The organism is Paenibacillus sp. L3-i20, from assembly GCF_022180385.2.
GTDB lineage: Bacteria > Bacillota > Bacilli > Paenibacillales > Paenibacillaceae > Pristimantibacillus.
Genome location: NZ_BQME02000001.1, coordinates 685,514 through 916,199, shown reverse-complemented (window position 1 = coordinate 916,199; position 230,686 = coordinate 685,514). Strand labels below are relative to the sequence as shown.

Below are 230,686 nucleotides of genomic sequence, written 5' to 3'. Positions count from 1 at the left end.
AGTAACGCTGAAATTTTTTACAGGAAAAGTGGAGACGGTTGATCTGATGAATGAGCTGATCGCCAAGTTTGAGACTGATAATCCTCATATTAATGTAGAGCAAGAATACCAGAAGGATGCTAGCAATGTGATTAAAGTAAAATTTGCCTCGGGTGACATTCCAGACATTACAACTGTGTATTCGCAGGACTATGTAGATCAGGGTAAATATTTAGACCTGTCTAACGAAGCCTTTTGGTCCCGCGTTCTGCCTGCAATTAAGGAATTGAATACGGATATTAAGACAGGCAAACAATTCCGAGCAGCGACGAATGTAACGATGGCAGGTATTTTCTATAATAAACGGGTATTTGAGGAACTGGGTTTGAAGGAAGCCTACACATGGGAGGAGTTCAAGGGCAACCTGCAAACGATTAAAGATCGAAAGCCGGATATGACGCCAATGTTTCTAGCAGGCAAAGATTCTTGGACGCTTGGTCATCTCATAGAGTTCATGGCACATGGTGTTATTAAACAACAATTCGGTGTAACGGAAGCACGTACAGCATTTATTAATAACGAATCCGAAAAGCTTACATTTGATGCAGCAGGCGGCGGGATCGATGCATTTGCAGGAAGATTGCTGGAGCTGAAGGAAGCAGGTTTGATTAATAAGGATGCGTTAACAGCCACTTACGACAATCAGAAAGAAGCATTTGTTACTGGGAAATCGGCTCTGTTCAGCCAAGGAATGTGGGTACTTGGAGATTTATTGACACTGAATCCTAATATTGCTCCTGACATCGGATTTTCACCATTCCCTGCAATCGTAGACGGAACAAAACCTGTTACACTCTCAGCGGAGGATTCTGTTTATGCCATTACATCGGAATCCAAGCATCCAGAGGAAGCTAAGAAGTTTCTAGCATTTTTATTCCAGCCAGAAAACTTGAAGCAGTACAGCGAATTTTTGAAATCACCGCCAGCCTTTACGGATGTAAGCGCAGATTGGGGACCGCTCAAGGATCAAGCTGCGGCAGCGCTGCAATCGGGTGTTAATATTGCTTTTACAGATACACCATCAGGATTCTCGGGCGATGATGCTGGACGCATAGTGCAAGAGCTGCTTGCTGGTAAGTATAAGAGCACGGGTGACTTTGCCTCCGCCTATAAAGCAGCTTGGGATAAAGCTTGGAGTGCCACGAATAAGTAGCGATCACACGGCAGGAGAGAGAAACGATGCGTACAATGTTTCATAAAATGTGGGGCAACCTGCATCATTTCATGGCTGTGCCAGCAATTCTGCTATTTGGCTTGTTTTTCCTCTATCCGTTAGCGCAGGGCATAGGTATTAGCTTGACGGATTCGAATGGTATAACGGCACCAAACTTTGTGGGGCTACAAAATTTCGTAGACTTTTTTAAAGACGATCGAGCACGAAATGATGTTCTAATTACGATCTATTTCGCATTAGGAAGCGCACCATTGCTCAATTTGTTCGGACTTATGTATGCGCTGCTTCTAGATAGGAAGCTCGCTGGCAGAGGAATCGTTAGAGCAGTGGTTTACCTGCCTGCTGTCATTAGCCCGCTCATTATGGGCTATATCTGGTATTTCATTCTTCAGCCGGAACGTGGATATGTGGCTTATGTGCTGGAGAACATCGGCCTTGGATTCCTCGATGTTAATTGGCTCGGCGAGAGCTCTTCAGCCCTAATTGTTCTTATTGTCGTCAACGTATGGCAATACGTCGGCATGACCATGATTGTCTACTTGGCGGGACTTCAAGGAATTCCCGCTGATCTGTATGAAGCAGCGACTATCGATGGAGCGGGCAAGTGGACATCTCTCCGATACATTACATTGCCATTACTGTATCCATCGATCAAAATCAATGTCGTAACAAACATTATCGGCTCCTTGTCTGTGTTCGAGATTATTGTTGCATTGACCGATGGCGGGCCAGGATATGCAACCGAGTCACTCAGTATTTATATATTGAGAATGCTGTATGGAAGCTTTACTGGATACTCTACGGCAGTCGCTATTATTTTATTCGTCATTATTTTGATTCCTGTTGCACTGTTTCTGCGATTCACACGAAAGTCTGAATATGAGCTTTGAGAGGGCAGAGGGCGATGAAACTACGTGCATCAACCGTCATAAAGTATGTCATTGCCGGAATGATGGTCTTAATCTCTATCATTCCGTTCTACGTCTTGTTGTATCTGGCGATGAATACACCATCAGGCAGTATGTTCAACGGATTATTTCTAATGCCAGATTTTCACTTTGGCAATTTCATCGATGCTTGGAACGGTTCCAAGCTCGGGAGGGCGATGATCAATTCCATCTCTATTACGTTTGGAGCGGTAGCACTTGTCGTATTCGTCGCAAGCTCGGCTGGTTATGCGATTGCGAGATTTCGCAACTGGAGGCATGCTGCGATCTTTAATATTTTGCTCGCTTGTTTGATGATTCCAGCCATTATTATTACGGTTCCGCTTTATACATTAATAAGATCTATTGATGGCATCAATACTCACTGGGCGATGATCTTGTTAACCGCAACGAACGCCCTACCATTGTCGGTGTTCCTGTATACGAGCTTTATTCGTACATTGCCTAAGGAAGTAGAGGAATCAGCTGTTATAGATGGCTGCACATACTTCACTGCATTTTGGCGAGTGACCTTCCACTTTCTCCGTCCGGTTACATCGGCTGTTGTTATTCTGACGGGACTCGGCATATGGAACAATTATGGTCAGGCGGTCTTTTTCCTGCAAAGTCAAGAGATGCGGACGATTCCGCTAGCTGTTTCGATGTTCTTCCAGACCTATGGCGCCAAGTGGAATTTGATGGCTGCTGCTGCGCTCATTGGTCTAGCCCCTGCGGTACTTGCATTTGTTCTTTTCCAAAGATATTTCATTAAAGGCATCACTGCTGGTGCGTTGAAAGGGTGAAGGAATTGAGCGCTGAGAAAATAGTGTGCAGGATTGGAGATCTATACCCTGCGAAAGCTCAATTTGTCCGTGGGGAAAAGGTTGCTTTGACCGTCGAGCTTGTGAACGAAGGAAATGAGGTACGGTTTGTGCGGGTGGTATGTACGATTCGGGAGCTTGCAGACGAGGTGGAGAAGCTAGAATTTGAGATGAGCATTCCTTCCAATGCCACGGCTGCTTACACGATAGAGGTAGGACCGTTCGAGAGGGACTTTACGGGTTATGGTGCTGATGTGGATGTAGTTAATCGCGGTATCGTTGTCGATACCGCTTCAACAGCCTTCGATGTCGTTTCGAATTGGAGGAAGGCTACGAGGTATGGGTTCCTTAGTGACTTTGGCCCTCAAGAAATAGGCGATGATGAAGATGTGAAGTGGATGGCGAAGCTTCATTTGAATCTCGTACAATTTTACGATTGGATGTATCGACATGATGATCTAGTGAGTGACGCAGAAACGTATACAGATTTAATGGGGCGTGTCGTAAGTCGAGATGTGGTGGAGGAGAAAATCAGACTTTGCCATCGCTATGGTATGAAAGCTGTAGCTTATGGCGCGGTCTATGCGGCCAGCAAAGCATTTGCGGATAACAATCCTGCTTGGAGATTGTATACAAGTTCAGGTGAGCCCTATGACTTTATCGGTATATTTAGCATTATGAACATCTCCTCAGATAGTCCTTGGCATCGCCATATCGTAGACGAGTATCAAAAGGCAGTTACTTTGCTCGATTTCGATGGTATTCATATGGACACGTACGGATTTCCGAAGACAGGTTGGTCAAGGTTGAATGGGAAGTCTCGTTTGGAACGGCTGGGCGAGCAGTTCCCAGAATTGATCGAATCGACTCGAGATGCTTTGTCCATAGCGAAGGATGATATATGTCTCATCTTCAACAATGTAGGTAATTGGCCAGTTCATACAGTTGCAAGGGCAAGTCAAGATGCCATCTATGTAGAAGTGTGGAAGCCGTATGAACGATATCATCACCTGCGAGAAATCATAGCTTGGTCGAGACATTTGAGCGACAATAAGCCTATTATTTTGGCAGCGTACTTGAAACCATTCCGAGAAGCTGGATCAATGGGTGGGACAGGGAAAGTGCTGAGTGATGCAGAGGGAGGAATTCGCAAAGTTGGAGCCGAGCATGGATTCCGCTTATTAAATGCAGTCGTTACCGCTCACGGTGCCTATCATCTACTTCATGGTGAACAAGGAGGTGTGCTGACGCAAGGATATTATGTCGACCATTCCAAGCTACGTCCTTCGTTTATGCGTATAGTACGGGACTATTGTGATTTTGGCGTGCGATATGGACATATTACACATGATAACGAGCTGCGGGATGTAGCAATGACTCATGCCGATGGAGATAATTTGGAGTATGCATTTGAAGGATTTCCTTATAGTACGTATGGTGAAGCGGGCAAAGTATGGACGGTAATTCGAGAGAATGATAGGGTAAAGCTCATCCACAGCATAAATTTATCCGCTGCCTCTGATGATTATTGGAATGAGCCGAAGGAGCAGCCGGAGATTGTAGTTGGTCGTACGTTTAGAATTGCTCTCGATGACGAACTCGACTCTGTTTTATTAGCAAGCCCGGATACTAACTTTGGAAGAGCGCTGGAGTTGGACTATCGAATAGAGGTTACTGCCCGTGGCAATGTCGCTATTGTAGAGCTCCCCCCTTTATTATTCTGGGATTTGTTGATTGTGAAGCTGCGGGACGGGGAAGATACGGTATAGAGATGTAGAGATGTAGAGATGTAGAGATGTAGAGATGTAGAGATGTAGAGATGTAGAAGCTGGTGCTGGTAGATGCTACGTTAGTGCACTCTGCCTCTCATTGTTAGCTAATACTAACAATGAGAGGCATTTCACAGTAGTGGATATTACTTCGCGAGATGCCCTTCGGGAAGAAGAATTATGAAGGGCTTGGGTGAACTGTCCAATGTTATAATAGGAAATAGATTAGTATGCTACCAAATACGAGCAAAATAAGTGAAACAATTAATTCTCGCGAACCATCTCTATACTTCCAGTCGATAAATGACCGAATGGCAAATGCTATAACTAATAGTGACATCCAGTACCATTTCGTAGACGGATGTTCAAAATCCCCTCAGCATTCTTCTTGAACGACCTCTTCTTTGGAGCTAACGATTATGCTTTTAAGTTACATATTTTTCATATTCGACAGCGAATTAGCACATTCCTTGCTGAATATACAACAAAACTGTAAGTTTCTTCATAATTAGAATGCATGAGAAACTTGCGAATTCTTTTTTAACGTAATACAATGTGCTTGAAATGGTTGCGTTAAAGGGGGAGAAAAGATGAGCACTGCTAATCGTGGAATAAACATTGGACCTCCGAGGTTCAAAATAGCTGTACATGCTATCGTATGGCTTGCCCAAAGCGGCAGCGTAGTATCAAGCGCTATGATTGCAAACCAAGTCGATTCTCATGCGACCTTTATGCGTAGAGTAATGCAGGCTTTGACCTGTGCAGGTATAGTAGAATCTAAAGGCGGCCGTGAAGGCGGTTATATATTACGTATGGCTGCAAGTCAAATAACGTTAGGTCACGTTTATTGCGCAGTTAGTTTAACAAATGAACCGGAGTATGGAGTCGAGTGTGATGAAGCGGGTGTGCAGATCGACTTAGAGTTGGAGAAAATATTATACGAAGCAGAACGGCAAACAATCGAATATCTTAAACAGTTCACAATAGCTGATGTAATGAATCGGGTTGACTATTTTACGCAATAGTGCATTTCGAATAAAATAAATCAATAGTATCGTTCTGATATTATGATGTGCAAATAAAAGAATAAATTTGCTATGCGAATTTTTTTGGGACAAAATGTGCTTGATTTAAGCACATAATAATATTGAGAATCCTTAGGAATAGTAGCTCGTTCTGAACTTTTATCCATAAGTGGAGCATAAAGTAATACGTAAGGTGTTTCTTTGAGTGATCAAACTGCGAAGTGGGGAGATGATTGCGATGAACGTTGTATCCTTCCTATTACAAAGTATTTTGGTATTAATTTTTCTATTGGCAGGTAACGGTAAGGTGTCGGGATACCCCATGCATGTAGAAAGCTTTAAGCGCTGGCGTCTGCCGCAATGGTTCCGCGTTGTAACGGGGGTTGTTCAATTAGTAGGCGCTGCTGCTCTAATTATCGGCTATTGGGAACCAAGCTGGACGGCAGCGGGAGCATTATTGCTAGGCTTTGTAGCTATCGGCGGTGTATTGACCCATCTTCGTGTGAAGGACAACTTTTATCAAACCTCTACCATTTTCATTATTGGACTAATTGCGTTCGTACTATTTTTTCTAAATATGTCGGCGTTATCACATTTCCCTGGATTCGGTGGATAGCGAGTGAAAGTCAATGTACAAATAGGCAGCCTAATACCGGATGGTATAAGGTTGCCTATTTTGTTTGCGCCGGCAATCACTTGGGTTTCACTAGTGGAAATGCAACAATTATGCAGTATATTTTCGTTAATGTAAGTGGAGGTGTTGAAATGAAAAAGCATATTCTTTTAGTTTGCATCTTGATGATTGGTATGTTCCTATATCCAAAAAACTCGTTTGCTTTAAAGTGCGTAGATTTGGAATCCGGTGAGAAAGCTTATAACAAGTACGATGGTATTATTGAAGCTCAGGTTGAGAAGGTCACTCGAAAAAAAGAAAATAATAGATTGCAATTGAAAGTAATAAGAAGCTTTAAGGAAATAACGGAAACGAGTCTGTCGGTCACTGAAGATATGACGTGGGGCTCTTTGGATGGTCCAGGTGAGAAGGGCGAAACATATTTATTTTATTTGAAAAAAAGTAACGGACAATGGGAAAATCCACTTTGTTCCCCTTCAATGAAAATCGCTGACGCGGGCGAGGAACTCAAGTATCTTGGAGCGAAAGAGATTTCACTCAAAGATACCGAAGAAACGGAGGGAACAGCGGGGAAAGTAGGAGAACAAGAAAGCGCAGGATCAGAAATCACAGAAAGTACAGGAGTAACCACAGGGGGGAAATGGAGAAATCCAGCAGGTTGGCAATGTTTCTAACGGTGGAAGTAAGACTATTTTTGGTATGAGTAGTTGGATTGTTATTTCAATTGTAATCGCGGGTATTTTGTTAAGCCTTCTTCTCTTCGGAATACTTCGTAAAAGGAGAAACAAGTGATTGTAGTTACCTAGTACTCGCTTGGATTTAAGCTATACATTTGGTAAACTCATGTAAATAAATGTGATAGGTATAAGTGCATTTCGGACAATAAGAAGGTGAATGGATATTGAGTACACATAATGATCGTACACTTGAAAGCGACTTGCCAGCAGGACTTAGCAAGCCAGCGCTAAGGGCACTTACCGGTGCTGGATATTTGCGGTTGGAGCAATTTACGAGCCTCAGTGAGAGGGAAGTTTTGCAGCTACATGGAATGGGACCAAACGGAATCAAAACGCTCCGCAGTGCGCTTGAAGCAAAGGGTCTTTCATTTGCTGATCGTTAGGCTAGATATGTTGATTGGTGACTTATGGAGGGGATGTATCTAGGGGGCATTATTTATTTGGACAACTGGCTTTCGTTCGAAAAGGAACATTAAAGTTGCTGGATGGTGTAACAGAGGACAACGCAGATCGTATTCCAGATGGCTTCCGTAATACAATTCGTTGGCAGTATGGCCACATCTATGTTGTCCAAGAACGGTTCGCCTTTCAATATATTGGACTTCCTCAGCAATTGCCGGCAGGATTCAAGGAACGATATGAATACGGCACTTCTCCATTAACAACGACAGCGACCGATGCTGTGCCAACTCTTCAAGAGCTTGAATGGATGCTTAATGAACAGCAAGAGAGAATCTATGAAGCATTAGCGAACCGCCTTCAGGAGAAGCTTGTGCCCTACACGACTTCTACAGGGATTACACTGAGTACACCCGAGCAATTTCTGAGCTTAAGCCTATATCACGAAGGCTTACAGCATGATTAAAGTGTATAAATCGTTATTATTGCGGACTAATGGATGAGTAATAATACTCATAATTGTTATTAATGGGAGAGCCAAAATAGAAATCGGGAAACATTCCTAATTTCTATTTTGGCTCTTCCTCGTTTTAAGGGCTTGTTGTATAATCAGAATTCTATACACAATTTTGGGAATTTTTACTTTACCTCATGGAATCATCACAGCAGCGGAAAGAAGGATATCGATGATTAGACGACTAAAATCGCTATTAAATGATTACCATCCTATTGTTAACGTGTTACTCATAGGTACTGTGTTTGCCCGTATTGCAAGCTCAATGAGCTTACCATTTCTTGCTATTTATTTGTTTAAATACACTGATATGAGCCCAATGATGATAGGTTTAACGATTGGGACAGGTTCCCTCGCAGGTATGCTTGGTGGTTTCTTCGGCGGACATTTGTCTGACCGATTCGGTCGGAGAATTGTTATGCTCGCAGCTATTTATTTATGGGGTGCTGTGTTCGTCGGATTTGCTTTTGCAAGTTTGCCGATTATCTTTGCACTACTTAACGCATTAAATGGTTTATGCCGTTCATTCTATGAACCCGTGTCACAAGCACTGATGGCAGATCTAACCAAACCTGAAAAAAGGTATGCCGTCTACTCTTTACGATACATGGCTATTAATATTGGTGTATCGGTAGGTCCGCTGCTCGGAACAGTATTTGCAAGCATGAGTGGACGTTTACCGTGGTTAATTACAGGCTGTTTTTATTTGATTTATGGAATTTGGCTTCATTTCTTACTTAATAAATATGGTATACGCAGCATCGAAGGGGAGAAGAAAAATCCAGTCTCCATCGCTGATTCATGGAACGTCATTCGGAAGGACAGAGCATTCCGTTACTTTATTATCGGCGGCATAGTTAGTGCGATCGGATATGCACAGATGACGTCAACGTTATCACAATTCATTGGTCAGAACTATAAAGACGGCGTAACTCTGTTTGCATGGATGATGAGTATTAATGCGATTGTCGTTATTGCGTTCCAGATGCCACTTTCCAAATGGGCAGAGAAGCGCAGTCCGCTTACATCGATCATCTTAGGAAGTATCTGTTATGCGATAGGCAACATAGGTTTTGCATTTAGTAATAGCTGGTGGTTCTTGATATTAGCCATGGTTGTATTTACGTGGGGCGAAGTATTGACCTTCCCAGCAGGTGCTATAATGCTCGATCGCTTAGCGCCAGAGGGGATGAGAGGTACTTATTTTGGAGCACAGACCTTTACCAACTTAGGTTTTTTCCTTGGCCCGTGGTTGGGTGGGTTCCTATTGCAAGAATATGGCGGACAAACGTTGTTTATAGTGATAGCCCTTATAACGTTGTCATCCATTTGGTTCTATCGGATAGGCGAAATGAGTGTCAAGTTGCCTAAGCAAGCTTCTTCTGAGGTAAGTGTGTAAACATTTTAGAACGAAGTTAGAATTAGTGATTTTCATATTAAAAGATATATTTCCAAATGATGTATGTTAAAATTGTGAGCGGAGGCTCGCAATATAAGTTTAGTGAGTCTTCCAATCCGGTATTCGGGTCGGAAGACTTTTTTTGTTTTTTTACATACATATAGGCGGGAGGGGAAACATGTTTAGTAATGTGGAATTTTCAGTGGATAGTATGTCTATTCTGACTATTTTATCGATACTTTCTAGCTGGGGTCTTATTATCTATTTTGTCACTAAGCAGTATTTGAAGCTTGAGAAACGGCCTGTTGTTTGGAAGATGATACTTGCTACGTTCATTGGCTTATTTGCAGTCACAAATCCATTGACGGTGTTCGAAACGTACGTGAAGCTTGCCATACTCCCTTTGGGCGTATGGATATTATATTTCTACTTGAGACATAGACATACATCTTGGCAGCAGTACCGAACATTTGCATGGATCGGCTTTTGGTCTAATTACATCTCTTTGGTCGTGACATTATTATTCAGTTTTCTTCAAAATAGCATTTATCCAGAGTCTGAAGCATCATCATACATCGCTAACGTTAATCATGCAGCTATTGTAGCCATTCATCCGTCCGCATCTGTAGCAAAGCTTGATAGGAATAAATTACTTAACCAACTAGAACAAGTTCAGCCCGATGTAAATACAGTTGACGCATGGTATATCGGGTCGAAATTGGAAAGTGAAACCTACTTTCAGCATGAACGTTTTCCTTATTTAATAATTGGAGTAAAGTCAAAATGGGGCAGCGGTCTGGAAGCAGCTATATATATTCAGGATGATGGTAAAGGCCTATATATCGCGGGTCGTGATCGACATTATTATTTTCGTTCTGAGCAACCTCTAATTGAAGTGGAGGTTAGGAACTCATGAAGAAAAAGTTGATCATCGCTTCAATTATTTTGGTTTTAGCAGCCCTTTACGCTTTTCGAAACTATGATGGCAAGCCTGGTCATTTTCTAAGTGTTCAGGATACATTAGAGTCAATAAATAATTATTATGTTGAAGCAGGAGCCAACGAGATTCTAGATGTTATTCACCTTGATAGCAGCCATGTATACGTGCCGTTCATCTCTATTTCGGGTAATTATAGTATGAGTTTCTGGATATGGGATCGAATGAAGTGGAGAGTCGTAGCAGTTGATACAAATGGTTACCCATATATATGGAAGCTCAGCCAAAGTGATCCGACCAAGCAATTCATAATGTGGAATACTCATCCTAAAAAGCCTATTAGCGAAATAGATTTTTATTTAATAAGGGAACGCACATATCATATTGAAAATGGAGTTTCATTTTATACACCGCGTGTTCAACTTAGGCAGTCGGCTAGCATGAAGGAGAGCACTTACGGAACATTGACATTCCCAAAGGAGTGGCAGGAAATAGCTGAGGTAGATGCTTATGCGAAACGTGAAGATAGTGGAATTCTATCTACTTTAATAGGTAATAATCAGATTTCCAAGCTGTATGTTGGATGGCTGCCTCATTATAATGGAAATAGTGAAGACTTAGGTTCATTTTATTCGTCTAGTACTATGAATCGTAATTGGCAATTAGAGTCAATTCGGATGCTAAACGAGTCGGAATTGGAGCGTCCGTAATGAGCAAGATGCTGTTAGCGTTAGCATAAATGCTTCTATTATAAGTGCGAAGAAACGAAGAGCGGGAGCGATCCCGCTATTTATTTGCTTGTTTTTGTGTTATCCTTATACGCTATGACATTCAAATAAACGTTTTTATAAATAGGAGATACCATGACATTTAACGATTTGAACCTTATTCCAGATATATTAAAAGCTTTAAGCAAAGAAAACTACTCGTCACCAACACCAATTCAGGAGCAAGCGATCCCGGCTGTACTTGAAGGAAGAGACATTTTTGGCTGTGCACAAACGGGAACGGGGAAGACAGCAGCATTTTCATTGCCGATCATTCAACTACTAAGCGCACAGAAGCCACAATCCTCTCGCCGCCGCATTCGCTCATTAATATTATCTCCGACAAGAGAATTAGCACTACAAATTTCTGAAAATATAGATGCATATAGTCAGTTTACCGATCTGCGTAGCTTTGCAATCGTTGGCGGGGTTTCCCAGCGTTCCCAGGAACGTGCGCTAGAGAGAGGCACAGATATATTGATCGCAACGCCGGGCAGACTGATGGATCTTATGAATCAGAGGCTTGTCGACTTGCAACATGTTCAAATACTTGTTCTCGACGAAGCAGATCGTATGTTGGATATGGGCTTCATTAACGACGTGAAAAAAATTATTTCGAAGATGCCGAGCAAGCGCCAAACGTTGTTTTTCTCTGCAACAATGCCGCCGGAAATTGCTCACCTTGTTAAGTCGCTTCTTACAAATCCGGTTAAGGTGGAGATTACTCCAGTATCCTCTACCGTTGAACGTATCGAGCAGTCGATGTATTTGGTTGATAAAGATAACAAGCCTGAGTTATTGATTCATTTGCTCAAGGACCCAGCTATCAAAACAGCGTTAGTATTTACACGTACGAAGCATGGTGCAGACCGTGTCGTTCGTGGACTAACAAAGCTGAACATTACGGCTCAAGCTATTCACGGAAATAAATCACAAAATGCTCGTCAAAGCGCATTAAATAACTTCAAAAGCGGCGTTACACGCGTTCTTGTAGCAACAGATATCGCAGCACGTGGTATCGATATTGAAGAATTGTCCCATGTGATCAACTACAATCTCCCGAACATTCCAGAAACGTATGTTCACCGTATCGGACGTACAGGTCGTGCGGGTCACACCGGCGTAGCGATTTCCTTCTGCGAAGCAGAAGAGTTGCCATACCGTAAAGATATTGAGAAGGTGATCAAAAAGACGATTCCAGTTGTCGAAGATCAGCCATATCCGATGCTTGTTACAACAGTGGCTCCATCAGGGAAATCGGGTGGACAATCGAGATCAGGGAACTCAGGCAGAGCGTCTGGTCCGTCGAGATCAAATTCAGCAAGACCAAATTCATCGCAGAGATCTTCAAATGGTGGAGGCTCATCATCATCGAGACCGTCAAGATCAGCGGGATCACAAGGTGCAAGCTCGTCATCAAGACCGTCAAGATCAGTAGGTTCGCAAGGAGCAGGCTCATCATCGAGACCGTCAAGATCGGCGGGGTCACAAGGAGCTAGTGCGACATCGAGACCTTCAAGACCAGTGGGATCACAAGGAACAGGCTCATCATCAAGACCGACAAGATCAGCAGAACCGCAAGCAACAGGCGTTGCTTCGTCGAACCCTTGGTTGCAACGATAGGTTAAATCATAATAGAGGAAAAGCAGCATTTCAGAAGGAGACTTTCTGAGATGCTGCTTTTATTATTTCAGTGCGAACCCCAAGCTCACATGAAATTCCTAGGAGGTTCGCACCACAAGCCAGACAAGGGATTTCAGCGATTATGGCGAATAAGTATACATAAAATACTCCATCAAATTTGGGGTTCGCAGAAAAAGCCTTATAAACCCTTGCTGGGCAAGGGTTTATAAGGCTCGCAGTCGCTCCCCATGCGGGAGCGTGGATTGAAACTCTAGCTACAACATCTAACGTTTCTGCCGACTGGTCGCTCCCCATGCGGGAGCGTGGATTGAAACAAAGCTCTGAACACCATCAGGATCCACATCTACACGTCGCTCCCCATGCGGGAGCGTGGATTGAAACAATCTTTATGGTTTAAACAAAGTGGAGGTAAACGTCGCTCCCCATGCGGGAGCGTGGATTGAAACTTCCCCCAATCCATGTTGTCGTACATACTCTTCGTCGCTCCCCATGCGGGAGCGTGGATTGAAACATGCATTGAAAAACATATTCACCATCAAGCAATCGTCGCTCCCCATGCGGGAGCGTGGATTGAAACAATTAAATGCACACTACCATGTCCACCCTTTGCCGTCGCTCCCCATGCGGGAGCGTGGATTGAAACTTTTTTATCAGACTTAGGCTTTTTCGTTGTTTTAGTCGCTCCCCATGCGGGAGCGTGGATTGAAACGAGAAACAATTATATCAACCATGGAAAGCGGTAAGTCGCTCCCCATGCGGGAGCGTGGATTTAAACTGGTATGACGAGAAAGATTGGGAAGAGGATCAGCAGTCGCTCCCCATGCGGGAGCGTGGATTGAAACTTTGAAGTCTGGGTATTGTGCGGACAAACGGTCAGTCGCTCCCCATGCGGGAGCGTGGATTGAAACTGTCTATGTTGTACTTGATATTTACATTTGGGAAGTCGCTCCCCATGCGGGAGCGTGGATTGAAACGAAATTACTTCATCAGTAAATCCAGCGTCAACCGGTCGCTCCCCATGCGGGAGCGTGGATTGAAACATCCTAGCGGCAGTTTCTCGGATGAAAGCCTCTTGTCGCTCCCCATGTGGGAGAGTGGATTGAAACTGTAGCAAAACATCAGACTATAAAAAAAAGTGCGTCGCTCCCCATGTGGAGCGTGGATTGAAACTGTAGGACTAGATATTAAACTGGTCGGGGCAGACGTCGCTCCCCATGTGGGAGCGTGGATTGAAACACATGTTGATTAATTACCTCTTTATGTTCAGGCAGTCGCTCCCCATGTGGGAACGTGGATTGAAACGCCATGTCTAGCTTTAGGATGTAATCGTGCCGGGTCGCTCCCCATGTGGGAGCGTGGATTGAAACTGTTCTCATGCAAGCTCATCGCATTGTTCCTCAGTCGCTCCCCGTGCGGGAGCGTGGATTGAAACCGCTGGATTGTAGTCTTCTGGAAACCATGTTTGGTCGCTCTTCATGCAGGAATGCTAATTGAAACAAAGGTCAGAGACGGGAAGATCCGTAAGGGGAAGGTCGTTTTAATAGCCGAATTACAAAATCATTCTCTTTGAAGATATATACCCTATGAATAGTGAATTATAGTCGCACTGACATAAAGTAAGGTCCCGTTTATTAGAGGTGACTGTGGAACACTAAAGTCTCATTCAAGTTTTAATGTCTCGACTTAAAAATTATAATAAATACTCTGTTATCTAAAATTTTGGTCTCATTTATTTGATGGGACCTTTTTTTTGTCTTAAATATGAAAATTCTTTAGTGATAAATAATATATCCAAATAATAACTTGGAAGAATAGGAGGTATTTGTTTGTTTTAGTCGAAATAGCTCATATTGCAGGAAAAGATTGGCGTTATAAGCGACTAGAGGGGGAAGAGTCGAATGAAACGAAAATTAGAAATACCAGATGATAGTGTGAACATTTCAAATCTCATCTCAAACACACCTGATAAGTGTGATGTGACGATTCATAATCTTACTATTTCATTAATCTCTCCCATGTTTGGGGGAAGTGCTAGAGCCGGGGTAATTGATAAAGATAATCCTGTCCGTGTATCATCCGTACGTGGCAACTTGAGATTTTGGTGGCGAGCAACCCGAGGTGCGGCCTTTAAAAATGTATCAGAATTAAGTAAGAGAGAAACTGAAATATTCGGTAATACTTCCACGCCAAGCTCTATTCATATTTGGATTGAGCGTGTAGGAAAAGATATCTCTCTCGATAATGCTCAAATACACTCAGGTCGAAAAAATGAATTTGTAAAAGGTTTGCCAAAATACTTCATGTTCCCCTTTGATAAAAATACGGAAATAAAATTCGGATCACAGTACACTTTTAGTCTGCGTATAACAGTTAATTCTACAGATAAAGAACTGTATGAAAAAGAGATTGAACCTGCATTATGGGCTTGGATTAATTTCGGTGGGGTTGGAGCTCGGACTCGAAGAGGTTGTGGTAGTCTTTATTCAGAAAAATTTTCACCTAAGCGAGGAGAAAACATAAAAGACTGGTACAAACAGAACATAGCAGGCTATGAACTGCAATTACCTATAACGGATAGTGGTCCCGGTAATCAACAGTGGCCTATATTGTGTGATGATATAAAATTTTCTAAAACAGAAGAAACGATTAGTGATGCTTGGAACAAGATAGCCAAACTATATAGTGATTTCCGAAGAGCACCTTGCATGAAATATGGGGGGGTTAGTAATGACAACGTACTAAAAAGAAGTTTCTGGCCCGAGGCAGATTCGATTAGAGAGATAACGGGAATGTCCAAAAAAGAGCACAAGACATCCACCACTATCGATAAGAAGGAATATGCTTTCCCTCGTGCACAATTGGGGCTTCCGATTCAATTCCAGTTTGCAAAAAGAAGAGTGTCGCATGAACCTAAGCTTAATGAGCCATTTAAAACTAAACTGCTACCCAAAGATAAGGATAGATTAGCCTCTCCGCTTATATTAAAAGTGATAGGAGTCTCACCTTCGGCTAATAAGTCCTCATGGGGAAATGCGTTTAAGGGACATGCCATTATAGCCGTTTTACGTCAGCCAATGCTTAACGAGTTATCTCTGGAATTAATAGATGTCAAAGAACCAATGGAACATGAGCAACAGTTATTCACAGATACTAAGAAGAAGTTACAAGGTTTTAAGATAGAAGATAACTACATATATCCTAAGACTAAATACAAAGATAATCAATTTAGAAATCCAATGCGGCTTGAAAATAGCTCAGATTATAGAAGAACTCAAAAAAATTTACTAAGCACATCATCAGCCATACAAGCCTTTCTCCACAGCAAGGAGGTTGCCGAATGGGAGTAGTCAACAAACAGGTTCTAATTATTACTATTGGTCCGGTACAACAATTTATTGCACAGGCACGTAAGACGAGAGATTTATGGTACGGATCACATCTATTATCCGAGCTTAGTAAGGTTGCTGCTCAGACATTAATGAGTTCCGGGGTTACATTGATTTTTCCATCCATAGGTGAAGGAGACTCTTGGAATAACCTCAAAGTTGCTAACAAAATTATAGGTGTAGTTGAAGTGGGTGGAAATCCTAGAGAGATCGCACTTGCAGTACGTAAAGCTGTAGCGATGTCATGGATCAATCGTGCAGACAATGTAAAGAAGAGGCTGGAACCATATATTAATACGTCCATGTGGGATCGACAAATCAAAGATTTTATAGAGTGTTATGCGGTGTGGACGCCGATGGCTGTGGATGAAAGTGATTATGACAAGGCTGTTGAACGAGCGGATCAATTAATGACGGCTCGTAAATCTCTTCGTGACTTTTGTCAAAATGAACCTGGCGCATTATTCGGTGATAAGAAGTCTCGGTTAGATAGTGGACGTGAATCTGTAATCTGGCCGGAGCAGCTTCGTAATCTCGCCCGATTTGGTATTAAACGAGGTGAAACGCTGGATGCGATTTCACTTGTTAAGCGGTTATCTAATAAGATCGATTCTAAAATATTCCCATCGGTCTGTGACATGGCATTCCTTCCTTATCGCAATAAAATTCAGAATAATGAATCAAAGATGTCGGATATCAACTCTTTTTATGAGGATGTCCGTTATCAATGTGCTGACCTTCAATTAAAGGGCAGTAACGTAAATGATTATGAATCAGCTTTATTTTATGAGAATAGGGTTGAAGAATTTGTTGCTGAAACCTTAGAGCAGTTAAGAGAGAAGCAAGGTAGTGGGTTTAGGAAGACAAACGATGAGGAAGAGCATGTTAGTGGGATAGTAAAACGTATTACCCAACTACGGTCCAAGTATAGGATAGACTCTAAACAATTGCCTAATTATTATGCTTTTATTATGTGTGATGGTGACAATATGGGCGAGACACTTCGATTAATGAAAACTATAGGTGCTCACAAAGAATTTTCTGAAAAGCTATCCAATTTTGCCACTGCGGCTGAGGAGATTATATCTCATCGGAACCAAAGCGATGGTGATAAAGTAACTGTTCGTGGACAATTAGTCTATAGTGGCGGCGATGATGTCATGGCGTATGTCTCATTAAGTGATTGTATGGAGGTTTGCGAAAAACTGCAACAGAAGTTTACAGAAATTATGAGGGATGCGGTTCCTGTTGGTCTGCCTAGACCGACATTATCAATAGGAGTTGCAATCGTACATATGCTTGAACGTCTGGAGGTAGCTTGTAATTTAGCTAGAAGAGCGGAGCATGATGCTAAATCTAATGGAAAAAATAGAATTTCTATTATTATGCAAAAGCGGCATGGAGGAACACTCTCAACGATCAGCTTACCGTTTGGTGATGTAAAGGATATCCTAGGAGGAATTGAAAAAGGTCAAGAGTCTACACTCCGTCCTAGTCCAACGCTTCAAGTAAAAGAGTTTCAGAGATACTATAGGAATGGTTATTTCTCAACCAAATTCCCGCATGAGCTTCGCGAGATGTATTTAGAATATAGAAGTCTCATAAAGGGGTCGGCTTGGCATAATGACGAAGTTGGATTGCATAAACTGTTGTCGCTAGAAGTAGAGCGTCTACTTAGGAAGAAGAAACCATCTCAGCTCTCTGATTCAAAGTATGCGGAGTTTGTGACTTGGGTTCGGACATGCTTTCATTATGGAGTTACCCCCCTCGAACAACTACGTGAGCTAGCAGAAAAGATGATTATTGCGGTAATGATTGAGTCAGAGGGGGGCCAATATGAAAAAGCATATTCAAATTAGACCGTTTGATTCGGTCCTTATGCGTGACGGCAGACCTTTCGATGCGACACCGGGAGAAACGGCACATTCAATGTCTGAAATTATTCCAAGTGTACTCGCAGGCTCAATTAGAGCGATGCTCGCCAAAAAAATCATTAATCGAGAACATAATTTAAGCGTATTTGCGTCGAAACAAGCAGTTTCAATTAAGAAACTGCTTGTTAAGGGACCAATTTATATGCGTGGGGATAGACGATTCTATCCAATGCCCAAAGATCTATTTGGCTACGATGATACAGAAAAGCAATTTCATATAGAAGCTTTAAGTCCCGTTAATGAGTATACGAATTCTAGCCTCGATAGTGGATTTTTGGGTACAGGGAAGCTTGGGGCACATGAAGATAGCTTGTGGACAATTCATGTTCCACTCAATAGTAAAGAATGGAAAGAATCACCTGCCTATATTTCTGAAGAACGAATGCACGATTGGTTAGTTAGATATGAGGATGAAGTAGTACGTGCAAATTTGCAGCATGAGCTGTCCATTTGGAGAATGATTCAAAGAGGCGAGAGTGGCATCGAGAATTTGAATGTAATGGATCGTGTCTTATTGGATCAAGTTAAAAAACATTATATGGCCCCGTTCGCAGTAGAAGAGCGCACCTCTACAGCGATTAATCGAGATACCTATGCAGCTCAAGATGAGGCTTTATATTCGATGAGAATGATAGTGTTACCACACGATGTAACAGTAGTAGCCGAAGTAAATGGAGAACTGGGTGCAGGCTTAGAATGGCCGAATCAACTTTCTGAAGTGCATCCTATGGGTGGAAAGCGGCGTCTTGCACATTTTCAAGAAGTGGATGCTAACAGCTTCCCTACTTGCAGCGATGAAGTCATAAAGTCTTTGCGTGGGGCGAAATACATTCGAATGATTTTGACTACTCCCGCTTATTTTGCAAAGGGTTGGAGACCCGGTTGGCTTGACGAGAAGCTCAGGACAAAGTCTGAGTGGAGTGATGATAAGGGCATTAGTTTAACATTACGTTGGGCTTGTATCCCGGGTTATTTACCAGTGTCGGGGTGGAGTTATTCGAATAAAAAGGAAGAAAAAGATAAGTCGAAGACGATCAATGATAAAAAACAAAATGGTGTTGAAAAGGCTGTAAGACGAATGGTGCCAGCGGGCAGTGTCTATTTCTTCGAGGTTGAAGAAGGATACGACGCAGCAGATTTCGCTAGGAACTTCTGGTTGTCTTCAATGTCGGATCGAGATAGAAGAAAAGGTAGTTTTGATGAAGAAGATGGATTTGGACTTGCGATCTGGGGAACTTGGAAGCCCTCTAACTAATTAGAACTGAACAAACCTTAGGAGGTTCAATATGAGCGAATCGAATAAAATGTTTTTCATACACTGTCAGTCACCTGTGCATGTTGGGACAGGGCAAGGAGTTGGCATCATCGATATGCCAATTATGAGGGAACGTGTAACATCGTGGCCACTAGTACCTGGAAGTTCTATTAAGGGAGTACTCCGAGAATATTGTACACTTCTTGCTAAAGATCATCGTGGCAATGAAATGGTAGATGTCGCATTTGGCAAAGTTTCAGAGAGTAGAAGTGAAAGTGCTGATTCAACGAGTGCGGGCTCGCTTGCCTTTACGGATGGTCGAATGTTAGCTTTCCCAGTTGCAAGTGGATATGGAACATTTGCTTATGTAAGCTGTCCGATGGCACTTAGAAGACTCCTACGTGATTCGTCTGCTGCGGGGTTATTTATTGGCGGACTTGATCAGGAGTTAATTAATCAGTGGGAATCTATCCTGCGAGAACAAGGTGATGGGAGTCCAGCACTTATTGGCAAACAAGCCAATAATGTATTGGTATCAAATAAAAAAATATATGTTGATGAGTTTGAATTCTCCGTTAAGGAGGATGGTAGATTAATAGACTGCATTGAAGAGCTGTCTCAGTTGATATTTGAGGATGATATTTCTCAAAGCCTGTTTAATGAGCGATTTATGCTGGTGAGTGATGATGCTTTTCAATATTTTGTAACGATATGCTGTGAGACTGTGCCTCGCATTAGAATTAAACATGAAACGAAGACTGTTGACGAGGGTGCTTTGTGGTATGAGGAATATTTGCCAGTGGAATCGATTCTGTATGGAATTGCTTGGTGTGACAAGGTGCACATAAAGGGCAGTACAATAAGAGCAGAAGAAATGTTTGCACCATTCAGTCCTTCGGTGAAGCTTCAGATTGGTGGTAATGCATCTGTAGGCAAGGGTCGGATTAGCTGCCGTTTTACTGGAGGGGTAGCTAAATGAAATCCTTCGAACAACAATATGCTATGAACGTATTGGCATGTATATATGAAACAGAGAAAGAGAAGGGCGGGATTAAAGGAGAATACGGCAGAGTATGTCACAAATTCCCCTATATGGTACTGACGAATGGACTAAGACTTACTGTTGCTTTTTTTCAAGCAAAAGGTGGAGTACATACACAATATTTAAATGATATGAGCAAGGTACTAGGCAGTGATGATTGGACAGATTTGTTGAGTAAAAACCAAATGGAGTATCGTATGATGACGTTACAATCGCTGAAGGCGGCAGCTTGGTTTAAACGTTATGCCCAGACGATATTGAAGGTGGATGCGGATGGTTCTACTGGTGAGTCAGAGTCAACAAATCTACAAATACCGCTAGATATACAGGGGGAGCGTGAGTCTGGATGAACGCTTACTTTTATATGACGAAGCATGGTGGGTTCAATGGTTCAGCAACGATGTTTAAGGATGATAAGGGGACCCAAAAGACAGATCCGCTCAATAAAATAAATCTGATAGAGGAGGTAATCAGCAATTTTGAGAAGGAGCTAACTATAAAAGAAAATGATGAGCAACAATTAGAACAAAAGTCGTCGTATAACCTTTATATGAACCGATTTAAGTTTCAACTTTTCCAGCCACTTAATGGGCATCTTCCTAGTCCATTTTTCATTAGTCCAACATCTAATCTTTGGATTGGAACAGGCTCGACTTCTATAACCGAAACGTTACTAACGTTGCACCGAATATACGGAGTTCCGTATATCCCCGGAACGGCGCTAAAAGGAATGGCTGCACATTACTGTCATCGGTATTTGGGAAAAGAAAATGAGAAGTTTCTGAATGGCGGTGACTATTTTAATATATTGTTTGGCTCGCAAGATTATCGGAGCTTCATCTATTACTATGATGCTTTCCCTACTCCAGAAACTGTTGCAAAATCGCTGAAATTAGATGTGATGACCCCTCATCATAAAGACTATAATATAAGCCCTTCTGAGCAGGTTGAGTATAAGAGGCTGAATGGAAATGTGGAACCGGCTGCGCCAAGAGATGATGATTCTCCAGAGCCTATTCTATTTATGTCAGCAAGAGCAAATTTCAAGGTCTTGTTATCCTGTGAAAATGATGATGAAGCTGGCCAGCATTGGCTTGATATAGCGAAAGAAATTATCCTGCAAGCTATTCGGTATGAAGGTATCGGAGGTAAAACGAGTACAGGTTATGGCCGATTTAAGGAGGAAGTGTGGGATGGGAAGGACCAAAATGAAGGGAACAGATAATAAAAGAAATAGTGGAAAGCATGGTCATAGACAACCACGTGAATCATCGAAATTGGATATCATGAAAAAGGTCGTGGAGAATTACAAGCTACTTGAAAGTAATGTAGTAACTGAATTGGATTATGGAGTAGAACATCACTTGACTAGTGGGGTTTTTAGAGAAGGTGTTTGGAAAGAAATGTTTGAAAAAATGATCCCACGTAAATTCGCCATTGAACAATCCGTGTTTATTGTTGATTCAGAAATGAATGTTTCTAAAGAAGTAGACTTAGCCATATTTGATGAACAATATACACCATATATATTTAGGTACGGGAACATCAAGTATATTCCGATTGAAGCAGTTGCTGTAGTTATACAATGCAAAAGCACTAATGTAACTTTAAATAAATTGAAGCCTTGGGTGAACTCGATAAAAAAATTACAAACCTCACCTAATTCCGTAGTACGGACTGTAAATGGAATTAATTATGGTGAACATAATTATAATCAATTTATAGAGTATCATAGTAAGCAAGCAACACAAGTTGAGAACCAAGATTCGAATCAGCTGTGCTCGAAATGTTCCGCTCGAGTAGAGAAATTATCTCCAAAAACAACACAAACGTCTACACGGCCAATTAGGATTTTATGCCATACCAAGAAAGATACTACTGAAATTATTGAATCTTTATTCGATATAACAATTTGCCGCTCCACGGAATCAAATAAATTGAGTGTTTCAATCCCAAGAGAATCTAACGATATAACACTTTGGAGTCATCGATTGAATCATGTCTCTGATAACAGTAAAGATGAGAACTTTGGATATTCAAATAAAAATGTCAATAATGAGATCAAACTTAAGGATTATCGTGTAAAAAGCAGATCGAATAAACTTGAAGAAATATCATTATTGTCATTAACATTTCAATTAAATCAATTGTTGATGTTGATTAACAATCCTATATTTTTCCCTCACAGGGCTTATGTGAAAATGTTTAATGATATACTTGAAGCTGATCAGCTTGACGAAGTAACTGTAGAAAACTAAGATTCAGTGCGAACCCCAAGCACACATGAATTTCCTAGGGGGTTCGCACCTCAAGCTGGGCAAGGTATTTCGGCGATTTTCACAAATAAGTATACGAAAATGACCTCTCTTAAATTGAGGTTCGCAAAAAAGGCCCTACACACCCTTGCTGGACAAGGGTGTGTAGGGCCCGCAGTCGCTCCTTATGCAGGAGCGTGGATTGAAACTGCTAGCCATTTGCTGAGCTGCTGCACGCTCTTGTCGCTCCTTATGCAGGAGCGTGGATTGAAACCTGTCAGACATCCATTAGTTCCTGATAATGAAATGTCGCTCCTTATGCAGGAGCGTGGATTGAAACTAACTCAAATGGCGCAGGTAATCCAAGAGTATATGTCGCTCCTTATGCAGGAGCGTGGATTGAAACAAAAGCCATTTCACCAACACCCTTTCTTTGAAATGTCGCTCCTTATGCAGGAGCGTGGATTGAAACTCTAGCACGTCCTCAACCTTATCCATAATTGATGTCGCTCCTTATGCAGGAGCGTGGATTGAAACTAACTATTACATAAGTATCATCAATAAAAGTGAGTCGCTCCTTATGCAGGAGCGTGGATTGAAACGATTGAATCACATTAGCTACTGCTATCAGCTTAAGTCGCTCCTTATGCAGGAGCGTGGATTGAAACAATTTTGTCTGCAGAACACTCGAACGATAGGTCGGTCGCTCCTTATGCAGGAGCGTGGATTGAAACCTCACCATCGATTAGCCCCGTTACCAAATATTCGTCGCTCCTTATGCAGGAGCGTGGATTGAAACACTGAATCACTTCAATGGGCACCAACGCTTTGGTCGCTCCTTATGCAGGAGCGTGGATTGAAACAGGATTTAGTGGATTGACCGTCCAATTAGTAGAGTCGCTCCTTATGCAGGAGCGTGGATTGAAACAACAACAAACAAGGTTCTTGGCGCAACACTAAAGTCGCTCCTTATGCAGGAGCGTGGATTGAAACCGATTGCCTTAATTATGTGTTTAGCTGTCTCAGGGTCGCTCCTTATGCAGGAGCGTGGATTGAAACAGTAGTGAAGCTCGCACAATGATTAACTCTACAAGTCGCTCCTTATGCAGGAGCGTGGATTGAAACTAAGATAGTCTATAGTGTTTAAATAAATTAAAAGTCGCTCCTTATGCAGGAGCGTGGATTGAAACTATTACAGCAGTTAGTACGCACTCAGCTGCTCGAGTCGCTCCTTATGCAGGAGCGTGGATTGAAACATAGAATCCCTAACGTTGTAAGTCACTACTGGACGTCGCTCCTTATGCAGGAGCGTGGATTGAAACTCTGCCATTGGTCAAAAACGCAAAGGCGAACCGGTCGCTCCTTATGCAGGAGCGTGGATTGAAACAGCGTAAAACTGGTGATTTTATAGTGTCTAGCGGTCGCTCCTTATGCAGGAGCGTGGATTGAAACTTGTCTTTCAGGTACTTGTGCATAAAGTAAGCCCGTCGCTCCTTATGCAGGAGCGTGGATTGAAACTCGCCCTCACCTCTGGCCTGAGGTTTAGTGAATTGTCGCTCCTTATGCAGGAGCGTGGATTGAAACGTTTAGAACGAATTGACCGTCGCTGAACCCGCCTGTCGCTCCTTATGCAGGAGCGTGGATTGAAACTACCTCTTTAAAGGTAGGCTGCGTAATCTCCATGTCGCTCCTTATGCAGGAGCGTGGATTGAAACACAGAGTCGGCGACATCGGCTATCACAAAAGAATAGTCGCTCCTTATGCAGGAGCGTGGATTGAAACTTCATTCCTAGGAAGTATTCTGTGCTGAATTTTCGTCGCTCCTTATGCAGGAGCGTGGATTGAAACTTATCTAGCAACCTTAACTCCTTAAACCTATCACGTCGCTCCTTATGCAGGAGCGTGGATTGAAACAGCGTAGTACTGTTGCAAGATTGTTATAACGTCCGTCGCTCCTTATGCAGGAGCGTGGATTGAAACTCTAATTCTAAGTTCTTTATTCTATCGTCTGTTAGTCGCTCCTTATGCAGGAGCGTGGATTGAAACCTAGAAAGTGGCGAACTGATGCGGAGTTAACAAAGTCGCTCCTTATACAGGAGCGTGGATTGAAACTACCCCCGTGTTACAATACGGGGGTGAACGGCGCGTCGCTCCTTATACAGGAGCGTGGATTGAAACTCTCGACAGTTCTCCGCGGATGGTTCCCGTGTTAGTTGCTCCTTATGCAGGAGCGTGGATTGAAACTCCACGCCGATCAAGCGGACGTACAAGGCTGGTTGGTCGCTCCTTATGCAGGAGCGTGGATTGAAACGACCAGCGATAGGACCGCAAGACGGCGGCGATGTGTCGCTCCTTATGCAGGAGCGTGGATTGAAACACAACTAGTGTAGTTGTAATGCGATTGCGTCAAGTCGCTCCTTATGCAGGAGCGTGGATTGAAACTCTGTAGGCCGCTCACGGAGAACTGAAAAGAGAGGTCGCTCCTTATGCAGGAGCGTGGATTGAAACGAGTGAACCGCAACCGGATCACCGCCTTTCAGGTCGCTCCTTATGCAGGAGCGTGGATTGAAACTTCTCTTGTTACATTTATCCTAATCAGTTCCTCAGTCGCTCTTTATACAGGAGCGTGGATTGAAACACCCATTAGTTGCTCACCATCATTACAAGGTACGGTCGCTCCTTATACAGGAGCGTGGATTGAAACCGAACTATTGGAAGCGAAGGAAGTAAAAATCCTTGTCGCTCCTTATACAGGAGCGTGGATTGAAACTAATATATTGAATCTCGTTTGGTCCTTCATCAAAGTCGCTTCTTATACAGGAGCGTGGATTGAAACTCATGACTAGATATCCTTTGTATATCTGATTTTGTCGCTCCTTATGCAGGAGCGTGGATTGAAACCCTTCCAGGTCAAATGATACTTCAGGAGCATCGGTCGCTCCTTATACAGGAGCGACAATTGAAAAGCGGCAAGCTCATCAGAAAATAAGCCTTCGTTTGTCATCTATTAAGCAGGAGCGTAGCTTGGATTTGAATAACTCCATTCAAATTAACAAAGCTATATAATCTATGATTCTGATAAATGTGCTAGAAATAACGATTTACTGTTATCGTAGATTTAATCTTATTTGTTGTCTCATCTAACAGAATCATCTACTTTAGACTATTCACATGTAAACTGTCTAACAGCTTCTTGAATATGCTGCTCGTACGTGAAACGCATAATATCATTTTTATCTAACGCATTTATATCGTCTATTTCGAAGCCTTTTACACCTTGAGCCTCGATCTCGCCTCTGGAATTGAAGAAACCCTACTGGAGAAGAAGAAATAGATCCATCTTGACGAACAATCCATGCTGATGCCCCGTCTTCATATTCATAAAAGTCTGCAAGATATACCTTTGCTCCAATCCACTTTTCTCCCTCCGTGCCATTTACGAAGTCCTCGCATAATAACGATTTCAAATATGTTTCTGCATTTGCAATCATTTTGTCCTTGCGAGCTGAGGTCCCATAGTTCGGTTTATGAGGCTCGTCGATAAGTACGGAAAACTCATTCAAAACATTAAACTCCCCAACAGGCCAGTGCGTGTCCTCTTCGCTAACTTGCCCATCACCGTAAACGAATCCATCCTTACGATTTAATAGGATCAACCAATCATCAATACTCGTGTGGGCATAAACGGATTTTTTACCGATATCGTCGGTGTATACACGTACTTGTACTTCAATCGTTTGATTAATATAAGGTTCAAAACTTCTATTTCCGTAATTCCCATAAACACGGTCTGGAGCAGTCCATAACCGGTAGTTAATATATTGTTCAATTGCTGTTGCGATATTATTAGTCGTATAACCATCTGGTGGAATGACTGTGTCTGAATGATTATTTCGTGAAGTCATCGTAGTATCCGTTTCTACACTAATAGAAGAACAAGAACTTATCAGAATGACTATGGCGATTAATAAGCAAATAAGCCTTAATGTTCGCTTCACTTGCAAAACCTCCTACAATAAAAATAATGAAAACAGGAGATTGAAATGATTCATGTGTGAAACCACATGCGCAATTTAACTAAGGGTATCCGATTTGTAGTATTTTACAGTACCTAATAGACGTAGTGTTCAAAAGGGATGTTGCCACCTTTATGCGAGAAGAGTAGGGTCTACAAAGGAGTAGACCAGTTTAGCTATAACCATTTTCCCCCTATCATTCGAACGGTGAGAAAGCTACTATTAGACTACGACTTTAGCTAAAAGGGAGCTGTTGCATTGAAAGAAAACAGTGGATATATTCAGGCGGTACTTGCGGCTGTGGAGCAGTACGGATTTACTAACGTTACTCCAAATGTTCTAAGCGATGAGGGTAATCTTATTGTACACTTATCCCCGCATCCAGTTGTTGCTCGTGTAGCAATAGCACGTTCTGAAGCAGATGCGGTAAAAGCATGCCATATAATGAAACGTGAGTTGCAAGTTGCGATGCACCTGCATACTGAAGGTGTTCCTGTATTGCTGCCCGCAGAATTGACAGATACAGTACCTCTCCAAGCGAAAGGGACATGGATGACGTTATGGGAGTATGTACCGCGAACAGCGTTACAGCCATTGTCGCCAGAAGAGGCTTACGTCATGGTACATAAGCTATCGACTGCAATGCAGTCTCTCCCAATTGCACTCTCTCCGCTTAGCGTTTGGGAACGAGTGTCTGAATCGGCCGAAGCCCTAAGAAAACAGTCAGATCCTCGTATTCATAATCTGCTCAAGCTTTTCCAAAGCGTAGACGAAGAGATGAGAACGGGAACGAGAATTCTTTTGCCTTGTCATGGAGATGCTCATGCACGAAATTTACTTGCGAGCCCAAGGGGCCCGCTTTGGATGGATTTCGAGGATGTTTCGTTAATGCCAGCGTATTGGGATAAAGCTTCTTATGTCACAAATCTTGCTCTTATGAGCAGATTTCATGAACCAACTTTTAGGTACATGCTGCAACAGGCAATCGAAGCCGATCAATTGGATGATTTTAAATTTGCTGTGACTGCAAGAGTACTTATGTCCACGCTCGGCAATTTGGACTATGCACTGAAAGGAATGGGCGATTTGCCATTCGCTACAAGACAACTAGAGCTGGCGGCAGACTTTATCCGAGAATTAACATACATTCATCATTTATAATCAATAAATCCCACTCATATTCATCATTCATAATTGATAGATCTCGTTCATATTCATCATTCCACAAGTCCATCATTATTCATAATCCATACTTCTTCCGCCATCATAAGGTCGTATTATATCGGTAAGTGCACGATACACATTTTCGGGATTTTCGGCAATTCGATGGCATACATACAAGTACCACTCCTTACCGTAAGGGAGATACACTTTGCAACTATTGCCACCGTGCCTCAGCGCACTTAGCCGATCCGGTCGGATACCATAGAGCATTTCGTATTGAGCATGGGGGCCAATAAGATCGTAACGAAGCTCTAGCTCTTGCAGTAAATTTTCATCATGGGTTGCGATTGTAACAGGATGTTTCGCATTCAAAATCTGAGCAGCCATTTCCAAATAGCGATTATTTAGTTCTATAGAGCGGGGCAGGGCGTAGTCGCTGTGCTCCTGATAGGCCCCTTTCACAAGTCGAATTCTGCCTGGGTAATGCAGAAGCTTTTGCAAATCTTGTTCTGATCGATGAAGCTGGGCTTGTATCGTTATCCCAACATTCGTGAATTTTTCACAAGCTCGTTTATATAAAAGAATAATTGCATCTGTCTTCGATGATTCCTCCATACCGATCATAATGGATATTCCACGTTGCTCTGCCTTCGCTGCTAGCTCCAGCAAGTTAGTATAAGCAAAATTCTCATCCAAGCTTAACCCAATATGAGATAAATCGAGTGATATTGAGTCATTTGGAGTACAAGAAACTTCGCCTGACCCATCGATAAGTGCCAGAAACTCGTTTTTGACACGTTCACATTCCTCTATGGATGTCGTATTTTCCCCTATGTACTCTAGAGAGATGGCATATCCCTTCGTTTTCAATTGCTGCGCTATATGTATAGCTTCTTGTTTGCTTTCCCCTGTTACAAATCTTCGAGCAGCCTTCCACAGCAGTGGGTAAAGCTCAACGGACTCTTGAACGTAGCTTTTAATATCCTCATTACGCGATATGGATTTGAGTGCATCGGTTACTTGTTCTTCAAGACTAGGCATTATAAGTTCACTCCTTCTTCTATTTAAACCCAATTTAACATGGTAAAATGGTTTTTGTGAGTGCCACTTTACGCATGGTTTTGTAGTACCACTTTTGCCCTGGGAGGTTATATGTGTTGCTTTGGATGCCTATTGATCGATCGTTGGATATGCCGTTAATTAGACAAGTATATAGTCAAATTCGCAGTCGGATTTTGAAGGGCGATCTGCAATATGGCGAGAAGCTACCCTCCACACGTGAGCTGTCTGAATGGTTGAAGGTATCAAGAAATGTGGTGCTGGAGGCGTATGATCAGCTGCTAGCAGAAGGGTTTTTGGTTGCGGAGCGAGGATCAGGAACATATGTGGCAGAGGGCACTTTTCTGGAGCAGACTAGACTTACTTCCCCGTATCAATCCCATCTTTTACAAGCAGATGAGAAGGATAAGGGTGATGTCATTAATTTTCGCTCCGGTATACCTGCATTGGATGAATTTCCTCGTAAAACATGGTCGAGACTATCCCAAGCGGTTTGGCAAGACGTTTCTTCAGCTACTTTAGGTTACGATATGCCAGAAGGTCGAACGGAATTAAGACTCATTTTATCTCGTTACTTGATGAAAACAAGAGGTGTCGAGTGCCACCCTGACCAAATCGTAATCACATCAGGAGCAACTCAAGCACTTACATTAGCCGCCAAGCTCCTTCTGACACAAGGGGATCATGTTGTAATTGAAGATCCTATAACCCACGATATTCAAACGATATTTACGAATGCAGGTGCGAAGTTATATCCCATCCCTGCGGACGAATATGGCATGCAAACTGCCCTACTCCCTCAGCATATACAGCCCCAATGTGTCTTTCTTACGCCATCGCATCACTTCCCACTAGGAGGCACATTGCCGATTCAGCGCCGTATCCAATTAGTTAATTATGTTAGAGAAACGAAAGGCTACTTAGTGGAGGATGATTATGACAGTGAATTTCGTTATGAAGGCCCGCCAGTTAGCTCCTTGCAAGGATTAGAACCAGATCGTGTGTTGTACATTGGTTCCTTTAGCAAAATATTATCGCCAGCGCTAAGACTCGGATATCTCATCCTTCCGCTACAATTGATCGAGCAATGTCGCAAAGTAAAGTGGTTTTCGGATCTTCATACCTCATCTATAGATCAATTGATTCTTGCCCGTTTTATCGAGCAAGGTTATTTGGAAAAACATGTGGCAAAGATGAAGAAGCTCTACAAGAGTCGAAGAGAGGTTCTCATTCAAAGCTTAAAGGAGTTATTTGGCGATAGAGTCACGATTATAGGGTTTTCAACAGGGCTGCACCTCATTACAGAGTGGAATGAGGTTTCTTTTACAGATGAGAAACTTGCGTATATCGAAAGCTGCGGTGTGAAAGTATATCCAGTAGAAGCGCATACTCTAGTGAAGGGAAGGCATACCCATCGTATTATAATGGGGTATGGGCATCTGACGGATGAGCAAATTCGAGAAGGTGTGCGGAGATTAGGGCTAGCGCTTAACGAAGTGAGAAGTGTGATAAAATGATAGTGTCGATTTTGTAGCTTCGCACAAACAACCCAATAATCCAAAGCTGGACCAAGGTTTGTAATGCTTCAAGTTGATTCTCTTATTAACGTGTGAATTGAAACGGTACTATTCGTATGATGAAAGGCGTGTTGTTGCATGGCTATAATAAAAGTTATCGTTGCGGAAGTCGGAAAAGAAGAAATAGAAGTCAGAGAGATCGAAATAAAAGCAAATATTTACGACGCATTAGAAGAAATTGCAGATGGCGATGTTGAATCCATTAGTATATGGAATGACGTCGTTTTGTGGTTGAACTTGGACGTTCAGGGAGATAGTTCCGCATTCAATTTCAATCTTACCGAGAAAGTTCAAATTAGAAATATAGATGAATACGAACCAAAAGTATCTGTTAGTGGAAACGTAGTTTTCACTGGAACCGATGCAGATGGCGAGCCAGTTGGACTGACAGAGGATGAGATTGCGTTTATTAAGAGTAAATTCGTCAACCGCCAAACATACCACCAATTCACTAGAAAATAATAAGTGTAATGGCGATAATTCAACAAACGGACCATTTCATTGAATAAGACTACACAAAAAGTCGTTTTCCTTTACATAAGGAAAGCGACTTTTTAGATTGATTGTTCTCTTGTTATGAAGCATGTTACTTTACGTTCCTTTGGCTAATTTTGAAAATGTTGTTGACTATTCAGTTGAACTGAATTATATTTTTATTAAGTTGAACTATATAGTTGAACCGAGTAAAGGGTGGGGATATGAAACATAAATTATTACCGTTGTCTGAAACGATGCATTATATTTTATTAGCTCTGCGTGAGCCACTCCATGGCTATGCCGCAATGCAAAAAATAGAAGAGATAAGTAACGGCACTGTTATTTTGGCAGCTGGTACATTATACGGTGCGATTGAAAACTTGAATAAGCATGGTTGGATTGAACCTGTTGGAGAATCGGGTCGGAGAAAAGTTTATATGATAACTGCGGAAGGAGGCGCCATTTTGAAAATGGAACAAAATAGGTTATTGCATATTTTATCCCTGTACGAAGGAAGTGAATCGAATGAAGAAATTTAAGATATCTTTTGATATTGAAAAAGAGGAGCAATGGCTGAACGAGCAATTACAAAAAGGCTATCGTTGTACAAATATTGGTGAATTAGGAAGATACATTTTCGAAAAAACCGATAAAAGATATGTGATGCGACTGGATTATCAAGAGCATTTATCAAAGAAAAAGCTCGAAGATTACAAAGGGATATATGAAGACTTTGGCTGGACTTATATAAATGGCCCTTGGCTTGCTGGAATTCGATATTGGCAAAAAGAAGATGATGATCAAAATGAAATCTTCTCGGATCGCCAATCAAAGAGTAATTATTATAAAAGATTGATGGGTCATTCATTTGGTGGAGGTCTACTGTTATTCTTTTTTTATTATATGATTAATAAGGATTCAGGTATATATTTAGCTGATGGTCTTTGGAGTATGGAAGGTGCATTATTTTGGAAAGCATTTTTATTTGAAACTCTATTTGTCATTTTAAGGTTTCTTCCTTTCCTTATGGTTGTTTTCTGTGGTTGCAGTTATTATAAAGCTTATCGAAAGTATTCAGCGTTAAAAGAAAATTAATTTGAGGATAATGTATGTTCCAGAGTCGGGTGCGATTATAGAACAACACAGGTAGAAAATGATCAATCTTTTTAATAGAAATGATATAGTACTTCACAAAGAATGACCCCGTTTTGATCAATCTTTTTCAAAACGAGGTCTTTTTAATCCGAAAGCAACTAAACTCCCACCTTGAGATTGGGTAATTATAGATGATTAGCAGATTTGATTCAAAGAAAGCCCATTAACCGCTTCACATTGTTTGCATTATCCGTGGAAGTAAGTCTCTCCAGCAATAGGAAAGCGACATCGAATGCTGTAGATGGATTGTAGGAAGTTATGATGTTTCGATCTATAACGATAGGCTGGTCGGGGATCACTTGTACGCCCATTTCAGCAAGCATAGTCTGCCGCAGACCATTGTTTAGATTGTACGTGGTTGCAGTTCTGCCTTGTAGAGCACCGCTTTTGCCAATGGGTAAAGCCCCAACGCAAATCGATGCGATATCTTTTCCTTGTCTATCGAATTCACGGATGAATGCCAGTACATCTGGGCGAAACGCATCTTCATAAAATCCGGCCGATTTGAATCCGCCAGGAAGCGCTAATGCATCAAATTCCTCTACTGTTACTTCGGATAGCACCTTTTCTGGAATGACTGTGAAGTTCCACGTACACTTTAACTCGGCTCTGGTACCTACTGTTATTAGCTCGGTAGACCCATCTCCTTCAAGCTTGTTCCATCCTAGAACATCAGTGAATACACTTGCTTCGAGGGCTTCGAATCCATTCGGCAAAAGTAAACAAACTTTACTCATCGTATGTTCTCCTATCCTATTTCTGTATTTTTTTGTCGGTTTCTACTCTCATCTTATGATAGAATATATGATTAGTAAAATTGGAATATCTAAGTATTATATTCAGTATTTCTGATAACAAAAATAACAGTAAGGAGTGATCCAATATCGATATTCGTCAATTTCAAACGTTTAAAGCAGTTGCCGATGCCAATAGTTTCACGAAGGCAGCAAAGCTGCTTCAATATTCGCAAGCAACGATTACGTCGCATATTCAGCAGTTGGAACAAGAGATAGGGTACCCGTTATTTGATCGTTTGGGGAAGCGAATTAGACTCACTTCGGTCGGGGATGAACTGTATAGATATGTCGGGGAACTGCTAACTGCCTATGCCAAAATAAATCATCTTTCAGACGGCGACTCGTCAGTAAGGGGAGAGCTGAGAATTGGTGCGTCGGAGACGATGACCGTTTATAAGCTGGGTCCCGTGCTGTCTCATTTTAAGAAAAGTTTCCCATACGTTAAGCTGTCTTTAATTAACGACAACTGTATGCCATTACGTGAAAAGCTGCATTCGGGAGAGCTGGACATTGCGATTACGTTGGAACCTACCGTAAACGACTCTCAACTGGTCACTGAGATGATTTCTGAGGAGAAACTCGTTTTCGTCGGAGGGTATGAACGAAATCGATCAACTATTTTGGAGACATCAGGGGAATGTATGATCTTCAGCGAGAAAAACTGCTCGTTAAGACGGTTTTTCGAGAACTACATGAATGAGAGAGGTCTCGATGTTAGCAATCAGATGGAGTTTACGAGCATGGAAGCGATGAAGCAGTGCGTAGTTAGCGGACTCGGCATTAGTCTTATGCCATCCATTAGTGTGGAATCATTGCTTCAAGATAACAAGATGAAAGTAATCGAGACTATGGAAGCACCGCTAACTTTTTGCGCACAGGTTTCTTATCATAAGGGCAAGTGGCTATCCGCCGCACACAAGCAGTTTTTGTTAACTTTATCACTCCATTATGATGTATCCGAGTCATCCCAATAGGGTTGCTTTACTACGGGCGAGTAAACATGCTGTGCATGATAGCTGAATTAACCCATTTTAGACGATGTAGCATGGAATTAGCTTATTAAACGCAAGTTCTCTACCATTTCCATAGCAAAATAAGGCATTTACTTCGTCTTACATAGGTTTGATTCCATAAAAATAGGATAAAGCGTGCAAACGATAGAAGGGGTGAGCATTTTGTTGATGCTGACCCTATTTGGTGTTCTTTTCTCCCCAATTTGACCGTTTTTTGTCCTTTAAAAGCGTTAGAATGACGTTTACGATTTGAAACTTCCGGGAGTATGATTTGGCTCATAACAACTACGGCCACGGAGTTCCTTAGCGAGTGTAGATGGGGATAGGAGATATTATCAATGAAACAAATAGAACACGTATTAATTTCTGCTCCGAATGAAGCAGGACGGTCGTTTCTGGATGCTTTGCTTAGAAAAGGCGTACCAGTTATTGGCCTCGCGAACACATTAGAGCAAGTTAACTATATGGAGGAGATTGGCCTGCACAACACGATAATGGTGTCGCAGGGTGACGAACACAAGGAGATTTTACCGCCAGCAGCGATCGGGAAAGTGTATTTGTTCGAACAATCCATGCCTGCATTATGTCAATATTTGTTGGTATGTCGTCCTTGGACGACTAAAGCGGTGTTTATTATAAAAACAGTAGCTGACAAAACAACTAATATTCCGTCTATTTATCGACTGCTCGGTGCAAATCATGTGCTCTTGACAACAAGCAATGATACTAAGTTCCTACTAGGATCAGAGTATGAATCCCAGGCTGATGAAGCGGGGCGGTTCATTTATAACTAAACTTTACATGTCATCGAACAAGATGCTTATGGTAGGTTTATCCTATATAAGAATAATTTGTTTTGGTGGGGTGGAAGTGACAGATGAATATGAATCTATGGATTGTCGATGCAGATATTTCACATATGCAAACAGCGATGGAGAGTGGAGCTGTTAAGTCGGAGCAGCTTGTACAGGCGTATATAGAGCGGATTAAAAGCTACAATGGTACGATTAATGCGGTGCTTGAGCTGAATCCGGAAGCAATGCAAATAGCGAGAGATCTAGATATAGAAAGAGAAGATAAGGGTAGTCGGGGCAAGTTGCATGGCATTCCTATTTTGCTAAAGGACAATATTGATACTCATGACCGTATGCATACAAGTGCGGGATCGATAGCTTTGGAAAATTCAATAGCGGTGCACGATTCATTCGTTGCAGCTCAGCTTCGCAAAGCAGGTGCAGTACTACTTGGGAAAACGAATATGACCGAGTGGTCTAATTTTATGCATTCCCAGATGCCAGCTGGATATAGTTCAAGAGGCGGTCTCGTAGTAAATCCTTATGGTCCAGATGAGTTGTTCGTTAGTGGCTCTAGTTCAGGATCTGCTGCTGCGGTTGCTGCAGATATGGCAGCGGCAGCGATCGGAACAGAAACAGCAGGATCTATTATCGGACCAGCAAGCCAACACGCATTAGTGGGCGTTAAGCCGACAGTTGGACTCGTCAGTCGCTCTGGCATTATTCCTATCTCGGTTAGCCAAGATACGCCGGGACCAATCGCTAAGACGGTTACGGATGCAGCCATTATTTTGGGAGCATTAACTGGTATTGACGAATGGGATGCGGCTACATCAAGAAGTGAAGGTCACTTTTACAATGACTATACATCCTTTCTGGACGAAGAGAGTTTAACGAAGGCAAAAATCGGTATACCTCGACATTACTATAAACACCTTGATGCGGAGAGACTCGCTATTATGGAGGATGCGATTCAGACGCTCAAAGATGCTGGCGTAACGATAGTTGATTCTGTCTCCCTCCATGTGGAACATCTTCCGTGGAATAATGATGTCATTTGTTATGAGTTCAAAAAGGGACTTAATCAGTATTTGTCAGGACTGCATCCCTCCGTTCCTGTTCATTCCTTGGAGGAATTAATAGCTTTTAACGAAGCGCATGCGGATGTTGCACTGAAATATGGGCAGGACACTTTAGAATTTGCGCAGAGCAATAACCTGACAGAAATGACCTATCTTGAGAAGCGGAAAAAGTATAATGAACTAGCACTCACAAAAGGGATCGACGATGCGCTAGATCGTTTCAAATTAGATGCGTTGCTGTTGCCGGGAGATGTGGACGGAATGTATGTTGCAGCTAGGCTAGGATATCCACTCGTGACTGTACCTGCTGGATATGTGGAGAAAGGCATTGTAGATAGTGATGGGGATTCGACAAAGGGGCCGTTCGGAGTTGTATTCTCGGGAAAAGCTTTCAGCGAGCCAACGTTGATCGCGTTAGCCTACGGATATGAGCAGGCAACAAAACATCGCAGTCCACCGAAACTAAACGGTATGATCGGTGTGGAGCAATAAGAGGATCTATGAAGTAGTATCGGCGGATTGAAATAATAATGGATAATTTTAGTTTACAGATATTATTTCCTGTGCTATTATTCTCGACAATACTTTTAAATGCACAGAAGAGAAGAGTAAATTGCGTTAGTTTTTTACAGGGAGCCCCGGTAACTGGGAAGGGGTAGGAACGCGCTTTTGAAGCAAGTCTCTGAGCATCGTTTCGGAAACTCGGGCGGCTAAGGATTAGCAGCCAGAGTAGATGAACCGACAGTAGCTCCTGTTATCGAGCGATAGTATAACATTCCGGCGATAGTGTTTAAAGCCTGTTAATGTCGTACTTAATGAGGTTAATATGGTGACATATTAACGAATCTGGGGTGGCACCGCGATGAACAATCTCGTCCCCAAGACTACGGTCTTGGGGGTGGGATTTTTTTGTTTATCATCAGAAGGGAGCTGCCGAAATGCATATGAAAATGAAAAATGTGCTGGAATCGTGGAAATACCCATCTATTTTGTTATTCGGTATAGGGATATCGAATATGGGTGCGTGGATTTATTTTATCGCTTTGAACTTAATTGTGCTGGATATGACAGAATCAGCCCTTGCTGTGTCAATCTTGTATCTTATTAGACCGCTTGCTACGATGTTTACGAATAGCTGGGCAGGCAGTTTCATTGATCGAATGAACAAACGGAGCTTAATGGTTTACCTCGATTTTGCGAGAGCTGCACTTATATTTCTCGTACCGCTTTTTGATTCGTTAATCTACATTTATGTCCTGGTTTTCCTCATAAATATGGGTAATTCAGCCTTTTATCCTGCTTCAAGTACGTATATTACGAAGCTTATTCCACCGGAACGGAGACAACGGTTTAATGCGGTGAATAGCTTAATCGGTTCGGGTGCATTTATGATCGGACCTGCAATTGCAGGGCTGCTTTTTTTAATTGGTTCACCTACTACTGCTATCTATATTAACGCAGCTGCGTTAGCATTTTCAGGTTTTATCATGCTGCTTATGCCAAACTTAGAGAAGGATGCTTTCATGGAAGCGGAAGTTGAACGAATGTCTTGGAAGCTACTGAAGCAAGACTGGGGAGTGGTCATTGGGTTTTATCGACGAGCGTACTATGTACTTGCAGTCTGTTTATTATTCGGAATCGTTATGGTCGTAATGGCAACAGCGGTTGACTCACTCGAAGCTGCGTTTGCGAGGGTAGTGCTGGGGCTTTCAGAAAGTGACTATGGCATTTTGGTGAGCGTGGCAGGCGCAGGAATAATTGTTGGTGCAGCGCTGAACGTCATTATTGTAAAACGAGTCGCCAATTCAATAATGATCGGGGTTGGTACGATTGGTGTCTGTATTGGCTATCTGATCTATGCATTCTCAGGAACTTTTGCAGTTGCTGCTGTCGGATTTTTTGTACTCGCCTTTTTTATTGCGTTTGCCAATGCGGGCTACGTTACTTTCTACCAAAACCATATCCCCATTGAGTTAATGGGCAGGGTGGGCAGTATGAATGGGTTCATTGAAGCAGGACTCGTTATGATAGCTACGATCATATTAGGTGTTGCTGCGGAATGGATTTCGATAGGGGCAGCAGTGCTGGGGGGCATCGTTGTAATGGCTTTACTTGGTGTTCTATTATGCACAATTATACTGCTTCCATCAAAAAAGCGATATTTTGAAATGCCATCAGCATAGTAGCTGTGATGAATCTGTACAAAATTACGGTCAAGATTCACAATTTAAATATCTGAATATTCAAACGATTAAAGTGCAGTCCAGCATTCACCTTAGAGACACCTTCTATTAGTCTCAGAATCGAAAGGATGGATGTATTGAAAGCGAAGAAATTATCCATTCTAGTGATAACCTAAACGGTGTAGAACAGCATGTGGCAAGAGGATCACGAGTGCTTGGCAGCGGCTCGGGTACAAAAAGTTTTAACATAAGCTTTAGTGGATTGTCGCAAGACACGAACAAAGTTAGGTATTCTTATGGTGGTCCGCTGTCATCTATGACGATTACTAGTGCAGGATTTTAAAAAAACAACACCCGCCAACGTCGATTATCGGCTTTGGCGGGCTTTATTATTTATGGAGTTACTTAATAAATGCACAAGCGATGCGTGCGCCTGAATTGCCTGATGGGTCGGTAACATAATCATCGGCTTTCTCATGAATGATGATTGCTACACCACCCTCTTTTAACAAGGAGTTGGGTTTGCCCCGCTGGAGTGTTACGTTCGAGCTCTCAATACTTGTATCAACTGTACCGTCCGATCCAACCTCTATATTAGGCAGATCCCCGCTATGGAATCCTTTTGGATTGTTGAACCCATGCTGTTTTTGATGAGGATTGTAATGGTCTCCCGCAGTTTTAAAGTCTGGCGTATCGCATTTGCCAACATTGTGGAAATGAATGCCGTGTACGCCGGTTGGAAGCTCTTTTGCTACTACATGAAGGATCACTTTATCACCTTGCTCGGTAAGCTTGGCACTGCCGATTTCCTTACCTTTGCTATTGATAATTGGCACTAGAATTCCTGCTTCTTCGTTTTCTTCACTGGTATTTGAGTCTGCGTAACTAAGTGAAGGGTTCATGGTTACCATGGTTACTAGCAACACCGCTAACATAATGATTTTTTTCATTTTTTCCTCCATATGTAGAGTTATTTAGTTTGAACATAAGCAACAGACTGACGGCAACACCTCTATCATGTACAAAAATATGGAAACTATTCATGGGGTTGCCAAACAACATGCAGACAAGCTCTGCTTAATCATGTATTGACAATGCAAAAGCTGCTCCGTTAATATAAATGTATGCACATGCATTCAATTTCAATGTGCGATCATAAATGTACATATTAAAGATATTCCAATGTAATAAAAATTTTTCAAACTAACGGGGTTAAAGGAGAGGAAAAGATGAACCATTTATTTACGCCATTTGCTTGGAAAGGTCTAGAGTTGAAGAACAGGGTGGTAATGCCGCCTATGTGTCAATATTCGGTGACGGAAAAGGACGGTATAGCTAATGATTGGCACTTTACTCATTATGTAAGTCGTGCTGTTGGTGGAGCAGGTCTAATCATCATCGAGATGACGGATGTAGAGCCGGATGGTCGAATTACAGACTTCGATCTTGGACTATGGTCAGACGACCAAATTCCTGCCCTAGCGAAAATAGTGGACGCTTGCCATCAGCATGGAGCGAAGGTAGCCATTCAAATTGCACATGCCGGACGCAAAGCTGAAGATGCTGACGTTCCAGTAGCGCCTTCCGCCATCCCATTCAGTGATAAATACAAGACACCAAGAGCACTTGATACGACTGAGGTTCAAGGAATGGTTGAGAAGTTCCGTGCAACTGCAAGACGTGCAATTGAAGCTGGTGTTGATGCAATCGAGCTGCATGGCGCGCACGGTTACTTAATTCATCAATTCCATTCACCGTTAACTAATCAAAGAACGGATCAATATGGTAAAGATTTGACTCTATTCGGAACAGAAGTTGTACGCGCAGTTAAGAGCGAGATGCCTGACGATATGCTGCTTATTATGAGAATCTCCGCTATGGAATATGTTGAGGGCGGATACGGTTTGAAGGAGAGTGTAGCCTTCTCCAAAAAGTATCAAGAAGCAGGAGTCGATATGTTCCATGTCAGTTCCGGTGGAGAAGGCAGTACCGTCAATTCTCCAATGGGTGGGCCGGGTTCTCATGCCGGTTACCAAGTGCCTTTAGCTAGAGGAATCAAACAGGAGCTGAACGTTCCAGTCATTGCAGTAGGCAGGCTGGATAATCCGGTTCTTGCAAATTCGCTAATTGGCAACGAAGATGCTGATCTTGTTGCTGTTGGAAGAGGAATGCTGCAAAATCCATATTGGGCGCTGGAAGCAGCTCTTACTTTGGGGCAGAAGAGTGACTTTCCTAAGCAGTATTGGGCTTCTTTTACGAAATTAGCAAAAGAATAATAAGGAACTAAGTTATCTTGGTGTAGCTTTCGCCAAACGTTCAAAACAAATGAGGAACTTTATTTATCTATAAGCTTAAAACTGTCTTCCGCCGTTTATTTATTTTATAGTGAAATGGTATAATACCTCTATTATGTTTATCCCATGGAATGTTGCCAATAACATGTTCAAGTGTGTTGCAGCGACTGGGAGAGGGGATTACTGTATGGAGAACGGACACAAGGCAACGTTAACGGATAGTTGGCTAGAGCTGACGAATTTATATGTATCGATTACGAATGAGCTTGAACAAGCGCTGCAAGAGCGGCATGGACTATCGCTGAAGGAATATTATTTACTTTATTTCTTACATGAAACGCCTGAGAAAAGATTGAGACTTCAGCAACTTGAATCAATGGTTGGACTCAGTCAAAGTGCAATGTCGAGACTCGTTAGCCGATTCGAAGCAAAAGGCTGTGGAGCGCTCGAGCGGTACACATGTGAAGCAGATCGCAGGAGCATCTTTACGTCTTTGACGGCAATCGGTCAAGCGAAGGTAGAACAAGCGCACGCAACATTTAGCACTGTCCTAAGTGAGGCACTGCCGAATGAGCGTACAAGCGAAATCATTCAACAATTGGTTCGTCTACGGTTGGAGAAGTAACAAGGATATATGAATAGCTACTTATAGTGGCTATGAAAATACAAGCGGAGTGTTCAGGGCGATAAAGCCGAGTGAACACTCCGCTTTTATAATCGAATTGAAGTTAACCTTAGTAAGTAGTTGTTAGGTTTCATATAATATTTGTCCGCTCATAGAAAGATCATAGCCAGCAATAGCTCGCAGCTCCTGCTGGAAGTGATTTGAACGAATAATTTGCAGTAGTTCTTCGATCCACTTTTGATTATCCGGTTTCTTAAGCATAACAAGGTCGTACCGTTCCTGTACAAGCGGTATGAAATCAACTTGTCCCACAATGGAAGCCGCACGCGCTGTACCGATTCCAACATCTGCTTCTCCAAAAGCTACCTTGGCAGCGACGGATAAGTGGTTGCTTTCGATCCGCGTATAGCCAACGAGTTCCTCCGCTTTAATGTTGTGCATACGAAGCTGTTCATCAAGCAGGACGCGTGCACCGGAGCCGCGTTCCCGGTTTACAAGACGCAGTCCCTTTTGCCGAAGGTCGGTCCAGTTTGTAAGGCCGAATGGATTACCCTTGGCCACATACAATCCGGCAGGTCGAGTTAACAAATTAACGACAAGGTATGAAGTGCCAATGAGAAGCTTGCGAATATACGGGATGTTATATTCACCGCTGTCTCCGTCTAATAGATGGGTACTGACAATGTCCGAGTGTCCCTGATACATACTAATTAGACTGTCCAGACTTCCGGCGTTCGAGCGCAGTGTGCGGATACCTTTTAGATCCTTCTCCATATGCCGTGCCAAAATATCCAAACTTATATCTTGCCCTGTAATGACGATAGAACTTATTGACGTTGCTGTATGTTGTTTGGATAAGTGCGTAGTTGCTTCACTCTTAACAGGTTGTTCATATAAGGAAGCAACCGATGCTCCATATGCAGCTATATCCGTAACCGGCTCATCGAATTGCTGAGGTAATTGAGATGGCTGTCGTTGACTGTGTATTTGTGCTTGCATACCTTTACTTTTTTGCTTGTAGGCTTCTAAGTCGGAGGCATCGACCCGCATTTGCTTGCCTACTCGATAGGAGGATAACTCGCCTCTCTTGATCAAGTCATAAACGGTGAGCTTGGAAATCTTCAGCAACTTCGCTAGTTCATCCGCCGTATATGAAACCTCTTCTGACATTCAATATCGCCTCTATTCACATAATTGGAAGTCTCTGCATCGCTATTATCGCTATTATTGTAGCACAGCCCTATTTGGACATGCACCGATCAAACAAATGACAACCATTACAAATTAACATAGTAAATTTAATAAGTAACAAATATTGACATCATATATCAGTCTGATATATGATTATTCGTAATACAATAATTGGAAATATGTCGATATTCGTAAAACTAGGGGGGCTCACAATTGAACAGCCAGGATGTCATACTTGGCATACTCATGAAACGTTCTTTAACAGGCTATGAAATAAAGGGGCTTTTTGAAGACGTATTTTCATTCTTCTACAGTTCGAGCTTCGGAACCATTTATCCCGTGCTTAATCGGATGGAAAAGGAAAATTTGATTAAGAAAGAAGTTGTCATTCAAAGCGGCAAGCCTAACAAAAATATTTTTACGATAACGCAATATGGCAAGGAGCGTTTTAATAACTACCTTAATAGCCCCTTGGAGGCAGATGAAGGCACGAAATCGGATTTTTTGATGAGATTGTATTTTGGCCATTTTGTAAGCTATGACTTAGTAGTCGGATGGCTTAAGCAGACAGAGGAACACATTCAATTCAAATTAGATGCGCTACGTGAAAGGTATTCCATTAATAAGGATACCATGCAGCCTCCGCATATTATTTGTATGGAAATAGGGATAAAAGGTTATAGTGCCAAGCTCGAGGCAATTCGTGAGGGGCTTGTTCGACTGGAGCGTCTAGTACAAGAAGAGAGGGAGCAGAATGACGGAAGCACGTTCGAATAACAAGTTTATTGTTTTGGCAATGGCACTTGGATTGTTAATGTCTTCCCTAGATAATACGATTATTGCTTCAAGTATTAATTATTTGAGCGAGGATTTTCACATTTTTGATAAAGTAAGCTGGATATTTTCAGCTTATGTGTTGGCAGCAACAAGTACGATGTTAGTGTTCGGCAAAATGTCTGATCTATTCGGTAGGAAGTTGTTCTACATGATAGGCATTACAACATTTCTTGTGGGCTCTGCCCTATGCGGAATTGCGCAGAATGCAGATCAACTTATTTGGTTTCGTGTGATCCAAGGTATTGGATCTGGGGCACTATTTCCAATCAGCTTCACAATTATTTACACGATATTTAAAGATCCAAAGGATGCAGCCAAAATCTCTGGTGTATTCGGCGCTATATTTGGGATTTCCTCCGTAGCAGGTCCGCAGCTCGGCAGTTTCATAGCTGAGCATTTCGGCTGGAGATGGATTTTTTACATTAATGTGCCGATTGGTATTGCCTCTATGATCATTTTGATGATTGCTCTTAAAGAAACACGTTCCGATCGCAAGCCCAAAATTGATTATTTAGGAACAGTATTTCTTATCATTACAACAGTTGCTTTGATGCTTGGGATCGAACACGGCAATGGGTTAGGTTGGGGATCTTGGCAGGTGCTTAGTCTATTCGCAATCGCTGCAATAGTTGGCACATTGTTTATTTTGGTCGAGCTGCGTGCATCGGAACCTGTACTGCCGCTAGTTATTTTCAAAAATAGAATGGTGCTGGGCATTTGCATACTTTGTCTCTGTCAGGGAGTCATTATGTTCTCAGCCATTACATATTTACCAAGCTTTACAGTAGGGGTTTTGGGTTATTCCAATGCGAATGGTGTACTGACGCCGATGATGGCATCGATAGTTGCAGGAGCTATTTTGTTCGGTTTTTTCCAAACTAAATTTGCCTTCCGTACGTTGATGCTTATTACTATGGCCATGGCTATAATAGTGGCTTCGCTTCTATCGGTTGTTAGTTCGAATGCTTCCTACGGCTACATGATTGCACTAATGATATTACTCGGTGTAGGTGCAATTGGACCGTTGATGAGTATGGCTCAGAACGCTGTTGCGGCAAATGTTGATCCTAAATATATGGGGATAAGTTCTTCCGTTGTGAGCTTTTGGCGGAATATCGGAGGCATATTAGGTGCTTCGATTATGGCAACGATTGTGAATGGAAATTTAAATCGATTGATTACGGAAGGTGCGGCTGAGGCAGGAATTCCTGCTGATAAAATCAGTACGTTAGCGAACCCTGAGCTGCTTATGCGAGCAGGCGGTGAAATTTCTCCACAAATTAGAGGATTCCTTCAAGAAGCATTAGCAACAGCTATTAATCATGGATTTATATTAGCGATTTGTGTAGGTATTATCGGTTTCATTACAGCGATGTTTGTAGGCTCAAGCCGATTGGGCGAGGCCAGATCAAAGAGAACAAATAACGCTGGTGCTGCACACATTTAGCAAATTGTACTTTAATGTTGTTCAGTAACATGTTTATTAAGTGAATGATTTGAAAACACATTCTGCAACATATTAGCTACGTACGTCATTCATTCTGAAAGTTGAGATTAGGAAAGGTGGGAGATAATGAGTTTTGGGGCGGGGGAAAAGCATTTTGGTGGTGAAAGAAATATAGAAGACCAAGATACGAATATGGATAAGGATAGAAATAGTTTGTCAGAAAGCTCTCCCGATTCGATTAGGCAACTGGAAGTTAAAACGAATAGTAATCCAGAAAACTTTATTACGGTTACTCCAATCCGTAGAACAATTGCGATGCGTACTCTTCAGAGTGTAAGGGAGATCCCACATATGCTCTTTACAACTGAAGTTGATGTTACCAATTTGGTTACGCTTCGTTCGAGATTAAAAAATGATTTTAGGCAAAAGGAAGGTGTTAATTTAACATATCTTTCTTTTTTCATTAAAACGGTTGTCAATGCGATCAAGGAATTCCCCCTTATTAACTCTGTTTGGGCTGTAGATCAAATCATTGTGAAGCACGATATAAATATCTCATTACTGATTGGTACCGAAGACTCAGTGCTAGCCCCGGTCATTAAAACTGCAGATCAAAAAAAAATAGCAGAAATCGCATTAGAAATCGACCAATTAACACAAAAGGCAAGATCAGGGAAATTAACGCTCAACGACACGCAGAATGGAACATTTACGATTAACAATACGGGAGCTTTTGGTTCGATACTTTCCTTTCCAACTATTAATTACCCACAAGCAGCTCTATTAACGATTGAATCTATCGTAAAAAAACCGAAGGTAGTAGATGATATGATCGCTGTTCGCTCTGTTGCTAACATTTGTCTATCTATTGATAGTCGTATAATGGAAGGTCAAATCGCAGGTCCATTTTTACAACGTGTAAAAGAGGATCTTGAAGCTTATCACGTTGGAACGGAAATTTATTAAAGTTAGAAAAAGTAGCCAAACTGGTCAAGACCAAAATAAGCTGGTTCCTGTACTCAATAGGGATCAGCTTTTTGTTTTTTTAAAATTGCGTACAACAGGACAAATTATTTCATTTATTCTATACTACATATATCTACTTATAACTAAACATAACGATAAGGGAGAATTCAGAATGACATTTTTCAAAAAAGCTGTCCTATTAGTAACTGCTACTGTCGTTGCTTTTACTTTAAGCGCTTGCGGATCTTCAAAAGGCTCCGACGTTTCAAGTGGAGAAAAGGTGGAACTTACGATCTCGGCTGCAGCAAGTCTAACAGACGCGCTGAATGAGCTTGAACTTACATTTGAAAAAGAGCATAAAACAATAGATCTCGTATTTAACTATGGTGCATCCGGTGCACTGCAACAACAGATTGAGCAAGGTGCTCCTGCGGACTTATTTCTATCAGCAGCAGTGAAAAATATGAAAACACTCGTTGAAAAAGGATTAGTTGAGGAGAGCAAACAGAGCAACCTGCTTTCGAATGAGCTTGTCGTTGTTGCGCCAAAGGATTCGCAGGTAAAGCTCGCAGAGATGAAAGATCTGGTGCCCGCAGAAGTGGGTAAGATCGCAATCGGAATACCAGAAAGTGTACCAGCTGGAAATTATGCAAAAGAAGCGCTTATTAGTGCGAGCTTGTGGGATACAGTAGTGGCAAAAACGGTTCAAGCAAAGGATGTTAGAGGAGTACTCCAATATGTAGAGACAGGTAATGTGGAAGCTGGATTCGTCTACAAGACGGATGCTCTTGCATCTAAAGCAGTTAAGATTGCATTTGCTGTTGATAAAGCTGCCTATTCTCCAGTACTTTATCCAGTCGGAATTGTGAAGGCAACTAAACACGTTAAAGAAGCAGAGAACTTCTACAACTTTCTACAGACCAAAGAAGCAACGGACGTATTTGTAAAATACGGCTTTTCGGCTGTCGAATAACGACTATGGGTATGAATTGGCAACAACTTTGGCCACCTATTTTCTTATCATTGCAAGTAACTTTAATGGCAAGCGTAATAGCGGCTGTCGCAGGTATTGCGGCAGCTTGGTGGATGTCGAAGAAACATTTTAAAGGTAAGATCGTGGTAGAAACGTTGTTTATGCTGCCGCTTGTACTGCCGCCTACTGTTGTCGGCTTCTTGCTGCTTGTTTCGCTAGGCAGGCGCAGCTTGCTCGGCAAGTTCGCCGAATGGGTATTCTCTGCTCCAGTATTATTCTCGCCATGGGCAGCTGTCATTGCTGCAGTCGTTGTAGCATTTCCGCTCGTCTATCAGACGATGAGGGTTGGCTTCGCCGCAGTAGAACGAGAGATAGAGGAATCAGCACGTTCTGCGGGAGCAAGTGAGTGGCAAGTATTTCGTCTAATCACTTTGCCTATTGTATACCGTGCAGTTATTACAGCTTATATTCTCGGCTTCGCTCGCGGCTTAGGCGAATTCGGTGCGACACTTATGATTGCAGGGAATATTCCAGGCAAGACGCAAACGATTCCAACCGCTATTTATGTTGCAGTTGATTCAGGAAACATGCCGATGGCATGGGCGTGGACGGTTGGTATGATCGCTATTTCTTTCATCATGCTTCTGCTAACAGGGCGGCTGAAACGCTAGATTCGACTTGTTGATCGAATAGTGAATGAGATATCCAAGCAGCACGAATAAGCAACTGACAGCTTCGTCACTTGCTAGTGCTATTCTTCGGTTCGACCTCACCGTCATAAATTTTATAATACTGATTTTCAGTCTGCTTAGATGGTTTGAAGACACCATTATTGAAATCTGTGCCGTACACTTTGAAGAACAGGCCTTCTTCTTCATTATTAGGAGCAGAGCCAAGTCTTAGTTCTTTGCCGTGTGCTGCAGGAGCTAAATAAGCTTTAACCCCTGGTTCATATTCGTCCTGAATATGAGCCATTTCGCGTTGCACAGACACAACATGCAAGTCTATGAACTCGAGTTGTTTCAATATATTATTGCTGATAGATCCCTTCGTCAACTCTTCCCAACGAGTACGAGCGGATTGCCCCATAATGATATGTGTAATTTGTCTACGCTTGGCTACAGATACGATAGTATCGGCAATTCGTCTAGATTTGCTTTCTTCCGTTACAAATTCCGCTCGGAGCTCCGCCGCAAGCCGCTTCCATTCTGCCATGTATTGCAGTTTCGTTTCGTTGTACTCATCGTCTCGGAGTGGATTAATCGTCAAGATGGTAAGAGTAGCTTGAAGTGCCACGGCAATTTTTGCTCCGCGACGAATTAACGTTTCCCCATTAGGTCCATAGTGGACACAAACCAATACATTTTCCTGTCGATATCGTTCACTCATTAGTAAAAACCCCTTTCGTTTGAGAACATAACAAATAACCATGGAAGAGAACGACCACAGTTTGTGAGGGGTTCTCTCTCATTGCGTCTACGAGGTTAGCTGACGGATTCGGGTATGAGAGTACCCTACTTGGAAGATTCCAAGATTCACCCCGCACCGATGAGTTTGTACTTATTCGGTGATTGGTTCCCCCGATTTCCTAAAGCGGAAATTCGACAATGAAGCTATTTTTTAATCATATTACTCGTTAAGTATATTAATGTAAATATTGAATTTAGCCTAAATTTGTCCTCTGTAGCGGCAGATACATCTTTATTTGTGATATATAGAGAAATCTAGAGTAAAGAAGAGTATTCTTTCGATAATAGTCATTGTAAACGCTAATTTCGATTACAATATACGGAAAATGGAGCAAAGAAGGTTCTTTATCACCTTTGCACTTTACCAATATCAGGAGTAAGATTCGAGTATGAATTAACGTTACCGAATGAAATAAATGTACTGCGTTCTTAATCGCTAAATTTCCCTTAGGGGAATACGGGGGACCCAAGCGTCAATTGTCTGCACGGTGTGAGAGCCGAAAGGACAAGGGACATGGGGTGAATCGCTTGCGATCCTGCCATGGACGGATCGAATAAGCGTAGGGCGACTCTCACTGCCCGAATCCGACAGCTAACCTCGTCAGCGTTGATAGAGAGAGGATGTGACTTGTGATCGTGTAACATAACGACCGCAGGGCGACATACGCCTCTGTGGTTTTTTATTGTCTAAATTCGGAGTTTTACATGCAAGACGCTGAGTTTCTGAATTAGAAAGCGGGGGAACCAACGGATTTCAATCATGAATTAACATGATAAGAAGTCCCGGGGTGAATCCGGACCTTGCTAGGTCCGGTAGGGCGACTCTCACGCCCGAATCCGACAGCTAACCTCGTAAGCGTACTCGAGAGAGGCAAATTGCTGCTCATTATGCATAACACGAATCTTATTTCGTTATGCCTAAGAAGCCGTGAGGAACCCCTCCTCTACAGGCTTCTTTTTTTGTGCCAATTTGCTTCTATATACAAAGGAGGTTGCTAAGATGAGCGACACAAGGATGACGCTTGTTTATGCACCGAACGAGACTGCTCGCCAGTTTTTGAGATTGCTAATGTCCAAAGGAATTCCAGTAGCTGCGGTCGTTAACAGCGGTCGGCAGAAGCGAGTTCTGGAGGGTTTCGGTATTAATAATTTCGTACGACTCGATACAAAAGCAACGGATTGCCCGCTACAGCAGGGCTGGATAGAGGATGTTTATTTGTTTGACGACTCCACCCCGCTCACTTGCAGGTATCTTCGATTATTTAGACCGCTTGTTACTGGTCGAATTATTGTGGTCATGCAAAATGGAGGCATACCGGGACTATATCGGTATCTTGGTGCAGATCGATTGTTTCACGCAACAGATCATCCATCAGAGCTGGTCGTTGCAGAAGAAGAGAAGATGAAGGAGGAAGCGGGATGCTAGACATTGCGATGATTGCATTGTTGTTCGTATTATTTCTCTCGATGTGGGGACTTGCGGCTTGGTCCGCAAAAGAAACGAAAAGTGATGGGGGAAAAGAACAATGATGCTCTTGTACCCCCTTATAGCTGCAATAGTAGTTTATTTATTATATGTACTTGTAAACCCTGAACAATTTTGACGAAACGAGGGAATGGAATTGACCATGATAGGGATTGTCTCGATAGCTGTTTTGTTGTTGATCGCGGCTCTGCTGGCGAAGCCAGTTGGTTTATATATTGCAAAAGCGTTTGATTATACCCCAACAGGGGTGGATAGAGTATTCGGCTGGATAGAAAAGCCGTTAATGCGGCTTAGTGGAATAAAGAACAACAATCAAAATTGGAAGCAATATGTGCTTTCGATACTATGTATTAACGCTTTTATGATACTAATCGTGTATGCGATATTCAGACTTCAGCATCTTTTACCGCTGAACCCTAGTGATATTGCTGCAATGGAACCGACACTCGCTTTTAATACAGCAATCAGTTTCATGACGAATACGAATCTACAACATTATAGCGGTGAAAGCGGACTATCTTATCTAGCACAGATGATCGCTATCGTATTTTTGATGTTTACCGCACCGGCTACAACATTTGCAGCGGCTATCGCTTTTATTCGCGCTCTTGCAGGTAAGCCGCTCGGTAACTTCTTCGTCGATATGATACGATCCATTACTCGTGTGCTTATGCCGATTGCATTTGTAACGGCTCTAGTTTTTGTATCCCAAGGGGTTCCGCAAACACTTGAACCAACTGTAACGGCAACAACATTAGAAGGTGCCGAGCAATCGATTGCTCGCGGGCCGGTAGGTTCCTTCTTAGCGATTAAAGAGCTTGGTAATAATGGTGGCGGCTTCTATGGAGTAAACTCTGCTCACCCACTTGAAAATCCAACAGTACTATCCAATATGCTTCAAATGCTGCTAATGCTGTTAGTAACGACATCACTTCCGTTTGCTTACGGTAAGATGATCGGCAATAAGAAGCAAGGAAACGTATTGTTCGCTGCTATGGGCATTATGTTTGTCATTATGTTAACCGTATCTTTGGTCGCTGAAAATGCAGGAAATCCTGTTTTGAATGCACTAGGAGTAGACGCCTCACAAGGTAGTATGGAGGGGAAAGAAGTAAGGCTTGGAGTTGCACAATCGTCCTTATATTCTGTCGTGACGACCGCTTCGGAGACGGGCGGAGTTAATACGATGCACGATACATTAACACCAATTGGGGGTCTTGTGCCTTTAGCGAACATGATGCTAAATACGATTTATGGAGGAATTGGTGCAGGCTTCATCAACGTGCTGATGTATGCCATCATTGCCGTCTTCCTTGCGGGTCTAATGGTTGGACGGACGCCAGAGTTTCTTGGCAAGAAGATCGAGAGCAGAGAGATGAAACTAATCGCAATCACTCTACTGGCACAGCCGATTCTAATCTTGGTGCCAACTGCTATCGCAGTCACTCTGTATCCAGAAACGATATCTAATGGCGGTTTCCATGGAATTACACAAGTAATCTACGAATATACATCATCGGCTGCAAATAATGGATCAGGCTTCGAAGGACTTGGTGACAATACGCCATTCTGGAATATTTCGACGGGAATTGTAATGTTCTTAGGTCGTTACTTCGGTCTAGTAACGCTGCTTGCTGTAGCAGGTTCATTGCTTGCTAAGAAGGCAGTGCCAGAATCAAGCGGTACATTCCGAACAGATAATGGGCTGTTCGCTACACTGTTCATCGGAACTGTTGTGATCGTTGGGGCATTAACCTTCTTCCCAGCGCTTGTACTAGGTCCAATTGCTGAGCAGCTAACCTTGAAGCCTTAATGAAAGAGAGGAACGTTCATTTATGAGTAAACATCAATCGACGATAACGGGAGCGATTGCGAGCAAGGCGATAAAAGATGCCTTTCTGAAGCTTGATCCCCGCGTTATGATAAAAAATCCAATTATGTTCGTTGTAGAAATTGGTTTTCTAATAACGGTTTTGCTTATTTTTGTACCTGACATATTCGGCGAGTCGCTCGTTAAGCCATGGTTTAATGTAGCCGTTGCACTCATTCTGCTCTTGACGATTTTATTTGCAAACTTTGCTGAGGCGCTTGCAGAAGGGCGAGGCAAGGCGCAAGCTGACTCGTTAAAAAGTGCGAAGAAAGAAATGTCAGCTCGCAAGGTTGTTAACAACCGCGTTGAAACAGTACCTTCTCACACCCTTCGCAAAGGCGACGTTGTCTTTGTGCAGCAAGGGGAGCTTATCCCTGGCGACGGAGAAGTTATTGAAGGTTTGGCATCTGTAGATGAATCTGCGATTACGGGTGAATCCGCACCTGTCATTAAAGAAGCGGGCGGTGACTTCAACTCCGTTACCGGAGGAACTCGCGTTGTAAGTGACCAGATTAAAGTGCGTATAACAAGCGATCCTGGCGACTCGTTTTTGGATCGGATGATCTCATTAGTTGAAGGGGCGAAGCGTGGCAAAACGCCAAACGAAATCGCCTTGACTACGGTTCTAATCAGCTTGACATTAATTTTCTTAATCGTCGTTGTAACTCTCCCGTTCTTCGGCAAATATTTAAATATTTCACTTGAAGTTCCTGTGCTGATTGCACTCTTAGTCTGCTTAATCCCGACAACGATCGGCGGGTTATTGTCTGCTATTGGTATAGCAGGTATGGACCGTGTAACGCAGTTTAATGTACTTGCGATGTCGGGTAAAGCAGTCGAAGCTGCTGGCGACATTAATACGATTATTTTGGACAAAACAGGAACGATTACGTTCGGCAACCGGATGGCTAGCGAGTTTATACCGGTAGAAGGCGTGGAAAAGAAAGAGCTTGCTCGTTGGGCTGGCATTAGCTCATCAAAGGATGAAACGCCAGAAGGTCGATCTGTTATGGAACTGAATAAGAAGTTCAGCGTGGAATGGGATGCGCAAATTACGGAAGATGCGGAAATCGTTGATTTCAAAGCAGAGACGCGAATGAGCGGATTGGATTTGAAGGATGGCCGTAAAGTTCGTAAAGGTGCGGTGGATGCAATTCGTCAATGGGTGGAAACTCAAGGCGGCAAAGTTCCAGCTAGCTTGAAGACGCACGGAGATGCAGTTGCCATGCAAGGCGGCACTCCGCTAGCAGTTGCTGTTGACGGACTCGTGTACGGCATCATTTATTTGAAAGATACAGTGAAGCCAGGTATGCGTGAAAGATTCCAGCAGATGCGTGAGATGGGTATTAAGACCGTGATGTGTACAGGCGATAATCCACTAACTGCTGCAACTATTGCTAGAGAAGCGGGAGTAGATGAGTTTATTGCTGAGAGCACTCCAGAGGATAAGATCGCTGTAATTCGGAAGGAGCAAGCTCAAGGGAAGCTCGTTGCGATGACAGGGGACGGCACGAATGATGCCCCGGCACTTGCGCAAGCTGATGTAGGAATTGCGATGAATAGCGGTACAACTGCGGCAAAGGAAGCAGCCAATATGGTAGATTTGGACTCCGATCCTTCTAAAATTATTGAGGTTGTTTCGATAGGCAAGCAGCTTCTTATGACGAGAGGCGCACTAACGACGTTTAGTATAGCAAATGATATTGCTAAATATTTCGCAATCATTCCTGCAATGTTTATGCTCGCTATTCCAGAAATGAACGGGCTAAATATTATGAAGCTGGGTTCACCTGAATCTGCAATTTTATCTGCATTAATATTTAATGCTGTTATTATTCCGTTGCTTATCCCACTTGCTATGAGGGGTGTATCTTACAAGCCGATGTCATCATCCCGTTTGCTTAGTCGTAATCTCTTTATATATGGCTTTGGTGGTGTTGTTGTACCTTTTGTAGGAATAAAAGCAATCGACATGATTGTACATCTATGGGTGTAATGATGACGACTGATAAGAGAGGAAGCTAGACTATGGAGAAAGCGAGCGGGAATATGTTTTCAATTATTATCCGAACTAGCCTTGTACTAATGGTACTCTGCGGAGTGATATACAATTTAGCCGTTACAGGAATTGCGCAAGTAATAATGCCGGATAAGGCGGACGGAAGTTTGGTTTATAACGAGGCAGGCGGAGTGATTGGTTCGAAGATGATCGGTCAATCCTTTTCTGATCCGAAGCTGTTCCACGGACGTGTGTCCAGTATTGATTATGCTGCTGATGGCTCTGGAACACCAAACTATGCACCTTCCAATCCAGATTTATTAGCACGTACGAAGGAATCTATCGAGGCGTGGAAAGTGAACAATCCAAACGTTCCTGTTGATCAGCTTCCAATTGATCTTATTACTAACTCGGGTTCGGGCCTGGACCCTCATATTAGTGTGGAAGCAGCATTGGCGCAAATTCCAAGAGTAAGCGAGAGCAATGGGATGTCCGAAGAAGAAGTGGAGACCCTTGTAAATAAACATACAGAAGGGCGCTTGCTTGGGTTGTTCGGAGAAAAGACGGTAAATGTGTTGTTGCTCAATAAAGATCTGCAAGCTTTAACTTCATAATAGAAGAAAGTAGCCCTGACGATAGCCTATACGGAGCGTCGGGGCGTTGCTATGGGAAGGGGAAAACGGGATGAACGAATATCGACGGAAGACACCGGAGGAGCTGCTCCGATCCATTCACGATCTTCATCGTGGACGGCTCAATATTTATATTGGGTCGGTTAGCGGATCGGGAAAAACGTATCATATGCTCCGCGAAGGGCATACGCTTAAGAAAAGCGGTGTTGATGTTGTATATTGTGCAGTATCAACCCTGCGCAGACCGGATACCGTACAGCAGTTAGAGGGACTAGAGCGTATTGATAGTATGAAGTGGGATTGCAATAGCGTAGAGAAAAAGGATCTCAATATCGAAGCCATTGTAGAACGTAATCCAGAAGTGGTGCTGACAGATGGTTTGGCTCATCGGAACAGACACGGAGCACCCCGGGCGACTCGTCTCGAAGATATTCGCTATTTGCAATCACTTGGTATTAGCGTCATGGTTACGGTCAACGTGTATGACCTTGAAGGTGTACGCGAGCTAGCCAAAAAGCGGATAGGTCTTGAGGCGGCAGAGACGGTACCCGATGATATTTTGGAGCAGGCGGATGAGGTGCGCTTGATCGATGTATCGCCGGAGACGATGCTGAAGCGGATGTCGGATGGAAGCTTGGGAGAGGTAATGAATAAGACACTTTTCCGGAGAGGAAATCTTGCTGTCCTTCGTGAGTTAGCCCTTCGTTTAATGGCAGAGGGAGTAAACGATTCGCTTGAGAGACATCGAGAGGAAGAGGGACTAGAGGGACCGTCAGGAGTAACAGAGCGTATATTAGTTTCCACGCAATATCATTGGAATGGTTCAATCTACGTGCGCAGAGGACAACAAATTGCGAAGCGGTTGAATGGTGAGTTGTCGGTTGTTGCTTTCGTTAAGCCGGGGATCAAGTTATCAACCGAATCCGAAGCATTCCGTCATTCAATGAAGAAGCTCTGTAAGAAGATCGATGCTGCGTTCAGCGAACTTCCCTTTCGCTCTCGTAGGAAACTGCCGGAGCAGCTGCTTAAGCACGCCCGAGAAGTGCAAGCGACTCGAATCGTATTAGGCCACTCGAAGCAAACAACGTGGCAAGATTTGATTCGGGGATCCGTTATTCATGGGCTTCTCTGGAAGATGAGAGAGGTGGATCTCTTTATTGTAGCGGATCGAGCGGAGCTCGATGGCGAGCGTATTCTCCCTGCCAAAACTGCTGATGCAGAAGATCGTACCGGACATTATCGCAGATTAAGTGCTGCGCAGATCGAGGAGAAGACACAATCCATTAGAAGAGGTAAGTTCAAAGTATTTATAGGTGCTGCACCAGGTGTAGGCAAAACCTATGCGATGCTGCGTGAAGGCAATTCTTTGCTACAAGAAGGTGTTAACGTCATCATTGGTTTGCTTGAGACACATGGACGAAAAGAAACACTAGAGCAGGTTGGAGCACTTAGCAAAGTGCCGCTTAAAGTCATCGATTACAGAGGGGCAACGCTTCAAGAGATGGATAGGGATGAAATTATACGTCTACATCCAGAGGTAGTACTTGTTGACGAGCTTGCTCATACAAATGTGCCTAGCTCCATTAACAAGAAACGATATGAGGATGTGCTTGAAATTCTTCAAGCCGGCATTTCCGTTATTTCTACTATGAATGTTCAACATTTAGAAAGTTTGAATGATGCTGTAGAGGGAGTTACGGGTGTAAGGGTCAGAGAGACAGTTCCAGATAGTATATTGCGATATGCAGATGAAGTTGAGCTGATCGATGTTGCCCCAACTGCGCTTAGGCAGCGGCTGCGGGATGGTAAAGTGTATGCGCTCGACAAGGTAGAACAATCACTGAATCATTTTTTTAAAGTGGGCAACTTGATTGCACTAAGAGAGCTGGCCCTTCGGGAAATTGCAGATGATGTTGATGAACGACTTGAGGCGTGGGAAAGAACGAGCTCCCTTCGTGGACCATGGAGACGGAAGGAATCCATCTGTGTTTTCGTATCGCTTAGCGACCATGCAGAACGTTTAATCAGGCGTGGCTTCCGCATTGCACACCGATTGAAGGCAACTTGGCATACGGTCTATATCCAACCTTATGGGAAGGAAGAATGTGAAATTGACCAGTTAAGAGTAGAAGCTATTCAAGCATTAACGGAGCGGCTTGGCGGTGTATTTGTGATGCATGAAGCAGGGATGCGGTACGAGATTGGACGAGAGATTGTCGATATTGCCAATAGGTTAGGTTGTTCTCAACTTGTGCTCGGACAAACGAAGCAACCATGGTGGAAACGATGGCTCAGCGGGTCGACAATGAATGTAGTTGTAAATGAAGCAAGAGCGATGGATGTGCTGGTTGTGGCGCAGAAAAGGCATGTAGTGAAGTAGTAAATCTTCAGAAGATTAATATTCAAGTTAAGCATCCATCGAGTCTGATTGTGAGTAGCTTCGTCAAGTTTTTGGCGGTAGTTACTATCTTTCAACAGGTGAAATAGAAGTTGCAGGAGGGAAGTCGATAGGGTTCGTTTATGATACGCCAAAATAGTTATTTGGAATATGTTACCCAAAATGTGGTACTATAGCGGCATATCGTTTCGAGCGGGGGGTAGCATTTTGAAGGAATCAATTTTAATTGTTGAGGACGAAGACAAGATTGCAAGATTGTTGGAAATAGAGCTGGAATGTGAAGGATATCGCGTAGAAAAGGCAAGTAATGGAGTAACAGCGCTGGAGAAGTTTCGTGAAGGTGGATGGGATCTTTTATTGCTCGACGTGATGTTGCCTGGGATGAGTGGATTTGAGATACTACGCCGTGTTCGTCAATCGGATACGTCTATTCCAGTTATTTTGTTAACGGCAAAAGGTTCTGTGGAAGATAAAGTAGCAGGTCTCGATCAAGGAGCAAATGATTATGTGACGAAGCCATTTCAAATTGAGGAATTGCTTGCGAGAATTAGAGCAGCACTCCGTTTGCGACCAGTTGTCGAAGCTCCAGTAGCTGTAACTGAAGATGATGGTTGGCTTCTTGCAACCAATTTGAAGTTGAATGAAAGTACACGAGAAGTTATGCGATCAGACACGTTTATTGATCTCACGCCGAGGGAATTTGATTTGTTAGTGTATATGCTCAAAAATAAGCGGCAAGTGTTGAACCGTGATCAAATTGTACAGGCTGTATGGGGCTATGATTATTTTGGCGATACGAATGTAGTGGATGTCTATATCCGATATGTGCGCAAAAAAATCGACAGCGAGTTCGAACCGGAGCTGATCCATACTGTTCGAGGTGTCGGTTACGTGCTTAAGGATCAAGTATGAAGTTAAAAAGTAAAATTCATTTCTACTCCTCTATATTGTTTGCTGTGTTGCTCATTCTTATGAATGTGTCTATTTATTTGTTGTTTAGTCGTTTGTCGATCAACAGCCAGCTGGAACAAACTGAAGCGCAAGGGATCACAACAGCCGAAAATTTGCTGGAGTCAGCGGGAGATATTTCGGTGGCTGCTTTGCTGCGTGCATATGTCCCTGTTGATGGAATGGTCCGAATTGTCGGGCAAGAAACTAATGGCAAACCGAATCGAATTAATTCAACGGTTACTTCCCTTACGGAGTTATCGCTAAGCAAGCAAAAAGTTACTTATTCCTCAAATAAGCGCATTTTTGTATTGAAGCATGAGGGGAAAAGTTATGCTAGCTCATCAGTGCCTGTTATTTGGAGCAATGGAGAAGTTGTTAACGTGCAACTAACGGAAAGCCTGAATCCAACGATAGAACATTTGAAGGTATTGCGAATGGTTCTAATAGTAGTAACTTTAATTGCGCTTGTTCCTGCCGTCTTGTCCAGTAGAGTGTTGGCTAAACTTATTATGCGGCCGATCTCAGCAATGACGGTAACGATGAAAGATATTAAGCGAAGCGGGACATTCCAAAGACTAGAACAAGATGGTGGATCAAAGGATGAGCTGTATGAGATGGGAGAAACTTTCAATGATATGATCGAATTGCTTGAGAGCAACTTTGATAAGCAGAAAAGGTTTATTTCGGATGCTTCGCATGAACTCAAAACGCCTCTAACCGTTATCGAAAGTTACGCGCATTTACTGATGAGGCGAGGAAAGGAACGTCCAGAGCTCATTGATGAGTCGCTTCATGCGATTCATTCTGAGGCGGTTCGTATGAAAGAAATGACCGAACAGTTGCTGATGTTAGCTAAACATAATGAGGAATGGAATATTGTTATGAAAAACATAGATCTTCGTGAATTAGCTATCGAATCTGCAAAGGCGATAACGAGAGCTTATGGCAGGGAAGTTGCAGTCGAAGCACCTAATGAGCGGATTATTACAGTTACTGATGAAAATAAGCTAAAGCAGCTGCTATTTATATTTCTTGACAACGCTAGAAAATATAGCGAACATCCAGTTGCGATCATTGTAGCAGCAAGTGAGAATGAGCAAATCATTGCGGTGAAAGATCGTGGCATAGGAATTCCTCAGGAAGATTTACCGAAAGTATTCGACAGGTTCTATCGCGTTGATGAAGCAAGGACTCGCAAGGGCGGTGGCGCAGGTCTTGGTTTATCATTAGCCAAGGAAATCGCAGATGCGATTGGGGCACGCCTCACACTTGAAAGTGTTCAAGGTGTCGGTACGACAGTTACGATAACATTGACTGCCACAACGGATGAATAGAGATCAGCATTTCTCATCCCATTCTAATCTTGATCATTTATACTAACTAAAATTGTTTTCGAGATGGAGGTGGCAGTTTTGAGTATGTCAAAGAAAATAGCCATTGTTACCGCTGTAACGGTGGTTAGTGCTTTAATAGTTGGCTTGCTGGTTTGGAAGCCGTGGATAAGCGGTCCTAAATGGACGGAAGAAGAAGTAATTGAGGCGGTGCGTGCTAAGTATTCTGGACAAATTACAGAAGCTACCTTGAAGGGAGCATCTTATTACATTGGTCTTAAATCAGCAACAGGAGTATATGAGCTTATCGTAGATGCGAATAACGGCGCGATTCATTCTGTTACGCGTCTTAGTGCAAAAGGTGATCCTGTTGTTAAGCCTAAGCCTAAGCCAACGGCAACGCCGAAACCTTCGGCTACACCAAAACCTACAGAACCAAATACTAGCGCTAAGCCAGGCGATAAGGAAACAAAGCCACCTGTGACGAAGAAGCCAACGACAGAAAAACCAGCTCTTTTAACATCGGCTGAAGCTGGAAAGCTGGCGTCCAAACATGTAAAGGGTGTTGTAGAAAAGGTTGAGCGAGGAAGCGGTGATGATTACTTAGTAGAAGTTGAGACTGCTGACGGCAAGGAATTTATTGTTCAGATAAATGCAATCTCTGGTGCGATTATGTCAGTTACTACGGATGATGACGATAGCTCAGATGATGAGGATGATGATACTTAATTAGTAAGAGGTTCGCATTCATGAGAGAGTTCACTTTCATTTCTCATCAAATTCTAATGTTGCTCTTATGTTGTTCTCATGTGGGATGGTTATATTTAAGTCAAGCAAGAGACAAACAAAAACAGGAGGCGTTAAAAAATGATGAAAAAACGTATAGCTTTGGTCGGAGCATTATCAGTTGCAGTTCTTGTTGGTGGAGTGATTGGTGCAAGTGCAGTACAGCCTGCTTCTGCGAGTGGCGGAGCAAAAAAAGAAGTATTGATTGGGGTTAATAAAGCGAAAGAGGCTGCAACAAAAGTTGTTGCTGGTCGAGTAGAAGGCGTGGAGCTTGAGAGAGAAGGCGGTCGCGTTTATTACGAAGTTGAGATCGAAACGACGAAGCGTGTCGAATATGATGTCTTAATTGATGCATACACTGGCGCAACGATAAGTTCTAAGCTAGATGATAATGATGATGATGATCGCGTTGTTGTGACTACTGCTGTAAAGCCAGCGCAATCAGGAAACACATCAAATAGCAACAAGGCAACACATAAGATTACTGCTGATCAAGCAGGTAAACTAGCAGTTGCTCATGTGGGTGGAACTATCGTGAAAGTAAAGAGTGATCAAGATGATGGGCAACCTACTTATGAAGTGAAGCTTGTTGTAAATGGAGTAAAAACAGAAGTTGAAGTTAACGCAGTGAGTGGCAAGATCATTGATGTCGATAGAGATGATGATAACGATGACAACGATGATGATCATGATGACATCAACGATAATGATAATGATGATGACCAAGATGATTTTAACGATCAAGACGATGACAATGACGACAATGATCGTGATTAATAAGTATTGCAAGTAATTTGAAAGAAACGAGAAATAAGTATCGATCAAGTTATTGTTTGCAAGGCTGTTCCAGAAGTCAACAATGTTGACTATGGGACAGCCTATTTTTGTTAAATTAACGGAAAGATTACTTCAAAATCTGTTAAAGTAAGTACAATAAGTAGCGGAGGGCTGTCTATGACTAAATTAGTACTAACTTCTAGAGGATATTATGAACCAATTTTTTAAAGCTAATTGACAGAGAAACCAGTCAGTTTCAAAAACCATGAACGGCTTACTCAGAAAGATATAATATATATCAGTGGCGGGAACCTGTTTAATTTGTTATATCATACGTAAAAAGTGATGCCGATGAAACTTTAAAGTATTTAGCATTACGAAATGTAATTATTGTTGGAGTAAGTGCTGATGCAATTTTACTTGGACCGCATATTAAACTGGTGGGGGAAATAAATAATTCTGACCTCCCATAGTACAAAAAATAGTATTGTTTGAAATTAAAATCATGCCTGCTTAGTAAAAAGGGGAAGCGTTTATGAAAAAATCACAATGGTATACAACTGTTATTATAATGGGTATTGTATTTTTGGTTATTGCAAATCTCGATACTGAGTGGGCAATTCTAGGCTTTGTTGGTTTAATTTTATTGTTTGCTTTTGTGCTTTTGACGCGGAAGAAGTATTTGTAGAGGAGGAGTTTTAATTGGGTCTCTTAATTGTTTTTTATTGCTCGAGAGGCGATAGATCGTTATGAAAAGGAAAAAGTGAAAGAAAGAGATTAATATATCAACCGATGAGAAAGCTTCAGTAATAATTTAGTTTTGAGTAAGTATGCATGGAAAATAATTATCCCATTTTTTCAAATTTATGAAACATTTTTAATCATTTAAGAGTCTATTATGATTGAAAGTACATAATCGATTAAAGGGGATAGCCGCTATGACAAAAATTAGACGTTTTACAAAAGTGAAGATTGGTCTGTTGATTATGGTTGTACTTATGTTAGTGCCACAAATCGCTTCAGCAAGGAGTGAGACAATGCCTCGAACAGCTCCACCACCTAATATAGTACAACCGTTTGCATCATTCACCGGGTATAAATACTTACAGAGCTCTCTTATTAATTTTAACGATAATAAAAATCAAAAGGTGGAAATATCCATAACGAGTCAAACTAAATCATCTGTTCAGCAATTAGGAATATCTGTAGTAACTCAGAAGTGGACAGGATCTGCTTGGACAGATTTTAGTTCCACAAGTACAATTAATAAATCCAACACGAGTTCATTGAGCGAACAGGTAACAAAAGAGATTGAAAGTGGATATTATTTCCGCATCAAAGTTACTCACACTGCGAAGCAAGGTACTGTAACTGAACAAGCAGTTGAATATTCTCAAACATTTGTTGCAGCCTAATTACACAAAAACGAGCCCCGAATGTTAGGGGCTCGTTTTTTTAATATTTTCCTGTTGTCAAATCTTCTGCAATTAGTATTGCATCTTCTTTGCTTAGCGCTCCAATTATGGACACATGGGTATCTATTTTGAGAAATTCAATGCTTGTCGTTCCATCGATTGTAGTAAATAGGTATGCTGGAGTATCGCCAATATGGACAGTTTCTAATGTAACATCATTATTAGATGTATCGGCTCCTGATTTTAGTACACTATTCGGACGAAGTTTTTGTATGGTTATAAAATAGCCCACGTCATCTGACTTCCGATAATTTATAGTTGTAATGCTTGATATCTGTGTCTTCTCATTAATTAAGGTTTGAACATATTTCAGCTTATAATTGTCTGGAATATTCAAATTGTCTGGAAGATTGAAATCAATAAAAGGAGATGCTTCCTCCCATGTGTTAAATTCCTTGCTATTGTATTTTGTATCTTCATCGTTATTTCCCGCATAACTGTTGCTTGTTGGATCATATGATAAATTGCCCGTATAATCTGGTGGCGGGGCAGTACGAGGTTTCGTAGGATTGGGTGCATTAGTCCCAAATATGATGTTGATTACACCGTCTTTTATAGTTGTTATTGCTTGGTAGAATGGTTGGAATGCATTGGTGACTGTTGGTGTACCAAAAATAACGGCGCCAAATATAAAAGCGGCAGCAATATAAGGCAAGATACGAAGGGTCCGTTTTCTTCGCGTTTTCTTATCAAGTGCCTTCTTAACCTTGGCCCATGATGTGCTGGAATCAGGTAGAAATTCGTGGGTTTTGACACTTTCATCAAAAGCGTTATCAAATAATTGATCGAATTCTTGTTTATTCATAGCTACCACCCCATCTCTTGAACAGTCTTTTCTTGAGCGCTTCCCTTGCTCTGTAAAGTTTGTATTTCACTTTATCTTCGGTTGTATCAAGCTCAGCGGCCATTTCTCTATAGCTTAAGTCCTTTTTCCAGCGCAGCTCAATCAATGCTTTATATTCTGGTTTCATTTCGTTCAAGCATACACCGATTGTTTCGGTCATAACCTTGAGTTCAATTTCTCGTTCAATAGATGCTGATTCAGTAGCGTAATCGGTGCTCTCATTAATATAAACACTATCAGAGTCGATGTCGTTGCGGTTTTTTTTCGTTTTTCTAAAATAATTATGGACCGAATTTCGCACAACGACTTTAATCCAACTTTTTAATTGGACATTGCTTAATCCGGGAGGAATTTTTTCTATAACCTTTAGGAATGAGGTTTGAATAATATCCTCTGTCGTTGCATGATTTTTCACCATGAAAATAATAGCTGAATACACAAATTGATAATATTCTTGGTAGATATCTTTTTGAAGGCCGGTTGAAAGTGCTTCGTATTTTTCGTTTGATAATAGGAATAACTTATCTATCATATGTAAAGTGCCTCCTTGTGAGTGCTATATATTGTACATTTGGAAGATCGTGTATACGGTTTCTTCGTCATTATAACCTATCTAAATGTCTTTGTATTTGAGAATGTTAATTTAGGAAAAAAATAGTTTCAGTTGCAGTATTATCATGATAATCAAACGGTTAGATAGTGCTTGAAGTCAGTTGTAAAGGGAGTAGAAGCCCCACATCATTTTGAATTTTGACATGTTATAATGAAGCGATGGATTCAATCGGACAAAAAGGGAATTGGGTAATATGAACGGGTTAGATCAATTTTTGAAACGGAAAGAAACAGAGCTTGGCGTTAAACTAAACGATGTTCAGACGAAAGCTGTCGTTCAGACAGAGGGGCCGCTGCTGCTGCTCGCTTCGCCTGGATCGGGTAAGACAACAACAATTATTATGCGGATTGGATATTTAATAGAAGAGAAGGGTGCGAACCCGTCGAGAATAAAGGCCGTGACGTTCAGCAGGGCATCTGCTAGAGATATGAAGGAACGATTCAAACGGTTCTTTCCCCATCTTCCAGCTGTTGATTTCTCTACGATTCACAGTTTAGCCTATGAAGTTGTTCGGGAGCACTTCCGCAAGACGGGAACCGCTTATCACATTATTGAGGGTGGGACGGAAGCGGAGGGAGCGACGAGTGAGGAACTCGATGAGAATGGGTTGCCACTTCATAAACGTATTATTTTACGTGGACTATTTAAAGAAATAGTCGGTGAGAATGCAACTGATGATGGAATGGAGGCATTAACGACCTATATCAGTTATGTGAAAAATAAAATGATTCCGCCTGAAGAATGGGTCCGTGTAAAGGTTGATGTACCGCAGGCGGAGCGTATATTACGTGAATACGAGGCGTTCAAGCGAACGGGACATTCTAAGCTGCTCATCGATTTCGATGATATGTTGACGATCGGCAACGACATTTTGGGAAGGGACGAGTTTGTTCTCCGCAAGTACCAGCGCCGCTATGATTATTTGTTAACAGATGAAAGTCAGGATACATCGATGGTGCAACACGCCATTATCGAGAAGCTGGCAAGAGAGCATCAGAACCTATGCGTTGTAGCGGATGATGATCAATCCATCTATAGCTGGCGGGGTGCAGAGCCATCTTATTTGTTAAACTTCAAGGCTGCATACCCAAGCGCAATTACGCTTTATATGGAACAAAACTATCGTTCGTCACAAGAGATCGTCGCTGTCTCGAACCAATTTATTAAGCGCAATAAGAATCGGTATAACAAAAATATGTTTACACAAAATGCTTCAGTCGAAGAGGTCGCCTTTAAAAGATTAGCGGATTATCGTTCGCAGGCCAAATATGTGGCGAGAGAGATGCAGAAGCTGGACAAGCTTTCTGAGGCAGCTATTTTGTATCGTAATAATTCATCTTCCATTGGACTAATGAATGAATTTGACCGTGCGGGAATTCCATTCTATATGAAGGATGCTGATAATCGGTTTTTCTCGCATTGGGTTATTGAAGACATATTGAATTTCATGCGAATGACGTTTACCGACAAGCGACCTGATATATTGGAAAATATTCATCTTAAGTTCAACGGATATATAAGTAAACATCAGATGGCAGTTCTAAAGACGATCGAAAATAACGAGTCAGTGTTTGATAATCTGCTGAACATTGTTCAGCTTCAGGAATATCAAAGAAAACCGATTACGGAAGCAAAGGAAACGTTCCAGCAAATGAGTGGCATGCCGCCTCAACAGGCTATACGTGTTATCCGATCGAGACTTGGGTATGAGAAAGCGCTCGAAAAAATGTGTGAAAGGCTCGGCTTCAGCAAGGAGTATTTGATTGGTATTTTGAATACGCTTGAAGATATTGCTGACGGACTTGAGACGATGGCTGACTTTGCCAATCGATTAAAGTATTTGGAGGCAGTTCTTAAGGGGGCAAAGTCCCGTCGGGGGCAAAATGTTGTTACGTTCTCGACCTTCCACAGCGCAAAGGGTTTGGAATTCGATCATGTATACATGGTCGATCTTATCGAAGGTATTATTCCATCATCAGACGAAACGAAGTCCAGTGAAGCAGATGGAACTCAACCGCTTATGGAAGAGGCAGTCCGCTTGTTCTATGTAGCGATGACTCGTGCGCGAAGACATCTGGAACTAGTTGCTTACGAGCAGCGGGATGGGGAGAAAAAGTCGGAATCTTCCTTTATGACAGCAGTTCGGGATATTGTAGATCCGAGTAGACGAGAAAGGAAAGAAGCTTCTGCGCTAGAACGAAGTAAAGGTGTGTCATCCATGTCAGTTATGCGAGAAGAGTCTTCTAGTGGTGTGAAGTTTAAATCTATAACTGCGGGTAGAGTAGCTAAACAAGCTGAGGTAAATCCGAATGCGATTCGCTCTCAATCATTGTTAGTAGAAGGAACGGCGGTCCGCCATCGGGTGTTTGGCGCAGGTGTCATAGAAGCGATGGATGGAGAGCGAGTTACGATTCGGTTTGGAACAAGCAATGTAAAGACACTGGCAATCTCGATGTGTTTGGAAATGGGGTTGTTGGAATTAGAGTAGGGGAAATAGTGACTTTAATTGCGAATGAGGAATTTTCCTCTCGATGATAGGCGGAATGTTACGAGGCATAACAAGTAAACAAGGCGGAGAGTAAACAAAAGGCACAGAAAAGCATAGAAAAAATATAGAAAAGGGACTAAGCAGATTAATCTTGCTTAGTCCCTTTTTCATTCTTGCTTTATTGATACTACTTGCTCGTTTTCTCCAAATTATCAAGGAATCTAACGATAGCTACTACTGCCTGTGCTCTAGATATATTGGACTTAGGATCAAACTTTGTAGCAGATACACCTTGCATAATTTTCTCATGTACCAATAGAGCGACTGCAGGTTTGGCATACAAAGCAATGGAATCCTTATCGCGGAATGTGTTAAGTATGTTATCATTAGCATCTTTTAGTCCTTTGTTAAGCTTCAATACATTTGCCAATATAACAGCAATATCTTGACGTGTAATCGTGCCTTCTGGATTAAACGTGTTAGCTGTTTTACCAGTCACTATTCCTAGTTCTTTCGCTACTGCAATATCTCTAGCATATTTGGAATCAACAGCTACATCGTCGAACGCAGTACCTTTTATATTCGGGATGATGCCAAGTCCTCTTACCATGATAGAGACAAATTCAGCGCGAGTAATTTTGGTGCTTGCACCAAATAGCTCACTTGTTTCTCCAGAAACAATCAATCTCGCAGTTGCACGCTCGATAGAGCTCTTAGCCCACTCGGCAGTAACATCTTTGAATTTGAAATTGGATTCGACGATGGTGTAAATGCTGTTACCGTTAGTAACCAAGTTCGCAGTTATGCCGTCTTTTTCGCCTTTTGTGAAGACGGTGGAGACTGGACGGAAATCTTTTGAATCGGGTAAATATAAAACTCCAGTTGCACGGTTAGTATCGATATCTTTGGCATTCAATTTAAAAGTACGATTAAATTTCAATTTACCGAAATTGGTTACTTCTTCGTAGTTATTTCCAGATATAAGTTTGAAGATATTGAAGTCTAACGGTTGGGTTTCTACAGTAAGTCCTTGCTCCTGCGCCAATTTCTTAATCTCATCAGTAATAGTTAAGTCTGTAGGCTTGATAGATATTTTAATATCGGCATTCAGATGAATAGCATGAGCTGGTACTACATAAGTGATATTCTTCCAGACAATGGACAATTGAGCACCTTCACCTTGAACAAAGATAGCATCAATGACTCCTTTAGGTATTATGATATTGAGAAGTTGTGCATTCTCGTTTATCGTAATTTTATAAGAGGTTACTTTTGCAGATTCGATCGTCTGAATAGAAGCATCTTTCAAAATGTTGATGGTCAATCCAGCATCGGATTTACTTGTTGATGTGTTTAGTTCGTCTTTAGCCTTAATAGGAGCTGGTGTAAAACTCCCTATAGGAGCGTTAATTAGAGTAGTTGCTTTTAGTATTTGGCTAGAAGGTGATACTTCAACGACTTTATTAGTGTCTTTCTTAACAGCAAGGACGTTAAATTCATATTCAGTAGCTGCAATGATTCCAGTATGAGTGTATTTGGTTTCAGTTGTGTAACCCACATACTGATGATTACGATATACCTCATATCCAGCTGCACCAGCTACAGCATCCCATTTTACTTGAATGCGGGTATCTTCTATCCATTCGCTTACAAGGTTTTTAGGTGCAGTTAAGGCTGTTGCATTAAATTTTCCATCAATCGGAAGATCTTTAATGATTTGTGTTGTAAGTGTTTTGTTACGGTCTGCGCTAATTTCCCAGCTCATAACACCAGCCAAGTTCAAAGTTTTGGCTAATGAGGTGAAATACATCATTGACGTTTGATCATTAAATGTAATAAATCTGCCGTTCTCAGGATTGTAAACATAAGCGGCTTTAGCATATTCGTTCCAATAATAGGTGAAGCCGTTTTTATTGACCATGTTGTTTTCTATATCGAAAATATCGAACTTGCCATCGCCATCGCCCCACGTTCCTTTAGGGGTAGATGCGCATGTTTGGTATTGACCCGTCGCAGGACAACCTTCCCAGGCTACTCCGTAATAAGGTATGCCGACATTCAATTTATAGTCTGGCACGCCGCCGTTCAAGTGACCGAGTAAGCCACCTCTAACATTGTTGCGTTTTGCAGAAGATCTAGTGTTGTTGGGATCATAATAGAGTGGTGCATTGTGATAAGCCAACGTTGCCCAGCTACCGCTGTAGTCATAAGTCATAATGTTAATCATGTCCAAGTATTGAACGGAGTTCACATAATCAGCATTAACAGTAAAGTTATCACCTTGCCCAGACGCAATAGTTAATAAATAGTATTTTCCATCTGCGGCGCCAGCTGCATCTAGTGCTTCACGAACCGTCTTCATCAGAAGAGTAAAGTTTTGTTTATCATCAGGCGAGCGGGTATTATCTTCAGCTCCACCTTCGACTGGGTATTCCCAGTCAATATCTAATCCATCCATATTAAATTCGCGCAAATACTCGATAACAGAATTAGCAAATGCTCGACGAGTAACGTCCGTTTTGGCCATTACTGAGAAGTAGTTGGAGGAATTCCAGCCACCTACCGAAGCCATTACTTTTAGATGCGGATTATTTGCTTTGATTGTTTTGAATTTAGCAAGGTTTTCGAGATCTTTTTCTTGGTCTCCCAGTATCAATTCTCCATCAAATACGTAGTCGGACATGATAGGGATTTTTGGATTTACACAAGGTTTACCAGCGGAATTAACCTTGAGCCAGCAAAGATCAAAGAAAGCATAATTAATGTGTGTAATTTGAGAGTAATCAGCAGCTTCAGGCAAATAATTACGGTTATATACCATCCATGCGCCGTAATAAGTGAAGTTAGTGTAGTCCGCTCCTGGCACTGTAGTAGCAGCAATACTTGCTGGTGATTTCCACAGCGCATTTTTCGCTACTACTGTGAAGCTGTAAGACTGCCCCTCCGTTAAACCATTCACGACATAACGTGGGGATTCACTGGAACCAATCAGGGTATTTCCTTGGTAAATATCGTAATTCGTTGCCCCATGTGTAGGAGTCCAGCCGAGTGCGGCAGTTGTCCGATTTGCTGTTATGACCTGAAGGTCCCGAGGAGCCGCTAGTTCACCCCACTTGATCGAAATGGGCGCAGCTTTTACGGGATCTTTACCTTTAGCTTGTGAGCCAACAATAAATTGGAAAGGGGTTCCTGCAGCAGGTGCTCCATTAGGGAATGTATAAGTAACGGTATCGGAGCCATCCCAGACGCCGCTAATCCAAGCACCATTTACGTAATAGTCATATCCAGCTGCATCGGTACTTCCCTTCCAACTTAACGTGACACTTGTATCTGTAATGTTTGATAATCTTACGTTAAGTGGTGGTGTCAGAGGGTGTTCTTTATATTGGCTGGCATCTGCAGGTGTAGTAAATTCAATGATATTGCTTTTATGCTCAAGCTTCGAATCGCCATTCCAAACGATCATCAACTTATATGCCGTTTCGGGTTTCAATAGGGGGGTGCGTGACCAATAACTTCCCCATATGAGATCTTTCCACACACGCTCACCTTTTGCATTCACTATCTCGTTATAAATTTGAATATCATTATCATCTAAATTTTCTCTAAAATCCCACTTTAGTTGGACACTATTATAAGTAAGGGTGCCTTCTACGATACTTAAATTCTGAGGTGCTAGTGGGCTGATAGCGTCCGCTGCAGGTTCAAGAGGTTTTGTTACCTCTGGGTTTGGTACAACCACTTCAGTGTTTTCACCAGGTGTTTTATCAGGCCCTTCGGTTGGTACATCGACCGGTACCTCAGTTGGAACTTCAGTAGGTACATCGACCGGTACCTCAGTTGGAACTTCAGTAGGTACATCATCCGGTCCTTCAGCAGGTACTTCATTACTTTGCTCTGTTTGTTCAGTTGCCACCGAACTATCGGCGTAAGTTGCCGTTGTGTTTAATAATGGAGAGACCAACAATGCCAAAGATAAAAAAACGATAAATAAAAGTTTCATTTCTTTTTTACGCATAGAAAAATACACCATATCACCCTCTAATTTTCATAGTCGAACATATAAACATGGGATAGATTTGCGAGATCTAGGTGTTTCGGCGGGTTCTTGGATGCGTTTACATTTTCTAGTTTAGTTGGATCATTCAGGAGCGATTATGTAAGTAAACTTATGAAGGAGAGACATTCGGGAGGTAATCAACTTGGTGTGGTTGTCGTAATAATTGTTGAAGCTGGTTTATTTCGCCGTATAGAAGTCTAATTTCTTGTCCGTTACATAGATGAAATCAATTATGTAAGCGTCTTCTAAAATTGCCGGCAGGCGGTACCTCTGAAATAACGATTACCAATTCCTATTAAATACGGATTGTTAACGTTTTATGTATAAATCACCCCCGGCTTTCGTGAAGTAAGCCATTTGTGTAGCTATCCCTATCATGAGTTGTTACTAATACTTGAGGAAGGATAAATTTCTATTATCAAGGGGGTAAATTTATCTTAAATTGATAATTTGTCGAAATTAATCGTCGATTAACATGGAAAGACTGGACTATTAGTCGAATGAGGTAAAAATTTCTGTAACACATGTATGCCATAAATCAGATAGCGAAGGACGATATAGTTCGCAAGGCAATTTGTGCAGAAGTACCCATGACATGTTACGATAGATAGACTACATACTTGCTAAGAAGAAAAGGAGCATACGACTATGTCTACACCTTTAAAACCACAGTTAAATAAAGATTATATGATAACGCAATTAAATGAACTTCTAAGTATACCAAGCCCTAGTGGATTTTGTATGGATATTATGAACTATTTGAGAAACGAAGTTGAAAAGCTTGGCTACTCGATGGAACAGACGCCAAAAGGGACAGGTATCATTGTTATACCTGGTCAGAAATCAGGAAAGGTCATTGGTATATCTGCTCATGTAGATACCCTTGGTGCTATGGTTCGTTCGATTAAATCAAGTGGTATGATTCGTTTCACGCCTATTGGTGGATATGCGATGCAGACAGTTGAGGGTGAATATTGTCTCATACATACTCGTGATGGTCGCAAGTATGAGGGTACTGTCCTTTCCAGTCGCCCTTCTGTTCATGTCTATAATGATGCTCGCGATTTTAAACGTGAAGAAGCCAATATGGAAATCCGTATTGACGAGCTCGTAGCAACAAAAGAAGAAACAGAGAAACTTGGGATTTCGGTAGGTGATTTCATTTCGTGGGATCCTCGTACTCGCATTTTACCGAATGGCTGGGTGAAGTCACGTCATTTGGATGATAAAGCAAGTGTAGCGGCGTTGCTTGGTTTACTTGAGTGGTTGAAAAGAGAAGGTAAAGCCCCAACTTACACGATCAAGCTGCTAATCTCTACATATGAAGAGGTAGGTCATGGCTGCGCATATATTCCTGAAGATATAACAGAGTTGCTAGCGGTGGATATGGGTGCAATTGGAGATGACTTGTCTGCAACAGAAAGAGATGTCTCCATCTGTGCGAAGGACTCGTCTGGTCCATATGATTATGCTATGACCTCCAAGCTCATTGAACTAGCAAAACGTGAAGAAATGCCTTATGCAGTAGACATTTACCCGAATTATGGTTCAGATGCATCAGCTGCACTTCGTGGCGGAAGTAACATCCGTGCTGCATTATTAGGTCCCGGTGTACATGCTTCACATGGTATGGAACGTACACATGCGGATGCTGTTGTAAATACAGCTGCTCTTTTGATTTCCTATATAATGGAATAACAATTTAAAAATAACTATAGCAGCGGATAAACCCGTATTTTGTTATCTTCGTTGGGATAATAGCCGTGCTATGATATAGTGAGACATACGATGAGGAAGACGGAAATATAAAACGATTTTCTCTGATCGATCCAAGCAGGAGGCATTACACATGCAAAAGAACAAGAAACGTAGTTCACTGAAACCAATGAGCGCTAATGCACCACGTTCTAATAGACAAAAAGCAAGTTCGTCAGCAGCTGCTTCAACAAGATCTAGCTCGTCAAAATCTAATTCGACCAGATCGAATACTACACGTTCAAACACTGCACGTTCTCAAACACCACGGCCAAATGCGAGTCAATATGTTGTAAGTGAGCCAAACGAATTGTTGGTCTTTTTGCTGCTCAAGCGATCCGATCTTGGACGTAACTCGGTGAAGTCAATCTTAGCCCGAGGCCAAGTTTCGGTTAATGACCGAGTAGTGAAAGCTTACAATTTCCCTCTTGAAGCTGGACAAACTGTATCGATTCGGATGGATCGAGTTGTGGAAGAACAGCCGCTTGTCGGATTAAATATTCTGCATGAGGATGCAGACATTATTGTTATTCGTAAAGAAGCAGGTTTATTATCAGTTGCATCGGATACAGAAAAGGAAGTAACAGCTTACCGTCAGCTAATGACTCATGTGAGAACAAAAGATTCCAATGCTAGAATATTTATCGTTCATCGCCTAGACCGAGATACATCTGGAGTGATGTTGTTCGCAAAAAGCGAGAAAGTACAGCAGCAGCTTCAGACGACATGGCAAGAATCGGTAAAGGAGCGTTCCTATGTTGCCCTAGTTGAAGGCTGGGTTAGGAAGTCCGAAGGAACGATTACTTCTTGGCTTAGAGAAAGTAGCACGATGAAGATGTATTCCAGCTCGCGTGCAAATGATGGTTTGCATGCTGTGACACATTACAAAACGATTCAGACAAATAAAGCATTTACTTTGCTTGAAGTTATACTGGAAACAGGCAGAAAAAATCAAATTCGTGTTCATATGGAGGACATCGGTCATCCAATAGTCGGGGACAAAAAGTACGGATCGAAATCACGAATTATTGGCAGGCTTGGGCTTCATGCACGAGTACTAGCTTTTGAACATCCAACAACGGGTAAAATTATGCGTTTTGAAACGGATATTCCAAAGTTATTTTTGAACCCATTCCGTACGAACGATCGCAAATAGTAACTTAACATGAACGGCAAAAAGGAGTTACACAATGCCTGCAATTACAGCAAAACCTTTTAATGAAGACATGCAAAAAGTATTAGGTGAATTGAGCTCGGGATATCATTCTGGCGAGCTTAGCCAAAAAGACGCTTCTGAATTGCCCGAAAATATATATCTTATTGAAAATGATGACATGATGGTTGGTTACGCAGTTATTTGGGAGTATAGTAACGGTAATCAGTTAATCCTTAAGGCGGAAAAGGATTATTTCAAAAGTGATGAAAAATATATGCAAAGAGATTTCATTATTGATATCAAAAACAGAACCGACTATATCTTTATTGAAGCGTTAGATATATTGAAGGAATATGAAGGCAAAGGCAATGCAGCCTTTTTCATGAAATGGCTGAAAGCTAAATATCCGAACAAACGGATGTACGTATACTCGATTGATAAATCGCAAAATTTCTGGTTTAAACAAGATTTTGAGGTATTGGGCACTACAGCGTGGATGACCTACCAATAATAAATCTACAATAATGGTTATGGAGTAATCCGTAGGGCGTGCCGTCGTAAAGATGGTATGTCCTTCTTTAATATATCGATGGATAGGAACGATGATGATGAAGGTACAAGTTGAAAACGAAACGATAGATTTTAATGTCCTCTATGGAAATGGGAAAAAGATTTCGATCAAAATGGATTCTGTAGGTCACATTACTGTCAAAGCTCCTAACAACACCAGTGCAGAAATCATAATGAGTGCTGTGCAGCGACATGGGAAAAAGCTATTGGAGCAATTGCGTGTTATAAAGGAAGCTGGGGAACCTCCCAAAACAAGAGATTATGAGGATGAAGGGAAGTTTCTACATCTAGGCGGCTATTATTTGCTCCACGAGCTGATAGATACAACAGATTTGGATGAAGAAGAACTTAAAGCGAAGCTGAAAAAGTTTTATTTCTTAAGTTGTAAAAAGGTAGTCGGTGAACGAATAAAAATATATCAGCAGCAGTTAAAAGTTAAAGCCAAGTCATTTGAAGTGGAAGAGTCTAGAACGAAGTGGGGAAGCTGCAGCTCAGACAAAAAGTTAACGTTTAATTATCGCTTAGCAATGGCTCCGATTGAGGTTATCGATTATGTCATTATTCATGAGTTGTGCCATCTGACGCATATGAATCACGACCGTTCGTTTTGGAGACGAGTAGGAAGCATTATGCCGGATTATAAAGAAAAGGAACAGTTTCTAGCAACGTATGGGCAAAATATGACGCTTTAAAACAGGAATCATTTTAAATAAACTTCCATTGATGTCACAAAGAGATTCCTTATTTCGTTTTATGAGCAAACGAAAAAGGAGTGACTATTATGGAGCAACTTACATGTATCGTCGTTGGTGCAGGTTATGCAGGCATTAATGCGGTGAAAGAAATAAAAAAGACATTGCAGAACGAGAGAAGTGGACGAACGCTTCGGCTTATTCTAATTGACAAAAACCTATATCATACACGCAAGGTGCTTCTATTCAAGCCTGCAGCAATCACACAAAACATTACTATCCCTTTAATGGAATTTTTTCCTTCTGGGGTTGAGTTCGTTCAAGCGACAGTAACACAAATTGATTCGGATAAGAAAAGGCTGCTTTGTCAGGATGCTAAAGGCAATGAGAGTACGCTAACATACGATATTCTCGTTGTAGCTGTTGGCAGCGTCGTGCGGCAAACGACCGCCGAACAAGGTGGAGTGGCATTGACGAATATTCATGCTGCTTCGATTATCCATGAGATGTGGCGAGCGAATTTGGTGAGGGTTGTTAAGGAGAGAAGTGTACATGAACGTCAAAGATTAATGACGATTGCCGTTACAGGAGCAGGAATAAGTGGCATAGAAACTTCAGCGGAGTTAGCTCACTTTGTACGAGAAGAAGCAAAGCAATTGGGACTTGACCCGAATGCGGTGAAAATCATTTTATTTAATATGAATAAGCGGTTATTTACTGAAGGGCCAACGAAGCTAGGGGATAAGCTTGCGCATATACTTGCGACCCATGGAGTTACTGTTGTGCATGATAGCAAGGTGCTCAAGGAGAAAAATGGAATAGTAACACTGCTCGGTGACAAGACCATACCAGTTGGTCTTTGTATTTGGACACTTGGTCTATTGCCGAATCCAATGTTACGCAGCATTGGATTGCCCGTTAATGATGACGGCTTTGTACTTGTAGATGCAAGTTATCGCGTTCAAGGCGCACATAGTTTATATAGTATAGGTGACTGTGCTCGAATTGTAGATCCAGCAAGCGGACTTGTGGACGGGATGACATGTAAGGAAGCATCTGCTCAAGCTGCGAGACTTGGGAACATTGTGTTAGCCGATCTTACAGGTAATCCTGCTCCAACGCATAAGAGGTTTATGGATTTTTTCTGCTTTGGACTAGGGCCGGAGCAGGGTCTTGTGTGGACTCATAAATGGGGATTAGACGTTATATTTACAGGAAAGCTTGGTTGGCGGTTAAGAAAATGGACTTGGGATATAGCAAGTCTAATAAAATAATAAAATAGTACGATAAACGAAGAATGGAGGTGGTACGGTGCAAAAGCTATATGAGCAATATAAAGGATTGCTGTTTACACTTGCTTATCAACTAACTGGCTCAAACTCGGATGCGGAAGATGCTGTACAGGATGTTTTTTTGAAGGTGTATGATATAGATCTGGAGAGTTTGGCTCAGCCAAAGGCATATTTATGCAAGGTGGTTACTAATCATTGCTTGGATTTACTTCAATCCGCACGTAAGCGTCGAGTGCAATATTTTGGAGAATGGCTTCCAGAGCCAATCGTTACTGCAAATGATGAATTGTTTGAATCCGTTGCTCGCGGTGAGCTGTTGTCTTACGCTATGCTCGTACTGCTGGAGAAGCTGTCCCCTGCAGAAAGGGCAGTATTCGTACTTCGTGAAGCGCTTAGCTTTGAATATGATGATATCGCCCAGTTGATTGGGAAAAGTGAGGCGAATTGCCGTAAGCTGAACAGTCGCGCGAGGGGGAAGATGGGGATTGAGGTCGATCAGCCAATCCATCCCGATACATCAAGCGAGCAGTGGGTGTATCGATTTATGGCTGCTCTTGAAGAGGACAATGTGGATGCGATTGTTTCGATGCTAGCCAAAGATGTTGTATTGGTATCAGATGGAGGGGGGAAGGCGCATGCTGCAGTTCGTCCTATCGAAACATCTATTCACGTCGCACGTTTCCTACTCGGTCTATTTCGTAAAACTCACACCGAGGCAACAAATGAAGGCTTGAAAGTTGCCATAATGAATATAAATGGTCAAGCGGGCGTTGTTTTCCGATCAGGAGAACGTATAGAAACGATTGCACTCTTGCATGCCGATGGGAATGTAATTCGCAATATATACTTCATGAGAAATCCGGATAAAATGAGGCATTTGTAGAGTTAGGGGGATTGCTGAACCCCTCTTTTTTGTGTTTTGGATCGTTTATATGGATATAAATGGAATATTAAAACTCAACACCACGCACTTTAGAAAATACCATCGTATCTCTTAAAAAGCCTTCGTCATCACATCTCTCATTACGAAGAATACCTTCCAATACGAAGCCTGCACGTTCAGCAACCCGATAACTTTGACTATTGCGAGAGTCACAACGAATTTCCATACGTGAAGCTTATAGTTCTCGAATAGCATAGTTCGTAATGGTTTCGACCGCTTCTGACATATAGACTTGTTTGCCGAAGGACGTACACACCCAATAACCAATTTCAAACGTAAGAGACTTCCAATGAGTTCGTTCTTTTTATAGTATATTTTTATATAGTGTGATCTGATTTAACAATAATAAGAGTACTTATATTTTCAATTATGTGATTATGCTAATGAGCGAACAGTACAACACACAAGATATTATAGACAACTTCTCAAATATTAGAGGTGGGAAACTGAGTAACTATACCGCTTGAACAATTATATATTCATATGGTTTAGAGATGGGAGAATGCTGCGCACGCTAGTGAGTAACAATTGAATAAATCGCTTATTTTAATTTCCTTCGAGGTTTCCTGTTGATTTCACCAAATGAGATACCATTTTTACTAAAGACATTGGCACCATGAAGAATAGCTATTCCAAAAGTGATAATTGCCCATATTAATTTAAATAATCCAACGCCTGTTGGTATCGATACTAACCCCAATATCCCGAGTAAAGCTGCAACAATCATAATCAAGACTGACACGGCTTTGGATGGACGAATCGAAAACATCATTCTACGCTCCTCTATGAATCATGTAATAACTTAATGGCTACTTTTAACGGTCAAATCGTTGATAACAAGAGACAATTTATAATTAGCTATTTGGTTTAACTCATTTAAAAAGGTATCGAGCTCTTCGTTAGAAGGAAACCTCGCTTCTATTAAATAACATCCATCACCGCTAATCTTGAAATTATGCACAATAAATTGGCCCTGCTTCTCCGTAAACAAAAGAAAAGATTTATGGTTAAAGTCATGCATAAAAATAGTAATAAAAGCATGGACAACATACCCTAGTTTATTATGATCCAAGAGGGTGGTATAACCTTTAATAATTTCTTTCTCTTCTAACCTAAGCACGCGATTAGTAGTTGCCTGTCCCGTCATATGAACTTTTTCTCCAAGTTCTTTCATTGAAATCCGTGCGTTCTTCTTAAGTTCCTCTACGATTTTTCTATCGGTTTGATCGAGCAACTGGAATCACTTCTTTCATCATTCAATTCTTTTACCCTAATCTCTTGATTATATGTAAGTTGATATTTATTTTCAAATATTATAATAAATGGAGGTTATGAATAGATTCTAATTTCTATTAAGGGGTAATGATGATGAGGATTAGACTAATTCGGAATGCAACTTTGGTTATTAATTATGGGGATAAAACATTTCTGGTAGATCCTTTCCTAGCGCCAAAAGGAACGTATGCTTCTTTCCCTAACACTGCTAATCAAGTTGGCAATCCTACTGTTCATTTGCCAGCTCCAATTAATGAAATTATAGAGGTAGATGCAGTTATTGTAACTCACTTACACTTGGATCATTTTGATACGACGGCTATAGAAGCTCTACCTAAAGATATACTCGTCATTTCCCAGTCGGATACGGATGCAAAATCCATTAGAGAAAAGGGTTTCAGCAATGTACAAACGCTAAGACAAGTTTCTACTATAGATAATATTAGTCTTAGTCAAACAAGCGGACAACATGGGAAAGGCGAAATTGGACTTATTATGGGAGAAGTATCGGGTGTTGTTTTTAAACATCCGGATGAAAAGAAGCTTTATATAGCAGGTGATACGATCTGGTGTGAGGATGTAGAAGCGGCAATCGAAGAGCATGAGCCGGAAGTAATCGTTGTAAATGGAGGTGCGGCTCAGTTTCTGCAAGGAGATCCCATTACGATGAACAAAGAGGACATCTATCGGACATATAAGGAAGCACCTGACGCTATAATTGTTGTTGCCCATATGGAAGCTGTGAATCATTGCTCTTTAACCAGAAACGAATTAAAAGACTTTATCGAAGATAAGGCACTCACTGTTAATGTAATTGTACCTGAGGATGGGGAAACAATCGCCTTTTAAGATAAAGAGCAAGGGTGGAAAGATCACTGTGAAATGTGGTCTTTCCGCCCTCCATTATTTAACGTTAATGAACCAAGAAGTCTGGTTATTGTTTAGCTCAAAGGGTGGATGGAGTAAATAATGTCCTAAAGACACATACAACGCTACAAAAGACAGGAGAAGAGTAACTGTCACAACATAACAATATCGCAATGAAGGTATAAAAAATATAGTAAACATCTGCTTAGGAATTGCAATTGCAGCAGCTTGCCTCTGAGGAACATTGTCTCTCGCCACCATTCTCCAGAGCAATAGAGCAAATATAAAATAAATGCCACCAAGAGTATAAAATACGTACTGCCAGCCAGCATTTTCGGCAATGATCCCGATGAATACTTGCCCCACGATGCCTGCCAGAAGGAAACCTGTACTAACAAAACCGATTGCAGATACTCTTTTTTCAACTGGGTATATTTCTACGATGTAGGTAAGAACCGCCGGTGCAAATGTAGAAGCTGCAAGTCCTTGAATCGTTCGTAATGCGATTATCCAAGGTAGACTGTGAACGAGTCCAAGTAGGGGAGTAATAATGAACAATGCAATTAATCCGTATAGCATCGTTTGTTTGCTACCAAGCCTATTGGAAAGGGCTCCACTGAAAAGAAACCCAAGCGCATAAGCTAATGAAAAGGAGCTGCTGACCCAAGAAGCTTGTGCAGGTGTAGCATGGAACGATGTTACAAATACAGGAACTAAAGGAATGGAAACATATAGGGCTGATACAACTGCTAGACCGCAACACGTCAAAATGGCTGTTATTGTGTGTTCGTGGTGGAGCCCAGTTTGACTGTTTAACTCGATGCTTCTGTTATCCGGCTTTTGTTAAGAAAATCAGGATCTGTTGCAATTGCTCCAGCTTGCCCCCAATTTGTTAGCGGAGTTTCTCTCAAAATAACGAGAACTTTGTCTGGAGGCAAGTTAAACAGGTTTACTGTAACAGCGGTTAATTCCTGAATCCATTGCGCTTTTTGCTCGGCACTAAATCCTTCCCAACTGTCAACATTAATAATTGGCATACGAACATCTCCCTTGGGCTAAATGATGAAGGTTAATGCAACCTCATAACGTTAATTGTAACTAAATTACAAAGGATGTCAATAAGTATCTGTTTGTTGTAACTTACGTGCAATTGTAGTAAAATGGCATCATGAGACATACTCGGTAAAGGTGATGACATGAGTTCAAATGAAGAGCTAAAAAACGTATTGTTAGATGTTGATTTGATCACTAAATTAGTTGTTGGTATCGGTGAAGTAGCGGAGATTACTACAGTTCCGACTAGGCAGATTCGTTATTGGGAAGAAAAAGGGATTATAAGTTCTACGAAGGAAGCAGAAGGTACCACTCGGAAATACGATTACTTAAATGTGAAAAAAATTCTACTCATCAAGGAGCTATTGGATGATGGCTATACACTCGATGCGGCGGCCAAGAAGGTCGAAGACAGAATGAAGATCATTAATGAGGCATTTGCTAAATTAGCGAAACGTTCATAAATGATTTCAATAGTGGGGCGGTGAAGCATGTGGATACGTATTTGGAGATCGCATCTGCGATAAACAAGGCGAAGAAAATAACCGTTTTAACAGGAGCGGGAATTAGTACAGCAAGCGGAATTCCCGACTTCCGATCAAGGAACGGATTGTATGACAACCATATTGATGTGGAATCGGTGTTATCCGAACGACAATTCCAAAGAGATCCGGATTTGTTTTGGAAATATTATAAAGAAATATTTAAAATTAAATTAACCCATCAATACGAACCTAACTTCGGGCATAGTTTCTTAAAAGAATTAGAAGAGCAAGGAAAAGAAGTGACCATTCTCACACAAAATGTGGATGGGCTGCATCGAAAGGCAGGGAGCAAAGATGTGTTCGAGCTGCACGGCACTATCGAACAAGCATTTTGTCCACACTGCCATCAACAATATTCACTAGATGATGTGCTTAGAGAGGAAATTCCTAGATGTCACAATGATTCAATCATTCTAAAGCCGGATGTTGTGTTGTTCGGCGGGATGGTGAAACATATGGAGAAAGCGTATGAGAAAACGGTGGAGTCGGACTTATTTTTGACGCTAGGCACTTCATTAAATGTATATCCTGTAAGCGATATTCCAAGCTACGTTCAACATGCAACTAAAATTGTAAAAGTTATAATCAATAAAGAGCCTACTCGCTATGACCGTCTATTTAATTATGTTATTCACGATGATATTAACGTTGCGTTAAATAAAATCAAATCGCAGTAGAAAAAAATAAAAAGTGCCTCTCAATGAATGAGGTGCTTTTTATTTTTCACACGAACGGTAATAAATGATTATAATATGTACCCATACTTGGATTTATTTTATAATGAAAAAGATAGGAAAAGGGGAGGTCGGTAGCAATGGCAAATCAGTTTGTCAGAATAAGTAACGACTCATGCAGAGCCTGATATAGGGGCGATACTTTGCATGGGGTGGACAACATAACATTACATTGTCGCCCGATATAGCTTCTATCGTTTCTAATAATGGCTCTCTACCTTGTTTATTTTTCCAATAATAAAAAGGAGCTGAGAAGCTATGACCAAACCATTCATTAGAAACCATCAATATAATTTAATTAAGAAGCTCGCTAATCAATTGCAGAACACTTGTAACACCGTTGCTGACCGAAAGGTTGTAGAAGCAGTGAGGCATAGTGTACAGACAAGAATTTTAGAAACATTTCATGATGCAATGGATGTTCAAAAGCAAATGGTAGAGCAGGTTTCAACGTTAACGAAGGCTGAGGAATTCCAGCATTATTTAAATTCTCTGGAACAACATGTCGAGATGTTTAAACCCGTAACGGAAATGCAGCTTAAGAAACTGTTTCCAAAAGTGAAAAAGCTGAAGGCTCCCAACCTAGCTGCTATTGATTATCGTTATGTGACCTATTTAGGGTGGAATGACATTGCGACAAATAGAAAATATATCATTTATCATCTGAATGATCGACTTGTCGGAACGGAAGGGAGATTTACACTGGTAAGCAAAAAAAGTGTATGCTTCCTATGCAATCGGCATGAAGAAGTTGCATTATATACGGCGGTAACGAAGTTTAAACCAGCCAATGCATCACCTGATTACTATAAAGCAATTGGCAACTATGTATGCGTGAATAGTGAAACTTGTAACAAGAATATAACGAATGTTGCCGCGTTGGAAACATTTCTCCACGCTGTTACAGGTGATCGATATTTGTAGTATAAAATCAAAAGGACAGCTCGTGATGAGCTGTTCTTTTGGCTTTTCATGGAGCTTAGGTAACAACAATTGTTCAAAGTTATAAAACATTGAAGCTCAAGTCGCTGATGTGCTTGAGTTTTTTTAATTTTCACAGAATGTAACAATTCGCTCCGCTTGCTCGTGTTATGGTTAATAGAGCAATGAGGAGAGATGAAGATGAATACGATACAAATTGAAGGTCTACATAAAACATATCGTAAAGTTCCGGCTTTAACGAATATTAATCTTCAAATCGAAAAAGGACTATTCGGTCTCCTTGGACCAAACGGCGCTGGCAAGTCGACGTTGATGAAAATTTTGAGCACCATCCTCCCTTATCAAGACGGCAAAGTAAACATCTATAATTATGACTTGGCTCTAGAAGGGGACAAGGTTCGAACGCTGCTTGGCTATTTACCGCAACATTTCCATGCGCCAACATCATTTACAGGCAGAGAGTTTCTGCATTATGTGGGGTCGATGAAGGGGTTAACGAATCGACAGGAGAGATCCAAGCAAGTGGAACGTCTGCTGGACGAAGTTAATCTGCTTCCACATGCGGATAAGAAAATAAAAGGTTATTCGGGTGGAATGACAAGAAGGCTGGGCATCGCACAAGCACTGCTAGGCAATCCTCAATTCATCATTTTGGATGAGCCGACAGCGGGGCTTGATCCGTCTGAACGAATCCGCTTCCGTAATGTGATCGAGAGGTTGAGCAAAGATTACACGATCATTCTCTCTACCCACATCATTAGCGACATCGAATCCAGTTGTGAGAAGGTGGCTGTACTTAATAGGGGAAATGTGATGTACCAAGGAACTACTGCTGGACTGACTGACAAAGCGAGAGGTCTAATATGGGAGTTCCAAGTCCCTTACTCCGAGTACGACAAGATAGAGAAGGAATACGTCATTATTTCCAGCAGGAGGGAGATGAACGATGCGATCTTCCGCGTTGTTGCAGCAACTCTTCCTCATACAAATGCTGTGGCTGTGCAGCCTACGATTGAAGACGGATATATGGCGGTCATTCAGGGGGTGACGGCTTGAATAAGATCGGACTTATTTATCGAAATGAAGTGCGGCAACTACTCCGGAATCCTTATGCAACCCTTCCTTTTGTGCTCCAATTGATTTGTTTTGGGTATGTTATCTTTTCGTACGAGAGTCAGTCTATTCATTATGAAGAAATTGCGTCTGCTTACTACAATAACTTTCAATGGATTATGATGCTGATTCTGTTGTTAGCAGGTTTAATGTCTGTCTATATGGCTAGCAAAGACCGAGATAGCGAGTTTGAACATGTTGTAATCACCTATCGGGTGGAAAATACGCATTGGATAACCGGGAAATGGCTGGTCATGCAGACGTACGGGCTCTGTTTTACCATCATCACATTGCTCATTCAAGGTATATGGTTTGTACGCGGCAGTATGGGCTGGGAAGAATGGACGAGACATCTTTTTTATGTATTTCTCCAAATGGAAGGTGCAATCTTTTTGCTTGTATCTTTCGGATTTTTGTTCGGTGTGTTAATCAAAAATATGATGGCGTATATGTGCATTATCGCTTTGCTTGGAATCGCATTTTTGTCACAGGTGAATAGCTATGGCTTCGCCTTCGTTAATCCAAGGTTAAATCTATTAACACCTTATGACTCTATGTTTATTGCTACTCCTTACAAAAGCATATGGGGAATCAATGATGTGTTCGCTGACGCTATCATACATCAGCTCGGTGTTTTTTTGGTTAGTATGATTGTTATGATTGCAGCGATATTATTGTTTCGCTCCCATCGCATACTAAATTTCGAGAGAAAAATGTTGGTCACTCCAATTATTATTCTGTTGGTTCCTGTTCTTATCGTGAGCGGAATTCGGTATTCGTCCTATGACAAAGCACTTGAACAATATATCGACACCATTAACACGTACGTTCCGAGCGATGAAGAAGGGTTCTCTTTTTATAGAAATTTGACTGACCGTCCGAAATACCCCTTTTCATTAGATCATTCTGTTTTAAATGTAGGGTTCCCATCTGAAAATATTATTAACGTTCAAAACGAGTTATCGATCACCTATCATGGTGACAAGCCGACAAAAGATTTATCGCTTACGCTACATCATCAACTTCAAATTTCTGCTTGCTCTAGCGATATGCAGATGACATGCGAAAGGGAAAAGGATTGGATTCATATCCAGTTAGAAGACGAATTGAAACCCAATGAACGTCTCCAACTGAAACTGAATTATGAAGGGAAAGTACAGCAATATCGGGCTGACGGGCTCCAGCAGCATTCCTTTGTTGAAGCTGATCGGATCTACCTTCCAAAAGAGGCTGGCTGGTATCCGTTAATAGGGAAACGGAGCTTGGCAGGAGTACAAGAAGATCCGAGGTACGTAAAGTATAGGCTCATCAATGGGGGGTTGGGGGAGGACTTTCCAACCTCGTATGTCGTTCGGCTAATGGATGAGGTTTCTGATGTACCGATAGCTTTGACTATACCGCAATCGGCTGATGGTTCTTATGTGGGGACTTCGGAGTATGGGCTGTCTCTAATCGGTGGAAACTTGGAAGAGGTTCAGGTTAACGGAACTAGAATTGTTGGTCATCCAGAAGTGCTAAAGGGTGCCCGAAAGACTGCGGGAATATATATGAAGCAATGGACCCACTTAGAAGATTGGCTAGAAATGCCGATGAAACCAGATGTAATTTATATGATGGATAACTACTATAGCCGAATGACGGTGAATACACCCAGCGTAGCGTTTATTGCTTGGGACTATTATGATCTTAAATATGTAGATCCGTCGGTCATGGCTTATCAGCTAGATGATCTATTCCCAGAAAATCCATCGATGGGAGAGGACGCAGATATTTTGCAACATGCGTTGACATGGGAACTGATGAAGCATATGGGAGTTGAAACGGAATATCAGGAATTCGGAGACTGGTACGACAAACAATTGTCATCAGAGAAACGCTCATTAGTAGGGTTCCGAATAGATTTGATAAATCGGTACGATGAGATGGGCGATGAGGACTTCCGGCAAGCGGTCAAATATTTGTATAAAGAGTACTCAGGACTGGTAAATAAATTAGAGTTTAGCTTGGAGACGGCACTTCTAACGTATGAAGGAAAGAGGACACTATGAGCGGATTTTCGATTAGGCTTAAGCTTTGGCTTAAGCTATGGTTAACTTCTGCTTCGACTATCATTCTTATGCTGCTGTTCCCGATCGTTGCATACGTTAGTTACACTTTTTTATCTCACAGTATCGCATCCTTTACTTCGGTATTTTATGAAAAAGCGGCATTACTCTTCTTCGTATTCATTGTACAATGGTGCTTCTCCATCGACTTTGATTCGAAATGTTATGTGCAATTACTGACGTATCCTATTGCCAGGTGGAAGCTTGTTGTCGAGCGAATAGTGTTGTCTTTGCTTCTTTTTATAGGTTTGTTAGCCGCTATCACAATTGTGTTAACCCTATTTGCTGGCGGCTTTGTTGGGAAGGCTCTCCTATTCTCGATTCCAATCTATGTGGGTATGGCTGGAATCGTCGTTCTCGCCACTATAATCGGCAGACATTCTCTTGGAGGATTGTTTGCCGGACTGGTTATTTGGATTTTATTCCTAGATGGAGATGCTTTATGGCACCATGCCAGTATATCTTTATTGCATTTACCTATCGTTTTCGAAGAGTTAAGCGGTGGAAATGGACTATTTGCTCCGCCGAACGAATGGATTTTGTATAACCGATTATTTTATATGAGTCTAGGCGTAATATTATGGGTGATAGCAATAAGGCAGATTGAACGTGATTAGACGAGGACAGGATGGAGGTGCGGAAATGCAAGACGAACATTATATAAACCAGCTGTCGTATGGGAACGACTCGGCGCTGGATACGCTTGTTTTCCGCTATCACAAACTTTTGTATGGCTATACCTACCGATTGTTGCAGGATGAGAAACTGGCAGAAGACATTGTACAGGAAACCTTTTTCAAAATATATCAGCAAGGAAAAAAGGGGTTTATCCCAGAACAGTTCAAACCATGGATGTACAAAATAGCAACTAACTGCTGCAGAGACTACTGGAAGAAGTCCTCTACGCAGAAAGAGATGTCCACAGACCATAACATGGAAGAGCTTGGACATATCCATCATATTATCGACCATCAGCTTGAGCGGAAGTGGATGATCGACTCTCTAAATCAATTATCTTTCGAATATCGTTCAGTTCTCTTTCTACGTTTCTATCAAGATTTGAAATATGCGGAAATTGCGCTCACACTGGATATTCCAATCCATACAGTTAAAGTCCGAATTTCGCGCGGGTTAAAATATTTGGAGAGTATCATAAGAGAAGATGATCGGAAAGGAGCGGGGGCAAATGAATGAGGATCAGGAGCTTACACGTTTGGAAAAAGAATGGAAAACTCGCTTTGACCGTTATACGTCCCCCGAGCCAACAAGGGAGCAGTCCTTTCAATTGCTAGCGAGGATTAGAGAGAGAGAGGTTACCGAGTTGATTGATCCAAGATCCCAGCTGGAGGCTATACAAGCGGATCAATCTACCTCATCCAAAGTCGTTAACTTATTTTTATCACAATGGAATATGCAAGGTACTAGAAGCTGGTTGCTAAGCGGCATTGTCATGCTACTGTTAACCGTTATCATTCACGTAAGTGTTGATAATGAAATGACTGGTTTATTGGTCTGGATGAAGTGGATGTCGCTCCTGATGGTTGTCGTGATGTGGTATGCTTTCCGTTCGAGGAATAAAGGAAACGATATCATAGAAATGCTTAGCTATTATCCATTGCTGCATCAGATGTTCGCCAGATTTGTTATCATTATAACGTTTCAAGTTGCAATAGCATTGCCGCTATCCTTCTTTATTCTAGGTCAGGAAAGCTCAGTTTTAAATGTTCTGGCTGCTTTCGCTCCTTTGTTCTTTTTTGGAGTTGTGGGGTTTATAAGTGCGATATGGTTCGGATCTCGGGGAGGAATTATGATTGCGCTGTTCATTTGGTTTAGTCAATTTCTGTTAGACCAAGGACGTGCTTTTTCACTGTTTCAGTTGCCGGAGCACGAACAGTGGGTAGGTATGAGTCTAGGGTTATTTGGATTATCTTACCTAATGCTGAGCAGTCTATTATTCAAAAAGGGTTTGAAGAGGGATGTAGCATGAGTCTCAGAATCAGCATTACTAACGTAAACTATTCGGATAAAAATGAGAAAAGAATATCCGATGTGTCATGTTCACTCAGCGCCGGCATAACGTATGTGATTGGAAGCAACGGAGGAGGAAAAAGTACTCTCTTAAAGCTCATTGCTACAGCGATTAAGCCGAGTACTGGCAGTATTACGTATACAAGACTAATGAAAGAAGCCGATGTAGGAACGTATCGAAAGCAGTTAAGTATCGAGGAAGTAAGGAAGACGATCGGATTTATGCCACAGCGTTTTACTGGGTATTCAGATATGAGCATTGAACGATATTTAACCTATATGGCATTGCACAAAGGAATTCCGAGAAATCATATGAAGCATATGGTCGAGGAATGGCTGAATAGAAGCGGGCTTTATGAGCTGAAACGAAAGAAGCTGGGAACCCTTTCTGGGGGACAGCTACAAAAGATTGGGTTAATACAGGCGCTCCTAAATCAGCCGCTACTATGTATATTGGACGAGCCATATGAAGGACTCGATAATCGAGAAAAGCAATATTTTAGACGAGCTATTCAGAAGCTTTCCTTCCACAGCATTGTTATAATAAGCACACATCTGATCGAAGAGATTGAACAATCCGACCAAGATCGTCTATTGCATATTGAAGATGGGCAACTATGTTATTATGGTGGAGTGGATAGGATCGATAATATCATGGTAACTATCCAAAAGGAACAGGAGGAAAAGCAATGAGCGAAACAGTAAATGAAATTGCAAAATGGATGTTTAACGAGCTTAGGAATGCCGGCATGTTATACCAAGAAGCTGCCGTTCAGCATATTAAGAGTCATTACGGGGAGCAATATATTTACGTTAACGATGCAGGGCATACTTCGATCGATAAAGAGGTCAAAAAAGCGTTTAAGAAGTTGCATGGCGGCAAAGCGGCATGGGATCGAGATGCATTTTTCTGGGGATGGACTTCGGCAATAAAGGGATGATTAAAAGGGCGGTGCTTGAGAAGGTTCGAGCAGCCGCTTTTTGTTTGCAAAAATGTAATTGTACGTTGGCTCACTCCTTAAAGGCACATTACAAGCTATTCGCCTATAGACTGTTCATATATGAACAAGAGGAGCGTGCAAAGTAATGATGTATAGTGTAAATCCCTATCACTATTATTACTATTACGTAAGGCAGAGTAGCCCGACTATATGGTCTTCTTCAAAAGTAGCATTAAATCAGAAGCTGCGCACCTTGTGGGAACAGCATGTCTTCTGGACTAGACTAACGATAAATAGTATCGTGGGACGACTTCCAGATGAAAAGCAAACGACAGCAAGACTTCTGAGGAATCCGACAGACTTTGCGTCACTATTGCAGCCCTTATATGGTGCGGACATTGCTCATAAATTCGCCACCTTGTTTACGGAGCATTTAACGATTGCCGCTGAGCTGGTCACAGCATTGCGGGATGGACATACTGCAGCAGCAGCAGATGCCAAGAAACGATGGTATGCTAATGCGGATGCTCTTGCGCTCTTTTTGCACCAAATAAATCCCTTTTGGTCAAGAGAAGAATGGCAGAGGATGCTTTATGAGCATCTTAAGCTGACTACGGACGAGGCTGCTACCCGATTAGCAGGAAATTATGATGAAAATATTGCTTTAAGTGATGAGATCGAGATACAAGCATTAGAGATGGCGGATATGATGACTAATGGTATCATTCAACAGTTCCCTGCTTTATTTACTATGTAAAAATCAAATATAATGAAATTGTGGGCTTGAAAGTGAATGGTACGGCATATATGATGAGATGAGAGATGTAATGGAAGGGGAATTTAAATTTCACATGCGGATAACTTTGTAATGATTAATTAAGTGGATAACAAGCTATTTCCATTCATGTGTATGGGAGTAGTGTATCTATTTATTATCATACAAGGAATGCGTGGAGTGGAGTTTTTAAACCCATTACTAAGCGGATACCCCTGTGTATCCGCTTTTTGTTTCAAATGGGAATACAACATCTCGAAAAACTTCAACTACAGCACTCCATTAACAGGGGGAATGTTTTATGGTTCAATTGCCGAATAAAATTGCTGTCGTTACTGGAGCAAGCAATGATCGAGGAATTGCTGCTGCTGTTTGCCGCAAATTAGCGTCTCAAGGTGTCGATATATTTTTTACATGCTGGCAGTCAAATTCTGATTGGGTAGATACATTTCAAAAAGAATTAATGGAGTCTGGCGTTCGTTCAGTAGGCATATCTATAGATTTATCAGAACGTGATGTCCAATTAACGTTACTAGATGCGGTAATCGAGAAACTAGGTTTCCCAACCATTCTAATTAACTGTGCAGCCCACTCGATAGATTCAGATTATATGGACTTAGATGCAGAGACATTGGATGATCATTACTTTGTGAATGTAAGAGCAACCTCTCTCATTTGTGTAGAATTTGCTCGTCGCTTTAAACAATTGAAGCTATCGTGGGGTCGCATCATTAATTTAACATCTGGTCAGGAATTAGGTCCGATGCCTGGAAACCTAGCTTATGTAGCAACAAAAGGTGCTATTTCTGCATTTAGCCAATCATTATCAGCAGAGCTGGCACAATTAGGGATAACGGTAAACGCATTAAACCCTGGTCCAACAGATTCCAACTGGATGACGGATGAGATAAGAAACAATTTATTGTCGAAGTTTCCAACGGGGCGTATTGGCGCTCCAGAAGATGCAGCTCGTGTAGTGGCATTCCTTGCAAGTGATGAAGCAAGCTGGATAACGGGACAGATTATTCATTCCGAGGGCGGGTTTCATCGGGGCTAAAGGAAGCAAAACAAAAAAGCGGCTCCTGAAATGAGAACTCTGCAAAAAGAGTACAATATCCGTAAATTGAAACCCAGTGCCATGATGGTACTGGTTTTTTTGTGTTATGGAAGAAAAGTAAAGTGAGACGAGTCAGTTGTTGTACATTGGTAGACAAATAGCAAAATATTGCGGTATTCCACAAAAAGGAATGCGGTATTCCGAACATACCTTTTCGCTGACGGATGACATTTTGTGGATTATGATTAAGTTAAGAAAAGGAGGTGAACAAAATGGAAGAAAGATTATATTCGATGGCTGGAGATTTTACAGAAGAAATGAAAGAAATCTCTCTACAAGCAGTAAGCGGTGGAGCAGAACAAAGAGGCATCTCACAAGGTAACGACGGAAAATATTGCACACTAACTTGGGAGTGCAGCGTATGTCCTACTCTAACTTGTTTCTGGTGCTAAAACTTGATTTGATAGACAACTGGTCTTAATCATCCGTTATAGCAGTCGTCTATGTCCGTTGGGAGAAAAGATGGCCGTCTTTTCTCCCGGATATAGAATAATAAGTGGATTGAGGAGTGAACTTATTAATGAATAATATAACAAATGTGTTAACGAGTAAAGAAAAAAGAATGTCTGGTGTTAAAACAAATCAAACCTTTTTGGATAGAAACCTACAGTTAGTATATAAAGGTGATTTAGCATTAGCAGAGGAAAGTATGAAGCGTATTTTAAGCATCGATTCCTTGGATGATGTGCATCAGTTATATGATACAAATGAAGTTAAATCGTCAGCTAAAATTGTTATGTACAGGAAAATAAAAGACGACATTGCATCAATGGAAATTGATCATAAGTATCGCATGAAAAACATTATGTTCCATACATTTGCCTTAAAAGTATCTACATATTTTATCTCTTTACTTGAACAGTCAAAGTCATATACAAAGGTTAAATGTTGCCTTAGAAATGAAAAGCAATTTTTAAGTGATCTTGCAATACAATTTCAAAAACAGGTTCTGAAAATTTCTTATCGAACGCTAGTATTAGACTTAAATGTAAACAGAGAAAATGGCAGTTTGGCAGGGGATACAAAAGAAGAAAAGTATCAGTATTATAATGAAGTGCTGTTAGATAACAGTGTTTATATAGATAAATTTTTTAGCCAATATCCGAGTTTGCTAAGAATAATAGCAAACGACATGAGAAAAACAAAAAAATTCATTGTTGAATTACTATATAGATTTGAAAAAGATAAGGGAGAAATTAATCTGTTTCTTCAACTGGGAAGCATAGACACTAAAATCGATGAAGTAGAACTTGGACTAGGTGATGCACATTCTGATGGGCGAAAAGTTTCCAAAATAAAAGTTAATGGAACGACTTTAATGTATAAACCTCGTGATCTCAGTATTGATCAACTGTACTACGATATTACAGCATATATAAATAAACAAATGAAAGATGAGAAATATATAACAATTGCACCGAAAGTATTGAATAAAGATAATTACGGTTGGGCTGAATTCATTTGTTATGAGGAATGCAGCGAGCATGAAGATATAAAACAATTTTACACGAGAGTTGGCTGTCAAATTGCATTGTTATATGTTTTGAATGCTGTTGACTTTCACTCGGAAAATATTATTGCACATGGCAGTCACCCCGTCCTAATTGACTTAGAGTCGCTCATTCACGTACCTTATGAAAGTTTAGACGAGAGAACAAAGGAAGATGCATTCGTCCAAGCAGAGAAGAAGTTAGGGTTATCAGTGAGATCGCTAGGGTTACTTCCATTTTTCTTCGGTGAAGGTAAAGTTGATGTTAGTGGAATTGGTCGTAAAGGAGAAGTGAAGTCCTTTATGAAAATTCCTCAAATTAGAAATCAACTTGCAGATGATATGAAGGTAGAAAGAGAATATATCATGATGGAAGGTTCAACTAACCATCCAAAACTTAATGGTAATTTTGTTAATGCACGTGATTATGTAACAAATATTAAAGATGGATTCACAAAAACATATGAGACTATACAGCAACATACAACCCCAATAGTGAATTTTATTCAAGATAATACGAATAAACTATATGTAAGATTCATTCCTAAACCCACAGCAAGATACTCATCATTTTTGGAACTCAGTTATCATCCTCGTTTTTTGCATAACTCAATGGATAGAGAATTGTTTTTGGCTAAAATTTGGGAAGAAGCAAAGCACAATGAGCAATATGCCCCTCTAGCCAAACATGAATTTTATGATTTGCTCAATAGTGATATCCCGTATTTTAAAATTGAAGTCAAATCAAGAAACTTACAAACTTCCAGAAATAAGCTTATTAATAATTATTTTAAGAAAAGTCCTATTCAGACTGTATTAGATAAAATAGATCAATTAAGTCCAACTGATCTTGAATTTCAACTAAATATTATTGAATTATGCATGCATGCAACACAAGATGACCGTCAAGAGGTTCTTAAACATTTTGCTCCAAAAATGCCAGAGATGTATACAGATAATTTTCAGTTGCAACCTATTTTGATGGAAAAGGCTGAAGAATTAGCCGAATATATTTATTCTCAAGCATTCAAGGGTAAGGCAGATAATCGAACGAATTACTGCTGGTTAAACTCAACACCGGTTGGAGTAGAGGAAATACAATGGAATATTGCGGCAATGGGCGATACTCTTTATGATGGGCTGTCAGGAATGGCTATAACCTATTTGTCTCTTTGGATTGCAACTGAAAATACTAAGTATCTTGAAATCGCTCAGGATCTGATAGAGGATATTACATCAAGATTTGTTAATGTGGAAATAAATGATTCAAATGAAAGTTATATTTCAGTTGGGGCATTTACAGGTGTAGCATCAATTGTTTACACATTAATGATATTTCACCAGTACACCAACATCGAGAAATATAAAGAACAAGCCAAACAGGTAGCATTGCTTATTCCGAAGCTGCTTAAACATGATAAAGAATATGACATTATAGGCGGATCTGCTGGTGCTATAAGCGTTTTAATGCGGAGCTATGAACAAGATCAGGATCCTCTGTTTTTGGAAATTGCAGAGCTATGTGGCCAACATATTATTAATAATGTTATGCAAGTGAACCCGAATGAAATGTCATGGATAGGGATTGCCCAAAAACCGTTAACAGGATTTTCACATGGTAACGCCGGAATTATATTTGCACTATCTCTACTAAATAAATACACCAAGAGAGACGATATAACGGAAATTATTCGTCAAGGAATGAACTTCGAGAATAATAGCATGATAGAAAATAACTGGGTCGATTATAGAAAGCCGATTAAAGAGTCTTCTACTTCAGCATGGTGTCACGGAGCTCCAGGCATTCTATTAAGTAGACTAGAGCTACTTCGATCGGACGATACTGATGTGTCTGAGCAAGCAAAATCTGATTTGCAACAAGCTTTAAACAATATGTTTTATGACGGATTTGGCAGAGAACATAGTCTTTGTCACGGTGATATAGGGAATGCGGTCATCTTGATAGAATATGGACGGGAGATGGGTGATGCCGAATACATTCGAATTGGGCAAAATCTGTTGATGGAAAGTATTGAAAAAGCTAAACATGAAGGCTTTAAATGTGGTGTTGGTAAAGATGTGGAGACACCTAATTTAATGGTTGGAATGGCCGGTATCATCTACGGAATTCTCTTTGCTTGTGACGAACGTATTCCAAACATACTTAATGTAAAATTTGGAAATATACAATGAGAAGGTGTATGAGATGCGTTTAAGCAAAAAGCAAATACCTATTATTTTGCAAAAGAGCAAATACGATTGCGGGCTTGCATGCCTTGCAATGATTATGAGTCATACCGAGGGTATTCGAGTAAATATTAATAAACTTAAAGGCGATAAAGGCTTAATAGGAAGAGAAGGAACGGATCTAAAGTATTTAAGGGATCTTTCGGAGGAATATGGATACGCGTTAAAAGGGTACAAAATTAATGACGTAACCGAAGCAAGTGATCTCGAGTTTCCATTAATGATTCATTGGACCAATAATCACTTCGTTATTTTAGAAGGAGTGAAAGGAGGTACAGCGACCATTATTGATCCAGCAGCTGGAAGAATTGCTCTTGATATAAAAACCTTTCAAGAATCCTTCAGCGGGGTAGTTATTGATTTAAAAAAGAGCAAGTTTGAGCAGCAGGACGAGCAAAAAATTAAGCAGCTAAAGGAAATTGGGTTAACTAAAAAAATCGGAAAATATATGCTTCAAGAGAGGAAACTTCTATATACAATAATATTCTTCTCGTTCATTTTCCAAGGAATAAGCTTACTTACACCATTTTTAACGCAGTATATAGTTGACTCCTTTATGACTGGCAATGGTAAAGCGATCCCATACACATCTTTGCTTCTAATGGTGGTTGCTTCAATTTTCATATTGTATGCCCTATCTATATTAAGGATGAAATTGATTATAACGCTACAAGTGAGATTGAACAAAAGCTTAACAAATCAGTTTGTCAGAAAGCTATTTTCTCTGCCGATCAAATTTTTCGAAATTAATTCTTCAGGTGATATAGCTACTAGGATCAACAACATTTCAGTTATACGTGAAATTATTTCAAGACTAGCATCAACCTTTATTTTGGATATTAGTTTGTTGGTCGTTTTCTGTATTGTCATGTTGTATTACTCACCGTTGTTATCTTCAATTGTATTTATAGGTGCTCTCGTACAAATTGTTGTAACAAAGTGGTTAATTCCAAAGATAGAAATGTATACGAAACAAGAAGTAAATAGCCAATCACTTTTTCAAAGCCAAATGGTAGAAATGCTTCGTTCAATCACATTTATTAAGACGGTTGGAGATACAAAAACGATTGAAAATCAACTAAATGAGTTGTTCGATCGGCAAATTGGACATTTTTCTAACAGAATGAACGTCAGTTCTATACTAGGCGGTGTTTCAAATTCTATTAATATGTCACTACCTCTATTAATTCTATTAATAGGTGTAGGAATAGGCGTAGATTCAGGTCTTACCCTTGGAGCAATTGTTGCTTTCTCTACTATTGCGGGTCGCTTTATGATGCCATTAGGATCAATCATTGGCAGTCTAGAGTCGGTCAAGTTTGTAGAAGAGATGGTTGATCGAGTGGAATCTGTATTAGAAGAAGAAGAAGAACAGATGAATGATGAAAGAGGATATGATTTTGATCCTAAAAAAGAAGCTATTAAGCTTGAAAACATCACATTCAGTTATGAGAGCCAAAACGACATTTTGAATGGTATAAATCTAACAATAAATCCGAATGAAAAAATCTCTTTAGTAGGAAAAACAGGAAGTGGAAAGTCTACATTATTTAAAATACTATCTGGTTTATATCAACCTACAGATGGACATATCTATTACGGTGCCAATAAGTTAAGTGACATGAACATGAAACAACTAAGACAAAACATAGGAATTATCGTACAGGATGTAAGTTTATTTAATGACACAGTACTTAACAATATTAAATATTTTAATGGAGCTATTACAAGAGAAGATGCTATACAGGCTGCAAAGGATGCATGCATTCACGAGGAGATTATCAAATTGCCAATGGGATACGATACCATTATTGGCGAAAATGGCATAAGTCTCTCAGGAGGACAAAGGCAACGAATTGCAATCGCTAGAGTGTTAGCAAAAAATCCGCAAATATTGTTAATTGACGAGGGTACAAGCAACTTGGACAAGGCAACGGAAAGAGAAATTCTCAGCAAAATATATGCTAGAGAAATAACCGTTATATCCATCACACATCGGACTGATTCTATCAATGAAAATGAATCAGTTTATGAATTACAAAATGGAAAATTAGTCCCATTGAAAAAGAAATCAATGGCGAGTACCGCTTAATTGACTCATTTTGTAAGGAGTAGATTCTATTAAGGAGGTGATAAAAATGAAAAAGAATTTTGTAGCACTTGAGGAAATGTCAGAGCAAGAATTGAAAAGTTTAGTAGGTGGTGCTGAAGAGCGTTGGACGATTATTATTCCAATTTCTTTGGCAGCATGCCCAACAACACGCTGTGCGTCAATCGTAAGTCCTTGTAACGGTTAATAGTTGGTTTTAAAGGATATGTACGCCAATACATATTCTTTATATACAAAAAAACTTGAGGAGGAACAAAAATGAAAAAGAATTTTGTAGCACTTGAGGAAATGTCAGAGCAAGAATTGAAAAGTTTAGTAGGTGGTGCTGAAGAGCGCTGGACGATTATTATTCCAATTTCTTTGGCAGCATGCCCAACAACACGCTGTGCATCAATCGTAAGTTCTTGTAACGGTTAATAATTGGTTTTAAAGGATATGTACGCCAATACATATTCTTTATATACAAAAAAACTTGAGGAGGAATAAAAATGAAAAAGAATTTTGTAGCACTTGAGGAAATGTCAGAGCAAGAATTGAAAAGTTTAGTAGGTGGTGCTGATGAGCGTTGGACGATTATTATTCCAATTTCTTTGGCAGCATGCCCAACAACACGCTGTGCTTCAATTGTAAGTCCTTGCAACGGCTAATTCATCTAAATCATTAAACGTTGAACTAATACATTAGAACGGTTAGAAAAGGTGCATCCGATGCACCTTTTTAATTCACTATAGGATGTGTATATGCTTATGACCCTAATGATATCAAAGAAAAAAGAAGAAGATTTCTTCAAACCTTTCTTTCATTTTATTATAGAGGATTTTGAAAAGCAACTTAATTATTATATGAATAGAACGCTTCTTATCCATATTAATCAATCAAGCATTGTTAGGTCGATAATGGATAGTTTTGAAAATAAACTAAACGTTTTGGCCAGTAAAACGCTCATTAATGAGTTCCATGAATCTTTTGATGAATTTGATGAAGAAAACGATAAAGCTCATTATGATGCTTTTTTAACACGGCTGGAAGACGCCGTATATCGGGATAGTATTTTTGCAAAATATCCTGTGCTTCTGCATATGATTCAAACTTTATCTCAGCAGCTGATTGAATATACTGTTAATATTATCAATCAATATGAGGCTGACTACGATAGCATAAAGTCTAAATTTAATCGAAATTTTGGTCAATTAAAAAAAATAAATATAGATTTAGGGGATACGCATTGTAAGGGCAAAAGTGTAGCAATCATCCACTTAGAAAAAGGTACACTAATTTATAAACCGCGTTCTCTAAAGGCTGATTTATTATATGCACAAATTGTATCCACTTATAACACAAGTTGTAACGAGAATTTGAAAAATCCCATTTCATTGGATAGAGGTCATTATGGCTGGCAGGAATTCACTGAGTTTTTACCTTGTAAAAAATTAGATGAGGTTAGCCAATATTATTATGAATTAGGTATGCATCTTGCTTTTATTTATATATTTAATGGTTCTGACTTTCATTATGAAAATATTATTGCCCACGGATCTCAACCAATATTGATTGATTTAGAGACCATGTTTCAAGGGGAGTTAGATTTCTTAAATGGCGGTAACCAGAACATTGACATGCAAGTAAGTAACTTTATCGGGAAAACAGTATATCATTCTACCTTTTTTATGAATGCCTCCACTCCAGAAGAAAATAGCAGACTCCAGGTCGGGGGAATTTCCAAAATTGAAGATCAAGAAATAGTTTCCGAAGAAATCATTAATAAGGGAACTGACAAAGTATCCATTAAAAAAGTAAAGGTGAAATTAGAAAGAGCCAAAAACCTGCCTGTTTATAAAGATAAACCGATAGAGATTTATAACTATGAACATGACTTTATTAATGGATTTGTAAAAGTATATCAATGGGCGAGAGAAAGTGAAAATGATTTATTGCAACTCATTCATGCAGGTGACAATTTCCCAGTACGAGTAATTGTGAGACCTACCTACGTGTATGTTCAATATTTAAAAACGCTTACTAACCCAAAATATTTACAAGATGCAAGTGAACGCATTCGCGTATTATCCTTTCTTAAAGATTCCTATGAAAGATATGAGGCGTTTCATTCTATAACTTCTTATGAGATTAATGATATGTATGAAGGGGATGTTCCGTATTTTTACACGTATTTTGATTCAACCTCTGTCTTCAGTAGTAAGGATGAGGAGATGGCGTGTAATTTAATAACACGTAGTCCTAAAAAGGAAATTATTAAAAAAATTAGCCGTTTATCAAAAGAGGATATGCTCTTTCAAATACAGCTTATTAATTTGGCTGTAAGTGCAGCAAATTCGAATAGAGAACATGACGCTCATTCAAAAGGTAGTGAGTTACCAACTGGAAAACCAGTGGAAACCAATCATTTAATCGAGAATGAAACGACAAAATTATTGAATCAGCAAATTCCAATAGAAGGTTATGCACAATGGATATCTGTAAATTTAAGCCCGGATGGAAAGATGGTAGCTGGACCTGTCGGTTATGGAATATATGATGGTCTTGCCGGAATAGGTATTTATCTGTCGGCTTATTATAAACTTTTCGGTCATCAAGAAGAATCTACACGGTCGATAGCCCAAAATATAGCTAGAACAATGGATCGTATATTAGAAAATAGTCGTCTTAAAGAGGATCTTTCTGTTTTCTCTGGAACGAGTTCTTTTATTTATTATATGGAGTACCTAAGAAAACAAAATGTAATTGAAGAAGATGTTATGCAGAGGTATGTACAATTTGCGGAACAAGTAATAGAACAGGCAAATAAATACGATAAGTTAGATTTTATAGGAGGACTTGCAGGCACTCTCAAACTACTTACGAATCTATACAGTGGAACAGGCCTAACAATTGTTCAAGAAGCAGCAAAAGTAGTATGTGAAGTTATCTTAAGTCGTGCAATTCAAAATAATGATGAGATTTATTGGTATTCTGACCATTTTGAAGAGCGCATTTTAACAGGATTTTCACATGGGATTACAGGTATTTGTTTTTCTCTGTCAGAGTATTGCAAAGTTTTTGGCAGCAATCAAGATATCATTAATGTTATTCAAAAGGCTTTAAATAAGGAAGATCAGTATTATATTAGCGAGCAAAAGGGTTGGCTTGATAATAGAAACACAAATGGTAACTGTTCTAATCCCTATTGGTGCCATGGCGCTTCGGGTATTTTGCTTGGAAGGGCTAGAATAAAAGAAAATTTAGGTAATGTCATTCATATTAACTATTTAGATATCGCATTAGACCAAACGATTAAAGATGGTTACGTGCATCAACAGGGGAATTCGTTATGTCATGGAACTATCGGTAATGTGGATATATTGCTGGAAGTTTCCAAGCTTACTATTTTCGCTAATAGAAGAGCCGAAATAGAAACAACTATTAACAATTGGGTAAATCAGTATTATGAGCAAATGTCCAAAACGGGTTGGCAAAATGGTATGGCAAATGATAGCTCCAGCATCGGTTTTATGATGGGCAAGACAGGACAATTGTATACGTTATTAAGATTGCAGGATGCTAGTCTTCCTTCAGTATTGGTATTGGATTAAATTATAACGGAGGTTGTTTTCATGAAAAATAGAAAGCTAATAAAACGAATAATCGTTGTTATATCGCTAGTGTCATTATTGTTTGCTTCGCAATCAGCAGCTTCAACTGAACAAATGGCAAGTTCAACTGAAAACTATTATACGATTTTACTTAAAAAAAATAAAAATGTTAATGATTTTATCAGCAACGTAGAACAACTTGGTCTTCAAGTTGCCTATTATGTATCTGAAGTAGGGATTGTTCAAGTAAAAGCAACAGAAGAAGAAATAGAGTTACTTGGAGAGATAGGTGGAGTAGATACATTTAATCCATCACTGCGTGCAACTAAACCACCAGTAAATCATGTATTTGAAGTACAATCGGCAGCTAGAATAACTACATTATGGGACTACCAATGGGACATGATTCAAGTGACAGCAAATGGCCAAAGTTATGATACTTATGCTGGAAGTAACGCTGTAGTAGTTGGTGTAATTGATTCTGGAATTGACGCCGATCATCCCGATTTAGTAGGTAACCTCATGCAAGGCTCAAAAAATTTAGTTCCAGCGCTAGGTTATAGAGGTGAAGAACCGCAAGAGTTTGGGGAAATTAATAATATTGAGGATTTGTCAGGGCATGGTACCCATGTAGCTGGTCAAATCGGTGCAAACGGATTAATTAAAGGCGTTGCTCCTAACGTAGGAATGAAAATTTATCGTGTATTTGGTGGAAGTTCAGCGGATTCAGTATGGATTATTAAAGCCATTATTGAAGCGGCTAATGATGACGTAGATGTAATTAACCTTAGCCTAGGTGAATATGTGGTAGAAGGTGACGATGATGACAGAGATGATCAAGTTGCTGAGCTAGAAGGTTACGAGAGAGCAATTAAATACGCCATTAAGAAGGGCAGTGCGGTTGTTGCTGCTGTCGGTAATGATTCATTAAATTTTGATAATGAAGATGCATTAGAACAATACATCGAGGAGAAATTTCCTAATAGTGATGAAGATGATGATCAGGAATTGCTTGATGTTCCGGCCGACATTAAAGGAGTGGTTACTGTATCATCAATTGGGCCTACAAACGAACACTCAATCTTTACTAACTATGGAAGCGATCTGGTGGATATTGCAGCACCAGGGGGCGATCTTAGGCTATACGAACAATATGGTCCCGAAAAGTGGGTGGCTGACCAATTATTTATGAAAGAAAATATATTGAGTACTGCTCTAAACGGAGGATATACTTTTGGCGCAGGAACATCTTCTGCAGCACCCAAAGTTGCTGGAGCGCTCGCTTTAATTATTGAAAAATTCCAATTAAAAGATAACCCTGAAAAGGCCATAAAAATCCTTTATGAAAAAGGAATTGATCGAAACAATCAAATAGACGAACGTTATGTGGGACATGGTGTGCTGAACGTTTACGAAGCGTTAAAATAAGTGTTCCTATTACTTATTAAACAATTAAATAGATCATGAGAAATACATCCCTACTAAGAAGCATCGAAGCCTTTGGGACTTAATCGATGAATGATTAGAGGGATGTTTTTTGTACAGGTTAATTTTATTAAACAAAAGGAAACCGGCTAATACCGATTTATAATCGATAGCAGCCGGTTAAGGGACAGTGTATCTATTGTGCAGGAGTAAAGCTTATAAAATATCTTAGATGGCTACGGCATAGACGTCATCGTTATTAATGCGTGCTTATTAGCTTTCATTAGCGCCTCAGCTCTTGAACGAACATCAAGTTTATTAAAAATACCAGTTAGTATATACTCTACAGATCTTTGGCTATAAAGTAACTTCTCCGCAATCTCTCTATTGGTTAGTCCTTCAGCAATAGATACTAAGATTAACTGCTCTCTCTCATTTAATGTTATATCCTTTAACTCGGACTTCATTCCAAGTTGAGGCCTTGCTTCTGAACGCCGTAATTGTTGAAACAGATTTGTTGGTATCACCGTTTCTCCTCTAAGTGCACAATATATGGAGCATAAAATTTGCTCTGATGTAGAAGCTTTGCTAATAAACCCTGATACTCCTGTCTCAACAAGCAAATTAAAATGAGCAGATACATCAAATCCGGTGTAAATTATAATCTTTTTCCCAGGAAAGATTTCTAAAATCTGTTTTGATAATTCCAATCCATTCAATACAGGCATGTACAGATCAAGAAGAATGATGTCATAATCATTTGAATGTATTTCGTTAATAACGAGCTCACTAGAAGATAGTACAGTTGCTTTAATATCTCCTTTACTTTCCAGTATTCCTTTAGTGCCTAGGGCAACAGCGATATGATCATCGACTAATAGTATGTTTATCATAACAACTTATCCTCGCCCCTTTTTGTGTCGTTTTTATTTTGAACATGTACTTTTACTAATAAACCTTCATTTGGTTGAGAAGACATTGTCACAGTACCTCCTATACTTTTCACCCTTTCATTAATCCCAACAATTCCAAACTGTTTTTTGGTACTATTATTTGCTTTGACATCAAAGCCAACCCCATCATCTTCATACAATAGTAGTAAACGTTCTGTATTAAGTGCGAGGGATAAGACGATACAATCAGCTTTAGAGTGTTTAACTGCATTATTAAGTAATTCTTGTATGATTCTATAAATGTTAATGGATATTTCTTCGCTCGGCTGCACATCGACTTCGACGTTATGTACAAAATCTATTATGATGCCTTCTCTTGTTTGATATCTATCAATCATCGACTTAACAGAATCAACAATACCCATTTCAGTTAAAAATGGAGGCCGCAGGTCGAAGCAGGCTTCTCTAGTATGACGGATGGCCTCTAATAGCCTTTCACTCAAAGAATGAAGATTGTTATTACCTTTAGCTTGTTCTTCAAGTTCTCTATACATAAAAATAAGCTCTTGTAGAATGGAGTCATGAATCTCTTTCGATAGTTTTTTTCTTTCTTCCTCTGATATTGTAAAAAACATTCTTGTAAGCATTAAGGAGCTGTTTCGTCCGGTACGAATACTATCAATTTCATTTAATATATCATGCATAAATAAATAACACTGTAAGGCGATATTGGTGTTCAATGCTATTGTTCTTAGCCAGATCACATCATCTTTATTTAATTTCACACCGTACTTTTTGAAGCTGATATAAATTAACGTATACATTTTTGCATTTTCACTAACGACAAGAAAATAGCCACTATAGGAATTTAATAATTGTCCGATCTGTAATTCATACATATCTATACTTGATTTTATATAGACAATATCTCTTTCTATATAGGGATCGTTATAGCAAAAAACACCGTTTTTACGGCAATATTGAACTTTTATAACATATTCTGATGAAATAACCGCTTTAATTTCTTTGGTCAAAACTTGTATAAGCTCATCAGCGGTGTTGCTCTTTTTCCCGTCAACTGAATATCTGAGTAAGCTTTCTTGATATCTCTGTTTCTTTGGAAATAGCTTGCTACCAATTAAGTTATCGTATTCTTCTTTTAAAAATAAAAAACCAACTATCGTGCTTAAGCATATGACAAAGATTCTTGCGCCTTGTGTTACACCAAGTTCATGGTTAATGATTATATTTATTAATGTGAAAATAATTAAAGAGGGTAAAGTAGATAAAATAATATAGTACAAAAGACGATGGAATACATATTCCATGTCAGCCATTTTGTCATTAATAATGATGTAGATAGCTGAGAATGGGATCGCAAATAAGAAGATGGTTGTATATTCTGCAGGTAAAATAGCTTCACCTAAAAAGACTTCCGGTAAAATGTACAAAAACAAAAAGGGGAAAAATGCTACAGTAATAGCATAAAGAACAACCTTAAACTTCATATCAAATAACAAGAAGTGTAACGTTTTTATGCGTAGCAACGTTAAGCTAACCGTGAGCACGACGATAACGAGTAACGCAAGCAGATACGGTGCGGACTGTGAATACGCTTTGTAGAACAAATTCACTATTATTGTTAATCCAATTGCCAGGGAGTATAGGTATGCGATCCATCTGGAACTGAGCAGCTTAATATCTTTACTCTTTGTAGATTCAACAAGATAATGCACAAATAAGACGGGACACAAATACAATGAAATACTGGTAATAATATTTCCGGTAAAAATATCTCGAGCAGATAGACTCGCTCCTAAGTAACCTAAACTTACTGACATGAAAAAGAAGGAAAGGTATGTTATTTCCTTCTTTCTTTTTGATTTGATGATCATATAGAGTGATATTAATAAATTAACAATAAATAAAAGGATAGGTAAATATGTACTTAACAAATATTTAAAGGTAACATCCTTATAGTTAACTTTTATAGAAACAAACGTATCATTTCGAAGAACAATAAGTGAAGTGATGCTCTCAATTTTCTTTTTACTACCTATTGCCGTAGCATCATCGCTCGGCATATATAGCTTGTCACCAGGTTTTATTGATTTTGTATTTGCCCAACCGGATGTATAAATTTCATTAATTACGTAATATTCATTATTTAATTTTTCAGCTTTAATTCCTACTAGAGGATATTTGAAAATAATGTCTACAATATAAACGGTCACTAGAAATAAAATAATGAAGATGAGATAAACATTCCGGGTTTTCATAGTTTTTCTCTTTACATCCAGTAATAAGATTTAGTTCTTTCGCCATCAAATGAATCCAAAATAACTTTCTCTTCTTCCCTTGAGATACCTATTAACGATGCTTTACCTTCTTTTACTTTTGAAATAACCTCTTTGTTTTTTTGCAAATATTTAATCATCTCTGCCATCATTATCACTCCTATTATTATTTTTTTAATAAGCTATCTATTAAATAATCTTGATTCCCGACACTGATGGGCATCGTTTGAATTAATGCGATTGCCTTCTGTTCATAACTTCTTTTTACAACATCAGCATAGATTAATGCTCCCGAATCATGTAACGCATTTATCACCTCCTCTTTTCGACTTACAAAATGTTCGTAACTAATTTTCTCATTTAAATAATCATAAATAAGTTCGCTTCCCATCTCTTTGTTTTCAAGCAAGTATATGATGGGCAGCGTCTTCTTTTTTTGTCTCCAGTCGCTTTTGGAATCAAAACAAAATAGATCGTTACTATCGTTGGCTATCTGACCAGCAATACCTATAGCGGATGCATATTGAGCTACAATTTCATGATTCTGATCAGTAGCCATTGATGTGCCAATTAAACTGCTAATTGCTACTAGGGAACCTGACTTCTTTGCACACATGTCTAAATATTGTTCCTCTGTGTTGCATTGATTGTTTAAATCAAGAAATTGGCCTTCGATTGATGTGCTTAAAAAGTTTGAAAAATATTGAATGTTTTTTAATGCTCCGGGTATCTCTAGGGAGGCTAGCTGCTTAATAGAAGAGCTCAAAAACCATAAAGCAATGTTGATAGCTTGAGAACTATCTATTTGTCTCCAAGGAGCCTCTTCATTATCGTTATCTTGAATATCATCAAAGATATCCAAAGACAAGATAAGCTGTTCAACAGCAGTGGAAACTCTGTGCATATCATCAGAGTTTCCACCAAATGCGATGTAGTGAGCAGTAGCTATTTCTTTAAATGGGGTATTTTCCCTTTGTTTAAATAGTAGTGATTCGCCACATATGTCTTGGAAAGATTTGTTAGATATTAATTCGGCCACCAATTAAGCAACTCCTTTAAACGATATCCATACACATTTTCCAGGCACCTAATTATTTGTCACAAAGATAAAACCTCCGAAGCTAACTAAATATACGATAAAGCTGTATAAAATAACTTTTGATGATTTATTTCCACGTTCTAACGCTTTTGATAAACCATCTGTAATGACCCTCCCAATAAACATAAAGAGGGCTATAGCGAGCGAAATTACTGCGATAATCAAAAATATTGGTCCCATAACATTCACTCCTTCTAATTAATTCGTGGATTTTGTGCAGCTCTGTAAAGCAATAAACCAGGTATAAGCACATAACAGACAAGTATTAATGCTCCCCAGAGTGTGAAGCTAACACTCGGATATCCAAATGTGGGATCAAAAAACTGAATACTTAATCTGTAAATGTAGGCGAAAGGGTAAGCTATAGAAAAGTCGGCTCCTAGCAACATAGTTGTAACAAAGATAGAAGCAACTCCTATAATAATTACGGTAACAAGATTACGTGTGACAAAAGCGATCAATGCCGCAACTGGAATCATGAGTAGGCTTAATGTTGAAAATGATAATGAGCCGAGAAATAAATTTATTATTTCAAACGGTTTTATTTCGCCTGAATATGAAGCCCACAACGTTGATAAATGAATCAAGTGAGTTAGAAATGCTACAAAAAATAAAAAGATGAAGATGGTAAGCATTTTAGAAAGCAGAAGTTTGAAATTATTGAAAGGATACGAAATCCAATTCAGCATCGTCCTATTTTTGAATTCCAAGTAAAAGACATATCCAGTAAAAATAAAGATGATGGTCGGAAACAATATTGCGTTCTGATTAAATACGAAGAAATAGTATCGATCATAATCCGTATCCGATCTCATCGAAAGTAACCCTATCGTATTGATTAGATAGGGGAACAAACTGAGCAATACGATAACAATGACTGACTTAATACGTTTAAGCTTAAGCATTTCATTCTTTATGAGTATGTTCATGATTGTGTGCTCCTCGAAATTAATTTCATATAAAGATCCTCTAATGGAAGCTCAAATGCTTCAACGTTTTCTAACTGTAGTTCATGTGTAGCTGCATATTGAGTAAATTCATCTTTTGTTAGAGTGGAAATGAACTCAATTACGCCGTTATCGTCCATGTAGATATGATCCGAGATCGCTTCTAACTTTGCTTTTTGGAATGTTGTTAAAACTTTTCCTCTATACAAAAACATAGGGTGGTGTTTTTTCATATTATTTGTTTCAAATATGATTTCACCTTTATTCATCATGATGAGTTCATCTGCCATAAGATTAATTTCACTTAAAATATGGCTGGATATGATGACTGTTGTGCCTCTGCTTATAACTTCGCTAATAAGTGTTTCTCGAATTTCTTTAATACCTTGCGGATCTAGTCCGTTCGTAGGTTCATCCAATAGTAATAATTTAGGTTTGTGGGACATAGACCTTGCGATACCCAGTCTTTGCTTCATTCCTAACGAAGTTTGTGAAAAGAGCTTACTTCTGTCAGAAAAAAGGCCAACTGATCCGAGTAATTCATTTATTTCATTTTGTGATGCTGACTTACCTTGATAGCGTAGATGCAGGTCTAAATTTTCATATAAAGTTAGATTCTCATAGAAACCGGGATATTCTATAATGCTTCCGATCGTTTTTAAAACATCCTTATTTGGATTTTCGTAAAGATTGTGTTGGTTAAACAACACTTTTCCTGTGATGGGACGATTGATTCCAAGCAATACTTTTAGCAATGTTGTTTTACCGGCCCCATTGGGACCAAGCAGGCCGTATATTTTACCTCCCTTCAGACTAAGATTTACATTTTTGAGTATGGAATGTTTTTTAATATTGACGTTTATCCCTTGAGCTTCCAATAAATATTGAGCGGACATTAGTAGCCATCTCCTTTCTTTTTCTAGTTATAATGTTATTGTAGTCAGACTTGTTTAAATCCAAGGTGTGATCTTGTTTAAAAATAGGTTAAATTCAAAAATGGATGAAAATTTCTAAATCATGCATATTTTTATCAATAAAAAAACTGACATCGGCGGTCCAATGTCAGTTCGATCGTGTAAGTCATTCATTCTTTTGCATAAATGATAATTTCAGTACCCTGAGGTGTGCTGTTCCATTCATACGCAATATTCATTTGAGTCAGCATTTCAGAAATGATGGAAAGACCAATGCCTGTGCCTCTCCATTCGGATATTGCCTCCATGCCGGGACCATGGTCCTTAATTAATAATCCTACGTATTGTGGAGTTTTTACAAACTTAATAGCAATATACTTACCGGATTGAGCATGCCGCATCACATTCTGCAACAGATTATCGAGGACCCGCTTAAACCAAACTTCATCCATTCTCCATATTACTGAGTGATCTAGCTCAATATCGATTTGAAATCCTTTTTGTTCAAAGATAGGATACCACTCTGACATCGACGATCGAACAATTTTTCTCACATCAACCTCAGTCATATTCATTGGAAGCATTCCGGAGCTAAGAAGTGTAAAGGAAGCCATGTTGTCAATTAACACACCTAAAAAATCGACTTTATTCTGAATTGCTTTTGCGGATGCTTCGGCTTCTCCAGACAAGGAACACTGATTCAATTTAAAAGCATGGCCTCTAATGACTGTTAAAGGTGTACGAATATCATGAGATAAATTAGTAATGAGTTGTTTACGCAGTTCTGTTTGTTGCTGTTCATTTTGTTTACTTACACGAATTTGCTCCGCCATTTTATTGAAAGAGTGTTCCAGTTGTCCAATTTCATCATTTACTTTAACCATTAATTGTGGTGGTATTCCGTGCTCCCATTCCTTTTCCATATTTAATTGAAGCGCTACAAGTCGCTTGCGTAATTTATTGAAAAATAACCACGAAACAAATATAACTAATGACCATATAAACGCAAGTGCACCAAACCAGATAATCACATATTTATCACGAACAATATCCCACTGAGATCCAACATATTTGAGAGGGATTTGTAAAATAACGAATCCTTCATTTTCGCTTCCTATTAAAGAAGTTGTAACAGTAAAATAGGAAGAGCTATCCGCTTGTTGCATAAACGCTATTGCTTTACCCACATTCCAAGATGTATCGTCGTTTTTATTAGTATTAAAAAGTAATATCCCATCAGAATTTACCCACTTTACTTGGGCATTTTGATAATTTTCAGCTTTTGTAAGTCCGTTTATAATTTCATTATTGGATTTGCCGGATAGTCCAGCTACAATCTCATTCCATTCTTTCTTGGTCTCGATAGGATCATGATAAATTTCTGAAGATTGATCATTTAATCCGGTTAAAGCAAAGTAGTACACAAGATTAACACCAAGATATGAGATAGGGAATATAAAAATAGATAATACAATAATTAAGAGATATCTCGTAGATAATTTCATTGTTTCACCCTGTAACCAATACCACGAATCGTTTCAATAACAGTCGGAAACTGAGGGTCTATCTCAATTTTTTGTCGTAAATATCTGATATGCACCATTAAAGTTTTATCGCCTTCAATGTACGATTGCTCCCAAATGTGCTCGTAAATCTGTTCTTTTGTAAGTATTTGATTAGGGTGTCTTAGAAAATAATAAAAAATTTTATGTTGTTTTTCCGTCAATATAATTTCATCATTTGTACGGGTATCCATAATTCGATTAGTATTAAAATCAATTACTAAATGTTGAATGTTAACGCTACTCTTTGCGACCTTATCAAATCTTCGGAGAAGAACATCAATTCTAGCGGCTAATTCATCGGGGTGAAAGGGCTTGGTGAGATAATCATCCGCGTATACAAGTCCTTTTAAAACATCTTCAATAGATGTACGAGCTGTTAAAAAAATAATTGGAACGTCTGAGCGTATTGCTTTTATGCGTTCGCCAATTGTAAAACCATCTAAGCCAGGAAGCATAATATCTAATATAATTAAATCTGCTTGTTTAATAAATTGGGGGTACTGATCAGATGATACTCTCCATGTAACTCCGTACCCTCTACTTTCTAAATCTTTTGTAACCAAATCGCCTATTTCAACATCATCCTCAAAATACAAAATCTGATTACCCATTATCTCCCACCCTTTCTAAAATGGATTACATTACCTCATTGTACAAAAATTACAGAAATTTTACACCTGAAATCTAGTAGTGAAGCTAGAAGAAGAAAAGCAGCCAGCCCTCGGATGAGGAACTAGCTGCTTTTTATTAATCAACTCGTTACAGTAGGTGTAACAGGATGACTATGAGCGTATTGTTTGCGCTTTCTTTTTCTCTTAGAAAGTAAAGGAAGATGTTCTATGCTAAATACGTTTGATTTCTGCAAATTCAGAAGAATAAGGAATGCACTTGTGTACAGTGTCAAGCTGATCAAGTTCATATTACCTGACAATATAAAATTCACATGCATGAACATACAGATGAGTACAGAAGGTAAAATTCTAAATCCCATCATAATAAATATGCCCATCATGATTTGAACAATCGGTATCGCATAATTAAAAGGTATAACCCAATGAATGCAAAAGTGTTCTATAAAATATTTATAGAAGACAGGGACATGAGGTTTTAAGGCAGCAGCACTTAAATATTCGGTTAAAAATTGTCCAGGAAATTGAAACCATGAAATTTCTCCTGTTTTTCCTGTTATTTTAGTAATACCTGCTAGCAACCAACCAAACCCAAACAATATTCTCATGATCGTAACTAATGTCAGGTAAAATAAAGAAGGAGACTTGTTAGGTTTCCTCATTGACCTTGAAATGTACACACTACATGCACCCCTAAACAATAATCAGTAGTATTCTATATATCGACAGCAGTTGCATGTAAGAAGGAGGATTATGTAAGTTATTGCAACTACTTCATCTTACATGAAAATGCTTCCATTGTCTTTGGACGATTTTGTATTGTTTTGTCGATTCTTAATAGAGAACGTTAATTTCTTACTGATTTTCACGTTTTGGGCAAAAAAGGTTCGACAGCAAACACAAGTTGTACCTAGATAACGAACCGGAAATTGTATTCTGAATAGTAAGCATTGACTATCGACATAATCAGTAGTATATTAGTTGTGTAACCGGTTACCTATTAGGGTGGAGTGAGAGAATGGCTTCTATAAAAGACGTTGCTGGGCTTGCAGGTGTATCTGTTGCAACAGTGTCCAGAGTGCTTAATGACAAAGGATATGTTGGACAAAGCACAAGAGAAAATGTTGAAAAAGCAATTAAACAATTAAACTACAAGCCGAATGAAGTAGCGAGAAGTCTATTCAAGAAAAAATCTAATACAATTGGTCTAATTGTCCCTGATATTATGAACCCATTTTTCACAGAATTAGCGAGAGCTGTCGAAGACAAGGCTACAAAGTCGGGTTATACGATTATTTTGTGCAATTCAGATGGGAATATAGATAAAGAAAAATCATATTTGGATGTACTCAGACAAAACTATGTAAACGGCATTATTGTTTCATCCAATACGTTAACGGCTGCCCAAGTGAAAGAACTTAATATTCCGGTAGTGAGCATTGACCGTGAAATTAGTAAAGGTTTGCCGACGATCGTAGCAGAGAACAATAAGGGAGCAATTATTGCTACACGGTTTTTACAAAGTAAAGGCTGTAAGAAAATTGGTCATATTAGAGGAACTCATGGAGTAGCTAATGCTGAAGAACGTTTCAACGGTTACAAGGAAGTTGTTTCAGGTGAACCTTGGTATGATGATAGCTTCATCGTAAATGGTAATTTTGATATGCAATCATCGATTGAAGCAACAAAAGAGCTTCTCACTAGACATCCTGATATTGACGGCATATTTGCAGCAAATGATATTATGGCAATTGGTGCCATAAAGGTTGCGTATCAGTTAGGGATGAAAGTACCAGAAGAGCTTAAAATTATTGGATTCGATGGTATCACTCTTTCTACCGTCCTTACGCCCGAATTAACAACTATTGTACAGCCTATCTATGAGTTAGGGGAAAAGGCTACAACAATGCTTGTTCATTTGATGGAGCAGCAGCCTCTTGAGAAAACATATTATAAATTAGATGTTGAGCTGATAGAGAGAAATTCAACATAAGGAGCTTTGGCATGGAGCAGAAACCGAAAATTACTGTTGTAGGAAGTATCAACATGGATTTAGTTACCATTACTTCGCAAGTGCCGAAAGTAGGTGAAACACTATTTGGAGAACATTTTATATTAAATCCAGGTGGTAAAGGTGCGAATCAAGCAGTAGCAGCTGTAAGGCTAGGTGCTAATGTGCAATTGATTGGTTGTGTAGGCCAAGATACATTTGGTACGGATATATTAGCGCATCTTCAAAAAGAAGGTGTTGATGTAACGAATGTGGAACCGGTTACTGATGTTACTGGCACAGCTACAATTATCGTTGCAAATGGAGACAACAGTATTATTGTTGTTCCAGGAGCTAATAATTATGTAACAGCAGAATTTGTTGAGTCGAAACGTGACGTAATTGCGGAAAGTAATCTTCTTATCGTTCAGCTTGAAACACCGCTCGAAGGCGTAATAAAAGCTGTTGAAATAGCTAAGGAAAATGGTGTGACAGTCATTCTTAATCCGGCGCCAATTCAAGAGTTGCCATCAGAGTTGCTTCGCAACATTGATTATGTTACTCCGAATGAGCATGAAGAGCAGTTGCTTAGACAAAACAGAGATGAAGAAGAGTTGAATGGTAAGCTCGTTGTCACTAAGGGTAGTGAAGGTGTGTCCTTTAGTGAAGATGGCAAACAATCCAATATTCCTGCTTACAAAATAGATGTTGTTGATACAACAGGTGCTGGCGATTCATTTAACGGCGGGCTAGCAATTGGACTTATTAAAGGCTTAAGTCTAAGAGAAGCTTGTAAATACGGCAATGCTGTAGCTGCATTATCGACGACCAAGCTAGGAGCACAGACAGGAATGCCTACTGCTCAAGAAGTGGACATTTTTATTAAAAGCATGAAGTAGTCAGCTATCGGCTGCTGCTTTCTGTATCATTTATGAAATCGCTTACTTTACAATTCCTAAGGAGGATGAACAACATGACAAAGAGACCAATTATTATTGACACAGACCCGGGTATTGATGATGCAGTTGCACTAGCGATTGCTCTTTACAGCGAAGAGTTAGAAGTTAAGTTAATTACGACTATTGCTGGTAATGTTGGACTGGATAAGGTAACGACTAACGCACTAAGACTTCTACAATTTTTCGGTAAAGATATTCCGGTAGCATTAGGAGCTACAAAACCGTTAATTAAAGCTCCGATTGATGCAAGTGATATTCATGGATCTACAGGGATGGATGGTTTTGAGTTCGAAGAACCTACAAAAGATCTAGTATTGAAAGAACATGCTGTCAATGCGATGCGTCGTGTCCTAATGGAAAGCCCAGAGCCAATTACACTCGTTCCGATTGGTCCATTGACTAATATTGCGCTTCTTCTGTCCATGTATCCTGAAGTGAAAGAAAAGATTGCAAAAATCGTATTGATGGGTGGTTCAACAGGTCGAGGCAATATGGGCGTTATGTCGGAGTTTAATATTGTTGCCGATCCAGATGCAGCGAAGATTGTATTCCAAAGCAAGTTGCCAGTAGTCATGGTGCCATTGGATGTTGGACTTAAGGCTCTTGTTTATCCAGAAGATAGTGAGCAGCTTAAAGGAATGAATGATACAGGTCGCATGATCTATCAATTGTTCCAAAAATATAGAGGCGGCAGCATGAAAACAGGATTGAAAATGTATGATGCTACTGCGATTGCCTACTTGCTGAAGCCAGAAATGTTCCAAGTGGTCGACACTTTTGTTGACATTGAATTGCAGGGCGCGATGACGGCAGGCTGTACGGTAGTAGATTTAAAAGGATATTTAAAACAACCAAACAATGCAAAAGTATGTGTCGATATTGATGCAGACGTATTTAAAAAGTGGTTTTTGGAAAGCTTGCAAAAGTGTAACTAAGTGACACCAAGATGAACAGGGAGGAAATGAAGCTATGGATTCCAATCTCGTAATGTATGCTTCTGCAATTATTGCTGTATCAATCGTTATATACATGTTAATTAAAAAAATGGACATTAAAATCACACTATTTCTAATGGGTATCATTCTTATTCTCATTAGTATGGGTATGGATAAAGAAATTGCTGTTAAAGGTTTTGAATCAACGGGATCATTCCTATTAGATCCACTGCAAGTAATCGTTACACAGTTCAAGCAAACGTTCGGTGCAGCAGGATTTATCGTTCTTATCCTCGGTGGATACACAGCTTATATGTCATCCATCGGTGCCAATGATGTGACTGTCAATGCATTAACGAAACCGATTGCAAAAATTAAGTCCGTTTACGTTTTGGTACCTATCGTATTCCTACTAGGTAATGCATTGTCACTTGTTATTCCAAGTGCATCGAACCTTGCGATCATTCTATTAGCTACGTTGTACCCGATATTAAGAAAAGCAGGTATGACAGCTTTGACAGCAGGGGCAGTAATTGCAACTTCGGCAACGATCGTTCCTACACCGCTAGGTAGTGATAATGTTGCAATTGCAGAAGAACTTGCGAAGCATTCATCCTTTGCAGGTCTTAGCGTTACGGATTATGTATTTAACTATCATGCTCTTGTTTCAATTCCTACTTTGATCTTTATTGCTTTCGTTCATTACTTCTGGCAGAAGAGAATGGACAAGAAGTCCAATCTGCTTAAAGAGTCTGGTAAAGATGTAGAAAACGTGGATGTGCCAGCTATTGCTGTAATCAGCGGTGGTAAGTTATACAAAACAGTATATGCGCTTCTTCCTGTGTTCCCTATTATCCTTTTGCTTGGTGCTTACGCTATCCAAATGACAACTGGCAACACGATTGAAATTAGTGTTGAAGTTGCAACATTAGTATCGTTAATCCTTGCAATTATTTGCGAATTGTTTAGACATAAGTTTAACAAAAGCGTATTGGTTAAGACAGAAGCTTTCTTTAAAGGGATGGGCGATGCGATTCCAATCGTAGCGCTACTAGTTGCAGCTTCTGTGTTTGTAACCGGTTTGAAATCAATAGGTCTAGTTGATCAGCTACAGACATCTATGCAACAGATGCAAGGTAATGGACTAGACTTTATTCTACCGCTTATCTTAGTTGCACTAACTGCTCTTATCGTTATCTTGAGCGGCAGTGGTACTGCTCTAATCTTTGCAATGGTACCGCTTATCGTTCCGCTTGCAGTAGCAGCGGGCATTAGCCCAATTGCTATCTCTGTACCACTAGGTCTATCTGGCAACCTGTTCCGTGCTGTTTCCCCAGTTGCGGCAGTTATCCTGATCGTAGCAGGTACAGTTAAAGCAGATCCGATCGCTATTGTAAAAAGAACATCCGTACCAATGATAGCCGGTGTAATATTCATGTTCGTATTATCAATGATTATATTCCTTTAATGGGATATATAAAGAAAGAGGAGCAGGCATTGCGCTTGCTCTCTTTTTTTATGAGAAAATCTATTTAAAAGGAGAGTTTTTTATGAATCGAATATATTTTAAAGACAATCCATGGCCCAATGGACATGCGATTAAGGAGTTTGAAAGGCAGTCTCGACTAGAGCCAGACAGCGGTATATGGTTCGACCTTCATTTGAGATCGGAATGTTAGTATGCAGAGGATGAGAGGAAGCGTGAAGAGATTGGGGAAGAAGTGGTCGACGATACACCAGCTATGAAGAAAGACTGCATTTGCTGGACAAGCATGTAATAGATACAGACTTATTTGAGTGGTCCGAGGTGCAACACAAATTTCTTTTAAAGTAATATCCGTGTACCAGTATGTTGCTAAGTAAAACGCTTAAGAAATTTGACTGATTCGAATGATGCAACACTAGTGTGTTATGATAAAAGATATTGGATACATTATGTATGATAATCATTTAACGTTCAACAATAAGGAGAAATAATGTGGCTAAACTTAATCAATTTATAAAAATATGTTTTGCGTTGCTTTTAGTATTAGTAATCATATATGTGGGATCACTTGTTAACTTTGTTTTCAAGCCAATCCTTTCTCTAATTACAATTGTTACTGTGCCTCTAATGTTAGCTGTTTTCTTTTATTATCTTTTGCTCCCGTTGGTTAACTGGATGGAAAAGAAGAAAGTTAATCGAACATTATCCGTTCTTCTAATTTATTTGGTTATAGCAGTAGTTTTGGCTGGCTTATTTATTGGCGTTTGGCCTTCACTGCAAACTCAATTGCTAAATCTGGTGAACAACGCTCCTAGTTTGCTTAACGCTCTGAATGAACAATTGCAAGAACTTGAACAAAGCGGATTTCTAGCGGAGTATCTTCCGAAAGACGTAAATCCATTGTCTGAGCTGACTAACTATTTGAACAAAGGATTTACGTTTATGACGGAATATGTGGCAGGTTTGTTTGGCGTAATCTCGAACGTTGCTGTTGTGTTATTTATATTTCCTGTCATTCTGTTTTATATGTTGAAGGAAAGTGGAGGTTTTGGGCGGAAAATGATTAGCCTAGCTCCAAAAAGATATCACGAAGAAGCTTCCAAAGTAGTACAAGACATCGATTATTCGCTTAGCAGTTTTATAATAGGAAGAGTGCTCATTAACTTGGCGTTAGGTGTACTCATGTATCTAGGTTTTCTTATTATAGGCTTGCCATATGCACTATTGTTAACTGTAGTAGCGGTCATATTGAATTTCATTCCGTTTATTGGAGCGATTTTGTCATCAGTTCCGATTGTTATTATTGGATTTATTGAATCTCCGTCAATTGCAATTTGGTCATTGATCATTATACTTGTATCGCAACAAATACAAGATAATCTCATTGCTCCTTATATTTTCGGCAAACAACTTGCTATTCATCCGGTAACGACAATTATCCTCGTATTGGTCGGAGGAGATTTGGCAGGTATCTTAGGAATATTACTAATTATTCCTATCTATATGATGCTAAAAATTGTTGTTATGAAAGTGTATGAATTGTTCTTCAAGAAAAAGTGGGAAGAAGCGTAAAGTTTAAGCCCGAGGAAGACATTAGGCTGTACCTAAGTTCATTCTGAGCTATAACCTTGTATGTAGACACTATAGAAAAACCGTTAGAATGAAGCGGTAATAGGATGGCTCCTGAGATTGCATCAGGAGCCATCTTTTTTAAATATGCTCATGAGTCCATCTAACTATCAGGATACAGTATAGAAAATAAACAATCCATCAAAAGTCATAGTAATAAAAAAGGAAATCTTATCTCATTTGTCGAATACTAGCATTCGAAAGTTGAAACTGAGATACATGCAACATGAATGTACAAAGCGGGGGCATAACTTGAAGCAACATCTTACTACATTACGAATCGCAGCAACTTTTGCTGTGGTCATGCTCCACATCAGTGCAGGTTTACTTTTTTCATTTGAGAAAAATGGTTTAGAGTATTGGTGGTACGGTAATATCGTAGATTCCTTTACTCGCTGGTCTGTGCCGATATTTTTTATGATAAGCGGGGCATTACTACTAAATAAAGTGGAGGAAGCAGGCTATTTCTACAGGAAGCGATTAAAGAAAATAGCGATTCCGTTTCTATTTTGGAGTCTATTCTATTTGATTCTCCAGTACATCGTACATAATATGTCTCTTTCTACTTTAATGAAAAAGGCAGTCGATGCACCTTATTATCATCTATGGTTTCTTTTTGCAATCCTCGGATTATATTTAGTGACTCCTCTATTGCAAAGATGGATGCAAGTTACTCCCAAGGGCATGTTGTTTTTGTTTATCGTATTTTGGATCTTTAATAGTGCTATTATTCCCTTATTTACTAGATTTACAGATTTGGATATCAGATTTAGAGTGCCGCTAGCGATTGAATATATCGGCTATTTTGTCATGGGACATTACTTGGAGAAGTATAAGCCTAAGCTGACTGCATGGTTATTTCCTATAGGACTCGTTATTACGATCTTTGGTACATACTACCTAACAGCTATGAATGATGGTATGTTTGACCGATTCTTCTACGGATATTTTACGCTTAATGTATTATTGATGTCGGTAGGTATATTTGTATTTTTCCAAAAGCATCCGATAAAGATTCCGTTCCAAGCTTTTTTAGATAAATACAGCTTTGGTGTATTTCTTGTGCATGCATTAATTTTAACCCTCCTAAATCAAAAACTTCATATTAATGCAACATTCGTTCATCCAGTAGTCGGTATAGTAGTTACGATGTCGATTACACTACCCATAAGTTACTTAATCATTTGGGCGATTTCCAAAGTCCCTTATTTGAAACGAATCATTTAAGCCTTCGCTCAGAACACATTAAGTTGATACTTACCTCCTATTTATTGCACTATGCAATGGAAAATTTATTCACTTATAGACGATACCTAGACATTCTTGTAAAATATGTCGAAAATGGGTCATGAGGTGAAGAAGGTGGAGGTAAGCAGGATACTGGGTTCTGTTCATGCAATTGGTTTTGCCACGTATAAGGAGTGGCTTGCTTATCGCTCCCATATGGCTGCATCGTTGCTCGTAGGGCCCGTATACTTTTTAACGCAATACTTTATTTGGCAGTCTGTATATGAAGGTACGGAAAAGATTAACGGCTTTACATTGGAGCAGATGTTAGCCTATTTTGGCATTGCAACGGTCATTAATTATTTTATTTATGATTCTGCCGATTGGAATTTGCAGATGCTCGTACGTACAGGGAAATATGTAACATTTGCACTTCGGCCAATGCCTCACTATTTGTATGCCTTCTCGCAAAAAGTAGGTCACCGCTCTTTAGGTATCATCATCGAATTTATCCCCATCTTTTTTATTTTCATGTTCTTGTTCGGGATTAAGCTTGTTCCAGTACAGCCTGTTTGGGCTATCATTTCGATTGTACTAAGTTTCCTAATGAACTTTATGGTTAACTATTGTGTGGGTCTGACAGCTTTTTGGCTCATTCGTGCAGAGGGGGTAAGACGGGTATTTCTACTGCTAAAAGATATTAGTGCAGGCGTATTTATTCCACTTACATTTTTCCCTGAATGGACGCAGAAGCTGTTATTTTTCTTACCTTTTCAGTTCATTACATATGTTCCGACCCGCGTTTTTATTGGTGAATACGAGCTGGCGGGTTATTCGATGTCTATTCCGGCAATCGTTGCGTTTCAAGCAGGGGCTACCGCACTTATGGCTGGCTTGATGTTATTGCTCTACCATTTGGCGATGAAACGGTTTACGGGGGTGGGAGTATGAAGGGAGTTCTCCTCTGTATTGGTTCTGTTATGCGCACGAAAATTGCTGAACAAACTGCGTATCGCAGCCACTTTTTCCTCAGCATATTTCTGATGATTGCAGGCGACTTGCTAGTTCCGATGTTAACATTACTCGTATATAGCTCAGGGGTATCTTTTCCAGGTTGGTCACTCCATGAGGCTCTACTTATTCAAGGGATATTTGGATTAGCGAAAGGAGTAGCTTTTCCTCTGTTTTTCGGAATGGTAGGAAGTACGTTAACGTTAGTTAGAGAAGGGACATTTGATTTATTACTGCTTAAGCCAAGGCCAACGCTTTTCATGACTATGCTGAATGGGCTTGATCCTGAGGATTTCGGCAGATTGTTTAGCGGCGGCGTACTATTTTGGTATGCAATGTCAGGGCTAGAAGCTCCAACACTATTAGGTTGGTTGCAGTTTGCAGGTTTATTTCTGGCTTCACTTGCTGTGTTATGTTCATTCTCCTTGTTTATGTCGGGATTGCTCTTTAAATGGGTAGGCGGCAGCCGTGTTTATGATATTTTTGATTCGCTAACAAGCTTCGGGCTGTATCCAGGCACGATTTTTTCCAAATCATTTCAACAAATAACAACGTATATTATTCCTGTTGGCTTGATTGCATTTATCCCGGCAAAAGCATTGCTTGGACGTGCTGACTGGGAAACGTTGATCTCAGCTATAGTCGGCATATTGTTTTTATTGGCGGGTATCGCTTTTTGGCAACGAATGCTGAAGACCTATACAAGTGCGGGTGGATAAGGGGGGAAATGATTATGATCGAAGTCAAAAACTTAACGAAAACATATATGACCCATGAACGTGGACATACACTGCGGGAGACGATGATAAACTTAATTAAACGACCGATGAAGCAAGTTGATGCAGTCAAAAGTATTTCCCTTACAGTAGAGAAAGGGGAAATGATTGCTTTCCTAGGACCGAATGGAGCAGGGAAGTCGACCACTTTAAAGATGTTATCCGGTGTGCTTCATCCCACCTCTGGCGAAATCAAGGCGCTTGGTCTTACACCTTGGAAGCAAAGAAGCCAATATGTTCGGAAGATCGGTGCTGTATTCGGTCAGAAGTCGCAGTTGTTATGGGATATTCCTCCTGCAGATTCCTTTTACATGAATAAGGCCATCTATGGGGTACCGGAACAGGCTTACAAAAGGACGTTGGATCACCTTACAACAGTGCTCGATGTGGGAGAAATTATGCGTAAGCCAACAAGGCAGCTATCCCTTGGTGAAAGAATGAAGTGCGAATTTATTATGGCGATGTTGCATGGGCCTGAGCTAGTGTTCCTGGATGAACCTACGATCGGACTCGATGTTATTGCAAAAGAAACAATTCGTGATTTCATTAAAGAGATGAATAGCCAAGGTGTTACTTTCATATTGACTACCCATGATCTGGATGATGTAGAGATGCTTGCAGAACGGGTAATCGTCATCAATCATGGGGAAATCGTGTTCGACAATACGCTGAATGAGCTGCGTGGAAGATTAGGTGGGAAGAAGGCTGTAAAACTAACAACTGACACGCCGTTTCCTGATAAGTTTATACCGGGTATAGAGCTGCTCAAGAGGATTAACGAGTGTGAGGTAGAACTTGAAATCGATATCGATATAATGCCGCTCAAAGGGTTCATCAGGCAATTTAACGAAAGCTGCGGCATACTCGATATGTCTATTGAAGCGTTGCCGATTGATGCAGTCATGAAGGAATTATATAACGAAACGAAAAAAACCGTCACTTTGGTATAGAAAGTGGATCTAATATTTCATAGTGTAGCAGTTATATTGAGTATTAAATTTTGTTAGGAAGGGAGTAGACATTCACTTCCTTTTAAACATTTGCTATTTTTAATAAATCAGCTGCTCAGAGCTTCTACTCTGACACGGTTGATTTATTTTTTTGATGTCATCTTTGGATTACTATGTTAGGGATTTCCTCATTTACATGTCTGGGTTATAATTGTTATATTATGAAACTATGTTCCGTATAATGAAACTAGGAGTGTTTATATGAGGGCAGTTATTGTCGAGAAGTTTGGTTCAGCAGACAAGATGAAAACTTAACTTTCGTTATACCGGATAGTGTTGATTTTAATACTGCGGGTGCATGCGGAATTGTATCTTTTTTATCCTACAAGCTACTTGCAGACGTAGCACGAATACAGCCCGATGAAACGGTATTAATTCATGCTGCGTCTGGCGGAGTTGGTACAACAGCTATACAGATAGCAAAAGCGTTAGGGATAACGAAAGTTATTGGAACCGTTGGTAGTGAGAAGAAAGTACCGATAGCAGTCAGTGCTGGTGCAGATCATGTCATTAACTATGAAACGGATAACTTCGCAGAAATAGTAAATGAGCTAACTGAGGGTAGAGGTGCTGATGTTATTTTGGACTCAGTTGGAGGAGTCATAACGGAGCAAAGTTTAGGGTGTTTAGCCAAATTCGGTCGTTTAGTTGTATTTGGTAATTCAAGTGGATCATATGCAGAAATGCAAACGAAAGATTTGCACGCAAGCTGTCGACAAGTTATTGGATTTAGCCTTGGAACAACGAGGAAAGAACGCCCAGAGCTGTTAAAGGAAACGGCCTCTCATGTGTTTAAACTGATTGAAGAAGGTAAGCTTGAGGTGCATATTAGCAAAAAGCTATCGCTTGAGGACGCTCCACTCGCGCACGAGCTAGTTGAAAGCAGAAATAGCACTGGAAAAATACTATTGTATGTACATAAATCATAAAGAGGGCGCTCTCTCACATGTAGAATTCTCTACTTTATGAGAGAGCGCCCTTGCACTTATTCTTTATATGCTTCTTTACTTTGCACTTATTCTTTGTAAATTTCTATACTTTGAACTTTTCTATCGTAATCTGTAATTGCTCTGCCATCTCGCTTAGTTCTCTAGCAGATGAAGACACTTTCTCCATTGACGACAATTGGTTTTCAGTCTCAGCAGAAACCTCCTGTGCACCTGTGCCTGTTGTCTCCGATATGCCCGTAATAAATTTCATGGATTGTACGATCTGTTCAGCACCTGCAGCCATCTGGTGGATGGAAGTAGATACTTCATGGATTTGCTTGTTTACTGAGTTCACGGAGCCTTGTATATGCTCAAAGGCTGCACCAGCTGAATGGACAGCTTCAATGCCAGAAGAAACTTCAGTTGTTGCTGTCCCCATTGTATGTACCGCGTGTTTCGTTTCCTCCTGAATTGCACTAATTTGCTCGGCGATTTGCCCTGCAGATTGTGCGGACTCTTCTGCCAGCTTACGAATTTCACCTGCTACAACAGCGAATCCCCGGCCATTCTCTCCCGCACGCGCAGCTTCAATACCAGCGTTTAAGGAGAGGATATTCGTTTGTTTGGCAATGTCAGAAATGGCCTTTAATATTTTCCCAATTTGTGAGGAACGTTCATTCAAGCCATTAATCAACTGGGATAGACTAGAAACGGTACGGTGGATGGAGTTCATTTGTTCAATCGCCGATCTAATCGTTTGTCCTCCTTCAGATGCACGCACATAAGCTTCATTAGCTGTACTTGAAACGTTCTTTGCATGTCCTGCGATCTGTTGAACACTTTCAGCCATTTCATCCATTGTAGTAGAAGCTTCCTCGAGATGATGGAACTGCTGCTTCACATCAGTTGCTACATGTTGCATCGTTGTTGCAATTTGTTGTGAGGCAAAGGAGGCCTGCTCACTAGTTGCAGTTAATTGCTGGGATGATGCAGCCACTTGCTCTGTATTGGAACTAACTTGATAAATCAATTGACGGAGATTGTTAGACATCTGGTTAAACGAAATGGCTAAATCTCCTACTTCATCCTTATTTGTAACGGATACTTCATGGGAGGAGAGGTCACCCATTGCGATCTTTTTGGCTGCCTGAGCAATAGCAACGATGGGTCTGGACATCATTCTGCCGATAAACCAGGAGATAATTAGACTTGTCAAAATAGCTGCAAGTGCTAAGAAGATAATCAGTGTTTTGATAGATGCTACTTCACGGGCAGTTGTTTCTTTCTCTTTATCTAATAACCCTTGCTGGAATGCAGCCAGCTCTTCTGCCTTTTGATCAAAGCGGAAAATAATATTTTGACCTCTAGTGGCCGCTAGTTGAACCGCTTCTTCTGTTTTATTTTGAATTTTTAATTCTATTGAATTATTTGAGATGTGATAATATTCGCTTTCAAATTGATTGAGTTGTTGAAGAATTAACTGCGCCTCAGGGTGCTGCAGTAGTTCGCCTAGGTCTGTAGTCAATTGCTCATATTCCGTATGAGCGTCAGTGAAATATTGTAAGGTATCTTGATCGCCTAGAAGTAAATAGCCGCGAATTCCGGATTGTTCCTTTTTTACGGTAACGTTAAGCTGCTTGATCTGGATCAACTTATGGGCTTTGTCTTCTACTAAATCGAGATAATTACGCTCGACCCGTGTTATTTGAAAATAGATTATGGCAATTGTAGTAATGAGTACGAGTAAAACAGCCATAAAGCCTGCAAATAACTTTCTGCTAATCGTTAGGCGCATAGGGACTCCTTTATTGGAATGTATTGGATGAACATTTCTAATATAGTACATGTCGTTAATGATTACAATAGCCTACACATCAGTAGTGTAAGTGCTTTCAACATATGCTGAAATATTACTTCAAACTGTAATGATTTATGTGATTAATCTTTTCAAAATCTCGTATTATGAGCATCAAATAATATACAATTGAAGTAAACAGTAAATATATTTAGCAAGATTGGAAGTGGTCGTGTTGCGAGAAGAGAGTATTTTGTTAGTTGACGATGAAAAAGGTATTTTGGTTATGCTGGAGCTGTTATTAAAGAAGGAAGGATTTAATCGTTTAACAACCGCTTCTACGGGTAATGAAGCTCTCCGAATGGTGGGGCTAACGTCATTTGATCTTATTGTGCTTGATGTCATGCTCCCAGATATAGAAGGATTTCAATTATGTGGGGAAATTCGCAAACATACGCTCGCTCCCATAATATTTGTAACGGCTCGTTCGGGTGATCTCGATAAATTAATGGGGCTCGGTATTGGTGGTGACGATTATATAACGAAGCCGTTTAATCCGCTTGAAGTACTGGCGAGAATTAATGCACAACTAAGGCGGCAGAGATTGGACAGATCCATTAATGTGACGAAGGTACAACGATTTGATTATGGTTATTTCGTACTAAACAAAACAGCAGCGCAGCTTATTGTCAATGGAATAGAGGTCCCTTGTACGGCAAAGGAATATGAACTTCTACTATTTCTGTGTGAACATCCGAACCAAGTGTTCACCGCAATACAATTGTACGAGCAGGTGTGGGGGACGGCACTGATGGGGGACGAGAAGACGGTTGTTATACATATATCAAAGCTTCGAAAAAAATTGGAGTCAGACGCTGTTAATCCGAAGGCGATCGTTAACTTACGTGGTATAGGTTATAAATTCATCCCGCATAAGCAGGTAACTCATTATGAAGGGTAATGCTCGGTTACTGCTTCGTCTGGCTTTGCATATTTTGTTTGGCCTTATTCTGCTTGCTGCTATGATTATCGGGGCTATTGCCTTAACAGAGTATTTTATTCCTACTGCAGGTGATTATCAAGATTCAGTAGGGATGTATGGAATGTTTGCTGTTATTATATTTTTTCCGATTGTATTCGGGTGGACGATAGGAAGACCTATCTTTTATATGATGAGTTGGATCAATCGATTGGCTAACGGTATCTACGATGAACCGGGTAGACATAAGAAACTCTATAGTGGAAAAAGCAAGAAGTTAAAGCGAAGATACCGTCTTTTTAAAGAACTCATCATTCAACTACAAACACTATCTGAGGCTCTTGAGAGAAGTCGACAAGAAAGACGTCAGCTGGATGAAATGAAGAGGGAATGGATAGCAGGAATATCTCATGATTTGAAGACACCACTTACTTACATCAAAGGATATTCTACTATGCTCCTATCACCTGATTATGATTGGGAGAAGGAGGAAAAGACAAAGTTTTTGACAGAGATTCTAAGCAAGGCAAACCATATGGAGCTTCTGATCAGTGATTTGAATATTACTTTTCAACTAGAAGAAGGATCAATACCTCTAAAATTAGAGAAGTATGATCTTGTTGAATGTATACGAAGAGTTGTAGCTGATGTAGCGAATGATCCACGTGCTGCTCATCATAATTTAACATTAGAGACGAATGAAACCTACATTAATGTATTGCTTGATGTGAAACTGCTTGAACGAGCATTGCTAAACTTAATGCTTAATGCAATTGTTCATAATCCTGTCGGAACAACGATTCAAGTTCTCATTACTAATAGTAATGGACTGCAAGTCATTATTAAGGATGATGGGATTGGCATGAATGAGGAAGCGGTGGAGCGGCTGTTTCAACGATATTATCGAGGTACAACAACTGATGCCAGTACAGAGGGAACTGGACTAGGAATGGCAATTGCAAAGCAATTCGTTATGGCTTTAGGTGGAGATATTGTAGTAACGAGTGAGTTGAACAAAGGTACAGAAGTAATCGTGTCCTTACCGACCTTGAATTAATCTGGATGTAGTCATCACTTTACCTGGATTTTACTTTCGTCTTCTACACTAGTATTTGTAGATGGATGAGGAGGAAGTAAGATGCTGTTAGAGATTAATGGAATTAGCAAACAATATAATAAGGCTGCATGGGCGTTACAGGACATAAACTTGCAATTAAAGCCAGGAATAATTGGTTTGCTCGGGCCAAATGGAGCCGGTAAGTCATCGCTAATGCGGATACTAGCAACAATTACAAAGCCGACAACTGGCACGGTGTTCTGGAATGGAATGAACATAGGGAAAAAGCCTGATGAGCTGAGACGCGTATTAGGCTATTTGCCACAGGATTTTGGCGTATATCCACACTTGAAGCCAATAGAATTTTTGGAATACGCTGCTTCTCTCAAAGGGGTGTCTAGTCGTCAAACAAGAACTCGTATGCTTGAGCTGCTTGAGCTTTTGAATCTACAAGATACGTTAAAGCGCCCAATCGGCAGCTTTTCTGGTGGTATGCGCCAACGAATAGGAATCGCACAAGCTCTTTTGAATGATCCCAAGGTGCTTATTGTCGACGAACCAACTGTAGGTCTAGACCCCGAGGAAAGATTACGTTTCCGTAGTATATTAACAGATTTGTCAGGTGAAAGAATTATTATATTCTCAACGCACATCGTTTCGGATATCGAAGCAACAGCGGATCAAATTGCAATAATGTCGAAGGGTAGATTGCTTGTAAAGTCAGACCCGATGGTACTACTTAGAAGCGTACAGGGAAAGGTATGGTCTGTCGTCATATCGGAGCATGAGCTTCAGGACGCTAGAGCGAAGTGGTTAATTAGCGGGACGATTCGTCGAGAGGACGGATTACAGCTTCGCATTGTTTCTGTACATCAACCAACCTCTCAGGCGATGGAAGTTTCTCCTAATCTTGAAGATGCTTATCTTTATGTTAGGCATAATGGGGGAGAACAATAGAATGAGGACCATACGAACCATTTATTATATAGCACAGGCAGATCTCCTTGAACGAATAAGACAATACTCATTTATGCTTATGATCGCTATTACAATGTTGTTAGCTTATTTTTTCGTCCCGCCCGTGGACGCCGGGTATATTACGATGTCTCTGGAGCAATCGAGAGGTGTGTATAATTCGGCATGGGTTGCGGGTTCAGTTGCCCTCTCTACAACGATATTTCTTTCCCTGTTCGGTTTCTATTTGGTGAAGAATAGTATAGATCGAGATAGACGAAGTAGAGTTAGTCATATTATCGGATCTACTCCAGTAAAAAAGCTATATTATATGATTGGAAAATGGTGTAGCAACTTTATCGTGTTGGCTATCATTGTTGCTTTTATTATGCTCATCGCTCTTATTATGCAATGGGTTCGTGGGGAAGTAATGAAAGTAGAGCTATGGCCCCTCTTGTCACCTTTCTTACTCGTGACGTTACCACTGATGGCTGTTATTGCATCGCTTGCCTTGCTATTTGAATCGATAAAGTGGCTGCAAGGCGGGATTGGCAATGTTATTTATTTTATTCTCTATATGATCATAAGTACCAGTACCTCTTTTGAGGTCTTTGGCATATCCGCCATTACATCAGATATGATTTTGGAGTTGTCAGCAATTGATGCTCATTATAACGGTAATTATAGTGCAGGTATTCTGTTTCAAGAAGGACCAACAAAGACGTTTGTATGGACCGGTGTTGATTGGACAGTAGAACTAGTACTACAGCAGCTATCCCTCTTTTTAGTTGCGTTTCTTATCATACCTGTAACAGCGATAGTATTCCGAGGCTTTAAAGCGGAGGAAGATGGGCAGACCAGAACGAAAGCTAAAAAGGAATGGATGGAATCTGATAAAGAACATTCAGTTCCGCGTATTCGTCCTGCTCAACTCACCCCAGTAGTTATAAAGGATTCGTTCTGGGCACTTGTTAGAGCGGAGTGGCAGTTGATGATGAAGGGTGCTTCACTGATTTGGTATATGATTGCGCTCATTCTTTGTATCCTCTGTATGACCCTTCCTGTTACTGCTAGCTCTCAATGGATGATCTGGCCGTTGACCTGGATTTGGCCGATGCTCCTTTGGTCAGGTATGGGTAATAAGGAAATTCGATTCCGCACGGAGTTTTTAATTGCTTCAAGTCCTCGTTATGTTTTCCGTCAACTGACAGCAGTTTGGATTGCAGGGGTTCTCCTCTCTTGTGTAACAGGAAGTGGAATGTTCATTCGCTTTGTACTCGAAAGGAACGTCGAACTGCTTATTTATTGGGTTAGTGCTGCTATTCTTATTCCTAGCCTTGCACTCGCTCTAGGAATTCTCACAAGGAATAATCGAGCTTTTGAAGTGATTTATATGCTGCTCTGGTACTTAGGTCCATTTAATAAAATGCCTTTTCTCGACTTTATGGGAACATCGTCGAAGGATGGGACGACGTGGATTACGGAGAGTAGTTATAACCCTTTGGTGGTAGGTTTCGTTTATTTACTTATTGGTGCAGCATTGTTAGCTTTCTCTTATATAGGCAGAAGTAGATTGACGCATTCTATGTAATGATAGTTTTAACCATGAATGTAAAGCTTGTGAGGGGTGTTAAGAGATGAAAACTACGACGGCCAATCGTCAGACACTAGTTGATATTTTGAGAGGCGTAAGTTTGCTTGGTATTTTGCTTGCCAATGTGGTTTTGTTTCAGTATGGCGCTGGAATCGTTGATTTTGAAATGTTCGATCTCTCAGAATGGGACAAAAACGTCGATTCTGTAATGGATGTACTCATTCATGGAAGTTTTGTCCCGATCTTTACCTTCTTGTTCGGCTTCGGAATATTCAAAATGAAAGAAAATCTTGAAGCTCGTGGACAGAAGTGGAGATTAGTTATCATTCGTCGATGCATAATGATGTTAGGACTGGGCTTTCTACATTTTTATTTCTTATGGCAAGGGGACATTTTGCGTCTGTATGGCTTTCTGGGACTGCTGTTATTTGGTTTCCTAGCTCGTAAATCGAGGACAGTATTAATAGGATCGATCATCGGATATGTTGTTCTAATCATCATTGGATTATCACTCAACCTGCTGACTACTGACCAATTGAAAGAGAAAAGAGAACTAACGATAACTCAACTAATCGAGTCAGAGATTCCCGTATTCTCCTCAGGCACCTATTGGGAAATCTTTCATCATTCTGGTCCAGATAGTGCAGAACAACTTTCAATGTCGGCAGTTACTGTATTACAAATATTATTACTTCCGTTCGGTTCTTTGACTATGTTTCTACTGGGCATCTATGCAGCCAAACGCTCATGGTTTACGCAGCCAGAGACCAAGCGAAGGAGATACGGACGAGGAGCGCTGCTATTCCTTCCCCTTGGTCTACTAATAAAAACGCTGCATGGAATGTGGCCGGACTCCATCTTCGGAGGAATAACAGAGTATATCGGTCCAATTACGCTGGCCATCGGATATTTGTTCACATTTGCTTGGATACTTAGCGGTGTCAAAAACAAAAAACTATTGTATCCGTTTGAAGCAGTGGGCAAATTATCGCTTACGAACTATCTTATGCAGAGCGTTATCTGCACCACTATTTTCTACGGATATGGATTCGGTTATTACGGGAAACTAGGCTTAACTGCTGGCATTGGCATCGCTTTAGTTATATACGCATTGCAGTTATTGTTCAGTGTACTTTATTTGAAATATTTCAAGATGGGTCCCGTTGAACGGTTGCTCCGTATATGGACATATTGGTCATTGTCCGGCAGCGCACGGAAGGCGAAAGCTCGCAATGACGGACCTACAATTGTTGCTAAATAAATGATTGGGTATTATATGTCTTGAAACGTAATGCCAGAGTGATAGAAGCAAACTGTCGCATTTTGCAAAAGGAGAGGTTTATAGATGAAAAGCCTTTGCTCCGCAAAGGTTTTTTGTTATGTTTAAAACAAATTAATTTACATCCAATGTAAAAAACATTAATATATGCTAGACATAAAGAGGAGCGGTAGTAAGTAAACTATACTTGAATTTGAAAAAAATTATACGAGAGTGGGGTGTGTGAAGCTCTTTGCAATAATGCCACACAACTAGTAAAGCTCCCATTAAGGGGTAAATTAGAAAGGGTGAAATTAATGAACTCGAATCCATTAATAAGTATCGTGATGCCAGCGTATAACCGCGCCGGTGTTATTAGGTCCGCTATTGAATCTATTATTCGGCAAACGTATACGAACTGGGAACTGATTGTTGTTGATGATCAGAGTACAGACAATACGAGAGAAGTTATCGAAGAAATAGCGAAAGATGATAATAGAGTTCACTATATTGTTAATAATCGTTCCAAGGGTCCTGGGGGTGCTAGAAATTCCGGTATGCTGCATGCCAAAGGAGAATATTTATCATTCCTTGATTCAGATGATGAATGGTATGATTGCCATTTGCAAGATAGCATTGATACGATCCAGCGAACGAATGTAGACGTCAGCTTCGCACTATGGGTTGAGCAGCATGGCACGAACATTGTACGTAATTTCGATAAAGAAGTTGAGCAGGATCTCCTAAATAAGATGCGGAAAATGAACCGAGTAGATGGCGATGCCATTTTATTCAATGAGAGCTTATTTGAGCAATTTTTATTACATACTAGAAACTTCTTTCAACTGAATACGATGATGTTCAAGAGGGAATTGCTCGAAACCTATGGACTTATTGATGAACAATTTTATATTGGTGAAGACACTACCTTTATTATTCGTTTTTTTGATCATTGCAAAATAGCATTAATTACAAAGCCACAGTCAGTATACTATCAATCTCCGGACAGCGTATATTTCTTCTGCGATAGACGGCAGTTGGAGCCTGATCATCTCTATCAGAACGAAGTATTGCTCAATAAGTTCGATGAGCTAGGGCATCGATCTATTCGAGTAAGAATGCAGATTAGAGATAAAGTCATTAAGGACAAACAATTAAAGAACAAAAAAATATGTCTTCTAAACATCAATATAGGTATAGCCAAAAAATACTACACACTAAGTTATCTTCATCGATATAATAGAGAAAAGGCAATTCGTTACTGCCGATTATCACTAAAATATAAGGTCAGTATCTTTAATCTGATGCTGCTCGCACGATTATTTTTATCGATTAAAGGCGGGAGCGGGTTTCTGAAAAAAGCAGTGGATCTTTGGTGAGACGAGTAAGCAACAAACAACAGGAGCGAGTCATATGATTATTGTATTGAATAATAAGGATACAAAAACTGCGAATGACATATTAGAAGTACAGCTGCCCGCTTATCGTGTAGAAGCTGAGATTATTGGATTCGATGATATTCCACCATTGCGAGACACGGTACAATCGATTGTAGACTGTGATGAACATTTTGTAGCGTATGTGTTGGATGAGGCTGTTGCAGGCTTTATTTCTTACGAACAGGACGATAACGACATCCATATTTGTAGACTGGTTGTACATCCTAATTACTTCCGTAAAGGAATCGCTAAGCAATTATTGGCTCATGTTTTGCGTGGCCCAGCTGAGGGCAAGAAAATTGTAGTTCATACGGGTGCTAAGAATGTGCCTGCTATTAGACTGTATGTTAGCTATGGCTTCGAGGAGATGGAGCATATTGAAGTTGCTCCAGAGGTGTATATTACACGGTTTGAACGACCAACTTCCAGAAATTTTGTTGATTAAATAAATCAATACAGGTTCTCAATTAGGTCCTTATAGGATAGAAATTCCTATAGGACCTTTTAAATTAAATGCATACCATGGAACTATACGCCGATTTAACGTATAATGTAGGTTGCGGCAATATAAGCACCTATAACGGAGTGATCAATTGAGCGATTCAAAGAAAAAAGGTGGCACGGGCAGAGGGACGGACAAAAAGGGCTGGAACAGGTGGCAGGCTGCTGCCAACAAAGCCAAAAACTCACCTAAACCTTATAAAAGTAAAGGTACAAAGCGGAAGGATGGCACTACAGCCACTTCCAATAAGAATAATGGTAATAAATCAGAAGCATAATCAATTTAAGGGATGTAATCCAAACTTAGGAGTGGTAATTTGAGGAAGAATAAACCGATGTCATTTGAGGATTTACTTAAGGAATTGCAAGAGCAAAAGGCGAATAAGGATGATTCAGCTGAAGCAACACTAGAGCGCTTGTTTAACGAATCATTTATGAACAAACATTCCTACAGCAAGAGCTTTCAGGAGTTTCTAGAGAAAGGTAATTTCCAAGCTTGGACGCAAGAGGATGTTAATTTGATCCCTGAAGAGCTTTGGAATCGCCATGTAGCAAGAGAAACGAAATTTGCTGACTGGAAAACGATGCTTGAAACAGCTAATTCGGAGTTCGCAAAAGTATAATAAGCTAGTATAAGGGTTGGTCATTTGTCTAAGGACAAGTGACGAACCCTTTTTTGTTTGCACTAATCGATTTTTTTGACGAATACTTTGATCATTATCCATAACATTGCAACATGAATAAATAGTCCGAGAGTGCCGTAACCAATTGCTAATAAAGGCTGCAATCCGTGTTCCAACATCTTTGCGACCCAAAAGGTAGGAATAATGGCTGCAAGCCATTCCCAACTGTCTGGTGCGAAGTGAACAGCAATTGGGCCAACAATGAGTAGGCCGCCGAGTTTAGAAAAGGCGATTCCTTCTACCTTGTTCCCGGCAAATGCGGCTAGCAAAAGTGCGAACCAAGGTGCTTCAAGGCAAACTAATAGGAGTGCTAAAAGGTGAACTGCTCGAAACTCCATTAATCCGGACATCGTTAGAAAAAGTGTAGAGAGTATAATTGTTAGTCCCGTAGGTAGAAGCAGACGGTAAAAAAGGTAGCCACGACGCGTAAGCGGAGTTACAGTGAAATAGGCAATTAGATTTTCATCACGCTCATCGAGTATGAGAAGTCCCGTAAGCGTGCCAATGAGCAAAGGTATCGTTGCAATGAATAAAGACTGAGCAAAATTAGCATAGCTAGACAATTGGAACGTGTATGATGTCATCAGCCATTCAGCAGCAAGTGGAAATCCAATTCGGGCAAGCAGGATGAGCATAAGCGGACCAAAGATACAAGCCATAAGCATCGGATCAAGAGCAGCCTGCCTTATATCATTTCTTAGGAGCGTATTGTATTTGTTCATGCTCCAGCCCCCAACCTACCTAACACATGCTGCTCGAATGAGCGTCTAGCGGATAGAAAAGCAATACCATTCCATATACACAAGATAAGGATCGCATATATCCATTCATTTATCGATAAGCCCTCATATGCGGATTGCAGTAGCAATAACGTTCCTTGTGTTGGAAAAAAGTCAAATAGAGGTGTATCCCAAACGCCAATATAGCCAAGCACAGGCAAAGAAAAGGGTAGACCATAAGCTTGACTCATGAGGATAAAGCCATTGATCGTTCGACATTTGGCCACTGCACTGATGGAAAGAAGAGTCATGAAACTTGACGTTAATATAATACCAACCGAAAATCCGAGTGGAGACTTTGGAACTCCCACAGAGGACAAATGTATGGTCCAAGCGGCAAGGAGGGATAATAAGGATATGGATGCTGCTTTAGCAAGCAAGTATTCTCTAATTCGCAGCGGTGTAACGAAGAGCGGATCATGAATGCCTTGATCTCTTTCTAGCAGAACGATGCTTCCCGCCAATATAAGGCCAATGGCACTTGGATCACTGTAAGCCAGAAGTAGGACTGTCGTCTCCTTATAGTTATCGGGAATAAATTGCAACACTGTCCAATAGAGTGCACAAACCAAAACATAAATCCAAAAGAACCCGTGGCGCCATAGTAGCCGTACATCAAATGCAAACGACGTTAGTGCCCTCATGATAGCTGCCTCCCTGTCACAGCGATAAATATTTGCTCAAGCGATGCTTCTTGTGAATGAATCGTCTCGATAGGATACGATGAAAGCAATTTAGAAAATTGATCGTTACTGCCGATGTTATCGAGTGAAAATTGTTGCGATTGCTTCCCGTTCGCATCTATATATTCAACTCGAACTTTCCTTTGCCCATGCGTAAGCTTAAGTTCACGAGGAGAATCAATTAACTTAATTTGACCATCTACGATGAAGGCGACACGATCACATAACGCTTCTGCTGCTTGCATGTTATGGGTTGTAATAACGATCGTTTTCCCTTCTGTCTTCAGTTTAAGAATGAGCTCTTTCATCCGTTCTGCATTCACTGGGTCTAGTCCAGATGTAGGCTCATCCAAAAATATAATATCAGGCTTGTTCAAGAGTGCTCGGCAAAAGTTAAGACGCATTTTCATTCCTTTTGACAACTGTGCAAACGGTTTATCGGCGGCATCCTTTAAATCAACTTGTTCCAAAAGCCGAAGCGGATCTTCGGTTTCTCCAGAGTACAGAGAACGGAAAAGCTTTAAGTTATCTAACACAGAAAATTTTGCATAGAAGTTGGGGAATTCAAATGCCACGCCGATTCGCTCAAAATAATCTGAACCTATGTCTCGTATCTCCTTGTTCATTACCTTAACGCTGCCGCTATAGCTTTTGAGTGAGCCGATCAATATTTTTTGAGTGGTGCTTTTTCCGGCCCCAGAAGGGCCAAGAAATCCGAAGATTTCTCCTTTTGGGATGACGAAGTTGAGGCCATGTAACGTGAGTTCCTCTTGACGCGGATAGCGAAAGCTAAGATCCTTAACCTCTATCATCTGTATTTGCTCCTTCCGACTCTGCGCTCCAAGTGACTAAACCTGTCGCTATCACATCAATAAGCAGTTCCATCGTAGCATCGAATTGCCCCTCACCGATTTCCTCCTTATGCAGCCTGAGCAAGATCAGAGAGCGGAAGAGGCTGACAAGCAGCTCTGGCGCAACACCTTTCATAATCCCCGCAGATTGCCACAAAGAAATGATCGGCATCATGGCATCTTGATCCTCTGAAAAGTTGCGGGCGAGTAGTTCTTTTGGCAGCTTTCTCATGAGCTGCTCCAGCTCTCTCTTCACAATCATTCCTTGCAAAAGAGGGCTTTGCTCAAGCATTTGAAACGATTTGATTAGAAACCGTTTGATCCCTTCTTTAGTGATCATTTCGCCCTTAGCAAAAGAATTTTGCATCTCAGCGCGAATACGCTTCTCATCCTCTTGCATGAGCGCGTAAAAAAGCTCCTCTTTGGAGCTATAAAACAAATAGAATGAGCCTTGTGCAATACCAACTGCCTGCGTAAGTTCCTCGACACTAGTTTTCTTAAGACCGTAACTTTCAAATAAACGTCTACCTTCAGTTAATAACTTTTGCCCAACCCAGCTACGTTCTTCTTCGGAAAACTTCTTCGCCATCGTTTCATCAGCTCACTTTGTGAATGTATGAATAAATTCAATATTTGTTCATACTATAATTCAATTTGAATTAATTGTAAATAGTTTCCTTTGTGTGAATGACAAAAAATAAAGAAAGAGAAACTCACGTTTTGGAAAACGTAGGTTTCTCTGCGGAATGAATCTTATTTTATTTCTTTTTGAAAATGATTGAGCCATTGCTTTATGCCATCGATTGTTAAGCAAACTATCAATAACCAATCATTGAATTGAGCCTGAAAAGCTATCTGCTTTATTGACTAATTTCTTTCCCCATTCGCTATTACTCCATATATTTGGATTGTTAATCGTTTTATTTTGCCCACGTACCATAAAATCATAACTATCTTTTCCCCCAGAATACCAATCAACAATTACTAATTTGCCGTTTCAAAATCCATATAGGATAGTTGATCTTTGTCGTGGGCTAAATATTCGGTGCGATTCTGCGATGCATCCTCTGTAGTGATGGGGGTAACTTCTATGTTCATTGCGTGATCTACGCTGCTATCTCCTGAGATTACAGGAGTGCTGTTCTCGTTGATACTAGTAGCAGCTTTTCCGCATGAACTTAGAGTAATGAATAGCACGACTAGCAGGTAAGCAAGTTTCATGGTATACCCTCCATTAGTATATGAATCTATGTTTAGACACTATAAATAGAATATGTTAATGCACATCACTAGCAATCAAATGACTGGAGTGATGTGCATTAGATTTAGAACTTTATTTGTAATTACTTAGATAGAATGAAACCAATACTAATAACTTTCAACAAGCTCAGTAAACTGATCAGGATGCAGCCGAATGTAGTCGCTTATTAGAGCAATTGTTATAGGCAGAGCTACGAGCAGCTTTGCATACCATACAGAGATTTGTTCATGTAATAAAGGGTCATTGTTTATATCGTCGTATGAAACATTGAAGTCGCTCATGCTGCGTGGATGATTTCTTTTTTTGAGGAGTGCATCCATTTCTTCGATTAGTGGGAGCGTATCCCGATCCTCGAAAAATTGCAGTCCGCGAAATAGTCCTGACCATCGCTCGGATTGAGCCATATACAGGGCACTCCAATAATAACAATCGGCTTCGGATTTTTTTACATGCGAGTAATAAGTCCAAAAAATAAATAATGCCCTCTGTCCACTGCTCCAATGAGGATAAATGTCTGTTGCAAAGTTCTGCTCTTCCGTCTGAGCCCTTTTGTAGACTTGAATCAAAGGCTTGAAGCATGCGGTTCCCAAATCAACGTTGTTCATCGTGTTGAAATCTTCCTGTTTCAATATTGCCAGCAATAAAATTCCCCCTCACTCAAAATCGTACTAAAATATGTAAAAATTAGCAATGAAATTCGTTGAGAGTGATACAAGCATCTCTTTATGAAGACAGAAGAAAAACGTTTGACAAATGTTGGTCACTTACTTTATTATCTTATTTAATAAACGTCTAATTAGATAATGTGTAAATTGAATGGGAGTTGAGCATGAATGCAACTGGAGAAAGTTGTCCAATATCATAAAGCATTAGCTGATCCGACTCGGATTAAGCTGTTGATTCTTTTGGCTGACGGAGAGATGAATGGTCAAGCGTTGGCGGAGAAGCTTTCTGTTACACCAGCTACGATAACTCATCATGCTGCGAAGCTGAGAGAAGCTAGCTTAATAAATGAAAGAAGAGACAAAAATACAATTTATTTTACACTCAACGATTATTTCATTAAAAATAGCGCTAAAGGTACGGAGGCACTGATCTATAGACATACTGCGGGAGGGATGGAGCAAATGGATGAGGCTCAAAAGAAAGAGGAACAATTAAAACTAAAAGCATCTGTTATCCGAAGTTTCTTTACAGCCGAAGGTAAGCTTAAGAATATGCCAAGCCAGTTAAAAAAGAAGCTGATTGTATTAGAGCATTTAGTATCTCAGCTAGAAAAAGGACGCAAGTATAGTGAAAAAGAAATAAATACGTTTATTAAGGGCTACTTTGATGATTTCGCTACTATAAGACGGGAATTTATTATGCATCAATTTATGTATCGGGAAAATGAAGTGTACGAGTTAAACCCACAAGAACTATGGGCTAGATGGGAGTCGTTGTCGTGAGAACGATATTAGTCGTTGAAGACGAGGCTATATTAAGAGAAATTATTAAGGATTATTTTGTGAATGAGGGTTATACGGTATTGGAAGCAAGTGACGGCAAGGAAGGATTGTCTCATTTTCAAAACAATGAAGTAGATTTAATAGTGCTAGACGTCATGTTGCCGGAGATTGATGGCTGGTCGGTATGTCGGCGTATTCGGAAAACATCCAATGTCCCAATCATTATGTTAACGGCAAGAGTAGATGAAGATGATACGCTGCTTGGCTTTGAGCTTGGAGCGGATGATTATGTTACGAAGCCGTATAGCCCTCCAGTCTTGCTGGCAAGAGCGAAGCGCTTGCTAGACAGTCGAGTCCGCAAGACGGAATCGTCTGAGGAAATGTTGTCTTACGGTGGTATTCGGATGCATCTCGCATCTCGGACAGTAACTGTAGATGGAGTAAGCAGTAGTTTGACCTATACAGAATTCGAAATCTTACATTACTTAATGCTCAACCAAGGAATTGTTGTGACGAGAGAGCAGCTCATAATGAAAATATGGGGTTACGAATATGCAGGGGATGAACGTACTATTAATACACATATAAGAAATTTACGGAACAAGCTAGGGGACAAATCTAAGATGATTACAACCGTCGTGCGGACGGGATACAAAATCGATGCGAGCCTATGAGAGTAAAGATTGTATGGAAACTGTTCGCTTTAACAACGGCGTTATGTCTGTTGCTTCTAGCAACAATTTATGTGGGGCAAACGTTCTTTTTCGAAAAATATTATGCCAATCACAAGCTAAATCAAATTCAAACCAAAATGAAAACGTTCGAAACGGATTATTTGAACAGTGACGGACCCCAGGCTGTACAGAAACTAGAGCGAGCTTTCTACCTTGAAAATAATGCATGGATTACGACGCTTGACCAACATGGCAGCTTGCTAAATGCTCCTGATTTTTATTTGAAGGCTCAGTTGTATCATAAACTTCACGAAGACATAGAAAATAAAAAGCCTTTGGATACGATCACCATACCTTTATACAATTTCATGAGTATAGAAGAGGCAATAGAAAAAAAGACTACTCTTGAGAAAGGGGTAGACATTAGTATTATTAAGCTAATCAAAGATTCTGTTGAAATACCGGTACAGTTTGAGTTGAGAACAGAAAATAATTTGTTGAGATACGTGTATGAGGGTATAGATCCGATTGAGGAAAGTGATTTAAAATTTAAATATATGAAAAATGAAATATCAATTAGGCATGGGGATATTACAAGCATACAAATTCCTGATCAAAATGCGGCATCGGGGTATATTTATTCCAACACTTTGTTTATGAAAAAAATCAAGGAATTTCAAGCACAGTTGTTAGCCAATGAAAGAGGTCCAGAGATCGACTTATTGCGATCGATTGATTTTGTTGAAAATAACGTTAAATATAATTTAATTATAGATCAGATTGAGCATAAGGACGGGTCAAAGGGGTATATCATCTCTATGACATCGATGCAGCCTGTTGATGAGGCGGTACAAATGCTTAAAGACTATTATGGGTATCTAGTTCTGTTTGCTATGTTGCTCATCGTACTGGCCGCATTTTATTATTCGAAAAAAATTGCAAAACCTTTGCTCCAAATAAATAGAACGACGCAAAAAATCGCAAGTTTGGACTTTTCAGAACGAATATCAATCTCCTCTAAAGACGAAATTGGAGATCTATCGCAAAACATTAATTTGTTATCCAACACATTACATTCGTATATTTTGCAGCTTCGTCAGGATATTGAAAAGGAGAAGCAGCTGGAGAATACGAGGAAAGAATTTATTTCGGATGTTTCGCATGAGCTGAAGACTCCTCTTAGTATAATGAAGAGCTGCATATCGATTTTAAAGGACGGCGTTGCGAGTCATAAGAAGGAGCATTATTTCGAAGCGATGGAGAAGGAAGTCGATAAGATGGATATCTTAATTGTCGACATGCTGGATCTGGCTAAATTCGAGTCAGGGACGTATAAGATGGAGATGGACGAGTTCTATATCGATAAAGTGATTGAGTATATTTGTGATCAGCTTTCCCCAAGCATTAGGCAAAAGGAGCTTCACATACACAAATCACTGTTGCCTGTTGAAGTTATCGCCAATCAACACCGTATTGAGCAGGTTATTACTAATTTTTTGACGAATGCCATTCGTTATACGCCTCTGCAAAATGACATTTTCGTTTCTACAATTGAAGAAAATGATGTCATTAAAGTAAAGGTAGAAAATAAAGGTGCACATATATCCGCCGAGCAGCTTGATAAAGTGTGGGATCGCTTCTACAGGGGGGATATTTCCCGTCACCGTTACGAAGGGAGTACTGGAATCGGACTTGCCATTTCGAAAAATATTTTGGAACTGCATCAAGTTCAGTACGGTGTTTATAATACGGTAGATGGTGTTGTATTTTACTTCTACCTGAACAAAAAAGGATAATACATGTAATGATTGGCGCTGTTTCTAAGTAGATCCTACTACCGATGAAACAGCGTCTTTTTGTTGTCTTGATCTCGTCTTAATATTATCTTCATCTAACCCCAGTAAACTATCACTATATCAATTAGATTATTTATTATAGTGAAAGAAGGGACAGCATTAATGAAGAAGTTAGTACTATTATTCATCGTTACAATTGCTTGTTTCATTTTGATTGGAAATATATATCAAGGAAAATCTGCTACCAGCAAAGAAAAAGTAGAAGTGACAACGTTGAATGCGAAAGCAGATGGAGATATGAAGTTAGCAGGTAAAACAATTGTGATTGATCCAGGGCACGGAGGTAAAGATGTTGGTGCTAGTGGACAGAATGGTACGATAGAAAAAGATGTCACACTACGAACTGCTAAGATGATACAAGATGAAATAATGCGGCAAACGGGGGCTAACGTTTTATTAACACGAGATGGTGATCAATCATTTTCCCTTCAAGAGCGTGTTGATTTTGTTAGTGAGAGGGATGCTGATCTCTTTATAAGCATTCATTACGATGCATTTATAACAAGCGATGTGCAGGGAATTACAACCTTTTACAATAAAGATTCGGACTTTGCACTAGCTGATATGATTCATAAACAATTATTTAGTCAAGAAATTAATACGAGAGATCGCGGTGTGCAGCATGGTGATTACTTCGTCATTCGAGAAACTACACAACCGTCAATTTTACTGGAGCTTGGATACATTTCCAATACAGTTGAGGAAGAAAGAATGAATTCAGACGAGTTTCAACAACAAGCAGCAGAAGCCATTACAAAGGGCATTATTGATTATTTTTCATAACTAACAAAGAAACCGTCCAACTCTCGTGAAGTTGGACGGTTTTTTAAAGTTCGTGCAATTAAGTTAGAAATAAAATGGCGGAGCTGACGGGATTCGAACCCGCGGTCTCCTGCGTGACAGGCAGGCATGTTGGGCCACTACACCACAGCTCCACATAATATGTGCGTGTCTTAGACACAAGCTGTATGTTAACACGAATGTATAACGATTGACAAGCTTAATTTAAAAATAATTTTTATTGAGTGGAATATAATGGTTTTTTAAATTAGTTAATGAAATCATATTATTGTCTAGGGTATAACATTACACATACACCAATAATACAAATTGCTGCGCCGATCCAATCGTAGGTATCCGGTGTTTTGCGATCAATTAACCAGCCCCATAACAGAGCCATTACGATGAACACTCCCCCATAGGCGGCATACACTCTTCCGAATGTAGGGAAAGATTGAAAGGTAGCAATGATACCGTATAGAACAAGTGCTGCTCCGCCAAGTATTCCAAGATAAAGAGACTTCCCTTCTCTTAACCACAACCAAATTAAATACCCGCCTCCAATTTCTGCGAGTCCAGCAAGAATGAATATTAATACTCCCATTGATGGTGTTCTCCTTTGCTACTATGCTGCATGATAGTCGCTAACCATCGTAGCCCAAAGAAAGACGGTTGTAAATCGGCCCCAAGAAGAAACCTTTTTTTGGATATTTTCGTCTACATGAAAGAAGGGGTGATGAGATGAGTAGACCGCTTAAAGTGATGGGTGTTCTCGCAGTTGTTCTTTTACTTGCAGGCATTTGGGTTCAGATATCCCAGAAAAGCAACCCGCTTGAGCTCATAGTATCGAAGCATGGGGAAATTGTGAAAGATGATTTTGTTTATCGTATTTATACGGAACGTGATACGTATCAAGAAGGAGATTCGGTCACGCTTATTTCCGAGCTGGAATATGTGGGGGATCGAAAGTTTGTAACGATCTTGCATGAGGCAACGCCATTCCATTATGGAATTAGTGAAAATTCGGGTAAATATGCATTTTATTATATGATGAATCAGCCAGCGATTCGAACAACACTGATCAAAGGTCAGCCGTTTCGTGAGTCGTATACAAGCCCCGGGGCATTAATTGTGGAGGAAGGGGTGACGCTTCCGACAAAGCAAGCTGAGGTTCCGTTTCCAGCAGGTCAATATCATGTGAGCGGTTATGCGAAATTCACTGTAAGTGAAGTAGATGGCAAGGAGGAAGGAGACTTCAAGATCGGAAAGGACTTGACGTTTGAGGTGGGGAAATAACTAGTCCTAAATGGATAAAAATGATTGTCATGATTATGTATGCCACCGTAGTTATGCTATCTTTTGAGTTAAAATGAAAATGCTTCTTTGGTTGCATACCCCGGTGGAAATAGGGAAGTGTAATAACTAATTCCTTTACCAATTAGGGGGCTTCAAAAGTGCGAAAAACGCAATGGTTACTGCTGCTCGCAGTTGTCATTTTGGTGATTTCCTTATCTGCTTGCGGCAGTGGAAAGAAGACCGAAAACAACGAAGCTGGCAAACCGAATAATACGAATAATGAGTCGAATAACACAGTGGATGCGGAAAAAGCTGAAGAAATCTATAAGAAAAGCTGCGTAGCGTGCCACGCTGTTGATCTGGGTGGAGGCGTAGGTCCTAATCTCCAGAAGGTTGGAGGAAAGTTGACGCTAGAAGAGATCAAAACGAAAATTACCAATGGCGGCAATGGAATGCCTCCCTACAAAGGTCAGCTAACTGTAGAAGAAATCGACACACTTTCGAATTGGCTAGCGGCTATGAAGTAGACAACAATAATATTGAAACGTAGGGAACTATTTCCTGCAAGAGCTGTCATACCCATAGAGGTGTGAGGGCTCTTTTTGGTGTAATCGGAAGGTACGGTGTTACCAAATAATCCATACGAGATGAATATGAAAGGGAGCGCAGAAAGTTGACTGATCCTAGACGGATCGCAGAGAGGGCCACAGTCACTACATTACACAACATTTTTAGCTTTACTAGTGGAAGATCTAGTAGCAGGGCATGATGGAGCCCATACTGCTGAGCTCCATATTCGTGCGATTCAAAGCTGTGTTCTGCTTGAGTCGTTTATTCGTATGCGCAGAAATGGTCCAAAAGAATTGTATAAATTAAAACAGACGTTTATTCAATCAAAGCAGTCCTCGTTGTTTGGTCATGTTTTTCATCCAACACCGAAGAGCAGACAAGGTTTTCCTGAATGGAGACAAGAGATGTATGCTCCTGAATCAAAAGACAACTTCCAGCTCCATTGTTTTGCAGTAAAACGTACAATTGTACAGCAACAATCGGAATAGTAGAAACGGAGCGCCTTGAGGTCGGATGACTTTCACTCGCCTACAATTTGCTCAGGAAGGCGGCAATAGACTAACAATCAGAAAGAGCAGTGCAGGGATAACCTCCCTAGCACTGCCCTTTCTGATTTTTGCCTATTTTCATAAAGCGAGCTGTATCCTCAAGTAAGCGAAATTACTTTTGGAACAGCCTCGTATATAGGGGGTTATGACCCTTGAAATTACACGGTTATTCGTCAATCCTCTACCTTATAAGAGAACTATAAGAAAAGCTCAGTCTTTCCTTCAATTATTTTTATAGACAAAAACTGACTATTTTATTGACCATGAAAGGGAGACTGTGGTAGTTTTAGAGCAGTATATTAAACAGAGTAATGCACTTGGAATTATAATGAGCGAGATTCGATGCGAGGTGGATGTTGTTGCAACTTAAAGTGACGAACAGTCCGTTTACTGAAGGGCAAGTTGAGCTGCTGAATAAGCTCTTGCCAACGTTAACGGAGGCACAAATTCATTGGTTGGGCGGGTATTTAACATTTTATCGGACGGGCGCAGAAACTGCAGCTTCAGTAGAGGTCGTTACGACGGCATTGCTTGAGCAGGTTGCTCCAGTTATTGCAAGTGAGCCTGCTGCTCCTCGTGAAGCTACCATTTTATTCGGTTCACAGACGGGCAACTCTCAGAGATTGTCCGGCCGTTTGGCGGCGAAGTTGAAGGAGCAAGGATACGAGGTTACCTTGTCAGCGATGAACGCATATAAGACGAATGGGCTGAAGAAAACGGCTCATTTATTTATCGTTGCAAGTACGCACGGTGAGGGTGATCCGCCGGATAATGCGATTCCTTTTTATGAGTTTCTATACAGTAAGCGTGCTCCTAAGCTTGAAGGCCTTAAGTTTTCTGTACTTGCACTTGGTGATACGTCTTATGAGTTTTTCTGTAAAACGGGCATAGACTTTGATGAGCGCCTCGAGGAGCTTGGAGCAGAACGTTTGGTCCCTCGTGTAGATTGCGATCTGGATTTCGAAGCCCCAGCTACGGGGTGGTTCGGTGCTGTTATCGATGCACTTAATGCAGCAACTGCAACAGGAAATACTGGAGCAGCCGCCTCTACTGCCGTTTCAAGTGCAGCATCTATTACGTCTGAGGATGAATCCCAGTATTCTCGTTCTAACCCGTTTCGATCAGAAGTATTGACGACAATTAACTTGAATGGACGAGGAGCAGATCGTGAAACCCGTCATCTTGAATTATCACTTGAAGGTTCAGGTCTCAGTTACGAACCTGGAGATTGTGTCGGTATTTTCCCGGAGAACGATCCTTCATTAGTGGATAGCATCATTGCAGAGATGGATTGGTCACCCAATGAAATCGTTATACAAGGCAAAGATGGAGACGAAGGGGAGCTTCGTTCCGTATTGCTTCGCCAACTCGAAATTACTGTATTGTCTCGTCCTGTACTAGAGAAAGCATTGCCTTATTCTGAAAATAATAAGTTGGCTGTGCTGACCTTGCCGGAGAAGAAGGATGAGCTAAGAGCATATACAAATGGTAGAGATTTGCTAGACCTATTGCAAGATTTCGCTCCGTGGAATCTAAATGCTGTAGAATTGGTTTCGATTCTACGCAAGCTGCCGCCGCGCCTCTATTCAATCGCAAGCAGCAATAAGGCAAATCCTGAAGAAGTGCATCTTACAATCCGAAAAGTTCAGTACGAGGCACACGGCCGTAAGCGTAATGGCGTTTGTTCCGTCCAAACGTCTGAACGATTGGAAGCGGGAGATACACTGCCAATCTTTATTCAGCAAAATCCAAATTTCAAGTTGCCTCTTAACTCAGAAACTCCGATTATTATGGTCGGACCGGGAACGGGCGTTGCGCCGTTCCGTGCATTTATGGAAGAGCGCGAGGAGCTTGGCTCCGAAGGTAAGTCATGGCTATTCTATGGTGACAGATATTTTGTTACGGACTTTCTATATCAGACGGACTGGCAGCGGATGTTAAATGATGGTGTTTTAACAAAGCTTGACGTAGCTTTCTCTCGTGATAAGAAGGAGAAAGTGTACGTACAGAATCGGATGCTTGAGAATGCAGCCGAACTTTACAAATGGCTCCAAGAAGGTGCTCATCTGTATGTGTGTGGTGATGAGAAGCATATGGCGCATGACGTTCATGCTGCACTGCTTACGATTGTCGAGCAGCAAGGCGGATTAGACCCAGAGTCGGCGAAAGCATATGTTGCAGATCTACAAGCACAGCAGCGTTATCAACGTGACGTTTATTAATAACAGGATCGTATGTGCGCAGCTAGCGCATTGGAAGGGAGCTTGCAACTATGGCTAAAGATCGTAAAGTAGAGCCGGTCGGCGGACCACCGAGTGATGTAGAGCATTTGAAGGTTGAAAGTAACTATCTTCGTGGATCACTTGTGGAATCACTTGCTAATCGCATTACAGGTGGACTTACTGAGCTTGATAATCGCTTGTTGAAATTTCATGGTAGCTACATGCAAGATGACCGTGATGTGCGTAATGAACGTCAGAAGCAGAAGTTAGAGCCAGCATATCAATTCATGCTTCGTGTAGTAACACCAGGGGGTGTCACTACAGCCGAGCAGTGGCTTGTTCTGGATGAACTTGCACGAAAGTATGGTAGCGGAACTCTTCGTTTTACAACTAGGCAGGCGTTTCAGATGCACGGTGTTCTGAAATGGAATTTGAAAGAAACGATCAAAGATATTAATGATTCCTTGCTGACGACGCTTGCGGCATGCGGAGATGTTAACCGTAACGTTATGTGTAACCCAAACCCAGAGCAATCTGAAGTTCATACAGAAGTATTCAAATGGTCACAGGAAATTACGAAGCACCTAGCTCCACGAACGCCTGCCTATCACGAAATTTGGTTGGATGGGGAAAAGGTTATAGACAGCTTGGAAGTAGCGGAAGTTGCAGCAGCGACTGAGACTAAGGGAGAAGTGAAGATCGCAGCAAAAGCTGAAGCGGTTGAAGTTGACCCGGTCGAGCCGATCTATGGACCAGTCTATCTGCCTCGTAAATTCAAGATTGGGATTGCAGTTCCTCCTTCCAATGACGTAGATGTTTACTCTCAGGACCTTGGCTATATTGCTATCGTAAAGAAGGGTAAGCTTGTTGGATTCAACGTCACTGTAGGCGGCGGCATGGGTATGACGCATGGTGACACGAATACGTATCCTCAGCTGGGGAGAGTAATTGGCTTCTGTAAGCCTGAGCAAGTAGTTGATGTAGCGGAGAAAACAGTAACGATCCAACGTGATTATGGCAATCGCTCTGTTCGCAAATATGCGAGATTTAAATATACGATTGATCGCCATGGCATAGAGTGGTTCGTAGATGAATTGCATGAGCGCTTAGGCTGGAAGCTTGAGGCTGCACGTCCATTTGAATTCGACAGCAACGGCGATCGTTATGGCTGGAAAAAAGACAAAAATGGACGTTGGAATGTTACGTTGTACATTCAAAGCGGGCGAATACTGGATCAAGAAGGCTTACAGCTGATGACGGGTCTAAGAGAAATTGCGAAGGTCCATTCTGGTGACTTCCGTCTAACAGCTAATCAGAACTTGACGATTGCCGGTATTACAAACGGGAAGAAAGCTAAGATTGAATCACTTCTCGAGAAGCATGGAATTACGGTAGGCGAGCAGCTATCTGCTATTCGCCGCAGCTCATTGTCTTGTGTTTCTTTACCAACTTGTGGTCTTGCAATGGCAGAGGCAGAACGTTATTTGCCTTCTTTGATTGATAAGCTTGAGCCGATTATGGAAGAAGTCGGTTTGCGAGACGAAGAGATCAATATTCGTATGACGGGTTGCCCAAACGGCTGCGCTAGACCAGCGCTTGGCGAAATTTCTTTTATTGGTAAGTCTCCGGGCAAATACAATATGTATATGGGTGCAGGCTTCTCTGGCGACCGCCTAAGCAAGCTGTTCCGCGAAAATGTGGATGAAACAGAAATATTGGACACATTGAAGCCAATTATTCATCGTTATGCAGAAGAACGGGAGCAAAATGAGCATTTTGGCGACTTCGTTATCCGTACTGGTTACGTGAAAGCTGTTGCATCGGGATTGGATTTCCACAATTAGTGGATGAAACAAAAAAGAAAGCGGCTGTCCCAAAAGTAGGTTCGCTAACACAAGGATATAGCTCGCTTTATGAAAAATAGGCAAAATCAGAAAGGGCAGTGCTAGGGAGGTTATCCCTGCACTGCCCTTTCTGATTTTTGGTCTATTGTCGCCTTCTTGAGCAAATTGTAGAGGAGTGAAAGCTGGCGCTCCGTTTCTACTATAAGATAGCATATAACGCTACTCGGATTGCTACTGTTGTTCGTCTATACGATCTTGCTTGTGCAGCAGATCGCTTAATGCTTCCCGAAGCAGAACGGATTCCTTTTTCTTTAACTTTTCGGCTAATGTTTTTAATCTCCGTACCATCGAAGAGGGATAATAACATGATTTCATAATCATTTCTTCATTCGGTGGCAATGAAACTTGGTTTCGACCATTTTCTTTAGCATTTTCGAGTGCTGCATCCGCACTTCTACGTAGAGCAGCAGCATCTTTGGCATCACGAGGATATTGTGCAACACCTATAGTTGCTGTAAATTCACGTGATGATAGTTCTCCCGTTCGGAATCGATGCTGCGACTCAGAGATATGTTGCCTAAGCCCTTCCATTCTGAGGAAAGCTTGCTCTAAGCTGATGCCTGAGAGTGCAATGGCGAATTCATCACCAGAGATTCGATAGGCTTGTCCGGGAAATTGTTCTTGTAATACTTCCGAAATAGCAACGAGTGCACGGTCTCCAACTTCATGACCATAAGTATCGTTAAGCTCCATAAAAAGGATCTCTTGAGCTTTCGTTTTCAAAATTGTGCGATTTTTTCCCATTATGATATAGTGAAAATGAATGCCATGTGATAGAGTTTGAGTAGTGTAAACGCTTTTAATAAACATTGAGGTGGAAATGAAATGTCGACGAATAAGAAAAATAAAAACAGTGGTTCTCGTTCTTTTGTATTGTATACAGGTATCCTTATTGTGGTCGTTGTAGCTCTGTTTTTTGTAAATCAGGCATCAAAAAAAGAAGAGAATAGCAATAAAATTTTAGAAAGCGCTCCGCCACTAGCTGCTCAGCCAGTCATGGGTGATGCTAATGCTAAAGTATCCATCGTTGAGTTTGGTGACTACAAATGCCCTTCCTGCAAGCAATGGGGAGAGACAGTCTATCCTAAGCTGAAAGAAGAGTATGTTGATACAGGTAAAGCAACATTCTCCTATATTAACGTATTGTTCCACGGAGATGAGTCGAAGCTCGGCGCACTAGCGGGCGAAGCGATCTTAAAACTGTATCCAGATCACTTCTGGGCGTTCAACAAAGGGTTGTTCGATGCACAGCCAGCTTCTGCTCATGATAGCGCATGGCTAACAGAGGAGAAAGTACTTGAAGTAGCAAAAGCTGTTGTTCCGGGTTTTGACGAGGCGAGTTTTAAAACAACAATGGCTGCAGAAGAAACAGTTAAGCTTGTTCAGCTTGACGAGATGCTTGTAAATCAATTCGGCGTTAATGGTACTCCAACTGTCATGATTAATGAAACACAAATTACGAATCCGTTCGATTATGAAGCGATTAAAGCAGCAATCGATCAAAAACTGAAATAATGGAGGGAGGAGCATCATGATAATTAGACACAATGCTTTAGCTATGGCTTGGTTTGTGGCGGTTGTTGCGACACTCGGTAGTCTCTACTTTAGCGAAGTTCGTGGATTTATTCCGTGTGAATTATGTTGGTATCAGCGTATACTAATGTATCCACTTAGCATAATGCTTGGCATAGCGGCTTTTTATGATGAACATATCATTAGAAAATATGCGCTGCCGCTATCAATAATAGGAATGGTAGTATCCTCTTTCCATTACATGGAGCAGAAGATTCCGGGTTTTGCAGCAATTAAACCTTGTACAAAGGGTGTTCCTTGTACGACGCAATATATTAATTGGTTCGGATTCGTAACGATTCCGTTTTTAGCATTGACTGCCTTTACGTTAATTACGGTCTTACTCCTTCTAGCGAAGAGAAGATAAGGGGGACTGCATAATGTCTGGCAGCTTGTTATTAATAGAAGATGATCCTTCCATTAGCGAGATGATTGAGGGATATTTGGTTAAAGAAGGTTACCGTATTACAACGGTGAATGATGGCGGGGACGCAATGCGAGTGTTCGCGAAACAATCGTATGATCTAGTACTGCTCGATCTGATGCTTCCGAATGTAAATGGACTAGATCTACTGCAGAAGTTTCGTGAGCAAAGTCGAGTGCCTATCTTAATTTTGTCTGCAAAGGACGGAGAAGTGGATAAGGCATTGGGGTTGCGATTTGGTGCGGATGATTATATAGCGAAGCCCTTTTCATTGCTTGAGTTAGCCGCCAGGGTGAGCGCATCTATTCGAAGGGCGACGCAATATGCGGAGACCAAAACGCCAGAAGAACCGGGAAATAGTCTTTTAGCTGTAGGTGAGCTTATTATCGATCCTAACAATTTTATGGTCACAAAACGTGGCGAAGAAATTAAACTGACTGCCAAGGAGTTTCAAATACTAAAATTATTTGTACAACACCCTACACGAGTGTATACGAAGGCATTGCTTTATCAGCTTGTGTGGAATGAACAATATTATGGTGACGAAAATGTCATTAACGTACATATGAGAAGGCTGCGAGAGAAAATAGAAGATGACCCGTCCAATCCGCGTTATATACGCACATTATGGGGAATCGGTTATAGATTGGGGGACCTCTAGCATGAATTGGCTATGGGTCGCCCTTTTTGTCTTGTTGTTAGGTTTGTACGGTCTCGAAAGAAGGAAAAATGCCTCTCATAAAAAGCAGATAAGCTATATTAGTCAAAAGCTCGATCATATTGCGAATCAGCCAACTATAACTACGGAGAAAGTTCTTCTTGTGACGGAAGAACATGAATTACGTCAATTGCTTCGGAGCATTAATGATTTGCTTAGCAGTGCGCATAAATCAGCATCTGACTTTACTCATACGGAGAGGGCGATGCGCAAGATGCTTTCTAATGTATCGCATGATCTCAAAACACCGCTTACCGTTATTTTGGGTTATGCGGAAATATTAAAGAGCAGTTCAGATATGTCCGATGCAGAACGGGAGCGGCTATTAGGTCAGGTTCATCGAAAGACGTTAGAAGTGTTGGAACTTATTAATGCTTTTTTCGATTTAGCAAAATTAGAAGCCCAAGACACGGAGCTGCCTCTTTCTGTTATGGATGTAGGTGAAATTTGCCGTAAGCGCATATTAGCGTATTATGACTTGCTTGATTCACAGCATTTCCAGGTGGAAATTGATATCTCTGATGCCCCATTATGGATTTATGCCAATGAAGAAGCTATAACACGTATTCTTGATAATTTATTGTCTAACGCCGTTCGATACGGAGCAGAGGGGAAATATTTAAGGCTGTCAGCCAAAGAAAAGGGATCGCAGATCCATATTGAAGTGGCAGATCGAGGTCCAGGTATAAGGGAAAGTGATCAAGAGCGTGTCTTTGAAAGATTATATACGCTAGAAGACTCACGAAACCGAAATATGCAAGGTAGCGGACTTGGACTGACGATAACGAAAAGACTTGTTGAACGGTTAGGCGGCCGTATTCATCTGTATAGTGTTCCAGGCAGTTGGACTAGTTTCACAGTTACGCTTCAGATAGCAAGGGGCGATCGAGCATCTAGAGATTCAAGGGTTGCCATTTCTGACAAGTAAGAAATAAGTAAGAAATGAGAAATAAAAAAGAGAGCAGCCCGCTATATGATTAGTTCAGAACGAAATGAAGCGGGGAGAGGAAAACATGTCAGAGATAGTTAGAACGAGACTTCTAAGCAAAAATTATGGCTTATCAGAAGTAGTATCCAATGTGAATATGAAGCTCGACCAAGGTGAAATATACGGATTTTTGGGGCCGAATGGCGCAGGTAAATCAACGATCATGAAGATGCTGTTAAATCTAGTGAAGCCGTCAGGCGGTGAAATTGAGTTATTCGGTGAGCGATTGCTACCAGGAGCCATTGAACCATTGAAACGGATTGGCCATATGATTGAGTCTCCTGTGTTCTACGAGAAGCTGACAGCTGAACAAAACTTAGAGCTGCATTGCGAATACATGGGTCACTACAACCCAAAAGCGATTCGTGAAGCATTAGAAAGGGTACAGCTAAGAGGCATTGAGAACAAACCAGTTAAACAATTTTCGTTAGGTATGAGGCAACGATTAGGTATTGCGAGAGCTATTTGTACAAAACCGGAGCTTTTGATTTTGGATGAACCGATTAATGGACTTGATCCGTCTGGTATACAGGAAATGCGCAAGTTGTTCCGTGGTTTGCGTGATGAATATGGAATGACGCTGCTCATATCTAGCCATCTTATTGCAGAGATTGAACAGGTGGCTGATACAATTGGCGTAATTAACAATGGACGATTGATTAAAGAAGTTTCAATGGAGAGCATCCGAAGTTCCAAAACAGAATATGTTGAAGTTGTTACTTCCAATGTTAAGTTGGCTACATTTGTACTAGAGGATAAGCTCGGTGTGAAAAACTTTAAGTTGATCGGTGATCGTTTAATACGTATTTATGAAACAGCGCTCTCGCAAGAGGAGTTGTCAAAGGGACTTATTATGAATGACGTCCCTGTAGAATCTATTAATCGTCGTCATCACTCGCTAGAGGAATATTTCTTCGAAATTACACGTGGAGGTGAAAGTCATGTTGCATCTTATTAAGCTGGAACTCAAAAAGTGGTCGAAGAAAAGCTTCGTGGGAGGTGCTCTCATGGCCCACGGCATCATGGCTGTTTTCCTCTTTTTCATTTATTTTGTCGAAGGGGGATCGAGCGAGGAACAAATATTTAATAACTACACAGAAATGTTAAGTGTGATTGATACGATCGTGCGTGCTACCTTTATCATTTACTCCTCCGCTATGCTTTCACGGCTTATTATTAGTGAATTTCGCGACAAAACGATGGCATTATTGTTCGCTTATCCGATTAGTCGTAAGAAGCTTATTTCTGCCAAGTTATTTATGGTATTCATATGGACATTAGCTAATGTGATCATTGGAAATCTTCTATTATCTACAATGTTCATAGCTGTTAACTCTCATTTTAACTATGTAGCAGATACGTTAACGTACGAGGTGCTTTATGAACAAGGAATATTAATGCTAATGAACGCAGTAGCTGCTGCTGGTATGAGCTTGTTACCTCTTATAGTGGGCATGCGCAAAAAATCTGTACCGGCTACCATTACTTCATCCATCTTTATTGTAGCTGTTGTATGCTCGAACAATGGAGGTTTTACGTTAAGTTCAATTATTGCAATTCCGCTGTCTTTGGCAGCAGCTGGATTGATTCTCACTTATTTATCATTCCGAAAAATTGATTATCTAGACGTCACATAAATCGTTCAATAGTTAGTATCGAGGTTGTCTCAAAGGTCTGAATAGACGGATGAGGCGACCTCTTGTTTGTTATTTGATAGATGGCCTCATCGGCACCTGCAATGGTGAAGTAAATATTTTTTTTATTTGCGAAATACAAAAAGCTTCAATCCTAGCGGACTGAAGCTCCGGTTTTTACCGTTTGCACTTGTTATAATGAATCTTTGATTACTTTCTTGTAATAATAAACAGAGAGTATTCCGAAGATGGAGTACAATATTGTATATAGCATCATGACCATAATCATTGGTGCATACAGATCGGTTCCGAATAAAAACCAGCCTGATTGGACGGCAAAATAACTATGGAGCAAACCGACAATTAATGGTATACCGAAATTAAACAGCTGCTTCGTTTGAATTCCTTTTAGTAAATCCCCTTGTGTGAAACCTAACTTTCTGAGAACGGTATAGCTGGACTTTTCTTCTTCACTTTCATCCATTTGTTTAAAATAAAGAATACAGCCTGATGTAATGAGGAAGGTTAATCCGAGAAAACCAATAATAAACATTATTCCGCCCATATTATACTTCTGATGGTCGCGCATCGCATTTTGAGAGTCATAAGCGATGTTAGTATTAAAACCTAATTCACGAAAAATCGCATTTGCTTCTTCCACATGAGCTTTATCCCTCATCTCAATGCCAACATAAATAGAAGATTTTTTCTGAATGGCTGGATTTAAATCTTGCTTTAAACGATTAAATACCGTGTCGTCTACGATAGCAACGGGCAGACCACCGCTTGTAAAAAATCCTGAAATAGGTGTTTTTCGATCGGTTTCTTTATAGGATTGAGGTATAACTTCACTTTTGCCCATTAACTCAATTGGACCGGAATTTTTTAACACCATAAATTTCTGTAGTACTCCGCGAGCTTTAGTAAGTAATGCTTCGTCTTCTGATAAGTTGACATCTTCAAAAACTTGTTCACTGATGACAGAAGAAGTTACAATATTCGGATCAAATTTCATATCTTCTATTTTTGTTTTCAGAATGCTCTTGATGTTAATATCGGCTTGAATAACCTCAGCTACCTTATCAGTATAAGGTAAGTTTTTCTCAGCTAGCGCGGCTTTGAATTTGTTAGCGTCTTCTATGTTTGTAATCGAGAAATCAGCGGGGACATAACGTTTAGCTGATGCTTCCGCTGAGTAATAGGAAATGTAGCTTAGGGACAATAAACCAAGTGCAAGCGCCGATACTGTTGTAATAATGGTTAACAATACCGCATTCGATTTCATTCGGAACATAATGGACGATAGCGACACCACATCGGTAATAGACAGATGACCATTCTTTTTCTTTCTAATCATATTAAATATGAAGCTGACAGACCCTTTATAGAACAAATACGTACCGATAATGACGGATGCCAAAATCGATATCATCGCAGTAGTTAACTCAACCATCGATTCGAAATTGCCGCCAAAAAGCTTCGAAGAAACATAATAGCCGACAGCGATTAATGTCAGTCCCAGTATACCCATTATCATTTCAAGGATGGACATCTTCTTAACTCTACCTTCTGCTACAGAAGTGACCTTAAACAAGGATAAGATGGATTGTCTTTTGATAAACCTATAGTTCATTAGCATTATAAAGAGATAAATTACAGAAAACACAATCAATGTTTGAAATAAAGCGTTTGTTGAAAAATGAAGTTCGGCAATGACATCGACGCCAATTGTTTTTAATAACATCATCATAAGTAATTTAGACATGGCAAATCCTGCGAATATGCCGATTACTAATGATCCGAAATAAAGAAAAAAGTTTTCTGCGGTCAGAATACGAAATATTTTGTGCTTAGTCATTCCAATGAGCTGGAACAAACCAATTTCTTTGCTGCGCCGTTTAATAAAGATGTTATTGGCATATAGAAGGAAGATAGAAACGATAGCAACAAGTATGACAGAGGCTGCTTTAAAGGAAGCACCGGCCTTAACGGACCCTCTTGCTTCATCCATTGATGGGTCAAATTGCAGTGTGACAAACGCGAAATATAAAGCGGCACTGAAAATTAAAGCAAATACATATAGATAATAGTTTTTTAGGTTTTTGCGTAAATTGCGGAACATGAGACCATTAATGCTCATTTTGCACCCCGCTCAAAACGCTTTGTGTCTTCATAATATCGTTAAAGAATGATTGTCTATTCTCGTCTCCTTTATTTAGCTGAGTAAAGATTTGACCGTCTTTAATAAAAATAACTCTGCTGCAATAGCTTGCTGCGACTGGATCATGAGTGACCATAACGATTGTGGATTTCAGCTTGTTATTTAGATCGCTTAGTTTGTTTAATAAGTCCGAAGCGGATTTGGAATCAAGTGCGCCGGTTGGTTCGTCAGCGAAAATAATGCTTGGCTCATGGATAAATGCTCGTGCCGCGGAAGTGCGTTGTTTTTGCCCGCCAGAAATTTCGTTTGGGTATTTACCCCTTAGTTCATAGATGCCAAGCTCTGTTGCAAGCGTCTGGAATCGCAGCTCGGCTTCTTTTTTCGGCGTCTTTGTAATGGATAGGGGTAAAAGAATATTTTCTTTCACCGTCAATGTGTCGAGCAGATTATATTCTTGAAATACAAACCCCAAATGACTTTTCCGAAATTCAGCCAGCTGCTTTTCTTTCAAACGAGAAATTTCTTTTCCTTCAATGATAATGGTGCCGCTGCTAATATGATCAATCGATGATAGGACGTTAAGCAATGTCGTCTTCCCTGAGCCCGAAGATCCCATAATGCTGACGAATTCGCCCTTATCTATTCGAATATCCAATCCCTTTAACACTTCATGCTTGTTAAATTTGTTTCCATACGTTTTGTGAATTTTATTGGCTTCAAGAATTACCATATCGACACACTCCCTTTTCTCGTTAGCTTTATTATAAAAGGGTTCGCTCCGCTTCTCCTTCGATTGGCCGAACAAAATATAAAAGCATGTGACATTGATGTCACACGCTTGTTATTCGAATAAATTCATTTTGTTGTGGGAAGGTGAGAGTAACCGTCGTGCCTTCACCAAGTTCGGATTCCACATGAATATGGATGAAGAGAGACTGTGCTGCTTTTTTGGCCAAGTATAACCCCATCCCCGTAGCGGCAGTGTCTCGATGCATCGTGGTGGATGTGAAGCCTTTATCGAATATACGCGGCAAATCTCGAGCATCTATGCCTCGACCATAATCCTGTACTTTAAGGATAGTCCCACCATCCTGCTCATAGCTGGTAATCGTAATATCCGAGGACTCACTATATTTCACAGCGTTAGTTAGCAGTTGTCTAATGATAAAAGCAACCCACTTGGCATCACTTACAACATCTGCTTTGTCAAATTGAATATCAAAGCCGACCCCTTTTTGTATGCACCACGATTGTAGCGTTTTTATTTCATTAAAAATAACTGACTCCAAATCTGTATGTTCAATAAATAAATCATTTTCGATAAATGGGATACGCCTTTGATGGAGCTGTTGATCAAGGAGTAGATGAATACGCAGCCATTCATATGTTATATGTGATTTCATCATGTCATTATTTAGGCGGTCAATCATTAATCGCATCGCTGTTAAAGGTGTTTTTACTTCATGTATCCATGAAAGCAAGTCATCCTTTTCCTGCTCCAACATCATTTTATTTTGGGAAGAGACTTGCTTTAAATATTGGATTTGTTCTGTCATATATGTTTCTATTATTTGTTCAAAAGGGCTATTTGGCGTATTCAATCTCGATAAATCAAAATTGTCAGCTTGCTCTTCTAAACTCTTGTAAAATTTCGTCTCTTTGTGGTAGCGAATAATCAAAAAAATGCTAAAAATAATTATCGATAAATAGACAACATAGAGCATGGATGAAAGAGGAACCGCTGAATCCAAAAAGGAGACAAAAATAACGAACAGCTGCAACAGTATAAATAATAAGATCCAACTGCGTCGTTCGATAAGATATTTTTTAATCATTTCTATTTGCCTCTTCAGTAGCCATGTAACCTTGTCCTACTTTTGTTTCAATGTTTGCCCCTAAGCCAAGGTCATCGAGTTTTTTGCGTAGTCGATTCACATTGACCGTAAGTGTATTGTCGCTTATAAATCGTTTATCATCCCATAGGTTGTTAATCATTTCATCACGGCTTACGATCTTATTTTTTTTATCAATGAGCAGCTTTAATATATGAATTTCATTTCTGGTCAGCTCAATTGACCCCACAGCATTTGTTACCATATTCCTCTCATAATCTATTGCAGCACCACACCACGTTTTAAGCTCGCTTTTGTCCGAATTGTAATTGTATACGCGGCGAAGAATGGCCTGTACTTTTGCAATTAATACATCGAAGTGAAAGGGCTTCTGGATAAAATCATCAGCACCAAGCTGCATAGACATTACGATATCTGTCGGATGATCGCGTGAGGACAGGAATAGAATAGGAATATTGGAATGTGCTCGAATAAGTCTGCACCAGTGGAAACCATCAAATTTAGGCAATTGAATATCAATAATGACGAGATCTGGATTAATGGTAGTGAATTCTTTAATCACGTTGCTAAAATCATGGATGCCGTAAACATCATAGGACCAAAGTGATAAGCGATCTCTAATCTCATTGAATAGCGTCGTATCATCTTCAATTAACAGTAGCTTAAACAGAGTTATTCACCACACATTTTTTACAACTAATTGTATAGAAAATCAATCTACTAAGCTAGGGGATTTATGGTTTTTATTCATTAGGAATACGAAGTGGAGCGTAAGTCTTTACAAAGAGCTAATGACAGCAATAAAAGAGCAAGATACAGTAGTTGTTTGTTCCGAGATATGTGGTAAAACTAGAGATAGAATGTAACGTTAGGATTGGGAGGTTAGAAATGAAAATCATAACTGTGCCAATACCTGAGTTATTCAGCTATGGACAGAATCTCGTTTATCTAAAGCGATCACCTAATGAATGCATGTACCGAATTGAAGCGGACCGAATATATAAAGCAATCTCATTAGGAGAAGCAAATGCTGTTATCGAAGTTAGTGAAGCAGAAGATGGCGGTCTTCGCGTCGAGATCATCGGTGGAGTGGCTGAGCAGTATTATGGCGACAATATACTTGAGGCAATTGAAGAATATGTGGTGGATTGGTTCGATCTAAAGCGAGACTTATCACCATTCTACGAAATTGCAGCCAGTGACCCGTTACTTAAGGAAACGGTGGATCAATTTTATGGGCTCAGAGTAATGGGCATTCCTGATTTGTTTGAAGCATTGTGCTGGGGAATTATTGGTCAGCAGATTAATTTGGCCTTTGCCTATACGCTCAAGCGTAGGTTTGTTGAATTATACGGTAGAGCTGTCGAGGCAAATGGAGAGCTTCACTGGTTATTTCCAAAAGCAGAGGATATCGCTCTGCTGACGGTAGCTGATTTGGAGCCGCTTCGCATGAGTGTGAAGAAAAGTGAATATCTTATTGAAGCGGCGCAAAATATCGTTTCAGGAAAATTGTCCAAGGAGACTTTGTTGCAAGGTGAATGCTTGAAGTCGGCAGAAGCGCTTCTTGTGAGCATTCGTGGTATTGGGCCTTGGACGGCACATTATGTGATCATGCGCTGTTTGCGTTTCCCTTCTGCTTTCCCGATTGACGATGTGGGGTTGCATAATTCAATTAAACACATTACCGGGATGGATAGGAAGCCGACTAAGCAGGAGTTGCTTAAGCTTAGCGCTGGCTGGGGCGGCTGGGAGTCATATGCAACATTTTATTTGTGGAGATTGCTATATTAGATAGCTGATGATCTTCTTAGCAATAATAGAAGAATAGGGAGAGAACCAAAATGACAACGATCAGAGTAACAGTATGGAACGAATATCGACATGAGCGGAATAATGAGCATGTGGCTAGCATCTATCCGCAAGGCATACATCATGCTATAGGAAGTTACCTTGGGACGCAGGAGCGAATTGAAGTAAGGACAGCTACACTCGACGAGCCGGACCATGGTTTGACCGACGAGGTGCTTGCTAATACAGATGTATTAATCTGGTGGGGACACTTAGCACATAACGAAGTAAGGGATGATATTGCGGACAAGGTTCGTAACCGTGTACTGGATGGAATGGGTCTTATTGTACTCCATTCTGGTCACGCTTCGAAGGTGTTCGAGCGTTTGCTCGGAACGCAGACTGGTGTGCTCAAGTGGCGGGATGATGGCGAGCGGGAGCGTGTGTGGGTTATCGAGCATGGACATCCTATTGCAAATGGACTTGGTGATTACTTCGAAATTCCGAAGGAAGAAATGTACGGCGAACGTTTTGAAATACCGACTCCAGATGAGCTGGTGTTTATCTCTTGGTTCGAAGGCGGCGAAGTATTCCGCAGTGGTTGCTGTTACCGCAGGGGTAAAGGGAAGCTGTTCTATTTTCGACCTGGTCACGAAACTTTCCCAGTTTATCATCAAGCAGAAGTTCTCAAAGTTATTAGCAACGCTGTATATTGGGCGGAGCCAACACCCGGTTCAGCAACTCGTGGCGGTCGTGTAGATCCTATAGAGCCAATTGGTAAATAAAATGAAAATAGTGTGCATATTGGCTAAAAGGACTAACGATCATGCCTACAGACAGACTGATCAATGACAACTTGAAATAGTGAAATTACGCCTCCTTAGTAGACTTATTTGGACTATCAAATGATTCAAATAGGAGGCCTTTTTACGTAGAAAATATTAGATTGGATTGCCCTCGCCCTCACTGATGAGATTAACTAATCAAACAATAAGACGAATAAAACCAAACAAAAGGACGAACTCGAAATACGTTCTTTTATTTTCAGAACAAAATAACGGCGAAAGGGCTACTTTAGCAAGTCGGGTGCGGAAGGGCTTAAAGATGTAGCGAAGGCAGCCATTTACACTTGAGCCGACAGAATCTTATTCCAAAGCGGATTTGGATGAATATATTGCAGCACTCGAACATATTTCCTACGAAGCTTATCATACGCCGCATATCGTCAAAGAAGCGCCTCATGCAAGTACTGTACATCGCATTGATGAGTCATCGCTAGATGATCCTGGGAAGTGGTGTACGAGCTGGCGTGTTTATTTAAGAAAATCAACACAACAATAATTCATTAATAGATGAACCAAGTTTGGCTTAGATTTTTTAAGCGCTGCTTGGTTTTTTGTTTGAATAAATGGTGTAAGACAAATGTTGGACATATTTGGGAATGCTACATAATGAAATATGAAAATTCGAATTGACTTGAGTAAATAGTGAATGTATACTTAATTACAAATAGTAAGTAACTTCACAAACATTGAGGTGAACATAAATGAGCAACAAGCTGCACCCGTCAACGAAGCTTGGAGAAGTGAAGTTGAAAGTTAGCGATCTGGAACGTTCCTTAACTTTTTATCAGGAAGTAGTAGGGTTTCGCATATTTAGGCAAGATGATCGAATTGCGAAATTGACAGCTGATGGTGAAACAGTACTGCTTGTGCTGGAGGAAGTTCCAAACGCGACTGTTGTGCCACGCAGATCAGCGAGCGGGCTGTATCATTTTGCTATTTTGGTGCCGACAAGAAAAGCGCTTGGTTTATCGTTAAGAAAGTTGCTTGATAGCGGCATTCATATCGGGCAAGCTGATCATCTTGTTAGTGAAGCATTATATATATCCGACCCTGATGGCAATGGCATCGAAATCTATCGTGACCGTCCAAGGGCAGAATGGGAATATGATTCGCAAGGTTATGTGAAGATGTCCTCTGATCCAATCGACTGGGATGGATTGCTGGAAGAGGCTAAAGACAGTCAGTGGCAAGGATTGCAGCCAGATACGACAATAGGACATGTTCACTTTCATGTAGGTGATCTTCATAAGGCGAAGCAATTTTATTGCGATGCATTAGGTTTTGATGTTGAGGCTGATCTTATGCGTCAAATGGGGGCAATATTTCTTGGTGCGGGCAGATATCATCATCATATCGGTTTGAACATTTGGGCAGGAGCGGGAGCACCGCCAGCACCTACCAATGGCACAGGAATTGACTACTTCACTATTGTTCTTCCAAATGATGAGGAGCTGGAGAAGACAGTTCAATCCGCTACTCAAGCAGGACTTGCAGTTGAACAGGGAGCGGGCTATTGGTTTGTAAAAGACCCGTCGCAAATTACAGTGAGACTAGTTGCACATTCGTAACGGGTGCAGCATCACAAGCATCGCCTTGAAGCGGGCGGTTTGAAATTTGAATGAATAGCGCAAGCTACACAATGAGCGTTTTATCGTCATGTCCTATTATTTAGGAGATGTCTGTCATATAAATAAACAATTAGTGGAGGGAATACAATGGGAAACAATAACTACTTTGAGGCAATAGAAGGCAGACGTTCGATTTATGCGATTAACAATGAGGCAGTTGTATCTGAGGAGCGTATTCAAGAGGTAATTAACCATGCGGTTAAACATACGCCTTCAGCTTTTAACTCGCAAAGCGCACGAGTTGTTGTTTTGTTCGGTGACCAACATAAGAAACTTTGGACGATCACTACGGATACGCTTAAAGCAATCGTTCCTGCTGAGCATTTCAGTTCTACTTTGGACAAAATGAATGCGTTTGGAGCAGGTTACGGCACCGTTCTTTTCTTTGAGGATCAGGCAGTTGTTGAAGGCTTACAGGAGCAATTCGCTTTGTATGCTGATAACTTCCCAATTTGGTCATCACATTCAACTGGTATGCTGCAACACGTCATTTGGACATCTCTGCACGTTGAGGGTCTAGGTGCTTCTCTGCAACATTACAACCCACTAATTGATGATTCAGTAAAAACAGAATGGAATCTTCCTGCAAGCTGGAAGCTAATTGCGCAAATGCCTTTTGGTAACATAGTTGCACCAGCTGGTGAGAAACAATTTAGTCCGCTTGAAGATCGTGTGAAATTTATAAAGTAATGAAATAAAGGTTTAAATACCGAAGCCCTGCGAGGCCCCTTAATTTCGATTACGGGAGTCCAGCAGGGCTTCTTTTTATGGGTTAAAATATTGCTTTACTACGCCTTTGCCGCCCCATACTTCAACTTCAGCATAAGCACCGTTAATGAACGTAATTTGCGGTGGAAGATGACCACAATCGATATCATAAATAATCGGAACTTGCAGTTCTTCGGTTAAATCTTGATAGATATCATCAATGGTGTAGTTTTCAACAAGATGGTTACCGTCACTTCTGCCGAATAAAATAGCTGAGCAATTGTTGAACCAACCTGCCAGCTTCATCTGTACCAAAGTTCTGCGTAAAGCAGTTGTATTTAAATCATTATTTTCAAAGTACCACAAGATAGGTTCATTTTGTATGATATCCCTCTGGAAAGCTTGCACATCTCCATACGGTGTTCCTACCAAATGTTTAATGCAATCAATACAGCCGCCAAGCAGTCGCCCACTTACCTTCACAAGGTTGTCGTCATTAGAAAGTGTCTTCCAATATGTAGATTCTGTAAGATGAAAAACATGTGGAGAATCATTTTCGAAATCCCATTCTTTCTGGAAGTTTTGTGATGAGTGCTGGAGAATGGACTGTCCTGCTTCTGTTGATAGAACGGTTATCCACATCGCTGTAGTTTCATCGGAATACTCTCCACGTAAATCAAAGAAGTTAGTACCGTGCGCAGTTGCAATACCAGTCTTCAATGTTACAGCGAGCAACAATACGCTTAAATCCGAATATCCCAAAATCCATTTCTCTTTAATCGTATCAAAGTCGATATGTTCAAGAATTTCAATAAGTAGTTCCCCGCCCCAAGGAGGGATAATGAGATTGACGTTGTCATCCGCAATCATGTTAGTTAACTCGGCTGCGCGCATACGCGCATGAGCTGACTTGGCTTTATTTTGCGTCCAAACTGTTTCCCCGCAAATGACATTGAAACCGTATTGCTCCACACGATAAATCGCTTGCTTCATAAGATCATGCAGATTCAAGTCTACTCCAGAAGAGGGGGCCGTAACACCAATCGTATCGCCCTTCTGCAACAATGGATATCGAATCATTCCTATCCCTCCGTTTATAAAAATGGGTCATACGTTTAACAGTACTACTTCAGATTAGTACTATTCGCTATTTCTTGCAATTGATATATTCATATCAACAAAAGCGATGATCCAATCCGCTAATCGGAAGAGGTGAAGGTTATGAAGAAGAACCGTGCACACAAGACAGCTTGCGATCGTTACATCTATGTACTTCTATCAGATACCGGTACATTATTTTCTAAACTTATAAAAGGCTTCACAGCCGCTCCATATAATCATGCATCGCTTGTGCTTGATGCAGATTTAAACGAAATATACAGCTTTGGACGTAGGAAAGCTCACAATCCGCTGAATGCAGGATTTGTGCGAGAAGATGTTTATGAGGGGACGTATCGTCATTTCCCCAATACAAGATGCGCATTGCTCCGTTATGAGGTAACGCGTGAGGAGAGGAGGGCTATTCAAGCGGCTATTGGGAGGTTTGATTGTGATAAGGAGCGCTATTCGTATAACCTAGTTGGTTTAATCGGCATATTGCTGAATCGTGATCTTAAAATAGAGAACTCTTATTTTTGCTCACAGTTTGTAGCGGAGGCACTTCGAGAGGGAGGCATCGAACTATGGGATCGATCTTCCGCCCTCGTTACGCCGAATGACTTTTTGCAAAATGATTCGTTTGAAACAATATATGAAGGTTGGCTCTTTGATTACCCTAGATTGGATTCGTCTCGCCTATGTTATGCGAATAGATACCAAACTCGTACGGAAGCTCTAAATGTTAATTGACCAGGCTCTATAGGCGTTGCTGCGCTGTCCGCCATCATCGCTCCTTTGAATAGGACGGGCTCTGCTCCATGGGAGAGTTCTCTTACTCCACAAGGAATGGCTGATAGGGCAACGCCAAGTGTATCTGCAATACTTTTTGCTTTCATAGCTGCACTCTGTACTGCTAGCTGTAGAGCTTGCTGCTCGGCTGCTTTCGCTTCAGATGATGCGAATGAAATGTTCGTAATGGAATTTGCCCCTTTGGCAACAGCCGCATCTATGACAGCGCCTGTTCCTTCAACATCGTTTAAATGAATTTGAAGTAAATGGGTAACCTTATAACCTCTAAATACTTGCCGTCCGGTCTCATAATCGTATTGTGGCTCAATATCATACGTAATCGTTTGTATTTGCTCGCGTGGAACGCCTAGTGCCGTCACAGCTTCGATTATTGCTGTAATAATGGCCCCGTTTTCACTTTGAATAGGCTGAACTACTTTTCCTTCCGTTATAGCCCCAAGCGTAATTAAAGTACGATCTGGAGCAACTGCGACTGTCCCCTCGCCAACGACTTCTATTTTCAAATCACATGTAGATTCACTTGAAGCCTCATGCTTCGTATGTGCAGAATATAACATATCCATCATTCTCCCTTCAGGTCTATCAATGACTTTCTTAAAGTATGGAGGAAAAAACATCATCATTCAACTTTGCTGAAATCAATTGTAGTCACTTGCTTGCCAGCTACGACTATGGTCTGATTCAAGCTAGGGCTACAGGTGAATGATAAGATCATTCTAACGCCCCTCACAGTTACACATGCTTTTTCGTACAATTTATGGTAATAGATGGTGCGAAGGAGTTGTAGATATAATGACAAGAGTAACGAATGGAGTAGATGGGAGAGATCGTGGAACGGCAAAAGATTTAGGTGCAGAAAAAGCAACATGGTTCCGCGGGGAAAAATGGCTAGTTATAGCGGGACTATTAGGATTCGTTTTTGCTATTGTCAGCGGCATAGCAGCCCTAGTGTACGGAACAGATGCCAAACCGGGATCGGGGCTATTGAGAGCTGCCTCATTTAATGCAGCACTCGCTATTTTTTTCTTATCGACAGCAGCAATTTTGCCCTTTTCGGGTATGGGGAAGAAGGGTAGAATCTTTTTCAGATGGTCATATATAGCGCTTGCTCCGTTTTCCTACTATACGGAAACGACTCAACATTGGCGCGGAGTTGATCCCAGATTTCCCGAGGATCCGTCAACTTATGATTCTGTTATTGGTTCCTTCTTTGGACTAACTGCTTTGTTGCTTGCCGCATATTATTTGGTTCTGGCAATTCAATTTCTCCTCCCTCGTGCATATCAGCAAAATCCAGAACTTGTCGTTAGCATTAGATATGCCATGATAGCGGTAATGTTTTCTTTTGCAGGCGGGTTTTTCATTACGTTCAATGAAGGAAGATTTATAGGAGCGGATGGGAATCTCATTTGGCTCCATGGTCTAGGATTTCATTCGATTCAAGTGTTACCGATTATCGCGTGGTTGACTCTTCAGTCCAATCTGAGCAAGCGATTCAAGCATAGCATGATCCATATTTCTGGAATTGCTTTTATAGGCGGTATAGCAGCCATAGGTTGGCAAACATTGCTGGGCAAATCACTAATGGAGTGGACGGTACTTCCACTTACCGCAATTGCTTGTTTCCTAGTTGTAACAGCGGCAGGTGTTCGACTATTACTGGATGTATGGCTCCAACGAAATACTAACAAGAGCAAGGTGGAGGAGAGACACCTTTAGAAAAAATAACTTACAGTATCTTAACTATTGTCCGAGTTCACTTTTCGCTATAATGGAACGAATAGTGAGTAAGACGTATTTGTACAATAGGAGCTGTAATAGATGAGTAGTAATCGGAGAAAACTGCTAGAAATTTTATGCGTTTCTACTAAGCTCGGATTAATTTCTTTCGGCGGGCCAGTTGCCCATCTAGGCTATTTCTATGAAGAATATGTTAAGCGGCGCAAGTGGCTGGATGAGCAAAGTTATGCCGACCTAGTGGCATTGAGTCACTTTCTTCCCGGTCCAGCAAGTAGTCAAGTAGGCATTGGTATAGGGATTATGAGGGGAGGCTTGTTTGGTGGCCTCCTTTCTTTTATTGGTTTCACACTTCCTTCAACTGTTGCTTTGATCGTGTTCGCATCGCTTCTGGAATTTGTGGATGTAGGTCAATCAGGTTGGCTGCATGGGCTCAAGTTAGTTGCTGTCGCAATTGTAGCTCAAGCGATCTGGGGAATGGGTCAGAAGTTGGCGCCAGATCGAGCCAGAGTAACCATTATGGTATTCGCCGCCGCAGTGGCATTGTTATGGCCGACGACGATTAGTCAGGTCATAATTATTTTACTGGCGGGATGTGCTGGCCTCTGGTGGTTTAGTCAGCAGGGGTTGTCTGCATCTAAAGCCGCTTCGACTGACCTAAATGCAACACAGACCTTACTTGGTGGTGCTAATAATGAACCCTCTAAGGGCAAAGTACCCGTAGACAGAGGGACTGCGGCAATATTTTTGATGTTTTTTGTTGGTTTATTTATTATTCTCCCAATTGTGAGAGAATGGGGAGCAACAAGCTTTCTTTTTTCTATGTTCGATAGCTTTTACCGAGCTGGTTCGTTAGTTTTTGGAGGCGGACATGTCGTATTGCCGCTACTTGAGCGTGAGGTTATTCCGCATGGATGGGTAAGTGAAGAGCAATTTATTGCAGGCTATGGGGCTACTCAAGCTATGCCAGGTCCATTGTTTACATTTGCTGCATACTTGGGGGCAATAGCAGGTGGGTGGAAAGGTGCTGTAATTGCACTGATTGCCATCTTTCTTCCGGCCTTCCTGTTAATTGCAGGAGCATTGCCATTTTGGAATGTATTTCGCAAGATGCCCCGAGTGCAGAGAGCATTGTTGGGTGTGAATGCGGCAATTGTAGGCATTTTAGTTGCTGCATTTTATAATCCTATTTGGACGAGCTCGATTTCATCATCACAAGACTTTGCGCTGGCTTTATTATTGTTCATGATGCTGGTCTTTTGGAAATTGCCGCCTTGGGTAGTTGTTTTGACAGGAGTTATTGCTGGGCAAATCATTAGCTGGTTATATTAATTAACATTAAGTTAGCAGCAAGAAGGATAGCATATGGGGTAAACAGCACTGACTAAAGGACTGCCATACTAGTAGTGAAAGCTGCTACATAGCAGTTCTTTAGTCATTTTTTCTGCAAAACCGACGAACTTTATCGGATCTGGAAGGTTCAGATAGATGTTCCTTCATCTGATGAAGCGTTGAATTAATGAATGATTAAGAGCCAGAAGTATAGCCCTATTAATGTAAGGAACAGGACTGGGAGCGTTAATACGACACCTACCTTGAAGTAGTAGCCCCATGTAATGCGTACACCCTTTTTGGATAAAACATGCAGCCAAAGAAGGGTTGCCAATGAGCCGATCGGAGTTAGCTTCGGACCTAAATCGGAGCCAATTACGTTGGCGTAGATGAGCGCTTCTTTGAGCACACCTTGAGCTGAGACCCCTTCGATTGCAAGAGCACCGATCATAACGGTTGGCAAATTGTTCATGAAAGAAGAGAGGATCGCAGCGATAAAGCCTGTACCCATCGTAGCCACGAACAAGCCTTGATCGACCGTCCACTGTAACAGATGTCCTAGTTGATCGGTTAAGCCTACATTTCGCAGACCATATACGACGACATACATGCCAATGGAAAAAATAACGATAGACCACGGTGCATGAACGATAATCTCGCGAGTTTGTACAGTTGCACTTTTACGAGCAGCAATAAGTAAAATAAGTGCTGCTACTCCAATGATGAGAGAGATCGGAATATCGATCACTTCACTAATCATATAAGCGATTAGAAGAGCAGCTAATACGAACCAAGCTAACTTGAATAACCGTCGATCTTTAATTGCCTCATGCGGTTGTTTAAGCTGTCCGAGGTCATAGCTGCGAGGTATGCTTTTGCGAAAGAATAGGTAAAGAACGAGCAGACTTGAGCCAATAGCAAACAAGTTAGGAATGGACATTCGGCTTGCGTACTGGGCAAATCCTATATGAAAGAAATCAGCAGACACAATATTGACTAGATTGCTAATGACGAACGGCAAAGATGCAGTATCGGATATAAAGCCGCTTGCCATGATGAATGGCAGTATCATTCGTTCATCGAAATGTAATGCTCTAACCATTGATAATACGATGGGTGTTAGTATTAATGCTGCACCATCATTGGCGAAGAAGGCAGATACTGCGGCTCCAAGCAGTACTACATAGATGAACATGCGTTTGCCGTCACCCCGTGCAACTCGTGCCATATGAAGTGCAGACCATTCAAAAAAGCCAATCTCATCCAATAATAATGAAATGATCATAATAGCAACTAGTGCCAGTGTGGCGTTCCAGACGATAGAGGTAACATCCCACACATCTTGTAAGCTAACCACTCCAAGCAGAAGAGCTAACAGTGATCCGCCAACTGCCGAATAGGCAATATTTAAACCTTTTGGCTGCCAAATAACGAATACAATCGTTATGATAAATAGTAAACAAGCAGTAATAAGTATCGAAAAAACCCCCTATTTCTCTATGGGATTTATTATATAAGGGAGTAAATTCGCTGTATAGACTCTATCCATGTATTTGTTTTGCCATAAAGCTAGAAGAAGCTTCTGCTCTGAGCTTACGTCTTTGGCGCTAAGGATTTAATATACTAACTAATTATTATCGGGACGTATATGGTGTAGTTAATAAACTCCAAAGATAATAATTCATTCTAAAGTAATTACTATTAAATACCATATTAGTTATGAAAGGCGGAAGTAGTGCGGAGAATGAAAAGTACCAGATAGACAAGAAAATAAAAAAAACATATTTGTAAGCGATTGCAGCTAGGAAGTGTTCATTTTTAGAGGGCAAAATGAGTTGATTTATTAAAGGAGAAAGAGGTACAATGGGTTGGTGATTAACAAAGTGGTACAAGATATAATTAATGTTAATGTCCTTGAATATGAATTGTCGATACATTTAGCGACATGATTAGACATTCACATGACGACAAATAGTTAGTTAAACTCTAAGGAGGATTTATAATATGGCATTAGTATCAATGAAAGACATGTTGAACAAAGCGTTAAAAGAAGGATATGCTGTTGGTCAATACAACATCAATAACTTGGAGTGGACGCAAGCTATTCTAGCTGCTGCTCAAGAAGAGCAATCCCCAGTTATCCTTGGTGTATCTGAAGGCGCTGCTCGTTACATGGGAGGCTTCACAGTTGTAACTGCAATCGTGAAATCTCTAATTGAAGAAATGAAAATTACAGTTCCTGTTGCGATTCACTTGGATCACGGTTCAAGCTTCGAGAAATGTAAGGCGGCGATCGACGCTGGTTTCACTTCTGTTATGATCGATGCTTCACACTCTCCATTTGAAGAAAATGTAAAAACAACACAAGAAGTTGTTGCATACGCTCATGAGCGCGGCGTTTCAGTTGAAGCTGAGCTTGGTACAGTTGGCGGACAAGAAGATGATATTATCGCTGAAGGCGTTATTTATGCAGATCCTAAAGAGTGCTTCGAGCTAGTACAACGTACTGGTATTGACTGCCTTGCTCCTGCACTAGGCTCCGTTCACGGTCCTTACAAAGGTGAACCAAACCTAGGCTTTAAAGAAATGGAAGAAATTTGCCAAACAATTAAATTGCCATTGGTATTGCATGGCGGCACAGGTATTCCTACTGAGCACATCAAAAAATCCATTTCGCTTGGAACAGCGAAAATTAACGTAAACACGGAAAACCAAATTGCATTCACGAAAATCGTTCGCGAAGTGTTGAGCGCAGATTCCGAAGCTTACGATCCGCGTAAATTCCTTATGCCAGGTCGTGAAGGAATCAAACAAACCGTTATGGCTAAAATGCGCGAGTTCGGTTCTTCCAACAAAGCATAAGATCATTTTAAAATATATCATCAAGAGCTATCCTTCCATCACCATTGGTGAGAGAAGGGTAGCTTTTTTTTATTTAAAATATAGCAATATATAAATTCTTTATCTGACTAAGTGGCTTATATTTCTCTGCGAAACGAAAGTTGAGCTTCCAAATGACGACATTGGCCGTTTACGCTTGCACGAATAAAAAAAGGATTGTAATGTGAGATGAGGAATATGATGTAAAAACCGATAGTCAGAGAATGGAGAATAGCCTATTTTACTTCCTCAATATGAGCAATATAAAAGGATTTTCTCGCAGGTGCCAAAGCCCTTTGCATATGTAAATCTTGATTTATTGGATGCGAATAGTAGCGCCATAGCAACTGCGGCGGGTAACAAAAGGATACGCATCGCAAGCAAATCTATACGGTCTGTGGAAGTTCTTCGCCGAATTATTGGGTCACACGAGGTATATCAAGGCGTCATGTGTTATACGGCAAGAGAGGCTGCCTTTTTACTTAAGCATGGGTTCGACGACTTGTTAATAGGGTATCCCGTTTGGGATAAGAGTGAAATTTCGAATCTCTTACAGGCAGCGGCGGCTAATGGTCGGATTATTGTTTTTATGATTGATTCTATTCAGCATGTGGAGCATATTGAACAGCTTGCGGCAGCCATAGGCATTGAAGCATTTGTCTGTCTCGATATTGATATGTCCGCAAGCTATCCTGGATTGCATTTTGGCGTACGTAGATCACCGATAACCGCATGGGCGCAGGCGAAGCCGATCGTTGAACGGATTATCCAATCGAAATGGATAAGGTTAGATGGGATAATGGGCTATGAGGCTCAAATAGCAGGGGTAGCAGACGATACCAAAGGGCAATTTTTAAAAAATGCCATCATTCGTCAATTGAAGCGGAAATCAATTCGGGAAGTAGCCATGAGGCGTGAGGAAGTGCTCGAAGGGATTAAGGAATTAGGCGTACAATTGCGATTTGTAAACGCTGGAGGCACAGGAAGTATGGATAGTTCCAGATTGGAACGGGGTGTTACGGAGATAACGATAGGTTCCGGCTTTTATTCTCCAACCCTGTTTGATCATTATGAGGGCTTTCGCTATTTACCTGCTGCTGGATATGCGGTGGAGATCGTTCGGAAACCTAGGTCGGATATGGTCACCTGCTTGGGTGGGGGCTACATGGCTTCAGGAGCTGTTGGAGCGGATAAAGCACCTCAGCCATATTTGCCTGAAGGTTTAACATTGCTCTCATTAGAAGGAGCAGGAGAGGTGCAGACACCGCTTCGATGTCCGAGTGGTGTGGCGCTCGCATTAGGGGACCCGATATTTTTCCGCCATGCGAAGGCTGGGGAATTATGCGAACGCTTTCCTAAGCTGTATGCAATTTCTGGAGAAACGATTGTTGCTGAATACCTAACTTACCGGGGAGAAGGGGAATGCTTCCTATGAGCAAAAATGTGAAGGGCTGGTCGAATTGGTCGGGATCGGTCACCGCTACTCCTGAGTTTATTCGCTATCCGAAGACGATCGATGAGGTAGTAGAAATTGTACGTAACGAGTGTATGTTAGAGGGTAGATATTTGCGAGTGGTTGGGTCAGCACATTCATTCACAGCAGTAGCAGCTTCAGATCATGTGCTTATATCTTTGGACGAAATGCAGGGAATCGTTAGTGTAGACGCCGCTCAGCAGACGGCTGTCGTCTGGGCAGGGACGAAATTAAAACTGTTGGGGGAGCTGCTTCATGAGGAAGGACTCGCCCAAGAAAACCTTGGGGATATTGATGTTCAGTCCATAGCGGGTGCAATTAGTACAGGCACTCATGGGTCGGGAGTAAGCTTAGGTAGCTTGGCTACGCAAGTGATTGGAATAACTGTGGTCAATGGCTTAGGAGAAGTGATGGAGTGTACATTGGAATCAAATCCTGAGTTGTTTAAAGCATTGCAGGTTTCGCTCGGTACTCTAGGTATCATTGTTCAGGTAAAGCTTCGTTTAAGAAACCGTTATATACTTTCCTATGAGAGTAAACGTATGGCGCTCACAGATTGTTTGACGCAATTGCCAGACCTTATAGCAGATAATCGGCATTTTGAGTTTTTTTGGTTTCCGTATGCGGAAACTTGCCAGGTCAAGCTGATGAATGAAGCGAATGATCCTACGCCTTCCAATAAAGTTGTTGAATATGTGAATGAAAAGCTGATTGAAAACACGTTATTTGGTCTATTATCGGGATTATGCAAAATAATGCCGTCAGCGAGTGCAGCTGTAAGTAGGCTAAGCGCATCCAATGTTCCCGTTATGACGAAAGCGAATTATAGCCATCGCATATTTGCGGCACAAAGAAGCGTTCGTTTTAATGAAATGGAGTATAGTGTACCGAAAGAAGCAATGACGTCTGTAATCCGTGAAATGCGAGAGGCAATGGAGCGTGAGCGGTTCCATGTTCATTTCCCGATAGAGTGTCGATATGTGGCCGCAGATGATATTTGGCTTAGTCCAGCGAGTGGCCGCGATTGTGCATATATTGCCGTTCATATGTATAAAGGAATGCCTTACAAGCGTTATTTTGAAGCAATGGAACATATATTTCTTCGTTATGAGGGCAGACCCCATTGGGGAAAAATGCATACGCTCAAAGCAGTCCATCTACAGGATTGTTACCCGAAGTGGCAGAGCTTCGCAGAAATGAGAAAGCAGATGGACCCTAACGATTTATTTATAAGTCCTTATTTACGAGAGTTATTAATTGATTAACGCACTCGTCTTTATATATGGGTTACCGCTAATTATTGTTATCAAGCAGTGGACAGGCTTGCGCATATCACACCTTGTCGAATAATTGGAAATTAAGGTGGAAGCACAATTATTTAATGGTATATAATAGATTAGTATGACTTATATGAAGAGGGGCAAAAAGAAGCGATCATGAACGATATTACAAACAAACAATCTTCCAGTACTAAACCGACCAAAAAGCCGTACTCTGCTATCAAAAAGAAGAGATACGGACTAATTGGCTTGGCTTCTGCTTTAGTGTTTTTTATCGCAGCGCAGGTTGCAGTTACCTTCTATGTCAATCTTGACACTGTTTATAAGCACCGCCTTAATTACAATATGTTTCTGGAAGACAAAAGCTCAATCGAAGTTGTTGTCGAGGAAATGGCTAACAAAATTAAGCGGGAAAAGCTGACTGATTATGCTATCCTGATCGGAAACTCTGTAGCATGGGGGACAAATGAGAGTTCCGAACATTCTTTGGGCAGATATTTATCAGATCTAGCTACTACATCAGAAACGGACAAGCTGCAAGCTGTCTTCAACTTATCGGCCCCATCGATGATGGCAGGCGATGCTTATACTTTGCTGCTTATGCTTGAAGAGCACGGAGTAAAAACCGATAACGTTATGATCGGCTTATCCTATTCTGCTTTTGTTGAGCCAAAGCCAGGACCAAGGCAAGTATTCTGGTTAGGGGATTATTTGCGGAAGCTAGATCCTAAAGTGTTTTCGGATGTTCTTCCACACCTTGAGCAGAATCAGTTTAAATACGAAACAGGATTTAAATATTTCGAGGAACAAGCGATTGAAAATGTATTCCACAGATTGCCTGTCGTGAAATATAAAGAAGTCATCCCAGAGTATTGGAAACAGAAAGCAGAGGGAACCGATTTGCTTGGTGATCCGAGAGCATGGAATGAAAAGACATTTTCAGAAAAGTGGCTAGCAGATCCACAATATTTAAGTTTCTTTAATCCAGAGCCCTTCGACATGAGCGAAAGCAATTGGGGCGTTTACTTTATGAATCGTATTGCAGAACATCAGGAAGGCAAGCGATTATTCGTATTTGTATCTGGAGGCAACGGCGAGTTGTCTAAGAAAGAAGTGACAAACCCAGGTTATGTCGACAATTTGTCGAAGATTGAGAATTACTTCACTAGCAAAAGTGTACCGTACTTGATGATGCAGGACCAAATTGATCCAAATTTATTTACCGATCATGTTCATTTAACGAAAGAAGGCAATGAGCTTCTCGCCCGTTTCGTATGGGATCGTTGGACGGGTAAGGAGGCGTAATCATGTTATTTAACTCACCGACATTTCTATTGTTTCTCGTCGCCGTATTCGCGCTTTATTATGCGTTCCCGCGCGGACGTATGCTCGTTCTCGCCTTAGCAAATGCAGCATTTTATGCCTATGCAGGTGTTGGATATTTCTTGTTGTTTGGTTGTATAGTTGCATCCGTTTATGTCATTTCTAAGTTTTTGGGTGGCAAAAGAGGGAAGCTGGCGCTTGGAGCAGGTTTATTCGTTGTACTCGGTAATCTTATTTTCTTCAAATATTCCATGTTCCTGCTCGAAAATGTGGAGCGAGCGTTAGGTATTACATTGTCGCTGCAAGGAACAGCGTTTGATGATCGTATGATTGCTTTGCCTATCGGTATATCTTTTTACTCCTTCCAGCTAGTTGCTTATTTAGTAGACGTGTACCGCGGCAAACTTAAGCCTAGCCAATCCCTGTTTGAATTTTGGGTGTTTATCGCATTGTTTGCCCATTCCGCAGCAGGTCCGATTCTTCGTGGTAATGACTTTCTACCACAGCTTCGGAACATTAAATCGATCATTATGCGGACACCGCGTGTAAAACTTGGACTTGCATTCCTTTTACTTGGGTTATTTAAAAAGGTTGTCATTGTAGAGAAAATTGCACCATATGTGAATGAATACTTCGATAAGGCGCAGACATTAAGCGGCGTAGAGTCTTGGATCGCATCCTATTTATTCGCCTTTCAAATCTACTTCGACTTCTCGGCTTACAGTGAGATGGCAGTTGGTATCGGCTTCCTGCTCGGACTTCGCTTGGATCTGAACTTTAAGACACCTTACTTGAGTTCCAATGCAAATGAGTTCTGGAGAAGATGGCATATTACGTTGTCCCAATGGATTCGCGACTATGTGTTCATCCCGCTTGGTGGATCACGTGTTGCCAACTGGAGAATATACGTTAACTTGATCGCTGCAATGACGATTTCTGGTATATGGCATGGAGCCGCGTGGACGTTCATCATATGGGGACTATATCACGGTATCCTGTCAGCAGCGCATCGTATGTACGCTAAAGGTATGAAATCACTGGGCTGGACAAAGCTGCTTCATTCACGTCTTTATAAAGTGTTCGCGATTGCAGTGTTTTTCCATTTAACCGTTATCGGATGGGTATTCTTTAGAGCAAATAGCTGGTCTGATGCAATCTATATGCTCAAAAAGATGACAATGATGGATGGCATTCAATTTACGAAGGAACATCTTTTGCTTCTAGCACTTGTTGCCGGTCTTTATTTACTTCATATCATAGAGTACGTAATCGTTAAAAACTTCAAACGGTGGTCACTTGCGTGGGAGTTTTCCATTCCCGCCATTATAAGAGGAGCAATTTACGCTATTGTTGCTATCGTATTGCTTATGCTTCTTATGAATGGAGAGTCTAGCAGCTTTATTTACTTCCAATTCTAAATAGGTCTCTATAAAAGTGAAGGAAGACTGATTGCACGTATGAGATACGTTGCGACAGTCTTCTTTTTATGTGATGTGTTACGTATATATCCAGCATTTAAAGAAACAATAAGTGTGTGAGACCACTTTATAGGAAAGGAGCACAGCCGATGGACTTTACACTTGGCGCGGACGAAGTTGTTCGTCGCATTAAGCATCTGCAAACGAGTGGAAGCTCGATCAGTAAAAAGCAAGTGAAGCAGAACGATCCAGAGTTAATGCGGAATGCGCTTTTTTATTTTCCTAGCTGGGAGCATGCATTAAAAAATGCAGATCAGCATTAAGTAGTTTCGATACATAAAGGAATAAATGACTGTAGTTAACCATGTGCGGCGATGCTATTATAAAGCGCTGTACATGGTTTTTTTCGATAATAGCCCTTTAAGGGATTATCTTGCCGAGTGTTAATTCGAAGAAACAGCTTTTCAAGTAGTGGAACTGAGCAATCCATAAGAAATTTCTTTTCACGATAACTGTTACAATGAAAGCAAGCATATCAAATCATTAATTGGAAGGATGATGAAACGTGGCAACGCTTATGCCTTTTTTATTTTCGGAGGATTCCAGAGCTCAAGCAAATTTCTACATGGAAGCGCTCGGAGGGCAGATTAACTCCATACAGACTCATGCTGAATCCCCAATGTCCAATGATGCAATTAAGGATAAAATTATGCATATGTGCTTTACCGCGGGAGGAGTAAGTTTCTTCATGGCTGATTCTTTAGAGCCACTTACGCGTGGGAATGGTATCAGTCTTAATCTAGAGTTCAAATCTGGAACTGAAGGAAGAAAAGCTTTCGATAATCTTGCTGAAGGCGGAACAGTAAGGCACCCGCTTGAACCAGTATTCTGGGGTGGTTTGTATGGGGATCTGGAAGATAAATACGGCGTCATGTGGATGATTAGTTGCGGGGCTGATACAGACTAAGGTACTTTACTTTTATAGTAAACTTTTACCTATCTAGATGCATGTGTATGTGATAATTTATAGTTACTATGTTTGGACCAAGAGAGGTTTGATACAAAATGACTATGAATATTGCAGAAATGCCATTAACGATAGCATCAGTTACCAAAAGTTTGCATGAAATAGGTGTGGTGGAGGGAATGACGCTTATTGTTCATTCTTCAATGAAGTCGATGAATCGATGGATTGTAGGAGGAGAATCTGCTATTGTATTGGCACTTGAGCAAGCTTTAGGGAATGATGGCACATTAGTAATGCCAACGCATACTCCGAATTTAACAGATCCATCTGGTTGGTGCAAACCACCCGTACCTGAACCATGGTGGAGCATAATTAAGACGGAGATGCCGCCTTTTGAGGTGGATTTAACACCATCAACCTCTATGGGAGCTATTGTGGAATGTTTCCGTAAGCAGAACGGTACACTTCGCAGCTCGCATCCACAGACATCTTTTGCAGCTCGTGGCAAACAAGCTAGCTTCATTACGGAGGAGCATTCCCTTCATTATGGAATAGGAGAGCAGTCTCCAATTGCACGTATTTACGACAAGGATGGTTGGGTGTTGCTGTTAGGTGTTGGATATAGCAATAATACCTCCCTTCATTTGTCGGAGCTTAGGGCAGATTATGCTTCAAAGGTGCACATGAAACAAGGAGCTCCTTGTGTTGTCGATGGCAAAAGAGAGTGGATTACGTTCGATGATTTGGATTTTGATTCAGATGATTTTGAAGCAATAGGCGAAGCGTTTGAACGCGAGACTAACGCAGTCAAGATAGGTAAGATTGGCGACGCAACTGTTCGGCTTATGCGTCAAAGAGATGTAGTGGATTTTGGAGTAAAGTGGATGGAAACTAACCGAAAATAGATCGTGTATAGAGAGAAAAGAAGACCCAAACGAAGGAAAGACCCAAGTTAAAGGACTAATTAGCCCCTGTACTTGGGTCTTCCATTTGCCTGCAAAAAAGTTAAGATGATGCCTTTACTTCTTTCCCTGTTTGCGTAGGAGTAACGGTATTGTTTGTACCCATTTTACTGCTGCCGTTAAAAATGCCACCCGATTCGATAATAAGTGATTGTGCGATTATGTTGCCATTCAATGTGCCCGTAGAGCATATCGTCAGCTTGCCTTTTACTTCTGCATGTCCGTTCAGTTTTCCCGCTAGTACTAGATCACGCGAAGAAACATTGGAGGTTACGCTGCCATTTTCACCAATGATGATATCTCCATCTGATATGATGTCTCCAATGATGGTTCCTTCAATACGAATGCTGGCTTCTGATTTGATATTCCCCTCAAATATTGTGCCTTCACCGATTAATGTATCCGTTGAATCGGGATTAATTTTGCCGCCGCTCTTACTTTTGAACATCGTTATTATCCTCTCTATCTTCTTTTATGTATGGTCGTGGATCAACCTGTGTACCATTAACGATTACTTCATAGTGCAGATGAGGCCCTGTACTTCTACCTGTGTTGCCTAATTCTCCAATGAGATCGCCTTTTGACACTTTATCTCCGACCTGAACTAACCTCTCATTAAGATGGAGATAGCGGGTTTCTATGCCACGGCCATGATCGATAATAATATTGTTTCCTTGCGGGTAATTATTTTCAGATAATGTGATGACACCATCAGCTGTCGCATAAATAGGGTCACCTCGATCACCTCCAAGGTCAAGACCAGTGTGCAACGAGCTCCTTCTAGAGAATGGATCTCGCCTGATGCCGAATGTGGATGTGATTTTCCGGGAATCTGCAGGCCAAATGGTTGGTGTTATATCTAAAATATGTTGATAATTTTTAATAGCTTCGATCGTTGCTTCTAAGCTGGGCCTCATTTTGTCCATTTCGAGTGATAAATTGGAGAGGTTTTGCGAAGTAAGCTCTACTGTGGAACCTGATCTATTGGTAGGTACAATAATTTCCTCACCGCCTGTACCGCCTTCAGCTTTCTCGATACTTGATGAAATTCGAACAGAAGATTTCTCGATACCTGCGATCTCTTTCAATTGAAGTTCGAGTTCTGAAATATTCGACAATTTAGTTTCTACTTGCTGGGCTTGCTCTGAGATAACGAGTAGATTCGTTTCTAACATCGATATTTGCTCATTTCGCTGCAGAAGTTGTTGCTTATAGTTTGCATCTGCCGTTTCCATTTGTGTCTTCAGTTTATTGAAATGAGATACCTTCCCCGTAAACAAAAGAGTGAAGAGGATCGAACAGACGACGAGTATTAAAATAATGACAGGAATTAGAATGAAGGTGAGTCCAGAAATGCGATAACGTTGGACAGTTTGATTCGCATCCGGAATAACGACGAATGTAAATCGTTTGGACATCCATTTCATATGTATCCTCCTAGAAATAATAAACGACATTTTCCCACCAGTTATTCGACATCCCCCGCCAAAATACCTTTATTTCGAGTAAATGTGAAATTCTCACAGGTTTAAAGTGCGTAGATGTAGGTTTATGTTCCAGCGAAAGAATTGGATTTACCTGTAGTCAGCAAAATGATAATCTATTGAAATGGAGTACATTTGACTATGAATATATGGCTTGAATGGAGGAGTTAACTGGATGATTAAATGGGATGGTCACACACATACTCGCTTTTGTTATCACGGGAATGATGCTATTCAAGAATTGTATTTGGACCGTGCAATTGAACTTGGTTTCGAACGCTACACAATAAGTGAACATCCACCGCTGCCTCAGGGTTGGATAGAAGATAAAAAGCTTTGGGACGAACTTGCGATGCCCGAAGAAGAGCTACCTGACTATATGGCGTATGTTAAGGAGATGAAGCGTCGTTACGAAGGGAAGATTGATGTTGCTGTAGGTCTCGAATTGGATTATTTGCCAGGTCAGTTGGACTATACAGAGCGAATTGTTGAGAAGTGGCATAAGGATTTGGAGGATGTTGTTTATTCGGTTCACTATTTACCGGGTATTGGCGGTACTCGCTGTATGGACTACAAAGCGGATGATTTCAAAACAAATATATTAGCTCATTACGGGACGATGGACAACGTCGTCAATGAATACTATGACCATGTTGAAGCAGCGATTGAATGGGCATCACAATTGCCTATGCGAAAGCGGATCGGACATATCAACCTGATCGAAAAGTTTCATCTAGAATTGCCGCCTATCGATGAAGCATTAATAAAGCGGAGATTGGAACGTATTTTGCCGCTGCTTGTTAAGTCGAATGTTGGAATAGATGTCAACACGGCTGGATTTCGCGTAGCAACATGCGGAAAGCCTTATGTACCAGAATGGTTTCTAGCTGAATGCAGAAAACTGGATATCCCTTGTGTTTATGGCTCGGATTCGCATAAGCCAGAGCAGGTTGGTTTCGGTTGGGAATGGTATGCAGAGCAAATGAGTCTCCCTAAATTATAGTAGCAGCTAACCATATAGATATATTTGCAATTAGAAGGATGGAGGTTGGAGAGAGTGGAGCAGCAAGTCAATCAAGAGAGATTAATGATAGAGTCGGTTCCATCTAATAACCTTGATCTGGCAATGTTAATAGAAAGATTGGATCATTACTTGCTTGAATTATATGTCCCTGAAGATATTAACGGGGTAGACTTCAATGATCCGAAGACGAAAGATATGATCTTTGTAGTTGCTTACTGGGATGGAGTTCCTGTTGGTTGTGGCGGAATTCGGCAACTTGATGCGAATACGGCGGAATTAAAAAGGTTTTTTGTCGAGTCTGCCATTAGACGTCAGGGCATTGCCGGGAAAGTATTAAAGTACTTGGAGCAATGTGCCGTTAAGCTTGGTTGTACGGTCATGAAACTTGAGACTGGTGCTCCTCAAGTAGAATCTGTTGCTTTTTATAAGAAGCAGGGCTTCTATGAGATTGAGCCATTTGGCGAATATGAAGAAAGCGAAGCGAGTTTATGTATGGAGAAACGAATTGAGGCGTTCCCGCAGTAGCATTGATAGATGTAGGGCTAATGAAATGAGATAGGAAGGTCAATATTGCAGATGCTGTTACATTAACGTAATGGACAAAAGTGTGACCTTCCTAATCTCAATTTGGTTTAACAGTTTACTGCTGACCGGCATTTCGTTCGAATGCGACAATCCATTCGCCTTTTGTTGCAGCATAGCCCGTGTCACCTTCAATGACTAATCCGAACAGATTTTTTACATCGAGAAATTCTCGTCGTGAGCCGTCATCGAATTCTAATGTAATGTAATAATAGGTACGGGATGAGCTCGATACATTGTTCATATTATTGTTATTATTGACGTGTCTAACATCCATACGTTTCGATATAATCCGTGCGTAATGATTTTCTTGCGGGGAGCTGGAATTGCGGAAGTGTTGCACAACTCTGTACACGATCGTCCCGGCAATAAACAAAAATATCAAAATAAATATAAATGGAAATATCGTGGTCATAAAATCAAATCCATTGCCGAATGAACTGGTGGGTCCCATTAACAAATCCTCCTTTTAATTAGCGAAACCATAAATCACGGAAACGCACCCAGCCCAGAGACTCAAGTGAAATACCTTGAACGGAGGGGTGGAAAGCAGTCTTAAGATGTTTACGATACAGAAATAACAAACTATGCCTCTTCACTAGCTCTTGCTCGATTTTAATAAACAGCTTAACTCGATTTCCAGCTTCCTTTTCTGATAAAATGCGATCTAATGCATCTTCCAGCTCGTGACTCAGTGTTGTAGGCATATGCTGTTGTATGCTCTTATACAGGTCAATGAGTCGCAATTCTCTGTGCTCGTCAAGCATGACAGCGAATAGGAGCAAATCGCTAGACATACGAGCATTTCCTTTAAACTGCTCGGCAGCAATCAAATGAATGTCTAAGATGATATCCTGTTCTTGAAGTAATTGCTTGAGAATAGCAGCATCATTCGCATATTGTGGAATCGTAGTTAGCGTCAAAACAAGCTTTTTACCCCTATCATTTGAATCAGTATCCTCCTCGTTAATTGCCGCGAATTGATCCTCATCATCTATACACTCATCCGTATCACCACTTTTGTCATGGAGCCAGAAGCTGGATGCAGACTCAATAACGTCACCTGAGAGCATTCGTAGCAGCTTGGGCCGGTTAAGTGCACGATCTAGAGTGGCACGAATCTCGGGGCTCGTGAGCGGTCCTTCCTTCAATTCATTCACCGTCAAAAATTTGCATGTCGTTCCTGATTGTCTTACTTGTTGCCACTCGCTTCCAGCCATATCAGATATACGAACGTTGTGCATGACCTGAAACTTTTGGAGTTCGACAGTTGGTTCATCCTCCTGCTCGTTAGCGATGGGCATCGTCCATATTTCTACACGATCGAGGAAAGCTCTACCTTGGAAATAGGAAGGGAAAGCCTCGAGTGTCCATATCCCTTGTTCATTGGAAAGAAGACGAAAAGGTCCTGTTCCGATAGGAGATTTGCCAGCTTCACCGAATCGTTCTCCTTCCGCTAAGCAAATATCTTGTGGCACGATGGAGGCGCGATTAGTAGTCAGGAAGGAGAGGAACACTTCATTACGCTCCTTCAACCTAATGCTAATGGTCGTGTCATCTGGTGTTATCATGGATTCGATCCCATTGTATACCCCGCTGTACAATCCATTGGGTGCAAGTTTACGCAGTCGCTGTAGGGAAAACATAACATCAGAAGCTAACATTTCTCTTCCATGATGGAAAAGGACACCTTTTCGCAGATAAAAGGTCCACTCCGTCCTATCCTCATTAACTTCCCAAGCATGAGCAAGATGGGGAAGGATAGATTCCCCCTTATCATCCATTCGAACTAAACTATCAAATAATTGATTTACGAAATGTGATTCACCGAAATAATGAATTCGAGCAGGATCAAGACTATTGATCATGCCTGGAAGGGGGAAGCGAAGTGTGTCCATTCGCCGGTTGCCCTCCACTTCTGTACGGAATCCAAACTGTCCCGTGAGCCATTCTTGAAACTGTTCTTGCAGCGTATGTCCTGCCTGCTGCTGCTGAATCATTGTTAATGCAGTTTGCAGATCACCTCTTAGAACAAGTTCCTTCGCTTCATCCAAAAGAAGCTTCTCCATTGAAGCGATAAAAGTGAGTGAAGAACGATTTCCTCTTCCCCGTCTAGGTGACCAAACAATCCAGCCTTCTTGAACCATTCGTTTCAACAAGAGTACCATATTGCGATGGGTACATTGGAGCGTTTCAGCCAGCTCTGCTGTTGTAATTTCCAGTCCTTCTCCATCTACGGCCTGTGGGTAGGATCGTCGCAACATAAAATAATGCCGCCTTATTTTCATATCGGTTCCTTTCATAATCAAAAATATGAAATTCCAAAAATGTAACTTACACTTTTTGTTCTTATTTTATAGGTTACAATAAAAGTAGAAAAAAACAAAGGAGTGTTCAGCTATGAGAGATCCAGCGCCTTGGCAGAAGAGATATGTGACAATGTGGTTAATGGCCTTATTTCTAGGACTGATCGGCCAATATTTATTTGTCGCTAGACCAGCTGGCGTATCGATGATGCTGTTCGCACTGGGGTTCTATACATTATTTTTTTATTCGATCAAAGGAAGAATCGGTGGTTTTGACAAGTGGAGAGGACAATCGAAATTAGGTTGGCTGCTGCTCATACCAATTGCTCTTCTTTCTTTGAGTTATGCTCTATTTGCGAATGAAGTGTTCCGGGCACTTAATTGGATTGCTTTGCCGATTCTAGTCGTCACACAAACGATGCTGCTAACAAGAGGAGCATCGCAACCATGGAACCGTATCGTGTTTTATTTCGAGTTATTAAAACAATGGTTAATTACACCTTTTGTCCATTTGTCGATACCGTTTGGTATAACAGCAGATTGGGTACGTTCAGAAGAGGGGACTGCTAAACCTAATTCAAATGCAAGAAAGATTGGATTTGGCCTAATTCTTGCAGCACCACTGCTCATTATCGTTCTTACACTGCTTGCGTCTGCTGATGGCATATTCATGTCCTGGCTTAATGTGATCCCGACTGGGTTAAACGGTGAAGTTTTTGGAACTGCTGTTATGCGTGTATTAGCAGGTGCCTTTATAGCGCTTTATACCTTTTGTTATATTTGGGGTCTTCTCTTTCGGAAACCGAAGCAACCAGATGCCATCGGTTTTCAAAATGATCCAGTATGGCATGTAAAAACCGGGAAACCATCCGAACCTGCAGCTTTAGATCCGATTACAGCGATAACTGTGCTAATATGTGTCAATATTGTTTATATGGTGTTTGCTGCAATTCAATTTACTTATTTGTTTGGCGCTGCTGAAGGGTTATTGCCTGACGGGACGGCATATGCAGAATATGCTCGCAGAGGATTCGCTGAACTTGTACTAATTGCGATATTAAATATTGCAATATTGCTTGTTGGCTTACATTTTATTAAATCCGGTGGTGTTTGGCTGCAACGTATTCGCAAAGTACTGCTTAGCCTTCTTATGGGTTGTACCCTCGTGATGCTGATTTCGGCCTATAGCCGATTGTCGCTTTATGAGGAAGCATACGGCTACACAACTCTTCGCCTGCTCGTACATGGATTTATGATTTTTCTAGCCGTGCTTATGATCGTCTCCCTTGGGCGTATCTGGTATGGCAGGTTCTCTCTAGCGAAAGTTTATATTGTTTTGGCGATTATAGCGTACGTTATCATGAACTATGCCAACCTCGATGTTCGAATAGCAACGAACAATATTGAGCGATACGAACGAACAGGTGTAATCGATGTTTCTTACTTAGGTATGTTATCTGCCGATGCTGGTCCAACATTAATAAAGTTTTATAAAGAGAATCCTGAGTTAACGGAGTTAGAAGAAGTTATAAAGCAATTGCGTCTTGAAGCGCGTGAAAGGAATCATTGGCAATCTTGGAGCTTGGCGAAGGAGCGTATGAAGGAATAGAAATTAGTTAAAGGATGAAAGAGGTCAGGCAATATGAGTCGAACAAAACGTTGGTTTTTTATATACATTCCGTCTTTTATCGTTGTCGTATTTTTATTTCTCCATTTCGAAAATAATGCTATCGGCGTTACGAACTTCAAAATAAGCACAAACAAACTGCCGAGTGGTGCAGAAAGTTTTAAAATTGTTCAGCTTTCGGATCTTCAAAGTAAACAATTCGGAAAGAACCAGAAGCCGTTGCTTGAAAAGGTCGATCGGCTAGATCCTGATATTATCGTAGTGACGGGTGACTTGGTAGATGGCAATCATTACGATGAAGAAGCTAGCTTATCGATGATGTTAGGTGTAGCAGAAATTGCACCTGTTTATTTCATCGTTGGCAATCATGAATTTGCCGTTCCAAGCTACCCTATGCTTGAGAAGAAACTTATTGATGCGGGAGTTATCGTTCTTCGAAATGCACATGAGGTAATCCCGTTAGGCGATGGAGTCATTCGATTAATCGGGGTTGATGATCCAATGTTCAATCAGGAGAAAGATGGAGATGTGGATAAGATAGAAGCACATTTGGATGAGGCAATTGAGGGATTGGGTCATCCTGAGGCGTATACGGTGCTATTGTCGCATAGACCGGAACTGTTTGATGTTTATGCACAATACAACATGGATCTGAGTTTAACGGGACATGCACATGGCGGGCAAATTAGAATTCCGTTTGTGGGTGGAATGTTTGCACCTGGCCAAGGCTGGTGGCCTAAATATTTTGAAGGGATTCACGAAAGTGGACAATCTTCAATGATCGTTAGCCGAGGCCTTGGTAATAGTTCATTCTCTCAACGACTATTTAATCGTCCAGAAATTGTTGTTGTAGAATTGAAACGCCCATAAAAAAAGGCTATCGATTATGTTGGAAAAGCCAACTCGTTCACTCACTCCGCAACATATGCTATTACTATTAGACTTACTATTTTATTATAGGAAGCAGATGGTGATATGCCCTACTGTTGCGGAGGGGTGCGAATTGATAGAAATGAAGGTACTATCATTGTAGGAAACATATGGGAATTTAGATCAAATAGCAATTCGATTACTGGAGCAGCGGCTGCTGCGGGGGAACGAACTGTTACTGAGGAAGAAGCGGTAAAGAGAAGGCAGGAAGAGCGTAGACGTGCGAAGCGGGAGCGTAACCGCAAGTGCCGTCGTCGGTGTGAGCGGAAATGTATACGCCGTTGTAGACGCCTATGCGAGCATAAGGGCAAGCATAGAAAGTGTCGGTGCCGTTGTAAATGTTAGACAAAAAAAGTGACCCACTGCAACGGGCAGCGGGTCTAAAGGTTTATATTTATAAAAAGGGGGTCGAGTTCTATTATATCCCCTTTCCATTAAGAGCTGATGAAAGTTATATTTCAATTGCATTACAAATGGTGGATTCATTACACCAATAGGACCTATTTTATGTAAATGAGTCCTGCTGGTTACTTCTCATTAATATTTATTTTGCAGCGAATGATCACGAAGAACCTTCCATTGCATAAGCAGGGAGTCAAGCTCAACAATAACCTCTTCAATTTCATGAGGAAATAACATTTGCCCACCATTAGCCCCTATTGAAGTTAAACGCGAGATAGCCCCAGTAACCTCTAATTGTTTAGGTAGACCAGACTTCATTATTTGCAGCAACTCAGTAATACTTTCACTTTTTTTCTCGACGGCTATAGTGGCTGTCTGCATAAATTGTTGTTCCGTTGTAGAAGCAGTTGGACTCGAATCACTAGATAATTGATTGCTTTGAGCTGGTTTATTTGTTGTCTTCTGCTCAGCAGACGGCTTTGCTCGTTCCTTACGATTTTGCTCATAGACAGACCATGTTTCGATAAGGCCGCTCCCTGTCTTTAACAACAGCTTTTCTTTTGTACTCTCTGAAATCGTTTTATCTTTAAATAGCTTAGCGATCTTCTTCACATCGCTTACGGGAAGCTCATCTCTTGCAGCAATTAGTGCAAGCGGGTCACGGTGCTCCATAGGAAGATCCTTGAGGGGGATAAGTTGATCCTCAGTAAGCTTATTTTTCCGAATATCGGTTCCACTTACGATAAGTTTTTTAACTGCATTGTTGAATTTTAGAAGCTCACATTTGTTTTTGATATAGCCCTCAGGCTTGCCAAGCTTAGCGGCTAGAAATTTAATAGAGCTTCTAAATCTTGAGTCGTTCATCAACTTGTCAAAAGCTTCTGCTTCTTCGATCGGGGAGAACCCTTCTCTTGTTAAATTTTCTGCAATTTGCTCCAAATAAATTTCCATCTCATCCGTCACATTAGATACGATGCAAGGAATAGTTGTGCGACCTAACATCTGGGAAGCTTTATAACGACGATTTCCGTAAATAATTTTGTAACGGCCGTCATTTCCCGTTCTTACTTTTATAGGTGAGAGTAAGCCAAGCTCCTCAATGCTTTGCATTAGCTCCTGCAATGCTTCCTCATCAAACTGATATCTAGGCTGATCCTTATCTTCATCGATAAGTGTTATGGGGATTTCAATAACGTCCATTCCGATTCTCCTATCACTTCTGTAGTTAACGCCTTTGAAGCGTTCAGTCCGGTGGGACGTCCTTATTATATAATAGGATCAATTCGATATGTAGCATATTTTGCGTTATTGAATCACTTTTTGGAAACATTTTCATTTAACTTTCGTCTATTTGTAGTGTAATGATCACTTTAAATAGGTGGTGCGTTTATGAATAAACAATTGATTTATTTGATCATCATATCCATTTGTATCATTATGTTATTAATTTTCCCTACGCTTAAAAAAGATGCTGATGGAGGAAAGTCGACATCACCAATTGAATCTGTAGAACCATCTGCTACAGCAGGAGCAACTGAGATACAGGAAGCTATAGTTAGCCAATCAAAGGCGGGCAGCCCCGAACAATTAAATAATTACCCTCAATTGAATGTGGATTCAGAAAATATTGACGGGGGCTTTAAGCTGAAGATCGATGATGGATCACTGTTAGCTAATAGTGTAGCAGAAGATTCTTTTGGCGATATGGTCGTTCATTTGGTTGAGCGCCAATTATCTTCGCTAGATGAATCAAGTGCAATGAAGCTGCGGTATGATTTAGTTGTTGTCCATCCTGAACAAAAGGATATGAAAGTATATCCGGCTTACATAGTGGATTATGGCAATGAAGCAATTAGTCATAAGTTAAAAATAATAGATGACAAACAAGTTATGTTTATTAAACGCACCGTTGAAAACGGTTCGCTGATTTATGATTTGGTAATTATGGATTTAGAAATGGGTGGGGTTAATAGAGCCTTCCCGGTATTCTGGAAAGTTGATTTGGATAGTGAAGAGTATAACGAAGATTTTCTTGTTAGTGCCCATTATGCATATAGCAATGACAATACCACTTCACAAATGTTGCTTACAACTTTTTTGGGTAAAACATGGCTGTTTGATTTCGACACATTAAAGGTTGTACATGGCGGGAGCAATATGTATCCTGCTTATGGAGATATAGGCAGTAAAGCTCCAAGAGCGCTCATCTATCCTGCGCCTAATTTAGATAGATTCGTATATCAATTCATTGAAAGTAATCAAATTACGACCTCTAATCACTTTGCGCTGGTGGCTACGTTGAACAGAGAAGTAATGAATACGATGAGTATCGATAACGCGATGGCTCTCACTGATCCTGGTATTGTATGGAATGCAGAGGGAACTCGATTTTTTCAAGAATATGCAGAGAGTGGCAGTGGAAAAGGTGTTGGTTTTGATAACTCATATATGGTGTTTGCTGAATCAATTAACTTTTATGACCGAAATGGTGACTTAACTCGAACATTGAAGCCAGCGTCGTCCTCTGGAGAAAAGATGAATGTATATAATTGGCTTGATGAAGAGCGAGTATTGATTGAAACCTATTCATTACTTCCGACAGTAGTCAGTGAATTACATAAAGGGAAAGTGATATATAAGGAATATAATCTTCAATCAGGCAAGCTGACGACGTACAAAAATGTTGAAGATATTACGGAGCTTGCAAGCCCAAAGCTTGTTTTGTTACATAAAGGACAGACATTTGATTCTAAGTCGTTTGTATGGATCGATCAGACAAGCAAGCGGGTTTGGTCCCCTGATATGAAAGGGCAAACATTCAGTTCGAATGGACAGTTGTATATACAGCATAATTCAGAGGTATCTCAAATGTTGTTCCGCTGGAATGAGGAACTTAAACAATTAGAATGGGTTGCTGATGAGATAGGTATGGACTTGCGAACGGTAAGTGGAGATTGGCTTATTTATAGCGAAAGAAGTAGTAATAATTTTTTATACAAAAAATTTTCTGTGGAAGTTAAGCAAAATGCGGATGGATTTCCTATATTGCCATTAGGAGCTTTCGATTGGGTCTCATCTGGGAGAGAATGGTGGAACGATTCCAGAGATGATAGAGTTCAGGAGTCAAAAGAACAATCCGTTCGTATGGAAGGGAGGAGCAGATACGGCAAGCTGAAATTACGTTCTTTAACGGGGGAGAAGTCATCGAAGGAAGTTACTTCTTATATGTATTATGGTGACTACGAGATAGAGTTTACGAATGTCCAAGGGAAGAGGCATGTTTTGGGAGAGCTTAAGCAGTTGGAGCTAAAGTTAGCATCGCCAAAGCAGAATATACGCGTCATCCCTTTCGAGGGGTACGATTTGTTGCTACTTCAAACGATTGAATTCCCATTCAGCGAGATACATGGTAGAAGCACTAATAAGCTATACGCATATGTTATTACTAGAGAGGGGCAAGCTTTCCCATTGAAGTTTCAATATGCCTCCGCTGATGGAATGACGAACCTGGATATGATTGGAATTGAACAAAAGGGTCCAATTGAAATTCGAGAGGAAGCGCTCATCGTTGAGTCATATGTTGGCAATTTACCGCATGAACTGGAATGGAAATTAGATATTAAGGAACGTATGTTTAATTTAACGAGTTTACATAATCGGTTAGCCGAATATGAATCAATTGGACGGATAACCGAACTTTATTCGTATCGATTAGGACATACATTGGGCTTGGATATGGCCGATTCAACGGATGAACATATGAATGAGGATCAGCTTCGTGCCCTGTATACGGAATCCGCATGGAACAACCCTGGTTTTCAAATATTGAAATCTGATTTTGATGCGAGCGCAGCCGTAGGGGAGCCAACTAGAGCTTTCCCATATCAACCTGTAGGTGCGAGAGTTGATGAATATGGAAACATTCGTGTTACTTTCGCAATTAATTTAGTGAATGCTGTTGGGGTAGCAGCCTATTTAGAAGCTATCTTAAAGCTCGAAGATTATGAGTGGAGATTTTACGACTTTGGTGCTCTTGAGACAGAGCGTACTGATTATCTTCAAAGTTTAAACGGATTGCTCATTAAGGATGATCTTGTGCATTGAAATGGGCAGATATTTTACATGTAATGCAGTAGATACCAATTGAGGTGAGGCTCCTGTTACAACCGTTATCGGTTTTAGCATGGGGCTTTTTCTATTTTTCAAAGTCTGTTTACTCCTGTTTCAAAATAGTAGTATGCGGTTATATATGTATCAAGCAAGCGAAAATGATACAAACAAGCAAACGATTTTAGAAAAACGAAAGAAGGTGATTCCAATGTTAGGTTGGACATTAATGTTCTTCCTACTAGCCATTGTGGCCGGGATATTCGGATTTATGGGTATCGCATCCACCTTAGCAGGGATAGCCAAGATACTATTCGTCATATTCATCATATTGTTCTTGGCATCTTTAATTCTTGGCAGAAGGCGAGTGTAGTTTTAAGCTAAGCCACTAGGAATGAGTTAGTTACAACGAAGAACCACATGCAATCATTTACCATCAAAACTATATTTGGAGGGATTTACTATGAAAACGACAAATACTGAGATGACAAAGGTGCATACCGTGATGACTACTGCTGAAGTACAGAAGCAGGTGCTCGAATTCCAAAGAGAAGGTTATCATGAGGATCGTATATTTGTACTAACACATGACAAAACAAGAACTAAACGTATTGTGGAGCGAACGGATGCGGAACAGATTGGTATAGCAGAAGAAGGACTTGGTACAGCGATAGCGAACTTATTCCGATCCCATGGTGACGAGCTTAGGGCAAAGATGAGGTCATTAGGTATATCCAAACAAGAAGCGGAGCGTTTGGAAGAGGAAATGGACCGTGACCGAATAGTCGTCATCGCATGGGGCGGCAGGGAATACTTGGACGATGATTATGATCGTGATGTCTACTTCCATCCCTATATGATGTATCATAATGGACAACCTCCTATTAAATAACTTGAAATAGCCTACCTTACAGGGTAGGCTATACCTGTCTCTATTCTAGTAAGTTGTCATAGGAGGACAAGCAGATGAGTATAATCATTGTAGATGATAATGTAACAAATCAGTTGATTATTAAGACGATACTAAATAAAGCAGGCTATTCCAATCTACTGATCGCTTCTTCGGGAAGGGAACTGTATGATCTACTCCATATAGACACTCCTTGCCGATTAGTAGAAGGAGTAGATTTAATATTAATGGATATGATGATGCCAGGTATCGATGGTCTTGAAGCTTGTAGACGTATTCAAACGGAGGATCGTTACCGTGATGTACCGATTATTTTCGTCACAGCAGTAGGCGATTCCAACAAGCTGGCTGAAGCACTTGATGCTGGCGCTACTGATTATGTCATGAAGCCGATCAACAAGCTGGAGCTGCTGGCACGTATGCGCTCAGCGCTGCGTTTGAAACATGAGAAGGATTGGCATAAGGAGCGTGATAAACGTATCAAATATGAGCTTGATTTAGCAAAACAAGTGCAGCGCAGCGTACTTAGTGCACCAATTGAGGATGAGAATGTACATATTGAAGCGGTATATCAGCCATCATTTGAGCTGGCTGGAGATTATTATGCATGGTTCCGCATCGACGAACGTCGTTATGGCGTTATGCTGCTGGATATGATGGGACATGGTATTTCGTCTTCCTTAGTATGTATGTTTATTTCATCGGTGCTTAAGGACATGATTACTCGTGTAACAGATCCAGAGAAGGTGATGAGAGAACTCAATCGTTACATGGGACAATTATACCGCTCGGACGAATTACTTAATTATTACTTTACTTCGATCTTTGTCGTTGTAGATACAGAGAGCAAGCGGATTGATTACGTCAATGCGGGACATCCACCTGGTCTTGTCATTACGGAAACGGGTGCAACATTGCTTGAACCAACTGCTCCTGCAATAGGGTTGTTTGATAACATCGAAGTTACAAAAGGAACGGTCAGCTATGAAGGAAAAACATCTATTATTCTTTATACAGATGGTTTGCTAGAAGAAATGAGTGAAAGTGATGATGCAGCGCGCAGAGGAAAGATCGTTGATCTAACCAGAACCTTCGCATCCAAAAGCCCCTCAGAAATCGTCGACGAGTTGTCGAGTGGTACACATAGCAGTTCGCAGCGTGATGATATTTGTATGGTTCGAATTACGGTCAAATAAAGGGATAAAGAATGTACCGCATTTTTTCTTGAGCAATGTCTAAGGATGGCTGTTTCAAATGTCGCGAATTGGTTTATACAATAATATAGTGACAATGAATCGCTAATTGTAGGGAGGGCGTTAAGATGAAAATAATCATTCTAATCACCTTGATAATAAGCGGTATGATGGGTGGATATGCGGTACATCATAATTCTACTAATCTACAGAGTCATGTAAACGCAACAAATGTAACAAATGCATCAAATGTAACAAAAATTACTGACAAAATAGAGATTGCACCAAATGAATTTTCTACTGACGCGATTCTTGCGAAAGAAAATGTAAAAGAGCAAAGCAAACTTAAGAAACAGTTCAAGCTGAAAAATGTGAATGGCTTAGATTTGTACGACAGCCCTAAATCGATGATAAAGAAGCTGGGCCAACCAGATGATATACAACAGGATGAATTGTTTGCTGAAATTGATATTTATTATTACCCTTCAATGAGAGTCGCTTTCTCTGACGATATGATCAGATATGTTGAATATGACGGCGATATTGGGGAATTGGTAATCGACAATGTTCCGGTTACTGCAACGATTGATGCTATTAAGTCCGCACTTGGCGAACCGAATTACGTAACTGACGACGGCATCGTGTTTCAACGAGATGAAGCTTTGTTGAAGCTTTTTATAAACAGCGACACTGGGAAATTGGAGTTTATTAGTTATTATCATTTGGCATCCGTTTAGTATAAACAACATATGTAAACCTTGTCTTAGCAGATATAACTTGTTACATTGAATGTATATGAAATAGAGCGGAGTGAAGAGATTGATGAAAGTAGAGCCTTTTCAAATTATCCAGGAAGAAAAGAATGGCCAATACGTTTTGCGTTTAGTTGGTGAATTGGATTTATCAGTCGTTCCGCAGTTAAATAGTGCATTAGAGCCAGTGCTTCAACGTGAAGATATAGCTCTTGTGCTTGATCTGAGCAAGCTTTCGTATATTGATAGTACAGGGATTGGTATTATCGTATCTATTCTTAAAACTAGAGATCGGTTGAAAGCACCGTTCTATGTACAGGAAGTGCCAGCTTCGATACAAAGATTGTTCGATTTGACAGGAATATCGAAGTATTTAGTAAAAGGGACAGAAGCATGAGCGCCGTTCAATTGCGAATACCAGCTAATGCAGACCATATCGACTTAGTTAGAATATGTCTATACGGGATCGCTGTAAAGGTAGGTTTTACTTATGAAAATATCGAGGACATGAAGGTTGCCGTGTCTGAAGCATGTAATAATGCTGTTCTTCATGGCAGTGATCAATCCCATCTCGATGTTATCGATATTACGTTTGAGCAAACTAATGTTTCACTCGTTATCAGTATCCGCAATAGCGGACCATCATTTGCTTATAAGGAAGCCCGTAAGCAAGCTGCACCATTACAAGGCGATACACCAGAATCGCTGCGTATAGGTGGACTTGGCATCTATTTGATGGAAGCGCTCATGGATGAGGTTGTTGTTCAATCAAGCGATAGTGGAACCGAGGTTCGATTAACTAAATTGTTATAAATCAATAAAGACAGGCATATTTAAATAGTATTAAGATGGATAATTTGGGATTATTAGAAATAGAGGTGTTCTAATGACTGAAGACAAAGAAGCACCTGAAAGAAGCAGAGAAAGATTAAGACAAGAGGAATTAAAAGGTAATCCGACTGGAAATATGAACGATTCGTTTACTAGAGCTCAAACGGGAAGTTTTGCTGATTTAACAGGTGGTTTAGGTTGGAAGGGAACAGGAATAGTTATACTTGTAATTATAGTAGGTTTTATAATAGCAGCACTACTTATAAAGTAAGGAGGCCAGCAATAGTGGCCTCCTTTTATTATGCGACTTATTTCACCGCTTACGAAAGATTCGTTCCTCTTGCCAATATTCGTCGAAGCGGGCTTTATGAACCGATAAGAATGACTCCTTGTTACCTAATGCTAGGAAGCCGTCTTGTGCTAAGCTATCAGCTAATACACCATGAACACGCGTCTGAAGCGTTGGGTTAAAATAAATTAACACATTACGGCATAATATAACGTGAAACTCGTTAAATGAGCCGTCCGTAGCCAAATTATGTTGAGCAAATGTCATATGCTTCTTCATGAAAGGAAGCACGTAAGCATGGGTGTGATCGGTTGAATAGTAGGCAGAAAACTCTTGAATGCCCCCAGCTTGTAAATAATTTTTAGTATAGGCCTGCATCCGCTTAAGAGGGAATTTGCCCTCCTTTGCCTGGACGATGGCTTCTTTGCTCATATCGGTTGCATATATAGATGTTCGCTCTAGAAGACCTTCTTCTTGCAGAAGAATAGCCATGGAGTACACTTCTTCTCCAGTGGCACAGCCTGCATGCCATATACGAAGTGACGGATACTCTCGAAGTATGGGAACAACTTTTTTGCGAAAGGCAAGGAAGAAGTTAGGATCACGAAACATCTCAGTCACTTTTATAGAAAAATCTTCAAGCAACTTCTCTAGATATCCGTCCTCATAAAGCGTCTTTTCCAGCATAGCTGTAACAGTTGGTAAACGATCTAAGTTCATCCGATTTCGAATACGTCTTCTTAGTGAGGAGCGCAGATAGTTGCGAAAATCATAGCCACGAATACGGAAGATCGCTTCCAGCAGCAAATCCATCTCCAGTTCCTCGCGTTCTGAAAGTTCCTCTCGACCATCAAGCTCATGCCAATCTTCCGTTATTTTGCCAAAAGGATTGGCCTTGTCCCCGTGTTTCAATGCTCCACCTGCTTCGTCAGCCATACACGCATGAGAGAAAACAGCTGTTCCATTTGTATAGGCTTGCTAATATAGTCGGATGCTCCTGCTTCTAAGCAGCTTTCCAAATCACTCTTCATCGCTTTTGCAGTAAGCGCAATAATCGGCTTATCCTTCATGACAGGATGCTGTCTTAGTTGTTTTGTTGTTTCGAAGCCATCCATAATCGGCATCATAATATCCATAAAGATGATATCAAAGTCGGTATTGTTTTCTATAATATCCATACATACTTTCCCGTTATCTGCGACGGTGACGTGCAATCCCTTGTTCTCCAGCGCTTGCACCATGGCGTACACGTTGCGCGCATCATCTTCTACGAGAAGAACTCTTTTGCCATGGAACAAAGCAGCTTCTTCCACACTTTCACTAGCATCCGCAGGAGAGGAGTCAATCCGTGAACGAACCATTGCTGAGTTCTCATTAGAAATTTTTTGCGGTGATTGTGCTTCAATACTTACAGCCGCTTCTTGTGCAGCATTTTCTAGCTCTACTAAAGCTTCATCATGTTTAATCGGCAAATAGAGAGTAAAGGAACTTCCTTTATGAAGCTCGCTCTCAACTGATATATTGCCCCCAAGCAACTGCGCAAATTCATTACATATTGACAATCCAAGGCCAGTTCCACCGTATAGACGATTTGTGTTTCCATCTACTTGCTGGAATGCCTCAAAAATTAGCTCCTGCTTGTCCTTTGGTATGCCGATACCCGTGTCGATGATAGAAAATGCTAGCAGCTCCTGTGATGAAAGTTGAGACATGTTTTCAGTCACTGAAGGATCAGCCCAGTGGATCTTAAGTGTTACAGATCCGCTTTCAGTAAATTTAAATGCATTGGAAAGCAAGTTTTTCAAAATTTGTTGCAGCCTTTGACCGTCCGTATACATAATTTTCGGGATGCTGGACTGTAATTCAATTTGAAAGGTTAGTTCCTTTTTTGATGCAACAGGATCGAAACTTAAACGCATGAGCTCGGGAATTTCCGTTAAATTAACCTCATCCATAACTAAGTCGATTTTGCCGGCTTCGATTTTGGATAAGTCCAAAATGTCATCAATGAGCGTAAGCAGATCATTCCCGGATGAATGAATGACACGTGCGTATCCAGCTTCTTCATCCAAAAGCGATTTATTTTCATTTTCATAAAGCAATTGAGAAAGGATCAGAATGCTGTTGAGCGGTGTCCGAAGTTCATGGGACATGTTCGCTAAGAAATTTGTTTTGTATTGAGCGCTTTGCTTCAGTTGCTCTGCATATTGCTCAAGCTCGTATTTTGCTTGTTCCAGCTCTTTAGTTTTCTGCTCGGCAAATAGATTTTGCTCTTCCAAATGCTCTGTCGTCATTCGCATTTCTTCTTGCTGCATCTGTAGTTCCTCAGATTGCGCCTGCAACTCTTCGGTTTGTGCCTGTAGTTCCTCCGTCATAGCTTGAGATTCATTCAGAAGTCGAACAACTTCCATACGGCCTCCAACATTATCAATCGCAACTCCGAAATGATCTTCAATCTGTTCCAATAGTTTCAAATGTTGTGTAGTAAATGGCTCTAAGGAAGCAAACTCAATAACAGCGATGACTTTGCCTTCGAACTCTACGGGAACGACCAATACGCTTTGCGGGGTAAGCTCGGTTAAACCCGTTCGAATATGTGCCGCATAGTCTTTAGGCCCGTTCAGAAGATACGTGCGCTGATCTTGTGCGCATTGTCCAACAAGACCTTCGCCCATCTTAAAGCTTGTTTTCCCTCTTTCTGCACCCATCGAGGCATAGGCTGCTACTTTTTCTAGTCGCTGTTGCTCACCAAAACCTCTCTTTGCATAAAAAACGCCATAAACGGCTCCAACCATAGGTGCCACTTTGCTCAAAAAGGATTTAGCTAGCTCAGTGAGATCATTCATCCCATGATTCATCGTAGCTACTTCGGCGACGCGTGTCTGTATCCAAGATTGGGATTCTAGCATTTCTAACAAACTATTAGTCGCTTCGGCCAAGTCTCGAACTTCATCATGTGTATTCACATATATTCGCTTAGTTAAGTCTCCACGTGATGCAGAAATTTCTGTAATGGTAGTAGTAACTTGCCGAATTGTTTTTACAATTGCATTTGAAACAAAGGAAACGATAAAGAAAGCAACAATAGCAACCAGAAACAGCAAGCCATAAAGTGACAATGTCAACTTTTCGTTACGTTCGTTAATTTGATTAATGTAGGCCTTGGTTGCATCTAATTGTGCGAACCGAAGCGATTCGAGCTGATTACGTAATTGATCGATATCTTGTTTGCCTTTATCATCTGCAAAATAATTCATAATGCCTTTTGAGTCATTACGTTCTTTTAATTCGATGGTATATTCGCCTGTCGTTTCGATCCAGTGCTGAATCGTCAACTTAATAGCGTCCAGTTCTTCTCGCACACTTGAATCGCTGGACAGGAGAGTATATAAGTTGTTGTAATTGGTTTCCCATTGGGATTTTCCATGACGATATGGTTCTAAGTAGGAGTCATTGCCCGTGATGAGATAGCCCCGCTGACTCGTTTCCATATTAATGACGTTATAGCGAATCGTCGTAATCAAATTATGTACTTCCAGATCACGACTTGTAATAGTCTCTATCTCGTATTGCATTGTATTGATTCGTTCTGTGACGACCACGATAGCACCGCCTAGGCAGCATATAATAAGAATGTAGCCTAACGCTATTTTTAATCGAATACTAGCTTGTATTGCTTTTTGCATAATGTCCTCCCTTAACCAAGGATAATTGCATCTATTTATGGTTTGACACTCTATTATAACATGAAGCTCCTTGAACCAAACAATTCTAGCAAAAAATTGAGATGTTTCAAACGATGAAAGGGTGGGTAATTAACATATATAAGAGGAGATGACGCTTATGGAAACGATTATTGGTATTTGTTTAGTCGTGATAACGCTGGCCGTTCTTTTATTGTTATATGCTGTTTACAACACGTTAAAAGTGGCTGGAAAAACGATGGAAGAGGCTAGTTTAACGATGGTCAAATTACGATCTGAAGTTATTCAAATGAGCGCTGAGGCGAAAGAGATTGTCCAACATACGGGTGCTGTAACACAAGATGTTCGTGACAAGTTGAAGGAGCTAGATGATTTGTTCCAAAGTATAAGTGAAGTAGGGAAAGCTACCCACATGATAACGACAGCGATGAAAGAAGGGGCTGCAGGTGCGATTGCCAAAGTGAAGAACAGCAACCAACTAGATGCAGTAGACCGTGCAGAAGAGAATGGAGTGATTGGGGCGATTGCTGATGGAGTTACGTCATCGATCCGCATATGGAACAGACTAAAGCAAACTTAAGTTATACTAGTATGTAGTAGAGAGGAATGTGTGTAATGAAGTATGGACCCATCCAATTGACGATACCGGCGAAAGCCGATTATCTGGATATTGTTCGATCAGCCCTATATGGCGTTGCGGTCAAATGTGGTTTCTCATTCGAAGATATTGAGGATATGAAAGTTGCAATAACTGAGGCTTGTACGAATGCCATATTACATGCTTATGAAGGTAGTACAAATAGCGGTTCCGTTGATATTTCTTTTATGTGGAACGGTGAAGCGTTAATGATTACTGTTAGGGATTATGGCAGGAGTTATGAATATAATCCAGGTAAACAACGATCATCAACGTTGCATTATAAACCACTAAATGAAGTTACCGCGGGAGGTTTAGGTATATTTATGATGCAAGCCCTAATGGATGATGTGGAGGTTTGTATAGAAAATGGTACGGAGGTTGTACTGACTAAGCGCATGAGCAGAAGTGAGGAAATGGTATGAAGGAGTACTCTTCAGGCTTAACTCCACTGCAAATAAAAGATTTGATGGCGAAGTACCAGACGGATGCTTGTAATGATAGTGCGACGACTCTCTTGCTTCATTATGAGTCGATCGTTCGAATGGCAGCAGGGAAAATGTCGAGGAGCAGACCCGACCTTTATGAGGATCTATTCCAAGTCGGTCAAATGTCTATGCTGCGTCTTCTTGCTCAGTTTGAGCCGGATCGGGAAATTCCATTCGAAGGTTACGCAATGAAAAGTATCATTGGCCATCTGAAAAATTATTTACGGGATAAATCATGGTACATACAAGTTCCACGCCGAATTAAAGAAAAAGGATTGCTTATTCAGAAGGCAATTGATCATTTGACTGTCTCGCTGGGTCGCTCCCCCAAGGTAGAAGAAATAGCAGATTATTTGGAGCTTTCAGTAGAGGAAACGATCGAAGTGCTTACATCGAGGGAATCGTACCAATATGTCTCCCTTGATACCCCACTTTCCTCAGAAGGTGAGAGTGCTGCTACAATTGGCGACATGATTCCCGATCAAACAAATGATTTACTCTCCATTGAAGGAAGAATGGACCTGAAGGAAGCGCTTTCGGAATTGAAGCAGCAAGAACAGTCTGTCTTAACGTTAGTTTATTCAAGCGGACTATCTCAGCGTGAGGTTGCAGAGCAGTTAGGTGTCTCTCAGATGAGTGTGTCGCGAATACAGAGGAAAGCGGTTGAGAAGCTGAGAGGAATATTAAGTAAGGAACAAGTGGAGGGATGAATATTACCTTCGCTTTTCTTTGTGTGTTTACACTTCCTTTGCGTATTTCCAAATAATCACTGTCATAAAACAGCCTCCAATCCGATTTATAATGCGGATTGGAGGCTGTTTTGTATTTAAGAATTTCGAAAAGGGCTACGTTATTGTGCAGGGTCAGGGGCGAGCCCTCTTTTCAAAATTTCAGAGTTGGTTGGCATAGCTTGCATTTCTTTGCCTAACTTCACCATATCTTCTTCCCGAGGAGCCATTGAATTAGCGATCGTCGTGTCACAAGCTTCTTCAAGAGCTTCTTCGATTGTATCTTTTGTTTGTGAGCATAAGGACTCTTTGAACTCCATCGTACGCTTACCAATTGCCTGAATTTGATTGGATAGATCTGCACGGAGCCGCTCTCCCGATTTGGGAGCAAGAAGTAGCGCTGTTGCTGCGCCAATAACTCCACCTACGACTGCGCCGATCAATATTCCGTTACCTCCGGATTGTTTGGACATACAAGATCTCTCCTTTTTATAAAAAAATTAAGGCTTATTGCCTTCTACTTTATATGTAAACCGTTTAGCTCTTAGCTAAACAAGGAAACATCCTTTTGTTTTACGTTGCTACATGTTTTTACCAAGGGGTAAACCAAATAAAATAGAAAAATTGCACAATAATAAGTGGTGAAGGCTGGGAGGAGTGGATGAGCAGTTGGCACCGAAACGGAGTTACTTTGCATTTATCGGGTTATTCATCGTTATATTTGGTTTTACAGCTTATTTTCTTTGGCAAAAGGAGAGCGAGAGTTCAGGTGGGAATAGGGATGAGCCTAAAGTTACTGCACCCTCTATTCAATCGGACTTCAAACAACATAAAAGGTATGATGTTATTGTTGCCGGTACAGATCCAGAAGGGGTAGCGGCAGCGATTTCTGCTGCAAGGAACGGATTAAAGGTATTGCTTATTGATGGGAAAGATCGTGATCGGTTAGGTGGCCTCATTACGCTTGGTTGGCTTAATTCGCTCGATCTGAATTATTCACCAAAGCGCTCCAGTATTCCGGGTGAACATACTTTTTTAAACAAGGGCATATTTCAGGAGTGGTACAGTCAGCTAGAAGGAACTTCTATCGATGTTACGACGGCCGCTAACGTATTTCAGAAGATGGTGCAAGCAGAATCCAATATCGATGTGCTCATCAAGACTCAATCCATAAAGCCGCTCATGAATGGGGCGGCTGTCAATGGATTGATCATTGTTGACGAAGCTGGGCAGGAACAGCGGATTCATTCAAAAGCTGTAATTGATGCAACTCAAGACGGAGATATTGCAGCGCTTGCTGGCGCTTCGTATACAGTAGGTCGTGAAGACTTAGGCAATCCAGAAGCACGAATGGCAGTGACACTTGTATTTAAGATGAGTGGAGTTACAGACGAGATTTGGCGATCATTCGGCAAGCGCGAGGATACTGGCATTGACAAGATGAGCGCTTGGGGCTTTCTAGATGCGAAGAATTATAAGTCAACTAACCCTGAACGGGTAGGCCTTAGGGGCTTGAATATTGGGCGGCAAAATGACGATACTATCCTTATTAATGCCATGCATATTTTTGGTATTGACCCTTTGACCCCCGCTTCCATTGAGGAAGGTTTCGCTATTGGTCGCAAGGAAGCACCACGTATTATCGCATTTTTAAAAGATAACTTTAAAGAGCTGCAGCAGCTTGATTATGCGGGTACTGCTCCAGAATTGTATGTAAGGGAAAGTCGTCATATCAATGGGGAATACCGTTTGAAGATGACTGATGTGATGGAAAACCGCAATTTCTGGGATGCAATCACATATGGCTCTTATGATGTTGATATACAAAGACTAAGCAATGAAGATACAGGAGCTATTATGATGTCTCCTCTGCAATATGGTGTGCCATTCCGTTCGCTTGTTCCACTCAAAATAGATAAGTTGCTCGTTGTAGGAAGGGCTGCTAGCTTTGATACTTTGCCTCATGGAAGCGCCCGTGTCATTCCGCTTGGTATGGCGACGGGAGAAGCTGCCGGTGCAGCGGTTAAGCTTGCAATAGAGGAAGGGATTTCTCTACGGCAGTTGTCGAAGTCAAAAGAACATATTGCTGAGCTTCAAACACGGCTGGTGAAGCAAGGTATGGACTTAACGATGCATTCATTTGAGCTGCCGAAATATGCACAACATAAGGACTATAAAGGTCTGCTTGCAGCGGTTAGCATGAATATGACAATTGGCGGATATGACAATATGCGCTGGAAACTGGATGGTGCTGTTAGTGCAGAGCAATATCACCATATGATGTTGCGGCTTAGTCTAATGCACCCCTCCTATTTTAAGGGTAATCGTGAAACGGCATGGCCTGTTGCGATAGAAGATAAAGGAACCATTACGCTGAAACAAGCGGCTTATGCGATTTGTGAAATGGCGGGAGTTAAAGTAACGCCGACCAGTGCTGTAGACGAACTTGTGAATCGAGGTTGGCTGAAGAAAGAGACATTATTAGGCATTACTAATCAGCGAGCGATTACAAATGGAAACTCCTTTATGCTTGTCCGTGATGTTGTGGAGTTATATGCGGGCGCAAAGTACGAATAAAGAAGGCCCGACGATTGTGTATCGTCGGGCCATTACATTTATTTTTTGAAGAAGCTTTCGAATGCGGTTTTAATGCCCTCTTGATCGCTGGAAATAGATAAAAGCACGTAGTTGCCATTTCGGATAATTTGATAGTTTTTAGCATCTTCGTATTGATCCTGCAAATATGTAGAGAAAGTTTCAATAATATCTTCTGCACGTTTCGTTAAACCAGCTTTTACATCTTCATAATTTTTAAGTGATTTTAATTTTACTACGACTAATTCCGTTGCTTTAGTATTCATCATAGCTTGATTATATACACCGTCAGCTACTAAATCCGCCGGATCGAAATAATAAGAATCTTTTATTTGTTCACCCGTTGCCTCCATCAGCACAGGGAGTTGCACATCAGCCAAAATTTTGTCCATAATATCGGATACTTTAATCGTATCTGCTGACTCTGGATCAGGAGTCGGTTTTGGCTTTGGTTTGTCCGTTGGTGTTGGCTTTTCCGTCGGTTTCGGACTAGGCTTTGAAGTCGATGGCTTATCTGTCGGCTTAGGGCTAGGCTTCGAGGTTGACGGTTTGTCCGTTGGTTTTGGCTGTGATACGACCGGTTTGTCTGTCGGTTTAGTTGTTGGTTTTTCAGACGGTTTTGCGCTTGCTGTTGGCTTATCAGTTGGCTTATCTGATGGTTTTGTAGTTGGTTCTTCAGTTGCTGTTGGAGCAGTCGTTTCCGTTGAAGGTGTTTCAGTTTCATCAGGTTTTTCTGACGCCTCTGGCGTACCAGTTGAACTCGGTTCATTTACATTTGGTTTCGTTGTCGCGTTCGCATTTCCTTCGGTGTTACCGTTGCTGCAACCAGCTGCGAATACCGATAAAGCTATCGTTAACGCGGCCATTGTTTTGAACAGTTTCTTGTTGTTGATCATGCTCGCTTCTCTCCTTAGTTCTAATGAAGTCGAACAACAGACGACCGAGCATGTCCAAAAGTTGCAGCAGCGTTCAAATCGTGCGGGTCAAAACTAATGTATCTTGTTCATGCTTCTATAGGCAAAATGGTTCGTTGGTCCGTGTCCTGCACCGAAACCAAGCTGATGCTCAATCGCTGAATCGATAAATGCTTTTGCTATTGTAACCGAGTCCAGAAGCGATTTTCCTTTTGCTAGTCCGCTAGCAATAGCTGCTGAAAAAGTACAACCTGTACCGTGAGTATGACGAGTATTTACCCGTGGGCTTTCAAAGGAATAGACGTTGTTTTCTTCAAACAACATGTCTATGACAACATCTCCTGTAGAAGGATCATGTCCACCCTTCAAGATGACCGCCCTTGTACCCATATCCAACAATCGCATGGCTGCTTCCTTACGATCATCAAGTGTCACAATTTTCATGCCAGTAAGTGTCTCCGCTTCGGGAATATTGGGTGTAACTACTGTAGCAAGAGGAAATAGCTTCGTTATAAGGGTGCTTGTAGCTTCTTGAGCTAATAAGGAAGCTCCGTCTTTTGCAAGCATGACGGGATCGATGACTAGATTGCACCATCCATATCGTTTCATGTTTTCGGCTACAATTGTGGTGATTTCTGCGTTTGCAAGCATACCAGTCTTAAGTGCATTTGGCGGAAGGTCGTCGCCAATCGCTTGAAGCTGAGCGGATACAGCGGCTGTTTCTACGGGAAATATACGATGTACTCCGAGCGTATTTTGCGCAGTAATTGCAGTAATCGCTGACATACCGTACACTCCTAGCTCTTGAAACGTTTTGAGATCAGCTTGAATGCCAGCACCACCGCCGCTATCTGACCCGGCTATCGTCAATACTTTACTTACGGAAGTATAATTAACCATCGTTTACAGGCCCCTAACGTCTGAATAATCTCCTATTATTGTAACAAGCGATTGCCTTGAATAAAATGGGATAATTTCATAAACGTATCGTAATCAGTTGCTTCGCACTCTCAATTTTGATAGTTTGGATGAATGAATGTAAATAATAGATGTTGTCACAATAGAAGAAATAAAGGGAGACGTGTATAAATGTCTATGGAGATCGAACGAAAGTTTTTACTGCCGCAATTCCCTGAGGAATTACGAATAAGTGGAGAGTTAGTTGTTCAACTAAACCAACGGATTGAGCAAACATATTTGGCGATGGATGATAACGAAGAGATCAGAGTACGTCGTATTGCTGCTGAGCCATCTGGTGAAATTAGCTACACCCATACGTTCAAAAAGGGGAATGGCTTAGTGCGCGAAGAAGTAGAATACGAAATATCCGAAGGAATCTACACGCAAGTAGTTAAGGCATTCGAATTTACACCACTTACGAAAGATCGTATAACTGCCAGCTGGAATGGCATAACGGTCGAAATTGATAACTACGATCAAGTGAAATTGTCAGTATTAGAAGTGGAATTTTCATCAATAGAAGAAGCAAATGAATTCGAAGCACCATCGTGGTTTGGAGAAGAGATCAGTTCTCAGAAACAATACAGCAATAAGACGGTTTGGAAGCAGCTGCAAGGGGATAAGTGGCGGAGCGAATAAACAGTTTACATCTTTGTAGTACCTAAGACATTTGTAGAGGAATGACCTCGTACTACGAAGGGAGGGAGTAGTCGCTTGTCCATCTATGATCAACGATATTATTTGAGAAATTTAAATTTACTTAGAGACAATGTTCCCTCATTCGAGCAATATCCATTCAATTTAGATGCTATTCGTGAGCTCAGTGAACTAAGCTTTCATCCAAAAGTAACTTATTTGGTCGGAGAAAATGGCTCAGGTAAGTCGACTCTGATGGAAGCTATTGCCGTTGCCCTTGGATTTAATGCGGAGGGCGGGACGATGAACTTCTCGTTTGAAACTGCGGCAACCCATTCCGAGCTATATAATTATTTGAGAATAGCGCGAGGGGCAAGAAGGCCTCGTGATGGCTTCTTCTTCCGAGCAGAGTCATACTACAATCTAGCGACGAGCATTGATGAGATGGACCGTGCAGGTGGATTCGGTAGGCCTATCATCGACTCCTATGGAGGCAAGTCACTCCATCAACAATCGCATGGCGAATCTTTTTTAGCGACGTTTCTCCATCGATTTGGTGGGAATGGACTATATATTTTGGACGAGCCAGAAGCCGCGTTGTCACCCTCAAGGCAGCTCGCTATGCTGGCTAGAATGCATGATTTGATACGGGATAATTCTCAGTTTGTCATTGCGACACATTCGCCTATTTTACTTGCTTATCCAGACTCAATCATCTATCAGCTATCATCCGATGGAATCCAAGAGACGACATGGGAAGAGACCGATCATTACATCATTACAAAGCAATTTCTAAACAATCGGGATCGTATGCTGGAGAAGCTTCTTGTTGATGAAGATGACGAATAATACCAAGAAACCGCGGCGAAATGAAGTGACCCTTAAAGTTAGATACCGTCTAACTTTAAGGGGTGTATTTCAATAACGCAGCGGTTTCTTATTAGCAACTCGAATGATCACATTCTCATTTTTTCACTTGTTTCTGCAACTTTTCAAATAACGCTTTTGTTTCAGCAGGTGCTTCTTCATTATAAACAATATATAAGTCCTCTAGCTTCATTACGATAAAAGGTGATGACTTCTTGAATACATACAATTTCGCAGCTCCTAGATCATTGAGCTTGAAATTGCCTCTAGCGAAAGCTGAAGTTGCTATGCCGTTAGATCGGAAGCCGGTAGGGAGCATTGTTTCTAGTTCCAACTTTTGAATATCTTTGCTATGAAATTTGTAAGGATACTCTGTATCTTCAATCGTAACGAAACCACTGTCGTCTATAAGTAATTGTGGTGCCGTCGAATCAGCGCGAATGAGCATCGTCGTCACAGGTATTATGACAACAGCGATAACAATAAAAGTACCGTAATAGATCACTTTACCAGTGGAAGTGGCTCTATTTACCGTCCTTCCAATCCCAACTCGTTTTTCTACCATTGTTGATCGATTATCGGGATTAAAATAGGTCATACCATGTCGCCAATACTGGTCACTATCTGCAACATAACTTTTGCCATCCGTATGTGCGAAGCGGTATTCCAGATCTCTAATCCGATTATGTACATAATAGATTCCGAATAGTGGCACCAAGGACATCATAGCAATTCCGCTTGTCCAAAGACCCCTGCTTAGCGAAGCACCCTCACTTAGAACATAGTAAGCGATAAAGCAATTCACAACTTCAAAAATGGCAAGCGCAAGCCATAGTACGGACCAATATTTTCGAGCAGCATGATGAATGGCTAAGTTAGGCAGAGCATTCCGGCTATAAGCACGCTGCTTGCCGTGTGTGAATGTGAGTGATAGAAGTAACATAACACCTGTCATTAGTAGAGATGCTATACCGGTTAGTCGAAGCAAGAGATTATCATTTTGAACGGAAATAATGATCAAAGGTATGGATAACAGAGCAGGTACGAGGAACAAGTAGGGAGATAGCGGGTTCATGCGAGAGTAGTGTGCAATCTCCTTATCGATGGTAATTGTTTTTTGTTTGCCAACAAACCAACCATTATCTCTTTTCAACATGGCTGCCTTGTGATGAATTTGTTTAAATGGTACTGTTGAAGTTAAGCTAACAGCAACTAGCCATAGACACAAATAAATAAACGCAGGTGCGGCATTGTCTCCTAGCCATAGTAAAGGCAGCAGGGCAACAATGTATGCAACAGCGAATGATGCACAACTCTTTATAAATGGTTTACGCAAAGCGTTTAATCTTGCATCCTTTAACGCTTCGTTAGGGAATGTGACCCCGAACCAAATATGTTTTTTTGGCTTCGTTTGCGAGAAGAAAATAAGAAGTATAATAGCGATAATAAGTAGTGCGGGTATGAGTACAACAGATGTGTCCAATCTTTTACCTCCTATGTAAAGCGGTTCTTATTCGTTCACGCCCAATATAATATAGACGATTTGTTTTTGTCAAAGATGAAGGAGATGTTAATGATGATACGATTCGGCATTATAGGAACAAACTGGATTACAGAACGATTTATTGCAGCTGCAAGGCAGCATGAGGAATTTCAGCTTACTGCGGTCTATTCCCGCACGGAGGAAAGAGCACGTGAATTCGCTCAAAAGCACACTATTGCATACACATTTATAGATTTAGAAGCTATGTTAACAAGCGGTGAAATCGATGCGATTTATATTGCTAGCCCAAACAGCTATCATGCTGAGCAAGCAATTACTGCGATGAACTACGGCATACATGTGCTTTGTGAGAAGCCTGTTGCGTCTAATGTTCGTGAGTTTAAAGAAATGATTGAAGCATCTAAACGAAATAACGTGTTGTTGATGGAAGCTGTTAAATCGACAATAATGCCTGGTTTTGAGGCTGTAAAAGAAAATATCGGGCGTATTGGTACAGTACGACGTTATTTTGCGAGCTTCTGTCAATACTCTTCCCGTTATGACGCATATAAGGATGGTACGATCCTTAACGCATTCAAGCCAGAGCTATCCAATGGATCGCTAATAGATATTGGCGTGTATTGTATTTATCCTGCTGTTGCGTTATTTGGCAGACCAAAGTCTGTAAAAGCGACAGGTTATTTGCTAGAGTCAGGTGTAGACGCCGAAGGAAGCATATTGCTAGAGTACGAGACAATGGATGCAGTATTGCTGCATTCGAAAATATCAAATTCCTCAATGATCAATGAAATCCAAGGTGAAGACGGCAATATAACCATTAATAAAATTAGTGAACCAACTAAGATCGAGCTCCACTTCCGTAACGGTGAAATTGAAAATATTTCGAAGCCAACGATTGAACATTCCATGTTCTATGAAGTAGCAGAGTTTATTTCTCTCATCAACGAAGGTCGGACGGAATCAGCGATTAATACATTTGAAACGTCGCTAATTACACTGGAGATCATGGATGAAGCTAGACGACAAATGGGAGTTATCTATCCAGCCGATGGGGTTACTGCATAACGTTTAATAGTACCTATAGTCGACATGTTGAAGCCATCGGAGGAATGGACTTGCGATATTTCACAACAGAGATGTACGAGAAGATGCAAGTTAGAGGAGCTCTAGTCTTTCCGGCCAATCAAGAGGAGCTTGAGCTTGTTAAGCAAAGGTATGTGGAGTATGGGCGAGATTTTGAAGCTCTAACGACGAAGTCTTTTGAAATAATAAAACCGCTATTGTTGAAGTACGCACCTGAACCTATTATTGAGCTGATTGAACGTGGCGAATTGACAGGTATTCATTATCCTAAACCGGAAGTACTAACCATGGTGAAACAATGGAGGACAGAACTTGATGAGGAATGGAAAGAGGCGTGCAGGCAATATCAGGATGGATATGCTAATTACGAACATAAACTGCCGGTAGATCGCAAAATAATTCATCTTCTACATGATTCTAAGTTGTTAGAAATTAATATCAATGAGGATGGAAACATTGAGCTACTGCTTGATAGCAGCAGCTCGATGCTGAATGATAATCAACTCCGACTTCATTTTCATGGAGTGTCGGAGTATGAGCTTTCAGAGGATATGATCGGAAACTGGTGGCTCTATGAGGAGCTGTTTTGGAACGAGGAGGAAGGCTCCTGTACAGTTAATGCTCTGCTCAGCTCTCCTCTTGGTTATCTCACAATGAATGTGCTCAAAATTGTAGCAAAGGACGTTTCAGTCCAGTTTAGCTATGATAAGCGATAGATTGCAAAAGGATCACCGTGTCGGAATTGCTCACTCAATTGATTGAGCTCGGCAAGGGTAGCGGCATCCAGCTCCAGTATATTGCTGTTTAAATTGTCCCGCAGTTGCTCTACAGTAGTTGCACCAACGATGACAGTACATACTTGTGGTTGTTGCATTAACCACGCCAGTGATAGTGCACTTGCCGTGCTTTCTAGTCTGCTTGCCATTTGTCCAACCTGACTTCCGAATTGTATTCTTTCTTTGCTAAGGAACCTTTGGAAGTTAGGATCTGTAATGGCTCTGGAATCTACAGGTGCTCCTTGCGAAGCGCTGTATTTACCAGTAAGGATGCCTCCTGCAAGCGGAAAATATGGAATAATCCCAATGCCTTGATCCACACACATTGGGATTAGTTCACGTTCAGGCGTTCGATCAGCTAAGGAGTAGCTAGTCTGCATAGAGACAAAACGGTTTAGCCCAAGTCGATCACTAATACCAACCGCCTTCATAAGCTCCCATGCATAATAATTCGATGCCCCAATGTAGCGCACTTTGCCTGATTGAATCATATTCTCCAGCGTTCGAAGTGTCTCTTCAAGCGGCGTTTCTGGATCAAACGTATGAATCTGATAGAGATCGACATAGTCGGTACCGAGTCTCTTCAAACTTTGCTCCAGCTCCAAAGTGAGATGACGACGGGAAGATCCACGCTCGTAAGGCCCAGGTCCTCTTGGAAGACCAGCTTTTGTTGTAAGAACTGCTTCATGACGACGACCTTTAAGCGCATCCCCGATAATTTTCTCCGATTCTGTTCCCGCATAGATGTTGGCCGTATCGATAAAGGTGATGCCATGATCTAGGGCGTAATGAATGATTGCTTTCGAAGTGTTCGCATCAGCTCGTTTGCCAAAGGCATTTGTCCCGAGTCCAAGCGCGGAAACCTTTAACCCGCTGTTGCCTAGAAGGCGATATTTCATATGATCAGCCCCTTATTGTTAATTGAGTAATTGCCTCAGATAATTAGATTCTAGTATACCTATTTTCCCAAAAGTTGAAAATGAATCACGCTGACAGGTATAATGCCCCTATCAACTACAATTTAATTAGGGGGCTAAATCAATGAAATTTGTTAGCAACAAAGGTATTACTGACCCAGCGCTTAATCTGGCTCTCGAAGAGTATATTTTGCGTTCCCTTCCTGACGACGATTACCTTCTTTTTTATATAAATGAACCGTCCATCATCATCGGCAAAAACCAAAATACGGTGGAGGAAGTTAACGGCGAGTACGTAGAAGCGAATAACTTACATGTTGTGCGCAGGCTTTCAGGCGGCGGAGCAGTCTACCACGATCATGGCAATTTGAATTTCAGCTTTATTATGAAAGATGATGGCGGTTCCTTTCACAACTTTAAGAAGTTCACTGAGCCTGTCGTAGAAGCGCTTCGAACATTGGGAGTTGAGGCTGAACTGACAGGTCGCAACGATCTTCAAGTAGGTGAACGTAAAATTTCCGGTAATGCGCAGTTTTTCTCCAAAGGAAAAATGTTCAGCCATGGTACGCTGTTGTTTGACTCGGAAATCGAAAATGTAGTTTCCGCACTTAAAGTGAATGCTGAAAAATATGTATCCAAATCAACTAAGTCGATCCGTAGTCGAGTAGCGAACATCTCTGAATTTTTACCGGAGCCAATGACGATTGAAGCATTCAGATTGGCATTGCTGCAATCACTATTCGGCGATTCAGAGCAAATACCAGAATACGTATTAAGCGAAGAAGAGTGGAATGCTGTCCGTGATTTAGCGAATGAACGTTACCGCAGCTGGGAGTGGAATTACGGCCGATCACCTGTTTTTAACGTTGGACAAAAGAAACGTATCGAAGGAGTAGGAACGTTCGACATACGTTTGCAAGTAGAAGAAGGTCGGATTGTAGAAGCGGCCATCTTTGGTGATTACTTCGGACGAGGGGACAGTAATGAAATAGCGCTGAAGCTCGCTGGTGTTCGATATGATGCCACATCGCTTAGTGAGTGGACGGACGGAATTGACCTTGCCCATTACTTCGGTTCCATCACGAAGGAACAATGGCTGGAATTACTCATCTAACTCCAATAAGGCTGTAATTAAACGATGAGCTTCTTTTCTACACGAAAGTAAGCTCAGTCCTATGATCAAAAGAGTTGCTTACAAAATGAATCAGATTGTGTGATTAGGGAGATCGTTAGTTCCCTTCATACAGTCTGTTTTTGTTATGTGCGAATGAAGGATTTCCTGTATAATGAATAAAAATGTAAAATTTTATATTTTAAAAAAATCAAATATCACAACAGGGATATCCGACAGCCGAACTGGTTCTTGCGGGCATCCCTTTTTTAATTTTAATCTGCACTGCATGAAGGAGATGAGGGACCAATGAAACAAGCTTGGAATAGTGGGAAAAGGAGTGGAACTGATGTCATCGCACCGGCCGTTTTAATTGGAGCACTTGCCTCTTTTTGGTTGTTCGTTTTTTTTAGCGCAAATTATACAGAAAGCACAGTAACAACAGAGCTATCGGAGCCAAGATTAACTTATTATGAAAATGAGAAATCTATACTTGAGGTTTTTCCAGATCCTACAGTAAAGGCTGGAAGTACATTTAACTATATTTTTCATTTTACAGAAAGTCATAAGCACTTTGAGGGAAAAAAACTGTCAGTCGATGTTATCCATCTTGAAACGGGGCATCGGCTCAGCCCGATCCAATCGAGCCTGATTACAGAATATAGCCCTCCAGAAATGATGATGGAACGATTTATCGTTAGTTGCGCCTTGCCATTAGGCGGAATGTGGCGTTTCGAGGTTAATTTTGATGGCAAAAAATACGCTGATGTTCTGTTGGAAGTAGGCGAGCCAACATGGGAACTTAGCCCACTATTCACTGCGGAAAATAGTGAGCTGACGGGTGTGGAAAATAAGGTTGGTATTATTAGTCCTGGGTTCATAGCAAAACAACCAAACAAATATATGTGGCATTTGTGGGGATCAAAGGCCGAGCTTGATGGGCCACTACGAGTAATGGCTGTTAAGGAAGGTAGCCCAGAAATGATTTCCGTACTATATATAAAATCTTTTGGCACTGGAATTCGTGGTTCTACTCGAACTCATCCGAGCATGATGGAGCTTCCGGAACCCGGTAAATGGATGTTGCTCCCCATTGTAGATGAACGATTAGTGGAAGGTATTGTGGTTGAGGTGTTGGAGCGCTAGTTTTCGGTCATTGTTTGTTGCGTAGAAAATTACCAAAACTAACAAAAAGGACAAACCAAAACGTCGTATTGGCGTCTAGGGTTGTCCTATTTGTTAGCAATTACAACTCAAATTTTCCCTTTCATATGAAACATCTGCCATAGTAACCCGTAATAAGATATAATCAAATTCGCATGACAAAAGAGGAAGGGTGAATGTCATCTTGGATCAAGGTATGAAAGTTGTATTGATGGAAAAAAGCGCTAATGGTGATTTGCATCAAATAGAGGAACGTAATTGGACTATGAACATGGTTGCAGCATTAGAGCATGTTAATTATATCGTTGTAGGTAATCGAGAATATGAAACAATCGAAGGCAGATTAAACGTAGATTTAGGTAGATTGGAACTTCTACTTGTTCCTATAAATTCATAAAGTATCGTCTAGGAAGGTGGTTGAACTGTGACTGAACGAACTAGTAACAAAAAGACAACATCCAAATTGTTTACACCGGATGGAAAGCCTCTACGCGTATTATCTACTTCCCTTGGGGTAGCGTTACTTGCCAATGCTATATTTAGCACTGGAGTAGCGGCGACAGGTAATGCTACATCCGCAGACCCACCTAAACTTGTTTCGTGGTCTACTGACGAAGTAAAAGCTTACTTCGATAAAAACGTTGATTGGAGCCTTCCGCTGCCAATTGAAGAGGAAGAAGAAACATCAAGTGATGGAGCGGGGACAACAGTAGTCAACCATTATAACTCTGGATTTGGATGGGACGATCTTCTTTTGTATCATCTCTTGTTCAATACCGGCTCAAGTTATTCATCATCTCGTTATTACAATAATCGACCAGCCCACTATTCATCAACTAGCAAATCATATAAGCCAAAGATGTATACCAGTGATATGTTCCAAAATAAATATGTTGCAGGTTCGTCGGTAATGCCGAAAACATCTACTTCGACAGGCTCCGTGACTAAAAGAACAACATCATCGAAACCTGGAGCTATTGGAGGCAAGTCTAGCGGACTAAGCTCATCATCAAGCTCCAGCAGCAAAAGTAGCAGGTCTAGCGGTGGATTCGGCGGATGAGTAGCGTATTCGAAGTTCTGTCCGAGCCTCATCCAGATCGCGCTAGTCGTACCGAGGAACTTAAAAATCTTGGTTTCACATGGGCAGACATCGGTGCAGAGCGGTATTGGATTGATCAGGTTGTAGCTATGAATAACGAAGTGTATAAGGAACTCGAATATGCTTCGTCAATGTTATGGAACATACTCGACCGCACCGCTCGTTATATTCATCGTAATCACGGATTGTATGAGCTGGTCGGCATTCCGCCGATCCTCTGGAATATGATTGACGATCTACCAATGCCAGAAGAAGGCCTAATTAGCCGCTACGCGAGATTTGATTATGCGATAGATAATGAAGGATCAATTAAGCTTTTGGAGCTTAACTCGGATACGCCAACAGGTTATGTAGAAGCATCTATTGTGACACCATGGATCTGTCAGCAGAGTGGGCTTTCATCGCCAAACCTAGCTATGCGAGATCTTGTTGCAGAGGCATGGGCGGTAGAGAAGCCGGATACGGCAGCATGTGTAGCCTATGGTGAGCATTTAGAGGATTCAGGAACGATAGAAGCATTGGTACGCCATAGCGGCCTCGATGTCAAATGTAGAGATGTTCTAGAACTCTATGTGGATGAAGGTATTTTGAGAGATAGCGAAGATCGTCAAATTCAACGTATGTTTGCGCTATATCCGAAAGAGTGGATGGCGGTCGATGATGGCGGAGATGCACTAGCATACTCAGTAGAAACGGGTAATGTAGCATTAATCAATTCGCCGCACAGCATTCTTTTGCAATCTAAAGGGCTGCTGGCAGTCGTTTGGGGACTATATGAGCTAGGGCAGCTATTTAGCAACGAAGAAAGAGAAGCCATCGGAAGGTATGTTCTTCCTACTTATAATAAGCCAGTATTTGAAGGGAGCTTCGTGTCGAAGTCAATGTTCGGGCGCGAGGGCGGTTCTGTGCGGCTATTTGACGCTACTGGCACGTTAGAAATAGAAGATCAGGATGGATTCGATACGAGTGTGTTATTTCCTACGGTCTATCAGAAGCGGGCCGAGCTTGCTCGAATTGGGACATCAGAAGGTGACTTGCATCTGCTGACAGGAATGTTCGTCATTAATGGGAAGCCTTGCGGGATGCTGGGCAGAGTCGGCGGGCCAATTACCGGTAACACAAGCCATTTTATCGCGATAGGAGTGAGATAATTGCAAATGAATAGGGATAGTAGCAGTGCAGCCTTCCATAGGAAAGGTCTATTTTCCAAGCTAACTTTAGGTCTGACACTCGCACTAATGCTGATACTGACTGGTTGTACATCGAATACAGATTCGGTCCTTCATACATCAAGAACGACAGGGGAAGCAACTGAAGCAAAAACGGTTCGCGTTCCATGGGATTATAAAATAGTTGAAGGCAGTGTCGGTGATTTGATCGACAGTGATATGATGGTGCTGCCTGAATATCAACTGATGACAAACGACGGAAATTACGCAACTGGAGATAAGGTGTGGCTGTTGCAGTTTATGGATGCTGAGATGGCAACCGACAACAATCAGCGCAATAAAGTAAGGTTATCGTCATGGAGTACGATCAAAACGTACAAAACACAAGATGCGGCAACAAAAGATATGAACAATTTGAAGATTGCTGTTACGACAGATGTAGATTTGGTTGGCGTGTATAAGACGGAATTTAAAGGTGAGACTCGCAACTTCGCTGTCGTAGAATTGCCATCAGGGAACCGTGTGAAGCAGCCGATTGATGATAAACGATACAAAGAAATAGAAAAGAAAAAGACAGTAAGTGTTCAGCTTGAGGAAATTCACGACTATGCAGATTATGATTTAGCTTATGCAAAATTTAGGGGGTGGGCGAAATGACAATCGTATTAAATATTGTTATTAGTGTAATTGCAATTATTATTCTTCAATTGCTTGGAATGTTCATCTTTAACTTGATGACGCCTTATAAAGATATGGACGAGTTGAAAAAGGGTAACGTTGCTGTCGGGTTAGCGCTCGGCGGCAAGTTTATCTCGACAGCTATTATATTAGGTGTAGCAGCTTATACGAACTCATATATTTGGTTTATGGTATTATGGTTTGCTATCGGTTACGTATGCCTCATTGCGGCCTATTGGTTGTTCGAGTTATTGACTCCAAAGTTCAAAATATCCGATGAGTTAGTGAAAGGGAACACGGCAGTAGGTATTTTGCTATTCTGCGTTTATTTAGGCTTCGCCTTTGCAATTAGCAGCTTAATCATTTAATAGAAAAAGCAGGCTGTGCTTGAGTAAATCAAGCTGCAGCCTGCTTTTTTGGATTGCATCATACACTACCGCGCAATATTTCTACATCGGCCGAAAGGATGTCTTCACCTTCATAAAGCATGAAGCGGCCTTCCTGCCATTCAATACGCATCAGCTTCCGATCGTCAGATTGGAATTGCCATACGGCTTGTTCACCGCCGTACATGAAGGGTGTTTTGCCGGTAGAAGAAATAGTGTCGTTGTATTGCTCCTCTAGATGGTAAGTGCGATCATCCATTTCTAGTGTCATTGGTACTTCTGTAATGGAATCTAGCCGTCCATCTATGGGTGAATAGAGAGAGTATACAGTGGTTTCCCGATCTTCAATCAACAGGTAACGAAGATCAGCACCATCTTGTAACGTAAGCATTATTGTTTTGCGTCGCTCGTTTAATGTGCGTCCGATCACTTGATAAGTGACCATGGATACTTCACAGGCATCCCCTGGTCCAATGGTCAATACGCTGCGTTCTGCAATTGGCGGCTCATGTCGTTTAATAATTCCGCGTAAACGTTGGAATATGCTCATAGGTGCTTACTTCTGCTCAAATTGCTTCATAAGCGCAGCTAGCTCGTCTTCGACAGCCCTATTTTTCCCGAGATTTGCGAACTCATCGTCAATCGATTTGCCCTTTGAAGCCGCAAGATCATTGCTTGCTTCTGCCATAGCTTCAGCTTGGAGCATCTTCTCTTCCATTCGCTTCATGCCGGATGCGGCGGAGCTAGTTCCGAAGCTGGACATCGTCTTATTAATTTCTGTTTGTGTCTTGGCAGCTTGATAGCGCGCCACAAGTGTATCTCGTTTGTTTTTCAAATCGCTTAGTTGGGTCCGCATCTCATCGAGCTTGCCTCTTAAGTTGTTAGCAAGCAGTTGGTTATCGATAAAAGCTTGTTTATATTGGACTACTTTTTGCTCCACAGCTTGTTTATCTTCAATAACTCTGCGTGCTAAATCGATGTTTTGCTCTTGGACTGCTATTTGTGCTTGTTCGGTACGCTTCTGTAACAGTTGCTCTTGCTCTTCATATTGCTTCTTGAACTTTTTCTCTAAAGCAATTTGTGATGCAACAGCTTTCTCAGCATCTTGTAAGTCTTCTGTCATATCGCGAATGTATTGGTCAGTTAGTTTAATTGGATCTTCGGCTTTTTCAATTAAAGAATATACATTTGATAATGTTAGATCACGCAAACGTTTAAACAAGGACATGGTAGAACCTCCTGTTTTTTTGGTATGGTTTCCAATACGAAATGTATGTTGAATGGTTTCAAGTCGCTTACAGTGAGGAGAATAACGATGCACTTTATTCGTCTTTTATCGACCAAGTTGTTACAACTCAGTAAGGTAACGATAACGATCAGCATTATTTTATTCGTTATGATAAGTGCAACTATTGCGTATGTGTTAGAACCTACGACATTTAACACTTGGTTTAATGCTTTTTATTGGGTACTAACGACAATGGCTACAGTAGGTTATGGAGATTATTTTGCTAAGACGGTAGAAGGTAAGGTCCTTACTATTTTTCTTTATATTTTTGGCATTGGCATGCTAAGTCTTGTAATCGGGAAGATAATAGATTCAATCGCGATATTCCAACGCAGGAGAGGAGAAGGTACATTGAGTTTTCAAGGAGAAAATCATATCATTATTATCAATTGGAGTAAAAAGGCGCAAATCGCGGTAGAAGAAATTTTATCCCACAAGTCCAAAACCTCTATTGTCATTATAGATGAATCTGGCCGTCATCCTATGGAACATCAGAAGGAAGTTCATTTTATTAGCGGTGATCCCTCCGAGGATGAGGTTTTATCAAAAGCGATGATTGAGAAGGCGAGAGCAGCAATTATATTTGGAGATGTTCGAATTGACGAAGCATCGCTCGTTGATGGTAAGTCATTGCTTATTACGTCAAGTATTGAGCGGATAGCCCCTCACGTACATACAACAGTTGAGATCATTCAAGAAAAGCATATTCGAAACTTCCATCATGTGAAAGTGAATGAATTTGTATTATCGCATGATGCAATATCACGCTTAGCTGTTCGCTCCGTTATGCAAGAAGGTAACTCGGAAGTGTTTAGACAACTGCTAAGCAGAGATTATGGCGATGATATTTATGAAGTTGCTATTAATCGGGCTTGGCGTACATATGGTGATGCTTTTAAAGGATTACTTGATCAAGGAGCGACATTGTTATCTGATCGTGGCGATCTCGGTATTAATCGTAAGCTTGATACGCCAATACCGGCGGATGCAAGGTTGTACATTATAAGCGATGAAGAGACTTATCTACGAATTAAAGGGAAATAGTAGTAGGGAAAAAGAGGGTTAGCCTTACTTTAATCGAGGAGGACAGCGATGCGAGCCAGCAGATTGGTGTCCATTGTATTATTGCTTCAAAGTGAGGGGAAGATGACATCGAAACAACTCGCGGATCGGCTAGAGGTAACGGTAAGGACGATTATGCGAGATATGGAGGAACTAAGTGTTTCGGGTGTTCCAGTTTATGCAGAACGGGGACAGCAGGGAGGTTGGTTGCTGTCAGAGGGGTATCGGACTAATCTTACAGGCATACACGCTGACGAATTAGCTGCCCTTTTAGTGTCCAGTCAAGCCGAACCTTTGGGAGATCTGGGGCAATCGAAAAATCTGAACACAGCCATGCAGAAGCTGCTCGCAGCTGCAACAGAAGCTGCAAGGTCGAATGCGGCAGCAGTGAGGAAGAAGATATATATTGATGGAGCTGGTTGGTATACGGCAAATAGAGGGAAGGGCCTTAAGGAGCAGCCGCTTCTTGCTGTTGTACAGGAAGCGCTCTGGCTGGAGCGGGAACTGAAACTCACATATGAACGTGAAGGTGCTCTAGTTGAAAGAATCGTATATCCCCTAGGCCTAGTAGCGAAACGAAGTGTGTGGTATTTGGTTGCAAAGGTCGATCAAGGTGAGTTTCGCACTTTCCGTATATCACGCTTGCGTAACTCTGAAGTTCTTCTAGATTCATTTACCCCTCCGGATGACTTTGATTTAGCGCTTTATTGGCAGCAATCCTTGCAACAATTCAAAGATAAGCTGCCTCGGTTTCCTGCTAGAATTAAGTTGATAACATCGCTACTGGAGCGGATCGAGAGAGAACGATTTGTATCAATTATGAACGTAGAGCCTGCTCAAGAAGGTTGGCTTGAGGCTGATGTAGAATTTGAAACAATCGAGTCTGCATGTGAGATTGTAATGAGCTATGGAGCGAGGGTAGCAGTGCTTGCACCAGTAGATCTTAGGCAACTGATTATAGATGAAATAGAATCGGCGAGAATGGTATACTTATAACATGTTGGAGCAAAAAAATAGCGTAACTACAATAATAAATACTTAGGGAGATGTACATATGAGCATAGCAATGGAAACATATTTCGAGAAATACGCAGAGTTAATCGTGCGGACGGGTGTCAATATTCAGCAAGGTCAACCTGTATGTGTGAATGGAGCATCCATTGAAATTGCACCACTGGTGAGACTAATTGCTGCAAAAGCATATGAAGCAGGAGCTTCTAACGTTCACGTTGAATGGATAGACGAAAAGTTGGGTCGGTTGAAATATGAGAAAGCTTCAGACGACGTATTCAGCAACTTCCCACAATGGGAAACGGATAAGCGTAACGATTTTGTCGAACAGGGCGCAGTATTTATTTCGATTACATCTTCAAGCCCAGATATGCTAAAAGGAATTCCTTCGGAGCGGATATCTGCATTCCAAAAGGCAGCCGGTCAAGGGCTGAAAGAATTCCGCAGAGCAATCCAGTCTGACAAAGTTAGTTGGACTGTTGTAGCTGCTGCCGGCTCAGAATGGGCGAAAAAGGTATTCCCAAATGTTTCCGAAGGTGAAGCGGTTGATCTACTTTGGAAAGCAATCTTTGATTCAGTGCGATTGCATGATGCTGATCCTGTAGCAGCATGGGTGAAGCATAACGATACGTTGCATGCGAAGGCTGAAATTTTAAATAATAATCATTTCAAAAAGCTGCACTATACTGCACCTGGAACAGATATTACTGTTGAACTACCTGAGAAGCACATTTGGGTGGCGGCTGGCAGCACAAACCAGGATGGAAATTCCTTTATGGCTAATATGCCGACAGAGGAAGTATTTACAGTGCCGCTTAAGACGGGGACAAACGGATATGTGTCCAGCACGAAGCCGCTTAGCTATGGAGGTAACATTATCGATCGTTTCAAGCTTACTTTTGAGAATGGCCGAATTGTTAAAGCTGAAGCTGAAGAGGGCGAAGAGATTTTGAATAAGTTGATTGAAATCGATGATGGTGCTCATTATCTTGGAGAAGTAGCTCTAGTACCGCATGAGTCACCAATTTCACAATCTGGCATTTTGTTCTACAATACGTTGTTTGATGAAAATGCGTCGAATCACTTTGCAATCGGCAGCGGATATGCGTTCAACGTAGAGGGTGGCAAAACGATGACGCCTGAAGAACTTGAGGCAAACGGTGTTAACGCAAGTATTACACATAACGATTTCATGATCGGCTCTGCCGAAATGGATATCGACGGAATATTGGAAGATGGTACGATTGTTCCTGTGTTCCGTAAGGGTAATTGGGCTATTTAATACTTGTAAAATGAAGGTATGAAGTAACAAAGGGCCGACTATTGAGCAGAGGAGTATTGGTTATGCCGGATTGGTCTTATCAGACCTTGTTTCGTCCTATTCTATTCCGATTGCCATCACGACTAAGTCGTTCTCTCACCCTGCAAGCGATGGGGCGAATTAGCAAAATTCCTGGCGGTTCATTTGTAATTAGAACGTTAGGTCATATGGAGGCCTCCCCTTTATTAGAACGTAATTTAGGAGGGCTTGCGTTTGCTTCGCCAATTGGCTTATCTGGTGCTGTCGATCCAGAAGGAACGGTTCACCGGGCACTTGCACAATTTGGACTTGGTTTTATAGAGATTGGCCCCATTACAAATGGGGCTATTCGGCATGGGAAACCAATAGAAAATAATGTTCGTGAAGAACGGTTGGAATATCCATCCTATTTTGAAAATGAAGGTCTGTCGGCAGTAGTTGCTCGGTTGAAACTACCAGGTCATCGACTTCCTCAGCTTGTCCGTATTACACCTATGCCCGAAGCACCACCGAATGAAGCAATCGAGCAACTTAAAGAGATGGTATCTCAGCTAAGTGCTTCGGGTGCTGTTGGCTTTTATTTAGATATTGCTTCAGGCTCACGTTGTTGGGATGATATTAAGCTTATCTATACCGAATTACCGCATATCATGAAGCAAGCAGCGTCAAGTCCATTTTTTCTGTACGTACCGCTCGACATGCCTGAAACTAGAGTTGTAGAACTGCTTGAAAGACCTGAAACTTCTTTGTTTAAGGGGGCAGTCATCGGGGAAGCTACCTTTGCTTTCACTTCAGAAGACGGACGGAACATTGAAGCGGGCAACTATGCTGTGTCGATAGGTAAAGAAGGGCTGCAACTATCACTTGCGAAGACGAGTCTCATTAAGCAACGATGTGGCTCTTCTTTTGTGGTCAAAGCTGGAGCAGGTGTGCATGAACCTCAAGATGCTTTGTTATTATTAGAGGCAGGTGCAGATTTGATTATGCTGCACAGTGGTCTTATCTACTCAGGACCGGGGCTGCCCAAGCGGATCAATGAAGCAATTATTTATGAGACTGTTCGGCACAAAGAAGTGCCTGATCATCCTTCCTTCTGGAGTAACTGGGGATGGATGTGTTTGCTCGGTGTTGGCATGATTATTGGCGGGTTGTTAGCTTGGTGGATCGGAGCAACTAAAGTTCTTCTTTCCTACGATCTGAACTTTCTAGGAATGACTGTTGACGAGATCCATCGTGTGAATCACCATTTGATCCATTTCATGTCGCATGATCGGATTACACTGGCAGGTACAATGATTTCTATCGGAATTATATATTATCAGCTAGCTAGACACGGTCAGCGATTAGGTCAGCATTGGGCAAAGACGGCTCTAATTACATCATGCTTAGTTGGCTTCACTAGTTTTTTCTTATATTTAGGCTACGGATATTTTGACCCGCTGCATGCGATAGCATCGGCGTTGCTTCTGCCCATGTTTGTATTTTCGTTACGAAGAAATAAGGATCAGCCCAATTATAAACCTGTTAATCTATATAATGATAAAGCATGGCGACTCGCCATGTGGGGACAGCTGTGTTTCGTTGTATTAGGTTTTGCACTTGCGCTAGGTGGACTTGTCATTGCAGGTGTTGGTATTACGAATGTATTCGTGAAGGCAGATCTCGCCTTTCTTGGTACAACAAGAGAGCTATTGAATGAGGTTAATCCGAAGCTAATTGCATTAATTGCTCATGATCGGGCAGGCTTCGGTGGTGCTTTACTTTGCGATGCAATAGCGATTCTTATTATCGCATTATGGGGCATAGGTCAAGGGGAGCGTTGGCTTTGGTGGACGTTGCTGCTTGGCGGTGCTCCTGGTTTCTACGCTGGCTTTAGTGTTCATTATGGCATAGGCTATACGGACTTCATCCACTTATTGCCTGCAGTGTTTGCCCTTTTTCTGTATATTGCAGGGCTAATCCTGCTTTTTCCGTACATGATGCGCAAACCAATACCTTCTACTATGACAAGAATTAAGAACGTGTAGCAGTGCGATCTTCATTCCATAAATTAGGTAATAATTTTTGGCCTATATGACAAATGTCATATAGGCCAATTACGTTTATGACTATTAGAAGAGAATTAATTTCCTTACAATGAATATAGTGAAAGCTGGAGGAAATAATTTAATCCATGCGATAAGCGATATTCCGAGGAGGAAGTCAGCATGACTGAGCCTAAGCAAGCTAACCTAAAAAAAAGTGTAGCACCATTTGAAAAATCTGAATTAAGAGTCAGTATAAGGCAAATTATGAATACGCTCGTTCCGTTGTTTGTACTTTGGTATGCGGCTTATTACAGCTTAGCGTTTTCCTACTGGTTAACCCTTGCCATTTGTGTATTAACATCAGGCTTTGTCATTCGAGCATTTATCATATTCCATGATTGTTGTCATGGCTCTTTCTTCAAAAACAAAAAAGCAAACGATATCATGGGAATCATTACTGGTGTATTAACACTTGTTCCCTATCAACAATGGAAAAACTCGCATGCTATTCACCATGCTACAAGCAGTAACTTGGACAAGCGCGGCGTAGGTGATATGTGGGTATTAACCGTAGAAGAATTTGCGGCAGCATCATGGAAAACTAAGCTTTATTATCGTATTTACCGTCATCCACTTGTTATGTTTGGCATTGGACCGATTGCAGTATTTGCGATTCAGTACCGCTTCAATCGTAAAGATGCACGTCGCAAAGAGCGATTAAATACGTACTTAATGAATGTATTGATTGTTGCTGTGTATGCACTGATGTGCTGGGCTATTGGCTGGAAAGCATTCCTTATGATTCAAGGACCGATCTTCTACATTTCAGCGATGCTTGGCATTTGGCTCTTCTACGTACAACATCAATTCGAAGATTCCTATTTCGAAAATGAAGATGAGTGGAGCTATGTGAAGGCTGCAGTTGACGGAAGTTCATATTATAAGCTGCCTAAGTTGCTGCAATGGCTAACAGGCAATATCGGTTTCCATCATGTTCATCATTTAAGCCCAAAAGTTCCAAATTATTATTTGGAAGATGCACATGATTCGACTCCGCCTTTGCAGAAAGCAACAACGATAACGATTCGTCAGAGCTTGCAATCACTTAAATTCCGTCTCTGGGATGAAGAAAATAAACAATTTGTCAGCTTTAAGGCTGTAAAACATCGTCTACAGCAATTAAAACAACAAGCAGTATCAAAAAGAGATCCTCTAAAAGCTAGCTAAATGTCGTAAAAGCGACTGAATTACTAAGCTAAGTTGTGGAGGTTTATAACAGGCGGCCATCGGTTGGTCGCCTGTTGTGTTTTGGCAGATCATTGCGCTCTAGGTCGATTATGCTAAAATGAAGGCATATCAGTATGAAAAAGGGTAGTCAAGGGTGTAAGCTCGTCTTACACAATAAAGGGATGGTCATCTATGAACAAGTGGTATCAGATTTTTCATCGGAGTACAGGATTAAGCCCTTATGTTTGGGTTGTATTTTGTATATTGCCTTTTTATTTTATATTTCGGTCATCGTCTACACCCGAAGTCATTTCCGGCATAATTATGATTGGATTATTTTTCTTTTGCTACCGAATGTCTTTTGTTTCTAAGGGATGGCTGATCTATTTTTGGACCAGTGTACAAATAATAATATCTATCGCAATGACCGTATTGTTCGATTATGTTTACTTCTCCATATTTTTAGCTTTTTATATCGGTAATATAAAGAGCAGGGCAGGGTTCTTTACGCTATATGCGATTCATCTGCTCAGTACATTTATTACGGTCAATTATGGCTTTGCAACACAAAACCCACTGTTCTTCACGCAGTTTCCGTTCATTCTCATCAGTCTTATCGTCGTTATTTTGCTCCCCTTCAATACGTATAACCAGAACAAGCAAGGACAGCTTGAAGGGCAGCTTGAAGATGCAAACAAACGGATCTCTGAGCTTGTAAAGTTGGAGGAGCGTCAGCGGATTGCTCGTGATCTGCATGATACATTAGGCCAGAAGCTCTCATTAATCGGCCTAAAGAGCGATCTGGCAAGTAAACTTATTCGTAAAAATCCAGATAGGGCACAATCGGAAATATTGGATGTGCAGCAGACAGCAAGAACAGCTTTGAAGGAAGTACGAGAGATGGTAACGCAGATGAGGGGGATACGTCTTGATGAAGAGATGCATCGCGTCGTTCAAATATTGGGTGTAGCTGAGATGGAGCTTACACTAGAAGGCGATCCAAAACTGACTAATACGACATTGCTTACGGAAAATGTTCTAAGTATGTGTTTGAAGGAAGCAGTAACGAATGTAGTCAGACATAGTCACGCGAAACATTGCTTTATAACGATTGCGTCGACATCCTCTGAATTAACTTTATCAATTCGAGATGATGGAGTTGGTATGACAGTAACCCCTGGCTATTACCGAGGAAATGGTCTTCGTGGAATGAAGGAAAGGCTGGAATTCGTGAATGGCAGCCTTGAAATATTGTCCGAGTCTGGAACAGAAATGATTATTAAAGTGCCTCATGTCGTTAAGCAACCAGTAAAGGAGATAAGCGAATGATTTCTATTGTCATAGCGGAAGATCAACGAATGTTGCTTGGCGCCTTAGCTTCGCTTCTGGACCTAGAAGAGGACATGAAAGTCGTCGGAAGGGCCAGCAATGGAGAGGAAGTTATAAAGCTCGTGCAGCAGCACAAGCCGGACATATGTATAATGGATATTGAGATGCCGGCCAAAAGCGGCTTGGAAGCAGCAGAGGAAATTAAAGGTCAATGTAAGGTCATTATTTTGACGACCTTCGCACGGGCGGGTTACTTCGAGCGTGCACTGAAAGCAGGGGTAAGCGGATATTTGCTTAAAGATAGTCCAAGCGAGGAATTGGCGAGCTCTATACGGAGCGTTATGAATGGGCGCAAAATTTATGCCTCAGAACTCATGGATGAAGCGTATGGCGGTGGTCATGACAACCCGCTTACAGAGCGAGAGAAGGCAGTGCTCGGACTAGTTGCAGATGGGAAAAATACGAAGGAAATTGCAAATGAGCTGTTTCTGACAACAGGAACAGTGCGCAACTACATTTCCGTTATTTTGGATAAGTTGGACGTTAGTAATCGAATAGAAGCAATAACCCGATTTAAGGAGAAAGGCTGGTTCAAGTGACCAGCCTTTTATTTGTTGGTTAATATATCTATAAAATTGTTTATTTTAATCTTTTTCAACATTATGAAATTTAAATTCAAATTCTTGCAACTTTTTATAGTTAAAAGCGTATGGACATATGGTACATACTGGATTATTATAGACAGAATTAGTGAGGAGAGGGAATTATTTTATGAAAAAATGGTTAAAGAAAGCTGCACCTGTAGTGCTAGCAGTATCCTTGTTAACTGGATGCAGCCTCGGGGGAGACAAAGCAGCGAAAGAGAATGAACAGTCTACATTTAAAGTTATGTATTACAGTGAAAGCAGCTTTTTCCAAGAATACGGTATGTTGTTCAGCGCATTGCATCCTAATGTAGACATTCAAGTGGTATCTACAGAAGGCCTCTATAGAGGTAAAGAAGGAGAAGAAGTAGACCAGGAGAAAGTAAAAAAAGAATTTATGGAAAAAGAGAAGCCAGATCTTATCTTGCTTGAAATTGATGAGTACAAGAAGATGTCTGAGGAAGGTCAGCTCTATGATTTACAATCCTATATAACAAAGGATAAATTCAATACCGAGGGTATCGTGCCTGGTATGCTAGATTATATGAAGGAGCTAGGTGGAGGTCAATTATATGGATTGCCATCATCTATTAGCAGCCAGGCTTTATACTATAACAAAGCTTTATTTGATAAATACGGTATCGCATATCCAACTGATCAAATGAACTGGGCGGACGTGATCCAGTTGGCTAAACAATTCCCTACTGAGGGAGAGCCTAAAGACCGTGTGTATGGACTTAGAGCTGGTTACCGCGGGAATTTGAACGAACTAAGCACGATGATTGCTGGTTCAGAAGGATTGCACGATGTAAATGCAGAAACGAATAAAATGACTATTAATTCTCCGGGCTGGGTAAATTCAGTACAGACAGCTTTAGATGCGATCAAGTCAAATGCGATGTTTACGTATGATCCAAATAGTGACAACAATAGTGGCAGTTATGAAGACTACATACTGAAAAACCCGTTTATTAGTGGTCGTTTAGCGATGGTTGTTGAAGGCAATTATTTTGTTCGTGAGATAGAAGAAGCATCTAACTATATTAAAGAAGAAGGGGCTGTTGTTAAGGATTGGGACGTCGTTACAGTTCCAGTAAGTGCACAGCTTCCAGATGAGAGCGACAGCGCTTATTATGGCAGTATCTTTGGAATAGCTAAAGATTCACCTAATGCGGAAGCAGCATGGAAATTCATTTCTTATGTTTCCAGCGAAGATTATGCAAGGGTTAAGAGCAAGATGAATAATGGAGGCTTCCCAATTCATACAAAATATATTAAAGATGATGAAGGACGCAATTTTGCTGCGTTTTATAAGCTTAGACCATCAAAAAGAGATAAATATACGGCTAATGAAAATTTCCCGCCACAATTTTATTCGATGTATTATGACATGATGGAAAAAGAGTTTACTGCTATCGAAAAAGGGACTAAAGAAATTGAAGAAGCTCTTGCATATTTGCAAACAAAAGGTGATGAGCTGCTAGCTCAGGAGCCGATGACTGAAAAGGAAATAAGTGAAATGCTGCAAAAGAAAATGGAGGAGGAAAATAAGTAATTTTATTTCAAATATATGCAACATATTGGCAATAAAAAGCGTATTTAGATATGGAACATATTGGGTAGGATTAAAGCAAAATAATAGAAGAGAGGGAGTCTGTATGAAAAAGTTGTTTAAAAAAGCGGTACCGATCGTATTGTTAGGGACATTGCTTGCTGGTTGTAGTTTTGGGGGGAGCAAGGAAGCAAAGGTACCTGAGACCTCGACTTTAAAGGTTATGTATTATGACGAAGGTCAATTTTTCCAAGATTATGGTATGTTATTCACTGCACTTTTCCCTAATATAGAGGTACAAGTTGTTTCTACTCAGGAGATTGGTAGAAATAATGGCGAGGATCCAGATTTTGATGCAGAGAAAGCAAAAAAAGAGTTTATAGAAAAAGAAAAACCTGATCTTATCATGATGGACATTAATGAGTATCAGAAGGCAGCTGAAGAAGGACGCCTTCATGATTTAGAAGCTCAAATGACGAAAGATAAATTCAATACTGAAGGCATCGTACCCGGTATGATTGATTACATGAAGGAGCTTGGTGGCGGCAAAGTATATGCTTTGCCAACGGCTGTAAACAGCCAAGTCATGTATTTCAACAAGGAGTTATTCACTAAACATAATATTGAGTTTCCAACTGATAAAATGAGCTGGAATGATGTGATTCAATTAGCCAAGCGCTTCCCAACCGAAGGGAAACCGGAAGAACGCGTATATGGTTTAAAGGTTGGATATAGCGGAGATTTGAATGAGTTAAGTACTATGGTTGCAGGGTCAGAAGGTTTAACCTATGTTAATGGGAAGACGAAAAAAATGACAATAGATACACCAGGTTGGGAAACTTCCGTGCAGACCGCACTAGATGCTATTAAGTCAAAGGCACTTTATGTTCAAGATCCCAACAATAATGGTATGAGCGGCGGAGACAGCTATGAAGATTATTTGATGCGAGATCCATTTATTAGTGGTCGATTAGCTATGACGATTGACTCCAGTTATTATATTAACCAAATAGAACAAGCAGCTGATTATATTAAAAAAGAGGGAGTTGTCGTTAAAGACTGGGATATGGTTACTGTACCAGTAAGCGCTCAGTTGCCAGACGAGAGCAGCAATGCGTATTACAGCAATATTTTCGGAATTGCAAAGGATTCTCCTAATGTTGATGCTGCTTGGAAGTTTATTTCTTATATTTCGAGTGAAGACTATTCTCGTGTCAAAGCTAAAACACCCAATTATAATGGATTCCCGATCCATACGAAATATGTTAAAGATGAAGAAGGTCGTAACTTAGCAGCTTTCTATAAACTTAAACCATCTAAAGTTAATAATTACTCGGATTATGAAAAGTTGCCGCCTCAATTCAACCAAATGTTTTACGGAATAATGCAGGAAGAATTTAAATCAATTCAAGATGGTAAAAAGGAAATAAAAGAAGGTCTAGCATTGCTTCAAGTAAAAGGTGATGAGCTATTAGCACAGGCACCAATGACTGATGAAGAAATACAGAAGGAAATGGAAGAAAAACAAAAAAAAGAAGCTGAAGCAGCAGCTGGTGGAGCCGCTACAGAAGAAGCAACGGAAGAGTCAACTACTGAATCAGGCACAGTAATTAAATAATAAATGAGTACTTAGAGGGTGCTTCGATTGGTCAAGCCTTGACTAATCGGAGCACCCTTTTACTATTGGATTGAAAGGAAAAAGGAGGCTCATCTCCTAAGTAGGAAATGAGCCTCCATTATTAATTATGGCTGTAAATAGTCCATAAATAGTTGCAATCGTGTCGTTATCGAGCCCGGTACTAGTTCATGTCCGAAATAACGATAAACAGCAATATCCTTTTCACAAAGCAAGTGGTTATACGAGGCAAACACTGTGGATGGTGGTGTGATTGTATCAACGAGACCAATAGTCATCCAAGTATAGCAACTAATTTGTGGTGCTAGGTTCATAATGTCAAAATAACTTAATGTCTTCAAAGCATTTAATTCAATATTCGGATTCCCTGAATAACGGCGGAAATATTCGTTCAGTTCATTATAAGGTAAACTAGGCGAAATATCGATTGCTCTTTGGAAGTTTGAGAGGTACGGATGATCTGCAACTACTAGCTTAGGTGTATCGGAAAATGCGGCTGCAGCAAGTGCAAGTGCTCCACCTTGACTTCCACCGGTTACAGCAATAAGGTTAGCATCTACTTCAGGCATAGCCGCGAGAACATCGATAGCTCGGACAGCATCCATATATACGGCACGGTAGTAATATTCATCCTTGTCTTGAATACCTTTGCTCATCCACCCCGTTACATGTCCGTTAGAAGAACTAACATTGTCAACACTTAAGCCATACTGCCCACGGCAGAACATCTTCAGTACTGCGTATCCCTTTAGGGCTAAATTAACCGTTTCATGGATGTCGCCATCCATACACCAGTTATATCCATGATAAGATACGATACCTGGAAGAGGTAATTGTTGATCGGGAAGTGCTAACAATGCTTCAATTCGGGAATGTTGAAAGCCAGTATACAAAACACGGTATACGTTAACACCCTTTACTGGATACTGAATTTGAGTAAGATCATAACTTAATGGTACTTCTGCTAGCTTCGATAAAGTCGATTTCCAAAACTGATCAAAATCGTCTTGTTTCGTTAATTGCGGCTTATACTCTCGTAATTGGTCAAGCGGTAAATCATAGGGTTGCGGCATAGAGAAAACCATCCTTATTTATATAATTAAAAGTACGGATTACCGTTTAAAAGTCCAACCGAATACTTTTAGATGTACGAGCAGCTTAGTGACCCAATGGGTAAGTATATACAAAACGACGAATACAATTAGGAATGGTTTGGCTAGAAGGAAATTAGCAAACCAACCAATCAATATTTGCCACGGCTTTAAGCGTTTGAGAATGGTAGTCGGGGCTAATACAATTTGATAAAACGTATAGCTCTTTTGCAGTGCTTCTAAATATTCAGTACGGATTTGCTTATTTGTTGGGTCGAGCAGAATGGCATTCTTCAACATGTGCAATTGCTCATCATAATCGTTGCGTTGTTCATTTTCGAGAGCTTCGTCCATCGCTTTCCAGTTGCTCGTTTCGTAGAAAGTAATCGTGCGTACGAACCAATTGATAGATTTTGGCATAACGCAGTTCTGATGTTTCTCTTTCTATCATCAACATTAACTCTTGTAAATGAATTAGAAACATTATTTGAGCCCGTTAGCCCTCATATACTCAAGCACATTCTGATAATCGTTATTGATGTCACTAAAAGTGGCGTAATTTTTGGCGGTGGCGAACCACTCTAAAGTAGTTGCTTTGCGACCTTTGGTAGACTTTTTAATATCATCTTGTGTAATAGGCTGAATTTCTCCTGTTTCGAGAGTCCGTTCGAGCGCACCTTCAATAGCATCTTTGACAATCTGTTCTAAGTCAGCACCGGAGAAATGACGGGTGTCCTTAGCAATTTTGGATAAATCCAGCGTATCGATAGGTTTACCCGCTAGTTTGAGATTTAATATGGTTACCCGTTCCGCTTCCTCAGGTGGCGGAACGAAGATAAGATGATTGAATCGTCCGGGACGACGGAGAGCAGAATCCAAATACCAAGGAGTGTTTGTTGCCCCTATGACATAAACTCCGTCATTAAAGGACTGAAGACCGTCCAGCTCAAGTAGGAGCTGATTCACTAACATGCGGTCATGGTGTTGGCGCATTGAGTTGCGACTTCCGCCCATCGCATCAAGTTCGTCAATAAAGATGACACATGGCTTGTTTTCCCTTGCTTTCTCAAAGAGATCATGCAAGTTGCTTTCGCTTTGACCAACGAACATGGAAAGGATAGATTGGAGTTCAAGATGGAGGAAGTTTGCATTGATTTCTCCGGCAATTGCCCTTGCTAGAAATGTCTTTCCGCATCCCGGAGGACCATAAAGTAACAAGCTTCCTCCTGCTTCTTTGCCATAAGCGGCAAAAAGCTCAGGCTGTTGCAATGGAAGAATAAAATTCATACGAATCTTTCTCTTCACAGCGTCCAAACCACCGACATCATGAAACGTTTCTTTAGGCTTGTTAGTTTCTATTAAATCTTTTCCGTTCTTGTCGAATTGAAGTACTTTAAGCTTGTTCCGGCGACGTTCCGCGAGCTCATCGCGATCATTGTAATCGGACATTGCTATCATCCTTTATATTCGGAATTTACAGTTTATTATACCAGATAACAGGGGAGATTGGTGGGAAACTGTCGTAAAATAGAACCATTTGACATTAAAATAGTGATGAAGTCAGTCGATTACCAAAAAGATGCACAAGGCATAGGGCCTTGTGCATGGAATGTTCTATTGTGTCGATGCTGGCAACGACATCTCATAAATTTCTCCCTAATTTTCTTTCTAACGCTAAGGAAGAACAGGATAAGTTAATGATCCGCGTTCATTTAAATTCTCTATATCATTTGCCTTCAGAAGTGCCTCGGAAAGCGTGTATAATGTATCTCCAGCGTACAAGATTCTTTTAACCGACTTCGTGTAATCAAAGCTGTATTGACCACTTTTTTTCATATCTTCTTCTGTTAAGTGGCTAATACGTCCGCGTAGCTTGAACCCACTGCCCAGATCAATTTTGTACACGTAAGCACCTTGATAGGTATACTCCCCGTAAGCAGTAAGGTTATCTTCATTTCCATTTTCTTTGTTTTTAATTTCATGGAGCTGAACTGGAAGGGCTAGTAACCCCTTTTCTTTGGAAAAAAGTAAAGCTTTATGATTGTCTAACAGTTCAGAATGAGTTCCTCGATCTCCAATAACTTCTTTGAACTTCTCTTTTGGGTGATTGACATCAGTGACATCAAAAAGAGCCATTTTTAATCCTTGAGCAAAAGCAGTTGCTTCTCCCTGATTTGATCCTTTTGTCGGAACTTCGGCAGTATCTTTACCAAAACCAATGAGATGATTATCATCATATGGATGCAAATAATCACTATAGCCAGGTATTTTCAGCTGACCAAGCAAACTAGGAGCTGTAGGTTTATTTAGGTCGATAGCAAATAGCGGATCTATATTACGGAAAGTGACCATATAAGCACGTTTGCCCATAAAACGTGCAGAGTAAATGCGTTCACCTGGTGCTAATCCCTCGAGCTTGCCGACTGTAGCTAGACTTTCATCGAGTACATATAGATTGTTTGTTGAACCTTGTGCGCCAGTTGTCCACATATTGCCTTTCGTAAGTGCCACCCGGAAGTAGCCGTCATGTTCATCCATAGAAAATTGGTTCAATAGCGTACCTGGGACACTTCCTTCACCAATATAGACGACTTGACCATGATCCAATCGGAATTTGTGGAACTTGGTCTCTTCTTCATAGGTATCTCCGATTGCTTTGTAATTGGACAAAGCGACGTAAAGATGTCTTTTTGAAGCATAGATAGCTTCCCCCGCACCAAGATATGCTGAGATATTAAGTTGTTGTTTCGGTTCACTTAGATCGATGGAACCTACTAGCATCAAAGAGCTGTCCCTCGGTTCAGGGAAATATCGAATCTGATCGAGTGGCAAAGTAAGCTGTTTTTTTGTAATTGCTGAATCACTATAAACGGGCTCAAAATTGAGTTTTAGCTGCTGTGCTGCGTGCTTCTTATTCTCCTTGGCTGAACTACTCAAAGTATTGCGATTTGCTAATTTATCGTAGATAGAATAGTTATAGTTGAATTTATTTGAGACGATGTACAAGGAGTTATCGATCTTCCGTGAGGAGAGATAGCTGCCCTCCTGCTCAAGCTGACGGGTTAACTTTGGAGATCCAATGTTGCCAAGCTCGTAGATGTAAGTTTTGACGGTACTTTTCGTATAAGCAGGTGGAAGGATGCCAATTGAAGCATTTTTGGACAAATCTAATTGACTTACGCTCTTGCTTGAATCCTCCGCTTCTATACTGACACTGCCAGCTTCTTCTCGAACAGCAGGTGCACTGGTGTTGCTATCATAAACGCTTATGTTAGAGAATGTATTATTTTGTCCAATGACGACTAACTTGTTATCGTCAACATATAGCTCCACTGGCATAAAGTCATCTTTCTCTGTATACTCCAGCATAGCGCTTAACTTTGGTGAA

The 230,686-nt window shown here is 40.9% G+C and carries 220 protein-coding genes, 1 tRNA gene, 4 pseudogenes, 2 CRISPR repeat arrays, 3 riboswitches and 1 other annotated feature (2 of these 231 cut by a window edge); of the genes and pseudogenes, 165 read left to right on the top strand and 60 right to left on the bottom strand.

Annotated elements, in window-relative coordinates; all coding sequences use genetic code 11:
- From MFF31_RS04520 to MFF31_RS04460, 13 genes and pseudogenes are all read left to right on the top strand, one after another.
- Positions 1-1,192: the 3' portion of an ABC transporter substrate-binding protein gene (locus MFF31_RS04520; protein WP_238186916.1), read on the top strand. Its footprint begins 164 nt before the window's first position; the window shows 1,192 of its 1,356 coding nt (coding positions 165-1,356); the start codon falls outside the window, past its left edge; it ends in the stop codon at positions 1,190-1,192.
- 26 nt (positions 1,193-1,218) lie between these two features.
- On the top strand, positions 1,219-2,103 hold the full coding sequence (locus tag MFF31_RS04515) for a carbohydrate ABC transporter permease (protein WP_238186915.1): 885 nt from the start codon (positions 1,219-1,221) through the stop codon (positions 2,101-2,103).
- A 14-nt stretch (positions 2,104-2,117) separates the two neighbouring features.
- Positions 2,118-2,942 (top strand): carbohydrate ABC transporter permease, encoded by an 825-nt coding sequence (locus MFF31_RS04510; RefSeq protein WP_238186914.1) that lies wholly within the window; start codon positions 2,118-2,120, stop codon positions 2,940-2,942.
- Positions 2,939-4,729 carry a glycoside hydrolase family 66 protein gene (locus MFF31_RS04505; protein ID WP_238186913.1) on the top strand — a complete coding sequence of 597 codons (1,791 nt, stop codon included), beginning with the start codon at positions 2,939-2,941 and terminating at the stop codon, positions 4,727-4,729. Before MFF31_RS04510 ends, MFF31_RS04505 begins: the two co-directional genes overlap by 4 nt.
- A 590-nt stretch (positions 4,730-5,319) precedes the next feature.
- On the top strand, positions 5,320-5,754 hold the full coding sequence (locus MFF31_RS04500) for an RrF2 family transcriptional regulator (RefSeq protein ID WP_238186912.1): 435 nt from the start codon (positions 5,320-5,322) through the stop codon (positions 5,752-5,754).
- A 205-nt stretch (positions 5,755-5,959) separates the two neighbouring features.
- Positions 5,960-6,370, top strand: a complete 411-nt coding sequence (locus MFF31_RS04495) for a DoxX family protein (RefSeq protein WP_238186911.1) — start codon at positions 5,960-5,962, stop codon at positions 6,368-6,370.
- Between the two features lie 149 nt (positions 6,371-6,519).
- A complete protein-coding gene (locus MFF31_RS04490; protein ID WP_238186910.1) occupies positions 6,520-7,062 on the top strand; it encodes a hypothetical protein in 543 nt (180 codons plus the stop codon).
- A gap of 227 nt (positions 7,063-7,289) precedes the next feature.
- Positions 7,290-7,508: a helix-hairpin-helix domain-containing protein gene (locus tag MFF31_RS04485; RefSeq protein ID WP_238186909.1), complete on the top strand. Its 219-nt coding sequence runs from the start codon at positions 7,290-7,292 to the stop codon at positions 7,506-7,508.
- A gap of 17 nt (positions 7,509-7,525) precedes the next feature.
- A complete protein-coding gene (locus tag MFF31_RS04480) occupies positions 7,526-7,990 on the top strand; it encodes a DinB family protein (protein ID WP_238188491.1) in 465 nt (154 codons plus the stop codon).
- Positions 7,991-8,210: 220 nt separating this feature from the next.
- Positions 8,211-9,437 (top strand): MDR family MFS transporter, encoded by a 1,227-nt coding sequence (locus MFF31_RS04475; protein WP_238186908.1) that lies wholly within the window; start codon positions 8,211-8,213, stop codon positions 9,435-9,437.
- 178 nt (positions 9,438-9,615) lie between these two features.
- The gene (locus tag MFF31_RS04470; protein WP_238186907.1) at positions 9,616-10,353 is read left to right on the top strand and encodes a hypothetical protein; all 738 of its coding nucleotides are present in this window, start codon (positions 9,616-9,618) and stop codon (positions 10,351-10,353) included.
- On the top strand, positions 10,350-11,084 hold the full coding sequence (locus MFF31_RS04465) for a hypothetical protein (protein WP_238186906.1): 735 nt from the start codon (positions 10,350-10,352) through the stop codon (positions 11,082-11,084). The genes MFF31_RS04470 and MFF31_RS04465 overlap by 4 nt, the downstream gene beginning before the upstream one ends.
- A gap of 153 nt (positions 11,085-11,237) precedes the next feature.
- Positions 11,238-12,378 (top strand): annotated as a pseudogene (locus MFF31_RS04460) (DEAD/DEAH box helicase); the annotation flags it as partial.
- Between the two features lie 624 nt (positions 12,379-13,002).
- A CRISPR array of direct repeats spans positions 13,003-13,891; the repeat unit is 32 nt; unit sequence GTCGCTCCCCATGCGGGAGCGTGGATTGAAAC.
- Positions 13,892-13,969: 78 nt separating this feature from the next.
- Here the strand turns inward: MFF31_RS04460 and MFF31_RS25520 are convergent.
- Complete coding sequence (locus MFF31_RS25520) at positions 13,970-14,092, bottom strand: hypothetical protein (protein WP_483874644.1); 123 nt, start codon at positions 14,090-14,092, stop codon at positions 13,970-13,972.
- Positions 14,093-14,683: 591 nt separating this feature from the next.
- On the opposite strand from MFF31_RS25520, the gene cmr1 reads away from it, so the two are divergent.
- The 7 genes from cmr1 to MFF31_RS04425 are packed head-to-tail and all read left to right on the top strand — an operon-like array spanning position 14,684 to position 22,660.
- On the top strand, positions 14,684-16,132 hold the full coding sequence (cmr1, locus tag MFF31_RS04455; protein ID WP_238186904.1) for a type III-B CRISPR module RAMP protein Cmr1: 1,449 nt from the start codon (positions 14,684-14,686) through the stop codon (positions 16,130-16,132).
- Positions 16,123-18,030 carry a type III-B CRISPR-associated protein Cas10/Cmr2 gene (gene cas10 / locus MFF31_RS04450; protein ID WP_238186903.1) on the top strand — a complete coding sequence of 636 codons (1,908 nt, stop codon included), beginning with the start codon at positions 16,123-16,125 and terminating at the stop codon, positions 18,028-18,030. The genes cmr1 and cas10 overlap by 10 nt, the downstream gene beginning before the upstream one ends.
- The gene (gene cmr3 / locus MFF31_RS04445) at positions 18,008-19,360 is read left to right on the top strand and encodes a type III-B CRISPR module-associated protein Cmr3 (RefSeq protein ID WP_238186902.1); all 1,353 of its coding nucleotides are present in this window, start codon (positions 18,008-18,010) and stop codon (positions 19,358-19,360) included. Before cas10 ends, cmr3 begins: the two co-directional genes overlap by 23 nt.
- A gap of 31 nt (positions 19,361-19,391) precedes the next feature.
- Entirely contained in the window at positions 19,392-20,339 is a 948-nt protein-coding gene (gene cmr4, locus MFF31_RS04440) for a type III-B CRISPR module RAMP protein Cmr4 (protein ID WP_238186901.1), read from the top strand.
- Positions 20,336-20,752, top strand: coding sequence for a type III-B CRISPR module-associated protein Cmr5 (cmr5, locus tag MFF31_RS04435; protein WP_238186900.1), 417 nt, complete (start codon positions 20,336-20,338; stop codon positions 20,750-20,752). The genes cmr4 and cmr5 overlap by 4 nt, the downstream gene beginning before the upstream one ends.
- Complete coding sequence (gene cmr6 / locus MFF31_RS04430) at positions 20,749-21,627, top strand: type III-B CRISPR module RAMP protein Cmr6 (protein ID WP_238186899.1); 879 nt, start codon at positions 20,749-20,751, stop codon at positions 21,625-21,627. Before cmr5 ends, cmr6 begins: the two co-directional genes overlap by 4 nt.
- Positions 21,596-22,660 carry a DUF6602 domain-containing protein gene (locus MFF31_RS04425; protein ID WP_238186898.1) on the top strand — a complete coding sequence of 355 codons (1,065 nt, stop codon included), beginning with the start codon at positions 21,596-21,598 and terminating at the stop codon, positions 22,658-22,660. The genes cmr6 and MFF31_RS04425 overlap by 32 nt, the downstream gene beginning before the upstream one ends.
- A 174-nt stretch (positions 22,661-22,834) precedes the next feature.
- Positions 22,835-25,623: a CRISPR direct-repeat array (repeat unit 32 nt; unit sequence GTCGCTCCTTATGCAGGAGCGTGGATTGAAAC).
- A 267-nt stretch (positions 25,624-25,890) separates the two neighbouring features.
- Here MFF31_RS04425 and MFF31_RS04420 read toward each other — a convergent pair.
- Positions 25,891-26,655 carry a hypothetical protein gene (locus MFF31_RS04420; protein WP_238186897.1) on the bottom strand — a complete coding sequence of 255 codons (765 nt, stop codon included), beginning with the start codon at positions 26,653-26,655 and terminating at the stop codon, positions 25,891-25,893.
- 276 nt (positions 26,656-26,931) lie between these two features.
- On the opposite strand from MFF31_RS04420, the gene MFF31_RS04415 reads away from it, so the two are divergent.
- Complete coding sequence (locus tag MFF31_RS04415) at positions 26,932-27,834, top strand: phosphotransferase family protein (RefSeq protein ID WP_238186896.1); 903 nt, start codon at positions 26,932-26,934, stop codon at positions 27,832-27,834.
- 75 nt (positions 27,835-27,909) lie between these two features.
- On the opposite strand, the gene MFF31_RS04410 is transcribed toward MFF31_RS04415, so the two are convergent.
- A complete protein-coding gene (locus MFF31_RS04410) occupies positions 27,910-28,878 on the bottom strand; it encodes a proline dehydrogenase family protein (RefSeq protein ID WP_238186895.1) in 969 nt (322 codons plus the stop codon).
- Between the two features lie 116 nt (positions 28,879-28,994).
- On the opposite strand from MFF31_RS04410, the gene pdxR reads away from it, so the two are divergent.
- The 4 genes from pdxR (at position 28,995) to MFF31_RS04390 (ending at position 32,045) form a co-directional block, all read left to right on the top strand.
- On the top strand, positions 28,995-30,413 hold the full coding sequence (gene pdxR / locus MFF31_RS04405) for a MocR-like pyridoxine biosynthesis transcription factor PdxR (protein ID WP_238188490.1): 1,419 nt from the start codon (positions 28,995-28,997) through the stop codon (positions 30,411-30,413).
- A 138-nt stretch (positions 30,414-30,551) separates the two neighbouring features.
- On the top strand, positions 30,552-30,935 hold the full coding sequence (locus MFF31_RS04400; RefSeq protein WP_238186894.1) for a DUF3846 domain-containing protein: 384 nt from the start codon (positions 30,552-30,554) through the stop codon (positions 30,933-30,935).
- A gap of 236 nt (positions 30,936-31,171) precedes the next feature.
- Positions 31,172-31,489, top strand: coding sequence for a PadR family transcriptional regulator (locus MFF31_RS04395; protein ID WP_238186893.1), 318 nt, complete (start codon positions 31,172-31,174; stop codon positions 31,487-31,489).
- Positions 31,476-32,045: a DUF2812 domain-containing protein gene (locus MFF31_RS04390; protein ID WP_238186892.1), complete on the top strand. Its 570-nt coding sequence runs from the start codon at positions 31,476-31,478 to the stop codon at positions 32,043-32,045. The genes MFF31_RS04395 and MFF31_RS04390 overlap by 14 nt, the downstream gene beginning before the upstream one ends.
- A 209-nt stretch (positions 32,046-32,254) precedes the next feature.
- On the opposite strand, the gene MFF31_RS04385 is transcribed toward MFF31_RS04390, so the two are convergent.
- A complete protein-coding gene (locus tag MFF31_RS04385; RefSeq protein WP_238186891.1) occupies positions 32,255-32,842 on the bottom strand; it encodes a DJ-1/PfpI family protein in 588 nt (195 codons plus the stop codon).
- A gap of 146 nt (positions 32,843-32,988) precedes the next feature.
- On the opposite strand from MFF31_RS04385, the gene MFF31_RS04380 reads away from it, so the two are divergent.
- From MFF31_RS04380 to MFF31_RS04360, 5 genes are all read left to right on the top strand, one after another.
- On the top strand, positions 32,989-33,876 hold the full coding sequence (locus MFF31_RS04380; protein ID WP_238188489.1) for a LysR family transcriptional regulator: 888 nt from the start codon (positions 32,989-32,991) through the stop codon (positions 33,874-33,876).
- A 377-nt stretch (positions 33,877-34,253) separates the two neighbouring features.
- On the top strand, positions 34,254-34,709 hold the full coding sequence (locus tag MFF31_RS04375; RefSeq protein WP_238186890.1) for a hypothetical protein: 456 nt from the start codon (positions 34,254-34,256) through the stop codon (positions 34,707-34,709).
- Positions 34,710-34,792: 83 nt separating this feature from the next.
- Positions 34,793-36,283, top strand: coding sequence for an amidase family protein (locus MFF31_RS04370; protein ID WP_238186889.1), 1,491 nt, complete (start codon positions 34,793-34,795; stop codon positions 36,281-36,283).
- 95 nt (positions 36,284-36,378) lie between these two features.
- Positions 36,379-36,674, top strand: a binding site (T-box leader).
- A 67-nt stretch (positions 36,675-36,741) separates the two neighbouring features.
- A complete protein-coding gene (locus tag MFF31_RS04365; protein WP_238188488.1) occupies positions 36,742-37,974 on the top strand; it encodes an MFS transporter in 1,233 nt (410 codons plus the stop codon).
- A gap of 193 nt (positions 37,975-38,167) precedes the next feature.
- Positions 38,168-38,317, top strand: a complete 150-nt coding sequence (locus MFF31_RS04360; RefSeq protein ID WP_238186888.1) for a hypothetical protein — start codon at positions 38,168-38,170, stop codon at positions 38,315-38,317.
- A 58-nt stretch (positions 38,318-38,375) separates the two neighbouring features.
- On the opposite strand, the gene MFF31_RS04355 is transcribed toward MFF31_RS04360, so the two are convergent.
- Positions 38,376-38,924: a superoxide dismutase family protein gene (locus MFF31_RS04355; RefSeq protein ID WP_238186887.1), complete on the bottom strand. Its 549-nt coding sequence runs from the start codon at positions 38,922-38,924 to the stop codon at positions 38,376-38,378.
- A 279-nt stretch (positions 38,925-39,203) separates the two neighbouring features.
- On the opposite strand from MFF31_RS04355, the gene MFF31_RS04350 reads away from it, so the two are divergent.
- Entirely contained in the window at positions 39,204-40,250 is a 1,047-nt protein-coding gene (locus MFF31_RS04350) for an NADH:flavin oxidoreductase/NADH oxidase (protein ID WP_238186886.1), read from the top strand.
- Between the two features lie 205 nt (positions 40,251-40,455).
- Entirely contained in the window at positions 40,456-40,893 is a 438-nt protein-coding gene (locus MFF31_RS04345; RefSeq protein WP_238186885.1) for a MarR family winged helix-turn-helix transcriptional regulator, read from the top strand.
- Between the two features lie 123 nt (positions 40,894-41,016).
- On the opposite strand, the gene MFF31_RS04340 is transcribed toward MFF31_RS04345, so the two are convergent.
- The gene (locus tag MFF31_RS04340) at positions 41,017-42,063 is read right to left on the bottom strand and encodes a substrate-binding domain-containing protein (RefSeq protein WP_238186884.1); all 1,047 of its coding nucleotides are present in this window, start codon (positions 42,061-42,063) and stop codon (positions 41,017-41,019) included.
- Positions 42,064-42,297: 234 nt separating this feature from the next.
- On the opposite strand from MFF31_RS04340, the gene MFF31_RS04335 reads away from it, so the two are divergent.
- From MFF31_RS04335 to modB, 5 genes and pseudogenes are all read left to right on the top strand, one after another.
- On the top strand, positions 42,298-42,861 hold the full coding sequence (locus MFF31_RS04335; protein ID WP_238186883.1) for a PadR family transcriptional regulator: 564 nt from the start codon (positions 42,298-42,300) through the stop codon (positions 42,859-42,861).
- The gene (locus tag MFF31_RS04330) at positions 42,839-44,368 is read left to right on the top strand and encodes a DHA2 family efflux MFS transporter permease subunit (protein ID WP_238186882.1); all 1,530 of its coding nucleotides are present in this window, start codon (positions 42,839-42,841) and stop codon (positions 44,366-44,368) included. Before MFF31_RS04335 ends, MFF31_RS04330 begins: the two co-directional genes overlap by 23 nt.
- 135 nt (positions 44,369-44,503) lie before the next feature.
- Positions 44,504-45,334 (top strand): annotated as a pseudogene (locus tag MFF31_RS04325) (2-oxo acid dehydrogenase subunit E2); the annotation flags it as partial.
- Positions 45,335-45,506: 172 nt separating this feature from the next.
- The gene (gene modA, locus MFF31_RS04320) at positions 45,507-46,307 is read left to right on the top strand and encodes a molybdate ABC transporter substrate-binding protein (RefSeq protein ID WP_238186881.1); all 801 of its coding nucleotides are present in this window, start codon (positions 45,507-45,509) and stop codon (positions 46,305-46,307) included.
- 11 nt (positions 46,308-46,318) lie between these two features.
- Positions 46,319-46,978, top strand: coding sequence for a molybdate ABC transporter permease subunit (modB, locus tag MFF31_RS04315; RefSeq protein ID WP_238186880.1), 660 nt, complete (start codon positions 46,319-46,321; stop codon positions 46,976-46,978).
- Positions 46,979-47,045: 67 nt separating this feature from the next.
- On the opposite strand, the gene MFF31_RS04310 is transcribed toward modB, so the two are convergent.
- Entirely contained in the window at positions 47,046-47,696 is a 651-nt protein-coding gene (locus tag MFF31_RS04310) for a universal stress protein (RefSeq protein WP_238186879.1), read from the bottom strand.
- Between the two features lie 70 nt (positions 47,697-47,766).
- Positions 47,767-47,924: riboswitch (cyclic di-AMP (ydaO/yuaA leader) on the bottom strand.
- 276 nt (positions 47,925-48,200) lie between these two features.
- A riboswitch (cyclic di-AMP (ydaO/yuaA leader) is annotated at positions 48,201-48,399 on the top strand.
- An 80-nt stretch (positions 48,400-48,479) separates the two neighbouring features.
- Positions 48,480-48,650, top strand: a riboswitch (cyclic di-AMP (ydaO/yuaA leader).
- A gap of 126 nt (positions 48,651-48,776) precedes the next feature.
- Between MFF31_RS04310 and MFF31_RS04305 the strand changes: the two genes are divergently transcribed.
- The 13 genes from MFF31_RS04305 to MFF31_RS04250 all read left to right on the top strand — a co-directional run bounded on the left by MFF31_RS04305 (position 48,777) and on the right by MFF31_RS04250 (position 61,421).
- Positions 48,777-49,202, top strand: coding sequence for a hypothetical protein (locus tag MFF31_RS04305; protein WP_238186878.1), 426 nt, complete (start codon positions 48,777-48,779; stop codon positions 49,200-49,202).
- The gene (locus MFF31_RS04300; RefSeq protein ID WP_238186877.1) at positions 49,196-49,306 is read left to right on the top strand and encodes a hypothetical protein; all 111 of its coding nucleotides are present in this window, start codon (positions 49,196-49,198) and stop codon (positions 49,304-49,306) included. The genes MFF31_RS04305 and MFF31_RS04300 overlap by 7 nt, the downstream gene beginning before the upstream one ends.
- Positions 49,303-49,380, top strand: a complete 78-nt coding sequence (locus tag MFF31_RS25365) for a potassium-transporting ATPase subunit F (RefSeq protein WP_375541299.1) — start codon at positions 49,303-49,305, stop codon at positions 49,378-49,380. The genes MFF31_RS04300 and MFF31_RS25365 overlap by 4 nt, the downstream gene beginning before the upstream one ends.
- Before the next feature lie 33 nt (positions 49,381-49,413).
- Entirely contained in the window at positions 49,414-51,075 is a 1,662-nt protein-coding gene (gene kdpA / locus MFF31_RS04295) for a potassium-transporting ATPase subunit KdpA (RefSeq protein WP_375541298.1), read from the top strand.
- A gap of 22 nt (positions 51,076-51,097) precedes the next feature.
- The gene (kdpB, locus tag MFF31_RS04290; protein WP_238186876.1) at positions 51,098-53,128 is read left to right on the top strand and encodes a potassium-transporting ATPase subunit KdpB; all 2,031 of its coding nucleotides are present in this window, start codon (positions 51,098-51,100) and stop codon (positions 53,126-53,128) included.
- Positions 53,129-53,160: 32 nt separating this feature from the next.
- On the top strand, positions 53,161-53,745 hold the full coding sequence (gene kdpC, locus MFF31_RS04285) for a potassium-transporting ATPase subunit KdpC (protein WP_238186875.1): 585 nt from the start codon (positions 53,161-53,163) through the stop codon (positions 53,743-53,745).
- Between the two features lie 70 nt (positions 53,746-53,815).
- Entirely contained in the window at positions 53,816-56,143 is a 2,328-nt protein-coding gene (locus MFF31_RS04280; RefSeq protein WP_238186874.1) for a universal stress protein, read from the top strand.
- A 225-nt stretch (positions 56,144-56,368) separates the two neighbouring features.
- Positions 56,369-57,073, top strand: a complete 705-nt coding sequence (locus MFF31_RS04275) for a response regulator transcription factor (protein WP_282570417.1) — start codon at positions 56,369-56,371, stop codon at positions 57,071-57,073.
- Positions 57,070-58,446 (top strand): sensor histidine kinase, encoded by a 1,377-nt coding sequence (locus MFF31_RS04270; protein WP_238186873.1) that lies wholly within the window; start codon positions 57,070-57,072, stop codon positions 58,444-58,446. Before MFF31_RS04275 ends, MFF31_RS04270 begins: the two co-directional genes overlap by 4 nt.
- Before the next feature lie 84 nt (positions 58,447-58,530).
- A complete protein-coding gene (locus tag MFF31_RS04265; RefSeq protein WP_238186872.1) occupies positions 58,531-59,172 on the top strand; it encodes a PepSY domain-containing protein in 642 nt (213 codons plus the stop codon).
- A gap of 138 nt (positions 59,173-59,310) precedes the next feature.
- Complete coding sequence (locus MFF31_RS04260) at positions 59,311-60,006, top strand: PepSY domain-containing protein (RefSeq protein ID WP_238186871.1); 696 nt, start codon at positions 59,311-59,313, stop codon at positions 60,004-60,006.
- Between the two features lie 535 nt (positions 60,007-60,541).
- Positions 60,542-60,694, top strand: coding sequence for a hypothetical protein (locus MFF31_RS04255; RefSeq protein WP_238186870.1), 153 nt, complete (start codon positions 60,542-60,544; stop codon positions 60,692-60,694).
- A 250-nt stretch (positions 60,695-60,944) separates the two neighbouring features.
- Positions 60,945-61,421 carry a hypothetical protein gene (locus tag MFF31_RS04250; RefSeq protein ID WP_238186869.1) on the top strand — a complete coding sequence of 159 codons (477 nt, stop codon included), beginning with the start codon at positions 60,945-60,947 and terminating at the stop codon, positions 61,419-61,421.
- Between the two features lie 40 nt (positions 61,422-61,461).
- Here the strand turns inward: MFF31_RS04250 and MFF31_RS04245 are convergent, their stop codons facing one another.
- A complete protein-coding gene (locus MFF31_RS04245) occupies positions 61,462-62,286 on the bottom strand; it encodes a DUF4367 domain-containing protein (RefSeq protein ID WP_238186868.1) in 825 nt (274 codons plus the stop codon).
- Entirely contained in the window at positions 62,279-62,857 is a 579-nt protein-coding gene (locus tag MFF31_RS04240; RefSeq protein WP_238186867.1) for an RNA polymerase sigma factor, read from the bottom strand. The genes MFF31_RS04245 and MFF31_RS04240 overlap by 8 nt, the downstream gene beginning before the upstream one ends.
- A 274-nt stretch (positions 62,858-63,131) precedes the next feature.
- Here MFF31_RS04240 and MFF31_RS04235 point away from each other — a divergent pair, with 274 nt between their 5' ends.
- Positions 63,132-65,426, top strand: a complete 2,295-nt coding sequence (locus MFF31_RS04235; RefSeq protein ID WP_238186866.1) for an ATP-dependent helicase — start codon at positions 63,132-63,134, stop codon at positions 65,424-65,426.
- A gap of 187 nt (positions 65,427-65,613) precedes the next feature.
- Here MFF31_RS04235 and MFF31_RS04230 read toward each other — a convergent pair whose 3' ends face one another.
- Positions 65,614-69,444 (bottom strand): glycosyl hydrolase family 18 protein, encoded by a 3,831-nt coding sequence (locus MFF31_RS04230; RefSeq protein WP_238186865.1) that lies wholly within the window; start codon positions 69,442-69,444, stop codon positions 65,614-65,616.
- 690 nt (positions 69,445-70,134) lie between these two features.
- On the opposite strand from MFF31_RS04230, the gene MFF31_RS04225 reads away from it, so the two are divergent.
- The 6 genes from MFF31_RS04225 (at position 70,135) to sigJ (ending at position 75,834) form a co-directional block, all read left to right on the top strand.
- A complete protein-coding gene (locus tag MFF31_RS04225; RefSeq protein ID WP_238186864.1) occupies positions 70,135-71,184 on the top strand; it encodes a M42 family metallopeptidase in 1,050 nt (349 codons plus the stop codon).
- 151 nt (positions 71,185-71,335) lie between these two features.
- A complete protein-coding gene (locus MFF31_RS04220; RefSeq protein WP_375541270.1) occupies positions 71,336-72,397 on the top strand; it encodes an RluA family pseudouridine synthase in 1,062 nt (353 codons plus the stop codon).
- 34 nt (positions 72,398-72,431) lie between these two features.
- On the top strand, positions 72,432-72,908 hold the full coding sequence (locus MFF31_RS04215) for a GCN5 family acetyltransferase (RefSeq protein WP_238186863.1): 477 nt from the start codon (positions 72,432-72,434) through the stop codon (positions 72,906-72,908).
- Between the two features lie 97 nt (positions 72,909-73,005).
- Complete coding sequence (locus MFF31_RS04210; RefSeq protein WP_238188484.1) at positions 73,006-73,659, top strand: M48 family metallopeptidase; 654 nt, start codon at positions 73,006-73,008, stop codon at positions 73,657-73,659.
- Between the two features lie 89 nt (positions 73,660-73,748).
- A complete protein-coding gene (locus MFF31_RS04205; protein ID WP_238186862.1) occupies positions 73,749-74,933 on the top strand; it encodes an NAD(P)/FAD-dependent oxidoreductase in 1,185 nt (394 codons plus the stop codon).
- A 37-nt stretch (positions 74,934-74,970) separates the two neighbouring features.
- Complete coding sequence (sigJ, locus tag MFF31_RS04200; protein ID WP_238186861.1) at positions 74,971-75,834, top strand: RNA polymerase sigma factor SigJ; 864 nt, start codon at positions 74,971-74,973, stop codon at positions 75,832-75,834.
- Between the two features lie 67 nt (positions 75,835-75,901).
- Here the strand turns inward: sigJ and MFF31_RS04195 are convergent, their stop codons facing one another.
- The 3 genes from MFF31_RS04195 to MFF31_RS04185 all read right to left on the bottom strand — a co-directional run bounded on the left by MFF31_RS04195 (position 75,902) and on the right by MFF31_RS04185 (position 77,128).
- Positions 75,902-76,060: a GNAT family N-acetyltransferase gene (locus MFF31_RS04195; protein ID WP_238186860.1), complete on the bottom strand. Its 159-nt coding sequence runs from the start codon at positions 76,058-76,060 to the stop codon at positions 75,902-75,904.
- Positions 76,061-76,435: 375 nt separating this feature from the next.
- A complete protein-coding gene (locus tag MFF31_RS04190; protein WP_238186859.1) occupies positions 76,436-76,666 on the bottom strand; it encodes a hypothetical protein in 231 nt (76 codons plus the stop codon).
- 30 nt (positions 76,667-76,696) lie between these two features.
- Positions 76,697-77,128, bottom strand: coding sequence for an Lrp/AsnC family transcriptional regulator (locus MFF31_RS04185; protein WP_238186858.1), 432 nt, complete (start codon positions 77,126-77,128; stop codon positions 76,697-76,699).
- A gap of 134 nt (positions 77,129-77,262) precedes the next feature.
- Between MFF31_RS04185 and MFF31_RS04180 the strand changes: the two genes are divergently transcribed.
- Positions 77,263-78,018: an MBL fold metallo-hydrolase gene (locus MFF31_RS04180; RefSeq protein ID WP_238186857.1), complete on the top strand. Its 756-nt coding sequence runs from the start codon at positions 77,263-77,265 to the stop codon at positions 78,016-78,018.
- Between the two features lie 54 nt (positions 78,019-78,072).
- On the opposite strand, the gene MFF31_RS04175 is transcribed toward MFF31_RS04180, so the two are convergent.
- The gene (locus MFF31_RS04175) at positions 78,073-78,804 is read right to left on the bottom strand and encodes an MFS transporter (protein ID WP_238186856.1); all 732 of its coding nucleotides are present in this window, start codon (positions 78,802-78,804) and stop codon (positions 78,073-78,075) included.
- 44 nt (positions 78,805-78,848) lie between these two features.
- Positions 78,849-79,073, bottom strand: coding sequence for a tautomerase family protein (locus MFF31_RS04170; protein WP_238186855.1), 225 nt, complete (start codon positions 79,071-79,073; stop codon positions 78,849-78,851).
- Positions 79,074-79,232: 159 nt separating this feature from the next.
- Here MFF31_RS04170 and MFF31_RS04165 point away from each other — a divergent pair, with 159 nt between their 5' ends.
- The 20 genes from MFF31_RS04165 (at position 79,233) to MFF31_RS04070 (ending at position 100,253) form a co-directional block, all read left to right on the top strand.
- Positions 79,233-79,553, top strand: coding sequence for a MerR family transcriptional regulator (locus tag MFF31_RS04165; RefSeq protein ID WP_238186854.1), 321 nt, complete (start codon positions 79,233-79,235; stop codon positions 79,551-79,553).
- 29 nt (positions 79,554-79,582) lie between these two features.
- A complete protein-coding gene (locus MFF31_RS04160) occupies positions 79,583-80,311 on the top strand; it encodes an NAD-dependent protein deacylase (protein WP_238186853.1) in 729 nt (242 codons plus the stop codon).
- 315 nt (positions 80,312-80,626) lie between these two features.
- Positions 80,627-81,292: a FusB/FusC family EF-G-binding protein gene (locus MFF31_RS04155; protein WP_238186852.1), complete on the top strand. Its 666-nt coding sequence runs from the start codon at positions 80,627-80,629 to the stop codon at positions 81,290-81,292.
- Between the two features lie 198 nt (positions 81,293-81,490).
- Positions 81,491-82,366, top strand: coding sequence for an ABC transporter ATP-binding protein (locus tag MFF31_RS04150; RefSeq protein WP_238186851.1), 876 nt, complete (start codon positions 81,491-81,493; stop codon positions 82,364-82,366).
- On the top strand, positions 82,363-84,471 hold the full coding sequence (locus MFF31_RS04145) for an ABC transporter permease (protein WP_238186850.1): 2,109 nt from the start codon (positions 82,363-82,365) through the stop codon (positions 84,469-84,471). Before MFF31_RS04150 ends, MFF31_RS04145 begins: the two co-directional genes overlap by 4 nt.
- On the top strand, positions 84,468-85,145 hold the full coding sequence (locus MFF31_RS04140; protein ID WP_238186849.1) for a hypothetical protein: 678 nt from the start codon (positions 84,468-84,470) through the stop codon (positions 85,143-85,145). The genes MFF31_RS04145 and MFF31_RS04140 overlap by 4 nt, the downstream gene beginning before the upstream one ends.
- A gap of 25 nt (positions 85,146-85,170) precedes the next feature.
- Entirely contained in the window at positions 85,171-85,722 is a 552-nt protein-coding gene (locus MFF31_RS04135) for an RNA polymerase sigma factor (RefSeq protein ID WP_238186848.1), read from the top strand.
- Positions 85,715-86,515: a hypothetical protein gene (locus MFF31_RS04130; RefSeq protein WP_238186847.1), complete on the top strand. Its 801-nt coding sequence runs from the start codon at positions 85,715-85,717 to the stop codon at positions 86,513-86,515. The genes MFF31_RS04135 and MFF31_RS04130 overlap by 8 nt, the downstream gene beginning before the upstream one ends.
- Positions 86,512-87,249 (top strand): ATP-binding cassette domain-containing protein, encoded by a 738-nt coding sequence (locus MFF31_RS04125; protein WP_238186846.1) that lies wholly within the window; start codon positions 86,512-86,514, stop codon positions 87,247-87,249. Before MFF31_RS04130 ends, MFF31_RS04125 begins: the two co-directional genes overlap by 4 nt.
- Entirely contained in the window at positions 87,246-87,497 is a 252-nt protein-coding gene (locus tag MFF31_RS04120) for a DUF6953 family protein (RefSeq protein WP_238186845.1), read from the top strand. Before MFF31_RS04125 ends, MFF31_RS04120 begins: the two co-directional genes overlap by 4 nt.
- Before the next feature lie 145 nt (positions 87,498-87,642).
- The gene (locus tag MFF31_RS04115) at positions 87,643-88,254 is read left to right on the top strand and encodes an acetylglutamate kinase (RefSeq protein ID WP_238186844.1); all 612 of its coding nucleotides are present in this window, start codon (positions 87,643-87,645) and stop codon (positions 88,252-88,254) included.
- Between the two features lie 319 nt (positions 88,255-88,573).
- Positions 88,574-89,329 carry an SDR family oxidoreductase gene (locus MFF31_RS04110; RefSeq protein ID WP_238186843.1) on the top strand — a complete coding sequence of 252 codons (756 nt, stop codon included), beginning with the start codon at positions 88,574-88,576 and terminating at the stop codon, positions 89,327-89,329.
- A 272-nt stretch (positions 89,330-89,601) separates the two neighbouring features.
- Positions 89,602-89,781 carry a plantaricin C family lantibiotic gene (locus MFF31_RS04105; RefSeq protein WP_238186842.1) on the top strand — a complete coding sequence of 60 codons (180 nt, stop codon included), beginning with the start codon at positions 89,602-89,604 and terminating at the stop codon, positions 89,779-89,781.
- A 128-nt stretch (positions 89,782-89,909) separates the two neighbouring features.
- The gene (locus MFF31_RS04100; protein ID WP_238186841.1) at positions 89,910-93,071 is read left to right on the top strand and encodes a type 2 lanthipeptide synthetase LanM family protein; all 3,162 of its coding nucleotides are present in this window, start codon (positions 89,910-89,912) and stop codon (positions 93,069-93,071) included.
- Positions 93,072-93,084: 13 nt separating this feature from the next.
- Positions 93,085-95,217, top strand: coding sequence for a peptidase domain-containing ABC transporter (locus MFF31_RS04095; RefSeq protein ID WP_238186840.1), 2,133 nt, complete (start codon positions 93,085-93,087; stop codon positions 95,215-95,217).
- A 46-nt stretch (positions 95,218-95,263) separates the two neighbouring features.
- Positions 95,264-95,422, top strand: coding sequence for a hypothetical protein (locus MFF31_RS04090; RefSeq protein WP_238186839.1), 159 nt, complete (start codon positions 95,264-95,266; stop codon positions 95,420-95,422).
- A gap of 71 nt (positions 95,423-95,493) precedes the next feature.
- Positions 95,494-95,652, top strand: a complete 159-nt coding sequence (locus MFF31_RS04085) for a hypothetical protein (protein ID WP_238186838.1) — start codon at positions 95,494-95,496, stop codon at positions 95,650-95,652.
- Positions 95,653-95,723: 71 nt separating this feature from the next.
- A complete protein-coding gene (locus MFF31_RS04080; RefSeq protein ID WP_238186837.1) occupies positions 95,724-95,882 on the top strand; it encodes a hypothetical protein in 159 nt (52 codons plus the stop codon).
- A 99-nt stretch (positions 95,883-95,981) separates the two neighbouring features.
- Positions 95,982-98,825: a type 2 lanthipeptide synthetase LanM gene (lanM, locus tag MFF31_RS04075; protein WP_238186836.1), complete on the top strand. Its 2,844-nt coding sequence runs from the start codon at positions 95,982-95,984 to the stop codon at positions 98,823-98,825.
- A gap of 21 nt (positions 98,826-98,846) precedes the next feature.
- The gene (locus MFF31_RS04070; RefSeq protein WP_238186835.1) at positions 98,847-100,253 is read left to right on the top strand and encodes a S8 family peptidase; all 1,407 of its coding nucleotides are present in this window, start codon (positions 98,847-98,849) and stop codon (positions 100,251-100,253) included.
- Positions 100,254-100,486: 233 nt separating this feature from the next.
- On the opposite strand, the gene MFF31_RS04065 is transcribed toward MFF31_RS04070, so the two are convergent.
- The 10 genes from MFF31_RS04065 to MFF31_RS04020 all read right to left on the bottom strand — a co-directional run bounded on the left by MFF31_RS04065 (position 100,487) and on the right by MFF31_RS04020 (position 109,256).
- Positions 100,487-101,143 (bottom strand): response regulator, encoded by a 657-nt coding sequence (locus MFF31_RS04065; RefSeq protein WP_238186834.1) that lies wholly within the window; start codon positions 101,141-101,143, stop codon positions 100,487-100,489.
- Complete coding sequence (locus MFF31_RS04060; protein WP_248565396.1) at positions 101,140-103,377, bottom strand: sensor histidine kinase; 2,238 nt, start codon at positions 103,375-103,377, stop codon at positions 101,140-101,142. Before MFF31_RS04060 ends, MFF31_RS04065 begins: the two co-directional genes overlap by 4 nt.
- A 56-nt stretch (positions 103,378-103,433) precedes the next feature.
- A complete protein-coding gene (gene comX / locus MFF31_RS04055; protein ID WP_248565395.1) occupies positions 103,434-103,592 on the bottom strand; it encodes a competence pheromone ComX in 159 nt (52 codons plus the stop codon).
- 14 nt (positions 103,593-103,606) lie between these two features.
- Positions 103,607-104,479 (bottom strand): polyprenyl synthetase family protein, encoded by an 873-nt coding sequence (locus MFF31_RS04050; protein ID WP_238188483.1) that lies wholly within the window; start codon positions 104,477-104,479, stop codon positions 103,607-103,609.
- Positions 104,480-104,527: 48 nt separating this feature from the next.
- Positions 104,528-104,719: a hypothetical protein gene (locus MFF31_RS04045; RefSeq protein WP_238186831.1), complete on the bottom strand. Its 192-nt coding sequence runs from the start codon at positions 104,717-104,719 to the stop codon at positions 104,528-104,530.
- Between the two features lie 14 nt (positions 104,720-104,733).
- Positions 104,734-105,468, bottom strand: a complete 735-nt coding sequence (locus MFF31_RS04040) for an ABC transporter permease (RefSeq protein WP_238186830.1) — start codon at positions 105,466-105,468, stop codon at positions 104,734-104,736.
- Complete coding sequence (locus MFF31_RS04035; RefSeq protein WP_238186829.1) at positions 105,465-106,382, bottom strand: ABC transporter ATP-binding protein; 918 nt, start codon at positions 106,380-106,382, stop codon at positions 105,465-105,467. The genes MFF31_RS04040 and MFF31_RS04035 overlap by 4 nt, the downstream gene beginning before the upstream one ends.
- A gap of 188 nt (positions 106,383-106,570) precedes the next feature.
- Positions 106,571-107,905 carry a HAMP domain-containing sensor histidine kinase gene (locus MFF31_RS04030; RefSeq protein ID WP_238186828.1) on the bottom strand — a complete coding sequence of 445 codons (1,335 nt, stop codon included), beginning with the start codon at positions 107,903-107,905 and terminating at the stop codon, positions 106,571-106,573.
- Positions 107,902-108,576 (bottom strand): response regulator transcription factor, encoded by a 675-nt coding sequence (locus MFF31_RS04025; protein WP_238186827.1) that lies wholly within the window; start codon positions 108,574-108,576, stop codon positions 107,902-107,904. The genes MFF31_RS04030 and MFF31_RS04025 overlap by 4 nt, the downstream gene beginning before the upstream one ends.
- 140 nt (positions 108,577-108,716) lie before the next feature.
- Positions 108,717-109,256 carry a hypothetical protein gene (locus MFF31_RS04020; protein WP_248565394.1) on the bottom strand — a complete coding sequence of 180 codons (540 nt, stop codon included), beginning with the start codon at positions 109,254-109,256 and terminating at the stop codon, positions 108,717-108,719.
- A 356-nt stretch (positions 109,257-109,612) separates the two neighbouring features.
- On the opposite strand from MFF31_RS04020, the gene MFF31_RS04015 reads away from it, so the two are divergent.
- The 11 genes and pseudogenes from MFF31_RS04015 to MFF31_RS03970 form a co-directional block, all read left to right on the top strand.
- Entirely contained in the window at positions 109,613-110,587 is a 975-nt protein-coding gene (locus MFF31_RS04015; protein WP_238186825.1) for a LacI family DNA-binding transcriptional regulator, read from the top strand.
- A gap of 11 nt (positions 110,588-110,598) precedes the next feature.
- Positions 110,599-111,483 carry a ribokinase gene (gene rbsK / locus MFF31_RS04010; RefSeq protein ID WP_238186824.1) on the top strand — a complete coding sequence of 295 codons (885 nt, stop codon included), beginning with the start codon at positions 110,599-110,601 and terminating at the stop codon, positions 111,481-111,483.
- A gap of 74 nt (positions 111,484-111,557) precedes the next feature.
- Complete coding sequence (gene rihC / locus MFF31_RS04005) at positions 111,558-112,478, top strand: ribonucleoside hydrolase RihC (RefSeq protein ID WP_238186823.1); 921 nt, start codon at positions 111,558-111,560, stop codon at positions 112,476-112,478.
- 34 nt (positions 112,479-112,512) lie between these two features.
- The gene (dcuC, locus tag MFF31_RS04000) at positions 112,513-113,946 is read left to right on the top strand and encodes a C4-dicarboxylate transporter DcuC (RefSeq protein WP_238186822.1); all 1,434 of its coding nucleotides are present in this window, start codon (positions 112,513-112,515) and stop codon (positions 113,944-113,946) included.
- Positions 113,947-114,028: 82 nt separating this feature from the next.
- Entirely contained in the window at positions 114,029-114,157 is a 129-nt protein-coding gene (locus tag MFF31_RS25155) for a hypothetical protein (protein ID WP_282570416.1), read from the top strand.
- Between the two features lie 299 nt (positions 114,158-114,456).
- Positions 114,457-115,536: an AI-2E family transporter gene (locus tag MFF31_RS03995; protein ID WP_238186821.1), complete on the top strand. Its 1,080-nt coding sequence runs from the start codon at positions 114,457-114,459 to the stop codon at positions 115,534-115,536.
- A gap of 309 nt (positions 115,537-115,845) precedes the next feature.
- Positions 115,846-116,820 carry an acyltransferase gene (locus tag MFF31_RS03990; RefSeq protein WP_238186820.1) on the top strand — a complete coding sequence of 325 codons (975 nt, stop codon included), beginning with the start codon at positions 115,846-115,848 and terminating at the stop codon, positions 116,818-116,820.
- Positions 116,821-116,925: 105 nt separating this feature from the next.
- The gene (locus MFF31_RS03985) at positions 116,926-117,771 is read left to right on the top strand and encodes an ABC transporter permease (RefSeq protein ID WP_248565393.1); all 846 of its coding nucleotides are present in this window, start codon (positions 116,926-116,928) and stop codon (positions 117,769-117,771) included.
- Positions 117,768-118,550 carry an ABC transporter permease gene (locus MFF31_RS03980; RefSeq protein ID WP_238186818.1) on the top strand — a complete coding sequence of 261 codons (783 nt, stop codon included), beginning with the start codon at positions 117,768-117,770 and terminating at the stop codon, positions 118,548-118,550. The genes MFF31_RS03985 and MFF31_RS03980 overlap by 4 nt, the downstream gene beginning before the upstream one ends.
- 14 nt (positions 118,551-118,564) lie before the next feature.
- Positions 118,565-119,557: an ABC transporter ATP-binding protein gene (locus tag MFF31_RS03975; protein ID WP_238186817.1), complete on the top strand. Its 993-nt coding sequence runs from the start codon at positions 118,565-118,567 to the stop codon at positions 119,555-119,557.
- A 266-nt stretch (positions 119,558-119,823) separates the two neighbouring features.
- A pseudogene (locus MFF31_RS03970) lies at positions 119,824-120,546 on the top strand (quinone oxidoreductase family protein); the annotation flags it as partial.
- A 103-nt stretch (positions 120,547-120,649) separates the two neighbouring features.
- On the opposite strand, the gene MFF31_RS03965 reads toward MFF31_RS03970, so the two are convergent.
- Entirely contained in the window at positions 120,650-122,341 is a 1,692-nt protein-coding gene (locus tag MFF31_RS03965; protein WP_238186816.1) for a methyl-accepting chemotaxis protein, read from the bottom strand.
- Between the two features lie 235 nt (positions 122,342-122,576).
- On the opposite strand from MFF31_RS03965, the gene MFF31_RS03960 reads away from it, so the two are divergent.
- The 9 genes from MFF31_RS03960 to MFF31_RS03920 all read left to right on the top strand — a co-directional run bounded on the left by MFF31_RS03960 (position 122,577) and on the right by MFF31_RS03920 (position 130,746).
- Complete coding sequence (locus MFF31_RS03960) at positions 122,577-123,302, top strand: response regulator transcription factor (RefSeq protein WP_238188482.1); 726 nt, start codon at positions 122,577-122,579, stop codon at positions 123,300-123,302.
- Positions 123,292-124,377, top strand: a complete 1,086-nt coding sequence (locus MFF31_RS03955; RefSeq protein ID WP_238186815.1) for a sensor histidine kinase — start codon at positions 123,292-123,294, stop codon at positions 124,375-124,377. The genes MFF31_RS03960 and MFF31_RS03955 overlap by 11 nt, the downstream gene beginning before the upstream one ends.
- 81 nt (positions 124,378-124,458) lie before the next feature.
- Positions 124,459-125,334 carry an ABC transporter ATP-binding protein gene (locus MFF31_RS03950; RefSeq protein ID WP_238186814.1) on the top strand — a complete coding sequence of 292 codons (876 nt, stop codon included), beginning with the start codon at positions 124,459-124,461 and terminating at the stop codon, positions 125,332-125,334.
- 1 nt (position 125,335) lies between these two features.
- On the top strand, positions 125,336-126,922 hold the full coding sequence (locus tag MFF31_RS03945; protein WP_238186813.1) for an ABC transporter permease: 1,587 nt from the start codon (positions 125,336-125,338) through the stop codon (positions 126,920-126,922).
- A gap of 46 nt (positions 126,923-126,968) precedes the next feature.
- Positions 126,969-128,186: a DUF418 domain-containing protein gene (locus tag MFF31_RS03940; RefSeq protein WP_238186812.1), complete on the top strand. Its 1,218-nt coding sequence runs from the start codon at positions 126,969-126,971 to the stop codon at positions 128,184-128,186.
- Positions 128,187-128,500: 314 nt separating this feature from the next.
- A complete protein-coding gene (locus tag MFF31_RS03935) occupies positions 128,501-129,562 on the top strand; it encodes a glycosyltransferase family 2 protein (RefSeq protein ID WP_238186811.1) in 1,062 nt (353 codons plus the stop codon).
- Between the two features lie 34 nt (positions 129,563-129,596).
- Complete coding sequence (locus tag MFF31_RS03930) at positions 129,597-130,067, top strand: GNAT family N-acetyltransferase (RefSeq protein ID WP_238186810.1); 471 nt, start codon at positions 129,597-129,599, stop codon at positions 130,065-130,067.
- A 148-nt stretch (positions 130,068-130,215) separates the two neighbouring features.
- Complete coding sequence (locus MFF31_RS03925; protein ID WP_238186809.1) at positions 130,216-130,401, top strand: DUF3934 domain-containing protein; 186 nt, start codon at positions 130,216-130,218, stop codon at positions 130,399-130,401.
- Positions 130,402-130,458: 57 nt separating this feature from the next.
- Positions 130,459-130,746: a hypothetical protein gene (locus MFF31_RS03920; RefSeq protein WP_238188481.1), complete on the top strand. Its 288-nt coding sequence runs from the start codon at positions 130,459-130,461 to the stop codon at positions 130,744-130,746.
- A 62-nt stretch (positions 130,747-130,808) separates the two neighbouring features.
- Here the strand turns inward: MFF31_RS03920 and MFF31_RS03915 are convergent, their stop codons facing one another.
- From MFF31_RS03915 to MFF31_RS03890, 6 genes are all read right to left on the bottom strand, one after another.
- Complete coding sequence (locus MFF31_RS03915) at positions 130,809-131,528, bottom strand: hypothetical protein (RefSeq protein ID WP_238186808.1); 720 nt, start codon at positions 131,526-131,528, stop codon at positions 130,809-130,811.
- A complete protein-coding gene (locus MFF31_RS03910) occupies positions 131,525-132,229 on the bottom strand; it encodes a fluoroquinolone export ABC transporter permease subunit (RefSeq protein WP_238186807.1) in 705 nt (234 codons plus the stop codon). Before MFF31_RS03910 ends, MFF31_RS03915 begins: the two co-directional genes overlap by 4 nt.
- Positions 132,226-133,080, bottom strand: a complete 855-nt coding sequence (locus tag MFF31_RS03905) for an ABC transporter ATP-binding protein (protein WP_238186806.1) — start codon at positions 133,078-133,080, stop codon at positions 132,226-132,228. The genes MFF31_RS03910 and MFF31_RS03905 overlap by 4 nt, the downstream gene beginning before the upstream one ends.
- Positions 133,067-133,708 carry a TetR/AcrR family transcriptional regulator gene (locus MFF31_RS03900; protein ID WP_238186805.1) on the bottom strand — a complete coding sequence of 214 codons (642 nt, stop codon included), beginning with the start codon at positions 133,706-133,708 and terminating at the stop codon, positions 133,067-133,069. The genes MFF31_RS03905 and MFF31_RS03900 overlap by 14 nt, the downstream gene beginning before the upstream one ends.
- Before the next feature lie 395 nt (positions 133,709-134,103).
- Positions 134,104-134,340, bottom strand: a complete 237-nt coding sequence (locus MFF31_RS03895; RefSeq protein WP_238186804.1) for a hypothetical protein — start codon at positions 134,338-134,340, stop codon at positions 134,104-134,106.
- A 147-nt stretch (positions 134,341-134,487) separates the two neighbouring features.
- Entirely contained in the window at positions 134,488-135,021 is a 534-nt protein-coding gene (locus MFF31_RS03890) for a hypothetical protein (protein WP_238186803.1), read from the bottom strand.
- A gap of 192 nt (positions 135,022-135,213) precedes the next feature.
- On the opposite strand from MFF31_RS03890, the gene MFF31_RS03885 reads away from it, so the two are divergent.
- From MFF31_RS03885 to MFF31_RS03870, 4 genes are all read left to right on the top strand, one after another.
- Positions 135,214-135,828 carry a DUF2087 domain-containing protein gene (locus MFF31_RS03885; RefSeq protein ID WP_238186802.1) on the top strand — a complete coding sequence of 205 codons (615 nt, stop codon included), beginning with the start codon at positions 135,214-135,216 and terminating at the stop codon, positions 135,826-135,828.
- The gene (locus MFF31_RS03880) at positions 135,810-136,502 is read left to right on the top strand and encodes a response regulator transcription factor (RefSeq protein WP_238186801.1); all 693 of its coding nucleotides are present in this window, start codon (positions 135,810-135,812) and stop codon (positions 136,500-136,502) included. Before MFF31_RS03885 ends, MFF31_RS03880 begins: the two co-directional genes overlap by 19 nt.
- Positions 136,499-138,298 (top strand): sensor histidine kinase, encoded by a 1,800-nt coding sequence (locus MFF31_RS03875; protein WP_238186800.1) that lies wholly within the window; start codon positions 136,499-136,501, stop codon positions 138,296-138,298. Before MFF31_RS03880 ends, MFF31_RS03875 begins: the two co-directional genes overlap by 4 nt.
- Before the next feature lie 162 nt (positions 138,299-138,460).
- The gene (locus MFF31_RS03870; RefSeq protein ID WP_238186799.1) at positions 138,461-139,141 is read left to right on the top strand and encodes an N-acetylmuramoyl-L-alanine amidase family protein; all 681 of its coding nucleotides are present in this window, start codon (positions 138,461-138,463) and stop codon (positions 139,139-139,141) included.
- Between the two features lie 75 nt (positions 139,142-139,216).
- Here the strand turns inward: MFF31_RS03870 and MFF31_RS03865 are convergent.
- Positions 139,217-139,293 (bottom strand) — tRNA-Asp (locus MFF31_RS03865).
- 131 nt (positions 139,294-139,424) lie between these two features.
- Positions 139,425-139,742, bottom strand: coding sequence for a YnfA family protein (locus MFF31_RS03860; RefSeq protein WP_238186798.1), 318 nt, complete (start codon positions 139,740-139,742; stop codon positions 139,425-139,427).
- A gap of 137 nt (positions 139,743-139,879) precedes the next feature.
- On the opposite strand from MFF31_RS03860, the gene MFF31_RS03855 reads away from it, so the two are divergent.
- The 5 genes from MFF31_RS03855 (at position 139,880) to cysI (ending at position 145,618) form a co-directional block, all read left to right on the top strand.
- Positions 139,880-140,434: a hypothetical protein gene (locus MFF31_RS03855; RefSeq protein WP_238186797.1), complete on the top strand. Its 555-nt coding sequence runs from the start codon at positions 139,880-139,882 to the stop codon at positions 140,432-140,434.
- 158 nt (positions 140,435-140,592) lie between these two features.
- A complete protein-coding gene (locus MFF31_RS25150) occupies positions 140,593-140,961 on the top strand; it encodes a c-type cytochrome (RefSeq protein ID WP_282570415.1) in 369 nt (122 codons plus the stop codon).
- A 216-nt stretch (positions 140,962-141,177) separates the two neighbouring features.
- Positions 141,178-141,492: an IucA/IucC family protein gene (locus MFF31_RS03845; RefSeq protein WP_238186796.1), complete on the top strand. Its 315-nt coding sequence runs from the start codon at positions 141,178-141,180 to the stop codon at positions 141,490-141,492.
- A 419-nt stretch (positions 141,493-141,911) separates the two neighbouring features.
- Positions 141,912-143,774: an assimilatory sulfite reductase (NADPH) flavoprotein subunit gene (locus MFF31_RS03840; RefSeq protein ID WP_238186795.1), complete on the top strand. Its 1,863-nt coding sequence runs from the start codon at positions 141,912-141,914 to the stop codon at positions 143,772-143,774.
- Positions 143,775-143,824: 50 nt separating this feature from the next.
- Positions 143,825-145,618 carry an assimilatory sulfite reductase (NADPH) hemoprotein subunit gene (gene cysI / locus MFF31_RS03835; protein WP_238186794.1) on the top strand — a complete coding sequence of 598 codons (1,794 nt, stop codon included), beginning with the start codon at positions 143,825-143,827 and terminating at the stop codon, positions 145,616-145,618.
- 231 nt (positions 145,619-145,849) lie between these two features.
- On the opposite strand, the gene MFF31_RS03830 is transcribed toward cysI, so the two are convergent.
- Entirely contained in the window at positions 145,850-146,422 is a 573-nt protein-coding gene (locus MFF31_RS03830) for a GGDEF domain-containing protein (protein WP_248565392.1), read from the bottom strand.
- Positions 146,423-146,503: 81 nt separating this feature from the next.
- Between MFF31_RS03830 and MFF31_RS03825 the strand changes: the two genes are divergently transcribed.
- The 6 genes from MFF31_RS03825 (at position 146,504) to MFF31_RS03800 (ending at position 151,017) form a co-directional block, all read left to right on the top strand.
- Positions 146,504-147,193, top strand: a complete 690-nt coding sequence (locus MFF31_RS03825; RefSeq protein WP_238186792.1) for a DsbA family protein — start codon at positions 146,504-146,506, stop codon at positions 147,191-147,193.
- 16 nt (positions 147,194-147,209) lie between these two features.
- Complete coding sequence (locus tag MFF31_RS03820) at positions 147,210-147,617, top strand: disulfide oxidoreductase (RefSeq protein ID WP_238186791.1); 408 nt, start codon at positions 147,210-147,212, stop codon at positions 147,615-147,617.
- A 13-nt stretch (positions 147,618-147,630) separates the two neighbouring features.
- Positions 147,631-148,335 (top strand): response regulator transcription factor, encoded by a 705-nt coding sequence (locus tag MFF31_RS03815; protein ID WP_238186790.1) that lies wholly within the window; start codon positions 147,631-147,633, stop codon positions 148,333-148,335.
- Between the two features lies 1 nt (position 148,336).
- Positions 148,337-149,320 (top strand): sensor histidine kinase, encoded by a 984-nt coding sequence (locus MFF31_RS03810; RefSeq protein WP_238186789.1) that lies wholly within the window; start codon positions 148,337-148,339, stop codon positions 149,318-149,320.
- Between the two features lie 85 nt (positions 149,321-149,405).
- Entirely contained in the window at positions 149,406-150,338 is a 933-nt protein-coding gene (locus MFF31_RS03805; protein ID WP_238186788.1) for an ATP-binding cassette domain-containing protein, read from the top strand.
- Positions 150,322-151,017 carry an ABC transporter permease gene (locus tag MFF31_RS03800; RefSeq protein WP_238186787.1) on the top strand — a complete coding sequence of 232 codons (696 nt, stop codon included), beginning with the start codon at positions 150,322-150,324 and terminating at the stop codon, positions 151,015-151,017. Before MFF31_RS03805 ends, MFF31_RS03800 begins: the two co-directional genes overlap by 17 nt.
- A 190-nt stretch (positions 151,018-151,207) precedes the next feature.
- Here the strand turns inward: MFF31_RS03800 and MFF31_RS03795 are convergent, their stop codons facing one another.
- From MFF31_RS03795 to MFF31_RS03780, 4 genes are all read right to left on the bottom strand, one after another.
- Positions 151,208-153,154, bottom strand: a complete 1,947-nt coding sequence (locus MFF31_RS03795) for an ABC transporter permease (protein ID WP_238186786.1) — start codon at positions 153,152-153,154, stop codon at positions 151,208-151,210.
- On the bottom strand, positions 153,144-153,905 hold the full coding sequence (locus MFF31_RS03790; protein WP_238186785.1) for an ABC transporter ATP-binding protein: 762 nt from the start codon (positions 153,903-153,905) through the stop codon (positions 153,144-153,146). The genes MFF31_RS03795 and MFF31_RS03790 overlap by 11 nt, the downstream gene beginning before the upstream one ends.
- Positions 153,906-154,005: 100 nt before the next feature.
- Positions 154,006-155,010 carry a sensor histidine kinase gene (locus tag MFF31_RS03785; protein WP_238186784.1) on the bottom strand — a complete coding sequence of 335 codons (1,005 nt, stop codon included), beginning with the start codon at positions 155,008-155,010 and terminating at the stop codon, positions 154,006-154,008.
- Positions 155,003-155,698 (bottom strand): response regulator transcription factor, encoded by a 696-nt coding sequence (locus tag MFF31_RS03780; protein WP_238188479.1) that lies wholly within the window; start codon positions 155,696-155,698, stop codon positions 155,003-155,005. The genes MFF31_RS03785 and MFF31_RS03780 overlap by 8 nt, the downstream gene beginning before the upstream one ends.
- Before the next feature lie 218 nt (positions 155,699-155,916).
- Here MFF31_RS03780 and MFF31_RS03775 point away from each other — a divergent pair, with 218 nt between their 5' ends.
- From MFF31_RS03775 to MFF31_RS03755, 5 genes and pseudogenes are all read left to right on the top strand, one after another.
- On the top strand, positions 155,917-156,819 hold the full coding sequence (locus MFF31_RS03775; RefSeq protein WP_238186783.1) for a DNA-3-methyladenine glycosylase family protein: 903 nt from the start codon (positions 155,917-155,919) through the stop codon (positions 156,817-156,819).
- 50 nt (positions 156,820-156,869) lie between these two features.
- Positions 156,870-157,601 (top strand): ThuA domain-containing protein, encoded by a 732-nt coding sequence (locus MFF31_RS03770; RefSeq protein WP_238186782.1) that lies wholly within the window; start codon positions 156,870-156,872, stop codon positions 157,599-157,601.
- Positions 157,602-157,932: 331 nt separating this feature from the next.
- A pseudogene (locus MFF31_RS03765) lies at positions 157,933-158,157 on the top strand (aminomethyl-transferring glycine dehydrogenase subunit GcvPB); the annotation flags it as partial.
- Positions 158,158-158,362: 205 nt separating this feature from the next.
- Positions 158,363-159,229: a VOC family protein gene (locus MFF31_RS03760; protein ID WP_238186781.1), complete on the top strand. Its 867-nt coding sequence runs from the start codon at positions 158,363-158,365 to the stop codon at positions 159,227-159,229.
- Between the two features lie 147 nt (positions 159,230-159,376).
- On the top strand, positions 159,377-159,979 hold the full coding sequence (locus MFF31_RS03755; RefSeq protein WP_238186780.1) for a nitroreductase family protein: 603 nt from the start codon (positions 159,377-159,379) through the stop codon (positions 159,977-159,979).
- Positions 159,980-160,054: 75 nt separating this feature from the next.
- Here MFF31_RS03755 and MFF31_RS03750 read toward each other — a convergent pair whose 3' ends face one another.
- Positions 160,055-161,077 (bottom strand): S66 family peptidase, encoded by a 1,023-nt coding sequence (locus tag MFF31_RS03750; protein WP_238186779.1) that lies wholly within the window; start codon positions 161,075-161,077, stop codon positions 160,055-160,057.
- 141 nt (positions 161,078-161,218) lie between these two features.
- On the opposite strand from MFF31_RS03750, the gene MFF31_RS03745 reads away from it, so the two are divergent.
- Positions 161,219-161,845, top strand: coding sequence for a C40 family peptidase (locus MFF31_RS03745; protein ID WP_238186778.1), 627 nt, complete (start codon positions 161,219-161,221; stop codon positions 161,843-161,845).
- Here MFF31_RS03745 and MFF31_RS03740 read toward each other — a convergent pair.
- Entirely contained in the window at positions 161,797-162,471 is a 675-nt protein-coding gene (locus MFF31_RS03740) for an SIMPL domain-containing protein (protein WP_248565391.1), read from the bottom strand. The two genes, MFF31_RS03745 and MFF31_RS03740, sit on opposite strands and share 49 nt — an antisense overlap.
- 226 nt (positions 162,472-162,697) lie before the next feature.
- Here MFF31_RS03740 and MFF31_RS03735 point away from each other — a divergent pair, with 226 nt between their 5' ends.
- Positions 162,698-163,624, top strand: coding sequence for a hypothetical protein (locus MFF31_RS03735; protein WP_238186776.1), 927 nt, complete (start codon positions 162,698-162,700; stop codon positions 163,622-163,624).
- Positions 163,625-163,726: 102 nt separating this feature from the next.
- Entirely contained in the window at positions 163,727-164,974 is a 1,248-nt protein-coding gene (chrA, locus tag MFF31_RS03730; protein WP_238186775.1) for a chromate efflux transporter, read from the top strand.
- Positions 164,975-165,158: 184 nt separating this feature from the next.
- On the opposite strand, the gene MFF31_RS03725 is transcribed toward chrA, so the two are convergent.
- Positions 165,159-166,451 (bottom strand): arsenic transporter, encoded by a 1,293-nt coding sequence (locus tag MFF31_RS03725; RefSeq protein ID WP_238188478.1) that lies wholly within the window; start codon positions 166,449-166,451, stop codon positions 165,159-165,161.
- A 527-nt stretch (positions 166,452-166,978) separates the two neighbouring features.
- On the opposite strand from MFF31_RS03725, the gene MFF31_RS03720 reads away from it, so the two are divergent.
- The 8 genes from MFF31_RS03720 (at position 166,979) to MFF31_RS03685 (ending at position 175,221) form a co-directional block, all read left to right on the top strand.
- Positions 166,979-167,836: a class II fructose-bisphosphate aldolase gene (locus MFF31_RS03720; protein ID WP_238186774.1), complete on the top strand. Its 858-nt coding sequence runs from the start codon at positions 166,979-166,981 to the stop codon at positions 167,834-167,836.
- A gap of 301 nt (positions 167,837-168,137) precedes the next feature.
- A complete protein-coding gene (locus tag MFF31_RS03715; protein WP_238186773.1) occupies positions 168,138-169,289 on the top strand; it encodes an amino acid deaminase/aldolase in 1,152 nt (383 codons plus the stop codon).
- Complete coding sequence (locus MFF31_RS03710; RefSeq protein WP_238186772.1) at positions 169,277-170,593, top strand: D-arabinono-1,4-lactone oxidase; 1,317 nt, start codon at positions 169,277-169,279, stop codon at positions 170,591-170,593. The genes MFF31_RS03715 and MFF31_RS03710 overlap by 13 nt, the downstream gene beginning before the upstream one ends.
- Before the next feature lie 171 nt (positions 170,594-170,764).
- A complete protein-coding gene (locus MFF31_RS03705) occupies positions 170,765-171,913 on the top strand; it encodes a hypothetical protein (RefSeq protein ID WP_238186771.1) in 1,149 nt (382 codons plus the stop codon).
- Between the two features lie 2 nt (positions 171,914-171,915).
- Entirely contained in the window at positions 171,916-173,349 is a 1,434-nt protein-coding gene (locus MFF31_RS03700) for an MBOAT family O-acyltransferase (protein ID WP_238186770.1), read from the top strand.
- Between the two features lie 149 nt (positions 173,350-173,498).
- Positions 173,499-173,672, top strand: coding sequence for a hypothetical protein (locus MFF31_RS03695; RefSeq protein WP_238186769.1), 174 nt, complete (start codon positions 173,499-173,501; stop codon positions 173,670-173,672).
- 242 nt (positions 173,673-173,914) lie between these two features.
- The gene (locus MFF31_RS03690; protein ID WP_238186768.1) at positions 173,915-174,316 is read left to right on the top strand and encodes a VOC family protein; all 402 of its coding nucleotides are present in this window, start codon (positions 173,915-173,917) and stop codon (positions 174,314-174,316) included.
- A 98-nt stretch (positions 174,317-174,414) separates the two neighbouring features.
- The gene (locus MFF31_RS03685; RefSeq protein ID WP_309296659.1) at positions 174,415-175,221 is read left to right on the top strand and encodes an AAC(3) family N-acetyltransferase; all 807 of its coding nucleotides are present in this window, start codon (positions 174,415-174,417) and stop codon (positions 175,219-175,221) included.
- A gap of 100 nt (positions 175,222-175,321) precedes the next feature.
- Here the strand turns inward: MFF31_RS03685 and MFF31_RS03680 are convergent, their stop codons facing one another.
- Both MFF31_RS03680 and MFF31_RS03675 read right to left on the bottom strand, forming a co-directional pair.
- Complete coding sequence (locus MFF31_RS03680) at positions 175,322-175,726, bottom strand: bactofilin family protein (protein WP_238186767.1); 405 nt, start codon at positions 175,724-175,726, stop codon at positions 175,322-175,324.
- Positions 175,713-176,705, bottom strand: coding sequence for a M23 family metallopeptidase (locus MFF31_RS03675; RefSeq protein ID WP_238186766.1), 993 nt, complete (start codon positions 176,703-176,705; stop codon positions 175,713-175,715). The genes MFF31_RS03680 and MFF31_RS03675 overlap by 14 nt, the downstream gene beginning before the upstream one ends.
- Positions 176,706-176,937: 232 nt before the next feature.
- Between MFF31_RS03675 and hisJ the strand changes: the two genes are divergently transcribed.
- Together hisJ and MFF31_RS03665 are read left to right on the top strand one after the other, a co-directional pair.
- On the top strand, positions 176,938-177,765 hold the full coding sequence (gene hisJ, locus MFF31_RS03670; RefSeq protein WP_238186765.1) for a histidinol-phosphatase HisJ: 828 nt from the start codon (positions 176,938-176,940) through the stop codon (positions 177,763-177,765).
- A gap of 54 nt (positions 177,766-177,819) precedes the next feature.
- Positions 177,820-178,311: a GNAT family N-acetyltransferase gene (locus MFF31_RS03665; protein WP_309296658.1), complete on the top strand. Its 492-nt coding sequence runs from the start codon at positions 177,820-177,822 to the stop codon at positions 178,309-178,311.
- A 115-nt stretch (positions 178,312-178,426) separates the two neighbouring features.
- Here the strand turns inward: MFF31_RS03665 and MFF31_RS03660 are convergent, their stop codons facing one another.
- Positions 178,427-178,822, bottom strand: coding sequence for a DUF2500 domain-containing protein (locus MFF31_RS03660; RefSeq protein WP_238186764.1), 396 nt, complete (start codon positions 178,820-178,822; stop codon positions 178,427-178,429).
- A 19-nt stretch (positions 178,823-178,841) separates the two neighbouring features.
- The gene (locus MFF31_RS03655; RefSeq protein ID WP_238186763.1) at positions 178,842-180,632 is read right to left on the bottom strand and encodes an ABC transporter substrate-binding protein; all 1,791 of its coding nucleotides are present in this window, start codon (positions 180,630-180,632) and stop codon (positions 178,842-178,844) included.
- 136 nt (positions 180,633-180,768) lie between these two features.
- Between MFF31_RS03655 and MFF31_RS03650 the strand changes: the two genes are divergently transcribed.
- Both MFF31_RS03650 and MFF31_RS03645 read left to right on the top strand, forming a co-directional pair.
- Positions 180,769-182,283 carry a DUF4153 domain-containing protein gene (locus MFF31_RS03650; RefSeq protein WP_238186762.1) on the top strand — a complete coding sequence of 505 codons (1,515 nt, stop codon included), beginning with the start codon at positions 180,769-180,771 and terminating at the stop codon, positions 182,281-182,283.
- 33 nt (positions 182,284-182,316) lie between these two features.
- Complete coding sequence (locus MFF31_RS03645) at positions 182,317-183,171, top strand: metallophosphoesterase (protein ID WP_238186761.1); 855 nt, start codon at positions 182,317-182,319, stop codon at positions 183,169-183,171.
- Between the two features lie 597 nt (positions 183,172-183,768).
- Here the strand turns inward: MFF31_RS03645 and MFF31_RS03640 are convergent.
- Positions 183,769-184,833 carry a ParB/RepB/Spo0J family partition protein gene (locus tag MFF31_RS03640; protein ID WP_238186760.1) on the bottom strand — a complete coding sequence of 355 codons (1,065 nt, stop codon included), beginning with the start codon at positions 184,831-184,833 and terminating at the stop codon, positions 183,769-183,771.
- A gap of 189 nt (positions 184,834-185,022) precedes the next feature.
- On the opposite strand from MFF31_RS03640, the gene MFF31_RS03635 reads away from it, so the two are divergent.
- From MFF31_RS03635 to MFF31_RS03600, 8 genes are all read left to right on the top strand, one after another.
- Positions 185,023-187,737: a hypothetical protein gene (locus MFF31_RS03635; RefSeq protein WP_238186759.1), complete on the top strand. Its 2,715-nt coding sequence runs from the start codon at positions 185,023-185,025 to the stop codon at positions 187,735-187,737.
- Positions 187,738-187,951: 214 nt separating this feature from the next.
- Positions 187,952-188,113 carry a DUF1328 domain-containing protein gene (locus tag MFF31_RS03630; protein WP_238188475.1) on the top strand — a complete coding sequence of 54 codons (162 nt, stop codon included), beginning with the start codon at positions 187,952-187,954 and terminating at the stop codon, positions 188,111-188,113.
- Positions 188,114-188,203: 90 nt separating this feature from the next.
- Entirely contained in the window at positions 188,204-188,632 is a 429-nt protein-coding gene (locus MFF31_RS03625) for a YflT domain-containing protein (protein ID WP_238186758.1), read from the top strand.
- 74 nt (positions 188,633-188,706) lie between these two features.
- Positions 188,707-189,846: a SpoIIE family protein phosphatase gene (locus MFF31_RS03620; protein ID WP_238186757.1), complete on the top strand. Its 1,140-nt coding sequence runs from the start codon at positions 188,707-188,709 to the stop codon at positions 189,844-189,846.
- A gap of 125 nt (positions 189,847-189,971) precedes the next feature.
- On the top strand, positions 189,972-190,580 hold the full coding sequence (locus tag MFF31_RS03615; RefSeq protein ID WP_238186756.1) for a hypothetical protein: 609 nt from the start codon (positions 189,972-189,974) through the stop codon (positions 190,578-190,580).
- Between the two features lie 85 nt (positions 190,581-190,665).
- On the top strand, positions 190,666-190,992 hold the full coding sequence (locus tag MFF31_RS03610; protein WP_238188474.1) for an STAS domain-containing protein: 327 nt from the start codon (positions 190,666-190,668) through the stop codon (positions 190,990-190,992).
- Complete coding sequence (gene rsbW, locus MFF31_RS03605; protein ID WP_238186755.1) at positions 190,989-191,408, top strand: anti-sigma B factor RsbW; 420 nt, start codon at positions 190,989-190,991, stop codon at positions 191,406-191,408. The genes MFF31_RS03610 and rsbW (MFF31_RS03605) overlap by 4 nt, the downstream gene beginning before the upstream one ends.
- Before the next feature lie 73 nt (positions 191,409-191,481).
- On the top strand, positions 191,482-191,697 hold the full coding sequence (locus MFF31_RS03600; RefSeq protein ID WP_238186754.1) for a DUF6366 family protein: 216 nt from the start codon (positions 191,482-191,484) through the stop codon (positions 191,695-191,697).
- 42 nt (positions 191,698-191,739) lie between these two features.
- Here MFF31_RS03600 and MFF31_RS03595 read toward each other — a convergent pair whose 3' ends face one another.
- Both MFF31_RS03595 and MFF31_RS03590 read right to left on the bottom strand, forming a co-directional pair.
- Entirely contained in the window at positions 191,740-192,528 is a 789-nt protein-coding gene (locus MFF31_RS03595) for a CheR family methyltransferase (RefSeq protein ID WP_238188473.1), read from the bottom strand.
- Between the two features lie 95 nt (positions 192,529-192,623).
- On the bottom strand, positions 192,624-195,401 hold the full coding sequence (locus MFF31_RS03590) for an ATP-binding protein (RefSeq protein ID WP_238186753.1): 2,778 nt from the start codon (positions 195,399-195,401) through the stop codon (positions 192,624-192,626).
- Positions 195,402-195,558: 157 nt separating this feature from the next.
- Here MFF31_RS03590 and MFF31_RS03585 point away from each other — a divergent pair, with 157 nt between their 5' ends.
- Genes MFF31_RS03585 through MFF31_RS03575 form a run of 3 tightly spaced genes read left to right on the top strand, consistent with a single transcriptional unit; the run spans position 195,559 to position 197,254 of the window.
- Complete coding sequence (locus MFF31_RS03585; protein ID WP_238186752.1) at positions 195,559-195,999, top strand: DUF948 domain-containing protein; 441 nt, start codon at positions 195,559-195,561, stop codon at positions 195,997-195,999.
- A 35-nt stretch (positions 196,000-196,034) separates the two neighbouring features.
- A complete protein-coding gene (gene rsbW / locus MFF31_RS03580; protein WP_238186751.1) occupies positions 196,035-196,481 on the top strand; it encodes an anti-sigma B factor RsbW in 447 nt (148 codons plus the stop codon).
- Entirely contained in the window at positions 196,478-197,254 is a 777-nt protein-coding gene (locus MFF31_RS03575; protein ID WP_238186750.1) for a sigma-70 family RNA polymerase sigma factor, read from the top strand. Before rsbW (MFF31_RS03580) ends, MFF31_RS03575 begins: the two co-directional genes overlap by 4 nt.
- Before the next feature lie 140 nt (positions 197,255-197,394).
- On the opposite strand, the gene MFF31_RS03570 is transcribed toward MFF31_RS03575, so the two are convergent.
- Positions 197,395-197,745, bottom strand: a complete 351-nt coding sequence (locus MFF31_RS03570; protein WP_238186749.1) for a YtxH domain-containing protein — start codon at positions 197,743-197,745, stop codon at positions 197,395-197,397.
- A gap of 184 nt (positions 197,746-197,929) precedes the next feature.
- Between MFF31_RS03570 and MFF31_RS03565 the strand changes: the two genes are divergently transcribed.
- Positions 197,930-199,849 carry an FAD-dependent oxidoreductase gene (locus MFF31_RS03565; protein ID WP_248565390.1) on the top strand — a complete coding sequence of 640 codons (1,920 nt, stop codon included), beginning with the start codon at positions 197,930-197,932 and terminating at the stop codon, positions 199,847-199,849.
- Between the two features lie 38 nt (positions 199,850-199,887).
- On the opposite strand, the gene MFF31_RS03560 is transcribed toward MFF31_RS03565, so the two are convergent.
- Positions 199,888-200,763: a DUF4358 domain-containing protein gene (locus MFF31_RS03560; RefSeq protein WP_238186747.1), complete on the bottom strand. Its 876-nt coding sequence runs from the start codon at positions 200,761-200,763 to the stop codon at positions 199,888-199,890.
- 93 nt (positions 200,764-200,856) lie between these two features.
- Complete coding sequence (gene thiD / locus MFF31_RS03555; protein WP_238186746.1) at positions 200,857-201,681, bottom strand: bifunctional hydroxymethylpyrimidine kinase/phosphomethylpyrimidine kinase; 825 nt, start codon at positions 201,679-201,681, stop codon at positions 200,857-200,859.
- A 189-nt stretch (positions 201,682-201,870) separates the two neighbouring features.
- On the opposite strand from thiD, the gene MFF31_RS03550 reads away from it, so the two are divergent.
- Both MFF31_RS03550 and MFF31_RS03545 read left to right on the top strand, forming a co-directional pair.
- Positions 201,871-202,380, top strand: a complete 510-nt coding sequence (locus tag MFF31_RS03550; protein WP_238186745.1) for a CYTH domain-containing protein — start codon at positions 201,871-201,873, stop codon at positions 202,378-202,380.
- A 75-nt stretch (positions 202,381-202,455) separates the two neighbouring features.
- Positions 202,456-203,226 carry an AAA family ATPase gene (locus tag MFF31_RS03545; protein WP_238186744.1) on the top strand — a complete coding sequence of 257 codons (771 nt, stop codon included), beginning with the start codon at positions 202,456-202,458 and terminating at the stop codon, positions 203,224-203,226.
- A 115-nt stretch (positions 203,227-203,341) separates the two neighbouring features.
- On the opposite strand, the gene MFF31_RS03540 is transcribed toward MFF31_RS03545, so the two are convergent.
- Entirely contained in the window at positions 203,342-204,727 is a 1,386-nt protein-coding gene (locus MFF31_RS03540) for a hypothetical protein (protein ID WP_238186743.1), read from the bottom strand.
- A 93-nt stretch (positions 204,728-204,820) separates the two neighbouring features.
- Between MFF31_RS03540 and MFF31_RS03535 the strand changes: the two genes are divergently transcribed.
- Positions 204,821-205,813: a Gfo/Idh/MocA family protein gene (locus MFF31_RS03535; RefSeq protein WP_238188472.1), complete on the top strand. Its 993-nt coding sequence runs from the start codon at positions 204,821-204,823 to the stop codon at positions 205,811-205,813.
- Positions 205,814-205,857: 44 nt separating this feature from the next.
- Positions 205,858-206,547 (top strand): DUF4085 family protein, encoded by a 690-nt coding sequence (locus MFF31_RS03530; protein WP_248565389.1) that lies wholly within the window; start codon positions 205,858-205,860, stop codon positions 206,545-206,547.
- Here MFF31_RS03530 and MFF31_RS03525 read toward each other — a convergent pair.
- The gene (locus MFF31_RS03525; RefSeq protein ID WP_238186741.1) at positions 206,532-207,506 is read right to left on the bottom strand and encodes an aldo/keto reductase; all 975 of its coding nucleotides are present in this window, start codon (positions 207,504-207,506) and stop codon (positions 206,532-206,534) included. The two genes, MFF31_RS03530 and MFF31_RS03525, sit on opposite strands and share 16 nt — an antisense overlap.
- Before the next feature lie 142 nt (positions 207,507-207,648).
- On the opposite strand from MFF31_RS03525, the gene lplA reads away from it, so the two are divergent.
- The 7 genes from lplA (at position 207,649) to MFF31_RS03490 (ending at position 213,113) form a co-directional block, all read left to right on the top strand.
- Positions 207,649-208,638 (top strand): lipoate--protein ligase, encoded by a 990-nt coding sequence (lplA, locus tag MFF31_RS03520; protein ID WP_238186740.1) that lies wholly within the window; start codon positions 207,649-207,651, stop codon positions 208,636-208,638.
- Positions 208,639-208,944: 306 nt separating this feature from the next.
- The gene (locus MFF31_RS03515; protein ID WP_238186739.1) at positions 208,945-209,781 is read left to right on the top strand and encodes a DUF4871 domain-containing protein; all 837 of its coding nucleotides are present in this window, start codon (positions 208,945-208,947) and stop codon (positions 209,779-209,781) included.
- A gap of 202 nt (positions 209,782-209,983) precedes the next feature.
- A complete protein-coding gene (locus MFF31_RS03510) occupies positions 209,984-210,196 on the top strand; it encodes a hypothetical protein (protein ID WP_238186738.1) in 213 nt (70 codons plus the stop codon).
- Positions 210,197-210,223: 27 nt separating this feature from the next.
- Positions 210,224-210,859 carry a hypothetical protein gene (locus MFF31_RS03505; protein WP_238186737.1) on the top strand — a complete coding sequence of 212 codons (636 nt, stop codon included), beginning with the start codon at positions 210,224-210,226 and terminating at the stop codon, positions 210,857-210,859.
- Positions 210,856-212,049 carry a glutathionylspermidine synthase family protein gene (locus MFF31_RS03500; protein ID WP_238186736.1) on the top strand — a complete coding sequence of 398 codons (1,194 nt, stop codon included), beginning with the start codon at positions 210,856-210,858 and terminating at the stop codon, positions 212,047-212,049. Before MFF31_RS03505 ends, MFF31_RS03500 begins: the two co-directional genes overlap by 4 nt.
- Before the next feature lie 6 nt (positions 212,050-212,055).
- Entirely contained in the window at positions 212,056-212,724 is a 669-nt protein-coding gene (locus tag MFF31_RS03495) for a signal peptide protein (protein ID WP_375541269.1), read from the top strand.
- Positions 212,721-213,113 carry a DUF350 domain-containing protein gene (locus tag MFF31_RS03490; protein ID WP_238186735.1) on the top strand — a complete coding sequence of 131 codons (393 nt, stop codon included), beginning with the start codon at positions 212,721-212,723 and terminating at the stop codon, positions 213,111-213,113. Before MFF31_RS03495 ends, MFF31_RS03490 begins: the two co-directional genes overlap by 4 nt.
- Positions 213,114-213,171: 58 nt before the next feature.
- On the opposite strand, the gene MFF31_RS03485 is transcribed toward MFF31_RS03490, so the two are convergent.
- Entirely contained in the window at positions 213,172-213,681 is a 510-nt protein-coding gene (locus tag MFF31_RS03485; RefSeq protein ID WP_238186734.1) for a DUF4178 domain-containing protein, read from the bottom strand.
- Positions 213,682-213,687: 6 nt separating this feature from the next.
- Positions 213,688-214,359, bottom strand: coding sequence for a PspA/IM30 family protein (locus tag MFF31_RS03480; RefSeq protein ID WP_238186733.1), 672 nt, complete (start codon positions 214,357-214,359; stop codon positions 213,688-213,690).
- 87 nt (positions 214,360-214,446) lie between these two features.
- Here MFF31_RS03480 and MFF31_RS03475 point away from each other — a divergent pair, with 87 nt between their 5' ends.
- From MFF31_RS03475 to MFF31_RS03435, 9 genes are all read left to right on the top strand, one after another.
- Positions 214,447-215,463 (top strand): potassium channel family protein, encoded by a 1,017-nt coding sequence (locus tag MFF31_RS03475; RefSeq protein ID WP_238186732.1) that lies wholly within the window; start codon positions 214,447-214,449, stop codon positions 215,461-215,463.
- 48 nt (positions 215,464-215,511) lie between these two features.
- Positions 215,512-216,477 carry a helix-turn-helix transcriptional regulator gene (locus tag MFF31_RS03470; protein ID WP_238186731.1) on the top strand — a complete coding sequence of 322 codons (966 nt, stop codon included), beginning with the start codon at positions 215,512-215,514 and terminating at the stop codon, positions 216,475-216,477.
- 58 nt (positions 216,478-216,535) lie between these two features.
- Positions 216,536-217,774, top strand: coding sequence for an aminopeptidase (locus MFF31_RS03465; protein WP_238186730.1), 1,239 nt, complete (start codon positions 216,536-216,538; stop codon positions 217,772-217,774).
- A gap of 62 nt (positions 217,775-217,836) precedes the next feature.
- Positions 217,837-219,819 (top strand): dihydroorotate dehydrogenase, encoded by a 1,983-nt coding sequence (locus tag MFF31_RS03460; RefSeq protein WP_238186729.1) that lies wholly within the window; start codon positions 217,837-217,839, stop codon positions 219,817-219,819.
- 180 nt (positions 219,820-219,999) lie between these two features.
- Positions 220,000-221,046 (top strand): Delta(5) desaturase DesA, encoded by a 1,047-nt coding sequence (desA, locus tag MFF31_RS03455; RefSeq protein WP_238186728.1) that lies wholly within the window; start codon positions 220,000-220,002, stop codon positions 221,044-221,046.
- Between the two features lie 192 nt (positions 221,047-221,238).
- Positions 221,239-222,375, top strand: a complete 1,137-nt coding sequence (locus MFF31_RS03450) for a sensor histidine kinase (protein WP_238186727.1) — start codon at positions 221,239-221,241, stop codon at positions 222,373-222,375.
- Positions 222,372-222,974 (top strand): response regulator transcription factor, encoded by a 603-nt coding sequence (locus MFF31_RS03445; RefSeq protein ID WP_238186726.1) that lies wholly within the window; start codon positions 222,372-222,374, stop codon positions 222,972-222,974. The genes MFF31_RS03450 and MFF31_RS03445 overlap by 4 nt, the downstream gene beginning before the upstream one ends.
- Positions 222,975-223,146: 172 nt before the next feature.
- Entirely contained in the window at positions 223,147-224,574 is a 1,428-nt protein-coding gene (locus MFF31_RS03440; protein WP_238186725.1) for an ABC transporter substrate-binding protein, read from the top strand.
- Positions 224,575-224,677: 103 nt separating this feature from the next.
- Positions 224,678-226,189: an ABC transporter substrate-binding protein gene (locus MFF31_RS03435; protein WP_238186724.1), complete on the top strand. Its 1,512-nt coding sequence runs from the start codon at positions 224,678-224,680 to the stop codon at positions 226,187-226,189.
- 125 nt (positions 226,190-226,314) lie between these two features.
- Here the strand turns inward: MFF31_RS03435 and MFF31_RS03430 are convergent, their stop codons facing one another.
- From MFF31_RS03430 to MFF31_RS03415, 4 genes are all read right to left on the bottom strand, one after another.
- Positions 226,315-227,280, bottom strand: coding sequence for an acetylxylan esterase (locus MFF31_RS03430; protein WP_238186723.1), 966 nt, complete (start codon positions 227,278-227,280; stop codon positions 226,315-226,317).
- 39 nt (positions 227,281-227,319) lie between these two features.
- The gene (locus MFF31_RS03425) at positions 227,320-227,718 is read right to left on the bottom strand and encodes a hypothetical protein (protein WP_238186722.1); all 399 of its coding nucleotides are present in this window, start codon (positions 227,716-227,718) and stop codon (positions 227,320-227,322) included.
- Between the two features lie 63 nt (positions 227,719-227,781).
- The gene (locus MFF31_RS03420) at positions 227,782-228,747 is read right to left on the bottom strand and encodes an ATP-binding protein (protein WP_238186721.1); all 966 of its coding nucleotides are present in this window, start codon (positions 228,745-228,747) and stop codon (positions 227,782-227,784) included.
- 225 nt (positions 228,748-228,972) lie between these two features.
- Positions 228,973-230,686 carry the 3' portion of a beta-propeller domain-containing protein gene (locus MFF31_RS03415; protein WP_238186720.1) on the bottom strand. Its footprint extends 734 nt past the window's final position, so the window shows 1,714 of its 2,448 coding nt (coding positions 735-2,448); its start codon lies off the right edge, out of view; the stop codon is at positions 228,973-228,975.

Excerpts from the sequence above, each read along its gene's own strand:
- MFF31_RS04515 (WP_238186915.1), top strand. The coding sequence starts at position 1,219 with ATGCGTACAATGTTTCATAAAATGTGGGGCAACCTGCATCATTTCATG.
- MFF31_RS04510 (WP_238186914.1), top strand. The coding sequence starts at position 2,118 with ATGAAACTACGTGCATCAACCGTCATAAAGTATGTCATTGCCGGAATG.
- MFF31_RS04500 (WP_238186912.1), top strand. The coding sequence starts at position 5,320 with ATGAGCACTGCTAATCGTGGAATAAACATTGGACCTCCGAGGTTCAAA.
- MFF31_RS04490 (WP_238186910.1), top strand. The coding sequence starts at position 6,520 with ATGAAAAAGCATATTCTTTTAGTTTGCATCTTGATGATTGGTATGTTC.
- MFF31_RS04475 (WP_238186908.1), top strand. The coding sequence starts at position 8,211 with ATGATTAGACGACTAAAATCGCTATTAAATGATTACCATCCTATTGTT.
- MFF31_RS04470 (WP_238186907.1), top strand. The coding sequence starts at position 9,616 with ATGTTTAGTAATGTGGAATTTTCAGTGGATAGTATGTCTATTCTGACT.
- MFF31_RS04465 (WP_238186906.1), top strand. The coding sequence starts at position 10,350 with ATGAAGAAAAAGTTGATCATCGCTTCAATTATTTTGGTTTTAGCAGCC.
- MFF31_RS25520 (WP_483874644.1), bottom strand. The coding sequence starts at position 14,092 with ATGGCGTTTCAATCCACGTTCCCACATGGGGAGCGACTGCCTGAACAT.
- cmr1 (WP_238186904.1), top strand. The coding sequence starts at position 14,684 with ATGAAACGAAAATTAGAAATACCAGATGATAGTGTGAACATTTCAAAT.
- cas10 (WP_238186903.1), top strand. The coding sequence starts at position 16,123 with ATGGGAGTAGTCAACAAACAGGTTCTAATTATTACTATTGGTCCGGTA.
- cmr3 (WP_238186902.1), top strand. The coding sequence starts at position 18,008 with ATGAAAAAGCATATTCAAATTAGACCGTTTGATTCGGTCCTTATGCGT.
- cmr4 (WP_238186901.1), top strand. The coding sequence starts at position 19,392 with ATGAGCGAATCGAATAAAATGTTTTTCATACACTGTCAGTCACCTGTG.
- cmr5 (WP_238186900.1), top strand. The coding sequence starts at position 20,336 with ATGAAATCCTTCGAACAACAATATGCTATGAACGTATTGGCATGTATA.
- cmr6 (WP_238186899.1), top strand. The coding sequence starts at position 20,749 with ATGAACGCTTACTTTTATATGACGAAGCATGGTGGGTTCAATGGTTCA.
- MFF31_RS04425 (WP_238186898.1), top strand. The coding sequence starts at position 21,596 with ATGGGAAGGACCAAAATGAAGGGAACAGATAATAAAAGAAATAGTGGA.
- MFF31_RS04410 (WP_238186895.1), bottom strand. The coding sequence starts at position 28,878 with ATGCCTAGTCTTGAAGAACAAGTAACCGATGCACTCAAATCCATATCG.
- MFF31_RS04400 (WP_238186894.1), top strand. The coding sequence starts at position 30,552 with ATGGCTATAATAAAAGTTATCGTTGCGGAAGTCGGAAAAGAAGAAATA.
- MFF31_RS04395 (WP_238186893.1), top strand. The coding sequence starts at position 31,172 with ATGAAACATAAATTATTACCGTTGTCTGAAACGATGCATTATATTTTA.
- MFF31_RS04390 (WP_238186892.1), top strand. The coding sequence starts at position 31,476 with ATGAAGAAATTTAAGATATCTTTTGATATTGAAAAAGAGGAGCAATGG.
- MFF31_RS04385 (WP_238186891.1), bottom strand. The coding sequence starts at position 32,842 with ATGAGTAAAGTTTGTTTACTTTTGCCGAATGGATTCGAAGCCCTCGAA.
- MFF31_RS04375 (WP_238186890.1), top strand. The coding sequence starts at position 34,254 with ATGAAACAAATAGAACACGTATTAATTTCTGCTCCGAATGAAGCAGGA.
- MFF31_RS04370 (WP_238186889.1), top strand. The coding sequence starts at position 34,793 with ATGAATATGAATCTATGGATTGTCGATGCAGATATTTCACATATGCAA.
- MFF31_RS04365 (WP_238188488.1), top strand. The coding sequence starts at position 36,742 with ATGAAAAATGTGCTGGAATCGTGGAAATACCCATCTATTTTGTTATTC.
- MFF31_RS04355 (WP_238186887.1), bottom strand. The coding sequence starts at position 38,924 with ATGAAAAAAATCATTATGTTAGCGGTGTTGCTAGTAACCATGGTAACC.
- MFF31_RS04350 (WP_238186886.1), top strand. The coding sequence starts at position 39,204 with ATGAACCATTTATTTACGCCATTTGCTTGGAAAGGTCTAGAGTTGAAG.
- MFF31_RS04345 (WP_238186885.1), top strand. The coding sequence starts at position 40,456 with ATGGAGAACGGACACAAGGCAACGTTAACGGATAGTTGGCTAGAGCTG.
- MFF31_RS04340 (WP_238186884.1), bottom strand. The coding sequence starts at position 42,063 with ATGTCAGAAGAGGTTTCATATACGGCGGATGAACTAGCGAAGTTGCTG.
- MFF31_RS04330 (WP_238186882.1), top strand. The coding sequence starts at position 42,839 with ATGACGGAAGCACGTTCGAATAACAAGTTTATTGTTTTGGCAATGGCA.
- modA (WP_238186881.1), top strand. The coding sequence starts at position 45,507 with ATGACATTTTTCAAAAAAGCTGTCCTATTAGTAACTGCTACTGTCGTT.
- modB (WP_238186880.1), top strand. The coding sequence starts at position 46,319 with ATGAATTGGCAACAACTTTGGCCACCTATTTTCTTATCATTGCAAGTA.
- MFF31_RS04310 (WP_238186879.1), bottom strand. The coding sequence starts at position 47,696 with ATGAGTGAACGATATCGACAGGAAAATGTATTGGTTTGTGTCCACTAT.
- MFF31_RS04305 (WP_238186878.1), top strand. The coding sequence starts at position 48,777 with ATGAGCGACACAAGGATGACGCTTGTTTATGCACCGAACGAGACTGCT.
- MFF31_RS04300 (WP_238186877.1), top strand. The coding sequence starts at position 49,196 with ATGCTAGACATTGCGATGATTGCATTGTTGTTCGTATTATTTCTCTCG.
- MFF31_RS25365 (WP_375541299.1), top strand. The coding sequence starts at position 49,303 with ATGATGCTCTTGTACCCCCTTATAGCTGCAATAGTAGTTTATTTATTA.
- kdpB (WP_238186876.1), top strand. The coding sequence starts at position 51,098 with ATGAGTAAACATCAATCGACGATAACGGGAGCGATTGCGAGCAAGGCG.
- kdpC (WP_238186875.1), top strand. The coding sequence starts at position 53,161 with ATGGAGAAAGCGAGCGGGAATATGTTTTCAATTATTATCCGAACTAGC.
- MFF31_RS04280 (WP_238186874.1), top strand. The coding sequence starts at position 53,816 with ATGAACGAATATCGACGGAAGACACCGGAGGAGCTGCTCCGATCCATT.
- MFF31_RS04270 (WP_238186873.1), top strand. The coding sequence starts at position 57,070 with ATGAAGTTAAAAAGTAAAATTCATTTCTACTCCTCTATATTGTTTGCT.
- MFF31_RS04265 (WP_238186872.1), top strand. The coding sequence starts at position 58,531 with ATGTCAAAGAAAATAGCCATTGTTACCGCTGTAACGGTGGTTAGTGCT.
- MFF31_RS04260 (WP_238186871.1), top strand. The coding sequence starts at position 59,311 with ATGATGAAAAAACGTATAGCTTTGGTCGGAGCATTATCAGTTGCAGTT.
- MFF31_RS04255 (WP_238186870.1), top strand. The coding sequence starts at position 60,542 with ATGAAAAAATCACAATGGTATACAACTGTTATTATAATGGGTATTGTA.
- MFF31_RS04250 (WP_238186869.1), top strand. The coding sequence starts at position 60,945 with ATGACAAAAATTAGACGTTTTACAAAAGTGAAGATTGGTCTGTTGATT.
- MFF31_RS04245 (WP_238186868.1), bottom strand. The coding sequence starts at position 62,286 with ATGAATAAACAAGAATTCGATCAATTATTTGATAACGCTTTTGATGAA.
- MFF31_RS04240 (WP_238186867.1), bottom strand. The coding sequence starts at position 62,857 with ATGATAGATAAGTTATTCCTATTATCAAACGAAAAATACGAAGCACTT.
- MFF31_RS04235 (WP_238186866.1), top strand. The coding sequence starts at position 63,132 with ATGAACGGGTTAGATCAATTTTTGAAACGGAAAGAAACAGAGCTTGGC.
- MFF31_RS04230 (WP_238186865.1), bottom strand. The coding sequence starts at position 69,444 with ATGCGTAAAAAAGAAATGAAACTTTTATTTATCGTTTTTTTATCTTTG.
- MFF31_RS04225 (WP_238186864.1), top strand. The coding sequence starts at position 70,135 with ATGTCTACACCTTTAAAACCACAGTTAAATAAAGATTATATGATAACG.
- MFF31_RS04220 (WP_375541270.1), top strand. The coding sequence starts at position 71,336 with ATGCAAAAGAACAAGAAACGTAGTTCACTGAAACCAATGAGCGCTAAT.
- MFF31_RS04215 (WP_238186863.1), top strand. The coding sequence starts at position 72,432 with ATGCCTGCAATTACAGCAAAACCTTTTAATGAAGACATGCAAAAAGTA.
- MFF31_RS04210 (WP_238188484.1), top strand. The coding sequence starts at position 73,006 with ATGAAGGTACAAGTTGAAAACGAAACGATAGATTTTAATGTCCTCTAT.
- MFF31_RS04205 (WP_238186862.1), top strand. The coding sequence starts at position 73,749 with ATGGAGCAACTTACATGTATCGTCGTTGGTGCAGGTTATGCAGGCATT.
- MFF31_RS04195 (WP_238186860.1), bottom strand. The coding sequence starts at position 76,060 with ATGGAAATTCGTTGTGACTCTCGCAATAGTCAAAGTTATCGGGTTGCT.
- MFF31_RS04190 (WP_238186859.1), bottom strand. The coding sequence starts at position 76,666 with ATGATGTTTTCGATTCGTCCATCCAAAGCCGTGTCAGTCTTGATTATG.
- MFF31_RS04180 (WP_238186857.1), top strand. The coding sequence starts at position 77,263 with ATGAGGATTAGACTAATTCGGAATGCAACTTTGGTTATTAATTATGGG.
- MFF31_RS04170 (WP_238186855.1), bottom strand. The coding sequence starts at position 79,073 with ATGCCAATTATTAATGTTGACAGTTGGGAAGGATTTAGTGCCGAGCAA.
- MFF31_RS04165 (WP_238186854.1), top strand. The coding sequence starts at position 79,233 with ATGAGTTCAAATGAAGAGCTAAAAAACGTATTGTTAGATGTTGATTTG.
- MFF31_RS04155 (WP_238186852.1), top strand. The coding sequence starts at position 80,627 with ATGACCAAACCATTCATTAGAAACCATCAATATAATTTAATTAAGAAG.
- MFF31_RS04150 (WP_238186851.1), top strand. The coding sequence starts at position 81,491 with ATGAATACGATACAAATTGAAGGTCTACATAAAACATATCGTAAAGTT.
- MFF31_RS04140 (WP_238186849.1), top strand. The coding sequence starts at position 84,468 with ATGAGCGGATTTTCGATTAGGCTTAAGCTTTGGCTTAAGCTATGGTTA.
- MFF31_RS04135 (WP_238186848.1), top strand. The coding sequence starts at position 85,171 with ATGCAAGACGAACATTATATAAACCAGCTGTCGTATGGGAACGACTCG.
- MFF31_RS04130 (WP_238186847.1), top strand. The coding sequence starts at position 85,715 with ATGAATGAGGATCAGGAGCTTACACGTTTGGAAAAAGAATGGAAAACT.
- MFF31_RS04125 (WP_238186846.1), top strand. The coding sequence starts at position 86,512 with ATGAGTCTCAGAATCAGCATTACTAACGTAAACTATTCGGATAAAAAT.
- MFF31_RS04120 (WP_238186845.1), top strand. The coding sequence starts at position 87,246 with ATGAGCGAAACAGTAAATGAAATTGCAAAATGGATGTTTAACGAGCTT.
- MFF31_RS04115 (WP_238186844.1), top strand. The coding sequence starts at position 87,643 with ATGATGTATAGTGTAAATCCCTATCACTATTATTACTATTACGTAAGG.
- MFF31_RS04110 (WP_238186843.1), top strand. The coding sequence starts at position 88,574 with ATGGTTCAATTGCCGAATAAAATTGCTGTCGTTACTGGAGCAAGCAAT.
- MFF31_RS04105 (WP_238186842.1), top strand. The coding sequence starts at position 89,602 with ATGGAAGAAAGATTATATTCGATGGCTGGAGATTTTACAGAAGAAATG.
- MFF31_RS04100 (WP_238186841.1), top strand. The coding sequence starts at position 89,910 with ATGAATAATATAACAAATGTGTTAACGAGTAAAGAAAAAAGAATGTCT.
- MFF31_RS04095 (WP_238186840.1), top strand. The coding sequence starts at position 93,085 with ATGCGTTTAAGCAAAAAGCAAATACCTATTATTTTGCAAAAGAGCAAA.
- MFF31_RS04090 (WP_238186839.1), top strand. The coding sequence starts at position 95,264 with ATGAAAAAGAATTTTGTAGCACTTGAGGAAATGTCAGAGCAAGAATTG.
- MFF31_RS04085 (WP_238186838.1), top strand. The coding sequence starts at position 95,494 with ATGAAAAAGAATTTTGTAGCACTTGAGGAAATGTCAGAGCAAGAATTG.
- MFF31_RS04080 (WP_238186837.1), top strand. The coding sequence starts at position 95,724 with ATGAAAAAGAATTTTGTAGCACTTGAGGAAATGTCAGAGCAAGAATTG.
- lanM (WP_238186836.1), top strand. The coding sequence starts at position 95,982 with ATGACCCTAATGATATCAAAGAAAAAAGAAGAAGATTTCTTCAAACCT.
- MFF31_RS04070 (WP_238186835.1), top strand. The coding sequence starts at position 98,847 with ATGAAAAATAGAAAGCTAATAAAACGAATAATCGTTGTTATATCGCTA.
- MFF31_RS04065 (WP_238186834.1), bottom strand. The coding sequence starts at position 101,143 with ATGATAAACATACTATTAGTCGATGATCATATCGCTGTTGCCCTAGGC.
- comX (WP_248565395.1), bottom strand. The coding sequence starts at position 103,592 with ATGATGGCAGAGATGATTAAATATTTGCAAAAAAACAAAGAGGTTATT.
- MFF31_RS04045 (WP_238186831.1), bottom strand. The coding sequence starts at position 104,719 with ATGGGACCAATATTTTTGATTATCGCAGTAATTTCGCTCGCTATAGCC.
- MFF31_RS04040 (WP_238186830.1), bottom strand. The coding sequence starts at position 105,468 with ATGAACATACTCATAAAGAATGAAATGCTTAAGCTTAAACGTATTAAG.
- MFF31_RS04035 (WP_238186829.1), bottom strand. The coding sequence starts at position 106,382 with ATGTCCGCTCAATATTTATTGGAAGCTCAAGGGATAAACGTCAATATT.
- MFF31_RS04030 (WP_238186828.1), bottom strand. The coding sequence starts at position 107,905 with ATGAAATTATCTACGAGATATCTCTTAATTATTGTATTATCTATTTTT.
- MFF31_RS04025 (WP_238186827.1), bottom strand. The coding sequence starts at position 108,576 with ATGGGTAATCAGATTTTGTATTTTGAGGATGATGTTGAAATAGGCGAT.
- MFF31_RS04020 (WP_248565394.1), bottom strand. The coding sequence starts at position 109,256 with ATGAGGAAACCTAACAAGTCTCCTTCTTTATTTTACCTGACATTAGTT.
- MFF31_RS04015 (WP_238186825.1), top strand. The coding sequence starts at position 109,613 with ATGGCTTCTATAAAAGACGTTGCTGGGCTTGCAGGTGTATCTGTTGCA.
- rbsK (WP_238186824.1), top strand. The coding sequence starts at position 110,599 with ATGGAGCAGAAACCGAAAATTACTGTTGTAGGAAGTATCAACATGGAT.
- rihC (WP_238186823.1), top strand. The coding sequence starts at position 111,558 with ATGACAAAGAGACCAATTATTATTGACACAGACCCGGGTATTGATGAT.
- dcuC (WP_238186822.1), top strand. The coding sequence starts at position 112,513 with ATGGATTCCAATCTCGTAATGTATGCTTCTGCAATTATTGCTGTATCA.
- MFF31_RS25155 (WP_282570416.1), top strand. The coding sequence starts at position 114,029 with ATGAATCGAATATATTTTAAAGACAATCCATGGCCCAATGGACATGCG.
- MFF31_RS03985 (WP_248565393.1), top strand. The coding sequence starts at position 116,926 with ATGTCGAAAATGGGTCATGAGGTGAAGAAGGTGGAGGTAAGCAGGATA.
- MFF31_RS03980 (WP_238186818.1), top strand. The coding sequence starts at position 117,768 with ATGAAGGGAGTTCTCCTCTGTATTGGTTCTGTTATGCGCACGAAAATT.
- MFF31_RS03975 (WP_238186817.1), top strand. The coding sequence starts at position 118,565 with ATGATCGAAGTCAAAAACTTAACGAAAACATATATGACCCATGAACGT.
- MFF31_RS03965 (WP_238186816.1), bottom strand. The coding sequence starts at position 122,341 with ATGCGCCTAACGATTAGCAGAAAGTTATTTGCAGGCTTTATGGCTGTT.
- MFF31_RS03955 (WP_238186815.1), top strand. The coding sequence starts at position 123,292 with ATGAAGGGTAATGCTCGGTTACTGCTTCGTCTGGCTTTGCATATTTTG.
- MFF31_RS03950 (WP_238186814.1), top strand. The coding sequence starts at position 124,459 with ATGCTGTTAGAGATTAATGGAATTAGCAAACAATATAATAAGGCTGCA.
- MFF31_RS03945 (WP_238186813.1), top strand. The coding sequence starts at position 125,336 with ATGAGGACCATACGAACCATTTATTATATAGCACAGGCAGATCTCCTT.
- MFF31_RS03940 (WP_238186812.1), top strand. The coding sequence starts at position 126,969 with ATGAAAACTACGACGGCCAATCGTCAGACACTAGTTGATATTTTGAGA.
- MFF31_RS03935 (WP_238186811.1), top strand. The coding sequence starts at position 128,501 with ATGAACTCGAATCCATTAATAAGTATCGTGATGCCAGCGTATAACCGC.
- MFF31_RS03930 (WP_238186810.1), top strand. The coding sequence starts at position 129,597 with ATGATTATTGTATTGAATAATAAGGATACAAAAACTGCGAATGACATA.
- MFF31_RS03920 (WP_238188481.1), top strand. The coding sequence starts at position 130,459 with ATGTCATTTGAGGATTTACTTAAGGAATTGCAAGAGCAAAAGGCGAAT.
- MFF31_RS03915 (WP_238186808.1), bottom strand. The coding sequence starts at position 131,528 with ATGAACAAATACAATACGCTCCTAAGAAATGATATAAGGCAGGCTGCT.
- MFF31_RS03910 (WP_238186807.1), bottom strand. The coding sequence starts at position 132,229 with ATGAGGGCACTAACGTCGTTTGCATTTGATGTACGGCTACTATGGCGC.
- MFF31_RS03905 (WP_238186806.1), bottom strand. The coding sequence starts at position 133,080 with ATGATAGAGGTTAAGGATCTTAGCTTTCGCTATCCGCGTCAAGAGGAA.
- MFF31_RS03900 (WP_238186805.1), bottom strand. The coding sequence starts at position 133,708 with ATGGCGAAGAAGTTTTCCGAAGAAGAACGTAGCTGGGTTGGGCAAAAG.
- MFF31_RS03895 (WP_238186804.1), bottom strand. The coding sequence starts at position 134,340 with ATGAAACTTGCTTACCTGCTAGTCGTGCTATTCATTACTCTAAGTTCA.
- MFF31_RS03885 (WP_238186802.1), top strand. The coding sequence starts at position 135,214 with ATGCAACTGGAGAAAGTTGTCCAATATCATAAAGCATTAGCTGATCCG.
- MFF31_RS03880 (WP_238186801.1), top strand. The coding sequence starts at position 135,810 with ATGGGAGTCGTTGTCGTGAGAACGATATTAGTCGTTGAAGACGAGGCT.
- MFF31_RS03875 (WP_238186800.1), top strand. The coding sequence starts at position 136,499 with ATGAGAGTAAAGATTGTATGGAAACTGTTCGCTTTAACAACGGCGTTA.
- MFF31_RS03870 (WP_238186799.1), top strand. The coding sequence starts at position 138,461 with ATGAAGAAGTTAGTACTATTATTCATCGTTACAATTGCTTGTTTCATT.
- MFF31_RS03860 (WP_238186798.1), bottom strand. The coding sequence starts at position 139,742 with ATGGGAGTATTAATATTCATTCTTGCTGGACTCGCAGAAATTGGAGGC.
- MFF31_RS03855 (WP_238186797.1), top strand. The coding sequence starts at position 139,880 with ATGAGTAGACCGCTTAAAGTGATGGGTGTTCTCGCAGTTGTTCTTTTA.
- cysI (WP_238186794.1), top strand. The coding sequence starts at position 143,825 with ATGGCTAAAGATCGTAAAGTAGAGCCGGTCGGCGGACCACCGAGTGAT.
- MFF31_RS03830 (WP_248565392.1), bottom strand. The coding sequence starts at position 146,422 with ATGGGAAAAAATCGCACAATTTTGAAAACGAAAGCTCAAGAGATCCTT.
- MFF31_RS03825 (WP_238186792.1), top strand. The coding sequence starts at position 146,504 with ATGTCGACGAATAAGAAAAATAAAAACAGTGGTTCTCGTTCTTTTGTA.
- MFF31_RS03820 (WP_238186791.1), top strand. The coding sequence starts at position 147,210 with ATGATAATTAGACACAATGCTTTAGCTATGGCTTGGTTTGTGGCGGTT.
- MFF31_RS03815 (WP_238186790.1), top strand. The coding sequence starts at position 147,631 with ATGTCTGGCAGCTTGTTATTAATAGAAGATGATCCTTCCATTAGCGAG.
- MFF31_RS03810 (WP_238186789.1), top strand. The coding sequence starts at position 148,337 with ATGAATTGGCTATGGGTCGCCCTTTTTGTCTTGTTGTTAGGTTTGTAC.
- MFF31_RS03805 (WP_238186788.1), top strand. The coding sequence starts at position 149,406 with ATGTCAGAGATAGTTAGAACGAGACTTCTAAGCAAAAATTATGGCTTA.
- MFF31_RS03800 (WP_238186787.1), top strand. The coding sequence starts at position 150,322 with ATGTTGCATCTTATTAAGCTGGAACTCAAAAAGTGGTCGAAGAAAAGC.
- MFF31_RS03795 (WP_238186786.1), bottom strand. The coding sequence starts at position 153,154 with ATGAGCATTAATGGTCTCATGTTCCGCAATTTACGCAAAAACCTAAAA.
- MFF31_RS03790 (WP_238186785.1), bottom strand. The coding sequence starts at position 153,905 with ATGGTAATTCTTGAAGCCAATAAAATTCACAAAACGTATGGAAACAAA.
- MFF31_RS03785 (WP_238186784.1), bottom strand. The coding sequence starts at position 155,010 with ATGATTAAAAAATATCTTATCGAACGACGCAGTTGGATCTTATTATTT.
- MFF31_RS03775 (WP_238186783.1), top strand. The coding sequence starts at position 155,917 with ATGAAAATCATAACTGTGCCAATACCTGAGTTATTCAGCTATGGACAG.
- MFF31_RS03770 (WP_238186782.1), top strand. The coding sequence starts at position 156,870 with ATGACAACGATCAGAGTAACAGTATGGAACGAATATCGACATGAGCGG.
- MFF31_RS03760 (WP_238186781.1), top strand. The coding sequence starts at position 158,363 with ATGAGCAACAAGCTGCACCCGTCAACGAAGCTTGGAGAAGTGAAGTTG.
- MFF31_RS03755 (WP_238186780.1), top strand. The coding sequence starts at position 159,377 with ATGGGAAACAATAACTACTTTGAGGCAATAGAAGGCAGACGTTCGATT.
- MFF31_RS03750 (WP_238186779.1), bottom strand. The coding sequence starts at position 161,077 with ATGATTCGATATCCATTGTTGCAGAAGGGCGATACGATTGGTGTTACG.
- MFF31_RS03745 (WP_238186778.1), top strand. The coding sequence starts at position 161,219 with ATGAAGAAGAACCGTGCACACAAGACAGCTTGCGATCGTTACATCTAT.
- MFF31_RS03740 (WP_248565391.1), bottom strand. The coding sequence starts at position 162,471 with ATGATGGATATGTTATATTCTGCACATACGAAGCATGAGGCTTCAAGT.
- MFF31_RS03735 (WP_238186776.1), top strand. The coding sequence starts at position 162,698 with ATGACAAGAGTAACGAATGGAGTAGATGGGAGAGATCGTGGAACGGCA.
- chrA (WP_238186775.1), top strand. The coding sequence starts at position 163,727 with ATGAGTAGTAATCGGAGAAAACTGCTAGAAATTTTATGCGTTTCTACT.
- MFF31_RS03720 (WP_238186774.1), top strand. The coding sequence starts at position 166,979 with ATGGCATTAGTATCAATGAAAGACATGTTGAACAAAGCGTTAAAAGAA.
- MFF31_RS03710 (WP_238186772.1), top strand. The coding sequence starts at position 169,277 with ATGCTTCCTATGAGCAAAAATGTGAAGGGCTGGTCGAATTGGTCGGGA.
- MFF31_RS03705 (WP_238186771.1), top strand. The coding sequence starts at position 170,765 with ATGAACGATATTACAAACAAACAATCTTCCAGTACTAAACCGACCAAA.
- MFF31_RS03700 (WP_238186770.1), top strand. The coding sequence starts at position 171,916 with ATGTTATTTAACTCACCGACATTTCTATTGTTTCTCGTCGCCGTATTC.
- MFF31_RS03695 (WP_238186769.1), top strand. The coding sequence starts at position 173,499 with ATGGACTTTACACTTGGCGCGGACGAAGTTGTTCGTCGCATTAAGCAT.
- MFF31_RS03685 (WP_309296659.1), top strand. The coding sequence starts at position 174,415 with ATGACTATGAATATTGCAGAAATGCCATTAACGATAGCATCAGTTACC.
- MFF31_RS03680 (WP_238186767.1), bottom strand. The coding sequence starts at position 175,726 with ATGTTCAAAAGTAAGAGCGGCGGCAAAATTAATCCCGATTCAACGGAT.
- MFF31_RS03675 (WP_238186766.1), bottom strand. The coding sequence starts at position 176,705 with ATGAAATGGATGTCCAAACGATTTACATTCGTCGTTATTCCGGATGCG.
- hisJ (WP_238186765.1), top strand. The coding sequence starts at position 176,938 with ATGATTAAATGGGATGGTCACACACATACTCGCTTTTGTTATCACGGG.
- MFF31_RS03660 (WP_238186764.1), bottom strand. The coding sequence starts at position 178,822 with ATGGGACCCACCAGTTCATTCGGCAATGGATTTGATTTTATGACCACG.
- MFF31_RS03655 (WP_238186763.1), bottom strand. The coding sequence starts at position 180,632 with ATGTTGCGACGATCCTACCCACAGGCCGTAGATGGAGAAGGACTGGAA.
- MFF31_RS03650 (WP_238186762.1), top strand. The coding sequence starts at position 180,769 with ATGAGAGATCCAGCGCCTTGGCAGAAGAGATATGTGACAATGTGGTTA.
- MFF31_RS03645 (WP_238186761.1), top strand. The coding sequence starts at position 182,317 with ATGAGTCGAACAAAACGTTGGTTTTTTATATACATTCCGTCTTTTATC.
- MFF31_RS03640 (WP_238186760.1), bottom strand. The coding sequence starts at position 184,833 with ATGGACGTTATTGAAATCCCCATAACACTTATCGATGAAGATAAGGAT.
- MFF31_RS03635 (WP_238186759.1), top strand. The coding sequence starts at position 185,023 with ATGAATAAACAATTGATTTATTTGATCATCATATCCATTTGTATCATT.
- MFF31_RS03630 (WP_238188475.1), top strand. The coding sequence starts at position 187,952 with ATGTTAGGTTGGACATTAATGTTCTTCCTACTAGCCATTGTGGCCGGG.
- MFF31_RS03625 (WP_238186758.1), top strand. The coding sequence starts at position 188,204 with ATGAAAACGACAAATACTGAGATGACAAAGGTGCATACCGTGATGACT.
- MFF31_RS03620 (WP_238186757.1), top strand. The coding sequence starts at position 188,707 with ATGAGTATAATCATTGTAGATGATAATGTAACAAATCAGTTGATTATT.
- MFF31_RS03615 (WP_238186756.1), top strand. The coding sequence starts at position 189,972 with ATGAAAATAATCATTCTAATCACCTTGATAATAAGCGGTATGATGGGT.
- MFF31_RS03610 (WP_238188474.1), top strand. The coding sequence starts at position 190,666 with ATGAAAGTAGAGCCTTTTCAAATTATCCAGGAAGAAAAGAATGGCCAA.
- rsbW (WP_238186755.1), top strand. The coding sequence starts at position 190,989 with ATGAGCGCCGTTCAATTGCGAATACCAGCTAATGCAGACCATATCGAC.
- MFF31_RS03600 (WP_238186754.1), top strand. The coding sequence starts at position 191,482 with ATGACTGAAGACAAAGAAGCACCTGAAAGAAGCAGAGAAAGATTAAGA.
- MFF31_RS03595 (WP_238188473.1), bottom strand. The coding sequence starts at position 192,528 with ATGGATTTGCTGCTGGAAGCGATCTTCCGTATTCGTGGCTATGATTTT.
- MFF31_RS03590 (WP_238186753.1), bottom strand. The coding sequence starts at position 195,401 with ATGCAAAAAGCAATACAAGCTAGTATTCGATTAAAAATAGCGTTAGGC.
- MFF31_RS03585 (WP_238186752.1), top strand. The coding sequence starts at position 195,559 with ATGGAAACGATTATTGGTATTTGTTTAGTCGTGATAACGCTGGCCGTT.
- rsbW (WP_238186751.1), top strand. The coding sequence starts at position 196,035 with ATGAAGTATGGACCCATCCAATTGACGATACCGGCGAAAGCCGATTAT.
- MFF31_RS03575 (WP_238186750.1), top strand. The coding sequence starts at position 196,478 with ATGAAGGAGTACTCTTCAGGCTTAACTCCACTGCAAATAAAAGATTTG.
- MFF31_RS03570 (WP_238186749.1), bottom strand. The coding sequence starts at position 197,745 with ATGTCCAAACAATCCGGAGGTAACGGAATATTGATCGGCGCAGTCGTA.
- MFF31_RS03560 (WP_238186747.1), bottom strand. The coding sequence starts at position 200,763 with ATGATCAACAACAAGAAACTGTTCAAAACAATGGCCGCGTTAACGATA.
- thiD (WP_238186746.1), bottom strand. The coding sequence starts at position 201,681 with ATGGTTAATTATACTTCCGTAAGTAAAGTATTGACGATAGCCGGGTCA.
- MFF31_RS03550 (WP_238186745.1), top strand. The coding sequence starts at position 201,871 with ATGTCTATGGAGATCGAACGAAAGTTTTTACTGCCGCAATTCCCTGAG.
- MFF31_RS03535 (WP_238188472.1), top strand. The coding sequence starts at position 204,821 with ATGATACGATTCGGCATTATAGGAACAAACTGGATTACAGAACGATTT.
- MFF31_RS03530 (WP_248565389.1), top strand. The coding sequence starts at position 205,858 with ATGGACTTGCGATATTTCACAACAGAGATGTACGAGAAGATGCAAGTT.
- MFF31_RS03525 (WP_238186741.1), bottom strand. The coding sequence starts at position 207,506 with ATGAAATATCGCCTTCTAGGCAACAGCGGGTTAAAGGTTTCCGCGCTT.
- lplA (WP_238186740.1), top strand. The coding sequence starts at position 207,649 with ATGAAATTTGTTAGCAACAAAGGTATTACTGACCCAGCGCTTAATCTG.
- MFF31_RS03515 (WP_238186739.1), top strand. The coding sequence starts at position 208,945 with ATGAAACAAGCTTGGAATAGTGGGAAAAGGAGTGGAACTGATGTCATC.
- MFF31_RS03500 (WP_238186736.1), top strand. The coding sequence starts at position 210,856 with ATGAGTAGCGTATTCGAAGTTCTGTCCGAGCCTCATCCAGATCGCGCT.
- MFF31_RS03495 (WP_375541269.1), top strand. The coding sequence starts at position 212,056 with ATGAATAGGGATAGTAGCAGTGCAGCCTTCCATAGGAAAGGTCTATTT.
- MFF31_RS03490 (WP_238186735.1), top strand. The coding sequence starts at position 212,721 with ATGACAATCGTATTAAATATTGTTATTAGTGTAATTGCAATTATTATT.
- MFF31_RS03485 (WP_238186734.1), bottom strand. The coding sequence starts at position 213,681 with ATGAGCATATTCCAACGTTTACGCGGAATTATTAAACGACATGAGCCG.
- MFF31_RS03480 (WP_238186733.1), bottom strand. The coding sequence starts at position 214,359 with ATGTCCTTGTTTAAACGTTTGCGTGATCTAACATTATCAAATGTATAT.
- MFF31_RS03475 (WP_238186732.1), top strand. The coding sequence starts at position 214,447 with ATGCACTTTATTCGTCTTTTATCGACCAAGTTGTTACAACTCAGTAAG.
- MFF31_RS03470 (WP_238186731.1), top strand. The coding sequence starts at position 215,512 with ATGCGAGCCAGCAGATTGGTGTCCATTGTATTATTGCTTCAAAGTGAG.
- MFF31_RS03465 (WP_238186730.1), top strand. The coding sequence starts at position 216,536 with ATGAGCATAGCAATGGAAACATATTTCGAGAAATACGCAGAGTTAATC.
- MFF31_RS03460 (WP_238186729.1), top strand. The coding sequence starts at position 217,837 with ATGCCGGATTGGTCTTATCAGACCTTGTTTCGTCCTATTCTATTCCGA.
- desA (WP_238186728.1), top strand. The coding sequence starts at position 220,000 with ATGACTGAGCCTAAGCAAGCTAACCTAAAAAAAAGTGTAGCACCATTT.
- MFF31_RS03450 (WP_238186727.1), top strand. The coding sequence starts at position 221,239 with ATGAACAAGTGGTATCAGATTTTTCATCGGAGTACAGGATTAAGCCCT.
- MFF31_RS03445 (WP_238186726.1), top strand. The coding sequence starts at position 222,372 with ATGATTTCTATTGTCATAGCGGAAGATCAACGAATGTTGCTTGGCGCC.
- MFF31_RS03440 (WP_238186725.1), top strand. The coding sequence starts at position 223,147 with ATGAAAAAATGGTTAAAGAAAGCTGCACCTGTAGTGCTAGCAGTATCC.
- MFF31_RS03435 (WP_238186724.1), top strand. The coding sequence starts at position 224,678 with ATGAAAAAGTTGTTTAAAAAAGCGGTACCGATCGTATTGTTAGGGACA.
- MFF31_RS03430 (WP_238186723.1), bottom strand. The coding sequence starts at position 227,280 with ATGCCGCAACCCTATGATTTACCGCTTGACCAATTACGAGAGTATAAG.
- MFF31_RS03425 (WP_238186722.1), bottom strand. The coding sequence starts at position 227,718 with ATGCCAAAATCTATCAATTGGTTCGTACGCACGATTACTTTCTACGAA.
- MFF31_RS03420 (WP_238186721.1), bottom strand. The coding sequence starts at position 228,747 with ATGTCCGATTACAATGATCGCGATGAGCTCGCGGAACGTCGCCGGAAC.